We start from the raw sequence: 230,686 nt of genomic DNA, 5'->3' as shown, positions 1-230,686 counted from the left end.
AAAGGGTGGACGGAAAACTACTGGAATCCACTAAAGAACTATCTGGCTGAGTAAAAAAAATACTACATGCTAGGGTGCCTTCCCCCGCTTCGTTAAGCTTTATATCAGCGGGGCTCAGGCATGAATCACATAAAAGTGGAGGGGCTAATTCCCCTCCACTTTTATAGCTTTAAATCCTCAGTCATCGCTTCAAAGAGGCGAATCCTGACCCAAGCTTCAGTAAGACCTTTAGAAAATAGAGGCACACACCTTCACGGGCACAGAATCAGAAAAAACCCCGGCACGAAAAGTGTGCCAGGGCTAAATTAAACAACTTAGGTGACCCAACCATGTAAGAATCATCCTTGATTCTACACATCTTTGGAATTCTGATTTGCTTAAAGGACGATTCTGCTGAGAATCCGTTCCCTTATCCCGTTAAGTCCCTATTTTTCGTCCATTTCTTCTTTCTTTATTTTGAAAGAAGAGATCGAGCACTTGCTGAGGTCATCCGCTTTGTTTCCTTACTAAACCCTCAATTTAAAGGTCATCGTCTTACAAAGACTTACTTACCGACCTACCACCCGCAGGCTGGCATTATCACCTGCCTATTCAAGACTGTTTTTCATTCTTATTACTTGAAGAACATTCTTTCATTGGCTGTGATTTTCGTTCGCTTGGAAACGAACTCACGATGGTTGAGCCACCTAAGTTGTTTATTTGTTTTTGTTATCTTCTTTACACTCTTATTATATCACCCTTTTCTGATTGTAACGGAAGAAGTTGTGTCAACTTTGTAAACGTTTACTTTGTTGTGTGTGCCTGTCTCTTCGTATCGTTCATGCCTCTATACGGTGTGATCAGTCCACGTAAAAAACTCTTTTATAAATAGTAAAAAAAGAATATAGTTTATTCTATAAGGAGGCACATCCCATGGATCATCCTAATCGTGAAGAATTTGAACAATTGAAGAGAGAAGTCGAACACCTGAAACAATCCAAAAGTAAAGCAAATACTGAAATCACTTTGATCATTTCCACTGCAGTCGTTGCTATTGCGGCCATCATCGGGATCTTTTGGATGTAAACGATCGGCATAGAGCATAAAAAAGGCGTCTGTCCCAAGATTGGGCACAGACGCCTTTTTTATTGCTTTCATCGACCTTAAAACAAGTCTGGAACTTTTTCAATCATTTCTGCAAAGGAGAACCTCTAGGAACCCGTCCTGAATCGTTGCTGCACCTCCCCCCTCGTCTCATTTGTTCCCTCCTCTCATTAATCATCAAAAACAAACAACAACATAAAAACACAAGAAAACACAAGAAAACACACCTTTAACACATGATTAATATTGGATTTACATACAGCCTTTATAGTGAAGGTGCAGAAACAAAGAGGAGGGATGACCAAGTATTCTATAAACCATATAAACGTTGTCGTTCATTTTCATAGATTGTGGAAAATTAAGGAGGATTACAAAATGATGAAGAAATTTATGTTCGGTTTGATGACACTTTTGTTGATTTTAGTGGCAGCTTGCTCTGGTGGAAACGCAGAACAAAAAGAAGAAATTACAGTGTACACCGCACTAGAAGATGACATGATTGAAACATACTTAACCTCATTCCGTGAACAAAACCCTGACATTGAAGTCAACATCGTTCGGGACTCAACTGGAGTCATTACATCAAAGCTATTGGCTGAAAAAGATGCCCCTGTGGCTGACGTTGTTTGGGGAACAGCCGCAACGAGTCTGCTTGTCGCTGATCAACAAGGGATGCTGGAAGGATACGCACCGAAAGGAATCGACCGAGTATCCCCTCAATACAAAGACTCAAAAGATACCCCGCACTGGGTCGGTATCAACGCCTGGATGACAGGGTTTGCTGTCAACACGGTAGAAATCGAAGAAATGGGACTGGATATCCCTCAAAGCTATGAAGATTTGCTTGATCCTCAATACAAAGACTTGATCGTTATGCCTAACCCTGCTTCCTCCGGCACTGGATTCTTGACTGTATCTGCCTTTATGCAACAGATGGGTGAAGAAGAAGCGTGGAATTACATGGACAAACTTCATCAAAACATCGGAATGTACACACACTCCGGTTCTAAACCAGCGAAGCTTGCAGGACAAGGCGAATATCCAATCGGCGTTTCATTCGGTTACCGCGGGATCACACAAGCGGAAAAAGGAGAGCCGATTAAGACCATTTTCCCTGAAGAAGGTTCAGGTTGGGATTTAGAAGCGAACGCCCTAGTGAAGAAAGAAGAAATCAAACCAGCAGCGAAGACATTTTTAGACTGGGCGATTTCTGATGAAGCAATGAAAGAATACAGCGAGAACTTTGCGATCACCTCCGTACCAACAGACAAACCGGTTCCAGAAGGTTTCCCTGAAAACCCGGAAGAGCAGTTGATTGAAAATGACTTTAACTGGGCAGCAGAGAATCGTGATGCCATTCTTGAACAATGGACAAAAAAATATGACGGAAAGAGCGCCCCTAAAGAGTAAGGTACAACGGAAGTCGGCAAACTTTTTGTACCTAAAGGGGCGGGTCTATCCGCCTTCGGTCCCTTATTATCTCATGAAAAAGGAGCGAGTCCAATCATGAAGCATCTCGCTGTAAACCAGATCACCAAGACGTTTCAAGACTTTACCGCATTGAAAGATATATCGTTCTCCATTGATAAAGGAGAATTCATCTGCTTACTCGGCCCAAGCGGTTGCGGCAAAACGACGCTCCTCCGTATTTTGGCAGGGCTTGAAAGGCCGAACACGGGAGACGTTCTAAAGAACGGGCGCGACATGACGCACCTGCCTCCGGCACAGCGCAATTTCGGAATTGTTTTTCAGTCCTATGCTTTATTCCCGAATCTAACTGCGGCGCAGAACGTCGCGTATGGATTGAATCCTAAACAGTTTTCCAAGAAAGAACGCAAAGAAACCGCTCTTGAAAATCTTAAGCTCGTCAATTTAGGAAACATGGCTGACCGCTACCCGGCCCAACTTTCAGGAGGGCAGCAGCAGCGCGTCGCCTTAGCCCGTGCCCTCGCTATGAATCCTGAATTCCTATTGTTGGATGAGCCATTATCTGCTCTGGATGCTCAAGTCCGATTGCAGTTAAGAAACGAAATCAAACGCCTGCAAAAACAGTTAGGCATTACGACCGTCATGGTTACACACGATCAGGAAGAAGCACTCTCCATGGCGGACCGTATGATCGTCATGAATAACGCCAAGGTCGAACAAGCGGGGACGCCTCAGGAAATCTACGACCGCCCCCACTCCCCCTTTGTTGCCGATTTCATAGGGGCGGTCAATTTTGTTGGAGATCAACTTTTTCCGAATGGTGCAAAAGAAGATGTGGCGGTTCGCCCGGAACATGTGACGCTCCATTCCGAACCGTCCGACTCTTCGCTTCCCACCCGGATTGAAAACCTGGAGTACCGGGGCAACTCTTATCGCGTCGTTCTCAAGCAGACGACGAAGGACAACGTACTCTATGCGGATATCAATTCCGATACGTTCAAACAACAGCCGCTTGCTGTGGGCGAGGTGGTCTATGCAGAACTGCAAGAAGACAAGGTCATCTTCTTTCACGGAGAGCCCGAACCTATAACAACGAAGAAGCCTGTTCTCACCTAGGAGGTCCATCATGATTACAGCACTACAATCTTTATTCAGCCGGCAGCCTGTCGTGAAGCAGACGTTAAGTAAAGATGCGCATTTGCAGCGCATGCTGCTCCTTCTCATGTTCGTCGGACTTGGATCGACCATCATCCTCCCTGTCATCGAACTGTTGAAACGGGCGATGCAGAACAAACAAGGCGAATACATTGGAGCCGAGAACTTTGTGACCTACTTCTCCTCTCCCAGCTTGTTTCAATCGGCTGTCCATACATTGTCAGTCGCATCGATTACAATGGTCCTATCTGTCAGTGCGGCCTTTTTGTTCGCTTTTGCGATTGAACGCACGAAGATGAAAGGCAAAACGTTCTTTACTTACATGGCCCTTCTGCCTCTATTCGCACCGACCATGATGTACGGAATCGCCCTCGTGTATCTACTCGGAAACAATGGCGTGTTCACTACCGGGTTCTTCGGACTCTTCGAGCAGTGGTTCGGATGGCAGGAGTCTAACTTTGATATCTACGGATTCAAAGGCATTGTGATTTCTGAAGTGATTTTCACGTTCCCTCAAGCGTTTTTGATTTTGAAAGTTTCCTTATCAACCGCGGATCAACGTTTATATGAAGCCGCGGATACGATGGGGGCAGGAACGCTGAAGAAGTTATTTACGGTCACGTTACCGAGCATCAAGTATGGACTCGTGAGCGCGCTTTTCGTCAGCTTCACACTCAGCTTCACTGATTTTGGTGCACCAAAAGTTGTCGGTGGCCAATACAATGTGCTAGCCACAGATGTGTACAAGCAGGTGATCGGACAGCAAAACTTTTCTATGGGAGCAACTGTCGGCATTATCTTAACTATTCCAGCTGTGATCGCGTTTATCGTCGATCAGCGTATACAACGGAAGCAGTCGAGCATCAGCTCGAAAGCAACACCGTACAAGACGCCTGCCCATCCTATGCGAGACCGTCTGTTCACAGTGTACTGTTCAATCATAACGATTGGGATCATTACCCTGTTCCTTGCGATTATAGCTGCAGCTTTCGTAAAAGTATGGCCCTATGACTTCTCGTTGACCCTCCGTCATTTCGGATTCGGATCGGTTGCGGGAGATGGTCTTCAACCGTTCTACAACAGTTTGATCATTTCAGCAGTAACAGCTGTGATCGGAACAGTCGTCATCTTTATCGGCGCTTATCTCATAGAAAAATCGCGTCACCTGGCATGGGTCAGAAAAGTATCGTATTTCCTATCGATTCTGCCGATTGCCCTACCTGGACTGGTCATTGGCCTTGCATTCATCTTCTTCTTTAACCAGTCAGCCATCAGCATTCCGTTTACGTCGATGGAAATCGCCAACCCTTTTCAGTGGTTATACGGAACGATGATCATTCTCGTCCTTGCGAATATCATCCACTTCTACTCTGTTTCGTTCATCACAGCAACGACATCACTGAAGAAACAAGACGCTGAGTACGAAGCCATCTCGGAGACCATGAAGGTTCCATTTTATAAAACGTTCGCCAAAGTGACGGTACCCCTGTCCTGGCCGGCCATTCTGGAAATGATGATGTACTTGTTCGTCAACTCGATGACGACCATCAGTGCCGTCGTCTTTCTATATTCGTCCGAGTGGAAGCTCGCCTCCATCGCCATTGTCAATATGAATGATGCCGGAGACATTGCACCGGCAGCGGCGATGTCTTTATTGATCATCGTTACCAACATCATCGTACGTGTTGTGTACGAAACGATTGTCAAATCTATCAAAAAAAGAAAAGTAGGGATTTAATATGAAAAACATTCAAGCGATCATTTTTGACTGGGCCGGAACTACGGTTGACTACGGCTGTTTCGCCCCGGTCCAAGTATTCATCGAGATTTTCAACAAGCGCGATGTACAGATCACGTATGATGAAGCACGTAAGCCGATGGGATTATTGAAAATTGACCATATCCGCGCCATTACTGAAATGGAACGCGTGCGCATCGAATGGAAGAACACCCATGGAAGTGAGCCGACACAGGAAGACATCGAAGCGATGTACAAAGACTTCGAAGACCTGTTGTTCCGCGGCCTCCATCAATTCGCTACCCCGCTTCCCCATGTGACAGAAGTGATGGAACACTTGAGAAAGCGTGGCATCAAGATTGGATCTACCACAGGGTACACAGAAGAAATGATCGAAATCGTCGCTAGCGAAGCGAAAAAACAAGGATACGAGCCAGACACCATCGTATCTTCCACAGAAGTACCCGCAGGTCGCCCTTATCCATGGATGGTCTATGAAAATGCGAAACAACTGAATGTCTTCCCGACAAGTCAGATAATCAAAGTCGGCGACACGGTGGCGGATATGCAGGAAGGAGTTAACGCTGGAATGTGGACAATTGGTGTCGTGAAAGGAAGCAGTACCCTTGGCCTTTCCCAACAAGAGGTCGAAGAAATGGATGCTACCCTCCTTCAAGCCAAAGTCGAATCCGCCAAAAGAACCTTGCTTGAAGCGGGTGCCGATTATGTCATGACAGACATGAGCGAGCTTCCTGAACGGATTGATGTGATTGAAAAGCGGATGAATGAGGAAGTGAGTGCGCATGTCTAAGCTGTACCGCGGCGAAGGGGACGTGAACCAGTCCCCTCTCCGTCAAGCTTGGAACGAACATCTCGCAGACGAAACCACTGCAATCCTGGACGAGGATGAGCACTACTTTTTACATCAGTCGCTATCGACCCCATGCCTGGATGTCATCGAGCGGGCAGAGGGTTCAGCTTTTTACAATGCCGAAGGAAAACGTTACCTGGACTTTCACGGCAATGCCGTCCATCAAATCGGCTTCCAACACCCGAGGGTTATAGAAGCGATGAAACAACAGCTCGATACACTCAGCTTTTCAACGAGACGCTATACGAACCGTCCCGCGATTGAACTCGCTAAACGATTATCAGAACTTGCGCCGGACCCGTTGAACAAATCATTGTTCGCACCGGGGGCTACCTCCGCCATCGGTATGGCGCTGAAGCTTGCGCGCCTTGCAACAGGGAAACATAAAACCGTCTCGATGTGGGAATCGTTTCACGGAGCTTCGATGGATGCCTTGTCTATTGGAGGTGAAGCCCATTTCCGTCGCCAAATAGGTCCGCTCCTTCCCGGTGCGATCCACGTCCCCCCTATTCAGAACTACCGACCAAACTGGGAGGGGGCGGGCCTTGATGATCGACAGCTCGCCTCGCATATTGAATACCTATTCGAACAGGACCCAGACATCGGCGCATTCGTCATGGAAACCGTCCGGAATACAGACGTGCAGCTTCCTTCAAAAGCGTTTATGAAAAAAATCAGAGCACTTTGTACCAAATACGATGTAAAACTCATTTTCGATGAGACCGCCATCGGTATGGGACGTACCGGACGCTGGTTCGCTTTTCAGCACTACGACATCGTCCCTGACATGGTCGTCCTCGGAAAAGGATTAGGCGGAGCCGTTTATCCCATGGCATCCTTGCTCGTCGATGAATCCTTAGATGTTGCGGGAAGCACGTCCCTTGGTCATTACACACACGAAAAAAGCCCACTCGGGGCGACTGCGGCCTTGACGATGATTGACGTTATCCAGGAAGAAAAACTTTTAGAGCGTCTACCAATCCTGGAGCAAAAAATGAAAGCCCGTCTGGAAGCGTGGAAACAACGCTATTTTCTGATTGGAGATGTCCGGCACATCGGTTTTCTTTTTGCCATCGAACTCGTGACCGACCGTAAGACGAAAGAAAAAGCGACAGACGCAGCAGAAGCTGTCATGTACCACTGTTTGGAACATGGACTCAGTTTCAAAGTTTCAAAAGGGAACGTCCTGCAGCTTTGTCCTCCTTTAAACCTATCAGATGAAGATTTGGAGGAAGCTCTGAACCTATTAGAATCAGCTCTAGAAAACGTGCAGCAACGAGAGGAGAATCCGTATGCCAAACCATGATCACTACCTACTGCTCACTCCCGGTCCTTTGACAACGACCGCTTCAGTGAGAGAATCGATGCTTAAAGACTGGTGCACGTGGGATGATGACTACAAGTCCATCGTTCAGTCGATCCGCTCAGACCTTTTGTCTCTCGCCGAAGTATCGGAAAAAGACTACACCAGTGTTCTCATGCAGGGAAGCGGCACATTCAGTGTCGAGTCCGTCATCTCCACCGCCGTCCCTGACGATGGAAAACTCCTTGTCCTCGTCAACGGTGCGTACGGAAAACGCATCGCTGAGATTGCCGAACGGCTCCAGCTGAGCGTACGGACGATCGAATTCGGGGAAACGGAAATGCCCGACGTAGAAAAAGTAGAAAACGCGCTTGAACAAGATGAGACGATCACTCATGTAGCCGTCGTCCATTGTGAAACGACAACCGGCCTCCTGAACCCGATCCACAACATTGCCGATATTGTAAAACGCTACCACAAAACGTTCATCGTCGATGCCATGAGCAGCTTTGGCGGGATTCAGATGTCCATTACGGAAATGGATGCCGATTATGTGATCAGCAGTGCCAACAAATGCATCCAGGGCGTCCCTGGTTTTGGTTTTGTCATCGCCAAACGAGAAGCCATTCAACAGTGCGAAGGTCAGGCCCGCTCGTTATCTCTCGATTTGTACGATCAATGGAAGACGATGGAGGATCAGGAAGGAAAATGGCGCTACACTTCCCCGACCCACACCGTACGCGCGTTCAAGCAGGCACTCGAAGAATTAAAGCTGGAAGGTGGCATTGAGGAGCGACAGATACGGTACGAACAGAATCAACGGACACTCGTCGATGGTATGCGCGCGCTCGGCTTCACTCCCCTTCTCCCTGATGAGTGGCAGTCGCCGATCATCACACCGTTTTATTATCCGGAACATGAGGCGTTCCATTTTGAACGTTTCTACGAAGAGTTGAAATCCCGCGGTTTTGTCATCTATCCAGGTAAAGTAACGAACCTGAAGACATTCAGGATCGGAAATATCGGAGACATTCACCCATCAGATATAGAAGCATTGCTTGAAGCTACACGAGAAAGTATATACTGGCTCGAACCTGTTACCAAATAAGGAAACCCTTCGACTTTCCACGCATGAAAGAGGAAACAATACGCAATCCTCTTTCATGTATAATGGAAAGAAAGGAAGGTCTTTGTCACGTTAGGAGGGACGACATTGTCACTCGTCGCAGAAGAACGGAAACAAAAAATACTACAAATGCTTGAACTTCAAGGCAAAGTCCGAGTCAGCGAACTTGCCGAACAATTGGACGTGTCGACCGAAACCATTCGTCGACACTTAGACGATTTAGAAAACCAACAAAAGCTCAAAAAAGTGTATGGCGGAGCTGTAAGAAACGAAACGTCCAACGAACTGCCGCACTATGAACGAGAATCCATACACATTCAGGAGAAAAAGACCATCGGACAAGCCGCAGCCGATCAAGTCGAAGATCACGACATCATCGTCATCGATGAAGGAAGCACTCCGCTGCAGATGATTCCTTTTCTAAGAGGAAAGAAAAACTTAACGATCATGACCAGCTCCATTCCAGCCCTGAACCGGCTGATGGAATACACGAAACGCAAAGAACTCGAAGCCCGCGTCATCTTTATCGGCGGTGAAGTAAGCGTCGATCACCTGCGCACATCCGGTCCGATTGCAGAGAAAATGATGGAAGACTTCTACGTGAATAAAGCATTCATCGCTACAGACGGTGTTGACATCGACCACGGGATTACGAGCTTCGATCCGAACAAAGCACTTTTTACTAGGAAGCTGATTGAACAGTCGGGGAGATCTTATATTCTGGCGGATTCTTCTAAGATTGGGACTCGGACTTATGTGAAGATGTCTAATTTGGAGGATGTTTATGCTGTTGTAAGTGATGTCCCGCCGCCTGAGGATTGGGGACCTATCTTGCAACGTATAGGTACGGAATGGATTACTATGTAAAACAATAAGGAGGTACTAGTGTTTGGTTGTCTCTCCAAACACTAGTACCTCCCTGTTTCCACACTAAAAAAGAGCATCACACTTGATAAGTGTGATGCTCTTTTTTTAGTGTTTACACGTCACGACGTTTTTTAATGCTGTAGTTTGTATGAGCAACAACAGTTTTTTCGAAATCTAAATTGAGCTCGTGGAAATCATCCATAATAGTCATGTCGCAAACAACAGAATTTTGTAAATTAGCAGAAGTTACGACAGCTTCAAACTGTTGGCCGTCTTTTTGAAAAGTTATGATATCACCTACGGTTGCTTTTTCCTCTTCTTTTACTTTCTGTTCTTCTTCTGAGTCTTTCTTTTTAAATGCAGCATCAACTAAATTTTTGCTTATGTTTTCATCAGCCATGAGAAATTCCCCTTCCTAGTGAATTGTAATGTAGTCTCGCTTTCGTTTGTTTCAAGATTCAGGCCTAGGGTTTCCTTATCTATACCCTTAATTAAGTGCCCTCATTCTCCTTAGATTATTACTCTAACATGATTCTTTTTTTCGAAGAAAGGGACTAACGCTTCCTAGATGAAGATGAAGCCTCAGAACCGCCTCCAAATTATCCTCACCGATAAATCATATAATCCCAATGCCCATCTAAGGCTTTCCTAATCCTTTCCCCTCTAACTTTCAACAACGATTCATCTAAAGTCTCTTCTCCATCCAACACTTTAATTGTTTCCTGGATAGCTGCTTGGACTTTTCTATACTCAACTTTTTCCCATAATCGCAAGTAAGGAATGAAATCCTTGTTACCAGATGCTTTTATCTTCTCAAGCATAAGAAGAATCATTTTTCTGTCTCGATCTTTGAGATAGGTCATATCCGGTTCTTTTTTCCTTTCTTGGATCCACTCTCCCCATTCACGCATGAGTTTGTCCGCGTACTGATCGGACTGGATCTGCCACCCTCGATCTGTGAAAACGATAAGGTGGATCTTCCCGAATTTTTGAAGTTCTATAAAGTCTTTTTTGATCATCCAATTGATTTTCTGTGTAATGTCATCAATTTTTTCACTTTTATAGAACCCATAACCAGGACTTTTATCCAATTCGTACTCCAACAACTTCTTCTCTTTCGATCCTTTCAAAATCTTCGCGAGTTGTGTCCTGCCTCCTTGGGCAATAATCCAATCTGCTGTATCAAGGATGATTTTGATTTCTTTATGAGATAAGGGAGAAGATCCCATTGAACATCAACCTCCGTATCATTTATCACTTTTGTTAATATTCCGTCCTGGTAAATGATTAGTTTTCAGATCTAGATATCAAAAAAAGCAGGAGAATCCCCCTGCTTTTCCTTTATACATCCTCTACTACTCTCACTACCTTATTTCCACAGTTTTTGCATTTCCCATCCAACATCACCCCTGCAGAATGGTCAACGATTATAAAGTCTGTGATCGTAACTACATCATTGCAATGGGTGCAACGGACATTTGCGATCAGTTTCTTCCTGAAATCTTCAGGTATGGATAACCACTTCCTGTTCGCTTCCATTCCATCGCCTCCTTTATATATTTATTGAGGTATACTTTTATTTCTTCTCCAACCACGTCACACACTCTACGTGGCTCGTCTGCGGGAACATATCTACTGGCTGAACTTCCTTCGTCTCATACCCGCCATCTTCAAGAATACGCAAATCACGAGCAAGCGTAGAAGGATTACAAGATACATAAACAATCCGCTCCGGTCCCATATCCAACATTGACTTCAGCAGCTCTTCGTCACAACCTTTACGCGGTGGATCGACAACAATAACATCCGGACGAAGTCCCTGGTTACGCCACCATGGCATAAGCTCTTCCGCTTGTCCGACGTAAAATTCTGCGTTCTCCATCTTGTTCAGACGCGCATTTTTCTTCGCATCGGTGACTGCTTCAGGTACGATTTCTACTCCGTACACTTTCTTCGCTTTTTGAGCGAGGAACAAGGAGATGGTTCCAATTCCGCAGTAAGCATCAATGACAGTTTCCCCGCCTCTTAGATCGGCATATTCTAGAGCCTGATCATAGAGTTTCTTCGTCTGGGTCGGGTTGACCTGGTAGAGGGGGAAGCAGGGGGGACGGTTCTAGCGCTTCCCACTAAAGTCATTCCTTGATTAGCGACTTGCAGTGCCGTCTGTGAAACTTCACTAGTCATCAATGACAAGTCAGATACAAAGACCTCCTTGTATTTATTCTTTAATTCAACATTGTCATCAGTTACTCTTCCCAAAGAAAGTTCATCACCAATAGGGTTAGAGACAACAATTTCATTTATTTCATTTGAGTTATTTAACTTTTTATCTTCAGACATTTAAACTATCTCCTTTGTCTTTTCATTAGATAGATTCATGGAAATCAATGAACATTTTATAAAAAATGCCCCCTCAGCACGTTAACACCATAAAGTACTGGGGCAGGCGTCGAAAATCATGCTATTGTTAATGATGTACAACAGCCGGAAGATTGGGGACCTAATTTGTAACGTATTGATACGTTTCTATATAAAACATGGGGGCGGTACTTGTGATTGGTTTCCTCTCTAAAAACACAAATACCGCCCCTTTCTTATTCATCTCCACTCATACTTCTTATCGTCAAAACCATTATCGATTTCCTAACTCTTAACTAAAGAACGGACTCATATGGATCATCGCGCCCCGGTGAGCACATGATCACTGTATAATCTATTAGCTACTATCCTCACAGAAAAGGCATAAATAATGTTTCGCCGAAGGAAAAAAGAAACACATAAATGTAAATGGCCATTTAAATCAAGCGTAACTCAGGAAAGTACTCAACTCTCATTGTTGCTGTTTGTATATAGGATGTTGAACATCTGATAGCCTAACACTGAAAAAAAATACTTTTTATTATTAGAACCATAATTCTTAATTTTTTCGGTCTCATAATCTCTATAAACTATACCTGAATCCTCAAACCAATCTTTGGAGAATGGATTTAAATATTTTCCAATATAGCTGTTGAGATGATCATTTATTTCGTCGTGTAGCTCAAGAGAATCGTTAATCTCTAATAAGTAATTAACAAAATCCTTTAGGTAAATAATTCCTTGTTGGACATTGGAATGCCCTTCTTTTTCTAAAATAGAAGCAATTCCCTGGACCTCTAATGGTTTGTTTTCCTCCAAATGTTCCACCTCCCGTTAGTTAAAAAACCTCAATAAGGTTAATTATCCCTATAATTATTGATATTAGTAAAGCAACTGTACCTATTGTTCCTGCATTGGAATTAAGCATATCAAAGAAATCCTTAGCTTTACTACTTTCTACTCTTCCAACAATTCTTTTAGGGACTTTAGTATATAGTGTTGATCCAGGTAAAACATTATTAACGACTAAACTACAAAACTTTTGGTAGCGGTTTAGCGTTATTGGCTGTTGTCCTAAATTAAAGACTGTTATAAGTAAGTGCCCAGCGTAGCCCGGGTCCACTTTTGAAGTTGTATTCGTTAGCCCCTTCTGCATCAAACCAACTTTAGGAATAATCTGGCCAAACCTTACTCGGGGAAATTCTATGTACTCTTCTGTCTGAATAATTACTGAAGATCCAGGTAGTACTTGAATAGATTGGTTTTCTTTTAGCTCTGTTTTATGAATATTATTATGGTTCCAATATTCACATCCAACCCTTAAGTCATATGAAGTATTAGAGTTTTCTTCATTTGCCACTTGTTTATCGTCAATGTCCTTAATCAACAGTACATTACTCTCGACCCCGCCCAAGCCATGAAATTCCTCACTATTAGTTACCACAGTTTTCCTCTTCCCACTTAAAATAAAAGGTACCACTGACATTAAAAAACACTCCCCTAGCTGTTGTCATTGTTAATTTCATTATACAACAAGCTAGGAACTATGCCTTTATTATTTTGATATTTTTTACTATCATACAGGTCATATTCACCATCTATTGAAAGATAATAAATTTGGCAAATTGAAATATAAGGATATATTCTAACTGGTTGAATACATGATATCTCTAAAGTCCAGTAACCTTTAAAGCCAACATTACCGAACGGAGAAGAGGTATGTATAGAAACACCAAGTCTGCCAATTGAAGAACGTCCTTCTATAAAAGGTACATTTTTATACGTTTCAGTGAATTCCACTGTTCGCCCTAAATATAACTTCCCTGGTTCAAGTACATATCCGTCTGCAGGTATTTTCACTTTACTCGTAGGGTTATTTTTTTTCATATCTAGAGTATTGTCGTTGTAAATCAATATTTCATCATGCAACTGCAGGTTATAACTGTTAGGATTTAAATGCCTCTCATCATAAGGGTTTATTACAATATCTCTTCCCATTTTTTTCTCTATTTCTTTTCCCGATAATAAAATTTTGGACACTCCTAACATTTAATAAAGCTGATGAATAGCATAGACTATTTTACATTTAATGGAATTTCAGCTTTACTTAAGAGATTTAAAGATGCCTTACTTTTATCTTATCTAAACAAAACCCATTGCCATAGTATCACTTTACATCATTAAGTATAAATAATGTAAAGTAATAAAGTATATTTTTGGTTTGAGAAGGCTCAACAGTCTTTAATTGTATTGATGCTAGCCTAAACACTTCTTGTACATTGACACCCAAGAATTTCCGTTAACAAACAATCTCTGAACCTTACATTTCTTGTTTCTCTAACCACGTCACACACTCCACATGGCTCGTCTGCGGGAACATATCGACCGGCTGAACTTCCTTCGTCTCATACCCGCCATCCTCTAAAATGCGCAAATCACGAGCAAGCGTAGAAGGATTACAAGATACATAAACAATCCGCTCCGGTCCCATATCCAACATTGACTTCAGCAGTTCTTCATCACAACCCTTACGCGGAGGATCGACGACGATCACGTCTGGACGCAGCCCCTGGTTGCGCCACCAAGGCATAAGCTCTTCCGCTTGTCCGACATAGAATTCTGCGTTCTCCATCTTGTTCAGACGAGCATTCTTCTTCGCATCAGTGACGGCTTCTGGTACGATTTCTACGCCGTACACCTTCTTCGCTTTTTGAGCGAGGAACAAGGAAATGGTTCCAATACCGCAGTAAGCGTCAATGACGGTCTCCCCGCCTCTTAAATCGGCATAGTCTAGCGCTTGGTCATAAAGTTTCTTCGTCTGGGTCGGGTTGACCTGGTAGAACGATTTCGGTGAAATCATGAATCGGATATCGCCGATCGTGTCATAAATATATTCACCGCCCCAAAGGATGTTCGTCTCTTTTCCAAGGATGACGTTCGTTTTCGCACTGTTGACGTTATGGACGATCGATTTCACGTTTGGAAAAGCATCACGGATTTCATCAATCATTTTATCTTTGTGCGGAAGCTTTTTCGTCTTCGTGACGAGAACGATCATGATGTCTTTCGTATTCTGACCGGTACGGACCATGATGTGTCTTAGAACACCGCGGTGGGTCTGTTCGTCGTACGCATCAATTCCATGTTTGGATGCGATACGGCGAACGGTTTCGACCATGCGATCGTTCATTTCGTCCTGGATCAGGCATGTGTCCATGTCGATGATGTTGTGGCTTCGTTTCTGGTAGAAACCTGTCATCAGTTCACCGTCTTCCTTTTGACCGACAGGAATCTGAACTTTATTTCGGTAACGCCATGGGTCCTCCATGCCAACCGTTGAATGGACAGGGACATGTTCGAGGTGGCCGATTTTCTTCATATTATCTTTAACTTGTTTTTGTTTCATATCCAGCTGCATTTGGTAGCTCATATGCTGAAGCTGACAGCCGCCACATTGGTAGAACACATCACATGGGGGCTCGACGCGGTCTTCACTTGCTTCAGTCACTTTCACCAGCTTGCCAAAGCCGAAGTTCTTTTTCACTTTGACGACTTTCACTTCGGCCTTTTCGCCTGGAAGGCCATACGGTACGAAAAGTGGATAGCCATCGACTTTCCCTACCCCATTGCCTTCGTGGGTCAAATCTTCAAAGCTCAGTTCAATCGTCTGGTTCTTCTGTACCGGCGGTTTCGGTTTCGCCATTGTTCATCCGTCCTTTATCGCTTTCTTTATCTATATACTCTACACGTAGTTTATCATATCCATAAGTGTGAAGTCGCCCCGAGGGGCTAGAGTACTGCCTACAAACAAAACAAAAGAACGCCACTGTCTCAAACAGCAGCGCTCCCCATTATTCTTCTTCGTCGGTTTCTTCTTCTTTAAATTTGTCTTCTGGAACAAAAAAGTCCAGATGTCTGTATAAATTGACAAATTCCCCGGGCAATAATCCACCAAATTCCCCATCAATATTTAACTGCATCTTTTCATCTGTTTTTACTTTCACACGGCTTGCGGTCGTGTGGATGAATTTAGGGTGATTCAAGTGGTTACCCTGTATCGCAAGTGTTGCCAGGCGGACGAATTCGGCGATGTTCATTTTTTCAATGATCATCAGGTCGAAAAGTCCGTCATCCATACGGGCGGATGGCGCTAATTTTTCAAGGCCGCCAACAGAGTTGGTGTTACTGACAAGGAAAAGCATGATCTCGCCTTCATACCATTTGCCGTCATACTCCATCTCAACATAAGTCGGACGGATGGACGGCAACATTTCGATGCCTTTTAAGTAGTAAGCGAGCTGACCAATCATCGTCTTCAGCTTACTTGGTACTTCATAAGAGATTTCTGTAATTTTACCGCCACCGGCGATGTTCATGAAATATTGGTCGTTGACACGGCCGATATCGAGTGGGTGGCTGTAGCCTTCCAGGATGATATCCACCGCTTTATGAATGTTCCTAGGCACGTGTAAAGCACGGGCAAAATCGTTCGTTGTCCCGACTGGAATGATGCCGACTTTCGGTTTGTGTGGTTTTTCGGCAAGTCCGTTGATCACTTCATTGATGGTTCCGTCTCCCCCTGCAGCGACTACGAGATCGAATTCACGATCGACGGCGTATTCGGCTGCTTTGACGGCGTCACCAGCACATGTTGTGGCATGAGTGGAGGTTTCATAACCGGACTGTTCGAACCGTTGCAAAATGTCCGGGAGAACCTTGCGTATGACTTCTCTTCCAGAGGTCGGGTTGTATATAATTCGGGCACGTTTCATCGTGTATGACCCCCTTTTCTATCCAAGCATGTTCCATTCTACATCATAGCGCTTTTTCCTGGATTTGCAAACCATTTCTATAGTATATGATAACAAGTCCTAAACCATACGAAAGCACGCACCAACAAGTGCGTGCTTCCTTTATGATTCAACGGTTAGCGCTTATCCATTTCTTCTAAAATGATCTTGTTGACCATCGGTGGGTTCGCTTGTCCTTTGGTCTCTTTCATGACTTGGCCGACAAGGAATCCAAGAGCTTTGTCTTTTCCGTTCTTGTAGTCTTCGATGGACTGCGGATTGTTGTCCATGATACCAACGACGATTTCAGTCAGCTGACCTTCGTCTGAAATTTGGACAAGTCCTTTATCCTTAACGATCTTCTCAGGATCGCCGCCTTTTTCTACAAGCTCAGTGAAGACTTTCTTCGCGATCTTGGAACTGATTGTTCCGTCTTCGATCAGCTGGATCATCTTCGCAAGAGAAGCTGGTGTCAGTTCCAGTTCATGAAGCTCTTTGTAGTGTTTGTTCATGTAAGCTGATACTTCACCCATCAACCAGTTGGATGCCTGCTTGATGTCCGCTCCTTCGGCAATGGTTTCTTCGAAGAAATCAGAAAGCTCTTTGTTGTTTGTCAGAACCATTGCATCGTACTGTGGAAGCTTCAGTTCTTCGATGTAACGCTTCTTACGAGCATCTGGAAGCTCAGGGATTTCGGCACGGATGCGTTCTTTCCAAGCTTCGTCGATGTGTAGAGGCACGAGATCCGGCTCTGGGAAGTAACGGTAGTCGTCAGAGCCTTCTTTGACACGCATGAGGATCGTTTCTTTCGTCTGCTCATCGTAACGGCGTGTCTCCTGAAGGATTTCACCACCAGAAAGCAGTTCTTTCTGCTGACGCTTCTCTTCGAATTCCAGACCCTTTTGTACAAAGGAGAAGGAGTTCAAGTTCTTCAGCTCTGTCTTCGTACCGAATTCTTCCTGACCGATCGGACGGATGGAAAGGTTGGCGTCACAACGTAGTGAACCCTCTTCCATTTTACAGTCGGAAACGCCTGTGTACTGGATGATGTTTTTCAATGCTTCCAAATACGCGTACGCTTCTTTCGGTGAACGGATGTCCGGCTCAGATACGATTTCAACGAGTGGAGTTCCTTGACGGTTGTAGTCGACAAGAGAGTATCCGTCATCGCTGTGTGTCAGCTTACCAGCGTCTTCTTCCATGTGAAGACGCGTAATGCCGATCCGTTTCTTCTTGCCATCGACTTCGATATCGATGTAGCCATTCTCACCGATTGGCTTATCAAACTGGGAGATTTGATAAGCTTTCGGGTTGTCCGGATAGAAGTAGTTTTTACGGTCGAACTTCGTATCTGTGGCAATATCACAGTTTAAAGCCATGGAAGCTTTCATCGCGAAGTTAACAGCTTCTTCATTTAATACCGGAAGCACACCAGGATACCCAAGGTCAATCGGATTCACGTTCGTATTTGGATCATCTCCGAACATGTTCGGAGACGGGCTGAAGATTTTCGAGTCTGTTTTCAATTCTACGTGGACTTCAAGTCCAATAATCGTTTCAAAGTTCATTAGCGCGCACCTCCAAGGGACGGGCGTTGTTTATGATAATCAGTCGCCTGTTCGAAGGCATGAGCGGCACGGTAAACAGTACCTTCATCAAAGTGTTTTCCGATGATCTGAAGGCCGATTGGAAGACCGTCTCCAGAGAAACCGCATGGGATGGAGATTCCTGGTACACCTGCAAGGTTAACTGGAATCGTCAAAATATCGTTTGCATACATCGTCATTGGATCATCGACTTTGTCCCCTACTTTGAAGGCAGGTGTCGGTGTTGTCGGCCCGATGATCACATCGTAGTCTTCAAACACTTTTTCAAAATCGTTCTTGATCAATGTACGGACCTGTTGAGCTTTCTTGTAGTACGCATCGTAGTACCCGGAGCTCAACGCGAATGTTCCAAGCATGATCCGGCGTTTCACTTCGTCACCGAAGCCTTCCGCACGGGAACGCATGAACATGTCGAGCATGTTTTTCGCATCTTCGGCACGCTTACCATAACGGACACCATCAAAACGGGCCAGGTTCGCAGATGCTTCAGAAGAAGAAATCAGGTAGTACGTAGATAGCGCGTACTTGGAGTGAGGAAGAGAAACTTCTTCCCATGTTGCCCCCATTTTCTCGTATTCTTTAAGAGCAGCTTTGACTGCTTCTTTTACTTCTTCAGATACCCCTTCAGAAAGGTATTCTTTCGGTACACCGATCTTCAACCCTTTGACATCGCCAGTCAGAGACTCGGTATACTTCGGCACGTCAACGTTCGCAGAAGTAGAGTCCATCTTGTCATGACCAGCAATCGTCTCAAGCAAGAACGCGTTGTCTTCGACGCTGCGAGTGATTGGTCCGATCTGATCAAGAGAAGAGGCGAACGCAATGAGTCCGAAACGGGACACACGGCCGTATGTCGGCTTCAATCCGACTACACCACAATAAGCAGCTGGCTGACGGATGGAACCACCAGTATCAGATCCCAGAGAGTAAGGAACTTCTCCTGCCGCTACTGCTGCTGCAGAACCACCACTGGATCCACCTGGAACATAGTCCGTATTCCATGGGTTACGTGCTGCTGCGTAGCTTGAGTTTTCGTTGGAAGAACCCATCGCGAATTCGTCCATGTTCAATTTTCCGATCGTGACGGACTTTGCATCATTCAGTTTGTTGACAACCGTCGCGTCATATAAAGGATCATCAAGGTTGGACAGGATCTGGCTTCCTGCTGTCGTACGCAGCCCTTTCGTTACGATGTTGTCTTTCACACCGATTGGCAGACCGAAGAGCTTCGCATCGTCGTTGCCGCGCTCTTGATCAAGTTCTGCCGCTTTCTTTTTCGCTTCTTCTTTGTTCAGCGTGATAAAGGCCTGGACTTCTTCGTCCACTTCTTCAATACGCTTGTAAGACTCCTCCACTAAGTCCGTGACAGAGATCTCTTTGTTATGTAGCTTCTCTTGAAGCTCACGTAATGTATAGTCAAATAAAGACATCGTCGAACCTCCTTATTCCAATACGGATGGCACTTTGAACTGTCCATCCTGCTTGTCCGGTGCATTTTTCAGTGCATCATCCTGAGAAATCCATTTCTTAGGCTCGTCCTTACGCATGACGTTCTTCAGGTCAAGAACGTGGGTCGTAGGTTCGACGCCTGTTGTATCTAATTCATTCAACTGTTCGGCATACGTGATGATATCATCAAGCTGCTTCGTGAATGTCGTTGCTTCTTCTTCCGTGATCGCAAGGCGCGCGAGATTCGCGACGTGCTTCACTTCCTCTTTGCTAATTCTGGACATAATGCGACCTCCATTTCGATCTCACATAATATATGATCATACCAAATATCAGAATCCATTTTCAACGTACGGATACACCTTTCTTAGTTTAACACATCAGAAGGACGCTGTCTTATCGTGGATGCTTCCTCTTACTGAGTATGTTTCCGTTGAGTTCAATAGTGGGAGGAGGTCCGGGAAATCACTCGCTTTCCATGGGCGTACGGTGAGCTTCCTCGGGCTGAAGCCCTCCGGGATCTCACCATGTACTCTAATCCCATTGGAGTCTCGCAATTTCCCGAACCTCCTTGCGTTTTTGAGTAGAACGGAAACTTCATTTGTAAGACCCTAAGCAATAGTGTTCTTCCTTATATCTAAAGCACTGCAGCATTCTATAACATGTAAAATACTGAAGTCACTAATGGAACCAAGCCCATCATTGGAAAGGAAACAGAGCAGGAATGATCGATTGATGATTTCTTCATCCTTTGCTTACAACAGGACCCTTTGGCAGATAAAGACTCACCACTTATCCATGAGAAGTTAATCATCTCCCGCTTTCGTTCTTCATGAAACCAAAAAAATTCCCGACCATAAGGCCGGGAATTTTGTGATTAAAAACTTCTTACATTTTCGTAACTTTATCGAATTCTTCAGCGATTTCTTTCGGTGGTTGACCAGCAAGGCTGACTAGAATAGCTACAAGACCAGCTAGGATGAAACCAGGTACGATTTCATAAAGGTCGAAGATTCCGCCACTCAAGAAGTCTCCCCAGACAACAACGGTAACAGCACCGACGATGATTCCGGCAAGTGCACCATTACGTGTGATGCCTTTCCAGAATAGGGACAAGATGATAACTGGACCGAATGCGGCACCGAAACCTGCCCAAGCGTAAGATACAAGACCAAGAACGGTACTGTCCGGGTTACCTGCAAGAAGCACGGCGATCAATGCGATACCGGCTACGGCAACACGACCAACCCATACCAATTCTTTCTCAGTAGCGTTCTTACGGAATAGTGCTTTGTAGAAGTCCTCTGCTAGTGCAGAAGAAGATACAAGCAACTGAGAGTCAATGGTACTCATGATGGCAGATAGAATCGCTGCTAGTAAGATACCAGCAATGATTGGGTGGAACAGGATCTGAGAGAATGTGATGAAAATCTTCTCAGAGTCGACGAGCATTTGAATGCCGCCTTCTGTCATAACTTCTGCATTAAATGTAGACAGATCCGCTACATCTGCAGTGTTAATGTAAGCAAGTCCGAATAGACCTGTGAAGATGGCACCGTAAAGACCTAGAACCATCCATCCGATACCGATCAAACGCGCTTTCGGAACGTCTTTAGCAGAACGTAGCGCCATAAAACGTACGAGGATGTGTGGTTGACCGAAGTAACCTAGTCCCCAAGCAAGGGAAGATAGGATCGCAAGGGCACCGACACCTTGAACCATGTTCAAGTGGGATGGATCGATTTGGGCTACTGCGTCTGTTGCAGCATTCCAACCACCAAGTTCAGTGATCGCAACAATTGGTACAGCGATCAATGCAAAGAACATCAAGATACCTTGAACGAAGTCTGTCCAACTTACGGCTAGGAATCCACCTAGGAAAGTATAGGAAATAGTTACAATTGCACCTAACCATAGAGCTTGTGTATAGCTCAAAGCAAAGGAAGCTTCAAACAGCTTCGCACCGGCAACCATACCGGAAGATGTATAGAAGGTAAAGAATAAAAGAATGACAGCTGCAGAAATGACACGTAATACGTGGGAGTGATCACGGAAGCGGTTCTCAAGATAGTCTGGAACAGTAATCGAGTCATTTGCAATCTCCGTAAATACACGAAGTCGGCGTGCGACGAACTGCCAGTTTAAGTATGCACCAATAGCTAGGCCGACACCGATCCAAGCAGAGGATAATCCTCCCGCATAAATAGCACCTGGCAAACCTAGTAGCAACCAACCACTCATGTCGGATGCACCGGCAGATAGCGCGGCAACTCCTGGACCTAAACGACGACCACCTAAGACATAATCAGATAAATCACTTGTTAGACGATATGCTGCAAAACCGATTCCGAGCATACCGATTAAATAGACAATAAACGTTATTAACGTTGCAGTACTCATGTTTTGTTATTCGCTCCTCTCAGTGAATAGTGTAATGATGGATAAGATGATTAAAATTGGCATTGGTACAAATAACCAGAACCATGTTGCTCCAGCGATGGTTGCTGATGTTGCAGTAGCGAGTTCAAACACATTTCCACCTCCCAAATGTTGGTTTATACAATCCTATGCAAGTCGTACCGACGCATGGTTCTTAAGTCATATAGACTTGAAAAAACCAAACACAGGTACAACTATATCATATAACTTTTATAAGAACATTGCAAAAATTGTGTGAATTTTGCATATTTGCATTTTTATTCGTTTATTTAGTATAAAAATACACATATATGTCTTTTTTATGATATTCATTCAAAAAATTTATTTTTAAAAATTTCAGCAGCCGTTAAAAAATGGTGAAATTGCCCCTTTTCCCCACAGCGTTAGTATGTTCCAAATTACTTTAAAAAATCCCTTTCCACTTACATGTGGATAAGGGATTTTTTGGTTGTCATATTACAACATTTCAGATGTTGTTTTTCCTTGCATATGATGAATAAGATAATCAGGTCCACCGGCCTTTGAATCGGTCCCGGACATGTTGAAGCCTCCGAATGGATGATAGCCGACGATCGCTGCTGTACAACCACGGTTGAAGTAAAGGTTCCCAACGTGGAAATCTTCACGCGCCTTCTCAATGTGTTCCCGGTTGTTGGAAATGACAGCACCTGTCAGGCCATATTCCGTGTTGTTTGCGAATTCGATCGCTTCATCAAATGATTTCGCTTTGCTGAAACCGACGACAGGACCGAAAATTTCTTCCTGCATGAGCCGTGCTTCCGGATCAAGGTCAGCAAAAACGGTCGGTGCGATGAACCAGCCTTTGCTGTCGTCTCCTTTTCCACCTGTCATCAGTCTTCCTTCTTCTTTACCAATGCTGATATAATTCATGATCTTATCATAGGCACCCTGGTCAATCACCGGTCCCATGTAATTGCTGTTGTCCGTAGGATCGCCGTAGTTCACTTGCTCCTTCGTCTTCTGGACGACGCGATCCAACAGTTCGTCATAAATATCTTCATGTGCGATGACGCGGGAACATGCCGAGCATTTCTGTCCAGAGAAACCGAAGGCGGAGTACGTGATCGCATCAGCAGCAAGCTCCAGATCAGAGTCGCTGTCAACGACAATCGTATCTTTTCCACCCATTTCAATGATGGTACGCTTCAACCACTTTTGACCTTCATGAACTTTTGCGGCGCGTTCAAACAAACGCGTCCCTACTTCACGAGATCCTGTAAAGCTGATAAAACGCGTACGAGGGTGATCGACAAGGTAATCGCCGACCTCTTTTCCACTTCCCGGGATATAGTTGATGACCCCTTTAGGCAGCCCAGCTTCCTCTAAAACTTCCATCATCTTATAAGCAATGATCGGTGTCGCACTCGCAGGCTTCAGAAGAACCGTGTTCCCGGATACCATTGCCGCAACCGTCGTTCCGCACATGATGGCAAACAGAAAGTTCCACGGGGAAATAACCACACCTACCCCAAGCGGAATGTAATGGAACCGGTTATTTTCAATCGGTCGTGAATTGATTTCCACACCTTTATCGATTTCAAGCATTTGTCGCCCATAATACTCAAGGAAGTCGATCGCTTCAGCTGTGTCCGCGTCCGCTTCTTTCCACGGCTTCCCGCCTTCTTTTACGAGATGTGCCGTAAATTCATGCTTACGACGACGCACAATCGCCGCAGCGCGGAAAAGGATGTCCGCACGGAACTGCACTTTCGTCTTTCTCCACCAATCAAACGTCTCGTCTGCCACCTGATGAGCTTTCTCAGCAAGATCCTGGTTCGCCTTCGACACATAGCCGATGACTTCTTTCTTGTTGGCCGGATTGACCACTTCGATCTTGTCATCTGTCATAATTCGCTCTCCGCCGATGATCAGAGGATACTCTTTTCCAAGGTCCGCTTCTACCTGCTTAATTGCAGCCTGCAAAGCTTTCCGATTTTCTTCCACTGTGAAATCAGTAAATGGTTCGTGTTTGTAAGGGACTACCATTCAAAACCGCCTCCTTGAAAAGTAAAATGGGTGACGCTATGTAATCGTTTGAATATTATCACATTAAGCGTTTCCATAACTATTCTACCGTAACGCTGAATCTAGTTCAAACGATTGAGGCTGATTTCAGCTTAAATATCCAACTGTGATAAACTGTGTTCAAACATTTGCTCATATAATCGAATTTCCTCAACATTTTTCTACTTTTGTCGAAATTTAATCATTCCACTAATAATGTTTATCTATAAGAAAGCTCCCGATTGTGGAAGACTCAGTTTAGAGACTTTTGTTGAGTGGATGGGGGCTGCGGGGAATGACTCGCTTTCCGCGGGAGCGCGGTGAGCCTCCTCGGACTGCGTCCTGTGGGGTCTCACCCTGCACTTTTTCCCGCAGGAGTCTCGCCATTCCCCTCCGCCCCTTTGCCATGGGAGACTCTCGAAATCACTTCTGGAAGAATCAGCTTGTATGACTGAGGAAAGTGGATCATATAACCTCTCCACAAGCAGGCATTCAGAATCTATAAGCTTGATACAGAGCGCTTTATGCCTGCCATAGGAGGGGAAATGGGAGACACTTCCTCTAGGTATAGGGGTTCGTTTCTCCTTACTATGAAAGGGGTGGTTGGGAAGCTGCGAGACTCCCGTGGGAGAAAGGAGATCGGCGAGATCCCGCAGGGTGGTAGCCCGAGGAAGCTCGCCACTCCCCCACAGGAAAGCGAGTAGCTTCCCAGCCACCCCTGACGCCTCCCATAGCAAACGAATCCCGGAAAGTCTCGAAACTGAGTCTTTAACAATCCTGCCATTTACTTTAATAACAAAGACCGCGTGGGTTAGGGCCCATGCGGTCTTTGGATTATTCGTAAACATGAACGAAAGGTTCTTGATCACCGGCTTTTTTGACGATCAAGCTTTCCGGCTCATCCATGCTGTGAATATTCACTTGGACATTATAGTGATTGGCAAACATCTCGTTTACAAGACTGTACACATATTGAGTAAACCCGACGACTTCCGATTCAGACTGGAACTGGATCGGAATTTCAATCGATACTTCCTGAAGTTCGTTATTGACATAAAAGCCATTCGCGATCATGCCTACGAAGTTAGGGAAGTAATCGGAGACTTCTTTTCTGAAATCCGTAAAGATTTGAGAGTCATCGAAGTGATCCTCTGATGCTTCGTTAGAAGGAAACAAGACATGTTTTTCCTTGATGGTATCCCATCCATTAATGGTCATGTCCGACCCTTTGACGTATGTTTTGCTTAAAAACTTGCCTGGAACTTTCGAGCTCGCTTCCTCTTCTTCGTAGAGCGCAAACACGACAGGGACATCATTAAGCTCTTCCCGTTTACGGATTCTATCTAATATTTCATCTGCGTATTCTTTTCCTTTTTGGAGGAGTTCTTCTGTCGAATGATCTTCAGAAAGACTCCGCCCCTCTACGGTAAAGTTGTAAACGGTACGAAGTGAGATCCCTATCGTTACTCCACTCAGCTCGACTTTGTTCTCATTCTTACGAACCAGATAGTTTTGTTCGATGATGTTAGAGATATAGCGAGGGCTGTCCCGGAAATCTTCCTCGGTCGCCTGATCTTCATTCAATTCAGGATTCAATCCGTCCTCTACTGCTTCAGGATCCTCATCTTCTCCTACTTCAACATTCCCATCTCGCCCTAACCATGTCAGAAGCGTATCACCATCTAAGTATTGGCCAGGTTGGAAAAAGTACTGATCTGGATCGAAGTATTCTTTGGAATGGCGACGGAGACCACTTTCAAATTCATCAATGTCCATCCGGTTCCCCATCTGGTTTGTCGTTACAGCACGGGCGGTTGAAACTTTCGGACTGCTTTCTGTCAGAATCATCCTGTAATCTTGCTCCGACATGTTGTAGTTCGGGATGATGGCGGATTGATTGTTTTTTTCATCTTTTGTTTCCTGAATGACTTCTTCTCTGTTGTCAAAAACGGGCGTACACGCGCTTACGACGAGCAATGAACTAAGCAACAGTGCGTGCATCTTCCTCATGCTTTCCACTCCCTTAATGAGACCAGCCGGAGCATTAGTTTTCTTTACGCTCCGGCTCATCTTGTATAACCATAAAACGGATCGTTCAATCAGGAGAGAGCGTTTTTGAACTGCTCTTCATCCCAGATTTCAATCCCCAAATCAGTGGCTTTCGTATATTTAGAACCAGCGTCTTCCCCGGCGATCAGAAGGTCTGTTTTCTTACTCACGCTTCCGGTCACTTTTCCGCCCAGCTCTTCAACGATCTTCTTCATATCCGAACGGCTGTATTCTTCCATTTTCCCAGTCAGGACCACGGTCTTATCGCTGAACGGAGAATCCATCGGCTGATCACTCTTCTTCGCACCCTTATACTCCATGTTAAGTCCCAGTTGCTTCAATTCTTCCAATAAATGGATGACTTGGTCTTCATCGAAATAGCTGGCAATCGATTCAGCCATTTTGCTTCCGATTTCAGGGATCGCTTCAAGGGCAGCGGCATCCGCTTCGACAAGCGCGTCCATATGTTCAAAATGCTGGGCGAGGGTGCTTGCTGCTTTTGAACCGACGTAACGCACACCGAGACCGAACAATAGGCGCTCGAGGGAGTTTTCTTTAGAAGCTTCGATTGCATTCAAAAGGTTCTCCACCGACTTCTCACCCATACGCTCAAGCTGCAGCAGCTCTTCACGATCGAGCTTGTACAAGTCTGCGATCGTATGAATCAAGGTTTCCTGGAACAGTTGGGCAATCACTTTTTCACCAAGGCCTTCAATATCCATTGCGTTTCTTGAAACGAAGTGGATCAGACCTTCACGAAGCTGTGCCGGACAGTTCGGATTCACACAGCGTAAGGCGACTTCTTCATCAAGACGGACAAGCTGGCTGCCACATTCCGGACATTCTTCCGGCATGCGGTACGGCTCCTCCTCCCCTGTCCGCTGATCTTCAACAACACGGACGACCTCAGGGATAATGTCCCCGGCTTTTTTGATGACGACCGTGTCTCCGATGCGGATATCTTTTTCGATAATCAAGTCTTCGTTGTGCAAGGATGCGCGTTGCACCGTTGTTCCTGCGACCTTGACTGGATCAAGGATCGCTGTTGGCGTAACCGCTCCTGTGCGGCCGACACTGAGTTCGATGTCTTTCAGCTTCGTGATCGCTTCTTCGGCCGGGAATTTGTAGGCTGTCGCCCAGCGCGGGCTTTTCGCTGTAAAGCCGAGGTCTTCCTGTTGATCTAGGCTGTCTACTTTGATGACGATGCCGTCAATCTCATAATCAAGGTCGGCCCGATGTTCGACCCAGCTATTGACATAGTCGATGACCTCTTCAATATCGTTACACTTTTTCCATTCAGGGTTTGTTTTCAATCCGAGTTCTTTCATTTTCTCCAAACGTTCACTATGGGCGTCGGTTGGGTCGTTTTCCCACACACCGATGCCGTATAAGAAAATGTCTAAGTTACGTTTAGCAGCGATTTTCGGGTCCAACTGTCTCAAAGAACCGGCAGCTGCGTTACGCGGGTTGGCAAAGGGCTCTTCCCCAGTCGCCTCTTTCGCTTCATTTAATGCCATGAACGATCTTTTCGGCATATAGGCTTCCCCACGGACTTCGACGGTCACCGGTTCTTTTAAGCGTAGCGGAATGTTACGGATGGTACGCAGGTTTTTCGTAATGTCTTCACCAGTCGTTCCATCGCCGCGTGTCGCTCCCCGGACGAATAGGCCATCTTCGTATTTCAATGAAACCGCAAGGCCATCGATCTTCAGTTCGCATACGTAATTGACTTCTGTATCGGTGCCGTTTTTGACACGACGGTCAAAGTCACGCAGTTCTTCATCGTTGAAGGCATTGCCGAGACTGAGCATCGGAATATCGTGCTGCACTTTTACAAAAGCATCGAGAGGCTTTCCGCCCACCCGCTGGGAAGGTGAATCCGGTGTCTGCAGATCGGGAAAGTCTTCTTCAAGATTGATCAGTTCCTGCATTTTTTTATCATAATCATAGTCCGAAACACTCGGATCATCGAGCGTGTGGTACTCATAGCTGTACTGCTCGAGTTCCTGTCTCAGTGTTTCGATCTTCTGCTTAGCTTCCGTTGCGTTCATATCCATCCACTTCCTTACGCTTTCGTAATCGGAGCAAATCGTGCAAGCAGGCGTTTGATGCCTGTCGGTGCCGGGAAGGCGATATCCAATTCCATCGCATCTCCTTCACCTTGCACTTTGACGACCGTTCCTTCGCCCCACTTCTTGTGCTGCGCTTTGTCACCCGGCTGCCAGCCGATCTTCTCGCCACCAGAGGTCGCTTTCTTCTCCGGTTTCTTCGCTGCACGCTTTTTCGGAGCAGCTGCTTGAGGCTTCGCGCCGAACGGATTGCTTTCACGTTTTTTATTGAAAAATGGCAGCTCTTCTTTCTGTTCTTTTCCTTCGATCAGCTCTTCTGGAATTTCATGGATGAAACGGCTGATTGGGTTCATGTTCGTCCGGCCGTAAAGAGTGCGCATTTTCGCATGAGAAATGAACAACTCTTTTTCCGCACGGGTAATCCCAACGTAAGCGAGACGGCGTTCTTCTTCCATCTCCTCTTCATCCATAAGTGCACGGCTGTGCGGGAAGACGTTCTCTTCCATCCCGATAAGAAACACAACCGGGAACTCCAGACCCTTCGCTGAGTGCAGCGTCATCAACGTTACCGTATCGTCACTACTAGGGTCTTCATTCATAGAATCAATATCCGCAATCAAGGCGAGATCTGTCAGGAAAGCGACGAGTGTTTTATCCTCAGCGTTCTCTTCAAAGTTTTTCGTTACGGATTTGAATTCTTCAATGTTCTCCAGACGACTTTGTGCTTCGATGCTCTTCTCATTCATGAGCATCTCTTCATAGCCAGTCTTGTCGATCACTTCCTGAACCATATCAGTGGCAGAAAGGAACTCCTGCTGCTCGGCCCAATTCTGGATCATCTTCCGGAAGCTCATGATCGCTTTAGCTGCCTTGGCACTGACGCCGACAAAGTCGACTTCAGCTGCAGCTTCATATAGAGAAATGTCGTGGTCGGCGGCATAAGCTAGCATCTTATCCATACTCGTTTTTCCAACACCGCGCTTCGGTTCGTTGACGACACGCTGGAAGCTGAGATCGTCGTTCGGGTTGGCAATAAGACGCAGGTAGGCAAGCAAGTCCTTGATCTCTTTCCGGTCATAGAACTTCGTCCCACCGATCATCTGGTATGGGACGCCTGCTTTGACGAACGTTTCCTCAATCGTACGGGACTGGGCGTTCGTACGGTACAAAATCGCAACGTCCTGGTAGCGGAATTTTCCTTGGCGGACGAGGTCTTCAATTTTATCAGTGACAAAAAGGCCTTCTTCACGCTCCGTACCTGCCTGATGATAGTGGATTTTCTCTCCACCTTTATTATCCGTCCATAGACGCTTCGGTTTACGGCCACTGTTTTTATCAATGACATTGTTCGCGGCATCGAGAATCAACTCTGTTGAGCGGTAGTTTTGCTCAAGAAGTATCGTACGTGCCTTCGGATAGTCGCTTTCGAAATTCAAGATGTTCTGAATGTCCGCCCCGCGCCATGCATAGATCGACTGGTCGGAATCACCGACTACACAAAGGTTCTGGTAACGGCTCGCCAAATGCTTGACCAATTGGTACTGCGCATGGTTCGTATCCTGGTACTCATCGACGTGGATGTACTGGAAGCGGCGCTGATACGATTCAAGCACTTCCGGCACTTCGTCAAAAAGGCGTAGCGTCTGCATGATCAGATCATCGAAATCGAGCGATTGGTTCTTACGAAGTTTCTTTTGATAGCCTTTGTATATCTGGGCGATTTGTTCTTCATGCATGTTGCCTGCTTGTTTTTCATAATCTTCTGCGGTCATCAGTTCGTTCTTCGAATTACTGATGGCACCAAGCATGGCACGCGGATCCCATTTTTTCGGATCAAGGTTGATTTCTTTCAGCACTTGTTTAATGACCGAAAGCTGATCGCTCGAATCCAGGATGGAAAAGTTGCGGTCATAACCGATCCGGTCGATGTCGCGTCTTAAAATCCGAACACACATTGAGTGGAACGTCGACATCCATATCTTTTCGCCGTCTTTTCCGACAAGAGATTCGACACGCTCTTTCATTTCGCGTGCCGCTTTATTGGTAAACGTAATCGCTAGAATGTTACGTGGGGCAATATCTTTTTCACTAAGTAGATAGGCGATGCGGTGTGTCAGTACGCGTGTTTTACCACTTCCGGCACCTGCCATGATGAGCAGCGGGCCTTCCGTGTGGGTCACCGCTTCTCGTTGTTCTGTATTCAAGCCTTGAATCAATGCGTTCAATGCCTGTGTCATGAGGGTCCACCATCCTTCATCTTCGTTGATTTAACGGCTTCGACCGTTTTTAGAGCAACCTCTAGGTTATCATAAATCACATCGCCGACAACGATAACATCTGCATGGGCCGCCATTTCTGACGCCTGTTTTTCCGAACGGATGCCACCACCGTAGACGAGGGATGTATTTTTCAATTCATGAGCCACGGCTTTGACCAAGCCGGGGTCCCCGTAAGTACCACTGTATTCCATGTAGAAAACGGGCAGACGGAAAATATGTTCAGACATCCGGGCATAGGCAAGGACATCTTCTTGATCCGGAAGCGAGCAATCCGTCCGCTTGAACACCTTCGCCTCTGGATTAAGCACACAATATCCTTCTGTTAGCATGTCCTGCCATTCGATCACATCTGCATACTCTTTAATGGCCTGGTGCTGCACATCAATCATCCACTTTTTATGACCACTGTTCAGGACAAGAGGGATGAAATAAGCATCAAAGCCAGGGGCAATCGCTTCGATGTCCGAAACTTCCAGCACAAATCCGATGTCGTACGCTTCAATGCGCTCTTGCAAATCTGTCACGTTTTCGAACGTAACGCCGTCTGTACCGCCGACTATGATCGCATCTGTTCCTGACATACATATCTTCTCTAAGTCTGCGTCTGTGATCGTCTTATTCGGATCAAGCTTGAACACATGATCCCACTCGCTTATATTGTACATTTCCGTCCTCCAAAACAACAGTTATCCATCTACCCATTATAGCAAATTTTCATCCCCGGGTTGAGGGGCACAACCTAACAATTCTATGACCTTTGAGAGAATATATGGAAATTTATGTATGACCTGGTACACCATTTTATGTAAGACGTGGTCCACCATAAATTGTAAACACACAAAAGCCTGTCCGCTCTATGCTTATAGAGTGAACAGGCTTTTGTTATGCTTTTATATATCTTTGAATGATGTGTATATCTTTGGAAGACGAAGTCATACAAATTTTTACAGACAAATCCTCACCAATTTTTCCACCGCCGTTTAAGATGGATGTTCGGGAAGGAGGCGGGTGGATGTGAAGGTCATGGTGACGAGTCCGACGCTTAGGATGGTGATGGCGGAGAGCATGAGTGTCTCAAGCGAAAACAGATAGCCACTGGCGCCGATCACCACGGCGTCAATTGCGAGGATGACGAAGCCGACATTGACTTTGCACCAATCGGCGATCATTTGAGCGAGGAGGTCGGTTCCGCCTGTACTTGTATGGACCCGGAGCATCAGACCGATCCCTCCACCGACGAGCGCTCCTCCAATAATGGAACTGATCGCTGGATCGAGCGGCAGGTGATGAACACGTAATCCTTGAAGAACGTCAATGGAAAAAGAAGAAATCAACAGTCCATGCAAACTGTTGTAGAAATAAGAGCGATAAAAAAACCAGGCGAGCGTAAAAATCGGAATGCTGAAACAAATGATCGTCAATCCGACCTCAAGCCCCCACATATAATTGGCGATCATTCCGATTCCTATGATGCCACCGTCGAGAACGTGATCCGGAATCAGGAAAAAGTTAATGCCAAGTGAAAGTATGATACTGCCGAGAATGATCATGGCGCCTTTTTTCAACATCGTTTTCATCGGACAGGTCCCCTTCCATAGTACTAGCCTATGTCTGTCCGTTTTTTCTTAGAATCAGAGAACCACAAAGTGTGCGCCCGAAGAATTGTAAATTTCATCATGGCCACAAAAAAGACTGCCCATCTAATGAAGGCAGCCTATGAAATCTATTCGGTATGTTTCTCGTGCACACGGTCGAGTGCTTTTGTATACGCGTCATTGCCATAGTTCAAGCATCGTTTCACGCGGGAAATCGTCGCCGTGGACGCCCCTGTTTCGGTTTCAATCTTATGATAAGTGAAGCCTTCACGCAGCATGCGCGCTACTTCCAATCGCTGAGCGAGTGACTGCACTTCATTCATTGTCGCCAAGTCATCAAAGAATTCATAGCATTCTTCTACACTTTGCAAAGATAAAACCGCTTCGAACAGCTGATCGAGTGTTTTACCTCTCAATTTATCAATCTGCATGCCTTTACCTCCTTACTCCGTTTCTATTGCAGCGTTCCCTGGAATGATGTTCACCCACGTTTGCCCCGGGGTGAAGGTCAGCGGACTGCCGTCTTTATAGGGAAGCAATCGTCCATCGACGTTCTTCCACTCTACTTCTTTCATTTGTCCTTTTTGTAAAAGATACCCGTTTCCGCCTGACGTGAGATCAATCGCACGGCGGCCGGCATTATCAATGATTCGGTGATCCGTTTCTATGATCCACACATTGTCTACCGCGACCCGTTCTTTATTCAAACGGTCGGTGGTGGGCTCTCCATCACTTGAACGTAAAAACTGCTCACTGTCCGCATCATAAGTGAAACTCACTTTCGTGCGACTGCCATAAGTGATCTGTACTTCATCCACTGAAGTACCTTTAAAGGAATCGTCTGCAAAAGGCAGCGCCTCAGATTCTCCTCCAGCAGCATAGCCCTTATTTGCAAGCGCCTCTTCCACTCCATCCGTTAAAAGGTAGGAGTTGTGAGGAGCTTTACGATCCGAAGACCGCTGGAATAACCAGCCGTTGTTGTCATATCGCGCACCATCCAGGTAATCCATTCCGCTGTTGGCTACTTTTTGATTAATGGCCGCAGACGCACCGTGGTACGTATAGACCGCATCAAATCCATCAGCGATTTCAAAATAGTATGGACGCGCACTTCTTACCGGACCTATTGTATCAGGAATATCACTATGGAACAAAGCAAGGAAGCGTGTAATCTGCCCCTCAGCCAAAACTTCATAGACGATGTCCGCCTGACTTAATCCTGATTGAGGCCTTGCTTTCGGGTGATTGTTCACCATCACGGACAACACCTGGTGATCCGCTTTTTCAGGCGCCTCTTCCCCAGTCAATGGATACGTTTCTGTATAAGTTTTTTCAGTTTCTTTTACTTCAACGGTCACGTTCTCTTTGGTCTCTATTTTTTCTTCGACCGCTGTTTCTGTCTCTTTCGTTTCTTCAGGCTGTGCAGCCCCTGCTTCCTCATTACAAGCGGTGAGAAAGAGGACGACAAGCAAGCTGAAAAATGTAAGCTTTCTCAATGATAGCACTTCCCTTATCTGTGTACCCTCTTTTATTTTAACGCATTATCGAAGGAAAGAGTACCTCTTTCTTTTTCACATCCATAATCCCAAGTGGTGTAATTCGGATGAATGGCAGATGCATGGAAGATAAAAAGAGAAGCGTGTAGACAGGGTCATTGAACGTAAAGCCATGCTCCAGCAGGCATTCCTTCAATTTCGCCTCTTCTTCCATAAGCTCTCCCATCGGCAGATCGGCCATGACCCCTCCTAGTGACAGGGGCAGCTCAAAGAGCACTTCCCCTTCATTGACGAGCACAATTCCACCACCGATTTCCTTCATGCGCTGAAAGGCCTTTTTCATATCTTTACGTGATTTTCCTGTCAATATGATATCTCCTGTATTGCTGTAGGAGCTGACGAGACCGCCCAGCGTCTTTGTAAAACCTTTCAACAGCGTATTGACCATCCATTCCCCTTCCCGGTCCATCAGCATGAGGTAGGATTCTTTATTGTCCTCACTTAACCGGTCGGTGGAAGCGTCCGTATCGATCGCGTAAGGTTTCATGATGACATCATTCACCATCTCAAGACCGATCGGCATGGAAAACTGCATATCCGCCTCTGTCACTTCCCAATCCATTTCAAGGGGCTTCACGCCGTTCTTCTCCCATTGGATCGGTGTTTCTTTTTTCAAAACCTCACCGTCACGTTTCGTCCATTCGCCTTTAGCGATGACGGAATGCGGCATTGGATCTTTCGGGTTTGATAAAAAGTTCAAGTGAGCGATGCGGCCGGCATTCAAGCTTCCCACCCGGTTCTCGATCCCGAAGTGACGGGCCGCATGATACGTAGCCATCATATAGGCATCGATTTCCGGCACGCCGGCATCCAGAGCAATTTGGATGCATGGATTGATCAGTCCTTCACGATAAAAACCAGGTGTCGATCCATCGGTCGTGTACATCATGTGGTCGAAATGGGTGTGCCCTTGTTCTACAAGTCCTTCCAAAATACCAGGTAGATCCGGGCGGATGGAAGAGTAACGCAGTCCGGTCTGATAGCCGATTTCCAAACGCTTCAGTACATCGTCAGCGGTCATCGATTCGTGTTCTGAATCCATGCCGAGCAAGCGCATTTTCACAAGCGTCTCTTCAGAAGCGCCCGGCAGGTGGGCTTCTAGCGGCTTTCTTGAACGTTTCGTTTCCTGCATGAAATGTAAAATCTGCTCGTCACCACGATGCAGGACATCCGGCCAGGCCGTAAGCTCTCCGCCCTGAATGACAGCATCGTGGGCAATCCAATCCATAATCTGCGAATCGAAGGCGTGCCGGTCTTCATCACGGAGCACCGACTGCGGGTCAAAACGGGCCCACCAGTACATCGTCGCGGGCAGATCCATGAATTCCTCCAATAAAGTAAACGCTTTCTCTTTTTCCGTTAAAAAAAGCCACATCAAGTTATCGTTGACGAGCGTTGTGGTCCCTGTCTCCGCCGCATATTCTGCAAAGCTCTGGGGATTATATAACTGAAATGGGTGAGCATGTGGTTCCACGTAGCCAGGGACGATATAACTGTCCGAGCCATCGATGATTTCCGTACCTTCAGTATGGGAAGGAAGCTCTTGGCCGGTGTATATGATGCGATCATCATACAACCAAATGTGGCCATGCATCCATTTCTTTAAGTAAACATTCAAATAAGTTGTATTTTTAATAAGTTTCGTCGGCGCCGTTTTTCCATCAATGATGGCTGCATGTTCACGCAGCTGACGGTTTCGCCAACGAAATCGTGTTTCTTTCATGGAGCGTACCTCCCTGAGATCATTATGTTCTATCGTAACACAGGATATTCCATTCTGGTAAGGAGGAAGCACAATGAAACCGAACATCGGAATCATCAACAGTATGGTCCGTATCACCGCAGGTCTTAGTATGCTGACCTACTTGACGATCCGCGGTGCACGTAAAGAGTGCGATTCTTCCCACCCGCTTTTGATCATGTTGTCTGCATTGAAGGTTGCGGAAGGGATTGTACGCTTCTGCCCTTTGACAGCCGTTTATGAAGAAATGTCCACAGAAACAGACGGCATTGAGCAGAGCTGGCAGCAAAACCTTCCGCAGGACCAATAAACGCGGAGGTGTACGGCATGTTTCTGCCGATGATTTTCTTGTTCCGTCGATATTTTAAGAATTTGGCCGATAAAAATAAAGCTTAAGCGATAGATCACAATCAACAAAGAAAGAGCGGGCAGCCCCGCTCTTTCTTCAAAAGGATGAAACGTATGGATTTTATGGAATACTTGACAGACGTCGGTTTTGTCATCGTCACCGTCATCGGTTCGATTGCCGCTTTATTCTACGTCGGCATGAGGAGTCGCCGGAGAGACTGATGAACGTCCTATATCTCTTCGATAGAAAAAGTCGCTCTGATTCTCAAACGGCCGGAGCGATTGATACGTACGATCCAGCGCTTGCGCCAAGTCTTTTCCTTTATTTCCAATCAAAAGGACGCGCCCGCCGCTGGATACATACTTGCCGTTTTCCCAGGCGGTTCCTGCGTGTACGACAAAGCCATCGTCAACCACATCCAGCTCAGGGATCGGATGCCCTTTTTCATAAGCACCAGGATACCCTTCGGAAGCGACAACCACTCCCGCACAAATGTCCTCCGACCACTGAAGATCAGGATCCTTTCCGCCCAACACATCGATCATCACTTGCGCAAGATCTTTTTGTAACAGTGGTAAAACGACCTGTGTTTCAGGATCACCGAATCGCGCATTGAATTCAATGACCTTCGGCCCCTCCGTGGTTTCAATCAGCCCTGCATACAATATCCCAGTAAACGATCGGCCTTCTTCCACCATCGCTTCGGCTACCGGCTTTACGATATCCTCCACGGCAAACGCGTACGAAGAATTGTTCATATCCTGAACAGGAGCAAACGCACCCATACCACCTGTATTCGGACCTCGATCTCCGTCAAAAGCCCGCTTATGGTCTTTAGCAGGAATCATCGGATAGACATTCGAGCCATTTACAAACGCCATCAACGAAAATTCATCCCCAGCCAAAAACTCCTCCACGACGATTTCACGGCTCGCATCGCCGAACTGCCCATTTTCTAGCATATCTTCTGCAGCCGTGAGTGCCTCGTCCACCGTTTCTGCAACAACAACACCTTTTCCAGCCGCCAGGCCATCTGCCTTCACGACAATCGGTGCGCCTTTTTCTTTAATGTAGGAGGTAGCGGCATCCACATCTGAAAAAGCTTCATATTCAGCTGTCGGAATCTGATACTTGTGCATCAGCTGTTTAGCGAAATGCTTGCTGCCTTCAATAAGCGCAGCTGCCTTGGACGGGCCAAACACAGGTAGGTCCGCTTCCTGAAATGCATCCACCACACCGTCAAGCAAAGGATTTTCCGGCCCTACAACCGTCAGTCCCACATGGTTCTCCTGAGCAAAAGCAACCAGACCATCAAAATCATGCTCACTCAAATCGATGCACTCGGCTTCTGCACTCATCCCTGCGTTTCCTGGAGCAGCAAAAATACGATCCACTTGATCACTCTCTGCGAATTTCTGTACAAGGCTGTGTTCACGACCACCTCGGCCGATGACCAATACGTTCATGAAAATCCACCCTTTCGATTAGTGTTTGAAGTGACGCATTTTTGTAAAGACCATCGCGATGCCATGTTTGTTGCAGGCATCAATCGAATCCTGGTCGCGCTTGGAACCGCCTGGCTGGATGATCGCCGTCACACCCGCTTCAGCTGCAGCCTCTACGGTATCCGGCATCGGGAAAAAGGCATCAGAAGCCATGATACTGCCTTGCGCTTTCTCACCCGCTTGTTCAAAAGCGATTTTCGCCGCGCCGACTCTGTTCATCTGCCCGGCTCCGACACCGAGCGTGCGGTCCCCTTTCGCGACAACGATCGCGTTCGACTTCACATGTTTAACGACTTTCCAACCTAGTTTCAAATCTTCAAGCTCCTGTTCAGATGGTTCACGCTCCGTCGCCACTTCAAGCTCCACATCATCAAGAGAACCTTCATCCGCATCCTGGACGAGCAGGCCGCCATTGACAGTAACGAGCTTATGAGCCGGACGATCCGCTTTTTTCATCTCAACTTTCAACAGGCGCAGGTTTTTCTTCGTTGTTAAGATCTCAAGCGCTTCTTGACTAAAGGACGGAGCGATGATGATCTCAAGGAAAATCTCTTTCAACTTCGCCGCTGTATCAGCATCGACCTCCCGGTTTAAAGCAACGATCCCACCAAAGATTGAAACCGGGTCGCCTTCGTACGCTTTTATGTAAGCGTCGAATAAATTCTCACCAACACCTACGCCGCACGGGTTCATGTGTTTGACGGCAACAGCTGCCGGCTCGTTGAACTCAAGCACCACTTCAAGCGCCGCATTGGCATCCTGGATGTTGTTGTAGGAAAGCTCTTTACCGTTAAGCTGTTCCGCTTCTGCGAGTGACGTGCCCTCAACATTCGCTTTCTTATAAAAAGCTGCATTCTGGTGCGGGTTTTCTCCATAGCGCAAAGATTGTACTTTTTCATAAGTCACCGAATATGTCTCTGGAAAAGGCTCTTCTGTCAAACCGGAAAAGTATTCCGCAATCATCGCATCGTAATTCGCTGTATGACGGAACACTTTGGCTGCGAGCTTGCGACGGACCTCATAAGAGAGCGTGTCGTTTTCGAGGCCTTCGATAACCTCACCGTAATCGGCAGGATCAACGACGACCGCAACGTCTTCAAAGCTTTTTGCAGCAGAACGAAGCATCGTTGGACCACCAATATCGATGTTTTCGATTGCATCAGCTTCTGTGACCCCTTCTTTTGCAATCGTCTCCTTAAACGGATACAAGTTGACCGCTACAAGATCGATCGTCTCAATGTTCAACTCCTCCAGCTGCTTCATATGCTCTTCATTCGAACGCTTGGCAAGCAGCCCACCATGGACCGAAGGATGAAGCGTCTTCACACGTCCGTCCATGATTTCCGGAAAATCAGTCACCTCGGAAATGGATTGAACCGGGACACCAGCTTCTTCAATGGCTCGTTTCGTTCCACCTGTAGAAATAAGCTCAAAGTCCAGGTCATGGAGTTTCTTCGCAAAATCAGTCAATCCTTCTTTGTTGGATACACTCAGTAGGGCACGTTTTTTCATAGAGATTCCTCCTTGATGAATAATGATTGAATCACTTGTGGGTAGAGACGATGTTCAACCGCCTGTATTTTGTCTTTTACATCATCTGCTGTATCGTTCTCTTCGATATCGATCGCTTCCTGAGCAATGATCGGCCCTGTATCCATGCCGTCATCGACATAATGGACCGTCACCCCGGTCACTTTCACTTCCTTCTCTAGCGCCTGACCGATGGCATCTTTCCCCGGAAAGGCTGGAAGCAGGGATGGGTGAATGTTGACGATGCGCCGCTCATACGGCTTTAACAACGTTGGGCCGATGAGGCGCATATACCCAGCAAGGATGATGAAGTCAATGCCCCGCTGCCGGCAGTCTTCGAGCACCGCCTGTTCATACGCTGCTTTGTCTGCAAAACTTTTCGGCCGGTAGACGACAGTATCGATTTCATGTTTTTGAGCCTTTTCAATAACCGGTGCTCCGATGCGGTCACAGACGAGCAGGGCAATGTTCGCCTGAAGCTCTCCGGATTCCACCTTATTTACGATCGCATCGAAATTCGAGCCGGTGCCGGAGGCGAAAACGGCGATGTTGATCATATCCCCTGCACTCCTTCCTCGTTCGTCACTTTCCCTATGACGATCGCATCATCACATGCTCCGAACGCGGCGTTCACATCAGAAGGATCCAGCACGACGACCATGCCGATGCCCATGTTGAACACCCCGAACATTTCCTTATCACTGATCGACCCTTTTTCCTGAAGTAAACGGAACACCTCCGGAACCTGCCAGCTGTCGGTGTCGATTTCACAACCCATCCCTTCCGGCAGTGTGCGGGGAAGGTTTTCGAAAAAGCCGCCACCGGTAATGTGGGCCATGCCTTTAAGGGAGATATTTTTCTTCATCGATTGAATCTCCGGAACATAAATTCGGGTCGGTGTCAGCAGAACTTCCCCAATCGAGCGGGCCCAGCCGGCCGGTACGGTTTCAAGGTCCACATCTGCCATCAGTTTCCTGACAAGAGAAAAACCGTTCGAATGGACACCCGAGGACGGAAGGCCGACTAACACATCTCCTTCTTTAATCTCAGAGCCCGTGATGATCCGCTCTTTGTCCGCCATTCCGACGACAAAGCCAGCAAGATCGTACTCATCCGCCTCGTACATTCCTGGCATCTCTGCCGTTTCGCCGCCGACTAAAGCAGCTCCAGACTGTTTGCAGCCTTCTGCAATTCCTTTGACGATCTGCTCGATACGCGCGGGATCATTTTTCCCACAGGCAATATAGTCCAAAAACAGAAGCGGATCCGCTCCCTGGGCAACGATATCATTGACACACATCGCAACGACATCTACGCCGATGGTATCATGCTGGTCCATTTCAAACGCCAGCTTCAGCTTCGTTCCGACTCCATCTGTCCCTGTCACAAGAACCGGTTGTTCATAACTCATGCCACTGATGTCGAACAATCCGGCGAAAGAACCGAGTCCTCCCAGCACTTCCGGACGCATCGTACGAGCGACATGCTTTTTCATCCGCTCGACGGCTTCGTAGCCTGCTTCTACATCGACTCCTGCCTGTTTATACGATTGACTCATCTCGCTTCCCTCCTATGCTTTTTCATATGGATGCATCGTGTTCGGATAAATTTCCGTAGGGTAATTGCCGGTAAAACACGCCATACATCCGCCGTGTTTCAGCGACTCTTCTCCCTGATAGATGCTTTCGTTCAAGCCTTGCACCGATAGAAAAGCGAGACTGTCCGCGTCGATCTGCTCTTCGATTTCCTCGACGGAATTGTTCGCTGCAATCAGCTCACCGCTATTGGATGTATCAATGCCGTAATAGCACGGGTTTTGAATGGGAGGAGACGCAATCCGTACGTGGACTTCCTTCGCCCCTGCTTCTTTCAACATCTTCACAATTCTTCTGCTCGTCGTCCCTCGTACAATCGAATCATCAACCATGACGACTCTTTTTCCTTCGACAATGCCTCTTACAGCGGAAAGCTTCATTTTCACCCCTTGTTCACGAAGCTCCTGAGAGGGCTGAATAAACGTCCGGCCGACATAACGATTCTTGATCAAGCCGAGTTCATATGGGATACCGGAAGCTTCCGCATAACCGATGGCTGCAGAAATACTAGAGTCTGGAACACCAGTCACAACATCCGCGTCAATAGGTGCTTCTTCCGCAAGCGATTTGCCCATCCTTTTTCGCGACGCGTGGACGTTTTTGCCATCAAGATTGCTGTCAGGCCTTGAAAAATACACATATTCCATCGAGCAAAGTGTGCGCTGAATCGGAGCAGAGAACCGTTTTGATTCCACTCCCTCATCCGATATGATCAAGAGCTCACCAGGATCAATTTCTCTGTCGTACTCGGCACCGACCACATCAAAGGCACACGTTTCTGAAGAGACGACCCATGATTCCCCGAGATGCCCAAGGCTGAGCGGACGCAATCCGCGCGGGTCATTGGCTACAAACATCCGGTCTTCAGTCATGACGAGAAATGCATAAGCCCCCTTGATCATCGATAAAGCTTCCATAATCGCTTGCTCAAGAGGCAGATGACGTGCCCGTTTAATTAAGTGGGCAACGACTTCGGTATCAGAAGTCGTCTGCAAAATGCTCCCCTGCCCCTCCAGCTGATTTTTCAATGCCTGGGCGTTGACAAGGTTTCCATTATGAGCAAGAGCAAGACCGCCTGTCTGAGAACGGAAAAGAAGCGGCTGGATATTCTCATACCCGCCGTCTCCTGCCGTTGCGTAGCGGACGTGACCAATGGACGCATGTCCGTTCAAGTCTTCCAGCTGATTTTGTGAAAACACTTCATTGATCAGGCCGTGCCCTTTGGCGAGCTTCAGCTGTTCTCCGTCCGTCGTAACGATGCCCGCTCCTTCCTGACCACGGTGTTGGAGGGCATGCAGACCGTAATACGTCAGCTGAGCTGAGTCCTGATGGCCCCACACCCCAAAAATTCCACATTCTTCATTTAAACCTTTGATTTCACCAAGCATCCGATCGCTCCTTTCCACGCTTCCTTCAACACTGATGTCTTTTCTTCGAGAACGACGTCTTCCTGCTTGATCCGGTACACCCCGTTTTCCGTCACGGTTCCGATCAGACGAGCATCGGTCACACTTTGTTCGAAGGCGCCCTTATGTTCTGCTGCTACGGTGACGATGAAGCGTGATTGCGATTCAGCGAACAGCGCTGTGACCGGATCCCCTTCTAACGTCACCTCACAACCGAATCCATTTTCAAACAACTTCTCAGCAAGCGCGACAGATAAACCGCCTTCCGCCACGTCATGGGCAGAAACAACAAGCCCTGCGCGGATCGCTGTCAGCAGCTGCTTTTGACGGTTGTACTCCGTCTTCAAATCAAGCGATGGTGCTTTCCCGAAATGCTTTCCTTCAAGCATGCCCTGCAGTTCACTGCCTCCGAATTCTGCATGCGTCTCCCCGATCACGTAAATTAAATCGCCAGCATTCTGAGCATGGGAACGAGTGATGTGATTCAAATCATCAATCAATCCGACCATACCGACAATCGGTGTCGGGTAGATTGCCTGACCTCCGAATGACTCGTTATATAAGCTGACGTTCCCACCAATGACAGGCGTTTCAAGGGATCGGCACGCCTCGCTCATGCCGTCGACGCTCTTCTCCATCTGCCAAAAGATTTCCGGATTCTCCGGTGAACCGAAATTTAGTCCGTCTGTAATTCCCAGTGGACGGCCACCCGAGCAGACGATGTTTCTTGCCGCTTCTGCAACAGCGATCATCCCACCGACTTCAGGATCTACATAGAGATAACGCGAGTTACAGTCAGTCGTCATCGCCAGCGCTTTGTTTGTTCCGCGTACGCGAAGAACAGCCGCATCGGACCCTGGTGTGACGACGGTATTGGTTTGGACCATGGAATCGTACTGATCGTATACCCACTCTTTGCTGGCAATCGTCGGCTGTTTTAATAGGTTCACGAGGGTTTCCCGATAGTCTGTGATCGCCGGAATATAGTTTTCCATTCTTTGAAACTCTTCATAATACGCTGGCACACGGGAAGGCTGGTGGTACACCGGCGCATCCTCAGCAAGGGAATCAACAGGCACGTCAGCAACGGTCTCCCCGTGGTGCTCGAGACGGAAGCGTTTCGTATCCGTCACTTCCCCGACCGCTACCGCTTCCAAGTTGTACTTACGGAATACTTTCGCAATCTCTTCTTCGCGTCCTTTTTCTACGACAAGAAGCATCCGTTCCTGAGATTCCGAGAGCATCATTTCATAAGCGGTCATGTTTTCTTCCCGCTGTGGAATCTGATCCATGTTCATCGTCATCCCTGTTCCTGCTTTACTCGCCATTTCACTTGCGGATGAAGTGAGGCCGGCCGCTCCCATATCCTGAATTCCGACAAGAGCGTCATGCTGGATCACATCAAGACAAGCTTCAATGAGCAGTTTTTCCATGAACGGATCCCCGACTTGTACAGAAGGCCGCTTTTCTTCGGACTCTTCCGACAATTCTTCCGATGCGAAGGTAGCGCCGTGGATGCCATCCCGTCCGGTTTTGGCTCCAACATACATGACGGTGTTGCCGATACCCGCTGCAATTCCTTTTTGAATATCTTTATGATCAATCAACCCGACACACATGGCGTTGACGAGTGGGTTGCCATTGTACGCATCATCAAACTGGACTTCCCCGCCAACTGTAGGCACACCGACGCAGTTGCCGTAACCCGCAATGCCGCGGACGACTTCTTCAAACAGATATTTCACACGTGGCTGCTGCAACGAACCAAAGCGAAGCGAATTCAGAAGGGCAATGGGACGCGCACCCATTGAGAACACATCTCGCAGTATTCCACCGACCCCTGTCGCTGCGCCTTGATACGGCTCAACCGCAGACGGGTGGTTATGGCTTTCAATTTTGAAAACGACCGCCTGATCATCCCCGATGTCGATGATTCCTGCGCCTTCCCCTGGACCCTGAAGCACGTGGGGGCCTTCTGTCGGGAACTTTTTCAAAAGCGGTTTCGAGTTTTTGTAGCTGCAATGTTCCGACCACATAACAGAAAACAAACCGGTTTCTGTGTAATTCGGACGGCGGCCGAGAATCGAGCAGATCGAGGCATACTCGTCATCCTTCAACCCCATCTCTCTATAAACGTGCTGTTTTTCGATTTGTTCTGGACTGATCTCAAGCATTGATGGCATGGTGTTCCCTCCAGTGTGTCAAAATCGATTGAAATAGACGAAGACCGTCATCATGACCAAGAAGTGCTTCAACGGCCCGTTCCGGGTGTGGCATCATGCCGAGCACATTTCCTTTTTCATTGGTGATGCCCGCAATATTTCCGATGGAACCATTCGGGTTGTGGTCATACGTAAAGACGATCTGCTTGTTGTTTTGCAGTGTTTGAAGTGTTTTTTCGTCACAAAAATAATTGCCGTCTCCGTGCGCAATCGGTATTTGGATTTTTTCCTTTTCGCCATATTGGCGGGTGAACATCGTGTCGGCATTTTCAACCGTCAACGTTTCAAAATGACACATGAATTTGAGCTTTTCGTTTGGAAGCATCGCTCCTGGAAGAAGCCCCATTTCAAGAAGAATTTGAAACCCGTTGCAAACGCCAAGGACTGGTTTTCCTGCCTCTGCCGCCTCTCGGATTTGCGTCATCACATCCGAAGTAGACGCGATGGCACCTGAGCGCAGGTAATCACCGTAAGAGAAGCCGCCGGGAAGGAGAATGCCATCATAGTTTGCTAGATTCGCTTCCTTATACCAGACAAGATCCGCTTCGGCTCCGAGTTGGTCCTTAACAGCAAAGTACATATCACGGTCACAATTCGATCCTGGGAAAACAATGACTGCAAATTTCACGTCAACCTGCCTCCTCAATCGTGTAGCTGTAATTTTCAATAACAGGGTTGGCAAGAAGCTGGTCACACATCCGGTCGATCTCCGCTTCAAGATTGTCGCTGTCTTCCACCATCACTTCCATGTACTTTCCGACGCGTACGTCCTGGACATTGTTGTACTCTAACGATTGCAGGGAATTGTGGACAGCTTTTCCTTGGGGATCAAGTACCCCTTCTTTCAATGTGATGTGGATCTTTACTTTGCGCATACGCTCTCCTCCAGTCGATGTAAAATTTTTGTGTACGTATCAATCAAGTCACCGGTACTTTCCCGGAAGACGTCTTTATCCATTTTCTCGCCGGTTTCCATGTCCCAGAGTCTGCACGTGTCCGGGGAAATTTCATCAGAAAGGACGATCGTACCGTCTTCGAGGCGTCCGAATTCCAATTTGAAGTCGACAAGCGTCAGCCCTGCTGAACGGAATAACTTTTGAAGTTCTTTGTTGATGTCTAAGGCTTGCTGTTTGATAAACGTGAGTTCTTGTTCTGTGATGTCTGTCAGATGGTACGCGTGAACATCGTTGATAAGCGGGTCATTCAATTCGTCTTTCTTGTAAAACAATTCAATGATGGGTGGAGTGAAGCTCGTTTTTTCCTCGATGCCGAGACGGCGGGTGATGCTGCCTGCGGCCTGGTTGCGGACAACGACTTCAAGAGGAATGATTGTCGTTCGTCTGACCAGCTGCTCGGTATCGTTGAGAGCTTTAATAAAGTGGGTCGTAATGTTGTGCTGGTGTAAGTATTGGAACACTTTCGAGGTAATCAAGTTGTTGAGGCGTCCTTTGCCCGCAAACTCATCTTTTTTCTTGCCGTTAAATGCGGTAGCGTCATCTTTATAAGATAAAACGAGCTGATCCGACTCATCCGTCGTGTGATACACCCGTTTCGCTTTCCCTTCGTACAATAAAGAACCCTTCATACAGAAACACCTCGCTAAGGAATTGGATTTTTTTGTAAGACCTGGTACACCAGTTTCTGGTGTACCAGGTCTTACAGTATCTTCCATAATCTTTCCGGTATCTTTCGTAGATCCATGCGGTTTCTTTCTGGTCAAGTGTTACAGGCCGATACGATCGAAGATGCGGTCGACTTGTTTCAGGTGGTGCTTGTAGTCGAAGCAGCTGTCCAGCTGTTCTTGAGACAAGGTGGATGTAATCTTGTCGTCTGCTTCAATCAGTTCACGGAACGGGATGCCTTGCTCCCACGCTTCCATTGCTTTCGGCTGGACGAGGTCATACGCTTCTTCACGAACCATCCCTTCATCGATCAGCGTCAGCAATACGCGCTGGGAGAAGATAAGGCCATATGTTTTCTCCATATTTTCCTGCATTCGCTCTGGGAAGACGGTCAAGTTCTTCACGATATTGCTGAAACGGTTCAGCATATAATTCAAAGCGATGGTTGCGTCAGGCAGGATGATGCGTTCTGCAGAAGAATGGGAAATATCACGCTCATGCCAAAGCGGTACATTTTCAAAAGCTGTCAGCATATTTCCACGCAGCACGCGCGCCATCCCGGTCATGTTTTCAGAACCGATCGGGTTCCGTTTATGTGGCATCGCAGAGGATCCCTTTTGACCTTTTGCGAAAAACTCCTCCACTTCACGGGTTTCCGTTTTTTGAAGACCACGGATTTCGACAGCAATCTTCTCAATGGAAGTTGCCACCAAAGCGAGTGTCGATACATAGTGGGCATGACGATCACGCTGCAATGTTTGAGTGGAAACAGGCGCTGGTTTCAGGCCAAGCTTTTCACACACATATTCTTCAACAAAAGGATCGATGTTGGCATACGTTCCTACAGCTCCGGAAAGCTTCCCGAACTGGATATGTTCCATCGCAAGATCCAAACGCTCCAGGTTACGCTTCATTTCTTCATAATATAGCGCAAGCTTCAGTCCGAACGTCGTCGGCTCCGCATGCACACCGTGGGTACGTCCCATCATCACCGTGTGTTTGTGTTCCTTCGCTTTTTCACCAAGGATCTCGATGAAATGGACGAGGTCTTTGCGAATGATTTCATTCGCCTGCTTCAGTTGATAGGATAATGCCGTGTCCACAACGTCTGTTGAAGTCAGTCCGTAGTGAACCCACTTTCTTTCTTCGCCGACCGTTTCAGAAACAGCACGGGTGAAGGCGACAACATCGTGACGCGTTTCTGCTTCAATTTCGTGAATGCGGTCGATGGAAAAGGATGCACCTTCGCGCAGCTTCTTCACGTCGTCTTTCGGAATGACTCCCAGTTCACTCCACGCTTCACACGCTAAAAGTTCTACTTCCAGCCATGCCTGGTATCTATTTTCTTCTGTCCAAATCGCACCCATTTCCGGGCGTGTATAACGTTCAATCATAGTCTTCCTCCTACCATAAATGGATCTGATTTTCTGTGATGCGTTTGTCGATTTCTTTTAGATTGTCTCCAACAAATGTGATATGACCCATCTTCCGGGTCTGACGGACTTCCTCTTTTCCGTAGTCGTGAAAATGAAAGCCGTGATAATATTCCAGGCGGTCCACCAGGATTCCGTGATGTTTGCCGAGCACGTTCACCATCACTGCGGCTCCAAACGAATGGACCGGCAGCAGTGGAAGCCCGCAGATCGCACGGATGTGCTGTTCAAATTGCGACACGCTGCACGCTTCAATTGTATAATGGCCAGAGTTATGAGGTCTTGGTGCCATTTCATTGATGTAAATGTCCTTTCCTTTCACGAACATTTCCACAGCGAACGTACCGACTACACCGATTCGTTCCGCCAAAACCTCAACTGCTTCGCGTGCACGCTCTTCCACTTTTCCAGGTATAGCTGCCGGCACTCTTGTTTCATGCAAAATGTGGTTTCTATGAATATTTTCTGCCACAGGGAACGCACTAATCCGTCCATCGACCCCTCTCGTAAACACTTGAGAAATTTCAAGGTCGAATTCAAGCCACTGTTCCACAATGTATGTGCCGGACTCGTTAATGAAAGACCGAACCTCTTCCATATGAGTTTCGTCTTCGATTTTCAGCTGTCCCTTGCCATCATAACCTCCACTGACGGTCTTGATGACAGCAGGATAACCAGTCGCACCCAACGCTTCTTCTGCTTCTTCGAAGGTTTTCACGATTCGGTATTCAGGGACGGACAGACCAGCTTCAACAGCAATTTGTTTCTCTTTCTCCCTGTTTTGTGTCACCTCAAGCGCAAAGGCTCCTTGAGGAAGCTTGCCTTTCTCTTCAAACAGTTTCGCCACCTCGAGGTCGACATTTTCAAATTCGTAAGTAATCACATCACTGATTTCACTCAAACGTTCCGCCGCTTCCAAATCATCATACTCCGCAATGATCTGTTCCTCAGCAATCGAGGCACACGGACAATTTTCTGCCGGATCAAGGACAGCGATTCGATAGCCCATGTGTCTTGCCGCGACGGCCATCATACGACCGAGCTGTCCGCCTCCTAAGATCCCGATGGTCCTTCCTGGTCGAATCACTTCAGGTTTCAAGTAGATCCCTCCTCATTCCGTCCACTTTATCTACCATCTGACGGCGATAGTCTGATAGTTTTGCAGCAACCTCCTGATCGAAAGCTCCGATCATTTCCGCAGCGAGAAGACCCGCATTTTTCGCGCCTGCCTTCCCGATCGCAACCGTCGCGACAGGAACTCCACCAGGCATCTGCACGATGGATAAAAGCGAATCCAACCCTTGCAAAGCCTTCGATTCTACCGGAACACCGATTACCGGCAGTGTCGTTTTAGAAGCGACCATCCCTGGTAAGTGCGCCGCTCCCCCTGCCCCTGCGATAATGACCTTCAAGCCTTTATCCCGAGCAGTTTCCGCATAGGTGAACATGTCTTCGGGCGTCCGGTGCGCTGAAATGATTTCTTTTTCATAATCGATTGAAAGCTCATCGAGAACGCTGCATGCTTCTTTCATCGTCTCCCAATCTGAAATGCTGCCCATAATTACGCCTACACTTGCCATCGAACCCCTCTTTTCTTTCGTAGCATTAAAAAAGCCTGCTCGACGCCCCTCAAGAAATGAGAGGAGTCGAACAGGCACACGTGTGTCCGGTCTGTGAAAGCGCTAAGGCTTAAACTCCCCTCATAGTCCGGAAATTTACGGTTCCCAGGTAGAGACGTACGGGCCATATCCCCGTCATATATGAGGTCGTCTATGCAATTCTGCCTTCATCATATCAAGTTCTGTTCGTACATGTCAACGTCGATGTCGAACATTAACAAAAATGTTACATTAAATCGTTCGGTTTTATTCCTTTACTGCATGAAAAATGATGGTTTTCCCTACAGGTTCCATCACTTTTTCCCCATTCCGTGTTTCTTCACGGAAAACGGGCTCTTCCGCGCGACGGATCGGTGTGTACCCTTCTTTCTTCATTCGGTCGAGACATTGACCAATGGATTCATTCTCACCGACTTCAAAGCGCTTCTTGCTGTTCTTTTTGGGCATCTCGAATCTTTCCTCTCTTCACGGATTTCACCCAGAATCCGCCATGAATCTGCTTCGGTTCATACGCCACGATAAAAGCTTTCGGATCGATATCGCGGATGGTTTCATATAAAGACAGTTCATACTTCCGCGGCGTCAGGATCTGCATCGCTAACCGGTCGCCTTCCATTCCATACGCGTACCAGCTCGTGACTCCATATCCTTTATCACGAAGCTTGCGGGTAAATTCAATGTCTGGGTCTGAAGATATCACATTAACTGTAATATACCCGAGAGCAAGCTTCTCTTCAATCTTCATCCCGACAATCACACCAAGGCCATACCCTACGGCATAGGCAATGACGTTTTCAATTTGGTCCAAACGATCAAGCACAAGCCCCAATCCGTAGATATACGTCACAATTTCGAACATGCTTATGAACGCAGCAAAATACCGCTGCCCTTTCAGCGTAAAAATCATACGGAGGGTGAAAAACGAAACATAGACAACGTTAACAGCTAAAATGATCCCAATGATCAATAAGGGGTTATCAAACATGATTGAGAGCCTCCCACTCCAGAATTTTGGCACGAACCGTGACATTCACCTAGTCGATGTTCTTTGCATACACTATAAACCATGAGAAGAGACGTGCACAATAGGTTTTTAACGCAATCTAAGACATTTTTTGGAGGCCGATGAAATGAATCAATTCAAAGATTGGAAAACCAACCTCGACCGCTTCTTCGGGCAGGATTTCTGGGGAGACTTCGACGGCATGATGAAACCCGCCATTCCGGCAATCAACATGTATCAGTATGATAACGAACTGCTTTGCTTCGTCAACATACCGGGAATGAATCACCCGAAAAATGTTGACGTCCTTGTCGATCATTCGACATTAACATTGACCGGAAAAATTGAGATCAATAACCGTGGGGGACACCAAATCAAATCAGAGATCGCTGATGGTTCATTTGAAAGAAGCATCGATCTCCCTTTTCCAGTAAGGCATGACAAAGTAGAAGCGACGTATAAGCATGGACTACTCGTCATTCAGCTTCACCGGTACATTTCCGATTCAACGAAGCAGCGTCCGATCACTATCCGCCATTTGGAAGATGAATAAAACCGGCAGCCTCTTGCGGCGTGCCGGTTTCTTTTTCATGCTGACCCTGTGCTCCGAACCTATATTAGCAACTCCACGAGCGATAATCAGCGACTTTTAGCAAAGTATCGGTCGCTTTGCGCCATTTATCAGTGGGTTTTACGATTTTATCAGTGACTTCGGCACGTTTATCGGTTGCTTTTGCCATTTTATCAGTATCTTTACGCTAAGAAGATAAAGTACAGCACAAAAATAACAAACATGAAATACATGATTGGATGAATCTCTTTTTTGCGCCCCTTCAAAAGCATCGTAATCGGATAGAAGATAAACCCGATGGCAATCCCTGTCGCAATGCTGTAGGTCATCGGCATCGCAGCAATTGTAAAGAAGGCAGGAACAGCGATTTCAAACTGATCCCAATCTATATTTTTCAGCGTCGAAGCCATAAGAACACCAACAATAATTAATGCAGGCGCGGTTACTTCTGCAGTCACGACAGATAGTAGTGGCGAGAAGAAAAGCGCAAGAATAAAGAATCCAGCAGTGACGACGGATGTGAACCCTGTGCGTCCTCCAGCTCCAACACCTGCAGTTGACTCAATATAAGAAGTCGTTGTGGACGTACCGACCACCGCACCGACAACCGTTGCGGCAGAGTCAGAAAACAGCGCACGGTTCGCACGTGGCAATTTGTTGTCCTTCATGAAGCCGGCTTGCGTCGCTACAGCTACAAGAGTACCAGCCGTATCGAAAAAGTCGACGAATAAGAACGTTAGAATGACGACAAGCATTTCAATCGTGAAAATGTCACCAAAGTGTGTAAAAGCAGCACCGAAAGTCGGCGCAACGCTTGGAGCTGTGCTCACAATACCACCAAGACCTGCCGGCGGAGCGATCAAACCCGTTACAATCCCAGCAATGGAGGTCAGAACCATTCCGTAGAAAATTCCACCCTTCAGTCCCATAGCCATCAGCATGACACTGACAATGATTCCGAAGATTGAAAGCAAGGTTGGACCTGCCGTCAAGTCACCAATTTGCACTAATGTTGCATCACTGTTCTGCACAATTCCTGAGTTTTGAAAACCGATGAAGGCGATGAACAAGCCGATTCCGGCACCTACTGCGAGTTTCAAGTTCGCAGGAATCGCATCAATAATTAATGTCCGCAGGCCTGTAACCGTTAATACAATAAAAATAAGTCCAGAAGCCAAAACACCTGCGAGCGCGGTTTCCCACGGAATGCCAAAACCTAAAACGACTGTGTAAGCGAAGAATGCATTCAAGCCCATTCCCGGAGCGAGTGCAATCGGATATCTCGCGAACAATCCCATAATGAGTGTACCAACAGCCGCTGCAACCGCCGTCGCGGTAAATACAGCTCCTTTATCAATTCTCGTTACACCCTCTGGAAGCTGCTCAATTCCATCAAGCGCTAACGTAGAAGGGTTAACAAATAAAATGTAAGCCATCGCGAGGAAGGTCGTTAAACCTGCCATAAACTCCCTGCGATACGTCGTCCCAAACTCTTCAAACTTAAAAAACTTACTCATCATCGTTTCCTCCCCTTTTCCCTCAAACTATATGGATCTGGTACTCTTTTTATTTTTTTGTACCTGACCCTTTATTTCTTTTTTGCATGCCTGGCACCCAACTGCTTCTCTTCGGTGCCGGGCACCAAGCTAAGACGCCAACAAAAAAAGACACTCTCGGAAGCTCCAAGAGTGTCTTTATCTATACGAAGGAAACGGACGAAGGGTGAGCCAGCTAAACAGGTCTCCCTTATCGTCTATTCACCAACGTAGTCAGACCGATTTACGGTAGTCTGGTAGAAACTCATGGGCCTTATTCCCAAAATTATACGACGGTGTTGCTTTATTCATTTGTCTCTATCTTACAAGGTTCGACATCATCCGTCAACCATAAATCCGAACATTACTTTATAAATATCAATAAATGTTCGATTATTCCCACTCGATGGTTGCAGGCGGCTTGCTCGTCACATCGTAAACGACGCGGTTGATGTGATCGACTTCGTTGACGATTCTAGTAGAGATTTTCTCAAGGACGTCCCATGGAATACGCGCCCAATCCGATGTCATTCCATCGATGGATGTGACTGCACGGATACCTATCGTGTAGTCATACGTACGCTCATCACCCATAACTCCTACGGATCGAATGTCCGGAAGCACGGTGAAATATTGCCAGATGTCACGGTCAAGTCCAGCTTTTTTGATCTCATCACGAAGCACATGGTCTGATTCGCGAACGATTTCAAGCTTCTCTTCTGTCACTTCACCAAGCACACGGATCGCAAGTCCTGGTCCTGGGAAAGGTTGACGCCAAACGATATGTTCAGGCACCCCAAGCTCTGTACCAAGCGCACGCACTTCATCCTTGAACAGTGTATTCAGCGGCTCAATCAGATCGAATTGCATGTCTTCAGGAAGGCCACCGACATTATGGTGAGATTTAATTGTTTGAGCTGTCTCTGTTCCACTTTCGATAATATCGGTATAAAGCGTTCCTTGTGCGAGGAAGTCGATGTCCTTCAATTTTTCTGCTTCATCATCAAAAACATAAATGAATTCATTTCCGATAATTTTACGTTTCTTCTCTGGATCGGAAACACCTTCGAGTTTGCTCATGAAGCGGTCTTTGGCATCAATTTTAAGGATATTCATATTAAAACCATCACCAAGGGTGCGCATGACGTCATCGGCTTCATTTTTACGAAGCAAACCGTGATCGACAAAGATACATGTTAACTGATCACCGATGGCACGGTGGATCAAAGCTGCGACGACTGAAGAATCCACGCCGCCACTCAAGGCGCACAACACTTTACGATCGCCGACTTGTTGACGAATCTTCTCCACTTCCATTTCAACGACATGTTCCATCGTCCAATCGTCGGTCGCTTCACATACGTCAAAGACGAAGCTGCGGAGAATGTCGTTTCCATACTCAGAATGACGGACTTCCGGGTGGAACTGAACGCCGTACATGCGTGCTTCATCGTTGCTGATAGCGGCCACAGGGCAGGACGAGCTTGTTGCATCCACTTGGAAACCTTCTGGAGCTTCAATGACTTTGTCACTATGACTCATCCAAACGGTTTGTTCCTTCGGTGTTTTAGCAAAAAGGAGCGGCTCTTTGTCCACGTTGATCTCTGCTTTTCCATATTCACGCTCTTTGGCACGCTCGACTTTTCCTCCAAAATGGTGGGTCATCAATTGCATGCCATAGCAGATGCCAAGGACCGGTATGCCGAGTTCAAAGATCTGCTCGTCACAACGGAAGCTGTCCTCTCCGTAGACGCTGTTCGGTCCACCAGATAGAACGATGCCACTCGGGTTCATTGCCTTTATTTCTTCGATGCTCATTTTGTGAGAATGAAGCTCACTATATACACCGAATTCACGAATTCTGCGTGTGATTAGTTGGTTATACTGGCTCCCGAAGTCCAGCACGAGAATCATGCCTTGTACTTGTTCCATCTGTTCCACTCCTTGATTTTATAGACTTTGATTTTCATAAAAAAATGGATGAATTTCCTGCCTCAATTCAACGACGAAGAAGGCAGAAATCCATCCATGTACATACATGTCACGTGATTCCCACCTTCATAGTCAGGGCGTTTACGGTGCCCCGGTAGAGACTCTCAGGCCATATTCCTGAGGATATACGAAGGAAGATTGCATCTGATAATTTTCATTCATTCTATCAACCGCATGAAAAGGAATCAAGACAATGTCTTTTTGATTAAATTTTCCCATAATTCAGTGACTTTAGGCCACTGCGTGCTTTGAGCCTCATTTCGGTAGATGACTCGCTCATAATGATTGGTCAAACGACGCATGTCATTCGACTGGTAGTGTCGATCAACCGCTATCGCAAAATCGCGCAGGGTCTGTTCAGGTTTACGAGTGAATCCTTTGTGTTCAAGCACTTTCAAAAGGTAATGGTACGCTTTCTCGTATGTTTCTTCATCTTTGTTTTTCCTGTACTTCCGAATAAGCAACGGTGTCATCCATCGGTATCTTGTAAAATAAAGAATGACCGCTGCGACAAGAATGACAGCGAACAGAACCCACAGCCATGTATAACTACGGTCGGTGGCACCTGCAGCGCCGGCAGCCTCCGAACTTTCTTCCTCTTCCATTTGCTGAGGGTTGCCCATCTGATCTTCCGGTGTTTCACGATCAGGGGTCGCCGCTGGATCTTCCCCATCTTCTGTTTCTACATCTGTATAGAAGTCGGTGTTATTCGTAAACCCTTGAGTCGGCTCAAAAGGAACCCAGCCTATTTCAGGGAAATACACTTCCACCCAGGAGTGGGCGTTTTCACTTGTGACTTGATAGACGTTTTGCAGTTCTTCACTAAAACCTGTCTCACGTGTATCCACGCGTTCCCCACCAGTGAAACCCTTCACCCAACGGGCAGGGATCCCTTCAGAACGAAGCAAGACGACCATCGATGTTGAAAAGTTATCGCAGTACCCGAGCTTGGACTCGAATAAAAACTGGTCGACATAGTCATCATTTTCCCCGGGAACAGGGACATCTGTGGTCGAATATTCAAACCCATTAGATGAGAAATAAGACTCGATCGCTTTAGCACGATCATATCGATTGTCTTCTTCTTCGACGATTTGACTCGCCAGGTTCCGTACCCGGTTCGGCAAATTATCTGGAAGCTGGAGGTACTGATCACGAATCTCCTGTGGATCGTCATCCCCTGCTTCACGCAATTGTGCGTATTCAAAGGAAGGATACTCGTATTCGGCAATGAATTCATTCACTTTCGCCGGAGAATCTCCTTTAAATGTATCCATCTCCCCTGTATTTTCGTGGACACGAAGTTCATAGTTCGGGAATCTGACGAGGGAAGATAAGCCATAAGGGTACACTAACTTCTTGAAAGTCGCCTGACGTGACATTTCAATCATCACGGTCTGTTCTTCCACTTCCACATTATCTGTAAAGGTTTCGTAGGTGATGTTTTGTGGATCCATGTTGGTCACTGGTTCTTTCAGTGTATCAACCCAGCCTTTTCCTGTGTACGTATCCTTCGACTCGATCCGCCAGTAGCGCTCGCCATCTGCTGTTGCCCGGAACACAGGGGTATCGTCTTGTATGAACGAACCGCCCAGGCGGCTGTCATTTTCTCCATATCCTACTTTTTGCACGGCCTCACCGCCATTTCCACCTGGTCCAGCTCCTTCTGCCGCACTTTCGATATAAGGGACAGGGTCCGGCCATTGTGGATCAAGTTTCGGCGAAGCATAGGCAGCCGCAGAAGAAAACAAAATGATCGCCAGCAGTGGGAGGGCCCACACGTTTGCTTTTTGAAACCCTTTAAAAGAAATCGATTCTTGCTCCATCACTTTTGCAAAACTCGATAACCCAAGCGCAATCATGCCCAATATGAATGTCCTAATGATCGCCCATTTGCCATCGAAGATCGTAAATGTATCAACGACTGTAACATAAATCAGTGTCAATAAGACAAAGAAGAACATCCGGCGGGCAACGACGAACCAATAATAAAGCAAATAGCTCATCAGCCACAGAAGAATTAAAAACAGCAGACTGCGGAAGAGTGGCGTCATCTGCCACCACTCCTGGGACTGGATCATCTGAATGTTAAATACCACCTGTTCATATAAGACAGAAAACCATTCCCGCGAAAAGATGCGTTCCGCGATATAGAGTCCGTCCACGATGAACGCAAGACCAAGTCCTTTTAAAGGAATGGATAAATACCACGGCACTTGCAAAAAGGATACAAAAAAGCAGAACGTCGCGTAGATAAAGAAGACGCCGACATCATTCGTGTCCGATATCTGCTCCATAGGCCGCATCCATTCACAGAACAATAGAAAACCAGTAATATAGAGAATCAGTTTATAGATGAACGATTGCCGCTCTTCCATCATGTGTTCACCTCAAATTGTTGTTGCGTCAGCTGCTCCTCATTCAAAACGTTGACAATGACGCTCTGACTTTTCATCTGCTTCACAGCTTGATGATCCTGGAACGACATTTGTCCATGAGGACGCACATAGAAAAAGACGACACGCTTACTTCTTTTCGCCAGTTTACTAATCGCAACCTGGATATCCTTGTCCAAATGGTGACTGACGATCATCAGCATCACGCCACTTGGAATCAACGATTTTTCCCGGTCCAATTGTTGGGCAAAAGGAATGCGCCCAACAGGACGGATCCTCGCCAAGTGCCCCTGCATTTGCTTCTGATGGGCGTGGTCCTGGTGAAAAGGGAAATATTCTCGTCCGTCACCAAGGGACATGAAAGATAGCGGGGAAGACTTTTTATGGAACTCTCTCATTAACGAAGCCGTGAATTCCACCGCTCCTTCAAAACTCAATTCATTCATGTTGGGATGATAGACGCCATTTAGGATCAGCATCATCTCGACACTTTTTTCCTGTTCAAATTCTTTCGTCATCATCTCATTCTTCTTCGCCGTCGTTTTCCAATCCACCCAGGCAAAACGGTCGCCAGGCATGTATTCACGTACACCCGTTACGATGTTCGTGTTTTTTTCATTCAGCTTGAAGGAAGGACTTGCTCCCTGTTCAAAGCTGTACACCCTGTCTTTCATTTTCACAGGTCGGATATAAGGAAAAACAAGCAATTTGTTCTCTTGGTGATAGACGTGCTCTTTTTTTACAAAACCGAAAAAATCCCCTGTTTTTATTCTAAGTGACTTCAATTGATGATCGCCACGAGGGACTTTATCCAATTGGTATCGGTAAATGATTGTTTTACTGAACCAAGGAAAAATAACCTTTTTCACTTTACGAGATTCATAGAATGGCTCTGTTCGATCCATGTCCCTGTATTTATCCAAATGTTCGTCCACTGTCTTCATAGATTCCGGCAAGTGTTCTTCGATAATACAGTAATAGATGGGAAAAGGAACCTTCCTTTTCAACTTCACTACCACATCGATGGTTTCACTGGCCATTGCCATCCGTTTGGATAGATTCCGCTCGACCTTCCAATTATGGACCGGATAAATGAGCACAGCCGCCATATAAAGGAGAAACGGCAGAAAGGCATAAAAAAGGAACCAGCTGACAAATCCTCCCTGAAACATGGCGTAGGAAAACAGGACGACGAAAAGAATCGCTACAACCAGGCTTTTAGCGATGATTCCAAGTTTCCGCCTCATTCACTAATGTTCCTTTTGACTGGGATGGACGTGGAGGACAGAAGTCGATCAATGATCAATTCCGCTGTCTGTCCTTCAAACCTTGCTTCCGATGTAAGGATCATTCGGTGGGAAAGGACATAAGGAGCCATGAACTGAACGTCATCAGGTACAACATAATCACGGTCATGAATGAAAGCATACGCTTTGGCTGCCTTCATCAATGCAATTGAACCACGCGGGCTGACCCCGAGGTAAACGCCGTCATGATCCCTGGTCCCTGTCACTAGGTCGATAATATAACGGTTAACTGTCCGATCAACATAAACTTCAGACACCTCTTTTTGCAATTCAACGAGCTCATCCCTCGTCAACACCGCGGAAATCCCTTCAATTGGGTGTCCATTCGAAGTCCTGGAAAGCATCTCCATTTCCTGCTTGGCTGTCGGATAACCCATTTTCATCTTGATAAGAAAACGGTCGAGCTGTGCTTCCGGCAAGGGGTAAGTCCCTTCATACTCAATCGGGTTTTGAGTGGCCATGACGAAAAACGGATCGCTGAGTGGGACGGTATTCCCATCCACCGTAATGCTCGTCTCTTCCATCCCTTCCAGTAGGGCTGACTGAGTCTTTGGTGACGTCCGGTTGATCTCATCCGCTAAGACGATATTCCCAAGAATCGGTCCAGGTCGGAATTCGAATTCCATGCTTTTCGGATTATATATGGATACACCCGTCACATCAGATGGAAGCAAATCCGGCGTGAATTGGATGCGTTTAAAGTCACAATCCAGAGATTTAGCCAGTGTTTTCACGAGCATCGTTTTCCCGACACCCGGCACATCCTCTAAAAGGACGTGCCCCTTCGCCAATAAGGCGACAAGGCTCAACATTGCGGCTTCTTCCTTTCCAATCATGACCTTCCTCATATTTTTAAGTACTTCCGATATTTTCGGTTGATATAAAAATGTCTGCTGAGTCAATTGGTGTACCCCTTTCTCCCTAAATTACTATTTTTTCTGAAAAATCAAGCTCATTTTAACTATACTATAAGGTACCGGCATGAACAAAGGTTGCAGGTCATTGGATATTAAAGGAAATGGCGTCGTTGCAGTCCTCATGCACGATAAAAAAATTTGTCGAGTGAAGAACAACACTTTTGCACATATCTCACTGATTTTTCAAAAAAATCATTAACTTCCAGGACTTTATATGGTATCTTGAATTTAAGCCATCTTAAATAAAGATAAAAGATCTAAAAAGAGACGAAAGTTTGTATAGGTATAGGTGGCAGGGGGCCTCAGCATTGTGCTGGGGCTTTAAATATGCGCTTGCTCGTGAATGTTTGAGCAGCAATCCCGGCCCCTAACGCCTATTTGTCGGTACCTGGTACACCCTTTTTGTTTTCTGTACCTGGTACCCACGCCCCTTCGTTCGGTACCAGCTACGCATTTTCCCGTTTTCGTACCTGGTACCCACTTCCTTTCGGTACCAGCTACGCCTTTTCTCGTTTTCGTACCTGGTACCAAGAGTTTGAGAAAAAACAAAAAGCGCAAACCATCGTTTACGCTTCCATTGGTAAGGATATCGAAAAACAGTGTTTCCGGCCGTCTGTTTCCAGTCGAATCTGCCCTCCATGGCGTTCGACAATCTGCTTACTGATCGACAACCCAAGACCTGATCGTCCATCTGAACGTGAGGCGTCGACTCGATAAAAGCGATCAAAAACCCGATCCTTATCATGAAAAGAAATCGGTTTTCCTTCTCCTTTCACCTCGATCACGTACGCGCTGCCTTCTTTTCTCCCAACGACCTCCACTTCATCCGTTCCTTCATGATACTCCATCGCATTTCTCAATAAATTTGTCAGCACTTGCTGGATGCCCTGCCTATTCACAGGCACCTCCGCGTTTTCCACATCAATCTTCAAGCCGATTCCCTTTTTCTCAAACTCCAACGTGAACATCTGGCTGACTTGGGAGGTGACCTGGTCCATCTCTTCCTGAGTAACTTCCAGTTGGTTGGAGGGGTTCATCGTTGTCCAGGCTTCCATATCGTCCAGCCGGGCGAGCAGGTGAGAGACCCGGTCTGTTTCCTCTGCCAGGGACCGGTAAATCGCTTCGTTTCCATGGATTACACCTTTTTCAAGAGCTTCCAAATATCCTTGCAAATTGGATAACGGCGTTCGCAATTCATGGGAGAGATCACGAAGCATTTGATGACGGGAACGCTCCTGTTGCTGCATACGATGGTTCATCCGATTGAAGTGTTCGACAAGTTCTCCGATTTCATCGTTGGTATGGACGTTCAAATGTCCTGGGTAAGTCCCGGACTTCATTGTTTCCATGGCCGAGGTCAGCTCTTTGACAGGTACAAGTACTTTCTTTGTCACGGTGGAATATAAAAAAGCTCCCATTACGATGACGACGCCACCGATCATCCATGCGTAAACAAGCAGAGAGTTATTGAAAGTCAGCTGGGCTTCACGCTCGACGCCTGTAATGTCAGCAGCGAGAAAACAGGCGGTCTGGTAAAGCGTCACTCCTGTAACGATCACGACGCCAATGAGAAGGGCAATGTTTACGATGGTCATTTTCACCCAAAGTTTCGGTGGCAGCAGTCGTTCAATGAGACGCATATTTGTACCCCATTCCTCTGACCGTCACAATCCTCTTCGGATCAGATGCATCCACTTCTATTTTACGTCGCAGCTTTTTGATGTGCGCGTCAATGGTACGCGTCATAATATCTGATTCTCCATGCGGATGGATTTGTTCCAGCATCTGCTCCCTCGTAAACACCTGGTCTTTGTAATTCATCATAAAAGAAAGCAGGTTGAACTCGTAGTGGGTTAACTCCAGCTGTTCACCCTCAAGCCAGACCTCTCCCTTCCGCGGCTTCACCTCAAGACCTTTATGATAGAGCTTGTGACAAAGATGGCCCGTCCTTCGTAAAACAGCTTCGACATGCGCCATCAATTCTTCTGGACTGAATGGTTTCGTCATATAATCATCAGCCCCAAGACGCAAACCTGAAATTCTATCTTCCGTCGTTCCCTTTGCCGATAACATAATCACCCCGGGCGATTCCTTACTCTCTTCCTTTACGAATCGGCATAATTCTTCCCCGCTCCACTTAGGCAGCATCAAATCCAGAATCAACAGACAGGGACGGTGCAGAAGATAGAGTTCTTTGCCCTCTTCGCCGTCATAAGCCTGTTTAACGCTGTAGCCTTCATTTGCTAAGTAAATGCTTATTAAATTTGAAATTTTCCGGTCGTCTTCCACAATGAGTACTTCAGGTTTCATGTCATCATCCTTATATTTCTTCCATCCTTTGTACCATCATATCGTAATTCATCGCCCCGAGCATAACAGAGCTGATCTTCCCTTCTTCATCTATGAAAATAGACGTGGGAACTGGATTGACTCCAAACTGATTGGCAACAGAAACCTTTTGATCAAGCAGAATCGGGAACGTTAATCCAAAATCATCCACAAAATCCTGGACCCCTTGGACACTCGCCTCGGTCTCTGTTAAATTGACGGCCAACACTTGGATGTCTTCGTTCTGAGAGAACTTTTCCATATCCGGCATCTCCGCCCGGCAAGGCGGGCACCAAGTGGCCCAGAAATTGACCATCACTTTCTCTCCACGGTAATCGGACAAAGAAACCTCTTCCCCACTGAGCGTTTGCAGCGTGAAATCCGGTGCTTGCTGCCCTTTTTCCAAACCAATATCAGCTTCATGCGTAGCTGGTCCCTCGGCAACCATCTTCTCGCCTTCTGCGACCGGATCCTGCTTTTCACCTTCATACACAAAATCATAAACAGCCCAGCCAAATAAGGCTGTTACAATCACAATGAGCCCCCATTTCTTCATGCCATCCGCTTCCTTTCCATTAAAGTATCATTCCTAGATTGGCCAACCACGTATCCTGAACTAGATTCAATAGCAGCGTTGAAAGCCTCGTCATATAACCGGTATAGAGAAAGGCACCGGCTAAGATCATGGCTACACCGCCGATTTTCAAGATCCGCTCACTATATTTCAAGATGACTCGAGTGGATCCTATGAAAAAGGAAAATACGAGAAATGGCAGGGCGAACCCGATGACGTAAACGACGGTGTATAAAATCCCCTGTGTCGGGTTGCTTGCTGACAACAGAAGAATCGATGCAAAAATCGGGCCGATACAAGGCGTCCACCCTGCAGCGAAGCCCATACCTGCAAAAAATGTCCCTGCCAAGCTGAGCGACGTTTTCGGTTTTGTCTGAACCCTTTTCGTTTTCATGAACCAGCCGATTTTCAACCATCCGGCGACGAACAGTCCCATCAAGATAATGAAAACACCAGCGAGCCGCTGCAGAAGAAGGCCTGTGCTCCCGGTCAGCATGTTTTGAACAGCACTTCCTACATAAGAAGCACCAATTCCTAAACTGATAAAAATAGTAGAAACACCTAATAAAAAGAGCAAAGAGTGCGTGAGTAACCTTTTTTTCACCTTAAGACTGCGATTCTCTTTCATCTCTTTTACACTCATCCCGGTAATATATGATAAATAGGCTGGGAACAAGGGCAGGGTACAGGGTGATAGAAAAGAAATGATCCCTGCTCCGAGCGCAAGCCAAAGGGTTACATCAGTCCCCATGATTCATACCTCCTTTTTTCATTAAAACTAACGTTAAACTAGTCAGCGTGACAGCCATATAAAACCCGAGATCCATCCGGTACCCCATCACGTCAGGGGTCTGGTACAGTACACCTACGAGGAGCGCTCCACTGAATGCGAAGAACACACTCCATAGAGCATGATTATGTAAGACAACGAGAAAAAAGAAACTGACTGCAAAGACGACATCAACAAGATGGCCTTGATCCAATACGAGCCTTTCTAATAAGGCAAAGGCGGCAAAACTACTCGCCAACACAACAAGATAAGAAGGCAGATAAGGTTTATGATCCTGACGCCTTCGCCATTCCCACAATACGGTTGCTAGACAGGCGATGTAAAATTCCACCCTTCCACTCGGATAGGCAAGCACCGAAAGAGGATAATCTATTAACAGCTCCCATTGTGTCACTCCTTTCGCGGCTATAAAAAACAGCAGCCACGTAGTAAGGATCGAAGCGTAGTTTTCAATTGTCTTCTTTTTTTCCTTTTGATGAGAAAGAATCCAAAATACAGCCAGTCCCAGGAGTAAAGCACTGACCCTGATCACCAGCAGTGGTTGCAAAATCATATGAATACCTCTTTTCCTTCTTTCTATCCTATATGACGTGTGTGAAAATATCATGAAAGATCAAACATTCAAGATATTTCCCCATAAAAAAAGAAGCCTCTGGACCTCAAAAGCCCCGGCCTCCATTATCTTACACTATGATCATTCCCATTGGCTCTCTTGTGATATAGTCGGTTTCGATAAACGTGAGAACATCTGTCATAGAAAAGGTGGAGGTACCGGGGGTGGAGATGTTTGAATATCACCTTCTTCCCTGTACTCTCTCAACAATACCCCAAATAGCTCCAGCAATTCGCTACAAAAGTAAAACCCTCCCAATCGCTGCACTTGTCTAGATCAACAGAACTATCCAATCCTCTAACCCCTCTCGGATCAGGCACATTCATCCTTCGCATCCTCATCTTTAGTGCCCAGTGGCTTACGATTCTCCCTTCTGTTTGACTTGACGGTTTATTTCCAACCATTCTGGATTTTTATCAAAAGCTTCAAGCAGATCCTGAAAGGTGAACGTTGGGTTCCCAGGATAATAGTTTTGAAGCACTTTGGTGACCAATTGAAAATCCTCAGGTGTATCAACTGTCCAGCGATGATGGCTCTCGTCAGCATCATGAGAAACCTGAGCCAACCCCGACACTTCCACCCTTTTCACAATGAATGGCGTCACATGTTCAAGGTCATGGGGAGAGTTGGCATTCATATAAGCGTCTTTTAAAACCTCATAAGTGAACACTTCGGTATCCAGCCCCCTTGGATAGGAGCGGATCCTCGTATTAGATACATACATGTAACGGGGGTAATGGTCCAGAAAAAATTGAATGACCTTATCTATTACAATTGGATCGATAAATGGACAATCTGCTGTTAACCTCACCACTGCATCTGCCTTATAATGCTCACAAGTTTCATAGAATCTCCCTAACACATCTTTCTCCGAGCCACGGAAGGTGTCTACCTTCAGCCTCCTGCATAAATCAATGATCGGATCATCAATGGACTTCGTGGATGTGCTGACGACGAGCTGGTCAATTTTTTTCGAACGCCTCATTCTCTCAATCTGATACTCCAACAAGGGCTTTCCATTGACTATCTTCAAAACTTTTCCTGGAAGCCTTGTAGACCCCATCCGCGCCTGAACAATAGCCAGGACTTTCATGATTCCACCTCCTTCGTTATCCGATGAGATCCCAGGACATAGGTGTCCCCCTCTTTACATCAGCATTCACTTTCTTACCAAGTAGCGTTTCATAATTCTTCGGCGGCAGACCGAACCCGGGTCGAATGGACCGGAGGTTATCCTTCGTGAGTGTGTCGCCCGCTCTTAAATCTTCCGTAATGTATAAGGACCTGCGAAATTTCCCAGATGCCTTTTCACTGGCTGTCACTCCATAACTAACACGCCCCAACGACTGCCATGCACGCTCGGTTTCTAATACGAGGGTGTTCATCTCATACGGTTCCAACGAAAATTCCGAATCCACTCCCCCATCTTTTCGCGCCAAAGTAAAATGTTTTTCTACAACGGTCGCTCCTAGGGCCACGCTCGCAACGGCTACGCCCGTTCCTAACGTGTGATCGGACAAACCCACCTGACAGTTAAAAAGCTCCCGCATATGAGGAATGGTAGTGATATTGGAGTCCTCAGGGGTCGCCGGATAACTGCTCGTGCATTTCAACAGAATAAGCGCTTCCCCTCCTGCGTTACGGAAGGCATCAACCATATCCGCTATCTCTCCAGCTGTTGCCATTCCCGTAGAGATAATAACTGGTTTTCCTGTTTTCGCAACTTTTTGTATTAATGGAAGGTCTGTATTTTCAAAAGATGCAATCTTATAAAGAGGGACCTCCATACTTTCTAAGAAATCTACAGAAGATTCGTCAAAAGGAGTACTGAAACCGATCATCCCAAGCTCTTTACAACGTTTAAAAATTTTTTCATGCCATTCCCATGGCGTATATGCTTCTTTATATAGTTCATAAAGGTTTTTCCCTTTCCATAGACTCTTGGAGTTAGTGATCTGAAAATCTCCTCCTTTGTGGTCCAGGGTCATCGTATCTGCCGTGTAGGTTTGGATTTTTATTGCATCCGCTCCTGCGCCCGCCGCCTTTTCTATAATAGCGAAAGCTCGATCCAACGATTGATTATGATTTCCTGACATCTCTGCGATGATGAACGGAGGATACTTTGGCCCGACCAAACGATCACCTATTTTAATTTCCATCCTCCTGCCCCCTGATTAGTGTTTTTCTTCTCATCTCCCATGTATCTTTAAACAAACCCATCGGAATGACATCAATGAGCTGATCCCCACGTTTAATCTGGTGTATCAACTTCCCTTCTTGGACGAATCCAAGCTTCTGATGATAATTAAAGCTGGCGACGTTGATATCGAGCACCTCGGCACACACCTTCCTTAAGTTGTGGTTCTTGAATATCAAATCCAGTGCTAACATCCCCATAATAGTCCCCGAACCCTTCGGTGAACTTTGGTCTCCTATATAAAATCCCCACTCACAAGTCCCATTTTCGTTATCAATGTTTGTAAAGCGGACTACACCGAGTGGACGTTCTTGATAAATGAAAATATGAAAAGAGGAAGTTGTGTTGTTTTCTTCCTTTTCGAACCATGCTGTATGCTCTTCCCAAGGAATGAAATTGTCATTGTACATATTCTTCCGGATATGTTCAGCATTCCTCCATTTCCAAATAATATGGAGATCTCTTCTTTCTACTGGACGTAACCGATACTTATTCAAATGGACGCCCCCCATCATATACTCAGAAACCCCATATGGTTGGTGATGCTTCATGATTTCTTTAACTGACTGCCTCACTGATTCCAAGTGGTCAGGATGGTCCATTATTTCTTGTAGGCGTTTTGCTATGTGATCTGAATTTACTTCATCACTCTTTCCTAAATAAACAACGGCTCCTTTATGCGTTAAAAGGGAGATGATTTCTGACTGATTTGATGCTGTTTCAATAATTAGAGATGGAAGTTTCATATAGCACCGCTCCCAAACGGAACTCCCGCCGGCACCGATCACCAAATCTGCTTTTTCCATAAACAACGCTATATTCCTTGTTTGAATATGGAGGTCCACCCATTTGTTTTCTCTACAAAATGGAATGATTTCCTTCTGATAGGGATAGGATTGACCAATCACTACGTCCACTTTTGGTTTATTACTCAACCGCGAGACAGCCTTTAATGTTTTCATCGTTTCATTTGTTGGATCACTACCTCCGAAAGAGACAAGTATGTGTCGTATTCTTCCATCCCAGCTGTCTTTTAATGGACCTCTTGATATAAATTCTTCTCTTAAAAGTGTATAAACAGGACCAAGAAGCAAATCCGTCCCTTCAGGAATGAGTCCATCATACCTTTGCTCCATATCCCTGTATAAATTTTGATCAAGAAGTGAGTCACACACATGCGGTCGATTTGCGAGATCATCGATCACCATCAATTTCTGAACATAAGGACTTACCACTTTCCCCCATTTCGCATCCAACAAATAATGATCCATTACAAGCCAATGGACCTGTTTATTTTTTTTTAGTATTTGTATGACTTGGTCTGCATCTTCTTTCCAGATCATTTCATCTCCACCAGGGAGTTCATAGACTGGATATCCTTGTTCCTTGATGTACTCTACAAGATCCCCTTTGAGTCTTTTGCACATGAAAAAAGGTTCCGCTCCTTGTTTACATAGCTGACCAGCGAGGGTTAAGCATCTCATGACGTGTCCCGTTCCCCAAACTGATGAAGCATCTACCCTAAATCCAACCTTCATCAGATGTTCCCTTCATTCGATTCATAGAAATAGGTGACTTTTTTGACAGCACGTATAACATCTGAGACATCATCAAGTGTCATGGCTGGAAATAAGGGGAGACTGATAATTTGCTCATAGATTTCTTCTGCTACTGGGCACAACCCTCTTGTATAACCACGGCCTTTGTAATAAGGCTGCGTGTGGACGGGCATATAATGGACATTCACTCCTATATTCTCCGCACGCAAGGCATCAAAGACCTCTCTCCTCAACCCTTTCAAAGGACCCGACAATCGAATAACGTATAAATGATAAGAAGAGTCCGCGCCTGGTAATTGCTCTGGAATGATCACATGATTCATCTTCTCAAAGGCAGCATTGTAAGTTTTCACATACTCCCTTCGTTTTTCTACAAATGAATTCAATTTCTTTAACTGACTATTACCCAACGCAGCCTGAATATCCGTCATTCGGTAGTTGTAACCTAAAAATTGCATCTCATATTCCCACGGATGACGTTGCTCCAAGAGATTTGCAGGTTCACGAGTGATCCCATGCGTGCGGAAGAGGATCAATTTATCATAATAATTACGATTGTTTGTGACGATAACTCCTCCTTCTCCTGTCGTAATATGTTTGACCGGATGAAAGCTGAACATCGTCATATCACTGAAAAACCCTACTCTCTTCCCTTTATATTCCGCACCAATCGCATGAGCCGCGTCTTCGATAATGACTAGTTTATGCTTGTCAGCAAGCACCTGGATTTCATCGTAATTCGCGGGCTGACCTGTAAAATCTACAGGAATGATTGCTTTCGTTTTAGATGTTACTAATGACTCGATCGAATGAGGATCAATATTATAGGTCTTCGGATCGATGTCTGCGAAAACAGGCTTCCCACCTGAATATAATACACAATTTGCACTAGCAACAAATGTCAGAGGAGTGGTGATTACTTCATCTCCCGGGCCAATACCAGCGGCAAAGCAAGCCGCGTGTAATGCGGCCGTACCATTGGAAAAGGCGACAGCATATGCTGCTCCCACGTAATGAGCCACTCCCTTTTCAAACTCACTGATGGCCGGCCCCGTTGTTATAAAGTCACTTTTCAATGTATCGATGACGGCTTTGATATCTTGGTCATCAATCGACTGCTTCCCATAAGGAAGCAGTGAATCACGTACTGGATCTCCTCCAAAAATGGCTAACTTTTCTTCCACATTGTTAAACCCCTTTAAATTAAATTTGTGGTGTTTATCCATTCTTTCGTTTTGTTAATTCCTTCTTCTAATGATGTAGAAGGCTCCCATCCTAATAAACGTTTAGCCTTCCTAGAGTCACACAGAAGTTTAGGAATTTCACTTTGAGGATGAATGTGTTCCACATGTGTGATGAGGCTAGGGTCACCAGCAATCAATTCAGCCAAGTCATTAATCCTGATATCGCTTCCTAATCCCGCGTTCACAATTTCACCGTTCACTTCATCTCTGTATCCTGCCTGCACAACAAAACTCGCACAATCTTCTACATACAAAAGGTCTCGCGTCTGCTTCCCATCTCCGTATATTTGTAAAGGGAGTCCATTCAACTTGTTTTTAATAAAAATCGCCACGACCCCCCCCTCACCACCCGTCTTTTGAAAAGGACCATACGTATTGAAAGGTCGAATAACCGTCACTGGTAATCCATATGCATAATAGTAGGACAAAACCATATTTTCAGCTGCTATTTTAGCGCCTGCGTAAGGTGAAGCAGGTTTAATTGGGTCTTTCTCACAAATTCCTTCATCATCCTCTGCCCGGTCATAAACCATACACGTGCTCATGAATACCATTTTCACATGATGCTTCCTGCATTGTTCCAGCAAAGAGAACGTCCCGATGGTATCGTTATTGAAGGTCGTCTGTGGGTCATCAATGCTGTCTTGAACATTGATGCTTGCTGCTAAGTGGTAACATAGATCAATCCCAGGGTGAAAAAGACTCTCGACCGTTTTCTCATCCTTAATATCGCCATGGATAAACGCCTTGAAATTTTTGTGAACGAGAAGTTCCTCAATATTCTCAATTCTTCCGTTGGATAAATCATCAAGCACCCATACTTTGTGTTGCTCATCTAGTAATTTCTTCACAACCCATCGTCCTATAAACCCGGCTCCCCCTGTCACTAATATATTCACGGACACACCCCTCTCTTATATTCACCATGTATATTTATTCGATGGAACCATTATTCTTGCATGTACTTCATCACAACTGTTTTTAAAAAAGTGCACTCAACCTCTCTATCCAAGTTCCCTGGTTATTTAGAGCGGTCGAAATGAATACTTTCGCTGTTTGATCAGCATAGGCTTTCACCTTATTTTCCAAAAAATATACGTAGAATACTTTGCTGATTTTTTTGGGTCTTCTTGAACAAGATCACCCATTCGGAGAAAAAACCAGAATATCCCCCAAAAGGATGACCGAGGATAAACTACTGCCTTTCCAGCAATCATTGCTTCAAGAGCAACCGTTAAAAAATAAGTCACGACCACATCACTCTTATGAATAAGATCATGAAATTTGCGGCCTGGGGACATAAAGAGGTTGGAGTGGGCTTTAGTCAGTGGATGAAACTTATGGTTGGGGAAATTTTCGAGCACAATATTGATGTGTTGGTTTACCGTAATTTTCTTCAGAAACTGATCCCAGCTTGTATAGTTCGCATGACCCCTTGCAATAAGAAGGACATACTTCTTTTTATGATCGAGACCGAACTGTTTTTCTAACTCCTGCCTGGAAAGGGTTGGGGGATTTCAGATTAAATCAAACCTCGGATGCCCTATGATTTCTGACTTTTTTTCTTTAGCTCCTGAATCCTTATACCAGTCCACCTCAAACTGTCCATATACCGCATCAATATCTTCAACTTTAGGTAGATAACCAATTTCTCCAGATATGATTCCATGCTGCATACAAATCGTTGGAATTCCGTTTTAACAGGCGCCATTACCAGCGTTCGGCTTTCTGGATAATCGATAGAGGCGACTACAATCACCGATACCTTGACCCTTTTTAGTAAATTAGTGGATTCATTGTACGGTTAATGATTTTCATCACTTGAATGAGAAACCTGTACTTAAACGTCTCATCGCTGTACATCGGATGACTATGGAAGCTTGTATAATCTGTTTCACTTTTTTGCTTCGTCACCTTAATCGCTTCCGAAGCATCTTCCCTGTACGCACTGAAATTCTGATAGTTGAAACCTTTTTACTTGAGGAAACGATTCTTCTCTTTTTTCATCCCTTTCTCTTCTAAGATCAAGATGTTCTTTGTATATAAATGATGAGGATGGGAGTTCCCCAGGAATACGAAGCAAATCATAAGCATCATTAAGAACGCCCCCCCCCTTTTGCCATGTCTCCTGATGCTCACCCTTGAAGGTATTGAATCTCGTTTGAATAGACATGAGGTCGATCTGTTTGTTTCTTAATGTCTTTGTAAAAGATGCTGAATGCAATTTTGCTATCAAATCTTCATTGTCACGAATCAAACTTCGATAATGGCACAAATACACAATAGGATACTCCAATCAAATCACTAAAACCATTATCAAGGTACAGTCCCCAATAGTTATTAGTGAATACGGCCATTCTCCTCACATCCTTTCTTATATTAATTTCTGACTTTTCATTAATTCAAATAAATCCTCAGATGTTATAGGTGACAATCCAGAGGAGCTATACGTTCCAGGGATTGCCTTTATAGCATTTTTGTAGAATACATCTTTTCTTAAAAAATATGGAATGACGTACATGTCTGGCATCTCCCAAGCTGTCAGTGACTCCTCATGCGTCATCAATTCTTCGTACATTTTTTCCCCTGGTCGCAGTCCTATTTCTTCTATTCCGATATCTTCCAAATTCAGATTGTTTCGCTTGCATGTTTCTTGAATGACCAACTTTGCCAGATCCTCTAGCGAGACAATCGGCATTTTAAGGACAAAAACTTCACCACCCTGTGCTTCTTGCAACGCTTTTATAGTTAATGTAGTCGCCTGATCCAATGTCATCATGAACCTTGTCATAGAAGAGTCCGTTAATGTGATTTTTCCTTGTTCAAGAATCTGATTTTTGAATAGAGGGATAACAGAACCACGTGAACCCATGACGTTACCAAACCTTACACTTGCAAAAACTGTCTGCCCCTCGCCCTTGCTATATTCAGCTGATGTAAATAAACGCTCAGCTGTAAGTTTTGTGGCCCCATAAGCATTTGTAGGTGAGATTGCTTTATCGGTACTTGTAAAAACAACCTTATTCACCTCTTGAGCCAATGCTGCCCGTACTACGTTATTTGTACCATGAATATTTGTCAGTACTGCTTCATAAGGGTTGTATTCACAGGAAGGAACATGCTTCATTGCGGCCAAATGAAAGACGTAATCAACGCCTTGCATTGCTGTATGAACCCGCTCATAATCACGCACATCTCCAATTAAGTAACGAATATCATTCCGATTTCCTAATTGATTTTGAAGCTCATGTTGTTTATGTTCGTCTCTACTGAACACTCGGACAACATGCGGAGCATCTTTAAGAATCCTTTGAACAATACTTCTACCAATGGTCCCCGTCCCTCCAATGACTAAAATTTTCTTATCCTTGAAAAACAATAGTATCTTCCCCTTTTCACACTTTAGTCCGTGATTTTGTTAAATAACTATGCGTATTATGCAATCTATCCACAACTCTGATTACTATATATATTCGAACCCTAAGATTAGGTGCTAATAATAGATTAGTACCTAAGACCAAATGTGAAAGGGAAATAAAAGCCTATTTCAACTTGCAATAAAAACTTCTAGCCCAAGGTTTCCCGGCATACATCCACACTTCAAATAAAAAAACGTTAACCCATTTTCCGCTTAGGAGCGAATTTTCTGGATCAACGCTTTCAACAATAGAGTGGACGAAAGACTCTCCGGTATATAAAAGGACTCCCTTATATCATTTGTAGGTATTCTCGTTTGATTTCCTCCATTAATATATGTGACCACATCATCAACAAGCTCTCCCACGTCCAGGTATTGTTTCACAGGTAATTTAGAAAAGTAATCGGTGAGACCTGCCTGATTGAGTTTCCAGACAAATGTTCTCTTTCCAGCTAAAAGCGCTTCAAGAACGACGGTGGACTGATAACTGATCACCGCATCACTGTAAATAAGTAAGTCATATAGATTTATACGGGTCACGATGTGTACTCGTGGATGCTCTGCATATACACGATAAGCTTTGCTTCCCTTTTGGACTTTAATCATGAGGTCCATTTCGGGGAGCTTCATTAATAAATCCTCTACCATCTTGAGGTTGTTTAATTTATCTGTATGATGATCAACCATCAATAACTTTTTCCGCTTGCGATCCGTCTGTATGCGCTTATTAAAAAGGGATGGATTCAGGGATCTTTTTTTAGTTATCCCATCAAACCGAGGATGACCTATGATAGGAAGGTAATGAGCTTCGACACCTGTAGACTGGAAAAAATCCTGCTCGTATAATCCATACACCCCTTGATATAACGCTATCTTGGGTAAATAGCCGAAAGAAGAGACAATAGCCCCATGTTGAAGGCAGACCGTAGGGATCCCCTTCAAACGAGCGGTCAACACTAAACTCCTTGTGTCGAGACTATTAGTTTCACCAATAATGAGAAGAGAGACATCTGTACTTTCAAAAAAATGCTCCGCTGCATTCATGTACATCAAATACTTCGAAATTTGATTTTTTACTTCGTTATGAATATTCCTTTTGCCAAACAATGGGTGTGAATCAAAATGGGTAGCTATTGCGTTAAAAGATTTCTCAACCTTTCGCACAGCATCTTCTCCACTCGCTGTGTACCCCTTCAATCCAATCATTTTCATTCCTTTGACTGGAAATATCCTTACATTTGTCACATCTGGTTTCAGAAGAACGGATTCTTCTAAAGGGACAAGCAATGGATACGCAGTGGAAGGAATTCTAAGCTGCTTATCATAAAAAACAACCTTCCCAGATGGGTTCTTCAGGTCGTAATTAGGAAGATACTCATCTACCCGCTTCTGAACCCTTCGCCCTGCATGAATGTAAGATGGATGAAGGAGACTATTTTCCAGTTCAGTCCTATCCTTAAGTAAACTGTAAAAATGAATGCCAAAGGCCAGTGGATGCCCTTTGTACGTCCACTCTTTAAAACCATCTAAAAAATCAATAAACAACCCCCAGTAGTTCTGCTCAAAATAATTCATTAACTATCACCTGGAGAGAGCAAGTATAAGCGGTCAGCAAGTAAAGTTACCTCTATTGGCTGCTCTCCGCCATCCACCTGATCTACTTGATAAAAAAAATCTCTTATTTCTTTTTCTGTTAGAGAAGGAAACAAATGACGAACTTTTTTACGGCGATCCCTTGAAAACCTATGTTTTATCATTAAGACCCCGCTTCCGCCCCCAAGGCCTACCGCTTCCATGTAATCAAGAATTTGTTCATAAGCATACTTGGATTCTGAAGAGTAAGTGTAGTACTCTGATAATACCGTTGAAAGGTGCTTATGTACCGAACCCTTCCTGCTCTGTATATTCCACAGTTGATTCTTTAAACCCTCCACACAATCTACCCTTATACTTACATCCTGAGTGATCGTTACATCGAAGTCATTGGAACAAAACGGTTCATAGGAAAAAACAGGAAGGTCAAGAAGATAAGCCTCCAACCCTGTCGTACAGCCATTGTGTATTAATGCTTCCGCTCCCAACAACCAATGGACAACAGCCCCTTCGCTTTTCACTATGACGTTCGGGCATCCTCTCAAATCTTCCGTATAGCTTTCTTTACGTTCGGCAGGATGAGGCCTGATTATAAAAGTATAATCAGTTCCTGCTGCACTGACCTGTTTGATCATGTCAATAAACTCCCAATAGAGTTTGCGAATATACTCACCATGAGCATTAAGGCTGTACTCTTTTTTTCCTTTTATCGTGTTATATAAAGTAAATCGGGTATTTATAAGTACGTAAGGCCCGTACTTTTTACATAACTTCTCTGCTTCATTACGATATACTTCTCGATACTTCGAAGTAAGTAAATCAAAGCGGGGATTCCCTGTTGACAAGCATTTTCCTCTCATTTCAGGATAGGCATCCTCAATCATATTCTGTTGGTGTTTCCCCCAACAAAATACAACATCAAAATAAGGCATAAGCTTACGGTCCATCCTTGTACGCAAATAAACCTTTGGATCGGTATAAATCAACCCTTCTTCATCGAGAATCAATACGAAATGATTAGAGGCTTTAGCAGCAGTTATGACACGTTTCATGTAACTCCGTTGATACCCCTTAGCTAGAAAAAAACCAGCGGGATAGACCTGAGCAGCCTCTTCCACTTTACTGTGTTCACCAATGATGACTTGTTCCCCTTTGGAGAGTGCATGATAAGCGAGCAGTAGCTTTCCATGAAGCTCCCTCGATTTGATCTCGACAGGCAAGTACAGCATTCTCCTCCCTCTCTTTCCCTATTAGATTAGGACACTTCCACTCTGGAGAAGATAGTGATGGAGAGAACCCTCACGTTCCTCGCTACTCTATTCTTTAGTCTCTTTCTGTATGAGTGCCATCAGCTTTCCCCCGAAGGTTGTTCCGTTAGAATAGTCATAAGAAAGAAAATTCTTCCTCTTAGATTCGAACTTCTTTTTGAAGGTCTGATCATTGAAGGACCGGTGCACAATATCGGCCAGGTCCGAAGGGTTCCTAGATCATTTGACCAGACTGTCAACTGTCATAATAACCTGAATACGTAGGGGGATGCGTAGACATGAGGAAAAAAAAGTTTTCCGGCAATCATCACTTCAAGCCCGACAATGGAAAGATAAGCAACTACGTCATCCACATTTGGTAAGTCCGTATATAAATGATAGTTTTTCGATGAAACAGCAAAAGTGTAGTTTTCTGTTAATGGAAGAGGTGTACGAGATGTAAAATCTTTAATAATTACATTATAGTCACCCAACTGATTTAGGGCAGTCAATAATTTGCGCCAATAACTCATATACATAATTCCTCGAACGATGAGAAGTGTAGTCCTCTTCTTTACGTTGAAGCTTAGGTTTTCTAGTACTTGTTTCCTTGTCACCCTTAAGTTTTAATAATTAAATCAAAACGTGGATGACCAACAATTCGTACGTATTCATCAAAAACTCCAAACCCATAAACCAATCCACTTCGAACTGACCATAAACGGCATCGACATCCGCTACTTTCCGCATATAAACATTCTCGCTTCCTATGATTCCATGCTGCATACAAATTGTTGGAATATTATGTTTGGCTGCAACAAATGCCAATGTTCTGCTCTATTAATAATGAGTGGAGGAAAAACATTACATTAAAGAATGGCATCTATCTTATCATCAATGGATTCATCATGATCAATTAGATAAGATGCAGGAAGTCCTTCGGCTGTCTTCTGAATTTCTGATATTTAGGCACTGTTCTTACCTCGAACATCACGAATAAAAAATGTCTGATTAGGTTTGAAATATTTTATAGTGATCTCACTTGGAAAACGAAACAGATTCGCCGCATTATAAAGGGCTACTTTTCCATACTCTTTTCGAGATACTTTTTTATTGACATGAAGTGTCTTGAAGTCTGTGAAAAGCTGATGGAAAGAATTTTCATCATTGACTTGGCTGGATAAGTGATTGATGAAGGAATCAGAATATAGTTTTTTTAAGTTCATCATTATATGTGAACAAACTCCTAAGAATTCCAAAAAAGGGACCAGAAATTTCTTTCAAATGTATCCTGGACTTCCCCGTTATAATTTAATAGAATCGATAAAAGCTCTTAATTTAGCACTACTGGTTCCAGGCTGATGAGGGTAATGGGTCGATAAGAAATTCTTCTTTCGCTTTTCCCAATTATTATTACTTGGCGCGTTCATTACGGCAAGCATGTGATCGACAAGAACACTTGGATCATCATGTATATACATGGATAGTTCATCGTAATAATTAGTCATACTTGACCTAAACCCCTTCAACCTCCACATATAAATGTGTTTCCCTGCTAACATCGCTTCAAGAGCGATGGTCGATTCATAGCTGATTACAGCATCGACATTCTTCAATAAGTCGTATAGGTGAAGATCATCCGCAAACCTCAAATTTGAAAATTCCTTAGCTAATTCAATCGTTTGGGCAGATTTACGCTGCCTTCCGTTTCTCTGTTTAATGATAATATTCACACTTCCTAGTTCATCCAAATACTTTAGCACCGCTCTTATAAATTCCGTCTCGATATGATGAATCACAACTAGCACATTCTTCTTACTCTTATTCAAATTAAAATGAGAATGAAGGGCGCTCCGACTTAGAGCTGACCTTTTGACTAATTCATCAAACCTTGGATGACCAATGGATTGAAGTCCAATCTCATGAATCCCTTTACTTTGAAACCATTGAATATCCCACGACCCATATACCGCTTGATAAGTGGAAACTTTTGGTAAATACCCAAACTCAAGCATAACAATGCCATGCTGAAGACAGAGAGAGGGAATTCCTTTTGAAGATGCAATAAGAGTAAGAATTCTCGTATCACTACTATTCGTAGTACCTGTTACGAGACAGGAAATTGCGTTCTGCTCAAAAAAATTTTTAGCTGCGACAATTTGCTTCATGATCCCCGGAACCTGTTTAATAAAGGTTTCGCGGAAGGCTTTATTTTTGTAGATTGGATGAACCGGAGCATTCTCGAAATATTTCTCTGCTTTTCTCTGATAAGCTTTAATTGTATTGACATGAATACTCTTATATTTTTCTAAACTGTCTATAGGGATTTTACCCCCTACAGAGGAACCATATGCACTCGTTTTCCGCTTCAAAACAAGGGAATCAAAAGGACTGAAGTTCTCCTTCATAAGCTGATCAGGAAATCGCAGGACGTTATCGTAAAAAACGACCTTTCCTTCTCCTTTTACCTTCCCTCTAGACTTCTCAGCTATTTTATTGAAGGTAGAAAAATGAATATCGAATAAAGACTGCAGATGTTTCTCATTCGTAATTTTCGTATTTAATAAGGTTGACTTACTCTCGAGCCTCTCCAAAAGAACATCATTCTCATTGACCAATAAAAAATAAGGACAAACTAATGGTAGCGGTATCCCCAAGTATGACAACTTTTTAAATTCATTGATAAAGTCCAAATAAGATGCCCAGTAATTATTGACAAAGGTATTCATACCTTCACTCCTTACGCCCATTTCGTTTATCTAATATACCAGATTGATAATTACTGAACTATTTTATGTAAAAACATTCAGAAAAATTATTCATTTATAAAAGCCTTACACCTATATTTAAATGCATGGCAGTGTTAAATTGGACGGGGAGGGTGGGAGCTTCTACATTAATTGTGGAAACGCCTTGAACAGTAGAATGCATCCTGGACTTACTGGAGGTGATAAAAGAAGCACGAAGAACAGAGCGATTCGATGTTGACTTAAAGTACATCACTAAAAGATACTAGTTTTATTAGAACTCAGTCTTTCAATGGCCTTGAATAAATTCATAAACCTCAACGTACTCCCGAAAAAAATGGAGTCATCCCTTACGCCCAATGCACTTGTCAATTACCTCTCATTAGATGCCTTGTCTAATAAGAGGTTGTTACGAACATCAAACCTAAAATTTGAAAAACCTAAATAAGAAACCGAAGGTCATTACCCTCGGTTTATATTCCTTGTTCATATTCTTTTTCTATCGTCTTCGTACTTCTAACCGTATCAATCGGACGTACATAATTCTCGATTTCTTCACGCTTCGGCTCAAGCTTCGGCGGCAGAGATAACTTTTCACCAAGGGTTTCATAAGGTTCATCTCCCATGAAGCCTGGTCCGTCCGTAGCCCACTCAAACAGGATTTGCGGGTGAACCTTTGCATATAAAGATCCGAAGTAGTGGCGATTGACAAACCCTGAATTCCTTAAGCCGAACTTCGATAGACGCTCAATCCATTCATCCAATGCATCCTTGTCTTCCACACGGAAAGCCGCATGGTGAACGGTTCCATATCCTTGGCGTGCAGGTGGAAGAATCGCGTTATATTCTACGATGACAGAAGCACCGTTTCCGCCTTCCCCCACTTCAAATAAGGTGAACGCTCCATCTTCATCCACTTCCTTGAAGTTCATGACTTTCTCAAGCATTTCTTTGAAGTATTTCTTATCATCGACTCTAACGTATAAAGGCCCAAGGCCCGTGATCGCGTATTCCAACGGTACAGGCCCCTGCTGCCATGGGATGCCTGGGGCTACTCCTTTGTCCTTTTCATCCGATACAAGCTCATAGGCTTGATCATCAAAATCGACGAACGGCAGCACCTTTTTGCCGAACCGTTCCTGTATTCCTTTATGATTCACTTCCAAACGGTCGAACCGCTTCACCCAGTAGTCCAAAGCCTCATTACTAGGCACGCGGAAAGATGTTTTCGCGATCTCATTCGTTCCGTGGGAGCCTTTCGGAATGCCTGGAAAGTCAAAGAAAGTCATATCTGTACCCGGGTTTCCCTCATCATCTGCGAAAAATAAATGATACGTTTCAATATCATCCTGGTTGACCGTCTTTTTCACGAGACGCATCCCAAGGACATAAGTGAAAAATTCATAATTCTTCTCTGCACTGCTTGTTATGGCGGTTACATGGTGAATGCCTTTCAATTCATTCATTCAATTTCCTCCCATATATATCATCATTTCGTAATTATCTCAGTTTCAAGATAAATATAATACATCTACACTTCCATGTCAATTTATTGTGTTTACGCAAAGGGCTTTCATCCCACATAACTTTTTATTACATTTAATTATGGAGGCGAAAACAATAGAGTGTTCGTCAGCCTCTCAAACACTTTCCACTTGAGAAATAAGTTAGTTCAGGAAGTTTATTACGTCTAAAGTATGAGGGGATATGAAACCTGATCCTGATTATTTCCAATCCATTCCTATGTATTCTAATCCCAAGGAGGGCTCTATATGAATAGAAAACACGCTCTGGTAATCGGTGGTACAGGAATGTTGAGAGATGTATCGCTCCGGCTTGTGGATCAAGGTTTTGTCGTTTCTGTAATTGGGAGAAGCAAACATAAACATGAAGACATGAGATCAAAATGTCCTCACCCAAAGCTCATCCACCCTTTAACATTGGATTACTATGACCATGCAAAACTTGAAGAGGAGATTAGAAACGCGATTGAAGAATATGGCCCTATTTCCCTTGTCGTGAGTTGGACTCCTTCGCTCCCATCATTGGAATTGGTTAGTATGATTGTTTCTGAACAAAGCCAACAATGGAATCTGTATCAAGTGAAAGGAAGCAGGAGATACTTTGAATCCTGCACGCTAAAACTCCCATCCAACTGTATGCATAGAAGCATTTATTTAGGTTTTGTCATCATGGACGATGGTTCAAGGTGGTTAACAAACGAAGAGATATCCAATGGGGTTATGACTAGTGTGGAAAATGATCGAAGATATTCAGTCATAGAAAAAGGCCTCTCCACTTAGGGAGAGGCCTTTTCATTTATTGCGCTGTACTTACATCATCCATACCATCCTGATTTCCTATCTGCCATGTACCTAATCGACGAGAGTCTCCTCCTCCGTACATTTGGAGGACATCCCCGTTCCTGCGGATGCCAAGTCCCTGAATACCGCCGTAAAAGACAGGTGAATCATGTTCGATAACAGAATAGCCTTTCAAATCCCTTAGCCGGGCGATGGGCTGCTGTTCAATCAAGTTCTCGACGTGAACGACATTATCTTCTGTGTAAAAACGACTTCTGCTGATGGCTCCCTGTAGCGTTAATTGCTCTCCAGTATCTTGGTTTATTCCATATTCATACTGGATCAGTGTTTGAATCAGCATCGCCGGAATTCTCTTTCCACCAGGAGAACCGATACCGAGGACTGCTTTTCCGTCTTTAGCGAAGATCATCGGCGAAACGAAGGAACGTGGACGTTTCCCTGGTTCATAAGCGTTCATAGAATCTTCCGCTGTATCGAAATTGTTCATTTGGTGATTTAAAAAGAACCCATCGATGTATAAGCCTGAGCCAAAGAACTTTCCAAGTGAGTTGGTCGCGGAAACCATCATCCCGTCCTTATCAACGACGACAAAGTGGGTGGTGTTCCGGTGGTCGGCTTTCTCACCAGGCGCGGTGTACAGATCCACAGAACTTGTCAGTGTAGGACCTCCGACAGAAAATTCCTCTTCAAACAACTGTTTTGTATACTCTGTTGAAGTCAATTTCTCCTGCTCTACTTCCTCAAAGGCAGGGTCGCCCAGGGTGTAGACTCGATCTGTATAAACCTTGTCGACAATCTTGTTTACCAGATGAATATAGATATCCTCATATTGTTGATCGTTTACGATTTGTTCCAGACTCTCTGGAAGGTTGCCATCCAGAAAGGCAGGCCAGCCGCCTCCAGGTAAGGCATATTCTTTTTTCAGTACTTCATCCAGATTCGCTTCCAAAAGTTCCAGCATTTTCAATGCCTGGATGACGATGATTCCGGAAGTTGGCGAGGATCCGGCATACAAAGTTTGGCCTTTGAATTCACCTTTTGGTGCAGGGCGTTTACCGACTTCATAGGCTTCCAGGTCTCCAGGTTGAAAACCAAGCTGACTTGTAAGAGAGTCAGCAACCTCCCCTTCATAAAAAGATTCCGCCCCTTCCTGCTGCAGTTTCTTCAACGTCTCGGCAAGCTCTGCTTGAACAAGGGTATCGTTGATCTGCAATGGACGATCTTGAGGATAAAACATGTTGTAAACGGCCGGGTCTTCATTTCCTGACTGAATGAAACGTCTGGAATTTTGAAGCTGTTCATTGAAGATTCGTCCGACTTTGATACCTTCTTCACTGTGGGTGACGGCATCTTCGAGCAGCTCCTTCCACTCCATTTCATTCCCGTAATCGTTATAGACTTCTCCCATCCCTTTCACAAACCCAGGCACAGCAATTCCTCTCTGTGGACGCGCCCCGCTGACAGGAGCCGCTTCGCGGTAATCGTACGTGATTGCTCCTTCGTCCGGCTCGTGGACAATCATTTGTCCACCCCCGCCGATCCCGGAGCCATAAGGTTCAACGACATTCAATACAAAGGAAACGGCTATTGCTGCTTCTGCAGCATTGCCTCCCTCATTAAGCACCTTCATCCCTGCTTCAACAGCGAGGGGGTGCACTGCACTGACACCATAAACAAACGCTTCTTCCTCTGAAGAAGTATCTACTTCTACCGTTTCCTCACGACCTTGGACTTCATAAGGCTCACGGAACTGGTCGAATTCTTCTTCAAAATAAACATTCCATCCAACTAAGCCGACAAAAATAATGCCGGCTAGTATATAGGTCACTTTTAAATCACTCAAACCCCTGGACCTCCTATCCTTCAATAACGCCGGCTTTTTTCAAGTCGACAACGAGTCTACCGTCTTCCATCCGCCATAGTTCATCGTCCAGTTCCTTCCTAAGCGTACGGAAAATACGGTAATCACGGAACGGCTTCAAAATTCCATCTGTCTCTCTCGGTCTCGTATCGGATATTTGCATTGGTACGAAGGAAAGCTCCGCCCCTCCACCCTGAAGAAAATCAAGTTGGGCGAGCGTGGAGTCTTTCGTACGCGACCATCCCTGGTCGAAGACGAAATTCCCTAGGCTGTTCATGACAATCGAAGTCTTATCTTCACTTTGCGGATCATCCGGGTCCTTCTCGATATGTACACGAGTGATAGGCTCAAGCACGTGAGAGTGGTGGCCGATGATGACATCCGCTCCCATATCAGTCATCAAATACGCAAGCGTCTCCTGAGTATCATTGGAACCAACCTGGTATTCATCTCCCCAGTGGGTATGGACCATGACGACGTCTGCCTGTTCTTTCGCCTCACGGATACGGCTTTGAAGCACGCCAAGACCAGCATTCGTCAAGACTCCACCAACATATTCACTGGCGCTGTACCCTTGGACGAAGACATCCGTGAATCCTAGAATCGCAATGTTTCTTCCATTGGCATCAAAATAGTGAATTTCACCGGCATCTGTCATCGTTTCTTCTTCATCGAACATTTCTTCAGCAGGATCCAGTGCACGGCCAATCCCTATCAGATCAAGGTCAACTTTTTCCATATGCTTGAGGGTTTCTTCTAATGATAGATTTCCATAGTCCATGATATGGTTGTTTGCGAGATTGACAGAGTCAAAACCAGCATCCACCAGCGCCTCTTCGGCCCCCTTTTCAGCATACAAATGGATGGCCTTATTCCGCAGTTCAAAATCTTCCATAACCGTCTCTATTTCAGGGTTCTTTGCATCGATAACCGGGTTCTCAAAGTTCCCTGTGACATAATCGGACTCTTCAAAGTATGGGGTCACATAATCAAAAACACGGCCTATCGGTTCTCCACTTCTGACAGCCGCATCACGGACGTGACGACCGAGCATCATATCCCCAACCATTGAAATCCTGAATTCCACATCATCCGGACGTGTATCTTCCGGCATCTCCGGCTTATCGATCCATTGATGACCGAAGAAAGGCACCGCTAATAAAGCTGCGAGCACCATGGAATGGAAAGGTGCCTGCTTTTTATGCTTCTTCGTCCATACTTTCATCTTATATTTAAGATCTTTTTCCATTGGAAAATCTCCTCTAAATCAAATGGTATGCCGTAATCAATACAAAAGTTGCGAACGCAATGAGGAACGTGGCACTAAATGTAGGCAGTACCCCTTGCTTTTGTATTGAGTTTGCGATCAATCCGGGAACAATGACTCCAATTCCCCTTAATTCCATAACAGGAAAAGGAGTGAGAGGATATAAATAATCCATAGACATTTTCATCAACACACCTACGGTCAGCATAGCCGCAAATTTACGCCGGCCGTAAAGAACCGTGAATCTTGCGAGTACTTGAGAAACGAGTAAATATGTGACTAAACTGATCAATCCAACAGCTAATACGTACATGACTTGGTCGAATATCAATGCTATGTAGCCCGGGACAACCAGACCCGCGGGCACGATTCCTGTTTTCTCTGCATACAGCAAACTTAGTAAGACACCAATAACAATCGCAATATATAAATCTGTACCGAACACGTGGACTCCAACTCCCTACCATTATTTGTTCGTCTGCAAAACTTTACGAGAAAATGAACGACTCTCTTCCGCGTCTTCAATGACATCCCAACCTGTTTCTTCTCGTGGAGAAGGACGGAATTCAAGTTCCTCAACAGCCGCTGCCACTTTCTCACCAGCTCCGACGATATTTCCGATTCCGTATATGACACTATCATCCGGAAGCTCTTTTAAGTGATCGACGATAACCTCTGTCGTTGCTTTTTCCAAGTTTATAAGATTGAGAGGCCTGATTTTACCTTCTTCATAGGCTTTCGTAATCGGCCACACACTTTCTCCCATAACAATCAACCGCTCCATTTCAATATGGGGCAGCACATTTTCAGCGAAATCAATCGTCCGCTCTACGCGGTCACTGCGGCAGCTCATAACGACCGTACGCTCTTGATCGGGGTATCCTAATTGTTGAATTCTTTCCCAAATGTTCAACGTTGACGTCGTATCATTCGCAGCAAAACCGTTGAAAAAGTACTTCGGTGCTTCCTCTCTACCGAAACGGTGGACGCGCATTGCTCCTGGATCGACAGGTGCCTGCAGCATCCCTTCGAGCGCGACTTCACGATCGATATCCAGAATTTCAGCCACCGCCATCGCAAGGGCTGCATTTTGAGGGAAAATCATGAACGGGAACTTTTGTAAGTATGCTTCATCAATCCAGCTTTCATCGGCAACGACGACTTTCGAATTTTTCCTGCGTGCGATTTTCTCAAAATACTTCTGATAGGGCGTTTCCGGTATGATGACATAGCCGTTGTCCGGAATGGTTGAACTGAAGGCTTCCGCAATATCATCAAGGGTCGGGCCCATCACATCCATATGGTCTTCTATGACATTGGCGATAATGGTGATGTTCGCCTTCACCAGCCGCTCCTGGAAAACCTTCTGATATTCAGGGTTCACCGCCATACATTCACTCACAAAGGCGTCTGCCCGTCTTTTCACCACTTTTTCCGTGATTTTCATTTGCTCATTTATATTCGGGCCTTGCAGACCACGGATGATCGGCTCTTCATCATCCTTATCCCAATAAAACATTCGCGCTGAAGTCCCTGTCGTTTTTCCGACCACTTTCCGACCGTCCTGTTTCAAAATTCCCATAACAAGACGAGTGACCGTCGATTTCCCACGGATTCCGTTTACGAGAATCCTAGTAGGGATTTTTTTCAGACGACGATCAAGCTTATATTTCTCCCAAAGACCTACAACGAGCACAAAAACAAAGAAGATCATCAGGTACGCTAACTCATCCACTAACTTTCACATCCTTATCTAGTTCCAAAGATACCACGAACTCACTCTCCCTAAAACTAACAGATTATTACAACCTACGCCACCACTCGGCATAAGTCCTAGTAGTCTACCATACCCTAATGACGAGATTATAATTAAAATTTGCAAAGATATTTTAAAAATTTCCATCTTCATAACTTTCGTCCAAGGATCTCTTTTTATGACATCTTCTAGAAAATATTTGAGTACCCCCTTATATATTTTTGTTATACAAAAAAAGTTCTGCTTCAAAAAGAAACAGAACTTAGGACAAATTCCACCCTTATCCTTACTTAAGGGTTTGAAAAACTTTCTTCACTTTCGGCACAACCTCATGACTGCCCCCTTCGACATCTTCAATCATCATCGAAATCATCAGATTCTGCTTGTCTGTATCCCACGCAATGAACCATCCATTCTCCTGTCCATCCTCATCCTGGGATTGTTTCAATTCGGCCGTCCCCGTTTTACCAGCCAGACTCAACCCTTCTACGTCAGGTTTATGAGCCGTCCCATCCGGATCATCGACAACCGCTTTTAAATCATCTCTTATAACGGAAGCCGTCTCTTCACTCATTACGTTCTCATGCCATACTTGACTCTCTTCATCAGAGGAAATCAGCCTTGGCTTCATAACATCCCCTCCTGTCACGAATGGCGTATAAGTAAGCGCTAAGTGAAGACTGCTCATTTGAATTTCTCCCTGACCAAAACCAGTGTCTCCGAGTAACGCATCCCGGTTAAATGTTTCTTCGTTCAACAACGAGGAATTCTCGATTGGGAATGGAAATGGAAGATCCTCCCCAAATCCGAACTCCCGGGATTCTTCCAGGAATGTTTCCCCACCGATTTCAAGGGCTTTTCGAGCAAAGTAAATGTTGTCAGAAAGGACGAGTGCATCTTTTAGGTTGACTTGTTCATCTTCAGCCGCCCCTGGCACTCTTGTCACTGTGTATCCGTTCTGGTCAAAAGTCGTTCCAGTGATGGATAGTTCTTCTTCTGGTGAAATGACCCCTTGTTCAAGGCCAATAGCTGCTGTGATCGGCTTAAATGTCGAGCCGGGTGAGTAGGTACGATTGAATTTGTTCAAGGTCGACTTTTCGTCGCGATTTAGGACAATCGCATTTGGATCATAAGCAGGGGCGCTGACGAGAGCCAGGACATCACCTGTCATCGGGTTTACAGCAGAAGCTGCGCCTGATCCTTCAGACAATTTTTCATGAAGGGATTTCTGCACTTCTGATGATATCGTCAAGTTGAAATCTTTTCCGTCTTTAGCTGTAGTTTCAGCCAACACTTCTTTTGTTTCTCCCGCCTCCGTCTGGATGACGATTCTACCACCTTCCTCGCCTCTCAATTGATCTTCAAGAACACTTTCAAGCCCCGTTTTCCCCAGTTGATCTGAAGCTGTATACCCTTCGTCTTTCAACTCTTCAAGTTCCTCCGCTTGAATCGGACCTACGTACCCAATTAAATGAGCAGCCGCTTCTCCTAAAGGGTAGCTCCTTGCCTCTTGATCAACTTGGAATTTTACTCCACGGGGTAGTTCATCATCCTTCAGTGCCTCAATCGTATCTTGGTCACTTTCAGCTACAGCCCCCACAGGTACGAACGTATCTGCCTTAACCCAGGATTGATTCAACTGTTGGTCAATGTCCTCTACGGTTGTATCCAATATTTCAGCGACCGCCTTTTTCAGTGTTTCTGTCTCCTCTTCCGTATGCTCCTGCATCCAGCCGGGTACGAGACCAACCTCAAGGACGCCTCCATTGACAGCCAATGGGCTCCCATTTGCATCAAACATTTCACCACGCTCAGGATCTAGCGTCCATGCTCTTACCTCGTCTCCTTCTTGCATTTGCGGAAAAATCATTGAAGAGTTCCACTGCACAGCCCAGCGATTACTCTCCTCTCCTTCTTCATAGACGAGTGTTGCCGCGTGGGAAAACTCAATCGGACCTCCTAACGAATCCAGCGCACCTGTAAATTCAAAAGAAGGCGTATCTTCTGTTTCATACTCTTGTTCTTCTTCAGGAAGTTCGTATGTAAACGATAGATTTGCCATGTCAATCCCTTCATAAATCGTTGTATATCGACTAACAAATTCCTCTTTGCTCAAGAGTTGCTTCGAATTCTCACTAAGAGTCTCGTACATTTGTTCATATTCACCACTTTCCCAGTGATTCATATAGGATTGAAATGCATCTTTCGGCTTTGGTTGAGCCGTGCAGGCCACTAATATAATCAACCCAATTCCCACCAACAAGAATCGATACCACTTCATATTCACCGCTCCCCTTTACATATATAGACAAATTTCCCTTCATTTCATCATAGTACACTCTACAAGAAATGAACAGAAAGCCACCCCACAAAACCCCTCCATCAAAAAGGAAGAGGGTTCACGATCATCTACTATTCTGTCTCCACGCCAGTGCTTCGCAGTGTATAATGATGATAAATGAGTCTATGCAAAAAAGACTACAGCCCTGGTGTAGTCGGGTTGTAGCCTTTTTCATTCGATGTGCTAGAAAATAGATTCTTCACTCACCTAATTGCTGAATCTGATCAAGGAGACTTGTGAGCTGGTTGAGCGTCTGGAAAACTTCCGTGTTTTCAATTACCGACGGATCCAGCTGACCATTTTCTATATTTGCAAGATACATATCAATTCCCTCAAGGGCTCGGTTGTTTTGATCGACCACTTGTTGGTGCAGGTCAGAAGCAACATCCGGGGCATCAAGCTCGTTGAATTCTTTAATATCTTCTTTCATTGCTTCAAGCTTTGTTTCCAGTTCCTGCGCTGCCTCTGGATCCGAGGTCGCACGTTCGGCCAGTGCTGGAGCTTCTTCTGCAAACGTATTCGCTTCGTTCGCATATTCTGTTGCTTCATTGACGTAGGAGAGTGTATCATTTACTCCATCGATCAGTCCGCACCCTCCAAGAAGAGATGCACCTAATAACGCCGTGAGAGCGGCTTTTTTCATACACCTTCAACCCTTTCCTTCTATCATCCGTGTACCTCTGCCAAGATAGAGATCCTATTTGTTAAACTCAATGATATTACCATCCGGATCACTGATGTACACCTGGTGCCATTCCGTTTTGTTGTCAGGCTTGTTCAGCATCTCGACTTCATGCTTTTCCAAATGACGGATGAACGCGTCTATATCCTTCACTCTGACGGCAAAATGTCCATCCCGGGAATCAATATCTGTGGTGCCACGGAACGTTCGTCCTTCTTTATGTACGATCAAATGTATTTGCGTTGCCCCAACCTGATACCATGCACCAGGAAAACCGAAATCGGGACGATCCGGGCTCTCTTCAAAACCTAAGACCTCACTGTAGAAATGCTTCGCTCTTTCGATATCTGATACTAACAAGGACACGTGGTGAATACCTTCGTACATCTTTTCCACTCCTTTTCCCTTTTCTAACAGTGTAATCGAAAAGGAGACGAGTAGCTACCTGAACCACTCTACCACGCCGATCATACTGAGCAGCCCGAACAGAAAAGAAAAAGTAGCAAGTCTTTCATACCCGTGCCCATGCGTTTCCGGAATCAATTCTTTATACACGATAAACAACATCGCACCAGCAGCAAAGGCCAGTCCATAAGGAACGAGAAACAAAGCAAGATGAACCATGAAGAAACCAAAAATACTAGCAACACACTCGATGACACCTGTTAAGAAGGCCATCAGGATCCCTAAAGACTTACGAACCCCCTGATTGAACAAAAACAAAGCGACAAGAAAACCTTCGGGTGCATTCTGTAACCCCATTGATAAGGCGACAACTAGTCCAAGATTTTCAATTTCACTCGCTAAACTCGCCCCTACCGATAAACCTTCAGGAATGTTGTGCAAGGTCATAGCCGCAACAAACATCATGGCCTGTTGAGGCAACTGTACATCACTGCGTTCATGGTCCAGATCGATGTGAGGGATGATGTATTCCAATAGGTTCAACAGCAGCGCCCCGACAAGAATACCAAAACAGAGCACATACATATTGGTTAACTTGAGCGATGCAGGAATCAACCCGTAAGTCGAAGCTGCCACCATGATTCCTGCTGTATAAGCGAGAATGCTATCCATTCGCTTGTGAGAAAGGACACGTATGAATAAAACAGGAAGGGCTCCGACACATGTCGCAAACGCCGACATGACCATTACCCACAAATTCCACTCCATAGCATCCCCCCTCTGTAATTACCAAGGCTCAATGATTCCTTTTTTTACAATATGACCAGGCCTCCCGAATTAGACGCCCCCTTTTGATGGATTAGTAGACAACTGGTTTTCGCATAGAGAATTATGAGACCCATATTAAAAAATTCCCAGGATAAACGACTATGGAAAGTACGCGCATGAGTAATCTCCCAAGGCAATATGGGAGTTCCATAAAAACCAGCCTCCTCAAAAAAATCATGAAGCCCTCCATAAAAGAGAGAAAAAACAAAGGAAGCTTGCAATGTGGACAGCTAATAAGTTCAGAGGGATAGAACCTATTTTTCAATCCTATCGTCACTCGTCCATTCACCTCTCCTCTTAGACACATATAGTATTAATGAGTCAAGAGGAACTTGTCTGAACGAAAATAATAGACTTTTGACAAAAATATAAATAAGGAGCGAACAATATGAGGAAAAACACAGGATGTGGAAAGGGATATGGACACGGTAAAAAATGCCCACCCATCTCAAGCGATGTAGCCAAATCAAAGAGTTTGTTTACAGCATCGGAGGAGTTTGCATCTTCACTTACAGAACAAACCGTTGTACTTGGGGACGTATTGATGCAATCTCTCACTGAAGCGGACTTCAAGCTTCCCTCTTACGCTAGAGCTATTAAAAACATCGAAAAAAACATTTCCTTGACACAGTGTAAAGCGCTTCCTGTTCCAGGAAACCCAAAGTACGTAAAATTGTTTGTTGAGGGAGTTGTCCACAAGAACATCCAGTACGTAGAAGACGGATATGGATATGTCAAAGACTACAGCATTGACATCCCCTTCCAAGCCTACGACCAAATCAAACTTTCTGTACCCGTCGACAAACCATTCGATTATGAATACAGCGTGAAAGATAACGTTCTTCAACGCCGAGAACTTGCCAAAGACGGCATGGGGGCAGACCGTTGCGAATTCGGTTCATTGACGTTCGAAATCAACAACGAGCCGATCAAATGTAAACTCCTCGCTTCTGCTGTCAACCAGTGGGATATCGTGCATCACTTTGATAACTGGGGCCGTTTCAACAAAGTGACGGAAAAAATGGACATTAACCTTGTCATCAAGCTCACACAAAAAAGGCAACCTCGCTTTTCACCACCAACTTTACCTCCAATGGATAATGACTCAGATTATGCATGCTATGGAGAAGAAGAAGCTCATGGGGCAACAACTGAACAACAAGAATCGGTTTACAGCCGCTTCCGAAAAATCATCGATCAATAACAATAAAGAGGTGCCCCTTAAGGGACACCTCTTATTTATGAGAAATACCTATACAAATACATATTGCTTTTGTAAGAAATCGTAAACCAATTGAGCACAACCTTGGATATACAACTCCCCATCAATGAGAGAGGCATCATTGTGACTTACAAACCTTACACTTTGCACTTCTACTTCTACAGGATCAACGAAAGTTTCCACGAACTCATAATGTACATTCCCAACCTCTTCACAATCAAAGGTGTATTCCTTCCGTTTTGAAGATGGTAAGAGTGGTTCTATCTTCCACCCTACACAAACCGTCTTCTCCCATGGAACCGTTTGTTTAAGCTGTTGAAGCGTTTCCCCATTATCATAAATGACCTCTACCATGAGCACACCACATAGGAATACACAGGAAGATGGAAGAACAACGGTTTCCTTTTGGGAATGAATGGATACTCGAACTTCTACGATTTCGCATAGATCGTCAGGTACATTCAAGGTTTCCATCACATTCACTTCGACCTTTTCCGTAGACAGTAAGACGGGAATTTTAACAATCCTACTCCATGCGCGGCAAGAGGATTCTCCCTCCTCTTCACAAGAAGATTCCAAAGATGAAGAACTTTCGATCCTCTCATAATGCTGTTCACAGGAGGACTCCAAGAGTGAAGAACTCTCGCCCCCTTCACAGTACAGCTCACAGTCTAAGGACGAAGAACTCTCAAACTCTTCATAATATTGATCGCAAGAAGACTCAGCTTCATGGTCGACAGCAAAGGCCGAACTTTCGTCGCGAGATGGAAGAATGGAAGAAGATTCCTCCTCATAAGTCCATTCCACCTCTTCAGTCCAAGAACTAGATTCCCCTAGCATGGAACTGACCTCATGGAATACATCAGAGGTTTCTCCCTTCCATGTCTCCCCATTCGACTTTTCGTCTTCTAGCCATGTAGGTTCTATTTCTTCCCCAATCAATTTCTTCTGATCATGATAGTGGTCTTTAAACCCTTGCCGATCATCGCTTGACTCTCCCATGGAAGCAACAATATCCGTTAGAATAGAGTAGTCTTCAAACTCGGGGACTTCAACTTGAGAATCATCCATAGAACCCCAATCCGGGCTCGGATCATCTTTTAACAATGCAAGGATTTCTGGTAAGAATGGGTTGGTTTTATTTTCTCCTCCTGCTGATTCCATTGGATGGTCCCATGATTCAATAATAGATTCTTCTTCCCTATACTCATCGGACTGTTCGGCTATGGACATAGAGTCTTTCCTATACGAAGACAATCGCTTCCGACTCTCTGCTAACACACGTTCTTCTGTGTCATCATCTAAAATTTTTGAAGGTGGGGAAATGACGGGTCGAGGCATTTCTCCACCTGAGTCGTAAGGAGAATAGATATCATAATGATTTTCTGAAACAGGATGATCTACCTCAACAGGAAAATCATAGGAATAATTTTCTTTTACACGCTCACCTTTTGTTCTTTTTGACTTTGAATGTGACCGATTCGTCCAGCGGGTTTGGTGGAAATTGATTTCATCTCTCTTCATCTCGCTCAGAAAGGTGCTTGCCCTTCAGCATCCTTCCTCCCCTCCTTTCTGACTTATAGTCATCACTCAACAATCATCATTGGAAGCTGATGCTACTCGGATTTGTTGATCTTGAAGGACTTTCACGCAAATATCCAGCACCATTTTTTCTTCAACCTGCGTGAAGTATCCTTCATTAAAAGGAGAAGAACCTGGAAGGGGTTGACGATCGAGCGCTTCATCCCACTCAATGATTTTGCTGGAAAGCAGCTCACAATAAGGGAGCTCATTGTAAAATTGTTTGCTTTCCTGATGGAATTGAGATAGATCGCTGCTTATTAATTCATCTTTCTCAGGGAATCCGGAAGGTAAAGATTGGGATACCGCAAAATCAAATTCTTCCCGCTTATTATTTTTAGGCATGACAGGCATCGATAGGAAATCCTTGATTTCAATTACCGTATCAAATGGAATATCGACAGTGAATGAATGAAGATCAGATGCGACTGTCGTATCCGTACTCATTTCAATTTCGTTTGCTGGACTCGCATATTGAATGTTTTTTCGGACGAACCCTTTAATGAAAAGTTTTTTTGTCGGAAGGAGCAAACGACACTGAGTTAAGGCGACTCTTTTCTTAATATCTTTAATTTCAAGCACAGGTTCAGGGAAAGTGATGGTTTCATTTATGTTCAACTGGACATTGAGCTCGGCGAGGACGACAGGTACCTTTGTGACAATCTTGCCAATGCTCACGTGAGGCTTGCAAGGCTTACAAAACCCTTTTTCACACTCATAGGAATCGTTATGTTTTTCAGACATTCGATGGCCTCCTAAACGAAAGATATCCCCATCGTATGTAAGAACTCTGCCGATGTCTGGGCTCTTATCTCGATTTTGAGATACGTTCAAGCTTAGGGCACAGCGGATATGAACCATTCGTCTACCATAGAATAAAATAAAAACACGACCCTCTTTTAGAAGAATCGTGTTTCTGTGACATCAATGCTTATCCGTATCCACCATTAGAGTTGAACTTGTTGCTTTTGCAAGACTTTGACACGGAACCTGACCATCATCTTCTCAACAATGTTGCAGAAGTGTCCTTCGTCAACCGGGCTGTATGCTTCACGGTCGGTCGCTTCATCCCACTCAAGAATTTCACTCTCAAGCAGCTCACAGAATGGAAGTTCGTTGTAAGCCTGAGTGCTTTCCTGGTGGAACTGGGAAAGATCACTGGATAGAAGTTGATCTTTTTCAGGGAAACCTTCACCCAAGTCCTGAGCACGGAAGAAGTCGAATTCTCTTCTTGTGTTCGCTACAGGAAGCTGGACATTGCTGACGTTGACAGTTGCCATACACTCAAAAGGGACTTTAGTCGTCAATGACTTCATTTCAGAAGAGACACATTCACCAGAAGCACCATAGACCGGGCTCGCATATTGAATGTTTTTACGGACATACCCTTTGATGAACAATGGGAAATCCCCACTTACAAACCTACCACCATTGCCTGAGAAAGTACGCGTCATCAGACGACATTGAGTGAGTACCACTCTCTTCTTAATGTCTTTGATTTCGAGTACAGGATACGGGAACTCGATGTTCGCCACAAGGTGAGTTGTAACGTCAAAAGCTCCTAATTCAACAGGAACTTTTATAATTAGGTTATCTGAAGTGTTCACTGGAGCATCAGTAACGACCTCGTCTTTACATTGGTCAACAGAGGCTGATGCATTAAGGTTTACACATTTATCGCGACAGTTTTCTTTATCCATCACTTTTTTCCTCCTTTATATTAACCTCTCTGTATTCTATGCAACCTACTCTATGAAGCATGGTCATATGTAGGAGTATAAACGCGGAACTTTGACCAAGTCCCCCCATTTTTCAATAGAAAAGTAAGCTGAAATTACAACAATTTTATATGATATACATATTGTGGAAGATTCATTTTGAATATTATGCTTGAAGATCCACATGGATTTAAGGTGGAAAGACCCCTTGCCCTTCTGTTGTGCCTCACTGATGATTCGTTTACACAAAAGTTATTAAAGTAAATCTTCATTTCTCCTGCCAATTCGGCTTTACTTCACCATATCCGCTTCATGTTAATAGGAGGAAATAGAATCATGTATTTGCAGGAGTAGGAACTGGGTATTCGCACAAGGACTGCCCCTTCTACATAGGTTGTAAAATGAGGAGGTAGAACATGAACAGAAATAATTTTCTAGCCGTAGATGTCGGAAACAGTTGGTACAAAGCGTTGGTATCCGATCAAGGGGAAACATTTGATTATCAATTGCCGAACGCGATTGCCTTGTTTGATGAGGAATTTTATGAAAAACCGTACGACGAAGAGGATGTGGATCTTGAGGAAAATTTGATTGTTGAAATCAAAAGCCCATCCATCCAGGATCGACGGGAGATTTTTTATATAGGTAAGTCCGCGATGCAGCAGAAGAATGTCAGCTTGACTTCATTCAATAATCAAAAAGTTGACGAAGAACGCACCTATATTCTGCTGTTTGCTACCGCTGCGTATCACGCACTAATGACGAATCCTGCTGAAGAGGATTTCCAGTTCACCATCAATCAATTGGCTGTATCTTTACCTACGACCCAATACAAGGAGAGGAAGGACCTTTTCAAACAGCGCTTGATCGGAAATCATACAGTTATTTTTCACAAAGTGCCTGGGATAAGAGAACCAAAGGAAGTGGCGATTAAAATTCAAATTGAGGATGTCATCGTAGGAGCAGAAGGTGCCCTTGCCTACTTAGCTCTGACGAGAGATCAAGATACGCTGATGATCTCGGACGATTCGCTTGTGAAGGACTCTTCTAAAGGCATTCTAATCGGAGACCTCGGCGGAGATTCGGTGGACTTTGTAGGAATCAAGAAGAATAAACCGGTCGCATCTGTCGAAGGAGAACCGTTCGGAATCAATCAATACCTCGATCATATCATACAAAAGATAAGCAAGAATGAGATGTACAGCTTCAATTCACGTTCTGAGCTTGAGGAAAAACTCATTGCTGGCCAGTCCGAATGGTACGTTGAACCTTTCGCAGGAGTACGGAAAGATATTAGCAAATACATCACCCCACAACTTCGCTTGATGGCCATCAAGTACCTCGAACATTTCGACAGAGTGAGAAGCCGTTCCAATGAGATCAAAGGTGCCTCCCGATATATCGCCGTCGGCGGAGCTGCTGAGATTGCTGAAAAACAAATCAAAGAAGCTGCGGTAAAATGGAATGAGCGTGGCCGCCCGATCGAACTGCTCTTCCCTGAGAACATGTCAAAATTGAATGTCCAGGGCTTGATGATCCTTGCGAAGATGCAATGGATCAGCAAAAACAAAGAATATGCGGATGATTACGCGTATACCAAAAGTTAGAGGGTGAAGGAATGTCGAACGTATATCACGATTATTTTAAACAAAACGTGCTGACGATCCCTGATTCCTTCATTGATATAAAAACAGGGGACCAACATTCCATTCCTCCTGAAATTAAAGAAGAAATTGCTTATCATTCAGAAAATAACACATTGAATCATTTGATATTTTCTGCCCTGAGTTATTACTTCCATAAAGATGCAAGTTCTCAGCAAGAGGGAACAAATGGGGTCTTATCTGAATTGCTGGAAATAAAGAGGTTATTAGCCGCAGGCTCTTATCAAAGGGGAAGTGTACCTTTCCCGCTTAAAAAACCCCCTGTTTCACAGGAAATGAATATCCAGGAGATCGAGGATTTATTAGAAGCTTTTGGAGGATAAATGAAGATGTCAGTATGTACAGAAGGTAGGCTCATGCAGCTACCTTCTTTTCGTTTACCGATTTACGCATAGGAAAGGAAATGAGCGTACTTCATTTAAACTGGATGATTTTACAAGTGGACAGCTGGCAGGCAGGTAATTGCACAAAAACATGATAAATCCACACTGATGCAAATGCCAGTACCTACTAGATCATCCAGACATTTGTGATCCAGTTGATGACAGGCGGAACCGTGTTTGCTGTGACAATGCTTAGGTTTTTTATCTTTTAAATCTGATTTAAAGTCAAGCAGCTCAAGGACTGCGCAATCTTTAGTTAGTTCTTTAATTTTAAAAATGTGTGTATGGATACACTTGATTTTTTCTTTCTTAGAGTGACAGGAATACGTGGCTACTCCTGTGCCTTTGAAAGGTTCACATCCGCAATATAAAAGGAAAGGAATCGTGTTTTTCTTCACACGCTTCTCTCCCAGCAGGTCGTCGATCGATTGTTGGCACGATGAGTGGCAATCATCTTTTTTCACTTTCTTTTGCGCATATAGGATCGCCTCTAACACTTCTTCTACACAGTTTTTATAGTGTTTCATTTTATGGTGTTTTTCTTTTTTTCCACAGCATCCACCTTTATGGCGATGATCATAATCATAATCATCTTCATACTCTCGATAACTCATTTTTTTCACTCCTTAATCATTCAGTTACCGTATTATACGTGTGGATACAATTTTCGTTTGATATGTGCGCCCACCACAGAGGAATTTTCTTTCCCCTTTGTAAAAAGAGCCTCAATAAAATGTTAAACCCCTACCAATGACCCAGAATGGGACTTTTTCATTATGAGCGTATCGTACCTTGGTTCACCTCTTCCCTTCACTTATACTGAGAATAATAGGAAGGAAAGGTTAGTGATTTTCTCATGCTTTACGTACGGCAGGTTGAAGAAATAATTAAGGATACACTACTTGAACATCAACTGGACATCAATTATGAAATCAATAATAAACTGCCAGCCCCAATGAGTTATAATGTATCCACGAATACAGTGAATTTTAACTATCTACAAATCAATGGATATATGAGTAAAATAAAAGTGAATGAACGGGAGGAAAACGTTGTAAAAATCATCCTCTATCATGAAATCGGCTACTACCTCACATTTAAAAAGCACAAACACGATTTGCGCACGCTCATGTACGGCGGAGACGAAGAAATTGAAGAACTGAAGTCGGTGATTGAAACGAATGCGTGGAACTATGGACGCGCATTAGTTCCGGAACATTTGATTGAATCCTACGACCTCGTGCGGGAAAAAGACGAGCAGCTATTGCAAGGTTTAAAATAAAATATCCTTTCTTCTATAAATTATCCTTAAAAATGGAAGGTCATTTCACAGACCTTGTAGAATTAGTTAAACAGTCACTTCATGATTAGGCTTAATAAAAAAGGAAGGTGAATGGCATGTTCAAGAATCGTTTATTCAAGAATGTTCTATTCCGATGGATGCCACATAAAGAGCAAAGCATTTGTGAGAAAAGATTGGTCAAAGTGGTCAAACGCTTAAAGGTTGAGAATTTCAATTTTAATTGGGATCGAAGCAGTTGTTTTGTGGAGTTTACATATCAAGGGGAGAGCTACCGACTTGAACATTCTGTTGATAAAGCCAAAGAAAAAGGCATTATCTTAAGAAATGGTCTGGATTGCTTGAATGAATTGACGCAGTCACTCGAAGATTTAGGTTTGATTATCGACCGTGGCATGTATGATTTTGATACTTGGATTGCCGGCATGAGACAGTCACCTTCCATGGAAGAGCAGCCTGAAGTGAAAGATGAATTTCAGCTCAAGTATAAATCGCTCGGCAAACATACAGGAGAAGAAACGATTGCCCTAAAACCGGAGGCTTCTTTCAAAAAATTTGAAGACAGCCAGCCGTCGTCGAAACGGACGCAAATCAAATAAAAAATGACCTGCCTTTTTATACAAGAGGCAGGTCATTTTTTGTTTATCTCTTTTTTCCTGATCCAGAACGACATGGTTGCATAAGCCACAAAGAGCAGATTGTAAACACAAAAAACCTGCTTCTTTTCGCTCGGGGCGATCGGAAGCAGGCTCTTTTTATAGTGGTTTCACTTTTATAGACTTAGTAAGCAAGTGCGAATAGTCCCTTGATGTGGGAAAGATAACGTACGTTACTCGCTTCTTTCATGACAGAAGCTGGCAGACCTTTCAATGGTGTCTGGTTGGCACCGATGAAAGCGACCGCGTCTTTACGACCAAGGCTTGCAAGTGTCCCTGAGTTGACAGGTTCGAACTCTTCGAAGCTCTTGTCTTCAAGGTAGGCATATAGGTTGTAACCGACAGTCTCACCCATCTGCCATGCGATTTGTGCTGTAGGTGGTTGTGGACGCTCATCACCTGGCTTGAAGTAAACGGCACTGTCACCGACAACAAAGACGTCTTTGTGGGAGACGGACTGAAGGTAGTTGTTCACAGACGCACGTCCGCGATTCACTTCAATACCGGATTCACCAACAAGTGGGTTTCCTGCCACTCCACCTGTCCAAACGAACGTATTCGCTGTCAGCTTACGGCCGTCTTTCAATTCGATGACATTTCCTTCAACATTCGTGACAGGAAGTTCTGTCAGGAATTCAACACCGCGATCTTCAAGGCTCTTCGTTGCTCTTTCAATCAAATGATCTGGAAGCATCGGCAAAATTTTAGGCATCGCTTCTACGAGTGTCAACTTGATCTCGTCAGGGTTTACACCGTACTTTTTAGCCATTTCTGGCGTTTCGTCTGCCAATTCACCGACAAGCTCGACACCAGTCAAGCCACCGCCACCGATGACGATGTGGGCATCCGCTTCGTTATTCGTTGCAGCATAATCACGAATACGAGCTTCCACATGTTCGCGGATCTTATTCGCATCTTCTGCAGATTTAAGGACCATGCTGTGCTCTTGTAGCCCAGAGATGCCGAAGTAGTTCGTTACACTACCCAATGCCACAACCAAAGCATCATAGAACATTTCAGATCCATCTTCCAGAGAGATCTTCTTATCATTGACAGAGAAGGAATCGATCGTCGCAACCTTAAGGTTGATGTCTTTTCCTTTCAAGAGCTTCTCAAGAGGAAGCGCTGCCGCTTGTTCAGAAATGTTTCCTGCTGCCAAACGGTGCAATTCTGTAATGATTTGGTGTGTTGGGGTTTTGTTAATGATCGTGACGTTCGCTTCGGAAGCGTCCATATATTGGCGCACAGACAATGCGGCAAGAAGCCCGCCATAACCGCCGCCTAAAATGACGATTTCTTTTGACATGTTGATTCCTCCAATTCCTACTCTTTGTGATTGCGTTCAGCGGATACTTTCAAGTATGCATTGACGAAACGGAACATTTTTTGAGCTTGAGGGTCTTTCAACATCTTCATCAAGCCGAATAGTCCGATGACCTCTGAACTGCTTTCCGCATGATCTTTCGCTTCGATGGCGTTCTGCGCTACTTCTTTCACGGAATGTTTGAGCGGCTCAGCCACTTCAGACATGAATTCAACCGTGTCACGCTTCAGAATTTCATCTGTTGCCAGCGATTGGACGGTATCGTAAGAGCTGGAAAGAATCTTCACCAATTCGGTCAGCTTCGGAAGCTCTTTCACAAGAACAGTCAAAGATTCCTGTACTTCAGGTTCCAGTAGTTGGTCGAGCAGTTCACGCTCGTCACGAGCTACGTTTGTCTGCTCGTCTTTTTCTGTTGTGAATGAATCTGCCATATCCACTTCTCCTTTTTTGAGCCAGAGCTCATTTTTTATAAGTAAAATAACTAGTACAAGCAACGAAAGCTCCACCTGTTATAAAACAGTAAGAGTGCTATTTTATAGCTAACGTTACTAGAGTAAAATATAATCTTGTGAAGCACAACACATTCTTACAAAATAAACGCTTACACTGAGGATTTTTTTCTAATCCCTGTTCTTTTTACAGCATTTTCAATCAAATAAACGGATATATCGCTCTTCTTATCATTCGCTAAAGTGATTTTCTCATTCCAGGATAGACTTTTCCTTTTCACCCTTTGTCACGAAAAAGAGGCTAACCATGAACCAGATTAGCCCCCTACTTCAACAGATGTTACGGTAAATCGTTACCAGCAGCGCGGTATAGCTCGTACCATTCTTCTCTCGACAAGACGAGATGAGAAGCTTTTGCGATGTCCTGCAGTCGTTTCGTGTTCATGGACCCTACGACAGGCTGGATATTAGCTGGATGACGAAGAATCCAGGCGATCGCGATGGCAGAGTCCGTTACCTCATACTTTTCAGCTAATTCTTGCAGTTTAGCATTCACTTCCGGAAAAGCAGAATTGCCAACAAACGGACCTTCAATCATACCGTGCTGGAATGGAGACCAGGCTTGAATGGTGATGTCATTCAGTCGGCAGTACTCCAATACATTGCTGTCTCTCACAATAGCCGGATCATTCTGCATGTTCACATTGAAACCTGCATCTATGATCGGGGTATGTACTATGCTGAGTTGCAACTGATTGACGATCAAGCTTTCTCCTACATATTTGTTCAACAATTCCATCTGCATCGGATTTTGGTTACTGACACCAAAATAACGTACTTTCCCACTTTCTTTCAGGGTGGTGAAAGCTTCGGCCACTTCTTCAGGCTCCATTAAAGCATCTGGACGGTGCAGCAGGAAACTGTCCAAATAATCGGTGTTCAACCGCTTCAAGCTTCCTTCTACTGATTCCAGGATATGCTCTTTTGAAAAATCGAAGAAACCATCACGAATGCCACACTTCGACTGAAGCTTAATGTCGTCGCGCGACACACTCGTCGTTTTCAATGCTTCAGCAAAAACAGATTCGGATTCTCCTTTTCCATAGATATCCGCATGATCAAATAAGTCGACCCCATTCTCCACTGCGTTCGTGATTACCTCAGACGCATCTTTCGTACTCAAATCGCTCATTCTCATACAGCCGAGCGAGATTTCTCCTACTTGTAAATCACTTTTCCCTAATTGAATTTTCTTCACTTTGCTTCCACCTTTCTTTCCCAACCTATCCTTATCCTATCACTTTCCCTCTCATTCGTAAGGAATAACGCTTACACAAACACAAAAAAAGGAAGACCAGGTCATCCAGAATCTGGATGACCTGGTCAAGGGGAGTCGGCGTAAATAAAAAAAGTCACTTGATGATCCGATCAAGTGACTTTTATCTTTTTCTGAACCCATATACAATTGTGATGACCAGGAGCAACCCTGCAAGTATAAAAGCTGAATTGACTACAAGAGGCACATCATTGCCTTGATTTTTCACTCCAATGCCGATAAATGCCCAGACAAAAACGAGTGGATAAATTAAATCGTCCTGGCTTTTCATAAAGAATATCGCAAGAAGTGTGCCAATGATCATCAACAGGATCGTCCACACTGTGGCGGAAATTCCGAAACCATCCCAACCGATGTAAGTTAAATAGTAACTGATGTTCGCAATCGTTGCGACACTAATCCAACCGAGATAAACAGAGAACGGAAGCCGGTCGAAAAAAGAGGCCTCATTTTTCTGCAAGGTCTGATACAAGCGGATCAATGTCAGCAGCAACCCAATCATCACCAAAACGGAAAGTCCAAAAAACTCATAGTGCCACATAAAGATCCAGAGACTGTTCAAAAGGCTGCTTAGGACGAACAGTCCGCTTGTTTCTTGATAGATGGGCAAGTCCCGCCTGCTTTTTGGAAATTGCCGGAGCACCCAGATTCCTAATAAAATGTATATGAGTCCCCAGATGCTGAACACATACCCCGCGGGAGTGAATAACACGTTCAGACGGTTGGAGATTTCCCCTGTCGTTTGACCATTCAGGGGCAAAGCGTTAGCTAGGCCATTTACAGTGACAACAAGAAGGAACGCCAGGACGTTCATGAACCACTTCCCCATCATAACTCCTCCTTATACTCCGATTGATACATAGTATTCCTTTTCACGCTCTGATAAAACACCTTCCTCCACATCCATAGCAAAAACTCTTTCCCAAAATGATGTTATGCAAGTTTCGATTAAGGGAAGAGTATAAAGGGAATTTTTCACACTACGAAAAAGGAGTGGAAAACATGAACAACAGTCAATTTGAAAAAATGAAGAATGGAAATGGATTTATCGCTGCACTTGACCAGAGTGGCGGAAGTACACCGAAAGCGCTGGCAGCTTATGGCGTCCCGGAAGACTCCTATTCAGGTGAAGATGAGATGTTTGACCTTGTCCACCAAATGCGGACAAGAATTATCACCTCCCCTTCTTTCGACGCAGACCATATTCTTGGCGCTATTCTTTTTGAGCAAACGATGGACCGGGAGATTGAAGGGCAATTTACGGCGGATTATTTGGCTAGTAAAGGGGTCGTCCCTTTTCTGAAAGTCGACAAAGGGCTTGCGGAAAAAGAAAACGGCGTCCAACTGATGAAACCAATTCATGATCTTGATGAAACGCTGAGGCGTGCCAATGAACGGAACATTTTCGGTACGAAGATGCGTTCTGTCATCCATGAGCCAAATCCTAGCGGCATCAAAGAGGTCGTTCAACAACAATTCGACATTGGAAAGAAAATCATCGCTTCTGACCTTGTACCGATCATTGAGCCGGAAGTCGATATTCACAGCAGCGACAAAGAAAAATGCGAGGAACTCCTCCGAGATGATATTCTGAAACACTTGAACGAGTTACCTGAAGAGGAGAACGTCATGCTGAAGCTGACGATTCCTACGCAGCCGAATGCATACAAGGAACTCGTCGATCATCCTAGGGTCGTCCGTGTTGTTGCCCTTTCTGGTGGTTATTCCCGTGAAGAAGCGAACGAAAAGCTGAAGGAAAACGATGGCGTCATCGCAAGTTTCTCCCGCGCTTTGGCGGCAGACCTGAATGCAAATCAGTCAGATGAGGAGTTCAATGCAGAGCTTAAAAAAGCTGTAGACTCCATCTATGATGCATCGGTCAATAAAAAATAGCAGACAAAAAAGGTGCGATTCGAGAATCGCACCTTTTTCTTTATGATTTGTTTCTTAATAATCTCATACTGTTTAAGATGACCAGTAAAGCGGCTCCTGTATCACTTAACACGGCCATCCATAAGGTTAGAACACCAGGGAAAATGAGCAGCAACGCTGCCAATTTCGTGATCAAGGAAAACCACACGTTCTGTTTGATGATCTTTAAAGCTTTTCTGCTCAATCGAATCGTGTGAGGAAGTTTCTCCAGGTTATCCGCCATAAGGACAATATCCGCCGTTTCCATCGCGGTATCCGTTCCAGCTCCGCCCATGGCAATTCCAAGATCAGAGGTAGCTAAAGCGGGAGCATCATTGATTCCATCTCCAACCATGGCCACACTCTTTCCTTCTTCCTGCAGCTTCTTAACTGCAGAAACTTTATCTTCAGGCAGGAGCTCCGCGAAATAACGATCGACACCTGTTTCCTTGGCAATTTTATCTGCTGTTCCCTTGTTATCACCTGTGAGCATCACCATTTCCTGCATGCCCACCTGCTTCAGTTTTTGAATCGATTGAACGGTAATGTCACGAATGGTATCAGCGACGGCGATGATGCCTAAGACGTTGGAAGATGTGCCTACAACGACAATGGTATGCCCCTCTTTCTGCAACTGATCGATCTGTTCTTTCCTATCAGAAAGAGATACATGCATGTCTTCAAACAACTTCGGACTTCCAGCAAAATACTCAACACCATCCACTTTTGCCTTGGCCCCTTTACCAGCCATCGATTGGAAATCCTGGCCTTTCATTGCGTCCATATTCCGTTCTGCTGCATACGTGATAATCGCCTGGGCAATCGGGTGGGTGGAGTGTTCTTCAATGGTCCTCGCCACACGAATCAGCTCACCCTCGTCAATATCAAATGCGTGCACCTCCGAAACTTTCGGACGTCCTTCTGTGAGCGTCCCTGTCTTATCAAAAGCGATGGCTTTAATGGTGCCGGCCTTTTCCAGGAACGTACCGCCCTTGATAAGGACTCCATTCTTAGCTGCATTTCCGATGGCGGAAACAATCGCTACGGGTGTGGAAATGACAAGCGCACAAGGACAAGCAACCACTAGTAAAGCGAGCCCCTTATACAGCCATTCTCCCCACGTACCAAATCCGAATAGAGGCGGCAGGACCATGACCAACAAGGCTAGAGTGAAGACGATCGGGGTATAGACTCGCGCAAACCGATCGACGAATGCCTGGGTAGGAGCTCTTTGCTCCTGCGCTTCTTCTACCAGGTGAATGATTTTTGCTATAGTTGTATCTTCCACGAGCTTCGTGACTTCAATTTCTAACGATCCACTCTCATTTACCGTACCTGCATAAACGATATCGCCCGTCTGTTTGTCTACAGGCAATGATTCTCCAGTGATCGGAGCTTGGTTGACACTGGATGTTCCGGTGATCACATCCCCATCCAAAGGAATCTTTTCTCCAGGTTTAACGACAATGACTTCACCGATCCCCACCTCTTCTACTGCTTTACGGACAAGTTGGCTGCCTGATTTAACGGTAGCTTCTTTAGGCGTGAGATTGATTAAACTTCTGATCGATTCCCTCGTCCGTTCAATCGACCGGTTTTGAAGTGTATTGCCTAATGCAAAAAGCCAGACAACCATGGCTCCTTCAAACCACTCTCCGATCAGAGCGGCTCCGATGGCGGCTGAAGCCATGAGGACATTCATATCCAATGAGCCGCTTTTGATTGCATAAAAAGCACTTCTCGCAGGCTTGAAACCACCAATCAATATGGCCATTGCATAAAAAGCCGTGATGAATTCAGCAGGCACATTGGTGAACGATCCAATAAACCCTAGACCAAGAAACAGACCAGAGATCGTCGTAGTTGATATCCCAGTAGGTTTACCAGCCTCAGCATTCTGATGGCGTTCTTCTCTTTTACCTTCCAAGGAGGCCTGAAAACCGGCCCTTCCGACCTCTTTAATGATTTCATTTGAATTCGTCGTATGTTGGATCGACATTTTTCCTGTTGAAAAATGAACGGAAACGTCTTGAACGGCTGGATTTTTGCTCAAATGCTTCTCAATCGTCATGGCACAAGAACCACAATCCATTCCATCTATTTTATAAGTTTGTTTCCCCTTTTGAATATCCACTGGCTCAGCTTCAAAGCCCAATTTCCGAATATGTTTTGGGATCTGGTCGTAAAGAGCGTCATTCTCGGCACCGACCGTCATCTTTCCTGTCCCGTATTGGACACGAACCGATTGAACACCGCTGAGTTTCTGCAGTCCTTTCTCAATCGTCGCTGCACAGGAAGGACAGTCCATCCCTTTCACATTGAATTTTACCTCGTTGGTGCTTTCCGACTTTCCATCATCCGTGCCTGCGCTACAGCAGAAAACCACTTCCTGCTCATTTTCACAACAAGAATCATGAGTTGTTTCGTCCATCGTGGAGGGACTGGAACAACAAGAGGTCCCCACCTCCTCTTCTTTCTCATTGCTGGAACAACAGAAAGCTGCCGTCTCTTCTACTGCATCCGTACTGGAGCAGCAAGTGGCTTCCGCCTCCTGCTTTTCCTGCCCATTGGAGCAACAAGACGCCGCTTCCTCGTTCAGAACCTCTTCCGAACTGGAACAGCAGCTCGTTTTATTCTCCTCATTCATTCCTCTCACCTCTGTTTCTCTTTAAACTTCTTCTTTCGAATGTTCAATCGCAATCGAAACCAACTGGTGAACGTGTTCGTCAGCCAAAGAATAGAAAACTAGCTTCCCTTCCTTACGATATTTAGCCAATTTCATGTTTCGCAGTAACCGGAGGTGATGAGAAGCAGTGGCTGTTGTTGAACCAATAATGTTCGCTACGTCACACACACAGAGTTCGTTCTCAAGTGTCATAGCATATGCAATTTTCAAGCGTGTGGCATCAGACAGCGCTTTAAATATTAACTCCACTCCCAAAACTTCATCCACCTTAGGCTGGACTCTTTGAACAAGTTCTTCATCATAGCAGAAGATATCGCACGTATCTTTCTGTGTTTTCTTTCCCACCTTTTCGCTCATTCCATTCACCTTCATTCTAATAATCGTTTTAATGTTTAATTATAGTGTATGCCCTTCCTTCCACCTTCGTCAATGCGTATGATCAAATAATCGTTTGAATATAAGAACAGATCTTCTGTCTCGTGTATGCCAGATTGAAGCACCTTGGAAACAGGTATGAACAAATTTTCTATTATCTTCCTTATGGCACAGGCCTATCTTTTTGGGCGCGATAAAAAAAGCCTTCTCTCAACTGAAATTGAGAGAAGACTCCTGCTTACCTGAACAAATCCAATAAGCGATCCCAGAAACTTTTTTCTTTTTCTTTCTTTGGGGCCTCTTCTTGTTCTTCGTCTTTTTTGATGCTTTCTGTTTTAATGACGAACTGTACCGATCCGACTTTTTTATTCTTCTCTGAAACATAGGATATTGGTTCAAAGTCGGATTTGTCGTATTCCTCGACCATTTTTTCAATCTCTGAATCCATTTGACCAGGTAAATCGCTGGTGTTGGACGTTAACTCAGATGTGCCTTCATGAAGTTCTGCGGCTCCATTTTCGAGCTCAGACATCCCATTTGTCAGACCTCCGATGCCACTGTGTATATCTGTATAAGAACCAGCCAAACGGTCAACGCCGTCTGTGTAATCCTTGAGTCCAGAATGAAATTCCCCATACTTCGATGAAAGAGACACCAACCCTTCCTGCAATTCTTTCACAGACTCACCAATGTCCATATCCCCCATATTGTTACCGATTTTGTCTGCCACCGTATTCAGGTTTGCACTCATTTCATTCAATGAACCAGCACTCTGTTCCAAAACAGGGCCGACCGCTTGATACGCTTCTTTTACGTTGGTGTAAGTTCCTTTGGCCGTTTGAGCAGCCTGGTATGTTTCTATCAACTTGTTGACGACTTCTGGATCGGCTCCACTTTCACGCAGGACTTGGATTTCCTGTTCAGAGATCTGGTACCCAGGAATGGCATCGATCGACTGACTTAATGCCTGATGCGCTTGACCATATTGTTCCTTCAGTTTTGTCAGTCCTTTTTCGACCTCACTCAAACCACTGGCCAATTGACGCAATCCCTCTTGCATTTCACTTATATCACTCACATTCACATCAGCAGTGCCGGAAGCAACAGCATCACTCATCTGTTGAAGCGCGTTTTTAATAGAAGCTGATCCGTCTACAAGCTCTGACGAACCATTGCTTACCCGTTGGATGCCACTTTTATATTGTTCGGAACCATTATAAAGACTTGCTGCGCCATCATTCAGTTCAGCGATCCCATTTTTGAGCTCACTTACCCCTTCATTGACTTCAGCAGTAGCACTTGATAACGAGCCCATGTCGTCCTTCATCCCACCGATATCCGGTGCGTCGATAGACATGGACGATGGAATCGCTGCAAAATCAATGCTTTGCATCTCCAAGTCGGTGACGTCCGCGGTCAGAGTGAAACTCCCTTCTTTTTCAGGCATGACGGTGAATGTCACCTGCCTGTTCTTACCAGCATTCGCTACGGAACCTTCAGGAGCTTGTATATTGTCATATAGGACAGAGTCAAGCTTCATCGTTATTTGCATCAAGTAGTTATTGTAAAAGCTCTCATCCGCTTTATCATTCTTTGTTGTATTAATGCTCACTTTAAGCTTGCCGTCTTTTCCGACTAAATCTTCAGGTTGCATGGATTCTCCATTTAATTGATAGGAAACATCGATCTTCCACGGCAGAGGTTTGCCTTCCAAGTTGCCTTGATACCAAAACGCTTCCTCTTTTGCAGTCAGTTCCACCTTTTCATTTTGCTGTTGTATTTCTGTGACATCCGTGAGATTTTGAACACTTGTGTAAGGTCCATAATCAATGATTTCCCCAGGCTCTTCTATTATAAAATTGTTGACGACATACATTTCTTCCTGATCCCCGGAAGCATCGAGTGTGGTGTAGACGACTTCATGCTTTTTTGAGTAGGTACCTTTCGTTACCGGCTCTGTCTTTCCTTCGCCTTCTGCCGACACAGGAACGGCAGGTAACATAAGAAGAAATGCTGTGAACATCGCTGTCGTACGTTTGCATTTCATCCTCACTTCTCCTCCTTATAAAAACTTGCTTTCCAGGTCGTTCTTTGAATGACTGAATCGAAGATGACGAGCAGGGCCGGAAGCACGAACACCACCATAAGAAAAGCAAGCAGTGCTCCCCGGCCTAACAGCAACCCGATGGAAGATACAATCGGGTTTGAGGATGTGATCCATAATATGAACCCGACACTCGATAAAATGGCCGCGGATACGAAGATCGCAAAGACCTTATCATCTATCGTCCTCTTGATCGCCTTCATCGCAGGCATTTCTTTTCTTAAGTGATTGTAGTTTTCCGTAAACAAAATCGCGTAGTCAACGGTTGCCGCTAACTGAATGGTACTGATCAAGAGATACCCCACATAAACAAGGGACGTATCCATAAAGTACGGAAACGATAAGTTGATCCATACCGAAGCTTGGATCGTTATCAGCAGGACGACTGGGATAGAAATCGACCGGAACGTGAGCAACAGTACGAGTGCCACCGTCACGATTGTCAAAATATTGACGAGTCGGTTATCGTCCTGAACAATGTTTTTCATATCATACAAAGTAACACTCTCTCCAAGCATGTGCGTTTCCTGATAATAGCTGTCGGCGGTGTCCTTAATTGTCTTTACTAAAGCAAATGCTTCTTCCCCTTCGGCATCTGTTTCCGTGTAAAGAGTGATTCGAGCATAGTTCTCCGAATAAAACGATTCCGTAATCGACTCATCCAAATAAGCAGGAGGGATGGTCGGGCTGACCACGTTGACGTAGGAGATGACAGTTGCAACAAGGGGGAGGCTTTCCAACTCCTGCACAAGCTCCTCCTCCTTGGCCCGGTCCCCTTCAGGTACGAGCAGAACCATCGGCATGTTCTTTCCGAACTCCTCCTGAATCGCTGATGCATCTTGACCTGCTCGTGTATGTTGAGGATGTTCTCCGGTTCCATAAATAAACGAAGTTTCACTTTGCGCTAAGAAAGCAGGTACGATGATCAAAATGACGAATATCAAACTAGGCACACGGAATTTCAATACCCGTTTGCCCATCCCTTTGAAATCAGGCACAAACGGACGGTGCTGGGTGCGATCGATCCAGTGATAAAACATCAACGTCAATGCCGGCAGGAAAACCATAACACTGATGAAACTTAACAAAATGCCTTTAAGCAGGTTGAGCCCTAAGTCGGCCCCAATACCAAAATCCATGAACGTAAGCGCTGTAAACCCGAAGAAAGTCGTCGACGCACTGGCGACAATCGCCGGAAACGACCTTCTCATCGCAAGCAGCATCGCTTCTTTTGGGTCAGATACCTCTTTGCGATAATCCGAAAAGCTGTGCAGCAGAAAAATCGCGTAGTCAAGCGACACAGCGAGCTGTAAAATGGGTGCGACGGATTGAGTGACAAAAGACACTTCCCCGATAAAAATGTTCGTCCCTAAATTGATCAGGACGGACACACCAATGGCAATTAAAAAAAAGACCGGTTCCATCCACGATGTCGTGGACAAAATCAAGGTCAGAATGATAATTGGAACGAGCAAAGCCCCCGCATACATCGACTCACTGCCTGCCATCTTCTGGGACGTCGCCGTGTTGACAGCTTCGCCTGCAACCGCATTTTTTTCGCCGATCAAATCATAGATGGCATCAGTCGCTTCTCCTTCGTACCCTTCTTCTATCGACACGGAGTAAAGCGCCGACTTTTCCTGATAGTACGTTTCAACAGTGGTTGAATCTGCCATTTCGATTGGTACTTTAAGGTCGATGACATCATCGAGCCACATCACGTTTGTAACACCACGGATCACCTCGAGGTCCTCTTTATAGCTTAAAGCCTCAGTAATGGAAACGTCTTGAATCATGACCCTGGCATTTTCCACCGGTTCATCAAACTCTTCTTCCATCAACTCCACGGACTGAATGGAGGGGGAGTTTTCCGGTAAGTAATCGACCATGTTGTAATTGACCGACACGCCAAACTGTGCCACCGTACTGAAAATGGTTAAAATCATAAATAGGATGACAATGCTTTTCTTCCATTGAACTATTTTTGATGCCCAGCCAATAAGGCTTCACCCCTCTTGCAAATGACATTCATACATTCTATTATTTTATAAACACCGTGTTGGATACTCAACAAACAGTTTTTTAAATATCGTCAGTTCCCCAACACAACTTTATTTTGTGTTGGATTGTCATAGAAATGTAACAAAAAGGAGCCTTGGTCATGAGCGAAAAACTCGATCGTAGAAAAAAGTACACACGAAAAGTACTAAAAGAAAGCCTAATTACCCTGCTTGCTGAAAAGCCCATATCAGAGGTGACTGTAAAAGAAATCTGCAGACTCGCCGACATCAACCGTTCGACCTTTTACACCCACTTCTCCGATCACTACAATCTGCTAAGCAAAATCGAAGAAGACATCACCGATGACATGAACCGCTACTTGCACAGCTACAGTTATGAACATGAAGAAGAATCCATTCAGATGACCGAAAAGATCTTAGAGTACGTCGAAGAAAACAAACTCATGTTTCAGACCTTGTTGAATAAAGAGGCGGCTCCGACTTTTGAAAAACGGATGATGGACTTAACCCAAGGATTCATGATGAATAACTGGATGGACGAGCACGTAGGAAACAAGCAAGAATCTCAGTATCTGAGTTCCTTTGTCATTAGCGGAGCCATTCATGTCATCAAAGACTGGATTGATAAAGATATGAATCAGTCACCAAGAGAAATGGCTGTCATGATCAATCACTTCATCAATAAAGGATTGTCTTACTTAGAGTAAGATTTGGATTTTTATCAGTGGTTGGAGACGGAAAACCCCAGGCCTTTTAGGCATATCTTTTGTTACCTCCAGCTTAATCTCTGTCTCCTCATTATGTAGGATTAATTCTCAGGGTTCACATGCTCCTTATCTAGGTCATTAGAATCACAAAGATGAGTAGAATCTTGTAGTTCCTTCTCATCCTATGTCGAAGCCACCCCCTTCTTGTCCCTGTCTAGTCCTATACGACAGGACCTTATTCACTTGTAATAATATTCCCTATTATCTAACATTAACCTCACAAGCACTTTTCTGATAATTTTTTGTAAAAAGGAGTCTGCCATGCTCACAAAAGTCAAACAAATGATCTTTTTGAAACGATTAGAAAAGATGTTAGCCGCCTACCGTATAAAAATCATGCACTTCATCCCTGGAAGAGTGCGCATTTCTTCCCCCTATTGGGAAGGCAATTCCAAAATTGTCTCACGACTTGTTCCTTTACTGGAATTAGAGCCAAAGATCCACTCGGTCAAACACACCCCGGAAACAGGAACCGTCTTAGTTGAATATGACTCAACCCCGGATGTGGATGAAAAACAAATCGAACAATGGTTTGAAATTGTCCAGCGGGTTCATAATGATGTGATCACGAGAGAAGTGTCAGGATCATGATGCAGTCTTTGATCGGTTTAGGTGCATCTTTTGCGATCCCAGGCCTTATGAAGCGATTGAAAGACCAAAAAGTGCAGGTGCTGCATGCCATGCCAGGTCGTGTCCGACTGCAGAGCAATCATTGGAAGGAAGAAAAGATTGCCCATGCGTTAGAACGGCAAATGGCACAAGTCCCGTTGGTGAAACGAGTGGAAGCATCAGGAATCACGGGAAGCTTACTTTTGGAATTCACAACCGATCATCTGACATCAGAACAATTCGACGCCCTTGTCCAATTAGCTGTGGACACTTCTATTTCTACGTATCCTTACATAGAATCCAAGGTGAAAAATTCCTTGAGAAAAGGCGTCGATTCCTTTGACGATCTAGTCAAAAAACAGACCGGCGGCAAGACGGATGCCGAATCTTTGCTCATCCTCTGGTTGCTTTACAAAGGAGCAACCGGATTCGGAGCAAACCCCACTTTTGCCACCAGTCTTTTGTACTGGGCTTACACACTCATCAAGAAGGATGGTGATGGAAGATCGTGAACGGAGGAGCCATTGTTCATGCAATCCCCGGCAGAACAAGACTGAAAATCCCCAAAGGTCTGACACAGGAGAAAGTCGAAGCCTCTTACCGAGGCCTTCCCGGCGTCCACTCGGCTATCTATACTCAAGAATCTGGTTCAGTGGTTCTTCATCATGACCAGGAACTGAACGCGAAGACGATTCTTCACGGGAGGAACTCTTCATCACCTCCAAGGAGGAGCCATCCATACAACAAAGAACTAACCGCAAGTAGTCTCGCCTTGCTGCTCGATTTCTTCATTCCCACTATGAGATTTACGGGTTTGATGAAATTGCTCTCCCCCGCCTCCCTTGCCAGTCTCTTCGCATGCAAATCCATGATCGTCAATGGATTAAGACCGGTAACCGCAGGCCGCCGTCCAAACGCAGACACACTCAGCACGACAGCCATTCTAGCCTCCATTCTAAAAGGGAATCCGAAGTCCGCCATCGTCATCCTCTTCATGTCGACCTTGAGCGAATTCATTACCGATTACACGGCTCACAGGACAAAGAATTATGTAAGAGAAATGATGAACGTCGATACTCCATTTGTCTGGAAAGTGGATGCCTATGGGGACGAGAAAAAAGTGTCCATTGAAGAAGTGAGTATCGGGGATCACATCGCGGTATTTGAAGGAGAAAAGATCTCAGCTGATGGGAAGGTCGTCAGCGGCTGGGCAAGTATTGATCAATCAGCGATCACCGGAGAATATATGCCTCAGGATGTTTCCAGTGGCCAAACCGTTTTTGCCGGCACCATTGTTCAGTCAGGAAACATAAGGATTGAAGTCTCTCAAGTCGGAGACGAAACAGCCGTGGCCCGGATTTTACAGATGATTGAGGAAGCTCAGGATTCGAAAGCACCCATCCAGTCCTATGCGGATGAAATGTCGGAACGACTCGTACCGGTCTCCTTCTTTCTTGCCTTGCTTACGTTTGCAATAACACGAAGCTGGGACCGTGTCTTGAATATGCTGGTCATTGACTATGTGTGTGGAATCAAGTTAGCGACGGCTACCGCTATATCTGCTTCCATAGGAAAAGCGGCTCGCAACGGGGCTCTCATCAAGGGCGGGGAATACCTGCAGAAGCTTTCCTCCATTGATACAGCCATTCTTGATAAGACGGGCACCATCACGGAAGGAAAACCTGAAATAGTAAAGATTGCTCCATACAACGGATTTACAGAACATGAGATTTTAAGATATGCCGCTTCCGCTGAAGAACATTCTTCCCACCCGATTGCCGAAGCTATACTTACAAAAGCGGCAAATTTGAATTTAACCGCTTACGAACATGACCATGACAGCATTGAAAACATCGTTGGCCATGGAGTGAAAGCTTCTGTCAACGACAAAGAAGTCTTGATCGGGAATCAATCCTTGCTTGTCAGCCATGAGGTGGACACGAACAGTCTGACTTTCCTAAACAAGTCGATCAAAGAAAAAAATACGATATTCGTTGCAATCGATAAGAAAATGGCGGCGGCTATTGTAATTGAAGATGCGTTACGGGAAGGAATGAAAAGGACGGTCAATCAGCTGAGAAGGTTCGGCGTCGATGAAATCGTCATGATCACCGGCGACAAACGCGAAGTGGCTGAAGAAGTCTACCATGAACTCAGACTGGACCAATTCCATTCCGAAGTCCTCCCTCACGAAAAAGCGGCCTTTGTAAAACAATACAAATCACAGGGCCGTCAAGTCCTGATGGTGGGAGACGGAATCAACGATGCCCCTGCCCTCGCCTTAGCTGATGTGGGCGTGAGTATGGGAGGCAAGCGTACGGACATCGCTGTTGAAGCGAGCGATCTTGTCATTACGTCGGATGACCCTATCATTCTCTCAGATGTTATTCAGCTTTCTAAGTCTACCATGTCTATGATTCGTCAAAACTTTGTCATCACGATAGCCGTCAATAGTGCAGCGATTCTTTTCGGTCTTTTTGGTTGGATTACTCCAACGATCGGCGCGGCTATACACAACTCAGCAACGATCGCAGTCGTCCTGAACAGTACCCGAATACTGGTGAATAAGGAGCGAGTAACATGCAGGCAACCTTCTCCATCGTCCATGACATACCTGGTCGACTCCGCTTGATCATCCCTGCCTTATACGACAAGCAGGATTACAATCAGATCCAGGATATGTTCACGTCCATCAAAGGAATCGATTCGGTAAGAATTGAGCCGACCATTCAGTCGATGACCATTACGTATGTGAAAGAGTTGATTAATCGAAAAGTCATCCTGCGGTTCATTAGTTTGTTTTTCAAACAAACGCGTTTTGATCCGTTGGACAATATTATGGTCAACATCGCCCCTGCACAGCGTAAAGACTTCCTGCGCAGCCTGGTCACAGGATTTCTCATCCTGATTGCCTATTTGAATAATAAGCCAGGAAGAGTCCCCGGCTTGCTTGATTATGCGGTCGTCATATCGACCGCTTATACCGTCCTTTCACACGGAGAAAACAAATTTAGACACCCTGACGTCATCACAGGTATTGTGAGCATGCTCTCCATCGGTGCTGGTAACATCCTCCAGGTGGCCATGGTGACATGGGCGGTCAACGTATTAGAACTATTAAATGATGCGAGTAAGAAAAAAATGCTTCTATAAAAAAATTATTTCAGGAGGTTTTATACGATGGTAGTAAACAAAGATTTCATGATGGGATTTGTTTCAGGAACAGTAGTAGGAGCTGTAGGATATCGCCTTTATGAACAAAATCAAGGGCAGCTTTCCCAGCTGATCCAAAACCCAGCCGCACAAAATTTGAACCCTTTAGCCCAAGCCCCTTCCCACAATCATAATGAATTGAGCATTGAAGATCTGATTGCCCAAAAAGAACGATTAGAAGATTACATCGCTGAAAAGAAAGTGAACAGCGGCCAATAATCCAACGAATCCGCTGATTCGTTGACAAGGTACATTCCACACGGGGTGTACCTTGTTTGTAAATTTTCTATATTTTTTTTGAAATATGGTTGACTTATTTTGTGTACACCTATATATTTTGCACTAAGGAAACTTTTTAACCACACATCAATTTCTAGCAACTTTTTCAACAAACGCCCATATAGTAAAGGGGTTCCTTTTTTTACCCAAAAAGTTGCACAAAGGAAAATTAAATGAATACCACAAATTTTTGTGATAATACGACAAAACTATGAATATATCTAAACCCTATAAGAAGAGGATGATGATATTCATGTCAAAGGAGGAGAGAAAATGGCGAAAGCAGCCTTATCCATAAAAGACCTTCATGTTTCTTACTATGGAAACGAAGCGGTCAAAGATGTCAGCTTAACAGTCAGCCCTGGTAATCTTGTCGGAATCATCGGGCCAAACGGTGCCGGCAAATCCACCTTATTGAAAGCCATGCTGCAACTCATCCCCCGGGATAAAGGGGAAATCGAACTTCTTGGAAAATCGGTGAAAGAAGTGAGAAAGAAAATTGCCTATGTGCCTCAGCGGAATAATATCGATTGGGATTTCCCGATCACCGTCCTTGATGCTGTGCTGATCGGTACCTATCCGAAACTGAAATTATTCAAACGACCTAAAAAGAAAGACAGAGAATGGGCTATGGAATGTCTACGCCGCGTCGGCATGGAAGACTTCAGCAAGAGGCAAATTGGTGAACTATCGGGCGGGCAGCAGCAACGGGTTTTCTTAGCCCGGGCGCTTGCACAAAAAGCAGAATTGTTCTTTCTCGATGAACCGTTCGTCGGGGTGGACGCATCGAGTGAAGAAACGATTGTACGGATATTGAAAGAGTTATGCTGGCAAGGCAAGACAGTCATTGTTGTCCACCATGACTTGAGTAAAGCCAATGATTATTTCAATCAATTGATACTGTTGAACAAAGAGCTCATCGGTTTCGGATCCGTTCAGGAAGTCTTCCAAACAGAAATCATCGAAAAAGCCTACCAAGGACAGTTTGCTTTCATGAAAGAGATAGGAGTGTAAGTCATGGCTTTTATTGAAGCAATTATGCAATACGGATTTTTACAAAAAGCATTATTAACGTCCATCATGGTGGGAATCATTTGTGGTGTTATCGGCTGTTTCATCATATTAAGAGGAATGGCCCTCATGGGGGATGCGATATCCCATGCGGTCTTACCTGGTGTAGCCATTTCATATATGCTAGGTATCAATTTCTTCTTTGGAGCAGTGTTCAGTGGTGTCCTCACAGCGATTGCGATCGGATTCGTCACTCAGAACAGCCGGATCAAACATGACACTTCCATCGGTATCATGTTCACTGCAGCCTTCGCAGCAGGAATTATTATCATAACGATGTTGAAGAGCAGCACGGACCTCTATCATATCCTGTTCGGGAATGTCCTCGCTGTTAGAGCTTCGGACATGTGGATTACGCTTGGGATCGGGATCGTCATCTTGGCAGCGGTGTACCTTTTCTACAAAGAACTACTGGTCACTTCCTTCGATGAAACGATGGGAGCGGCTTACGGACTGCCTGTACGATTGATTCATTATTTCTTGATGACCCTGCTTACCATGGGTACGGTAGCTTCCTTACAAACCGTAGGGATTGTCCTCGTTGTTGCGATGTTGATTACACCAGCAGCGGCCGCCTACCTTTTGACCGATCGCTTATGGATCATGATCTTCCTTGCTTCTGGTATAGGTGTTCTTTCATCGATCATTGGTCTTTATTTCAGCTTCACCTACAACCTGGCTTCAGGAGCGACAATCGTCATGGCAGCAACAGCGATCTTTGTACTGGTCTTCCTGTTCTCGCCTAAACATGGGTGGCTGTGGAGAATGTTGAAAGTTAAAAAGAAAAAAGCATCACTTGTGTAGATATAATATTTTTAAATATATTTGAGGAGGAACTATTATGCTTAAGAAAAAGTTCATTTTATTAGGAGCAACGCTATTTACTTTGCTTATTTTAGCCGCCTGCGGTGGCGAAGAAGCGAATGGAAACACAGAAGAAGATGGGGATAAAGTACAAGTTGTGACTACGTACTCAATTGTGTATGATATCGTGAAAAATGTCGGTGGAGATCAAGTGGAAATCCACAGCTTAGCACCGATCGGATCCAACCCTCACGAGTACGACCCGCTTCCGGAAGATGTAAAGAAGACGACTGACGCGGATGCTGTTTTCTACAACGGTTTGAACCTTGAAGCAGGGAACTCCTGGTTCAGCAAATTGATGGAAACTGCAGGAAAAGGTGGCGAAGATGCACCCGTTTTCCTTATGAGTGAAGGTGTAGAAGCGATGTACTTGACGTCAGAAGGAAATGAAGGCGAAGAAGACCCTCACGCATGGCTGGATGTCCGCAATGGAATTAAGTATGCGGAGAATGCAAGAGATGGACTCATCGAAGCTGATCCTGAAAACAAAGAGATTTACGAAGAGAATGCTGAAGAGTACATTGCCGAGCTGCAAGCCCTGCACGACAAAGCGGTGGAGCAATTCAATGAAATCCCTGAAGAAGAACGTGTACTTGTAACAAGTGAAGGTGCGTTCAAATACTTTAGTGACGCTTACGGCTTCCAAGCAGAATACATCTGGGAGATTAACCAGGAAAACCAAGGAACACCAGAACAGATCACGAGAATTGTAGATATTATCAATGAAAAACAAATCACAGGATTGTTCCTAGAGACAAGTATCGATGCGCGCAGCATGGAGGCTGTTTCAGAGGAAACCGGCGTTCCAATCATGGGCGACGTTTTCACTGATTCTTTAGCTGAACCAGGTGAAGAAGGCGATACGTACATTTCCATGATGGAATCTAATATCAACACAATCAAAGAAGGATTGAGTCAATAAATCAAAAGCTGCCAACATCCGCTACATGGGATGTTGGCAGCTTTTTTCATGTTTATCTTAGGACTCACCCTGAACATTCCAGTCGTGCGTTCTCTTCAAAAAATAAGACCTCCAAATGCGTTAACATCGAGGCTCATCTACTATTCATACTTTCTTGCTTCTCTTTCTTCAGAAAGTCCTCTTCACCTAACCCCCTAAACACTTTACACATCTATCGTTTTTTACATCATTCCCCAACTCGATCCCCCCTATTAGAATGAAACCTATCCTATTCCCATCCGTATGAGAAGAGAACATTGAATAAGGAGGGAACGGATATGACAACGTTACGAAAGATGAGCGAAGAAGAATTTCAAGAATACATGGACTTTTCCATATCTAACTTCGCAAAGGAAAAAGTGTCTGCTGGTAATTGGAAAGAAGAAGAAGCTCTTGAAAATTCCAAAAAGACTTTTGAAGAACTTCTTCCTGATGGGAGACTTACAACCGATCATTTTCTTTATACGATTCTCAGTGAAAATAATGAAACGATAGGAACATTATGGATATGTAAGCAGTCCTCAGATAAAGCCTTCATCTATGACATTCGTATTGTAGATGAGCATCAAGGGCAGGGACATGGGAAGAAAGCGATGACTCTGGCAGAAGGAGAAGCCAGAAAAATCGGGGTGCAAAAGATCGGCCTTCATGTATTTGGTCATAACAAAGCCGCAAGAAAATTATACGAAAACCTCTCCTACAAGACGACAAACATTGTGATGGAAAAAGATATTACACAACAGTGATTGAGGAGGAAATACATAAAAAGAACCCTTTGAACAAGGGTTCTTTGTTTGTTATTTCGCATTTTCATCCGGTTGATGAATTCCAAAGATATTCCCTTCTGTATCCAGGTAATATCCCTGCCAAGCCATCCCAGGAAGGGCATATTTAGGTAAAGCGACTTTGCCCCCCTGGTCCAGAATTTTGGTTTCAATCGCATCGTAGTTTTCCACTCCAAGTGTACAGGCAAAGGCATTCAGCGCCTGCTTCAATTCTGGCGGAGCACTTTTTCGCTGCATGAGAGCACCGTTGATTCCCGGTTCATCTTCGCTGCCTGTTACCGCCCCGAAATAAGGCATCCCGGCATACTCGCTCCAGTCTTCGAATGTCCATCCGAAAACGTCACCATAAAATTTCTTTGCTCGTTCCATGTCATCGACATGAATTTCAAAATGCACGACTCTACCCATCATTCCCACCTGCTTTTTCATAGATTTTGGTCAAACGAATATTGTTTCTACGTTATACATATTCGCTGAATAATCCTCCACTCCTTCTTCTTTGTCTAGCGTTATTCAACAAACTGGCAGCATTGTTGAAGACTTGATTTCGAGATGTTTTCTGAGTGGATGGGCTGCGGGGAATGACTCGCTTTCCGCGGGAGTGCGGTGAGCCTCCTCGGACTGCGTCCTGTGGGGTCTCACCCTGCACTTTTTTCCCGCAGGAGTCTCCCCATTCCCCTCCGCCCCTTTACCATGGGAGACTCTCGAAATCACTTCTGGAAAAATCAGCTTGTATGATTGAATAAATTAGAGAATATTAACCGCTCCTCCTCCTCGGGTATTCAGGAAGTAAAAGCTCGATACACATGTCTCCTTAAGAGGGAAGAGTTTCCTCTACTACATTGGTGTTGCAGGTATAATGATCTCTATACCACGCTTCGTAACCAGAATAGTATCCATGGAGTTAACATCCTCCACTCCACATTGGTAAAGCAGCTTATCCTGGAATTAGTTTCGAGATCCTCTTATGGTCAAGGGGCGGAGGGAAACAGGGAGACTCCTATGGGACGTGTGGGACAGGTGAGTCCACGGAAGGCGTGGCCTGAGGAGGCTCACCGCCCGCCCCATGGAAAGCGAACGGTGAGCCGGAGCCCCTAAACGCCTACAAATGTCTCGAAACTAATTCCTCCACAATCAGGAACTATTATGTAAGAGAATGAAGGGTAGTTTTAAATAAAAAAGCTTACAGAGAAACTGAAGGTTTCTCTGTAAGCTGGTTGTCTATTTCTCTTTTGAAGAGTCTTTTTCTTCTATCATTTCGATATCATCAAGGTAGCGAAGCAGGTCTCCGTACACAACGGAATCGGATAAGGCTAGTTCTTCTTCTGCCTGCTTGAATCCGGGTACACATGCCTCTCCTTCAACTGGTTCTCCTGTCTCTCTGTCATAACAGTTTCCATTTACTCCAACATGTTCTTCACTTGCGAAGTTTCCATCACGTGTGATCATCATTTCGCGACGATCCTCGCTGAAGAGATCCTGGCCGAATTGGACAGGGTTTTCATCTTTGACGCCGAGAAGGTTCATGAGCGTCGGACGTAAGTCAACCTGTCCACCCACGGTGTCGTTTTCTTGTGGGTCAATGCCCTCTCCTAGGATCAGCATTGGGACACGCTGTAATTGGAACTGTTCGTAATCGTTGATGTCTTTATCCAGATACTCTCCCATCGCTTGTTGATGGTTTTCGGAAATACCAAAGTGGTCTCCATAAATGACGAGAATCGTATCATCATAAATTTCAGACTTTTTGAATTCCTCGACGAACTGTTTCAATGCTTCGTCCTGATAGCGGATCGTCTGGAAATAACGGTTCAAGGTTTCACTGGACGTATTTCCTTCTTCGATGAATTTCTTATCCTCTGGCAATGTAAACGGATGGTGGTTCGTCAGCGTGATCATTTTGTTATAGAACGGCTGCTCCATCTGTTCCATTTTGTCTAAAGAGTCACTGAAGAAGTACTCATCCAGGTAACCCCAGCCATACGATTTCTCTTCCGTCACATTGTAATCTTTCTTCGAGTAGTACTCATCATAACCAAGAGAGTCATACATCACGTTACGGTTCCAGAATGTTTCATCATTGGCGTGCATCGTTGAGGAGAAGTATCCTTCTTCACCCAGCACTTCAGGAGTCGCTTGATATTCGTTTCCTGAATGAGTAAAGAAGGCTGCTCCGCGGTTCAGTCCATACAATGAATTATCAAGCAAGAACTCAGAGTCGGATGTACGCCCTTGTTTGACCTGGTGGTAGAAGTTGCTGAAATAAGCCCCTTCCTCTTTCAAGTCATTGAAATACGGGGTTAACTCTTTCCCGTTTACCGTATTATCGACAACAAAGGTCTGCGTACTTTCAAGAGACAAGGCAATGACGTTTTTCCCTTCTGCCACACCTGTCATCTCACGATTCGGTTCTGATTTTTGTTCATTAATATAGTTCAAAACTGGTGAAAGTTCGTTACTATCGGCGAACGTCTTCTTCGCCTCCGTCTGACCTTGCAAGACGATATCATAGGCGTGAAAGTTGAGGACACCGATATATTTCACGAGCATGTTACGGTCAAAAGCACGTTCCAATAGTTCGGTACGCTCCGTTGTCGCCCAACCTAGGTTCACGAGGAACAAAGGAATGGCGAGCACAGCCAAAATCAGGCCTTCTTTTCGTTTAGGCATGAAGCTTTGAAAGCGTTCCGGTTTTAAATAGAATAGTAGAAACGCTGCGATCAATACGTCCACGAACAAGAAAATGTCCGTCACAGATAATATTTTCGTAATACTACCACCCATACCAGCCAAGTTTGCAGCTTGACCTAGCATCGGGATTGTCAAAAAGTCACTATATTCTCTGTAGAACAAAACGTTCACATATAATAGGACGGATCCCAATATATACGTGACAAGCATCCCTCTACGGCCTGCCAGCAAGATCCCCACTCCGAATAAGAGGAAAATACTGCTCAATGGGTTGAAAGCTAAGATCGCCGCTTCATTGGCGTTTTCAATATCAAGGGTAAAGATACCACCTTGAATGAAGTACATCTTCGCCCAGAAAATCGCCATCACTGCAGCATAGATCGTGAATTTCTTCTTAAACGCGGGGTCATTCATTTTCATTTTAATTGTTGAAAGCATGATAAAACCTCCGTTGATTTAACCTGTATCCAATTCTTCATCAGTCTTTCCATCATCAAGTCTCATATACTAGCATTTTTTTAAACTGTCGTAAATGACGACGAAACTCATCATAACACACAATTAATAAAAATATACTATTATCATTAAACTGTTAAACTCATTTAAAAAGATGTCATAACCGTTACATAGAAGTTAAATAACAGACAAAAAATCCCACCGACAATTATAAGATGTTGGCGGGATTTCCTAATAAGTTCTTATCAACTCTTCTTTTATGGAAGATTTAAAAACCGCCTGTGTGGGGCAGACGGCATGTTATCTACTCTTAACTGAAGAAACTCTTCACTTTTTCCAGGGTTTTTCGAGACTCGGAAGATGAATCATGAAAGGCTATATGTCCATCTGGACGGATGAGAAGAGTATGGCCTTTCTTCATGCCAAGCTTATTGCCCAAATGTCGGTGCACGTCGTAAATAATAGGGAGCTCATTACCATCCGTTCTTACCGTCCCTCCTTTAGCAACGAGAAAGATCTTGATAAGGCCTGCATACGTTTCATCAACCTTTTTTGAAAAAGCATACGCTTCGTCTATTAATCCTTCATCCTCTGCATCGATATATATGAAGCAGACATATCCATATTTTCGAAGTAATGGGTAAACACTCCGATCGTTGGACCCATCGAAGAATAATAGATGATCAGGTACCCGTTCTCCTGCCTTTACTGCTTCTTTTGAAAGAGTAGAGTCTTGCAGGGACTTATTCTTGGACGTCTCTTCATATTGGTTGTAAATATGGGAAAGGTGATTCGCAATTTTCTTTTGTACCCAGTCCTGCGTCAATGCGGCCTTTCCCGTCCAGTTCCTTATCTTCCCTTGCGCTCCTTGAAGTTCAATGATTTTAAGCATGCGCGAGGTTTCTTTCAGTACATCCAAGCCTATAGGGGCACGTTCGTGGTGATAACTGTCGAGAAAAGAATCATCCGCATGACCGTTAAGCACGGCATCCAGCTTCCAGACGATATTTGCCGCATCCTGGAGGCCGAGATTCATTCCCTGACCGCCAATCGGATTATGAATATGCGCTGCATCACCGACGAAAAAAACATTCCCTTCCCTGTAGTTCGGCACCTGCCGATGGGCGGTCCCGAAATAAGAGAGCCATTTAGGATTCTCTACTTGGTAAGGCTCTGACAAAATCGTATTTAAACTCTCCTGCAAATCCTCTAAAGGCAATTCATCTTCATGAGGAAGCCCCTGCTTAGCGCGATCCATCCCTACAACACGGTAACTGCCATCTTTATATGGAAAAAACGCCACAGCTCCACGGTCATTCAAATGCATGTTAATATAAATTTCATTCAGGGCAGGTACATCAACGTCCCCAAGGAAAAACGTGTAGCCTTCATCTTCCCCCTCAAAAGGAACATTCAAATCCTGGCGAACCTTACTATGTGCTCCGTCACAAGCGAGAAGGTATCGAGCCAGGTATCTCTTTATTTCTCCTTGATGTTTCGCTGTCACGTACACACCTTCGTCCGTTTCCATCACTTCCACTACTTCGTGCTCCCTGTCGACACTCCCCCCTAAAGAGGAAAGGTGGTCTTCTAATATACTCTCGGTCTCACTCTGAGGAATAATCAGTAGATATGGATATTGACTATCAATATGATAGAGTTCCACTACAGAAGGATTCTCCCCTCCGAGGTGCAGCTTGGAACCAGGACCTGGATAGCCTTTTTTCAAAAATTCCTGATGCACACCCAAGAGTTCAAACATTTCAAGCGTCCTCGCCTGGATCCCGAGCGCTTTCGAAAGCTCTGAAGGATTGGATCGCTTCTCTAAACACACAAAATCCATGTCTCGTTTTTGTAATTCATTGGCGGCCATCAGCCCAGCCGGCCCTGCTCCAATAATCAGCACATCCGTTTCAATTACGGAAGTCATCCCCTCACCCCTTTCAAATTTCAGTGCGAGAAAAGTAAAAACGCCACTGATACGCTATAAAACTCGTCTTCTTTACCTTACCCTTCTCCCCTTTCCTCAACCATGTACAGACACATTCCATCATTAACCTTTGCGCTTGAGTAAAAGATCGTTTCTGAGACCATAAAAAAGCAACCTGCTTGAAACAGGTTGCTTTCTATATATTCGAATGATCAAAGAGATTCGATAGCATCTTTAACTGATTGGGTGCCCCCAACGACTTGAAATTCTTTTCCAATGGTTGATTCATTCTCCAAGGTCGATAAGATGACTCGTGCCACATCTTCTCGAGGGATTTCTCCTCTTTCTACTTTTTCAGCAGCCTCGACTTGTCCGCTTCCATCATCATTGGTAAGCAAGCCAGGGTGAATGATGGTGTATTTCAAATCCGTTCTTCTCAGCCAATCATCCGCATAGTGTTTCGCTACGACATAGGGAGCGAAGGATGAAGGAGCCCCTTGAATCGCTTCGCGTGTCGTATCAAACGAACTGATCATAACATAGCGATCCACGCCTTTTTGCTTGGCTGCTTCAATCGTTTTCACAGCTCCATCCAGATCAATCAGAGCCGTCTTATCAGCTCCTGTGTTCGGTCCTGATCCAGCTGTAAATACAACCGCATCCACACCGGCATAAGCTTCGGCTATTGTGTTGGTATCATCCTCAAGGTCGACCAGGACCGTTTCCGCCCCGAGTTCTTTAAAGTAGGAAGCTTGTTCTTCTTTGCGAATCATCGCTTTGGCTTCCAGACCATCCGTTTCTTGAATAAACTTGACGAGATGTTTCCCCACTTGACCATTTGCGCCTACAACGAGTACCTTCATTATTTTCATCCTTTCTTCGCCCTTTCAAAGATTGGTTCTTATTCCTACCTTAACTGTTACCCCAATGGAAAGAAAGAGAAACGCCCAGCACTTTAGAGGAGGTAGAGAAACAGAAAACAAAAACTATACCATGACCAATCACTTGAACTGCTTAAGCCGTGGCATAAAAATTTTCGTTAAAAAGTTGAACCTTTTCGTTTTATTTAATCGTACAATTATGAGAAGGAGGAGATCCGTATGTTCAAAAAATTATTAGCAAGTGTTGGCGTGGGTGCTGCTAAAGTAGATACACAGTTAGAAAAAGATCAATTCATCCCAGGTGAAACGGTCCACGGTAAAGTGGTTATCCAAGGTGGAGACGTTGAACAATCCATCGACTCCATCCATATTTTCCTCATGACCGAAGCGATTCGCGAAGTGGATGACAAAAAAGTGAAAGAAAAAGTGGCTTTGCAGAAATATCCGATCGCAGATCAAGAGACCATCAAGGAAGGCGAAACGAAAGAGATTCCTTTCTCTATCCAGATTCCTTATCACGTCCCCGCTTCTCACGGGAGACTTCCCATTTGGTTCGAAACCGGTCTCGATATCCCGATGGCCTTGGACCCAGAGGATCGCGATCCGATAAAAATCGCCCCTCATCCTTACATTGACACAGTTCTGCAAGCCTTAGAAGGCCATTTAGGTTTTCACATAAGGAAAGTAGAAATGGAATACTCCAAACGCTACGGATACGTTCAGGAATTTGAATTTGCTCCGGGTGGAGAATACCGTTCTTATTTAGATGAGCTGGAAGCCATCTTTTTCCTACATGAAGACCGCATCGATGTCATGCTTGAAGTCGACCGCCGTGCGCGCGGGCTTGGAGGATTGTTTGCGGAAGCATTGGAAATGGATGAAAGCCGTGCAAACGTGACGTTCACCGACCGGGAGTTGAACGGTTCTCTAGAGACTGTCGCCCGTAAGTTGCAGCAAACCATTGATCAATATAAAAAATAACAAAAAGGATCCTCACTACTTTTAGTAATGAGGATCCTTTTTCTATGACTATCCATTTTCTTCTCGATAGGTTTTCGTTCTAAGAATGAGGACGGTGAAGAAGACTCCACCAAAGATGAAACCCGCTCTCAGCAAAGGATGTGATGTGATATAAAAAGCTGAAAACAAAAAGGAAAACCAGATCATAATAAGCAGCGACACCTTCGCCCGTACCGGGACCCCCCGCCCAGCTTTATAATTTTTAATATAGGAACCGAACCATTTGTTCGACATAAGCCAGTTATATAAACGATCCGAACTCCGCACATAACAAGCTCCTGTTAGAAGTAAAAAAGGGGTCGTCGGAACGAGTGGAAGTACGATTCCTAGTACGCCTAAGACAAGGGATATACTTCCGATTATAATAAGTAACACTCTTCCCATTTGCTTCATAAAAAATCTCCTCAACACATCGTTTCTCTTTTACTCTCCCCTGTCTCTATGTCTAAAGGTCGACTCAGGTAGTAAAAGCTTTTTCTCTCATTTCAGCTTACTCTAGATTCTGTTTTTTGTTCAACTGATTTCATTTACATTCCTATGTTTCACAGATTTTCTGTTAGGGTCCTCTATGAAAAACATCCCATTGATTTTGAAGGAAAGAAGAACCACGAAGACAAAAGAGGTCAAACCTATGATAGGTTTGACCTCTTTGATTACCCACGATATTTGATTGTTAAGCCCTTCAAGAAATTTCTGGCATATTGATCACCGAACTGTCGATAATTTTTGTGTCCTTCTTTTCTTAATAAGCCACTTAATTCACCCTTCGTGATTTTCACGTCCGCTGCGTCCAAGATGTCAATGACATCCTCGTTCGTCAGTTTCAGGGCGATTTTCACTTTTTTCAGCATGACATTATTCACACTGGAATAATTTTTGATGGACCGATCTGGTTTATTCGGTTGTCCAGGCTTAGAAGGCTGGGGTCCCCGTTTAAACGTAATGAAACCATTCAAAAAGGACTCAAGCATGCTGTTGGTGCATTTGATGTGATCTTCATCTTCGTAAACCTCATCATCTTCAGCATCATAACTATCCTCTGACTTTGTGAGGACCTTTTGAACTTCTTCTTTCGTAAGATCTACTCCGCCAAGCTTAAATATATCGATCATATCTTGATCTTTGATATCAAGGGCGTACCTTAACCGAATAAGTATATCATTGTTATCCATATATAAACCTCCAAACTATAGCCTTCACACTATAGCAATTTCAGAAAAACTTTCAAGTCCTAATCATAACATGTTCCACTACACGTTAGTCTAACCGAACTGGAAAAGTTCTAAGCGAATGAAAGAGGGGTGGCGTTCACATACGATTGATGTACTTGAAAAAATAAGCGATTATCCAATGAAACTACCTAACATAAGACCGACCAAAAAGTGATCACCTGCACGAAAAAGATGATTTCACATGGAACTTTGGATTGGAAAAGATCACAAAAAGCGATTCACTTGGTCAGCAAAAGCTTGACCATCCATCAGCCTTTTTCCTCCTCCTTGAACGAAATTCGGTTTTCCCCCTCCTTTTCCTTCAATGAGAGGCATCGCTTGTTTAGCTACCTCGTTCATATTACGGTCGATGTCCGCTCCCCGAGCAAGAACAAACTGCAGTTGTTCTTCCTGTTCACTAATCAGAACTACATAAGCCTTCGGAGTTTCTTCGGTGATGGCTTTACCTAGAGACTGGAGCGTTTTGATCGGACGACCTTCAAACACGCGCTGGATGAGCGTCTCCCCCTTGGAAGCTGAGAGGATGTCGCGTGCTTCGAAATTCAGAAGCTGCTCCTCCAGATCGGCGATTTTCTTGTCTTTTTCCTTACTCGCCGTGATCATCTCACCAACCTCGTCAACAAGATGCTGTTCCGGCTTCGGAACGATCCGCTTCATTTCAGTCAGCACCTGATGTTTCTCTCCAAGCTTCTGCAAGACCCGGTTCCCACAAACGAATTCTAAGCGCACCTGGTTCTTGTTTTTTGTCCACCCCAAAAATTTGGCAGCCATGATTTCCGCTGTCGCTTGAGGGTGCGTCCCTCCACAGCCGTTGTAATCAACTTCCGGAATGACAACAAGACGCACGTCCCCTTGAACGGTGAGCGGTTTGCGAAGTGGATACTCTCTCGCTTCCGTAACCGACATCCACTTCGTTTCAACAGGGTAATTGGAACGAATGATTCTGTTTACCTGGTCTTCCACTTTTTCCAGCATGTCGTCGGATAGCTTTTTTGTATCCAAATCAATGGTCACTGTATCTTTTCCTAAATGAAAGCTTGTGGTCGGAATTTTGAACTGATCATCGAAGACAGCAGAAATGATGTGCTGTCCCAAATGCTGCTGCATGTGGTCAAACCGTCGCTCCTGATTCACTTTCCCGTGTACCTTTCCTTCTGTGGACAGTTCTTCTTTTATGTAATGACGGACTTCGTTGTCCACTTCTTCGACATCAAACACTTCAATACCATTCAATGTCCCTACATCGTGGGGCTGACCTCCGCCCGTTGGGTAAAACGCTGTTTCTCCCAGTACCACAAAGTACCCACGTTCATCTTCATCTAATCTGGTCACAGTGGAATCAAAATCCATCGTATAAACATCTTCATAGTACAGCCTTCTCGTCATTGCGCGTTCCTCCTAAGAATTCTTAAGGGTATCGTAACATGTATAGAACATTGAGGTGTTCCATTCCACTTCCCATTGATCAAAAGAAAAGGCAAGCGCTGTAACGCTTGCCTGCCTTCTGCTCTATATAGAAAGCCTTTCAGACAATTCATACATGCCTTCATCAACCCGAGGCGATTGAGAAAAAACATCTTCGAATGCATAGCTCACAAGGGTCAGGTCCTTCCATCCTACAACTTTGCCTGATTCCTGTTTTAGCAACAAATCAACCGCATGTGCGCCTAATCGACTAGCCAGCACACGGTCTCTTGCCGTGGGAGCTCCCCCTCGCTGGGTATGACCTAATACCGTGACACGAGATTCAATCCCTGCTTCTTCCTTCAATCTCGAGTTGAGATCGATTCCACTGATACCACTACCCTCAGCGATGACGATGATCCTGTACCTTTTGTCTCGAGAAGGACCATTTTTTATCTGTTCGATCATGGCATGGATGTCCTCTTTCTTCTCAGGGATCAATATATTCTCTGCGCCACCCGCAAGCCCGGACCATAATGCCAGGTTTCCTGTATCCTTTCCCATCACTTCAATAATAGAAGATTTCTCATGGGAAGACGCTGTGTCACGAATGCGATCAATATAATCTATAATTGTATTCAATCCTGTATCAAAGCCGATGGCCTCCGTCACGCCCGGAATATCATTATCAATCGTAGCCGGAATGCCGATGCACGGAAAACGCTTCTTTTCCAGCTTAGCAGCGATGGACAGGGCTTCCTTTCCGCCAATCACCACTAAGGAATCGATTCCTGCTTTGTTCAAGTTTTCAATGACTTTCTCCTGGCCTGCTTCAGTATAAATTTCTTCACATGTGTAGGATTGCAGAACCGTCCCTCCACGTTGAATAATAGAGCCAACGGACGATGCATCCATCTTCTCCCACGTTTCATTCAACAAACCTTGGAAACCATACTTAATCCCAACCATTTCGACGCCGTAATAGATGCCCGATCTTACGACTGACCGTATAGCTGCGTTCATTCCAGGAGCATCTGCTCCACTTGTTAACACACCAATTCTATCCATCGTCATCACTCACTTTCCTACGAATAACCAATGTATATTGTATACCCTTCCAAAGACTGTCACAAGCGGACCTACTTGAGGTTAAGACTGTACGGATGGAAGGCAGCTGCCTCTCACTTTATAAACAAACCGATTACGGCAATGCTTCAGCTCATCTCTTTTTTGAATCAAAGAAGCGTTGTTATCCTTGGCATCTTTGTTATCAGCACATTCGTTTATCAAAGACGAAAAGACCGTAGTGCTATAGAATAACCTTCTCCCAAACCGTTCATAATGATACTAATGACAGGCAAAGGAGGGAACAGGAATGAAATCGAAAGCCCAAGTTTCCAAGGAACAAAGAAGTACATTAACGAAAGCTCAAGAAGTGAAATTCCAACAAGCGTTTAAAAGAGCGAATAAGATCGTTGAAAACACCAGAATGAAATAATGGTGATTGAATGGATTCCCTTTTCTGTCATAAGAAAAACACCCAAAAACGGAAAGTTCTATGTCCGTTTTTGGGTGTTTGGTTTATTTAACAATCATTTCAGTACGTAAAAAATCAATCGCTGCTTCCCTTACCTATACTGCTTTCTCCGCACCCACATCGTCGCTGCCCATTTTTCCCCGACCTGGACTGGGGATCCACCGTGCAAGGTCCGTTCATTGAGCTCTGGATCAGAATAAAAATATTCAAAGTAGACGCCCATCCCTTTTTGAGGCGAAACCGATAAATTCAAGTGTGGGAAGTATGTTTCCCCACCCTCTTCGACGTCGTTCAAGTAAAGCACAAGTGTGCTGATCCTTGGGTTGTTTTTTGCTTGAACCTTCGACTTGAAATAGTCGTAGTGGGCTTTATATTCTTGGCCTGGTTTATAATTAAGAATATGAAGTCCCTCTCCATGTTCTACAGGTACATTCATAATTTTCGCCAATCGCTTTTCAATACGGGTCGTGATATCATCTTCCGGTAGAAATGTGCTGCTGCTTGTCCGAATGTCACTTACTTCATGACGTGATCCGATTTTTGATCGGTTCATCCGGTTTTGAGATAGACGAATCAGTTCGTCACATTCGGCGTCACTGACGACGTTACCCAAAATAGCAATCTTAGGGTCTTCCATTTTAGCAATCACTGCAATCTCACGGTCTTCCGTCAAAATCTTGTTTCCCGTGTGGTCAAAAATAGAAGCTTCTTTCACTGTTAATGTCAACTTTTCATCAACCTCTTCTTATTTTACTAAAACGCTTTCAAAGAAACATATATCCTTGAAGAAGATAGGATATGAAAAATATCATACCACCTTTTTATGATTTATTCCTGAGTTTTTATAAAAATTACAAAATTGTTCACAAATGATTAATAGAATACTGTTCTTTTAAATTCGATCCTAAAAAAACACCACCTTCTCACTTAGGAGAAGATGGTGCCTGCCTCCCTCTGACAAGGAGGAAAATACGAAAGACTAGCTTTTTTCTTCCGCTTTCTTATTAAAGTCAAACTTAATCTTATACTCTTCGTCCAATGTCAGCGCCGTACTGAACGTTTTCTTCCCTTTAAATCCCTTTAATACTTTGGTCCGCTTCTTCTCACACAGCGTTTTGATCATATTAGGCGTCAGCGTTTTTCCGGCCAATCGTTTCGGAAAACTCACCTTACAATCTTTTTTATATTCGGAACATGCATAAAATTTGTATCGATCCATAATAGAACCCGTCTGACATGCTGGACATTTGGCAATCGGTGTATTCCACTTTTTCTTCTCACCAGTATCCCGAATCTGAACCTGCTGTATGGAATCAGGAGTCTCTTGAATCAGTTTTTCAATAAACTGGCTCGTCTGTTTGATAAACATTTGTTTAGAGCCTTCTCCACTTCCAATCTTCTTCAAATACGACTCCCACTTGGCCGTCATGGAAGGGCTCGATAATAACGTACCTTCAATGGCTTCACAAAGCGTAATTCCCTTAGCTGTAACGTAGACATTATTCTTTTTCACTTCAATGTACTTTTGCGCTTTGATCGTTTCAATGATGCTTGAACGGGTCGCTTCTGTCCCGAGGCCTTCGACTTCTTTTAGGATTTCCACGTCTTCCTCATCATCCATGAGTTTTCCGCATGTTTTCATCATGTTGATCAGTTGACCCTCGGTGTACGGTTTCGGCGGCTGTGTCATACTTTCTTTAATATGAAGCCGGGCGCCTACCTCCTCCCCTTTTTGAACATTCGGAAGAAGTGCTTCTTTTTCATGTTTCGCTTTTGCAGGCTTTGGAAAAAGCTCTTTCCATCCTTGGTGCACTTCTCTCCGTCCTGTCGATTTGAAAGGGAGGTCGTGAACATGGGTGAACATCGTCGTTTCTTCATACACGTAATCACTATGGAACATCGCGAGTGTCGTCGCCATCACTTCGGTATAAATGTTGCGCTCCTCACGGCTCAGACCATTCAATTTCTTTTCCGTTGGGACCGTCTTCGTCGGAATGATGGCATAGTGCTCCTGAACTTTTTTGCTGTCGACATACCTCTTCCTCGGCTTCGTAGACAGCGGGGTGAAAGAAACATTCAATGTATCCTGATAGGACTTCAGATTTTTCACCAGATAGGAGAATTCGCTTTCCGTAATATAATTACAATCGGTTCTCGGGTAGGAGACCAGTTTTTTCTCATAGAGTTTCTGCATCGTCTTCAGCACTTGGGACGGTGTGTACTTCCAGCGTCTGTTCGCAACACTTTGCAAAGTAGACAGCGAATGCAGCTTCGGTGATTTTTGGTGTTTTGTCTTTTTGTCTACACGTTCGACGATTCCCGTATGGTCGTCTTTTTCTTTTAGTCCGTGCTTATCCATCAGCGCCTGTACCTTGGCTTTATCCTTTTCTTTGATTTCAGCTAAGCCTTTATAGGAACCTGCCGCTGCTTGAAAAAGTCCCTCGATTTGGTAGAAAGGCTCGGATACAAAGTTCTCAATCTCCTTGTGTCTCTGGTAGATCAAGTACACCGTCGGGGATTGCACGCGCCCGATCGACAGGTAGCTTCCGAAGCCCTTTTTTTGTAAATGTAAGGTGAACAGGCGGCTGGCATTGATCCCTACCATCCAATCACTAATTTGACGGGCTTTCGCTTCATCAAACATTCGCAAGTCTTTTTCATTGTTTTGTAGATTCTTAAATCCTTTGCGCACTTCATCCTTCTCCAGGGAATTGATCCACAGACGGCGGATCGGTTTCCCCTTCACGCCTGTTAAGCGGAGAATGCTATAGAAGATGTTCGATCCTTCCCGATCGACATCGGCCGCATTCACAAGGACGTCCGCCTGTTGGAACAAACGCTTGACCTCTTTAAACTGATCCCATTTTCCTTTCGACACTTTTTCAAGAAATCGATCCGGAACAATCGGCAGTTGATCAAGTTTCCACCTTTTCCACTCCGGCTTATAGTCATGTGGTTCTTTCAATTCCACTAGATGACCGACGCCCCACGTAATGGTCGCCCCGGTCGGAAAGGTATCATCGGGTTTTAGTATGATATATGTTTTCGTCTTTTCTTGTATCGTGAAAGCCTCTGCATAAGCTTTTGCCTGAGAGGGTTTTTCGGCTAAGATGACCACTCGTGTCATGGTCTCTCCACTCCCTTCATTGAACCCCAAGATTACTATGGGATGAAAAGGAAATCAAGATATGACTGATATAATCACAGGGAATTAGATTTCCCCCATCTTTTATCCGTTCCTTTTCAACCTTTTTCCTTAAAGATTCGACCCTGCTCCTTCGTACGAACACTACTATTGCTTTTTTCTCTCCAGTGGTTCCGCTTGAGTAGTGACCGAAAAACGCCTGTTCTTTCTATACTTAACTCTTCTATATAGAGGATCACACGATTCCCTATCATCCTTTTCCCCCTTCTCATTCACCTTTATAGCTTTTTGATGATGCACGCATATTTTGAACAAAATGTGAACAAGAAAACGCTTGCTTTTAGGGAGGAGTGAACTTTTGTGAAATATTTCACAAAACCTATTGATTCCCTCTTCGAAATATCGCACAATAAGTTTGTGATATATTTCACATAACACTTTGACAAACTTTTAGGAGGAATTCATATGACTAGAGAACATGTTAACCGCGTTGCACTTATTGGGGCTGGATCTGTAGGAAGCAGCTATGCTTTCGCTATGTTGAACCAATCCGTTACTGAAGAATTCGTCATCATCGATCTGAATGAAGATAAAGCGATGGGAGATGCCATGGATCTGAACCACGGAAAGGTCTTCGCTCCAAACCCAACCAAAACATGGTACGGTCAGTATGAAGACTGTAAGGATGCCGACATCGTTTGTATTTGTGCAGGTGCAAATCAAAAACCTGGCGAAACGCGATTAGACCTTGTGAAAAAGAACTTGGCGATTTTTAAAACCATCGTCGACAATGTCATGGCTAGTGGATTCCAGGGAATCTTTTTAGTCGCTACAAATCCAGTAGATATCCTTACTTATGCGACTTGGAAATTCAGTGGTCTGCCAAAAGAACACGTCATCGGCAGTGGAACCATTCTTGATTCTGGACGATTCCGTTATCTTTTAGGTGAATACTTTGATGTGACACCTGCTAATGTTCACGCCAATATTATCGGAGAACATGGAGATACAGAACTTCCTGTTTGGAGTCACGCTACGATCGGCGGGGTACCCGTTCTTGAATTAATTGAACGTCATGAGGAATATAAAATGGAAGACCTTGATGAAATTTTCACAAATGTCCGCGATGCTGCCTATCAGATCATCGAGAAAAAAGGAGCAACCTATTATGGGATTGCCATGGGACTAACTCGGATCACGAAAGCTATTCTTCAAAATGAAAACAGCATTCTAACGGTCAGTGCCTATTTAAATGGTGAATACAACGCTGAAGACATCTATATTGGCGTACCCGCTGTAGTGAACCGAAACGGAATCCGCAATATCGTGGAAGTCAGCATAAACGAAGAAGAACAAAAACAATTTGATCACAGCGCTGAAGTACTTAAAGAAATCTTACAAACGAACTTCAATAACACAACCCTAGCCTAAACAAAAGAAATGAGTGAATGATCATGTGGTTACAACAGTATGACCCTTTTGGAAATATATTCATCAGTGCAATCATGGCTGCTTTGCCGATCTTCTTCTTCTTTTTAGCCCTGACACGCTTTAGAATGAAAGGAATTTTGGCCGCTTTTCTCACCCTTGCTTTAAGTATTGTCGTATCTGTCTTATTCTTTGACATGCCGTTCATGAAAGCCATTGCTGCTTCCGTGCACGGCGTGGCCAAAGGATTATGGCCGATCGGATACATTGTCATTATGGCTGTTTGGTTGTATAAAATAGCCGTCCGGACTGGGAAATTCAAGGTAATCCGGTCTAGTATTGCCAACATCTCTCAGGATCAGCGGCTTCAGTTGTTGTTGATTGGATTCAGCTTTAACGCCTTCCTGGAAGGGGCAGCTGGATTTGGTGTCCCGATTGCCATCAGCGCTGCACTTCTCGTAGAACTTGGTTTTCGTCCGCTGAAAGCCGCCGCTTTATGCTTGATCGCAAATGCCGCTTCTGGGGCATTCGGCGCCATCGGTATTCCTGTTATTGTCGGGGCCCAAATGGGGAATCTTGAAACGATGGAACTCTCCCGAACACTTGCTTACATACTACCGATGATTTCTTTCGTTATTCCATTCTTACTTGTCTTCATTTTAAGCGGCATGAAAGGAATCAAAGAAACGTTGCCGGCATTGTTCGTCGTTAGTGGCATTTATACAGGAACACAAATCTTCACAATCTTATTCCTTGGACCTGAACTTGCCAACATCCTCGCTGCCCTGGCAAGCATGGCTGGACTTGCTTTATTCTTAAGAAAATGGCAGCCGAAGAACATTCACCGCGAGGAACATGCACCGCAAGTCCAACAGGGTGAAAATTACAGCTTGAAAGAGATTATTAAAGCCTGGTCACCGTTCTATATTTTAACAGCAACGATTACCATTTGGAGTTTGCCTTCTTTTAAAGCTCTATTCAGTGAAGGTGGACTGTTAGAAAGAACAACAGCATTCATATCTATTCCTTTTTTACATCAGGAAATTCAGAAAGCACCACCCATTGCTCCAGATATTGTAGCGTTAGATGCACTCTTTAAATTAGATTTAATATCTGCCACGGGAACGGCTATTTTAGTCGCTGTCCTTCTTACGGGTCTGTTCAGCTCAGCAATCACATTGCCTCAAGGAATGGACTCACTTAAAGGCACGATCCAGGAATTATGGATCCCTATTTTGACCATTTGTTTCGTCATGGGCTTCGCGAACTTATCCAATTTCGCTGGTTTGAGTTCTTCTATTGGGTTAGCCCTGGCGAAAACCGGAGATCTGTTCCCGTTATTCAGTCCAATACTTGGCTGGCTTGGTGTATTTATTACCGGATCTGTCGTCAGCAACAATGCCTTGTTCGGTCATTTACAAGTCGTCACAGGGGATCAAATCATGGCAAACCCGGCTCTATTACTTGCAGCCAACACAGCTGGTGGTGTCATGGCTAAGCTGATCTCCCCACAATCCATCGCCATTGCGACAGCAGCGGTAAAACAAACAGGACAAGAGTCCACTTTGTTTAAAATGACATTGAAATACAGCCTGGGATTGTTGATTGTTGTTTGTGTTGTCACATTCCTATTATCTTTCATCGGTGTATAACAGCAAAACATCACCACTGGTATTTTTTATACTTGTGGTGTTTTCTTCCAGAAATATGTAAGCGCAAACAAAAAACAACTCTCCTGTTGTGAAATACAAACGATTGATGTCCCTCCAAAACCTACCCCCAACCATCCAATCACTTCTTGAGAAAATTTGTAATCCTTGTGATACGATATGTAAGGTTAACACTATGATTATGAATGGAGCATCACTTATGGTACAAATCGCAAAACGAGGGTACACCTTATTTATCGTGTTATATGTCCTCATGCATTTTATTGTATATTTTATAGGTGGTGAAATGCTTTCCACCACTCTTTCCTTATTCGGTTTTGCGGCCTTTGTCCTCGGGTACTTCTTCCTGCCCGTAAAACAGGCGGCGATTTCCCTTTTACTGCTCATCATCGCCTTGATTGTTCACATTTCTGCAGGGACTTCACTTATAGAAGGTACTGTATCAGGCTTTACCATTATGAGCGGACTAATCGCGCTCTTACTGATCGTCCCTACGATTAGTTGGGTGCTGGAAGAAAAGCCATACATTGAATCAGTCATCAATTTTGCTCAAAACCTTCTCAATACAAGTCGGAAGTTTTATTTCGGAATGATGGTGATCACCCAAATCATCTCTTATTTCCTTCTATTTGGTTCAATCCCCATGGTCTATAGCATGATCAATGACTTTTTGAGCAATCAAAAAGGTGAGGTGTGGGAGAATTACAAAGGAACGGCCCTCTTACGCGCGTTCTCTTTAACAACGATGTGGGTCGTCAGTATTCCAAGCTTCATTTTCGCTGTAGACGCACTTGGAGCATCCCTTGGCTTATCGATCCTACAAGGATTTTTCATCTCATTCGCAGGGATTTTATTATCTGTGTTGTTCTCTTATTACCAAGAACGTCATTACGGAGTGGATCTCACCGCAGGGATTCAGGAGCAACTGGAGAAGATTGCAGAACAGAAGAAACAAGAGTCGAAAGGAAACCGGGATGCCATCGAGTTCGGCTTTCTTTTCGTAACGTTATTCGGTTCCATCTTCCTTCTTAATGCGCTTTGGGATGTCCAGCTACTGCTGATTATTCCCATTGTCATCGTCGCCTGGGTCATCCTTTACTTCATCATTCGCAGAAGAAGCAGCGCGATTACAGAGAACGGAAAAACGTATGTATCTAAGAGCATTCCTAACAAGGCTCAACAGTTCTCGATCCTATTGGCCGCCGGCTTCCTGATTAACGCTGTGAACCAATCCGGATATGGAGAGTACATTATCGACGGTCTTTTTTATGTGACAGACGCCGTCCCGTTCTTGAACTTTTTATGGGTCCTCCCTTTTGTCGTCATTATTCTAGGGTTTATCGGGCTCGGTCCATTGACTGTCATTGTCCTCGTATCTGGAATTTTGCAAGGAGTGGATCTTCCCTATCCTCCAGAGATCGTCGTTCTCGGGATCACATCTGGAAGCGTCATTTCGATTATGCTGTCTCCATTAATTTTACCATCGATTATATTGAGTTCTGTGAACCGGCTGAGCATCATTAAAAATGGCTTGCTGTTTAACTATAAATACGCGATTGCCTTTTATATTATGGTGCAAATCTATCTTCAGCTGTTTGTGATGTTTTTCTTATAGGAAAGGCATTTAAAATCTAAGGAATCAGCAGTTGATATAAAAAATTCATTACAAAGAACGCGTGGGTAGAGTGTTTATCCACGCGTTCTTTGTTTCTTACACTATCTAAAACCTGTCCCATATACGAATATAAACCTCACCTATTCATTATTTGGTTCGGAAGACTTTGCCTTTTTATCGTAAATCGAAACGGCCCACAAAAAAGCAATCCCTGTAAAGAAAATGCCTAAACCACCAAACAAACAAAGCAAGAAAATACTTACATCAACTAACCCCATACGTTTCCCCCCTCAACGATTGTACGATGTATATCGTATTTGTTTTTACGAATGACTTCTAACCATAGTTTCATAAACTGACAATTCATATTTTGTATGTAAAACGATGGACACCCCCTCATAACCTCTTCATCTGAGCACTATTCTTAAAATGAAGACTGATTTCCTGCGTCTCTACGGAGAGACTCAAAGGTTCGCTTTTCTATTGTACCTTACGGAAAACTTCCCCTATAGACAGGATTACACATGATTTTCCAAGAAAAAGAAATGGAAGGAAGATCCGATGAATAGAATTTAGAAGGATCCTTTCACCTATTCGCTTCCAGCATCAAAAACTCAGGAGGGGTACCATGAACACGAAGGAAACGTATATTGAAGTGGAGCCTGGGATTGAATTATTTGTCCAGGAAACCGGAACGGGAGACCCGATTGTCCTGATCCCGGGTTTTACCTTCACGACAGAGGTCTTTTCCGAGCAAGTTCGTCACTTTTCGAAAACTCATCGTACGATCGTCATTGATCCCAGAAGCCATGGACGCTCTACTCTTACGGTTCACGGAAACGACTACGTCACACATGGGACGGATTTGCAAAAAGTCTTACAGGCATTAAAGGTTGAGAACCCAACACTTGTCGGTTGGTCTTTCGGATGCTTAACCGTGTGGGAATACATTCGCCAGTTCGGAACCGATGAAATTCACTCCCTGATCTTGATTGATATGCCTCCAAAATCTTTATCCCTGAATCAAGACGAGGACTGGGTGGAAGGACCTCTCGATGATTTGGCGGCAGCCTATACGAACTACCTCCGTCACCCCCAAGGGCAACGAGAGTTCATATCCGCTTATGCCACTGGCGTCATGGTCCAACGGGAATTGAAAAAAGAAGAGTTGACCTGGATGGTGGAGCAGTCTCTAAAAACGCCTTATTATATTGCATCCAACTTATTCTCTTCCGGTCTGTTTTCGGATTATCGAAAAGAGGCCGCCCAAAGCAGTAAAACTGTCCCAACACTTTTCGTTGTCGCCGAACATTGGGGAGAGACTGCGAACGCTTATCTAAACAGGTTAACTCCCTCCGCTTCGGTGAAAATTCTTGGAGGTCACCTCATGTTTTGGGAGCATAGTGAGAAGTTTAATAGGATGATGGAGGAATTTTTGAGAGAATCTCAATAATTTCATACCTGCTGTGAACCACAGCATAAAATAGTCCTGTCGCATCCATCACCCCCTTAACAAGGAGGTTCCCTTTGAAAAGGCTTGATCCAGACAAACTTTTCGTTGAGTTTAGACATTGTGTTACAAAAACAGAACCTCTTTTAGGTCGGAGATACACATTGACTCACTCTGACACAACGGCAGAACTTTTTCTCACCATAGGATGGGTCTATGCTTATGAAAAGATCACTCCCATGAGAGATGAAGTACTTGCCGAATGGAGGGTAGAGAATGGTTCGCCTTATCTCTTTGTCTATGTTTATGTGGATGGCCAAGATGGATCCAGCCAATCACCCATTCGCGATACTATTTTCAGGCGCGAATTACCCTTAGCACTCGAAGCGATCAGATACGGGGACCTGTGTCTTTTTAAAGCCTATCCAGAATTGGATCATGCGCCCATTTTCATACGTTTCGACTCCATAATCCCCCGCTACAATCGTTATGAGTACTGGGGCACTCCAAAGGAGTATCAGTAGGTGTGTGTTCGATAAGATTGGTTAGCCCCATGTCCAAGGTAAATACAATACAGAAAAAGGTTCATCCACTTCGATGGATGAACCTTTTTCCAGTCAGGACACCAGTACCCTGTATTCAGGTATTGGCTATCCTTTCAGCACCAACTTCGCCACGGATTCAACATGATAGGTCTGCGGAAACATATCTACCGGCTGTATGCCTTCCACCTCATATCCATTCTTCACCAAGTACTTCATATCCCGCGCCTGTGTTTCCGGGTTACAGGACACATACACAACCTTTTTCGGCTTAAGCTTTACAACACTTGATAAAAACGCTTCGTCGCTCCCGCTTCTCGGCGGGTCCATAATCACGACATCGGCTTTCTCTCCGCGTGCAGCCATGTCGACCATGAATTCGCCAGCGTCGCCTTGATAAAACCTTGCATTGGTCACACCGTTTCGCTTCGAATTACGGATCGCGTCTCGAACCGCATCCTTATTCACCTCTACACCAATAACTTTTCCGGCTTTCCGGCTGGCTACAAGACCAATCGTTCCAATCCCACAGTAAGCGTCGATCACGGTTTCGTTCCCCGACAACTCTGCCATTTCAATCGCTTTTCCATACAATTTTTCTGTCTGGACCGGATTGATTTGATAGAAGGATTTTGCTGAAATCTCAAACTCCAGTCCACACAGCGTATCCGTGATCGTTCCTTTCCCGAACAGCACTTTCTCCTGCTCGCCAAGAACAACACTCGTATCGCGTTTATTTACATTTAACAGCATGGTCGTAATCTCTGGATGAGCTTTTTTCATCGCTTTAATAAAATTGTTCTTTCCCTTAAACTCCGAAGACGCCGCAACGAGAACGACCATGATCTCTCCGCTGACCTTGCCGACTTTGATCAGAACATGCCGCAAAAAGCCACGCCCGGTGTCTTCATTATACGGCTGCATTCTTGTATTTTTCATATAGTCCTTAATGGTATCTATGATTTCGTCCGCTTTCGGGTCATGAATGAGACACCGATCCATCGGTATGATTTCGTGTGTATGCTGAGCATACAACCCACCAATGACTTGACGCTTGTGATTCAGACCGAATGTCGTATGACTCTTATTCCGGTAATCATACGGATGATCCATGGTGAAAATGGGCTGCGGCTTGCCAAACGGCTTCATCAGGTGATCGATGGTTTCCTGCTTGAAACGCGCTTGCCCATGGTTGCTCATATGCTGAAGCTGACATCCCCCGCACTCGTAATAATACGGACAAGGCGGATCCACCCGTTCTTCTGCTGAGGTGATCACACGCTTCAATTCGGCGTCCAGAAACCTTCCCTTTTGAATAATGCTTACCTCAGCTTTTTCTCCAGGCAATAAAAGCGGAACCTCCAACTGCTTGCCATTCCATTCCGCGATCCCTTTGCCTTCATCAGTCAGTCCTGAACAGGTCACTTCTGCCATTACAGGTTTTTGGCCACGCACAGGCTTGCCTTTGGCTGGTTTTTGTGGTGATGAGTTCTGTTTCCCATAAGGTTTTCCGGACCTGCTGGGTTTCTTTTTTGTTTTTTTATATCCTTGATTCTTTCGTTTACTCATAGGCACTTCCTGTCTTTGCTTATTTGCCCCTCATTATAAACTACCCGGAGCTGACGGTAAAACAGATGCAAAAAATCCTTCCATGTTGGATGGATCGACGCTGTCTTTCTGTCATCCTCTTTTATTATAGCCAATTTCCCCAACGGGAACTTCAGCCAATACGTCTACTCACCACTTCTGATTATCCTATTCCCTTATCCTTCAAGCCTTCTTTTTCAGAACCGTCCGCTATTTTTTTGTTGTATCTATCCGAAAACAATGATACTATACTATCTAACAATATAGTATGTCATAATAACCCGAAAAAGATTAATAGTATGTCATAATAACAAAGAAGGTAGGAAGAGGTTGCTAGAGATTTGTACATACTCTATAGACTTCATGCCTACCTGTACGTCTACAAGGAAGGGAGATGAATCGTGACTCATAAAGAAATGGTTTATATCGTGTCAGATTCAGTCGGGGAAACAGCTGAATTAATGGTAAAAGCGGTCGCAAGTCAATTTTTTGGTCAGGAAGTCGAGATCCAGCATTTCTCCTATGTGGAGGATGAGCAGGCAATTGACGATGTGATTACTGCAGCGAAGGATTGTCCTTCCATCATTGCTTACACCATCGTCCTTCCCCAGTTGAAGGCATACCTTGATCACAGAGCTTGCGAAGAACAAATCAATGCTGTTGATTTGATGCATCCTTTGATGAATGCGTTCACGCAAACATTCAATATGCAGCCCGTCCGCCAACCAGGACAAATGAGAAAGTTGGACGAGAACTATTTTAAACGGGTGGAAGCGATTGAGTTTGCTGTGAAGTATGACGATGGTCAGGAAGTAAGAGGATTAGAGCTGGCGGACATTGTGCTCGTTGGAGTATCCAGAACCTCAAAAACTCCTCTTTCTATGTATTTAGCAAACAAGCAGTTCAAAGTAGCCAATGTACCACTCATCCCAGAGGTCCCACCGCCTCAGGAACTTTTTACGATTCCAAGAAAGAAATGCATAGGATTAATCATTTCACCTGAAAAATTAAATGACATTCGCCGAGAACGGTTGAAAAGACTCGGATTAACAAATTCGGCAAACTATGCCTCATTAAATAGAATTTTTGAGGAATTGACGTGCGCGGAAGACATTATGAAAAAAATAGGATGTCCAATTATCGATGTTTCCAACAAGGCGATAGAAGAGACAGCCGATATCATCCTAGCTATGTTAAATAAAAAGGGGAGCTTTGCATAATGGAGAATCAGTTTGTTTTCATGTTTGATCAATCTGGAAATGGCAAGAAAGAACTCCTGGGTGGAAAAGGCGCGAACTTAGCTGAAATGACGCGTATCGGTTTACCTGTCCCTTATGGTTTTACAATTACGACAGCTGCGTGTAATGCCTATTATGATTCAGAAAAAGCTATATCGTCAGAAGTCGAGTCCCAAGTGTTAGAATCCCTTCAACTCTTGGAGGCCAAAACAGATAAAAAATTAGGGGATCCAACAAATCCACTGCTTGTTTCTGTCCGCTCAGGTGCCGTCCATTCCATGCCTGGAATGATGGATACCGTCTTGAACCTTGGAATGAATGATGAAACGGTCAGAGGAATGGCAGAACTTACAGATAACCCACGCTTTGCCTACGATTCCTATCGGAGGTTTATTCAAATGTTTGGTAATGTTGTCCTGGATGTAAATCATTACCTTTTCGAACAACGGTTAGAAGAGATCCGTGAAGCAAAAGGTTACCAATCGGATACAGAATTAACCGCCGAAGACTGGAAACAAGTGATTGAAGCGTTCAAATCAATCGTACTCAAAAATGCGAAGCGAAGCTTTCCACAGGACCCTAAAGAACAACTTTTCCTTACAATCGAAGCCGTGTTTGACTCCTGGAACAACAAGCGGGCCATCTTGTATCGCCGTCTTCATCAAATCCCTGGCCATCTTGGTACAGCAGTCAACATTCAAAGCATGGTGTTCGGAAATATGGGAGAGGATTCTGGTACGGGGGTTGCTTTTACACGTAACCCAGCCACAGGTGAGTCCAAGCTTTATGGAGAATATTTGATCAATGCACAGGGCGAAGACGTCGTAGCCGGAATCCGTACGCCTCAGCCGATTTCCAGTCTCAAAGATGAAATGCCGGATGTCTATCAGCAATTGGTGGATACCTGCCATTTATTAGAAGATCATTATAAAGATATGCAGGACATTGAATTTACAGTGGAACGCGGAAAGCTATTTATCCTTCAAACACGAACAGGAAAACGAACCGCCCAGGCGGCCATACAAATCGCTGTTGAAATGGTCAAAGAAAAAATCATGGATCAGCGGGAAGCCCTATTACGTGTGGATCCAGATCAGCTCAATTCGATGCTTCATTACCGCATCGATCCTGACCATAAGAGAGAAAAATTAGCTGCAGGCTTACCCGCTTCGCCTGGAGCGGCCACTGGTCAAGTTGTTTTTGATGCAGATGAAGCTGATAAACTAGCCAGGGAAGGAAAGAAAGTCATTCTCGTACGCCCAGAGACGACACCTGATGACATCCATGGAATCATCGCCTCTCAAGCTACAGTTACGAGCCGGGGCGGAATGACAAGCCATGCCGCCGTTGTAGCTCGAGGAATGGGGAAAGCGTGCATCTGTGGGTGTGACGCTTTAAAAATTCATTTGGAATCCAAACAGGTGATTGTAGGTGATACGACTGTGAACCATGGCGATATCATTACGATCGATGGCTCCACGGGGGCAATTTTCCTCGGTGAAATCCCGATGATTGAACCCGAACTTTCCAATGAATTTCAATTGCTGCTTCGCTGGGCAGATGAAGAGCGAAAGATGGGCGTAAGGGCGAATGCTGACAATCCAACAGATGCTGCGAAAGCATTGGAATTTGGAGCTGGAGGTATTGGACTTTGCCGTACCGAGCATATGTTCATGGATGCCTCCCGTATCCCTACCGTCCAGGATATGATTCTTTCTGAAAGTACCCAGGAACGTAAGGAAGCGCTCGATCAACTATTACCGATGCAGCAGCAGGATTTCGAACAAATTTTTGAAACGATGCAAGGACATCCCATCACCGTACGTTTATTAGATCCTCCTCTTCATGAATTTTTGCCTGACAAAGAGGAACTGCTCGTGGATGTGACTGAGCTCAAATTAACAAATCCTGACTGTGACGAGCTGCAGGAAAAACGAAACCTTTTACGAAAAGTACGGTTATTAGAAGAATCGAATCCTATGTTGGGCCTTCGAGGATGCCGTTTGGGTATGATCCACCCTGAAATATATGAAATGCAGATCATGGCCATTTTCACTGCGATGTCTAATGTGATGAAAAAAGGGATCACAGTTAAACCAGAAATTATGATTCCTCTAGTCAGCCATGTGAATGAATTGAAAGAAATGAAACAGCTGGTCACTCGGATCAGCCAGCAGGTCCAAACGGAAACAGGAGAATCCTTCGATTATCTGATTGGAACGATGATCGAAACACCGCGGGCAGCACTGACCGCTGATCAGATTGCTGAAGAAGCAGATTTCTTCTCTTTCGGAACGAATGATTTAACGCAGACGACGTTCGGATTTAGTCGTGACGATGCAGAAGGTAAGTTTCTCCAACATTATGTAGAAAGTGATGTCCTAGAAAGAAATCCATTTGTGTCCATAGATCAGGATGGTGTCGGGAAACTTGTGGAGACTGGTGTAAAACTAGGTAAGCAAACAAATCCTGCGCTTAAAACAGGGATCTGTGGAGAACATGGTGGAGAAAAAGAATCCATTCAATTTTGTCTGGATGCAGGGCTGGACTATGTTAGCTGCTCCCCGTTCCGCGTTCCATCAGCGCGACTTGCAGCCGCTCAGGCAACTATACGCAGTGAACGAAATAGATCTAAAAAAGAACCTCAGTTCAATTAACGAAGCAAAAAAGCGGTCCATCCAAACTTTCGGATGGACCGCTTTTTCTTTCTAACGATTTTCCAGAAAAAGAGAGTACCTGCCTTTTTAAGAACTTATTCTACACGAATCTCTTTCGTACTTTGTGCCGGCAAAGTAATTTGAACTTCGATATACTGCTTATCGTCTGATGAGATGTTCTGTTGAACTTCGCCTGTTGAAACATCATAATCGCCTTTTACGAGATAAATTGGAACGGTTACGGTCATTTCTTTATTGAGCCTGTTGTGAAGGGTTACCGTTTGTTCCGTTGCCTGGCCATTATTTGGGTTCAAGTATTCAGACTCCAGTGACATGACACCTGATTCAGTATTCCCATTTTCATAAACAGGTACAGAACGTCCTGGATCTTCATAGTTGTAATTGGTCAATTCACCGTTCTTCACTTGGAATGGACGGAAGCCAACCCATGGTTTCCCTGTGAGTTCAAGGGAAGTGGTGGTGGCATAGAGAATACCGTTGTTTTTCGTGACATTATCGATATGAGTGTGTCCATGCAGACTAATATCCACCTTGTTTTCCTCCATAATATCGATTAATTCATGTGCATTTTCCCCATGCCATTGTTGATCATATTGAATTCCTAATTTTTCTCCAAGAGTTAGTGTTGCCAGGGTTTGTGGATTGTGTTGTTTGTCGTACTCTTCCCAATACTTCTGCACTTCCGGGTCGTCTTGAGGCCAGATCTCACGGTCACGCCACAGTGGATTATGGTGAGAGAAGATGCCTGTAATCTGACTCTGATTTGCTGTTTCAGCATTTTCCTTAAGGTCCTGTTCGACCCAATTCAATTGCTTTTCACGAATTTGCCCACCCCATGTCGGCACGGAGAGCGTTCCATGTCCACTACGATCGAACTTGTGCCAATCAAAGGAGTTGTACCCAATAAAGTGAGCATAAGGACCGTAGTCAAAAGAAAAGTATTGTGGTCCAAAGTATTGCTCCCAGTATTTCGCACCGTCCGCAAGCGTCGCATCCTGGGCATAATAATCGTGGTTACCAGGAACCAAGTAAACAGGTACATCAAGTTTTTGAAGCATACGATACGTTTCTTCATATTCATAAATATATTCTTGAGGATTCAACTGCCCATACATTAAGTCTCCCGTCACAACGACAAAGTCCGGGTCTTTCAAATTTACTTCCTCGATGGCTTTTTGCAGGTACTTCCACCGCTCGTCTTTGTCCGGATTCCACATTCCCGCTTCTTCCAGACGACCTTGTGAAATGGTAGAGGTATCTGGGTCTTCATGGTTCCCTAAGTTACGAGGGGAGCCGATATGTGTATCGGTTAAGTGCAAGAAGGTGAAATCCTCATCAAAGTTTTTTACCACTTGGACCGAGTGTGGCTGCTCATCGGTTTTTCGTTGACCATTAGCCGTGTAAGACACCTCTAGGTCATACAACTCCTCTGGAACCTCTTTTGGAATCGTAACAGTCACATCATAGATTTTTGAACTGTCTTTCCAATGAGACTCGCCCATTTCGATACTTTGTACAGATAGATTGTGCGCTTTTGTAAAAGCTGACTGATCGGTCGGCTTCAACTTAGCACTCCAACCTGCTGCTTCTTTTCCGTGACTATCCACTTGGATCGTAAGTGTATCCCCTTGCTTCTTTATGGCTGGTGTAGCAAAGAGAGGATAGATAATGTCATTCACCTTGGGATCCACAGATATATTCGGGACTTCATCCGTATAGTGAGTTGTATTTCCAATGCCGCCATCTTGGACACCCGTTGTAAATAAAGGTCCATCAATGGCTGAAACGGAATAAGGTACTATTAATAGAACAGATGCGATGATACATAGAAAAATGCTCTTGCTTTTGTCCATGGAGCTTGCCCTCCTTTGATGTAGTCACGTTCAGTGTACGCTCGAACTATTAACCGCTTTTTAACTCTCTTTTACAAGATGATTAACGTTTATTTCGAAAAGATTGCATCCTCTTACAAAGATCAATCCTTGTATACACTTGGTTCCTATGTTCAAACGCTCGCTCCCGAGGGTCCTGCGTCTGGATCTAAACAGTGAGGAAGAGCGTTAATGGGTGATGGATTGGACTGTATTCTTCCACAGGCGGGCTGACTTCCTTACAGAATACTTTGATTGCGTCCCCCTGTCCTTTCTCGATCATCTTGCGGTTGATGGTCTACTCGCTATTTAAAGCACTACGAGCTGATTAAAAAGCGCTACAAAAGAACGATGAGGATTCACAAATAAATCAGAATAAAAAAAACAAGCCCCCTTTTCGTTACCTAAGGTGAAAAGGGGGCTTGGTCACTTGTCCGACCTTCTATGAACAAAAAGAGAAGGCACTCGATCATACACGGATGTACTGAGCCCATACATGTAGAAAGAGTCCTTCTCAAAAAAGTTTATTTAGTTACAGCATTGGATTTAGATACTGTCCCTGCATCAGCCGGATGGACACCATGCTGGTAGTAATCCGCATCAACCGGATCCAGCGGTTCGCGTCCAAGGATAAGGTCGGCTGCTTTCTCTGCCAGCATCAATACAGGTGCATGGATGTTGCCGTTTGTTACATAAGGCATAGCAGATGCATCGACCACTCGTACGTTTTCGAGTCCGTGAACCTTCATAGACTCCGGATCTACAACAGACATCGGATCAGATTCAGGTCCCATTTTCGCCGTACAAGACGGGTGAAGGGCTGTTTCTGCGTCTTCTCTCACCCATTCCAGAATTTCCTCATCTGTTTGAACGGTAGGACCAGGTGAAATTTCCCCAGCATTGTATGGTTTCAGCGCTGGTTGTGACATGATTTCACGCGTGATTCGGATCGCTTCGACCCACTCGCGCTTGTCTTGTTCTGTAGAAAGATAGTTGTAAACCATGCTTGGGTGCTCTTTCGGATCTTTTGACTTAATCTTCAAGGATCCACGAGCATCAGAATACATCGGTCCGATGTGTACCTGGAATCCGTGATCCGTTGGAGCTTTTTGTCCATCATAACGTACCGCTACCGGAAGGAAGTGGAACATCAAGTTCGGGTAGTCAACTTCGTCGTTCGAACGGACAAAACCTCCGCCTTCAAAGTGGTTTGTCGCTGCCGGGCCTGTACGTCCGAGCATCCACTGCAGACCGATCCAAGGCATACGTCGCTTTTGGAGGTTCGGCTGTTCGGAAACCGGAACCGGGCATGCGTGCTGGACGTACACTTCAAGGTGATCTTGAAGGTTTTCTCCGACACCTGGAAGGTCAACAACCGGATCAATGCCAAGGGAACGAAGGTGCTTAGCATCCCCTACACCAGAAAGTTGAAGCAACTGTGGTGTATTGATCGCACCACCTGCAAGGATCACTTCTCCTGCTTCCACTTGATGCATTTTTCCATTTCGCTTATAGGTCAATCCTTTGGCTTTCGTACCATCAAAGTCGATGCTCGTAACGAAAGCACGTGTCTTCACGGTCAGGTTTTCACGGTCCATAACCGGGTGCAAGTAAGCACGTGATGCGGACAGACGCTGACCTTTGTACACATGCTTATCAAATGGTCCGAAACCTTCCTGACGGAAACCGTTCACATCAGGGGTTCGGGAATAACCCGCTTCGACACCTGCGTCAAAAAAGGCTTGGAATAAAGGATTTCTAGCTGGCCCACGCTCTAACTTGATCGGACCATCGTGACCACGCAGGTCATCATCCGGGGATTCCAGAGCATTTTCCAAACGCTTGAAGTAAGGAAGGCAATGCGCCCAATCCCAATTGGTCATACCTTCATCGGCGCCCCAGCGTTCATAGTCCTTCGGGTTCCCGCGCTGATAAATCATGCCGTTAATGGAGCTTGAACCTCCGAGTACTTTTCCTCGCGCATGCGGAATGCGGCGTCCATTCATATAAGGTTCCGGGTCGGATTCGTACTGCCAGTCATAAAGGTTTTTGCCTGAAGGGAACGGAAGAGCCGCAGGCATTTGAATGAGTAGATCCCAAGAATAGTCACTGCGTCCTGCTTCAAGTACAAGGACGCTTTTCTTCCCATCTGCACTTAGACGGTTTCCCATGACAGAACCTGCACTGCCGCCTCCAACGATTACATAATCATATGATTCGATCATAGCCATACACTGTTCCTCCTTGATGTTGTATCTTGGAAGAAGGTGATCTAGATCCCCTTCTCCCGTTATAAAACTTTTTCATAAATGGTTCATTCTAATGGTCAGATTAGAACCAGTTGATTTGTTCTGGTTTAAGGTTTTGGAAAATATGCTTTGTCTCTGTATATTCTTCAATTCCTAATTTGCCTAGCTCACGTCCGATTCCAGACTGCTTGTATCCACCCCATGGTGCGTGTGGAAAGTACAGGTTGAATTCATTGATCCACACCGTACCCATGCGCATTTTCGCTGCACAGCGTTCTGCTTTTGCGATATCGTTTGTGAAGACACCGCCAGCAAGTCCGTAGATGGAGTCATTCGCAAGGTTTACAGCCTCTTCTTCTGCAGAGAACTTCTCTACTGTAATGACAGGACCAAACCCTTCTTCCTGAACAACGGTCATATCGGTTGTACAGTTTGTGAGAATAGTCGGTAGATAGAAGAATCCGTTTTGCAACTCAGGATCTTTCGGGCGTTGACCGCCAACGGCTAACGTCGCCCCTTCTTCAATCCCAGCTTCGACATACTTTTCAACTTTCGCGAGGTGCTCAGCGGAAATCAGTGGCCCCATTTGGGTATCTTCATCAAATCCGCTACCCAACTTGAACTTTTTCACTCGCTCTACAAGCGCGTTTACGAACTCATCGTGTATGCTTTCTTCTACGATCAATCTTGTACCAGCAGAGCAGATCTGTCCTGCGTGGAAGAACACACCGTTCATTGCCTGATCGACAGCAAGGTCAAAATCAGCATCCGCAAAAATGACATTCGGATTTTTCCCGCCAAGCTCAAGAGCAAGTTTCTTCACGTTCGAGCTTGCCGCCTGCATGATTTTTTTCCCAGTTACAATTCCACCGGTGAAAGAAATAAGATCCACATCTTCGTTGCTGGACAACTCTGCACCTACAGTAGAACCTGCACCAAGAACGAGGTTCGCAACACCAGCAGGGACTCCCGCTTCCTCGATGAGTTCAAAAACTTTTATATGAGTAAGTGGTGTAATTTCACTTGGCTTGATAATTAACGTGTTTCCAGTTGCAAGCGCTGGAGCCAGTTTCCAGGACGCTTGAAGGAGAGGATAATTCCACGGGGTAATCTGCCCACAAACACCAACCGGTTCATGAACGACTTTACTAATCGAGTTCGGCACGGGAGATTCGATGATTTCACCGCCATTTTTATCCGCAATTTCTGCATAATAACGGAAGACTCCGGCGATATCGTCCATGTCTCCACGGCTTTCTTCTACGGTTTTACCAGTATCCAAGGATTCTAGATTCGCCAATTCTTCTCGATCTCTTTCAATCAATTCAGCAATCTTCCGCACAATCGCCCCACGCTCTGTTGCTGGCGTTGTCGGCCACTCGCCATGATCGAATGCTTCTCTTGCTGCAGCAATGGCTGCTTGTGTATCTGTTTCGTCGCCTTCAGGAACAACGGCGATTGCCTCTTGGTTGAATGGGTTAATGATCGTACGCGTATTTTCGGAATTTGCGTCTACCCATCGCCCATTAATGTATTGTTTAAGTTTTAAATTTACGTTCATTTGATCAACTCCAATTCTGAAGTGAATTAAGTTTGTTAAGAATTTATTTAACGTTTTTAACACTAACATGTCTTTTTTAGGCTGTCAAAGTAGTTTCATAGATTTAATAAATCAAGAGTGACTGAAACTTATTTTACTAACACGCTAGCTAAGATAGGCTCAGGCACTTTCCAAACCGTCCTAGGGGGACTGACTATACAAGCTGCAACTTTATTACATAAGTTATAGTGTTAAAACTACCTCAACAAAGCGAGGTGAAAGGATATGTCATTTTACGGATACAGAGGCTTTGGCCCGGGTGGTGTTGGCCGCGGATTTGGTCCAGGTGGATTCGGCCCCCGTGGATTTGGCCGCGGATTTGGCCCAGGTGGGTTCGGCCCCCGTGGGTTTGGCCGTGGGTTTGGCCCAGGTGGATATGGGCGCAGTGGATTTGGCCGTGGGTTTGGCCCAGGTGGATACGGACGCAGTGGATTTGGTCCAGGCGGGTTTGGGCGCGGATTCTATTAATAGAAGAAAAACGGATAAAAGTCATAGACATGCCGTCCGTTTTAATAATTAAAAAAAGCCTGACCCCCACCTCGCTAAAACTTCAGCAACGTGTGGGCCGGGCTTTTTTTGAGCTTAAGCATCGATGTACAAGGAATGCGGATAAAACTGAAACCATGGTTTTTCGAAATGAGGATACAAAGGAATCCTCATTAATTTTTCTCCAAGAAGAGGCCCTTTGATTGCCTCTCCAAAAACATTCCATTCACTTCCCGTTTCTTTATCAATAACATGCTTTCCACCTTTATGTTGGAAGTTCAATGCTTGATTCTTCGAATCCGCTATATACATAAAAGCTTGTCCTGAATTCTCACGTATTTCAATTCCCATGTCACTCACATCAGGGTTTGCAAAAATGACGTAACGATTTCCATCCAACCCGAATTGCAGGAATCTTTCACGACGAATCTGCTCAAAGTTAATCGCTACAGGCCGTTGGTTCAGGATCGTTGCCATAACCTTTGTCGTATCTACCATTTTCGGCCCGCGTTCCTTGAAGTCTCCGGTCTGATGAGCGGGTGGTAACGGGTCTTGCGCTGTTTTCGTAAGAACTTTGGCATCAGGATACCGGTGAGCTACTTGGTCACCACTCATGATATAGCTCGGAATCATTTTAAGTTGATGCCCTGTCCCTACCCCGGCTATTCCTTCTCCCGTCATTTGCTGCCACCATGACTCCGTTACATCATCCCACATGATTAAATCATTGTGACGAAGCATACCACTCACACCTAACCGAAGGATTTGCTGGTCCATCATTCTTTTGTAGACAATAGCACTATTACATAATGGACAGAAAGTCACAGCGATAGGGGTGTCATCTAACGTATCGTTAACAATTTCATGAAGCATCACATCGTCGACCCGGTAGGCTTTCACTTCACGATCTCCTTCCATAACAATCATGGCTTCTTGAGATGGTTCATGAAGAGCTTCCGATACTGATGTAAAAAATGGATGATCCAAGGGTGGTATTCCGTCTCGCGGCACACCTGGCGACTGAATCGTTTCCCATAAATCTTCGACATGATGATTAAAATTAGTATTCGCCCATTGTTTCTTCAATTCTTCTGGATGAATGGGGTTGTTAAAAGGCATGTTCCTCGCTCCCTCCTACCTTCCTGTAAAGATGTCTTTACTTGCCTACCTCCATTCTACACTACGATTATCAGTCGAATGGACACGTTTTGTACTTAAAATGGGAGATCAGCCTGGTAGAGATTTCTGTATCCATCTTCATTTTGTATGACAGGTCACATCTTGTTGTGTAAAAATCTTTTAAGATAGAAATAACACTTGATCATCTATCATGACAACAACCATGATGTATAGAAAGGAATGAGCTCTCTTGTCTTTAAAATCTCGCTGGCTGAAAGTTGCCTTGATTCTTTTGATCTTTCTTACGGCTTCATACATCACCCATTTTCATTTAGAAATCCGTCCATCAGACATTCGTGATTTCATCTTGTCGTTCGGTTGGTGGGGGCCTGTGATCTTTTTCTTCATCTATACAATCGGGCCGATCGTATTCTTCCCCACTTCTGTTCTTTCTCTTGGGGCAGGACTAGCCTTTGGCGTGTGGCCGGGTGTGCTTTACATCATTTTTGGAGCAACCGGAGCAGCTATGACCGGCTATATTATGGCCCGTTTGTTTGGTCGGTCCGTTTTGAAAATGGAGAGCTTCACCTGGTCGGAAAAACTGTTCAAACAAATGGAGAAGCGCGGTTTCCTCTATATTCTAGTATTGAGACTCATCCCTATCGTCAGTTTCGACTTGCTTAGCTATGCAGGAGGCATAGCTAAGGTCCGCTTCAACTCCTTTATACTTGCCACTGTACTTGGCATGATCCCTGGTACTTTCGCCTACAGCTTCCTTGGATCTAGTATTGCGTCGGGAAACATGGTCACGATCATCATCGCTGCAGCCGTATTCTTAGGTTTAATTGGAATCACCTATTACTTCAGAAACCCGGTAAAAAAATGGTTGGGTTTAACTGCAGACTAATTGCTTGAAAAGTAAGCACGATTACAGAATTATTTATTGAATTTTCATACAATGGAACCATCAAATAATAAGGAGTGTGCGAGAGATGACCAACGCTTTGAGTAAAGCTGTCCTGTATGGAGTCATCGGCGGGATCATCGGAGGTATCCTTTTTGGAATTATGATGCAGATGCAAGGAATGCTCGTTATGCTTGCTGGAACCATGGGGAGCGAAAGTGTTGTCATGGGATGGTTCATCCATATGATGATCAGCGTAATTTTTGGAATTTCCTTCGGTCTGTTGACTTTAGTTATTCGGAATCTATGGTCATTAGCCATTCTTTTCGGCATCGGGATCTGGGCCGTTGGGCCGCTTGTTATCATGCCTATGATGATGGGGATGGGAACCAACATAGCTAATGCCTTTACACCCGATATGCTCATGAGCCTCGCTACTCACCTATTCTTTTCATTGATCGTAGCCATTGTATTTAATGTATTAGCAAAGAAAGATTCAGTAAAAACTGAAGCCGTCGCATAAAAAAAGATCATAAAAAACGACGGTCACTTTCGAAGTGAAAAATTTTTGAGAGACGACTGGAAGATTATAATAATAAAAAATGCCCGGGTTCTCTAATAGGAGAAGATCCGGGCATTTTTAAGTGGTTTACCGATAAAATCTTGAAAGTCACCGATAAATGTATGAAAGTCACTGATAAAATCTCAAAACTAACCGATAAAACCTCAAAACCGACCGATAAACATATTAAACATGATACCGGGCGTCGGTTTTCTCGACATCAACCCAGCCTCGAAACGTTCCGAAAACAAAAAAGCTGTTCCAAGGATTCAATCCTATAAACAACTTTGTGATCAAGCTCATCTGCTTGCTATATACTGAGATCGAATCATCTCAAGGATATCTCTCAAAATAAAGTCATCCTGGTAATTCTTCATTAAAAGAATTCCGCCTTCAATTTGAGCGACAACTGCCCGGGCTTTCTGTAATGTTTTATCCTCGCCCTGCAGATCCCTGATAACCACCTCTAACCGGTGAATCCAATCATGGAACAATTCGTTAATTTTCCTTCGAAACTCTTCATCGTGTTCGCTCATTTCCAAGGCGAGGTTTCCGAACGGGCAGCCACTGATTTTAGAAGGGCAGCTATGGTATTCGATCGCCCACTCTAACATCTTTTCCATTTTTGCCTCGGATGTATCTGCTGAATCGAAAATTCCATGGATCAATTCTTCCCTCCACATGTTCACATAATAGTCAACCACATGTAAGCCTAAGTCCCTTTTGGAAGAGAAGTAGTGATAGAACTGGCCTTTGCCAATTTCAGAAGCGTTCATGATATCACTAAGTTTTGTCGCTTCATACCCTTTAGAGTGAATCAATTCAGCAGTAGCCTTGATGATCTGTTCCTTTTTATCACTCACAACAATCACCTTGTTTTATATATTAACCAACCAGTTGGTACATAGTCACCTTAACATACTTACAATTATAGGTATAGTCCTTCATAAATCAAAAGAAGGACATGATGATTGGCTAACTTTTCTCATTGTCCCACTCCTTGACCCTCTCAAATCTTATGGCACTTACCTATTGTTACTAATGAGTATTCACAACGTAATATAATCAAAAATTTTGTCAAAGACTTGGAGAACCGAGCCTGGGCTTCTCTTGTCGATGCTTTGTTTTCTGCGCTTGTAAATGAATGAGAATGCGATTATATTTATCCATAAGGAACTCCTTTATATTCGTTTGAAATTCTAATTTGTCTCCATACATATCTTAAGGAAAATAATCTATGATGTACTTTTAACGAGGTGAATGAACATGGATAAACTAGCACTACTTTCTCAGATCAGCTTATTTGAAGAACTATCTCAAGATGAGCTGATGAGTATTGATCAAATGAGCGAAATGAGTCCTGTGAAAAAGGGGACGATCATTGTCTCCCCTGATAACCCGATTGATGCTTTATTTTTATTGAAAAAAGGACAAGTACGCCTCTATCGTATGAATGATGAAGGCAAACAATTCACGCTGGACATCCTAGTGGACGGTAATATTTTCGGAGAAACGTCCACCATCAGTTTGACCGATGATCAAACGTATGCCGAAGCTATGGACGATACGTACATTTGTACATTGAGCCACAACGACTATGAACAATTCATAAAGCAGAACCCCCACGTCGCTTTAAAGTTAATTGACATCTTGTCTTCACGACTGAAAGATTTCTACAGCCTAAGCGAAAAAATCGCACTAAGTGGCGTAAAACATCGGTTGTTGTACCTTTTGTTAATGCTCAGTCAAAAAACCGGACGAAGAAAGCAAAATTGGCAAACGATTGAAATGAAGCTGACCCACCAGGATCTCGCGAACATGATCGGAGCAACCAGAGAAACGACAAGCGCTATTATGAGTCAGTTGAAGAAGGAAGGTTATGTTCGAAAGATCCGGTATTTAGCTGTCGATGCTGACAAGACCCAAGAGTTCTTAAACCTTCCATAAACACAGACTTATGAAGCACCTACTTTTTTGCATGTAACGGATGACACCTCTATGAATAAAAGAAATGGGGATCACAGTGGTCTCCATTTCCCAATCTAATCCCCCCTTCTGCCGATCCCCTAACTTTGCAACTCAACAGCTCCTGAATTGTCTGTATTTTCAATTACATTTAATATCTTTCCATTCGTATAAAATAAACGTGATATCTAGTAAAGGAGTGTTTCCCAGTGACCACATTCAAATTGAATCAACAAGCTCCCGATTTCACACTTCCTAGTATAGCCGGTGAGGAGTACAGCTTTTCAAACGTTCTTAAACAACAGTCTGATCACTGGCACCTGATTATCTTCTTCCGAGGATCATGGTGCCCTGCCTGTATGAGTGAGTTACAGGAGCTAGAAGAAAGCAAAGGCTATTTTGAAAAACAAAACATCCATTTAACTACAATTACGTATGACGAAAAGGAAGACCTTGAGAAAATGATTCAGGAACATGGGTTCACTTTTCCCGTGCTGAATGATGAGAATCTAGAGTTTATACAGTCTTATGGTGTTCATTACCATGATGAACAGGCACCATACGAAGACCATGGCACACATGGAGAACCCGCCTACTTTTTAACGGATAAATCAGGGAAGATTATGTATCAACAAAGACAAACAAGCCCTTTTGGTCGTCCACATCCTAAGGAATTGCGCAAAATCATCCAATACATTAGGAAAAACTTAAAAGAATAAAACCACAAAACGTCATGCCCTACTGGAGGCATGACGTTTGTGGTTAGGAAAATTCATTTGTCCTGGTCCATTCCATAATGTCCTGCCCCTTTGATAATCCCTGATCATGGACTAATACAGGGGTATACACTTCACCAATCAATGATTTCAATTCATGCCTTGCATTCTTTTCCTCAAAAATATTGATGAGTTTATAAGGGATCTCCTCTTCGTTTAAATGGTCGATGGCTCTAGCGCAAATGGGGCATCCATCCATCGTATAGAGAACATTCATAATAAAGCTCCTCTTTTTTAACCATGTAGTGAATAATCGATGCTCAAGGAAGCCATTGAATTACTTTTTTCGTCAATCGTGGAATGAATCCAGAGAATAGTTTAGCTCTCCAATATTCATTACTCACACGCTCAATCGCTGCCGCATGATTCGGGTAAGGATAAATGATTTGAGACAGATCACCAATTTTCGCTCCCTGCTTTACAGCCAAGATGACCACTTGCATCCAGTCACCCGCTCCCTTACCAATCGCATGGGCTCCTATGATTTTTCCTTTATCTTCTGTGATGATTTTGATAAAACCTTCTGATTTATGGTCCGCTACGAAACGATCCACTTCGTCAAGAGAGGTTTTATAGACCATGATGTCTCTTCCTTGATCAACTGCTTCTTCCTGAGTCAAACCGAAATGGAAGATCTCAGGGGTCGTGTACGTATTCCATGGTGTATGTTGATAGGAAATCTTACGCTTCAAATTAAATAATGCATTTTGGACGACAAGTTTCCCTTCTTGCCCGGCTACGTGTGTGAAAGGAAAGGATCCATTCACATCTCCGATGGCAAAAATGTGGGATTGGGACGTTCTTAGCGTTTCATCAACCTGAATAAATCCACGTTCATCCATGGATACTCCTGCAGAGCCCAGCCCCAGTCTCTCTGTATTCGGCTTCCGCCCTGTAGCGACAAAAATTTCGTCTACTTCCAATGTTTCTTTATGACCGTTCACATCATAAGATACGTGTTTCTTTTCAGAGCTTTTTCTCACCCGATCTACATTCGCATTGGTTATAATGTTCAACTCCTGGCTGAGAATATCTGTGGCTGCTCGCTGAATCTCTCCATCTTCTTTTCCTAGAATGGCAGGGCCTCCTTCAAGCACAGTTACCTGTGTCCCTAACCTGGAGAAAGCTTGAGCCAATTCCAAGCCTATCGGGCCACCACCTATAAAAGCGAGGCGTGACGGGAGCCAATCCAAATCGAATACTGTCTCGTTTGTGATATAACCGGCCTCTTCTAAACCAGGAATAAGAGCAACGTTACTTCGCGAACCGGTGGATATCACAATCTTATCTCCTTTTAATCTGCGACCGCCAACAACAACCGTCTGAGCGTCTTCAAACTGAGCTTCACCAATCAATACTGTCACACCCAGGTCTTCAAATCGATCTATACTATCGTGTTCCTGGATATGGTCAATCGACTTCCTTACACGGCGGTTCACTTGTTTCATATCCACAGCGCCGGTCACTTCCAATCCAAACCGACTCCCTTGGCGTGAAGCGTACACCTCATTTGCTGCTTCAATAAATGCTTTGGAAGGGACACACCCTACATGCAGGCAGTCGCCACCTAAATGTGGTTCTTTTTCAATCAACGCCGTTTTCGCACCTAAAGATGCAGCTCCCGATGCTACAGTCAACCCACCAGAACCTCCACCAATAACAATCACGTCAAACGTTTCCATCATCCCTCACCTCTTCACTTTTCTCATCCTATTTTCTTCTATTGTAAAAGTTTTATGAGAATGAAGCTGTAAGAAGCCTTACATCCTTTAAAGAATCACCCATAAACATAATGCCCCCCTTGAGTGAACTCAAGGGGGGACTGGATCGATCAATTATGATTTAACCCAATTAGGGATCATTTCAACATCTGCAGCTACCATCGTCGTGTACACTGGGCAGCGATCATCTACTTTTTCCTGCAGCTCTTTCAAGCGCTCTTCTGATTCACTCGTGTGTACCGTTGCATTGACGGTAATCTTTTGGAAATAACGGCGTACGCCTTCTTCCCCCATCATACCGCGAGGGTCCAACTCACCATTGATTTCAAAATCAATGCCTTGAAGATCGAAATCCATTTCTTTTGCAACGAAATTGGCAATCGCATTCTCACAGCCTGCCAATGATACAAGCAGCGTAGCTAGTGGATTCGCACCTTCGTCTGTTCCTCCCATGTTTGCTGGTTCGTCAATGACGACCGTGTGACCATGAGATTTACCTTCTGTGTTCATTCCTTTTGATACCGCAGTAATTTTTTCGTTCATTTTAGCCATGTTTTATTCTCCTCTCAAATTTTAGTGATTGTTTATTTAATCGCCCAAAAACCAACCGGTTGGTACAGGACAAATATAACAAGTGTGCATCCATTCAGCAATACTTTAGTGTTGGAGTGTAAGATGTCTTACATTATGAACGTTTCTACTCTTGAAGAGAGATAAAATACTCGATCTATTAACCCATCGATAAAACCACCCATTCGGGCAGCTAGACGATGATTTACATATGGGTCTTCTATCATTGAACTCCTTCTATACGATAAATACACAGGCACCTGATTCTTTCATCTATACAAGTCCTAGTTCAAATACATAGAATACATTAGTTCATTTGGGAGGTGAAACATATGAGTAAATTTATCGCAAAGCTAAGAGGAAAGAATGAAGTTCCCCCAGTAGATACAAGAGCCACTGGGGTGGCCAAGTTCATCGCGAATAAAGACTGTACAAAAATTAAATTTCAGTTAGAAGTGGAAGATATAAAGAACTTTGTTCAAGCGCATATCCACTTTGGGAGAAGAGATGAAAACGGGCCTGTACTTGTTTTCCTTTTTGGTGCTGACTTAATGACTCTTGCAGAACAAAATGGAATCACAACCAAACGTGGAGTCGTCAATGGAGTCATCACCGATAGAGACATTGAAGACAATGATCTGGGAGTCAGGGACGTCTATGATTTACTGAAGCTTATGGAAAAAGAGCTTACGTATGTAAACGTTCATACAGAGCAAAACCTTGGAGGAGAAATTAGAGGACAAATTATCCCTCTAAGAAAAAGATACTAAGTGAGATTTTATTATTAATGTCTTCTGTTCAAAAAATGTGTAAGATTTATGATGTGCATGCTCAAGTTCTCACGCTAAAAATATCGGGAGTATTAATAACCATCACGCCAAACCTTGGATTATGGTAAGTTAAACATTTGTACGTATCTTACAAATGTACAATAAATGCCTCTCATAAGATCCGTGTATTTATGAGAGGCTAACTAATGATATGGAGTTGTGCTTATTTAAATTGACTATAAAGTATTTCAATCAGTGAGTACATAATGTTATAAGTCTTTTCAACTTTGCCATTCCAAATGCAAATGGCCAAAAAATAATCAATTGACTTTAAACCTTTAGTGACCCCTCGCAAATATGCTTCAAATGAATGATGATAAGCTACATATTTAATCTGTTTACATCCAGTTTTTATTAAACCAATTTCCTGGGATTGCTTTTTCCTGTTTGTTGTTCACTTCACCTATCCTAGCTTGTATGAACTTCTCCTCATGAATATCCAGAGAACGTAATAAAATAATGGTAATTGACATGCGCAAGCTCCAATTCGAACGCACTATTCAACCAACCATCTGAATAACCAACCTTTCCATTCGTTATCACGTTCCATCGATAACTACCATTCTAATCATTCATCCACCTCTACGAAATTTATGATTCCTATAATTATTCTCTATTGTTAACGGACATTCTTGGAGAGGAGTGATCACCTCTGATTGATGTTTCAGGAACATTTCATTCCCTGGAAAAATTACAAAAACAGTTGAAGAAGAAATTCAAAGCAAACGTGGACCACCCTGCTGCCTCACTACCACCAAAGTACCTGTATATGATCACATCAATTCAAGACAAAACGAAGCAGCTTAATACGAATAACATAACACGTACACAGGCTTATTTAGACTTCTATTTACGGCACCCAGAAATTGAATGGGCTTTCCTTGGCCACATGGTATCTCGAAATGGGGGCTGGAACATGACTGATTTAAAAGGAGAATTTCTAGCAAAGCTGTTAACCGAAAAAGAACAATTCCAGTTCTTTTCTTTCTTAGAACGAGGAAACTGGCTTATTTTCCAGGATGTTTATCCTCAGTTTCTTCTTTATGAGGAGAGTATGAAAAGGCAACGCCCACACTTCGACCTTCTTCCCTATCTAAATGTGTCAACATTTATGAAAATCGTTTGGTCAGACTTTTGGAAAAATAAGGACCGCAAGTCCCTTGCTCTGGCGATGATCATTAATGAACAAAGCTATTTGGAAAAACGAGTGATCCAGAACCCCACCTATCAATATACGGTACTTGATACAATCATGTTTAAATTACAGGATTTGCTGAATATGAGCCACATATTATTCCCTTACTCACAAGAGCCTTTCACTTCAAATTTGTTAGTTGGGCAAACATTACACCAATTTTCCTCCTTGGAAAGTCGAATCGAATTAGGGAAACGATTATATGCTTTACTTTTTTCTGAAACAAATCGCCTGCAACGCTTTATTGATTGGGCAAAAGCTACTCCCCATACGGGATCTCGCAAAGATTACTGGCCCCAATTGTTTAATGACGTAAAAGAGACTGTACCCGGAAAATTGTATACTCCCCAAACAAAAAATTGTACGTTGCAAAAAGGTTCCAGCCATATTTACAGTCCGAGTCTTGAAAATGCTTGGAAAAACAGCAACCAAGCGAAGGCTGAAACAGGTGATTGGTTTCGCGAATGGAGCGGGATTGACTTTTTTAAACCTATGCCCAAAAACGTAAAAGGAGAAATCAAACATGACTACTGTGGAACCATCGAAAAACTCGAATGGACGGTCTTCACCAAAAAAGTCTTATTCCATCGCAAGCAATAAACCTCTATTATTGCCCTATCTCTTCACATTAGTGTCCGCCTCCCTCCTGACGACGTATATTGAATTATGGTTAACCGCCCAAGAGTACTATGATTTTCTGGCACGTCCCTATCCGTCTGTTTTCCCCATTGACATACGGTTCACCTTAGTGGTGATCCCGTTCTGCACCTTATTCGCTTTATGGATCATGATTCCCATGAATCGCATGGCTCGATTCGGCTTTATTCTTCTCGCCAGCTTGCTGGCAATGATGCTGGAGCCGGTTATGGAGGAGGCGGGTTGGATCGCCTTCAGCTCAGAATGGAGGCATGTCTACTCATTTTTTGGGTATGCTTCATTCCTTCTGCTTATCAGGCGTGTTCATGTATTCTCCAGTGGATTAATCGCAGGAAACAGAGATTCCTTATAAAGGTACCTGACCCGCACCTCGTAAACCCTCTAGCGAAGTGGGATCAGGCACAAAAAAATAGAACCATTCCTTGTAATCTTTTACATTCTGTTTCTATATCTAAAGCAAAGGAATAAAGAAAGAAGTCTGGTCCAAGTTGGAGAGGATATTTATTGGACATATGTCCGTTCTTCCACCCCTATTCTCTGAGTAGAAAATATAAGAGATATAGAATGCCCGAAATATTTCATCCTCAAGGTAACTGATTCCAGATTAATACCTTCCCATACACGATCAAGCAGTGACGACCTGGATGCAGGTATTTTACGGATTACATTAGGAATCCATAAGAGGATCGGCCACATGAGCAACTTCTACTCACTCTGATTCTCCACAACTAGTGATCGCTGATATTTGCTGATTCGTTATAGAAAAAGTCGTATTATTACTGATGATTTCTTTTAATTGCAAAATATATATAAAAGATTCTTCATCATGACCTTCCAAACAATCACAAAAGTTAACCACCAGCGGCTCAATGGTACGAATTTCTTCCTCCACTGTTGTAGGAAAAACCTCAGAAACTTTATAATTCCATTCTTCAAGAACACTCACGTTTCCTGAACGATTGGACCTGCGAACCAGCCTATACACAAGGCTTAGGATGGGATCGGAATCAAAAACGTCAAATGTTAAATTTTGAGAGTAATTGAAAAGGACACAGGGGTTTTTAATATTCCTTGTATTTACTTTGACTGCGGCTAGATTTATAGGTGGTTCATGACCAGCTAACTCATTGGGCAGTTTGACTTTAAATACTCTGCCACAATTCAAAGAAGGGAAACCTGAGCTTGCTTGCATAGGAACGCTCCTTTCCAAAATTCTTACGTCCTTTTATTGAAGCGGCCGTATACTTGAGCCGTCATGCTTTTTTGAGTGATGTTGTATGAAGATTGCTCGGATAATTCTGCCTCGACTAATTCCATCGTGTACGTACAACTCAATTCCTTGTGAGGTTGCAAACATTCGCAAAAGTTATACACGACAGGTTCTTTTATATTGGTATCATTCACAAACTCTCTTCTAAACGGCCATTCTTCTAGAATTTCTTTAGTAGAGTCTCCACGGCATGTTCTAACTAATCTGAAGACCAATTGATTGAAGCTTGCTTCTCTTAAAATAGAGGTCACAAAACCAGAAAAGTTAATGAATACACATGGATCATTCATATCTTCTGTATTGATTGTTAGTTGAGTTAGCTTAACAGGCGGGTCCTTTTTTTTCAGTCGCGTTGGTAAAACCGGATGGAACACTTCGCCACATACTACGAAGGGGACACAAGTATTCTGGTCGATGTCTTTCTCTCTTTTTCTATCCTTAGAGTTATGAAACGGATACAGCTTAGGTTGAGAAGAAGACCTTATTCTTTTCACCACTGCTCCTCCTTGGTATGAGCTGAGTTGCTCGTTAACCCTTTCATTTGTCCGGGTGCCTCACTGATCACCGTTGCTGTGATACTTTTATTGGTAATAGCGTAGCTCCTGAGATTATTCGTTTCGATTTGAATGATTTCTAGTTTATAGGTTGCAATTTCTCTCTTTTCCGTTCTTAAGCAATCACAAAAGCTGAGAACAGTCGGCTGATTTGTATCGACATTAGCCACTTCCAGTACATCGGCGGTTTCAAATTCAAACTCCCATTCCTGTAAAATTTGTGCACGCTTTGCACCACGTAGCTCTTTAATTAGACGGTAAATGATCTTTATTTTTGGATTTAATCCTAATAGTGAAAAACTTATGAACTCAGAGTATTTGACTAATACGCATGGCCTTGCGATATCTTTTGTATTCACATGAACTTCCCCTAGTAATAGAGGAGGTTCACTTTGATTTAACTGACTTGGTAAATCCGGATCCAATACCCTTCCACACTTCACAAAGGATGAGGAGTCTATATAGCTCATTTTTTCACCTTCATTCGTTATCTCCATGTACGTTTCATTTCCACTATACATTTGCTTCCATCGGTCACTTCGTTCATTCTATGCAGAAAAATAGCAAGTGGTTTCGGACTGGTTTATGGGAGAGAGCTTGGACGCCCCGTTTGTTGATCAATCCCGTAGGTTTAGGGTTACTTTTCCACACATGCTTACCGTTTTACATCCAAAAAAAAAGCCCGTCACAAGGACGGACTTTTAGCTAACACTGCTCCGGTGTAACTGGTAAGGCAAACACTTTTGAACAACCGATGAAGCATAATAGTAAGAAAATCAGTTTATAGGAGGCATAGACTAAGATCCCAATGTCTATAGTCATTTTGATACCCAGTTTCCTAATCAAATCCACTGCACAATACCCAGCCAGCCCTGCTATACCTGTGATAACATAGAGTAGGATGAAAAAGGGTTCATCGTAACACAAAAAAAGTTTCCCATAGAAAATAGACCTTCTGATTTTTAGAGCAAGTTTTAGAATTATAAGATTAGTACATAAAGTAAATAAGGCCGTCGAGGCATTCTCGACAGCCAGAAACTCTCTAATTAAAAAGGAGTAATTAATCGTCCCATTCAATGGCATCAATTTTTCTACAATTCACCGTAATTACTTGTCCTTGTTCACCAACAAAATAGGCTAGCCCAGTTTTACGGTCGATGCTCACAAATTTTTCAACCTCAATATCCTCACCATTTACAAACAACTCTTCTAATTCATAGTTCGGTGGGATTCTTTTCAGTAGATTACAAATAGGATTTTTGTCTTTTTTCTTCTTTTTACGGTCGTGGTTCCCATAATAACAACATTTGTCATCTCGTTCTCTTTGATACATAATATTCTCTCCTTTCTTTAGTAGATTACTATAATATATTAAAGTGAAACCTAAAACGTATAGGTAGTTATCAGGTAAATAGAAAATGTATGATTTAACTAGTTAAATAGAATACCTACAAAGACACTCAAGGTTCTTTACGCTCGGGAGATAACTTAGATATTTATAATTGGAAAAATTCACACGTTCAAAACAGCCCCTATAAATATAGAATCGATCACAAAAATTAGTACAGTTATATTTGAATTAAAATAGGCTGTCGACCTTCTCGACAGCCAGAAATTCGTTTTTTATAAAGGAGTAATTAATCGTCCCATTCAATGGCATCGATTTTTTCACAATTCACAGTAATCACTTGTTCACTGTCACCAACAAAATAGGCTAACCCAGTTTTATGGTCGATGCTAACAAATCTCTCAACTTCAATATCCTCACCATTTACAAACAACTCTTCTACTTCATAATTCGGTGGGATCCTTTTCAGTAGATCACAAAATGGATTTTTGTCTTTTTTCTTTTTTTGGTCGTGGTAGAAATGTTCATAGCAACTACATCTTCCACGTTTATCCTCACGCTTTTTGTCATGTTTTGGAAGAAACATAATACTCTCTCCTTTCTAAAATAGATTACTATATAACATATTAGACCCCCTCCTTTGGTGTATGGGTAGGTATAACATAGTTGAAAAAATGTATATTTAACTATTTAAATAGAAGTGCTGCAAAAGTCAGTGGATTCGTTCCCTTAATGGTACCGTTCTGTTTTAACACATTTGTGGATAGCCATTGATTTAGATATCTACGCGTTAATCGCTCTTCCTGCCTAAAACATAAATAATTCCCTAAATTGCAAAGGCTTTTTCAATATATTGAATGGATCATTCCCACTCCAAGACCTATCAAGAGTAAGAAGCAATAGGGTCACCCCCTCACTCAATTCAAATTTCTGCGATAATCTGTCAACTTTACCTCTATTACATGAATAGGGAGAAAAAGGAGCACCTCATCCTTGTTTGCCATTTCTAAGGTCATATGACTTGAAAATTAAACGCTGGATATATAAAAAGAGATGACGAGCAAATGCTCGTCATCTCTTTGTTTCATTATTTAGCGTACCTAAGGCAGGTTGAAGGCTTTGCTTGAGGATAACTATACCTGACACGGTTCATCAACGTGCTCTTCTGATTTTTCTTTATTACTCTGCGTAAGAAATGGACCAGACCTTATATAACGTTTTTTTCATTCGAAGCGATTCCAACTCACGACACTTTCCAAAGGAAGGCGTGTTTTTTGGAATCCAGCTTTAACTCCTTTTCCTAGAGAAATCAGCATAACCGAAGTATATTCTTCAGGAACGTTGAAGGCTTTTAAGAATTGCTCTTCATCGTATCCGCCCATCGGCACGGTATCCAATCCTTTTGCTTTTGCAGCAAGCATGAACTGCATCGCAACGATTCCACCATCGATGTGAGCAATTTTAGCCAGTCTTTCTTCAGGGAAATTCCCATAATTGTCGAAGATGCTGTTCACGTACATGTCTTTCACATCTTCTGGCATATTCCCTTTTTCAGCAATCTGGGTGTAAATCTGATCCGCATTTTTATACGCTTTTTTATCTCCCAGAACGGCAATGACAGCAGAAGCATCCACAATTTGCTGCTGGTTATTCGCAATTGGAAGCAGTCGCTCTTTCTCTTCCTGTTCATCAATAACTAGAAAACGCCAGGACTGCAAGTTGGATGAAGACGGAGCAAGTGTTGCCGTTTCCAACAGTTCTTCAATCTCTTTCCGTTCAACCTTATAATCCGGGTCATACTGCCTTACAGAACGGCGCTCTTTAGCTATTGTGAGAAAGTCGGTATCCTCAAGGACTTTTGGAGCTTCCTTCGTCGTATCGATTTCTTTTACTTTATTAAGATATTCTTCTTTGGTCATGGTTTTGTTAGACATGTGTTTGCACTCCCTTAACTGTATCTTTAACAAATACAGTATAGTTCTTTAACTGTTACTTTGTCAATTACAGTTACTCATAAAAATAAAACGAAACGTCTCTGGTTTCGTTTTACTGTTCGATAAGGTCAGATAAGGATTTCGTTCGCAGTCCATCCAAAATCCAAGATTCCATTTCCTTTTGCAAGTCACATAAAGATTGTTGTGATCTACCTGAAAAACAATGTTTCCCTTCCGTCTCAAAATGGTCCCTCATCACCGTTTCAGCGCTAATCGATTCGTACACTTCAGAGAGCTTGATCTCCTCTGCTGTTTTACTAAGAGAGTATCCCCCATCGCGGCCTTCTTTGGCACTTATGATCCCAGACTTGACCAAATGAGTCAGGATCTTACGAAGATAAACCGATTGAGATTCGAGCTTTTCAGCAAGCTTCCCACTCGGGCAGCGCCCTTCGTTTTCAGCTAATACGACCAATGCTTTCAGCGCCATACTGAACCAACGCACATTATTCATTTTATCTGACATCGTTTCACCTCTTCTATCCAAAGTATATTTTGATGCATGTGGACGTAAAAGTCAAAACAGTGGATGCTTGTAATTCAGCCCATAGATCGGGTGTATGGAGGATACCTTCACAGATCAGGATAGGTCACAAAAGAGGCGTATACCCACTCCCTTGAAAATAAAATAGAATAAGTCCTAAAATCCCGAGGAGAGATTGTTATGCTGAAGAAGTTCGTGGATCCCCTTCCCATCATGAAGACGATCCGTCCGATGTGTCATTTTCAACATGCACCATTCTATGAAGTGACGATGAAAGAAACCTTTCAGAAACTGCACCGAGACCTTCCTCCGACCAAGGTCTGGGGCTATAACGGGCAGTATCCTGGTCCGACCTTTCAAGTGTGGAGACATCAGCCGATTCACGTACTATGGAAAAATGAACTTCCTGTCCGGCATTTCCTTCCTATTGATACGACCGTTCATGGAGCCGAGAAAAATAAACCGGAAGTACGAACTGTGGTACACCTCCATGGAGGGGTGACACCTGATACAAGTGATGGCTATCCAGAAGCTTGGTTCACCCGCCACTTTAAAAAAGTTGGGCCTTATTTTACCAATGGATTATACACGTACCCCAATCATCAGAACGCAACGACATTGTGGTACCATGACCATGCCATGGGCATCACCCGCCTCAACATTTACGCCGGTCTTGCCGGCATGTACATCATACATGACTATGAAGAAGCACGATTGAATCTGCCCTGTGGTCCCTTCGACATCCCGTTGATCGTCCAGGACCGGTCGTTTTATGAAGACGGTCGTCTTTACTACCCATCGGAACCAGAGAAACCCACAACAGCCCCTCATCCTTCTGTCATCCCAGACTTCTACGGAGATACAATTTTGGTGAATGGCAAAGTGTGGCCTTATTTAAACGTACAACCAAGACGATACCGTTTCCGCATACTGAACGGATCAAATGCCCGTTTTTATCGTTTTTCACTTTCCAACGGTGCCCCATTCATCCAAATCGGTACGGATCAAGGGTTACTTGAAACCCCGATCCGTGTCCCTTCTCTCGTATTAGCCCCTGCAGAAAGGGCGGATGTGATCATCGACTTTTCTACTAATTATGGAGAATCGATTGTTATGCAAAACGATTTTGAAACCAAAGGAGAAAAAACCGATCCTGAAACGACGGGGACGATCATGCAATTCCGCGTGTGCCAATCTCTAACCTGTCCAGATGAAAGTTCCATTCCTGTTTGTCTGGCACCAGTCCCTAAGCTTACACAAAGCCAGAAAACGAGGTACTTACGACTCAACATGCGAAAAGATTCCTATGGTCGCAACATTCACTTGTTAGACGGACGGTTATGGTCGGATCCTATTTCTGAGACACCCAAGCTAGGACAAACGGAGATCTGGAGTGTGTTGAATGAGACAGAAGCGACGCACCCCATCCACCTTCATTTAGTCCGCTTCCAGATTCTCGACCGCCAACCCTTCGACCGTGATCTCTTTAAAAAAGAAGGCCGAGTCGTTCCTACAGGACCACGTGTCCCTCCCGCGTTAAACGAGAGAGGATGGAAGGATACGGTGCGGGCTAAGCCTGGAGAGATCACCCGGATGATCATCCCATTCGGTCCTTACCCTGGATTGTTCGTGTGGCACTGCCATATTTTAGAGCATGAAGACTATGAGATGATGCGCCCTTATTTAATTACCAGATAAATAGAAAAAGTGCCTGTCCCCAACATTAAAGAAATGTGGGGCAGGCACCAAAAAAATAATGTAAAAGGTTTACTCTAATTTAAGTGGTTTAGTAAAAAGGGATCTATTCTCTCCATACTTTACAAGTGAGTAAGAATCTTTATTTTTGGATAGCTCTTATCCTTTGACAGAGCCAGATGCCAACCCCTGAATAAAGTACTTTTGTAAGAACAGAAACAGAATAACCATTGGCAGCATTCCAAGTAACGAACCAGCTGCAACTAATCCCACATCATTGGAATATTGAGAGAAGAATTGAGAAAGGGCGACTGTAATCGTATGGGATTCAGAATTCTGCAAGAAGAATACAGAGAACTGATAGTCATTCCATACAAACATACCTGTAATAATTATGACAGATGCCGTCACTGGCTTTAATAATGGAAAAACAACTTTAAAGAAGATCTGAATACGAGTGGCTCCGTCAATCATGGCCGCTTCATCCAGCTCTTTCGGAATAGTAGAACGGATAAAACCGGTGTATAAGAAGATTGTTAGTGGCAGCCAAAATGAAACATGGACGAGAACGATTGCCCATATGGTGTTTAACCCTCCAATATCCACAATGAATTTATACAATGGTACGAGTATCGTCAATGGCGGGACAATCATCACAGCAACAAAGGCGAGATACATGAAACGATTCAGTTTGCTGGAAATCCTTGCTAAAGGGTAAGCAGCTAAGGATCCAAGTACAATTAAAGCCCCAACTGAAATGACCGTGATGATAATATTGTTGAACAAAGCGGTTCCCATATTAGCCTGACTCCACGCATTGGTGAAATTTGAAAAGTCTGCATAGGTGGGGAACAACCACTTGGAGCTGTAATCACTGCTTCGTTTGAAAGAAGTAGTAACCAAGATGTAAAACGGGATGATGTGCAGCAAGCTGATGACAATTCCAAGCATCGTCCACAGCTTTTTATTTTGCTTGTCCATTACGCTTCTACCTCCTTACGACGAAGATAAAACAGAGCCGACATACTTATGATTACAATCATGATGAACATCAAGTTCCCTAGAGAAGCTGCATACCCTGCATCCTGTCTAGCAAAGTACAGTTGATACATCATTGTAGATAACGATTGAGAGGCATAACCAGGACCTCCATTTGTCATCGCAATGATGACGTCAAATAGCTTCAATCCATTTATCAAATTAATTACGATGTTGATCGTAATCGATGGGATTAATAAAGGAAGCGTAATGTTTTTGAACTGCTGCCAGCTGGATGCTCCGTCTAACGTGGCTGCCTCGTAATAGTCTTTAGAGATTCCCTGCAGTCCTGCAAGATAGATAATCATAGCAATCCCCAGAAATTGATATGTATTAACGAAAGTGATAATCCAAACGTTCAAGTCTGGATTTCCAAGCAGGTTAGCTGGATTGAATCCAAATAGTGTGATGAAATCATTAAGAGCACCGCCATTGTATTGGAAAATAAAATACCATATATATCCCATAATAAGAGGGCTTATAATGACAGGTAAGTACACAATCGTTCGTGTTATTGCTCTGAATTTCATGCTTTTATTCAGTAAGATTGCATATAACAATCCAATTCCGTTTTGAAAAATCGTACTGCCAATGCCATAAATCAATGTATTCTTTACGACCAACCATGTATTAGGATTGGAGAACATCCGAACATAGTTCTCCATCCCAACCCAGTTCATTACTTGTGAATAACCATTCCAGTTTGTGAAAGAAATTCTGATCCCATTTAAAAACGGAAAAATAATGAACACAGACATTAAGATGATAACGGGGACGTAAAGCCAGTTGATATGAAGTTTTGAGGAAATCCCAGGACGCTGATCCATCTTCCATACACCTACCCTTTCGATTCTGTCATGAAGGGAGAAGGAGTTCTTCCCCCCTTCTCCCTCCTCTATCTTATTCTTGTGACCTCAAACGCTCGACTTCTTCAGACATTCGATCTGAATACTGCTCAGGAGTGATGGACTCCGCTAGCACTTCCTGTCCGAGTGTCGTCATTACATCCCACATTCCATTTGGAAGGTAGACACGATCAAAGTACGGGAAGACGCGTACATCAGAATATTTGTCATAATACTCTTTGTACATGCTGTCAGCCTCTACTCCTTGCAATCCTGCCGGCAGCCCAGAGGCTTCCGCCATTCGCTTTGCATTTTCAGGCTGTGCGAAAAATTCAAGAAGTTTTTTCGCTTCTTCCTGCTTAGGAGAGTCTTTCCATACACCTAATGTATACCGTTCTCCGCCTACAAACGTTGGCTCATCTCCCTCATGAATGGATGGAATGGGCATCAGTCCAGCTTCAACATTTTCATTGATTTTCTTCGCTTCCGTTACAAATGATGGTGGATACATCGCAAAAGCAATCTTATTTTCAGCGAATAGACGAGGACCATCTGAGTATTTCGCAGTCAATACATCTTTATTGATGTAGCCTTTGTCATACATTTCTTTGAAATTTTTTGGTAAGTATGTCCATTTGGACCAGTCAAAGTCGCCATTATTTAATTCTTCGCTGTAGTCATTTTTCTCATCACTGATTAAAAGCGGTGTAGCAAAATAGTCGAAATATTGACCAAGCGTCCATGGATCTGCTCCAGCAAAGAAGAATGGAGTCACTTCACCATTACTTTCTTCAGAGATTTTCTTGGCTGCTGCTTTTAATTCGTCAAACGTTTTTGGTACTTCAATCCCGTATTCATCCAACAATTGTACGTTGTAAGAAATTCCTTCCTTCGCTTCGTTCAAAGGAAGAGCATACACTTTTCCTTCATCATTTGTTAGCACAGGATTAATCGTATCTGTTAAATCAGAAGCCCAAGATTCTTCACTTAGGTCTGCAAGATAATCTCCGTAACGGATTTGGGACCACCCGTGAGTATCAAAAACATCAGGCATATCATTCGCAGCCATTTTGACTTTTAGAAGATTCTCGTATTCTCCTCCAGGAAAGTTCGTTTCTACTGTAATTCCTTCATTCTGTTTTTCAAACTCATCGATGATGGCTTCCATTTCCTTCTTTACATTCTCATCGGATATCGTCGAGAACAGTGTTATCGCATTTCCATCACTAGAGGATGATCCGCCACTACCGCTGGAACACGCTGTTAATAGACCGATGACCAAAATCAATACAAGAAAACTGATCATTTTTTTCATTTATTTTACCCCCATTCAAAATTCAAACGTGAAACCGCTTTCTGATACTAATGTTAAGATGGATAACCACTGGTCACAACGGTAAAAAAATTATTTGACAATTAAACAATCTTGCTTTTAAACGCGATAAAAAGAATTTTTTTATAGATAGGACCTGCATTACCCATATAAATTTAAAGTTTACGTTTCAACTATTCGAGAGTTTATCTGTTAAAATAGAAGATAGATTGTTTTTTTTGGAGGAAATTTGAAAAATTATGAATAATTGCTCATGAAGTTAAACAATCTTGCTTTTATAGGATAAGGGGGATGGATGATGTCGAGTCGGTACAGCCAACAGGATCACGGATCGTTTGCATTCAAATTTTCAGAACAAGAATTAGAACAAGTAGCTCAGCTCTGGTCGATTGGGTGGGATGAGCAGACTTCTGTTTTATACGACTGGAATGTCAATGATAGGAAAGATATTAAAAATTGTATTTTCCAATATACCATTTCTGGCGAAGGACGGGTGAAAGTTGATGGGGAATTCTATCAAATCAAACCTGGACAGGCATTTCTCGTAGATGTTCCAAGTGATTTCAGGTATTTTCTTGACGAAGACTGTGAAAAGTGGGAATTTATCTATATCACGCTTTATGGAGACTTTGTTAAGCAACAATGGAAAAAAATCATTCATCGATTTGGTCATTTCATTCGCTTACACCCCGAGTCTGCCCCTATACAATCACTCATCCGTATCTTCGACCTTGCTTCCAAACAACAATTGCTGAATGGATATCATGCATCTTCAGAAACTTATCATTTTATGATTGAACTGATTCGTTATTGTGAAGATCTGGAGGATCAATCCACTTATTGGCCTGATTCAATCATCAGTGCCACCATGTTTGCGAAAAACCATTACCATCAAGAAGTTACACCGGCCCAAATGGCTGAAGCCGCCGGGCTTTCGAAATATCATTTCACTAGATTGTTCAAAAAATTCGTTCATGACACACCCGTACAGTACATCAATAAAGTCCGAGTAGCGAGAGCGAAAGAGCTCCTTGAAAATACCAAAATTACGGTAGAGGAAATCGCCACCAATATAGGGTACACGAGTCCGAACTATTTCAATAAAGTATTTCGAACCATTACGGGTGAGACACCAGGCGAGTATCGCAAAAAAAATAATAAAAAACAGCTAGAGTGAGAACACACTAGCTGCTTTTCTAATTTTGGTCTTGATGGTTTGCTTTAACCGTCATTGACGCATGATCATAGTTGATCGTGAGGCTCTTTCCAGCACTCACAAAATTCTGCAAGATATCTTCAGCCGCTTCAATGGCAAAGGTTGCTCGGCTGGCTCTTTCCTTTTCGACTAGAGACAGCTCTTTTTTCCCTTCGATAAATGAAGCTGTTTCTTTCTTTAATTCACCCAGTTGTTGGTATAAGTGTTCATACAATTCACTCACGTTTTGAGGCTCAGCCATACAAGATCCCTCCTGAAATAATTACCCCCAAGATCCCGTTATCAGTGGTTTTTTCACGATAATTCCTGACAAAACCCTCATCATGCTATATATCCTGCCCAATGTAATCATCAAGGAATTAATTGAAGAGCAACTTTAATTGGAGACGAATTATATAAAAGACAAATAAAATATAATTTCTCTCGCGAAGGGGGAATAAACTTTTTCTTATGGCAAAGTTCAGCAGAATAGCCAGTTACACTTACCTATGTTCTTCCGATCCCTTCCCATTCTACAGTTGGTTGATAAACTTAAGAAACGCACGTTGTCCTTTGTCGTCTCGCTTAAAAACACCCGCCTGCTCGAGAACCTTAGAAAAACGTTTCCCCATTTCATTCTGAAGAACCTCATCCACATTGTCATTGGTTATTTCCTTTTCTTGAATAATAGATTTTGCCCAAGGTACATGCTTGGAGGTCCGTTCATCATCCAGTGCTTCATGATCAAGTTTTCCATTCACCATATAACGGCCTAATGCTTCCATTTCATCGACAAGTCTACCAGGCAGGACGGCAAGGCCCATCACTTCAATTAAGCCGATATTTTCCTTCTTAATGTGGTGCACTTCTTCATGGGGGTGAAAAATCCCCATAGGATGCTCGTCACTCGTCCGATTGTTCCGGAGCACAAGGTCCAGTTCGAACTGCCCATCTCGGCATCTAGCGATCGGGGTAACTGTGTTATGTGGTACACCATTCGTCAGGGCGTAAACATCCGCTTCTTCATCTGTGTATGAGCGCCACGAGTTCAAAATCAACTGTCCCAGCTCGGATAGACGGTGGCGGTCAGCTCCTCGTAAACGAATGACAGACATTGGCCAGCGTACAATTCCTGCTTGTACATCCTTGAAACCAGGAACCGTGAATTCATGTTCGACCGGGGCTTTTGCCATCGGAAACTCATGATGTCCCCCTTGAAAATGGTCATGGCTTAAAATAGAACCCCCAACAATCGGAAGGTCCGCATTTGAACCGACAAAATAATGAGGCAGCTGATCGGTGAAATCAAGCAGACGATCGAAGCTTTCCTTCGTAATGCTCATCGGACGATGTTCTCCTGAAAGCACAATCGCGTGTTCGTTATAATAAACATATGGAGAATACTGCAGGAACCAATGCTCTCCTTCTAAATCAAGCGGAATGATGCGGTGATTATCCCTTGCCGGATGGTCAAGTCTTCCTGCATAACCCACATTTTCTTTACATAACAAACAGTTCGGGTAAGAGGCGTCTTTGTTCGCTTTTGCTGCAGCAATTGCCTTCGGATCTTTTTCAGGCTTTGAAAGATTAATGGTAATCTCTAAATCGCCATATTCTGTCTCACTGTACCAGTGCATGTTTTTTGCAATTCGGTCTGTCCGAATGTAATAAGCATCTTTAGAAAGTTGGTAAAAATAATCCGTAGCCGCTTCAGGACCTTCTTTTTCAAGCTTATGATAGAAGTCACGAATGACCTCTGAAGGTCTTTGAACAAGACAATCCATGATCTTCGGGTCAAACAAGTCCCTTTCTGTCGTTGTATTATCCTCCAGAATGCCTTCGTCCACTGCATAATTAAGCATTCGCTCCAAAATGGAAGCAGGTGTATCCGGAGAACTTTCACTAATGGTAACCGGGTCTTCTCCCCTTAATTGAAACAAGTGAAACAAAGCGTTGCGCACATAATCGACGTCCCAGACACTAATCATTTCCTTATGCCGTCCGTACTGAATCAGGCGTTCGATATCATGATAGATCGTCATGTCACTTCACCAGTCCTTTCGGTTATTTTTCGTATCCATCCGGATGGTTTTGGAACCAATCCCAAGCGGTTTTAATCATTGTATCGAGACCTGCATAGTTCGGCTTCCAGCCAAGTTCATTGATCGCTTTTTCAGAAGAAGCGACAAGCTTTGCCGGGTCTCCCGCTCGTCTTAAAGCCACTTCTGATGGAATTGTATGACCAGTGACTTTTCTTGCACTGTCTATGACCTCTTTCACGCTGAATCCTTGTCCATTTCCTAGGTTATAAATTCCGCTTACTTCCTCTTGTTTTAATTTTTCAATCGCCAGCAAATGGGCGTCTACCAGGTCGTTGACATGGATGTAATCACGGATACACGTCCCATCCTCTGTTGGGTAATCGTCGCCAAAAATCATGATCTTCTCACGTTTCCCTTGAGCGACTTGCAATATTATCGGGATCAAGTGCGTTTCTGGGCGGTGGTCTTCACCAATTCTCCCATCAGGATCTGCGCCTGCCACGTTGAAGTAGCGAAGGACTACATGCTTGATGCCATGCGCTTGCTCCGCCCATTTGAGCATTTTTTCAATCGCAAGCTTTGTCTCTCCATATGGATTCGTGGGTACAGTACGATCCGTTTCCTGAATCGGCACCTGTTCCGGTTCCCCATATACAGCTGCTGTTGAAGAAAAGACAATCCGCTTAATCGAATGCTTCGCCATCGCTCTCAGTAAACATACCGCACCGTATACATTGTTATCATAATATTTCAGCGGGTCTTCTACACTCTCTCCTACTAAGGAGTCAGCAGCAAAGTGGATAACTGAATCAATGTCATTTTCTTCGAAGACACGATCGATGAACGATTGATCTCTCAAGTCTCCATCGTAAAATACCGCTCCATTTAATACGGCATCGTTGTGACCTTTTTGCAGGTTGTCTACAACAATCACCTTTTCATTACGATCGATTAATTGTGCGACGGCATGACTTCCTATATAACCTGCTCCACCACATACGAGTACTGTCATTGGTCATTCCTCCTCCAGTTTTTTCGCACCGTCACCAATCTCAACAACATAAAAATCGGCCTCTAAGCCTGTTTCAGAATAGTAAGCTTCTCCGACACGTTCAATGAACGTGTCTACTTGATGTTGATCGACAATGCTGATCGTGCATCCGCCAAATCCTGCTCCTGTCATTCTTGAGCCAATGGCTCCCTCATTCCAGGCGGCTTCGACGAGGGCGTCCAATTCTTTTCCTGTTACTTCATAATCATCTCTTAAAGAAACGTGAGAATCATTCATCAATTGACCGAATCTTCCGATGTCGCCAGCATTCAGTTTTTCTACTGCTTCAATCGTCCGGTTATTTTCGTACACGGCGTGCTTGGCACGTTTTTGTGCAATCGGATCTTCAATCAGATGTTTGTTTTCTTCAAAAGCTTCTTTGGATAGATCGCCGAGCGAGTGGATATCTAAGTTTATCTGTAAGGCTTGTAATGCCTCTTCACATTGATTGCGGCGTTCATTGTATTTAGAGTCAGCAAGTCCTCGTCTTTTGTTCGTATTGGCAATGATCAACGAATGATCGGTAAGGGAAATTGGTGTATGCTGAAAATCAAGCGTATGACAATCTAAGAGGATCGCATGATCTTTTTTCCCCATACCTATGGCAAATTGATCCATGATGCCGCAGTTCACACCAATGAATTCATTCTCAGCCTTTTGAGAAAGCTTGATCATCTCTAATTGATTAACAGATAGATCGTTTAGTTCCTTCAAGATTACAGATGTGGCCAGCTCGATAGAAGCGGAAGAAGAAAGACCAGCACCATTTGGAATGTTGCCAAAGAACGCAACATCTAGTCCCGTTTCTATTTCATACCCGCTTTTTCTAAACGTATCGATCACGCCTTTTGGATAGTTTGCCCAATCGTGTTCCTCTTCGTATCTTAAACTGGAAAGCTCGGCTTCTATTACTCCCAGCTCCGGAAAGTTCATCGAATAGAAGCGAAGTTTATCATCCTGACGTTTTTTGGCAACGGCATACGTGCCTAAGCTCAACGCGCAGGGGAACACGCGCCCTCCATTATAATCAATATGTTCACCAATTAAATTGACACGGCCTGGAGCGAAAAATGATGACTCCCCTTTGACCCCGAATTGATTTTCAAATGCCTGTTTTAACTCCTGCATGCTGATCACCTCTCACAATATTTAAGTTTGATTAACTTTTGACAAAACAAACAGTTGGGACGAAAAGTCTCCAGACTCTTTTATGCCACCTGTTTGCGCTCCGTTATAGGCGCTTTCGAGCTGAAGGCCGGCCTGCATCAGTTCGTCACCGAAATAGGTACCTTCCAATCCTTCGACCCGGTATTCGCTGTCTGGATCGAGCCCTGTAAGGCGCAAACGGTCAAATCCTGGATTCGGTCTTGCTAATATTTGATAAAAGCCTACGATCGCTTTTTCTTTACCTTCAGAAACGACCATCCAGCTAGTTTCATTTCGGTTTTCTTCAAAAGGACTAATCAGACGGTAAAACTGGCCGTATTGGAATAACTCCCTGTGCTCTTTGTACCAGTTCACCTGCTCTTTGATCTGATGCTGCTCCACTTCAGTCATTTTAGTAACGTCAAGCTCATAACCGAACGCTCCAAAGTAAGCGACATCTCCCCTTGTTTTCAAACTTGTCATTCGCTTCACTTGATGATTCGGAACGGCTGAAACATGAGCACCTATGCTGCTTAATGGGTAAACCATCGACGTTCCATATTGAATGCTTAACCGTTCCATCGCATCCGTATCGTCGCTTGTCCATCCTTGAGGTGCGTAATAAAGCATTCCAGGATCGAAGCGGGCACCTCCGCTTGCACAGGATTCGAACAATACATGTGGAAATGACTCAATAAGACGCTCGTACAATGAATAGACACCTAGAATATAGCGGTGAGGCACTTCCATTTGTCTGTCTGATTCATGAGCTACCGAACCAATTTCCGTCATGTAACGGTTCATGTCCCACTTCACGTAATCGATATTGGTCTCAGATAAAATGGCTGCCATTCGATCATAAATATAATCAACGACTTCTGGATTTGAAAAATCCAGGACAAGCTGGTGTCTTCCGGTTGACGGATGTCTCTTTGGAACATGGATGATCCAATCTGAATGCTGTTCAAAAAGCCTGCTTTCTCTTGAAATCATCTCCGGCTCGAACCAGAGCCCGAACATCATTCCCATTTTGTTGACCTTTTCGGCTAAGGGAGCCAGTCCATTCGGAAGTTTATCCTCATCAACAAACCAGTCTCCAAGTGAAGTCGTATCGTCATTTCTCTTTCCAAACCAGCCATCATCGAGAACGAAAAGCTCTATACCTAGTTCGTTTGATTTCTCAGCGATGGATAACAATTTATCTTCATTAAAATCAAAATAAGTCGCTTCCCAGTTGTTGATTAAGGTTGGTCGTTCACGGTCTCTCCATTGCCCCCTGGCAAGACGCTTCTGATAAAGAGCATGATAGGTTTGACTGATCCCATTCATTCCTTGATCAGAATAAGCGATTACCGCCTCTGGGGTTTGAAAAGACTCTCCAGGTTCAAGCTTCCAACTGAAATCAAACGGATGGATTCCCATACTGACTCGGGCATTTTCATAATGATCGACTTCCACCTGCGCAAGAAAATTCCCACTATAGAGGAGGCTTAAACCGAAAGCCTCCCCCTGATGCTCAGTTGTTTCTCTACGCTTTAAGGCTAGAAACGGATTGTGCTGACTGCTGCTCGTCCCTCTCGTGCTTGTGATGCTCTGAATGCCTTGCTGCAAGTGGCGCTCGTGGACGTGGCGCTCTCGCGACCATGAGCCCGACAGCTGGACAAGATTATACTCTGCATCAGGAAAATCAACCGATGTACTTAACGCGCGCTGAAGTTTGTGGGGTTCTCTTCCTTTATTTATGAAACGAGCAGAACGTGCAACGACATTATGGTCGTGATAGACCGAATACATCAATTCGAGCTCCATCTGGGTAACATCATCAAACAGATCAATGATTAAGGTTTCCGCTTCTTCATCATTTTCCGTATAGGTCGCAGGCAGTCCCTCAAGCTCCGGCTTTCCTTGCATGACTTGATGTGAACGATAAGTGAAATTTGAAATACGGCTGCCATTCGGCTGAAGTAATTGAAAGGCCGGTTCACGATAGTCTGATGTGCCGTAGCTCGGATATTCCTGTTTCAATAAATCCAAAGAAAAAGAAGGATCCTCTTCGTACACATATGACGAGGCTACTCGATGCTCTACTTTGGATAAATGACTAAAGTCTTTACGGTTTCTCATTCTCTTGCCAATATATAATTGGCCAAGCTGTCCGTTTTTCATCACGTGAAAAACGTAGCTGATATTCTTGCCCTGCAGGTGAAATTGTTTGTTTTCTTCATTGATGAAAATTGCCATACGTTCGTCCTCCGATCTCTATTCGCAAGCGCTTCCAATAAAAATGTAAGATTTAATGTTATTGTATAAACGCACCCCTCTCTTATCAATGGTAAATAAAAAGAGCTATTGTACCTTTTTTTGCTTGATGAGTCAGATGTATAAGATATAGTATCTATATATAAAGAAACGAAAGGCACTGATCGAAAAATAAAAATGCAAAAATTTGCTCTTTATTAGAAAGGATGACATTCAGATGGACCAACTTCCTCCTACCTTCGGATCCTATGGTTACCGTTTTTCTGATCCAAGGCTCCAGAAGATAGCGCAAATTTGGTCGCTTGGCTGGGACGAGCAATCTACCACCCTTTATGATTGGGATGGAACGAATCGAAGAGACACTGGAAAATTCATATTCCAATATACAGTTTCCGGTGAAGGTGCAATAGAAATAAATAAAGAAATGCACCCTCTGACCGCAGGGCACGCGTTTATCGTCAACATCCCTGACAATTACCGCTATTTTCTTCCTGACCATAGCAACAAATGGGAATTCATCTACTTGACGTTGTACGGAGATGTCGTCGAACATTATTGGAATGAAATCCAAGATGATATTGGCCCCATTTTGAACATACCACCAGATGCGGCCCCTGTTCGTTACCTGCTTCAATTGCTTGAAAATGCAGCTGAAAAGAAGATATCTAACGCTCATCAGGCTTCTGGTTTTGCTTATCAATTTACAATGGAACTTTTCCATTATTGTTCGAACCTGGAAAAGAACCTGTCGAAGTGGCCGGAGACGATTATTGAAGCAGCTATGTATGCCAAAAACCATTACAATGAAGAGATCAGCCCGGACGATATGGCAGAAGCCTGTGGGATGTCGCGTTACCATTTCACCCGGCAATTCAAGCAAGCGACTCATCAAACCCCTATTCAATATTTGACTAACTTGAGAATTAATAAAGCAAAAGAACTGCTACAAAACACGAAATACTCAACGGAAGAGATCGCAACACTGATTGGATATAAAAATGCCAACTACTTCAATAAAGTCTTTAAAAAAGTAACGGAGACGACACCGGGGAAATTTCGTGAAGTGAATCGAGGAGCGATGATCGATCAATCATAAAAAAAGGCCGTGTATTTCACACGGCCTTTTTCCTTATTTAGATACTTCAATTGTTACTGAGCGATGATCATAATTGATCGTCATGCTCTTCCCGGTACCTACAAAATTCTCCAGCATATCTTTTGATAGTTGGAGCGCAAATTCGGTACGCTCTATTTTTTCCAGGTCCACTGGTGTCTCCTGATCTAGAGACTCCCTTACGTGTTGACTTTCCTGATGAAGAGCTTCCATGGTTTCATAGACTTTATGATAAAACGACTCAATAGGTTGACTAGCTTTAGCCATTTCGATCCCGCCTTTCACTCAATTTGACAATATTCCCATTATATCAAATCGATTAGGCAGGCAGAACAGTTAAATAATCCCCGCTGGAGAAAGCAGGATATAAATGATGATCATCGCCAAGGTGACAGCAATCCCAACTGGGTAAACAAGTTTCCAAGGCTTCATATTTACTTTGGATTTTTGTTCAAGTATAAAATCGGTCTCCCGAGGGGAAATCTTCCCAATCAATAGCATTAATAAGGAACAAATGACAAATAAAATAGCAAGGATGTGCAGGAAGTGGACCCCTGTATCCCAGAACAGCTGTGTTGTCGCGTAACTGACTATAAACACGAACAAGGAAACTTTTGCTGCAATCGCCGGTACACGTTTCGTCAAATAGCCGACAATAAGAATTGTGAAAATTGGAACGTTGTAAAATCCGTTGACGATCTGCAGGTATTGGAAAAATCCCTGAGGCACTTGATCAATGAGTGGTGCAATACACATCGCAAACAACGCAAGAATGATTCCAACAGTCTTCCCTTTTCGAACAATCTGTTTATCTGGAGCATCCGGGTTGAAATAAGGCTTGTAAATATTAAGAGCAATCAAAGTTACGGATGAGTTCAACGCTGAGTTGAATGACGACAGAATCGCACCGAATAAAACTGCCGCGAAGAATCCTACCAGCGGCGTCGGAAGAACTTCGGTAACTAAGCGAGGATACGCGTCTGTCGGCTCAAGTCCAGGTCCAAACATGTTAAACGCAATAATTCCAGGGAGGATCAAAAATACCGGTCCTAGCAACTTTAGAAATGCCGCGATCAAAACACCTTTTTGGCCTTCCTTCAAGTTCTTAGCTGCAATCGCTCGCTGCATGATGTGCTGGGCGGTTCCCCAGTAGAACAAGTTAACGAGAAGCATCCCAGTGAACATCGTTCCAAATGGAACCGGGTTTTCAGGTCCTCCAACTGAATTCAACTTCTCAGGCGAATTTTCAATGATTGTTTGAAATCCGTTTGTGAAGGATCCATCACCAAGAACAAACAATCCAATGATTGGTATGAGCAATCCACCAATCAGCAATCCTACTCCATTGATTGTGTCCGATACAGCAACCGCTTTCAATCCACCGAAAATAGCATAAATTGATCCAACAATTCCAATTGCAAATACAGTTACCCATAAACCGCCCGTACGGCTTAAACCAAGAGCTTCAGGAATATTGAAAATTCCGTTGATGGCTACAGCACCGGAATAAAGAATCGGAGGGAGCAGGTTAAATACATATCCAAATAAGAAAAGGATCGTTACAATTTGCTTCGTTCCAAAATCATAGCGATCTTCTAAAAAATCCGGAATTGTAGTAATTCCACCTTTCAAATATCTAGGAAGCAAGAAGAAGGCTACTACGACGAGCGCAATGGCAGAACCTACTTCCCACCCCATAACAGCGATCGTATGCGAATACCCTTGAGCATTCAGACCAATAAGCTGCTCTGTCGATAAGTTCGTAAGCATCAAGGAACCCGCGATCACCCAAGCGCCTAAATTCCTTCCACCTAAGAAATAACCATCCTGTGTGTCTAAGTTTTCTTTTCTCGTAAACCACCATGAAATCAAAGCGACTAGTCCTGTAAAAAATAGAAATGATGCAATTGTAAATAGATTCACCGTTGTCTCTCCTTTTGTAAGCGGAATCAAAGTTATGCATAAAATGATGAATGCGCTTTTTTATCTGTGTATTATTGTAGCTAGACATGTGAAAGCGTTTCAATGGTAAAAAATTTAACTCTTATGCACTTTTTTGCTTTCAAAAAAGAGAGCTCACCTTTTGTATTCATTAACAATTAGCAATATATACAGTTTTAAGGTTCTCTTTTTGTATCGATCCCCATTAAAACTTACCTTTTTTTGCTGACTAAATCCTTAACTAATCATTGTTTCAAATATTCGTAAGCAATTAATCCCTAGGTAGCTGGATCCCACATAAAACAAGAACAAAAGCTGAATTCAGACAAAACAAAAAGAAACTCCTCTTTCAATGAAGAGGAGTTTCTTATAAGTGATGCTCTTATTATTATTCTGAAGGTTTAAGGTCTTCTATAGATTCGATGTCCATATAAGAAGGTACAACGAGTCCAATTTTGGCACCTTTCAAGTTTTCTCCTAGATCTTCAAAGTCACCCTCATATTCATCATAGAAATCACCATGAGTCGCAGGCATCCAAGGAGCCAGAGAGGCATCACCATCCCCTGTTGCAATCGCTTGGAACATAACAGATGGAGATACTGGAGTTAGAGCAACATCATACCCTTGTTCTTCTAATACAATTTTTGCAACATTCCCTGAAGAACGTTCTGTATCCCAAGGTGTTATCACTAACTCGATGGAAGTACCATCTACGGAGTCCACACCTTCCGTCCACTCTGCCACTTTATCTTCGTTATTATCTACCCATTTCTGAGCAGCATCTTTAAAATCCATCTCTTGCGCATCCAGCATGACGGATTCCATGTCAGCTGGTTCCCAGTGGAAACGGTCAAGAATGGTATGAGCTTCAGGCATTTCTTCTTTTAACCCTTTTCTGGCAATCGTTTTAATAATCTCTACATCACCATAAACACCTTTTGGATCTTCTAAGTACTTTAAATCATATTTAGCAAACATAAAGTGAGGGGACCACCCTGCAACGATGACAGGTTCCTCTTTCTCAATTGCTTCTCCGAGTGTCGTTAGCATGGCCGCCGTTGAGGATTTTTCATGCTTCCAACCTTCAAAACTTTCATACTCTTCCAGAGCCTTGTCTGTAGCTTGTGAAAGACCTGCACCAGGCTCAATACCAGTAATTGTGTAATCGATCTCTTCCCCCACATTTGTGGAAGCTTCCGTCTGATCATCTCCGCCATTATCGGTATTAGCCGTATCCTCTGAATCATCCTGACCACATCCGGCTACCATAAGAGATAGAGATAGACCTGCAATAACACCAAACTTTTTCAACTTTGCATTAAACATGTTTCAAAACTCTCCTTTATTAATCATTTCTTGACATGTCATTCATCCATAACCTTTTCAAGCATGCTTGGATTTAGTTAAAAAAAGTGCCAACGTTTTTTCAACGATCTGCCGTTTAGGACTATTTTATTGTATCGTTATGACTATCCTCTCTCAAACCTCATAATTGGTGATTTTATTCTATTTAATACGTTTAATATATACTGTATGCATTGTATGACTAAAGAAACCACAATTCCTTTCATATCATTCAATTTTCAATAAGATTAGAATCTTTACATTTCTTTATTGAACAAGTAGCCTATGCTATATATAGCTTGAGCATTTTGTTATAGGATGTGAAATCAATGAACGACAATGAAATGTTAGAACAATCCAGAGCCCGTGTGATTGAAGTCATTTCTCAAAATATGAACCTCTATGGTGTCACCCCTTCCATCGGTCGCCTTTATTGTCTCCTCTTCTTTTCAGATCATCCTCTTACCCTTGATGAAATGAAAGAAGAGCTGGGAATGAGCAAAGCCAGTATGAGTGTCGCAGTGAGAACATTGCTTGATCTCAAAATGGTGGAAAAGACTTGGCGGAAAGGAGTTAGGAAGGATTTATATGTTATAAATGATGACCCATTTCAACGTTTTTTTGATTATTTTTCAACAAAATGGCGGACAGCCGCTACCACCAATAGCCGGGCGATTGAAGAAAGCCTTGCTGAATTACAGCAACTGATTGAACATCCAGGGACATCTGAAGAAATGATCGAACAGGCTCAAGAAGATACGAAAAACCTGAAAAATTGGCTCAATTATTACGACTGGCTTGACAGACTCATTGATAGTTTTGAGACCAAAGAGATTTTGGATTTCATCCCTATGCAAAAAGAAATAAAACACAAAAATAATCGTTAGACTCTCTCCTCACGAAAGGGCGAGTCGATGTAGCAGACAAGAGTGAACAACTACATAAAAAAAGCCTGCCCTGATAGACAAACATCCATCGATAGGGCAGGTTATTCTGTTACTCGAGAATCATAATCCTAAAATCCTCCAACTCTTCTATTTAGAGTTCACACGTTAATTAAGATCTTATCAATATGAGAGTAGATCGCTTCAGCCACCCCATGCTTTTCGTTTGTATACGTTGTGGTTGTACACTGCTTTTTTATTTCCTCGCTGGCATCTTCCATCGCTATACTATATTCTACTGCTTGGAACATGGATAAATCATTGTTGCTATCACCAATTCCGATCGATGATGATAAAGGTAGATTTAATAAAGTCGTTAATTGTTTAATCGCATTTCCCTTTGATACTTCTTGACTCATCATTTCATAATTGTACCTAGCAGATGACACGATGGTGAACGGATCCATTTCATTATATTTAGTCCACAGTTTCTGAAGCTTATCTTCTTCGGTTGACCAAACCGCAATGTTATAGACGACCTCCGCTTCTATTAAAAGGTCTTCTACATCGTCCATAAAGATATAACCGAATTGGTCCAGTTGTTTTTCCATTTCATGAAGATGTTTTTCTCTTTCCGTTTGTCTGTTCTGTTTTTTAGCCTCCACGATTTCTTCTTCCATTTTAATTCTTCGTTCCTTATGGACATAGATCGCATCTTCTGTAAAAACTTCATAATAATAGTCGTTTCGATCAAGCCACTTCACAAGTTCTGAAAAATGATGGGAGGGAACAGAGTAAGCAGCCATTTGCTCACCTGTTTTCGAGTAAGTCACCGCTCCATTGGATCCAATAATATAGGGAGTAATTCCAGCTTTCTCACAAATGGACTTGGCGTCAAAATAGGCGCGTCCAGTTGCAATGATCACTTCTACTCCCTTTTTTTCGGCATATTGTATCGCTTTAATATTTTCTTCACTTATTTCATTTTTGTTGTTTAATAGTGTTCCATCTAAATCTGTTGCAATGATCGCCATACGAAACAACCTCTCTCCTCATCTATCCTATTTTCCAATTAAACTATTCAGTAATCCAGTTGAGTTCCTTTAACAATTCATGATCCTTGTATTCATCGGGTAACGGTTGATCGCAGATAATCGCATCAACTTCATCAAGTGACCCCATCTTACAGAACGTATTGACTCCAAACTTGGAATAATCGGAAAGAACAAAAACTTCCTTTGAAGCTTTCAACATCGTTTTCGATACATGTGTTTCATTCAAACGATAATCACTGATTCCTCCACTGATCGAAACACCACCCACTGATAGGAAAGCCTTATCGATATTGAATTGGGTTAATGCGGATTCCGTTAAATGTCCGCTTACCGATTGTTGTTCAGGATCTATCAGCCCTCCTAACAATAAAATCTCCCCAGTAAAATGATTGTGGTTGAGTGCTTCTGATAATACAGAAGACACAGGTAGAGAATTGGTTAAGATGATCAAATTTTGCTTATCCCGAATGGATCGGGCAAATTCCAATGTTGTTGTTCCAACATCGATGGCGATCACGTCGCCATCTTGAACAAATTCAGCCGCTTTTTTTCCAATTTTAATTTTTGCCTCATGATTCACACTTGTCCGCTGTGTAAAAGGTGGCTCTCCTTCCTCATATGTTGTTTTGATGGCTCCACCATACACACGCTGCAATAGTCCCTTTTCCTCTAACAGATCCAGGTCTCTTCGTATCGTTTCCGTTGAAACTTCGTATTCTTCTGCAAGGTCTATTACTTTGACTTTGCCCGTTAGCTTAAGCTGGCTGAGGATTCCGTTTTTTCTTTCTTCAGACAAAAGCAATGTTTATCCCTCCGCTGCACATAATGAATTGAAAACCATACACTCCCGCTTGGGTACCCACATATGAACGCGAGTTCCTACCTCGTAGGATTTTCCACTGTGATGCAATGAATCGACTCGGACGGTTACATTCGATGGCGTCTCTACTTCATAACGCAAAACATTGCCTAACATAGAAACATCCTGTATGGTCCCTGTCATTGCCCAATGCTCATCATACCTATTTGTTTGCTCATGTAACGTGTTCAATTCGATGACTTCTGGGCGAACCACCACTTCTTCACCATTTAGTTCGGAATTCTGCACCATCTGATGGAACTCCTTCATCTTAAAAACATTATAATTTCCGATAAATTGAGCTACAAAGGAATTCGCCGGTTTTGTATAGATCTCTGAAGGTGTTCCTGACTGTTCAATCTGACCTCTGTTCATAATATAGATCGTATCCGACATGCTCATCGCTTCTTCTTGATCGTGGGTGACAAAGATCGTCGTCATATTTAATTCTTTTTGAATTCGTTTTAATTCTTTTTGTAAACTTTTTCGAATCTTCGCATCCAAAGCACTTAAGGGTTCATCCAACAGAAGAACTTTCGGTTTCATCACAAGACTTCTCGCCAATGCCACGCGTTGCTGCTGACCACCAGAAAGCTCGTGAGGAAAGGATTTCTCTTTTCCTGTTAAATTTACCATCTGTATCATTTCTTGGACTTTAGAAGTGATGTCCGTTTCTTTTTTCATTTTCAACCCAAATGCAACATTTTCAAATACGGTCATGTTTGGGAATAGGGCATAGGATTGAAACACCATGCCTATTTTTCGTTTGCGGGGGTCAACATGTGTAACATCCTGACCATCAATCGCTATAAGACCTTCATCAACGTCAACCAAACCTGCAATAGAACGAAGCAATGTACTTTTCCCACATCCACTTTGTCCAAGTAAGGTAATAAGTTCCCCTTTTTCCAATGTTAACGAAATATTTTTTAAAACGGGCGTATGTTCATAGGTTTTTGACATCTGATCAATTTTCACATAGCTCATTCGTCCTCACCCACTCACCTTCGTCTAATGTTATTTTGCTTTATACATCCATTACAGATGGATTGGATTTATTTCTAAGCTTTAATATGAGCGCTGTTAATATAAGAATAAACATGTAATAAGTGATAACGATCGCACTTGTAACATGACCGCTCTGCTCTAATTTTTGATACAAATAGATTTGTAATGTTTCAAACTGACCACCGACTAACAAATTCGCAAAGGCAAATTCACTAAATAAAAGAGCGATTGAAAGTAACGTCGATACCATAATGCCCGAGATAATGTTTGGAAAAATGACTTTTTGAAAAGCTTTTGCCTTCGAAGCTCCTAACAATTCTGCTGCCTGTACGAGTTCTACTGCATGAATGGAGCGCATACTATTCCGAATCCCCTGATACATAAATGGCATAATGATCACAAAATAAGCTCCAATCAAAATCCAGGGTGTTCCTGATATGGCCAGTGGACCATTCGAATACAGCTTAATTAAACCTACGGCTCCAACAATGGGGGGAATCCCGTAAGGAAGCATAGCGATGGATTGTAACAACCGCTCCCATCTACTGAAATACACAACGACAATGAAAATGGTCGGTACCATAATGAAGATACTCAATCCCACCGACATCACAATCAGAAAGAGGGTCCTTTGTAATGCTTCAAAGAAGCGTACACTTTGGAATAGCTCAGCATACCATTTCAATGTGATCGACTCTGGTAAGATCGTATGATCCCATTTTCCTGCCAATGAAAATAGCAGCGTTCCAATTAGAGGGGTAACCAAATAAATGACCAGCGCCGTAATGAACCATTTATGGAAGGCTTTAGAAGACTTCATTTCAATTCCCTCCTCATTACACGCATCATTCGTTCGTTAAACCACATGGCTCCTAACATCGTTGCAGCTAGTAATACACCTAGAGCGCTACCTAATTGAGGCTTTAAGGCGACATCACTTGCAACCAGCGATGCAATTTGCAGGGATAGTAAGTTATAATTACTTCCCACTAATGCATAGGCGGTGGCATAAGCCCCCATGGCATTGGCAAATAAAATACTAAATGTTCCAACAATGCTTGGTAGTAAAACAGGAACACCAATCCGCAGCCAGAAACTTACCTTTGTGGCTCCTAAGAGAGAGGCTGCTTCTTTCCACTGCTTTTTCACACCTTGATATGAGGGGTATAGCAGCATGATAGCAAGAGGAATCTGAAAATAGATATATACGATAATCAAGCCTGTCCATGAATACAAATTAAACTCTGCAAAGACATCCCAGCCTAATTTGGCAAAAAGGAGTGTGAACAAACCATTATTCCCCAATAAAATCATGTAGGAAATGGATAACGGAATCCCCTCAAAATTTGATGTCATATTAGAAATCATAAGGAGTCGATCCTGCACTTTTCCTGAAAATCGTGTAAAGGAATAGGCGGATATGGATGCAACAATGATCGATACACTCGCTGATAACAAGGCGATTAAAATACTATTTTGAATGCCTTGAAGATAAAACTTACTTTTGAAAACAGTCATGTACTGAATAATCGAAACCGTTTTACCGTCATCCGCATAAAAACTATTTTTTAACATGGCCAGCAAAGGTCCAAATTCAAAACCAATGACGACGATGAGAAACGGAATTAATGCCATGAGCAGGTAAATTTTTTGCTTTTTTAACCTCGGCAATTGGATTTCACTCCTTTTGTACGTCCAAAAACGGCTTTAATGAATAGAATCGATCATACTAAGTGAGTAGGATCGATTCCATTACAATATAGTAAATAGAGGAATATTTTGTTCTAGGTTGCCTGAATGTAAGGCAGCCTTATTTTTTTAACCCTGGAATCCGAAAAGAGCTCATAGCTTCAGAAGGTTCTATTTCTAACAAATTACAGACGAGTGGCGCAAATGCAAGTTGAGGAACAACTTCTTCATATACACCTGGTTCAACGTCTGGACTTATGACGAACAACGGTACTTCTCGTTCGCCTGGTGTCGTACCTCCATGGTTTCCTGTTTCACTCATCCCATGATCTGAGGTAATCAAGATGTGGTATCCTTCCTCCATCCATACCGGCAATAGCTCTGCAAGTAAACTCCCCATAGCTAATAATTGCTCACGGTACTCCTTCGATTCAGACCCAAACTTTTCCCCAATATCATCTGCTCCCATCGGGTGGATATAGAGAAAATCGGGGTTGTACCGAAGCCTTAACGACTCCGCATCCATCATTAGGTGTGTATCAGGATAGGTATCATCCCAATAAAACGTACCGTATTGAAGAGGTTTAAACTCATCTGCTTGGTGACGATCCTCTATAAAGTTAAACGGAGCGCGATTGTATAATTCACTCACCCAATAGTAAGCGGCAGCCCCATTGGTTAACCCTTGCTCCTTTGTTAAATGGAACAAACTCTTCTCTTTTGATAATCGAACCGTATGATTGCTTGTAATTTTATTACGGGATGCTGGAGTGCCCGTTAATAACACTTCATAAAGTGGTCGGGACAAACTAGGCAGTTCAGATTTCACTTTATATAACGCAGCATGGTTCGTTTCAACAAGATGCTGTACGTAACCTAAACACTCGGTTCCTTTATCAAAACGCATCCCATCTACGACAATCGCAATGACTTTATTTGACATGGACAAGCACCTCTTCCTGCCATTTCTGCGGTAATTCTTCTGCTGTTTTTTCCCACGCGTCATAATCATCAATAGGCTGCGCGTTTTGGTACTGTTCACTCGGTACCATCTTTTCTTCCACTTCTTTTGGCAGGTCCAAATTGTCACGAATTGGACGAGCATAACCTTTTGCTAAATTAATTTGTCCTTCATCACTTAAGATATATTCACGAGTTGCCATAGCTGCATGGGGATGCTTCCCATATTTGTTGATAATCGTTGCATAACCACTAACAACCGAGCCTTCTTCTAAAATACGGACATCAAACTGATCACGATCAATCTGATCTGCATAGCCTAAAGCGTTGAAATCCCACAATAACGCAACCTCTACTTCACCATTTTCCAGCATGGCAACGTTCGGGTTATTTAGAGTGAGACGACCTTGTTTCGCTAATTCTGCGAAATAATCAAGCCCTGGTTGAATATTTTTTTCGTCCCCACCCTGTGCGATCGCTGCAGCTAACACTGACATCTGGGCTTGCGTGGCACGTTGTACATCTCCTACAGCGACTTTGTAATCACCTTCTAATAAATCAGCCCAAGTTTTCGGAATGTCTTTGACGGTATCTTTGTTTGCAATGACCGCTATGGTACCTTGATAGCCTACAATCCAATCTCCATTGTCGTCTTTAGCCCAATCAGGAACCTCATCCCAATAGGATGTTTTATATGGAATGGTAAGTCCTTTTTCTTCTGCTACAGGACCAAAAGAAACACCAACATCACCAATATCAGCCGTTGCATTGTCTTTTTCTGCTTCCATTTTTGCTATTTCTTCTGCACTTGACATATTGGTATCTGCATGGTCAATGTCATACTTTTCAGTGACTTCTGCCCACGTTTCTTCCCAGTTCGCCCAAGAATCCGGCATACCCACACTATTTACGGCACCCTCTTCTTTGGCTTTTTCTTCAATTTGTTCAAGAGTTAATGAATGAGCATCTATTTCTTTAGACACTGCTGAATCACTACCATTACTACCACAAGCGGCTAATCCCAATATACTTGTCCCAAGAACCACGGCACGGACTGTCATCCCCAACTTCTTTTTCATGATCATGAATTGTTCCTCCTCAATGTTGGTTTATTTTGTTTTATGTTGTTTGTTTACAATTACAGAGTAATCACCATTTGTTAATACCACATAAACACAACATTAAGAATGTGTGAATTACGATTTTTACGTAGATCGAGTTCACCTTCAATTTCCTCTTTAAGAATGATGAACAAAACAAATAGAGCCTACATCCTTTACAAGGACGTAGACTCTTTTGATTGGCAGTTAAACTAGCCAAAAGGGTAAATATAAGGAAGACCTTGATTCCCCACCACTCACTTAATCGTCATCTTTTTCACGTTTCGTTTGATGAGGGACATAGTCTGGATAGTCTGTAATGATCCCGTCTACACCGCTGTCCAACAACGGTTGGACATCTCCTTGTGCACGAACAGTCCAAGACATAATGCCCATGTCCAGCTCGTGAATTTGGTTGACCAGTTCACGATTCACTTTGCTCTTACTTGGATTGACATAGTCCGCATATTCCTCAAAACCTTCTAAAGCTTCCTGTGTCATGTCTTCAGATTTCCATGTCAGCACACCAATCGGTACTTCATCTTTTAAACGATGAAAAGTCTTCATTGATTCAAAGTCAAAGGACTGGACAATGACGGATTCATTTTCTGGTTCGTCCATGTTTCTCGCTTCTAAAGATTCAGCCACTTTTTCCTCAATCCCCGGGTAAAGAGATGGTGATTTCAACTCGATCAAAAACTTCGTCTTCCCGCGAAACTCATCCAATACTTCCCCAAGGGTAGGAATATGCTCGCCTGCATATTTTTGCGCAAACCAGCTTCCTGAATCGAGCGTGCGAAGCTCGTCATATGTAAGCTCCCCTACTATTCCCGTTCCATCTGTGGTACGGTCCACGGTCGTGTCATGAATAACGACCAGTTCTCCATCCTTGCTCATTTGCACATCCAGTTCAATGTAATCCGACTTCATTTCCACAGCTTTTTCAAAAGCAGCCAGCGTATTTTCAGGAGCATAACCTGCAGCACCACGGTGCGCAACAACTTGAACCTTTTGTTGATCATCATCCTCATCATCTTCTGCACTCGCTTCAATCGTCGAGAAGCTAAACAACACCATCATGACCATCAACGAGAAAAGAAACACGCTTAACTTTTTTCCATTCGCTTGGATCATCATCTTTCCATCTCCCTTTGCAATAGATTCACCCTTCATGCTAGGGGTCGTCTATTAAGCGTCTATGAAAATAAGATGAAGGATGATAAAGAAAAAAAGGTCCTTCGTTGGTATATTTGTAAATGAATATTAAATAAGGGGACGAACGAATTACAGATCCCATTCACTCTCCCTATTCTTTCCTATGTCCTTGGCAGGTATTACAGATAAACATTGCAATCGTAAAGCACCATAAAAAAACAATATAAGATTGACCCCTTTCACTTTTTCAGAAAAGTTTGTTAATCTTTTTAATACATCATAAAGGAGGGGTTGTCATGCAAGTTATTCCAAAAGAAATCATCACCAATAATTTTTCCATGAAAGAAACCATGGACAGTATTGAATCTTTTTACACCACAAAAGAAAGCGAATTCATATCCCCCGAACGTATGCACATTGAGGATGGGGAAAATACGGCTTTGCTTATGCCAGCGTTTTATGGAGATTATTACGCAACCAAACTTGTAGGTGTTGCTCCTGAAAACACAAGGACCGGGAAGGATACAATCCACGGTTTGATGATCTTGAATGACCGGAAAACGATGGAACCTCTTTTCATGTGCGATGCCATTGCCATCACGGCCTTGCGTACCGGTGCGTTGGGAGGACTTGGGATGAAATACCTAGCTAAAGAAGACGCTGAAAATCTAGGGATCATCGGCACCGGGACACAAGGATGGAGTCATTTGGAGTCGGCCCTTGCTGCTAGAGCTATTAAGAACGTACATATTTTTAATCGGACAGAAGAGAAAGCTCATCAGTTCAAAGCTAAAGCAGAGAACCAATTTCCTGAAATCACTTTTACGGTTTCCTCTGTAGAAGAATTAGTGAAACAATCAGACATCATCGTAACGACCACGACCTCTTCCACCCCTGTCTTACCTGAACTACATGATTCGGATTGGAAAGGCAAACTCATTGTAGGGGTCGGCTCATTTCGTCCTTCCATGCAGGAAATCTCAGATCAAGTGTTGAGAATGGCGGATGAAGTATTTGTAGATGCAACATCCGCTTTGCATGAATCCGGAGATATGATCCAAGCCGGGAAAATACGGTCAGATTTAGAAGACTCCTGGGATCTGGAAAAAATGATCACCCAACGTAATCCAGTCCAAGATTTAGAAGAAAAAACGATTATTTATAAGTCTGTTGGTGCTGCAATTTTTGACTTAGTCGTCGTCCAATCGATCTATGAAAAGCTTTATAAATAAGAAAGGAGACAAATAGGTGAGTAAATGTACGAATGGAGATTATTAGAAATGGCCTTAGCGTAAGTATTGCTCAGGCCTTTTTTTGATTCCGATTAGGGGGAGATTCGTGAGAGTCATACTTGCACAATTAAGGAAAAATGGATGCTTAACTCCAGAGAGTTAAAGGTGATCATACCTTCATTCAGACCCACCGTACGTTTGGATAGGGGACGGTATTTTTTTCTTATTGGATTCCCACATACCCTTAGCTACGCTTTCAAAATCAAACGCATGATCCACGTAAAAGGGTTCATCCTGAAATTCTTATAAGCGAGGGAGGTTATCCGGCAGAAGAAATTAATGATTACAGCTATCAGATTTTCTTACATATTCGTCATACAACTTTAGTTTTTCATTAATTCTTTCCAGATAATTAGCTTGAGCTTTCAAATTATCTTCTACTTTAGCTTTATGATTCTCTAACAACCACTTCCTTGATTGGACGGTCTCTTCTCCCCCTTCATATAACTTTACATATTCTTTTATTTCCCTGATTGGCATATCTGTAGATCTTAAAGCTTTTATAAAATATATAGATTTCAAACTCACATCATTGTAGACCCTTAATCCATTTTCATCCCTCTCAATAGGTGGAAGAATATTTTCTTTTTCATAATATCGTAGTGTTGGTGCTGATAACCCTGTTTTTTGAGTCACTTGCTTCATGGTATACATGTCATCCGACCTCTCTAAAAATTATTGATCTATTCCCCTTGCGTTAAAGTGCACTTTAACCTTTATAGTCTAAATTATCAACCCTCAAGGAAAGAAAAAATATGGCATTGGAGGTTCGATCTTCTTTCAATTTAGAGGGGACTTACTCTTAACTTTAACAAATAACAAAAAAAAGGATGGTAAATGATGAAAAGTAATATTGCTGTAGTTACCGGAACTTCAACAGGACTTGGTTTAGGATTGAGTGAAGCTTTAGCCAAAGCTGGTTGGAAAGTATACGCGACTATGAGAAACCTTGAAAAAGGAGCCCCTATCAAAAACTTACAAAATTCAGGTCTGAATATTGAGTTGCTTCAACTAGATGTTCAATCACAGGATTCTATCGATCATGCCATACAGACGATTATCGATAAAGAGGGCAAAATCGATCTTTTCATTAATAACGCTGGTGTAGGATATATCAAAACGACAGAGCAATCCACAGAGGAAGAGTATAAAAACGTGTTTGATATCAATACATTCGGCCAAATCCGCTGCACCAAAGCTGTCCTTCCCTACATGAGAGAAAAGCAGCAGGGAAGAATTATATCGATCTCTTCAGTCGGGGGATTGATCGGCCAGCCATTGAATGAAATTTACTGCGCTTCAAAGTTTGCGATCGAAGGTTATTATGAAAGTCTTGCCACATATGTGACCCCTTATTTCGGAGTCGAGTTTATGATTGTAGAACCGGGTGGTATTTCTTCTGAATTTGCGAATACCGTTCTCTCTGATATCGAGAAGGCTGGAGGATTTCCGAACGATGATTTTGAACAAGTATTGAATGATTACTTGGGACAAAGAACAGATCGGGAAGAAGGTGTTTATCAAACACCTGAAGAAATCGCTGATGAAATCCTGGGACAATTAAAGGCAGAGCAACTCCCACTTAGAATGAGGACCTCACAGTGGGCTTCGAATTTCACAAAGTATAAAACGGAAGCAGACCCGACAGGATTACTACAAACCAATTTTGTCGTATCCCAAATGTTAGGTAAGTAAAGAGTTTAACAAAGAGATAAGGACTCCAGATTCTTTCCAAATTCAATTAGCTGCCTCAAAGGGTATCGATTTGAAAGTGCCAGCCCCACTGTATCATTGCCGGGGCTGGCACTTTCATAAATTGTGGGAGTAACGAACAAAAAGAGAAAGCCTACTCGCACAAGCCCGCAGGTTCAGCGTCCCTTCTTCACCTAAAAAAGAGACATAACCAGTGGTTACATCTCTCCTTCGCTAGGTTTATACGTTTTTGTTAAATAAATCACGACTGTGAAAAAGCACGCTCCGAAGATGAATCCAGCTTTCAACAAAAGGTTCGACGCGATGTAAAAGGCTGAAAACAAGAACGAGGACCAAATCATGATCAGCACTGAAATTTTCGCTTTGACCGGAATGCCTCGGCCTGCTTTATAATTTCGGATATAGGATCCAAACCATTTATTCGTCATCAACCAGTTATATAATCGATCAGAACTGCGCACGTAACAGGCTGCCGTCAACAGTAGGAAGGGAGTCGTCGGCACCAGTGGTAAAACAATGCCCAGCACCCCAAGTCCGAGCGATATACTCCCGATGACAATCAAGAACATTCGCAAAAAAGAATTCATAGATGATCCACCCAACATTCCACTTCTTTCTATTCCCATCTCCCTCCTCCTTTTCTAGTTTTCTTCACTGACAAATTTTCATTTTATTGTTCAATGTCTCAGCAAAGTTCTCGATTCCTGATAGAGACAACCTGGAGGCATTCCGGGAGATGCCATTTGCTTCGAGGATGACTTTTTCCAAAGCACTCATCTGATCCAAATGAAGCTCATAACCGAAGACCTCTTTTGCAGAAGCATACGCATAAAGCTGTGGAGAAAACGCCTCTTCCAGCTCACGCTGCAGGGTGAAGATATCTTCTGCCGCAGCAAGAATGAACAGACCCAATTGTTTTTCCATCAGCGTGTTCATATGACAAGAAGCATAGGAGGTGAGCTCCATGGAAAGCTGCCCATTATAAATCGGTCCCCCGAGGATGATTCGGTCATATTCATGGATCTCCACGTCCCAGGCTTCTCCGACTTTGATCGTCTCTATCTCCCCTTCCAATTGATTCGCCAACAACTGAACAGCTTTCTCCGTGCTCCCATGTTTCGTTGCATACACAATCAATGTTTTCATTCTTCTTCCTCCTAACTAATCGCCTGTTTTGATGTTCGTTCAAACGGATGATCCAACTCATAAAGGTGTGTATAGCGTTCACTCTGATAAAGCAGTCTCTCGTGCGGCCCTTCCAACACAAGCCGGCCTTTTTCTAAAAACAACACACGGTCCGTCTTATGCACTAACGCCAAATGGTGTGTAATCCATAGCACCGTCTTTCCTTCCAGCACATGAAAAATGGTCGTGATCAATTCGCGCTCTGTGACAGGGTCCAAACCGATCGTCGGCTCATCCAATAGGACAACCGGAGCATCCTGCAGCAGAATACGTGCGAGTGCAATTCTTTGGCGTTGGCCTCCGGAGAAACGCGCCCCTGTCTCCTGCAAGTTGGTGTCATAGCCTTCCGGAAGACTCATAATGTAGTCGTGCAGCTGGACTTGTTGAGCCGCCCACTCGACTTCTTCATCGCTCGCCTCCAAACAACCAAGACGAATATTATTGCGAATCGTCGTATCGAAAATGTGCGGCTGCTGATTTAAAACGGCAATGCTCTCTGACATATTCGCAATCTCGTGGGCAGGTATTCCATTCAACGTGACAGATCCTTGCGCTGGCTTCAATCCACCTTGAATCAATTTTAGTAACGTCGATTTACCTGACCCACTCGGGCCGAGCAGAGCGATTTTTTCGCCTGGCTGGATGGAAAAGGAGAGATCCTGTATCGTTTGTTTTGTTTCGTACTGATAGGACAAATGCTCAACCTTAAGAACAATCGACTCCGCGCCGTCCAATTCTCTCCTGCGTGTATGGTGTTGTTTTTCATCAGACAACGCGCTCAAACGACGCAAGGAATCTTGATAAGACGGCAGCTCACCGATGGAATCCGATAAGGGCAGAAACGTCTCAGTTAACGGAAATAGTACGAGAACAAACGCTGCAATCAACGTATAGGAAAAGTTCCCCTCCGACGTCATCCCTGCGGTCCAGCCGAGCATCGAAACGACCATCAAAAGGATAACAAGCTGTGCCATCGTATTCCTCCAGCGGGTAAAGCGCTGATGCTGACGGTCAAGTTTCTGAATGGCCGCTTCTTCTTTTTCATAGGTTTCCACGAATTCTGATTGTCGACCGCTGAACTGCCAATCTGCCATCCCCATCACTGCATCCGTCAGTGTTTCATACAACTGATGGCGCCCACCTTTCATTTTCACACGTTTCATTTTGGAGACAAGCAGGCTGATGAAAGGAAATAGAAAGACGAGCACTCCTGCATAAACCGCCATCAAGAGCGCGAATGGAACAGAATAAAATCCTAACGCAATTATGCTTATCAAATACAGGGATAATCCTACAAGCGCGGGAAACACGGTTTTCAAATAAATGTCCTGCAGACGTTCGACGTCGTCTGCCAAAATTCCGAGCATATCACCGATTTTCATTTTAAAATTTGCAGACAGGACGTTCGGTTCAACGGATTCGTACACCTGCAGGCGCATGCGCGCAAGGATTCGAAGAACGACATCATGACCGACCAGCCGCTCCAAGTAGCGCAAGACAGCCCGGCCGATCCCGAACGTTCGGACGGCCACAATCGGCACATACACCATCAACAGGTTCTCCGGTCTTGTCGCAGCTTTGGAAATCAAGTAGCCGGACATAAACATAAGGAAGGCGGCTGAAAAAACCGTCAGAACCCCCAGCCCGACCGCTACAACCAAAAGTCTTCGATTTTCTTTCATATACGGGATGATCCAACTATGCATATTCGCCCCTCCTCTGAGACTGCACCATGTGATAGTAGTGGCCTTTCTTGTTCATCAACTGATCATGCGTACCTGCTTCTGCAATCCTTCCATCTTTTATAAAATATATATAGTCCATGTCGAGCATCCAATGGAGACGGTGTGTGGCAAGAAAGACCAGCTTTCCCCGAAACAGATCATTCATTTTACCTTTAATGTGATACTCTGTTTCAACATCCAGATGAGCTGTCGGCTCATCGAGCAGGAGAACCGGACGCTGTACGAGAAATGCTCGGGCCAATGCGACTCGCTGGGCTTCTCCTCCGCTCAGACGCCGCCCTCCTTCTCCAATCCGCTCATCCAGTCCTTTCGGAAGTTCTCGAAGCAGATCGAACAGTCCCGCCCGTGCGGCCGCCCACTGCGCTTCTTCTTTCGTCGCTTCAGGACGATAGAAGATGATATTCTCATAAAGACTGCCTTCCACTAGATGGGGATGCTGTGGAATGTAGCTCACCTGCTTCTGCCAATCGTCCCGCTGCAAGTGTGTGTACGTTTCTCCGTCGATGTCAGCAAAGCCCTTTGAAGCTTGTAAAAAGCCGCCGATGTAGTCGATCAGCGTGGATTTACCGGCTCCACTCTCCCCGACAATGCCAATTTTTTGGAACCCTTTTACGTTTAACTGGACATTCTCTAAAGCATGCGCCTCCCCTTCCTCGTACTGAAGGCTCACCCGTTCCAGACGTAAGCAGCTGTCCGCTCTCCATGCCTCAACAGGACGTTTTGCTTCCGCTTCAAAGGCCGGCATCTCAGCAATCTCTCGAAGTTTTTTCCCAGCTTCCTGACCATTCAATGTGGCATGATAGTCTGAACCGATGCTTCGAATCGGTAAAAAGTATTCCGGAGCCAGGATTAAAATCGCTAGCGCCGGCTGCAGCATCATGTCTCCTTCAACAAGCCGCAAGCCAAGGAATACCGCAACGGTTGCCACACTCAACATCGTAAAGAAGTCCATCGCGAAAGAAGAGAGAAACGCCATTTTCAACGTCCCAATCGTTGACGTCCGGTACCGTTCGCTCACACCTTCGATCTGTTTGGAATGAGACCGGCTCAACCCGAGATATTTAAGAGTTTCCAATCCCCTGAGAGTATCCACGAAGTGATTGGACAGCACACGGTACATGCCCCACTGTCGATCCGCTTTTTTCTGGGCAGCCCACCCGAGAAGAATCATAAACATAACAAGTATTGGAACCGCGGCAATGATAATGAGAGCGGATGTAAGGTCCTGAGACAGCACATACACGGCCACCAGCGCTGGTATGACAATCATGTCCGCCATTTTTGGTAAAAACAGCAGCAGATACTGCTTGAACTGGGTCACCCCTTCGATGATGAGCGTCACGATGTTGCCAGTACCGATTTTTTTCGAAACACGCGGACCAATCTGGAACAATTTCTTCAGCACACGCCTGCGCAGACCCGCTCCGATTTTTTCAGAATACCGGTAAGCCGCACGCTGCTTGACGTGATGCAGGGCGTGCCTGAGTAAGAAGAAACATCCGAAGCCAGCCATTTCCATGTACACTTCATCGAGCGGTCTTCCTTGGAACAAATGGGTGACCACCTCGGCAAGCAGCACGGCCTGCGCGACGATGGCCACAGCTTGAATCACTGTAAAGCCAATTAAAAAGCTGAGAATTTGTTTGATGCCATCGTATGTGAGGAGGTCTCTGCCCATTAGTACACCATATCCTTTCCGTCTACCCGCTTACGAAAGACGTAGTAGCTCCATATTTGATAACCAAGAACAAAAGGTAAAAGCGTGACCGCTACGATCGTCATGACTTTTAACGAATAATCGCCTGATGCCGCATTGTAGACGGTCAAGTCGAAAGCACTCCCCATAGAGCTGACCATGACGCGTGGAAACAGGGCTGAGAAGATGGTTGCCACGGTCAGCATGATGCCAAGACCACTCATCACAAAGCTCAATCCCTCGCGTTTACGGTTCAATGCTAGAACAGCGACCACGTAACTGATGACCACTAACCCAAGCATCGGTACCGTCACTACCGGGCGGTACGTAAGCAAATCGGTTTCCATATAGGACATACCGACAAAAATAATTAACATCACAAGGACCATATAAATGAGGCGCTGGGCCAGATGACGGGCACGAACGCGAAGGTCTCCGACAGTACGGAGCGTCAGGAAGACAAGGCCGTGCAGGAAGCAGAGCAGTGTAACCGTTACCCCACCTGTAACCGTGTACAGATTGACATAGTCTGTGAATCCAGCTCGTAGTGTCATCGTACCGTCGATCGGCATGCCGCGTAATAAACTCGTAAACAGAACGCCGAACAAGAAAGGCGGCAGAAGGCTTCCGAACAAAATCACCCAGTCCCACGTACGCGTCCATTTCAGCGACTCTACCTTGCCTCTGAATTCAAAGGCAACACCACGCCCGATTAACGCGAGCAAAACAAAAACGAATGGAATATAGTATCCGCTGAACATCGTGGCGTACCAATGCGGGAAGGCTGCGAAAATCGCACCGCCACCTGTGAGCAACCACACTTCATTCGCGTCCCAAAAAGGACCGATCGTATTGATCATCATCCGGCGCTCTAAGTCATTACGGCCAAGAAAACGTGACGCCATTCCGACGCCAAAGTCAAACCCTTCCAAGAAGAAAAACCCGACGAACAAAACCGCAACGAGTAAAAACCAAAGTTCGCTCAACTCCATGATTGATACGCCTCCCTTTCAAACGGATCCACCGATTCATGACGCTCTTCCTCTCCCTCATGATGCTCCGTTCCTTTCTTGATTTCTCTTACAAATAAGTACACAAGCACGATCGCCAGTGCTGTATAAGCAAGCGTAAATGCGATAAACGAGAATAATAGAGATCCGACGGACACGTTTGGTGACACGGAAGCGGATGTCGTCATCAACCCGAATACCGTCCAAGGCTGCCGCCCAATCTCCGTCATGATCCAGCCCGCAGTATTAGCGATGAACGGGAAGGAGATCAACGCCACCATGAATTTCAGGAAGTATCGCTTTTCCATCAATTGCTCTCTGAAGCTGTACCAAAGCGCCGCACTCGCTGCGAGTATCATGATCAGCCCGGCACCGGTCATAATGCGGAAGCTCCAAAACGTCGTTTTCACTGGTGGTATGTAGTTGCCTTCGCCATATTTCTCTTCATATTCTTCCTGCAGCGTCAGCATCCCTGGTACACTACCTGAGAATTCTTCGTAGGTGAGATAACTGAGTGCATAAGGAATCGTCATTTCAAACGTGTTCTTCTGATTGTCTGTATCAATCTGAGCAAACAAGTTCCATCCGGCTGGATCCCCACTGTCTTCCCAAAGTGCTTCACTTGCCGCCATTTTCATCGGTTGCGATTCCATCAAGTGTTGCGCCTGTTCATGACCGCTGAACGCAATCCCGATTCCGGCAATGATTGCGATCACCATCGCCATATGGAAGGAACGTCTGAAAAACTCAATTTCCTGCTTGCGAAGCAGCTTGTACGCGCTTACTCCGCCAATGAAAAAGGCTCCTGTTGCCAACGCACCGAAAATCACATGCGGGAATTCTACTAATAATTGTGGATTTTTCAACAACGCGAAGAAATCGTTCATCTCCGCACGACCGTTGTTCATCACAAATCCGACAGGCTCCTGCATGAAAGAGTTCGCTGCCAAAATCCATAAAGCAGACAGCACGGTGCCTAAAGACACCAACCAAATACAGAGCAGGTGAACTTTTTTGCTCAAACGGTCCCACCCGAAGATCCAAAGTCCAATAAACGTTGATTCCATAAAGAAAGCCAACAAGGCTTCAATCGCAAGCGGTGCCCCGAACACGTCCCCTACGAATCTGGAATACTCTGACCAGTTCATCCCAAACTGGAATTCTTGAATAATACCGGTCACCACACCAACCGCAAAGTTAATAAGAAATAAGTGCCCCCAAAACTTGGCCATCCGTTTGTAGATTTCCTGCCCCTTCACAACATAGAACGTCTCCATCAGTGCCACCATAAACACAAGGCCAATCGAAAGTGGCACGAACAAGAAGTGAAAAATCGTCGTTGCCCCAAACTGCAGCCTCGCTAACATCAACTCTGTCATTCTTCTCCCCCCTAAACTTTTCCTTTGTTCAACTTTTCACATTCATCTATACTTCTACTTTATTCCTTTTTTAAGTAGAATGGCGCAGGATAATTTGTCCACTCTGTGTCGAAATTGTTTCCGATCTGTGACCTTTTATAATGATGATTAATAACAGAGAAGAACGAAGCGATTACCCCAATATTATTGTTGATAAATGACGAGAAATGGCGATAAATGAAAAGGAACAAAACCCCATTATTAGAGTGATCGAGGCAAACACAGAGCATACAACATACAAAAAAGATGACGAGCCATTGCTCGTCATCTTTTCAAGAGGTTAGGTAATCTGGTATAACTCCTCCACTCCCACCGTCACAAATGCATTCACCAATTCTTTTGCTATTCTATTCCATTCATTAGGTTATTTTCCTTTGCTCTCTATATCGATAAGCCTTTTCTTTCTTGCCAATCCTCCACCATATCCACCTAATGTACCGTCGCTACGAATCACCCGATGACAAGGAACCACGAGCGCAATCTGATTGGCTCCGTTTGCTCGTGCAACCGCACGTGTAGCCGTGGGCTTTCCAATTTCGTAAGCAATTTCAGAGTAAGTACGGGTATCTCCAAAAGGAATCTCTTTCAACTTCTCCCATACCATTTTTTGAAAAGGGGTTCCTATCCATTTTATTGGTGTTTTAAATTCGGTTAATTCTCCATTGAAATATCGTTTCAACTCTCGTTCTATAGATTGGATGGGTTCGGTCTTCCCTGGTATGATTGCTGCCTTGGTTTTATTCCTGAGAATCTCAACCTCTCTTTCCAGACCACGGCGATCCACAAATTCGAGAAGATAAAGGCAGGTTTCATCTGCAATTGCAATCATTGGCCCCATTCTTGTATCTAACCAAGATGCTTTGAGTATGCGATTCTCTTGAATGGACGAAGGGGGATCTCCCATAATTCGAGAAAAAGCATCCCTAAATCCACTGCTGGATTCATAACCTGTATGCAGCTGTGCATCAATCACAGCCTTACCTGATCTAATTTCTTTCATAGCAAGTCCCATTCTTCTTGCCCGCGCATACTGCACAAACGTCATACCGAAACGTTTTTTAAAATGACGCCGGGCCGTTGATTCGTCGACAGACAGCTCGCGGAAATCTTTTTCCCGCCATTTTTTCTCCGGGTTTTCCTCCACCGCCTGCACAAGTTTTTGAACAAGTTCAGAGACTTGATGGGGGTGAGATAGAGGAGTGCATCGCTTACAAGGACGAAACGAGGCTAGAAGCGCTTCTTGAGGAGTAAAGAAAAATTCACAGTTCTCAAACTTAGGTTTTCTTGCGGGGCATGTAGGCCGGCAAAACACTCCAGTACTCTTAACTCCTACAAAGAAAGATCCTTCATATTCAGTGTTTCTCTCAAGTAATGCTTGATAGAATTCCTTTTTCTTACGATCCGTTATCATCTGAACACCCCTTTACTACTTTTCAAAGGTAGGCTACTTCTTTATTATAGAAAAAATAAGTTTTTTTGCAGCCGATAATCAGGCATTGATTTTATTCTTACCTTTCTTTTTCTCCTATTCGCAATTCCTCCTCAAGTGAAACATCCTGAAGGTAACCCATCTCATGAACACTTTTGCGAACCGGGAAGTAGGTGAAATGGACAGGAACAGATAAAAAAAGTTCCGCTCTCAAGAATATCGAGAACAGAACTTTTTTTCATGATACCGGCACATTGATTTCTTTATTAAAATTCATTCCGCAACACCGGCAAAGCAAACAATTTCAATAAGCCGATGATCCCTAACAACAGAAAAATCAAACTGTAAGTGGAATAAGCCAAAATCCAACCAAACACCGCCGGTCCGAGAATGGCTCCAATATTCAATACGATAATACAGATGCTGAACCCTTGGGCTGGGAACTTCGGAAAGACTTTCGAACTCCAAATCGGCAGATACGCGGCGTATAACATGAAGGAGATTCCAAACGTCAATCCTGAGAAGCATACAAGCAGCCATCCTTGAGATAAGTAAAGGACGGACATGCTGAGGGAATAAAGAACAATCGTCACTGTAAAACTCCACCTCATCCCCCATCTACTTATAAGTTCTCCACCTAACAATCCGGCAAGACCTCCTACACCTGTGATCAAGAAGAAAATCGCATTGGAATTGGCGATTGAAAAATTATCCTGCACAAAGTCCGCCGAATACGTCCAATAAGTAGACTCTGTGAAGCCAAACAAGAAAGACGCGGCATAGAACGGCTTCGTATATTTCGTGAACAACGGTTGAAGATCCGCAATCCTGATCCGCTTCACACTTGAATTCTCTTTTTGATACGGTACCGTCTTATACGCCCACCAATAAATGAGGTATCCCGCGACAGCACCACCACCCCAAATCAACCTCCAATTTCCGTCCAGAAACAAATAGATGATAGAGATTAAAATCAAGCCTACCGTCGAACCCGTACTGATAATGGCAAGCGTCCGCTTCTGAATGTTTTCAGGCAGGTGCTCGTGAACACTTTGGGAAAAAGAAGACCATGTCAGACCAGGGCTGAATCCTGCAAGCAAACAGGCGGCCGCAAAAACAATCCAGCTCCCCGTAAGAGAGGCAATCAACAAACCCGTCGAAGCGGTCATAATTCCTGCCATAATGACATGCCGTGACCCGAACCTTGCCACAAATAGGACAACGATTAACGCCCCGGCTAAAAAGGTGACAAACGTAAGACTGGAAATGACCCCTAACATGGAAGTAGAAAGACCGAATGCTTTCTTGAATTCACTGAACAACAACCCGTATCCGTACCGAAACCACCCGAAAATAATCATTAATGCCAACAAACCGATGATTGATATTGTTGGTATTTCCGCTCTTTTTGCCATAAAACCACCCTGTCATTTCTTAGTTGTTTTTCTGGAGTAGTTTTTCCCCATCTTGTTTATGGTTAAAACTTAAAAGTAAGGATTTGATTTTAACAGATGGGAATATCTTTCATTTTATTATGTCACTCTCACTGAAAATAAGAGCGGTTGTAAGTAAACGTGGGGTGAAAATATCCATTGAGAATGGATGAATGAATAGATGAAATAAAAAAAGTTGGTCTCTCTTTTCTCGAGAGTCCAACTTTGATTTGAATAAGGTAGGCCATGACATAATCATGACAGGCATGGAACGATATACAGAATGATTGTTATATTTGTTTATTACTGAATAACTCACCCATCTCCACAGGATAATCAATAAACGGGTTACGATTTCCCTGAAGCTCAAAAATCGCCTGATTCCTGTGAAGCTCATAGACTTCCGGCGGTTCATTCCTATGCCACTCTAGCATAAGATCTACATTTACTTTTTCTCTATGATTCGTTTCCATACTATCCGGATATCTCAGCAAAAAATAAAGCATTGCACGAGCCACCGTGCCTTTTGCGTATTCCGGTTCAAATAAATTGTCCTCTGCTTTCCCGCATTGATCTTCGATCCGAAGAACCCCAGCTTCTTGTTCAGCTGGATAATCATGAAAGTCATGATAAGGATAATTACTTCTAATTGAATTACAAAGAGGTTCACACGTAAATAAATGATGCAGGTCCCCCCGCATAGGCTCTCGTGCGTCATACCAGGATTGAGGAACGGCATGTTCACAATTGTATTTAAAAGCGGTCACTGCCTCTGCCATTACTTTCATCAGATTCTCCCCCTCTTTGTTTGCTCTTATCTTTTGTTCACGCTTTTTGGAAGCAGTATAATCTTCCCGTATGACATCCTCCGGCTCTCTTATCTCTCCTGAATAGATGCTCTGCAGCCTGCCATCTGGTCGCAGGTCTACCCAAGGGTAAACATATGAGCTCGGGTCATAGGACAAATAGTTGTTATGTGTCGACTGGATTAATTCCATAACCTTTTCTATTGCCGTTCTGTTGGCAGAATCCGAAAAATCAACAGACGCATAATAATCTTGTTTCGTTTGATTGTTTTTACTTTCATCAAAGTACACCTGTTGATCCTTATCAATCGCTGTTTTATTTTTCTTCGCTTGTTGGATGATTTCTTTTACTTTTTCATGATCCGTAGATACGGGAATCGCATTACTGATCATTTTATCCATATTGATCCCTCCTAATAATCTATATGACTGTAAAGCTTTCTATAATCTATTCATTCCACTCATTCGTTTCATTCCCCTTTTATAGAAGTTAATATATTTGATATAAGATACAGAAAAGTTCACAGGGTTATTGGAATTTTAGATACATTATTTAGAGAGGGCATTATAATTATGAAATAAAAATGACTACTCCAAATTCGCTAAAACAATGTGGTGTTAAAGCGTAATAAACACAAAAAAAGATGACGAGCAAAGGCTCGCCATCTTTTTTAGGATAGGGGATGATGTAATTACATCATGCCGCCCATTCACTCAGCTATTTAATAGGACAATAATAAGACCTACAAAACCTAATTATACTATGGTTTCCATAGCAAAGTTAATTTATAAAATATAATAACTTTAAATACTTTATGAACTGTATCCAGTCATAATCCATGTGGACTTATAAAGACAAACAAAAGCGCAAGTGAGGCTCACCCATTACCTCAATTGCGCTTTTGTTTGTCTCATCTTTTTTATAATCTGGTTAAGCACTTCCGAGAACACGAGCCCAAATGCAATAGCACCAGATATCATAAAAGCTTTCGCTGCAATGGAGATAGCGACGCTGTAGTCATTTTGCACAAAGCTTCGCATGGCATCATACGCGAGACCTCCTGGTACGAGAGGAATAATCCCTGGTACGTTAAATATAATCATAGGCGATTTGTATATCCTTGCCAGTATCTGGCTGACCATGGCAATAACAAAGGAGGCGATGAGTGTAGCTGGGACACTGTCGACTTCTCCCCATACTAAGGATATGTAAATGACCCAACCAATCATGCCGACGAGACCACATTTGATGAGCGTATTTCTTGGCGCCTGAAAGATGATTCCAAAGGCAGCTGATGCAAAAAAGCTTGCTATGGCATGTTCAATCAACATAGTCATTCCTCACGATCTCTAAAATAGTGCAAACATAACGGCAATACCTGCCCCAATTGCAAAAGCCGTTAAAAAGGCCTCCGCCCCCTTGGCGAGTCCTGAGATAAGATGACCTGCCATCAAATCCCTTACAGCGTTGGTGATGAGCAGGCCAGGGACCAACGGCATGACAGAACCAACAACTACCTTATCAACTTCCTTCCCAATACCTAATGAAAAAAGGGAAAAGGCTGTAAAACCAATCACCAACGAAGCAATGAATTCAGCAACAAATTTAATTTCAAATAATCGAATAAAGTTAATTAATGCAATAAATCCTAGCCCTCCTGCTACGCAGGCTGGTAGGAAATCGTGCCAACTCCCCTGAAACATGAGACTAAAGAAACCACTCGCTAACGTGGCAGCGATGATTTGCATGAGCATGGAATAATCTGTAGGACTGGTTTCAATTTTCCTAAGCTCTTTATACGCTATGTGAGTAGACATGTCTCCACTTGTAATGTTTCTAGAGACATTATTCGCGAGATTTACTTTTTCGAGATTTGTCTCTCGTTCTGAAACTCTTACTAATTTTGCAGGGGCACCGGGGCTAATCGTAAACACAATCCCAGTAGGTGTTACATAACTTTGTGCTTCATCCCGTCCAAAAGATTGGGCAATCCGCGTCATTGTATCTTCCACACGATAGGTTTCCGCCCCATTTTGTAGCATGATCTTCCCAATTAATAAACATAACTCAATTAAGTCCTCTGTACGCTCCACTCGGTCACCTCAATTCGTATTACAGTATGTTTAGTGTATCTATTCATATACTAAAAGCTTAAAACCCTTTTAAAAATTTACACAATCTCGAAACTTCTCCACTTTCTTTTGCACGATTGGCCGGATCTTAGCTCCATATTTGTTCTTAAAGGCTTACCAATGTTGATGTTCACCAAAGAAAATTCGTCGTAAAATATTCGTCTCCATACAGGTACAATACCACATCATCAAGGGCTGTAGTATTGTCAAAAGTTATACATTCTTTACTTTGAACAAAAACTAATAAAAGAACTATAGGAAAAGAGGTGTGCATTAGTCCCTTTCCACACCTAGTTTTCTTGAATGTATAAACCATTCGGCTATGGGGACTTTAGATCTAAATAATATTTGCTATTTTTTCTGTTGGCTAGCATTTACAGACTTCTTAAAAACCTGAAATGCAAATTTTAAAAACAAAAAGGACTACCTCCTTTATTTAGGAAGTAGTCCTTTAATTACTAACTATTTATACATTACTTGAAGAGTTTCTAGAGACTTTTTTGTGTGTTTCAAACTTTTTATAGAAAAATCCAGTCGAAAGTACCGCCTCAAACTAGCTACAAAACGACCTACAGCTTAGAAGGCTGTTGGAGTGGATATAATTGTACAAGGTGGACTATTGCAGAACTCTATTGTTTCAACGTTAGTCTACTTATAATTACATATTTGAATGGAATTGATTTAAGAAGAAGTCGATATTGCAGAATTTGAAACAAGTCCCAAAAAAGTAAAATGTGAAGGCAAGACTTTGCAATATTGTTAATAATCAAATGATTTTTCAATTATACCTAAAACTTTATTCCAAGCCTCATCAGAAATTACCCTGTTAATTAAGCATGAATTTATGTACCCAGCTCCCACCAGATCATAATTAAATTGATCTAACACTTTAAGACTTAGTACAGGGGCATTTAGAGATATCTTTAATAGATTCATAATTACATCATCAAACTGATTTATTAAATTGTCAATATGAACACTATCAAGATTTGAATCAGTTGTTGAATATTGGAAATCATCTGATTTACTTACATATCTACTAAAACATGAAACAGAATCTGCTGCTGGATGAACAATTTCACAAAGTTTTATGTAAAGTGCTTTTGTATCTGTTTCTCCATATTTATCAAATACCTTAATATAATTGCTTGCATACAACGGTTTATTATAGGTTCTCCCACTTTGATCTGATTTAGATGCATGTTGAAAGTGAATTAATGTTTCTTCTAAATTGTCTGATGTTAATAATTGATCTAATTCTCCCTTTACGGCCAATTCTATATTTTTAAAATTAGACGCTATGTCGAAAGGGGTGTTAAGTAGCGAATAATAACTATCCGTAACTGATTCCAAGAACCCTCGAAGAGATGAAGAGAATAATATAAAGTTCTCAGTTTCAATTGACGAAATAATCCCATTAAGCCACTTTTCATTACGCATGATACTTGTTACTGATGTAAAGTGTGCCCTTAATAAAATTTCGTCCCAATAAACTTTATTAGCTTTACTAATATTTCTGTCATTAAAAATGATATCTACATAAGTACTAGTTGAATAATAGTAGTACTTTATATGGACCATTTTACTGATAATCTCAGTGTACATTTGTCCGTACAATCTTATTTTATTTTTAGTTGTGGACATATATATTCTCCTATCTTCCCATGTCAAAGTGTTTAATAACATAGGGTTGATGCTGTTTCTTTTATGATTTCTACTTTTTTTGTGTAGTTGCTTTAAAAATAAAATCGGACAAATCTATTATTGGATCAAACATAAATGAAAAAAGAATATTACATGCCATTATTTGGTGTGAAAATCACCTGAATAAACATTCCTTCACTAAAATCAAACTCCCCATTCATGAATGAAAAATTAATTGTTTTTTTAATAAAATCCTTAAATCTTTAAACAAGTTAAAATATTCTTCCTTATGATTCTGGTTATTATTTATTAATTCTTGTATATGAATACGGTTAATGCTATTTCTATCTTTTCTATCCTTTATTTGGATTAGTTTATCTTGCCGATCTTGTATTCACTTAATATATCTATAACAGTTTTTAATCGCTCGTAATGACTATCTTCTATTAATAATGCTCTTCTCTCAATTATATTGCTTGTTTCATGTAATTGTTTAGAAAAGTGGGTTAATTCTTTATAACTAGCATTTGCCCAAAGTAATTCAGTTGCGACTTTTAGGTCGTATAATGAACTATATAACTCATTGTATAAAGCAAACTGATGCTCAGAATAACGATTAAATAAGATATTTGCTTTTTCTAATCGATCCTTATGTGATTCCAATTGTTTTTGGAAGTCTGATGTGATTTTCGCCATTTCTTCTTGGTAACGCCTTTTATCTTTTTCTAAAACTTTACCAGCATAAATTTTCCCTAGCCAAGTTGTTAGTAATGCACTAATAAACGGCGGAATTGCTAGGAAAGAAAACCATTCGAATACATTATTAGGCTCCAAGTCGCTTTCCCCTTTCCGAAAACTAAAACACAATAAGATATATAGAATTGCAGTTACTTATTAAACAATTTCTACAAAAGGAGTTTTTTTCCTGCTTCAATTTAACGGACTGAGATGAAGTGAAATTTAATTTTTCTACCTCTCATTACCATAGATAATCTAATCTCATAGTAATGATTTTTTACTAAATTCCTAAAAGTGGTAATATAGTATTAGTTATTAATGTTCAAATATTTTGTAGAGGATGTGCTTTTCATGGGATTCTTTAAAAAGAGTAAGAGCCCTTTCTGGAATAAGATGAGTGATCATATCACTGAGAGCATTCGCGTTAAAAAAATGCCCTTCAATCCAGGGAAAGCTAGGTTTGTCATCGGTAGTGTATATCTAGTTAGAGGACAAATAATAGCAGTCCGAAGATCCAAAGGAATTATTCATTATGGTATTTACAAAGGAGGTCATAGAGTTATTCACTTTTCAAGCCCGAGTGATATAAGAAACAATACAATTATTGAATCCAGTCTGGAATATTTTCTTAAAGGAGAACGTTATATATACGTTGTTAATGTTGAACAAAGTAAGCACAAGGATTCTTTATTCTCGCCCTATATGACAGTTAAAAGAGCAGAACATAGGTTAGGAGAGAAAGGTTATAACATTCTGTTTAATAACTGTGAGCATTTTGCCTTTTGGTGTCGTATGGGAAAGAAAAAATGTGTTCAAGATTTTCAATTACCTTTCGGGATAGGGGCTATTCCCAAAACAATTGTGAAGTTATAATCAATATACAAATGATATAGATATTGGGTATGTTTATGTGCCTAGTGAACTTTTAACACATTTTTATTGACTAGAGGCAGTGTATTGACGGTTTGCACAACCCTCACATATTCTTGATATTTAACAGTATAATAAGCAAAGCCAATATTCACATTAAAAAGCCTCTCAAAAGTTTAGTGAACTAATGAGAGGCTTCTATAATTTCAACCTTGAATCTGAAAAATCCAGTCAAAATCCAGACGACGAAACGGTACACTAAGAACTTTTTAGAATAGCGATATGAAATGTACATACCAGTCATGACGGCCATCCAAAGTCTATTCTGAATTATGATATTAACATACTGGATAAAAAAGGATGCTACCTGATACGGTAACGCCTTTTTAAGTTATATTTACTCCTGCTCCGTTCTTGTATAACTGTATTCATTTTCGGTTAGGTGATAGCCTAATTTATTTTTCACTGCGGCAACTGCAGCATTGATTGCATCGCGTGAATTTAGAATTTTCTGGCCGTCAACGACTACCTTTCCAGAAAATAGTGGATTCGCACGGGCCCAATCAAATTTCATAAGTCGGTTTAATTCGGTACGCTGTTGCTCATAATTCTGGAAATGGTCAAAAATGTAACCAGCAATTCTAGAAATTATAATGATCCCTGTTCCAGTTGTAACTACGGCTTTAGATCGAATCTCTGGCGTCAGTTCTCGGTGCTCTAAAGTTTTTTCTATAAACTCGTTACGTTTTAGAGCATCAAAGAATAGACGTGCATGTTCAATGGCCTGCTCGCGAAGCTCCTCGTTCTCCTGAAGTTTAGCGGAAACTCTATCAGATTTTACTGACTGAGAATTGAAACCTATAATCTCGGTGACGGTGTTCTTGATATTGTTGATGGTATATAAATCTTTAGAATTTTTAGAAACGCTTGTTGATAGCAATTCCGTTGTCTCTTTTAAATAAGGCGTTTCTTCAATTAAATCAACAACTATGTTGGAGAGTACGTCCCTGGTGTTAAAAAGTGTATTTATTGAGGATGTCGTTGGTTTCGCGTTTTTGTTTACGTCCACAAAGTCCTGCCTTATTTTTTTGGGACGGTTGTCGTGTACTATGTTCAAAAGCATGTTGCTTTCTGCAATGTATTCTGGCTCGTTTTGGGCCAATTCTCGAATAGCTGCAGTCCGGTGATTCCCATCTAAACATTCAAACTCATAATCTATCGGTAGTAGAATAACTCCAGCAATGGAACCGTTACTATTAAGTACCTGTTCTTCATTAACCTCTCTTCCATCGAAACTGTAGGGACGGAAGTCTAACTCGTCATAAGAAACCAATGTGATCGGTGGCAGCGTGAATTCTCTTTCCGTTTTGAGGTAGTCGATGATTTCGTTCCGATGCTTGCGGTCCAAGAATCTGTTTTTAATCTCCGACTTTATAATTTCCTGATTTTTCTTTTTAAGCGCCGATGTTTGGATAAATTTCCCTAACGTTTTATAAGGAATCGTGGCTGCATACCATACCCTTTCCCCGCTTTTGTATTTCAGGGCTGGAATTTGAATAGAGCTTGTTGGTGATCCTAGATTAATAGGATCGACGTTATTAATTGTGCTTGTCATAGAAAGAAATCCCCTTTCAGATTTTTCAGATTATTTACTACCTATCTACGTTATACCATGGTAGATTTTTTACGTCAATAAAAAAACGTAAAAAATCTATTTATCGATTAAAAAAGTGGATTATGAGGTTTCTGTAATCTGAATACAAGGTTTTTCAGATTATATCGATGAAACCATTGGATAATCTGATTCGCCGTTATCCATGGGGGAAAGAAAAACAAAGTCTAAGGCCGGTTTCCTTAGAAAAACCGATGCAAGAATTGCAGCTGAAGAATTAGAAAGAGATTTAAGAGAAGGAGCCTACATTGAAGAAAACAATGTGACTTTTAACGACTTTGCAGATGAATGGCTGAATATTTATGCGAAATATTCCAAGATTAGCTCGCACCGTGGGCGTTCTAAAGAATTAAAGCACCTCAGAAGGTATTTTTCAAATATGAAATTAATTGATGTTACAAGAAAGCACTATCAAGCATTGCTTGACCACCTACATGAACAAGGTTATGCCCATAATACTTTGGATGGAATCCATACTACTGGTCGAATGTTATTTAAGAAGGCTAAAGAATATAACCTCATCAAAATAAATCCTAGTGAATTCGCAAAAATCCCAAGAAAAATTGAAACGGTGGAAGAAATTGAGCAGAATGATGAAGTAATAAAATTTCTAGAAAAAAGTGAGTTAATAAATTTTCTAAAAACAGCTAAAGAAAAAGGTTTAGATAGGGATTTTATTATGTTCCTCACGCTTGCTTATAGTGGGATGCGTGTAGGAGAAATGCTAGCACTCAAATGGGCCGATATTAATTTTAAAAATGAGACTATCCGCATCACAAAAACCTATTACAACCCAAATAACAATACAAAGGATTACCATCTACTCACTCCTAAAACAAAAGATTCTATTCGGACAATAAAAACGGACAAGCAAGTAATTCGAGAGTTTAAAAGGTATCTGACTTACCAAAAAGAACTAAAAATGTCCCTTGGAAATCAATACAATGATTTTGGATTTATTTTTGCAAAAGAGATAAATAATCCAGGCTATCCTGACTATATAAAGACGGTAGAAAACCGAATGAAGCGATTACTAAAGCTCAGTGGAATAGAGAAAAGTGTTACACCCCATTCCTTCAGACACACCCACACCTCCCTATTAATTGAGGCGGGAGTCGGCACAAAAGAGATTCAACAAAGGTTAGGACATGGCGATATCAACACAACCATGAACATCTATGCCCATATCACAAAAAACATGGAAGGAAAGGCTTCTGATAGGTTTAGCAAACTAATGGAAGATGTTTTAGATTAATTAAAAAGGCCCGAAAATACTATATAAAAAAATAGTATTTTCGGGCCTTTTTGATATTAAACTCTATTTTTATTCAGTTCTACGAGTAATACTTTTCTTGCCTTTTACGAAAAGCTTCCTCTGATCCTTCCATGATATCTAATATAGATTCTCTTACCCCATGATTATCTATACCACCTTGATTCCTAACGATCCCATTCCCCATATCAGTCCTCAGAGCATAAACTAATTCAGCGTCTCCGTTTACTGGCAAGTTAGCATTATGAGAGGCAACTATTACTTGCCTATTATTTTTTATATTCCTAATGAGGGGAACAAGTTGATTATAAATAAAATCTGAATCCAGTTCATCTTCTGGTTGATCAATAATTATTGGACCAGTACCCTCTGTGAATAAAAGCGTCAAAATTGCAGTATTCTTCTGCCCATCAGACAAACCATTATCTAGTAATGAACCTGCTCTAGAACCATCATCTCTAAATAAAGTAATGTCAATTTCGTCATTAACTCTTTTTATCATTAATTCATCCATAGATTGATCATTGCTAAACAACTCAACTAACTGCTCATAGTATTCTTGAAGGTCTGCGGGCATATTTTCTTTATTTTGGACCCATTGAATCAATAACTCCCAAGGGGTTGAAGACAACCTTTCACCGAGGAATTCAGCAAATAAAGCTTCCCCTAATTCCTGCCAGTTCCTCCCTAAGCGTGTATTCCTTCTCACCTTAATATCATTCCAGAGACTTAAGAAACTCGTTTTATCCCCCATGTGGTTAATCTCAACTTTAATAAAAGGTTCGTCGTCAGATCCTATTCTTGGTATAGCACCATTCTCAATTAAAGAGCTAACTTTATCAATTCTTGCTATAGTCTCTCTATCCCATATCTGATAAAGCATTTCATATAGTTCTTCAAGTTTTTCCGCATTTTTTTGCAAACTAATTATCTCAACCTCTAATTCTTCTAGCTGTTTTTCCTTTTCGATTTTTTGTAGATTAACATCTTTCAAGATTTCTAATTCTTCAGGCTTTAAACCTTCACGTTCACATGCTTTTAAAAATTCAGATTCTGATTCCTGAAAGCTATCATGGACACTATCCCACTTTTCATTTTTAAATGTCATCATGGCTATTTTCTCTTTATATTTTTGTAGTGCTCCCTTTATATCCATAGCAAGGTCTTTATTAGCTTGCTCAACTCCAAAATTCAAATCTTTAAAAAAGTGTTTGTTACTCCAACTTTTTTCTTCAAGATTTACTATTTCAAAGCTTTCTAAAACAGAATCTACTTTTTTGTCCCATTCTATTACTATGTTTTCAGTTTCAGAAAGTATTCTTTCTAAGTAATTTTTTGCCTCTTGATTAGCTAGCCGATTTTCATTCTCTTTTTTAACTGCAACAAACGAATTCCAACGGCGTTGCAATTCAACTATTTCTTGGTTTAGACTTCTTCTTTCACTGATTTTTCTATGAAGTTTATTTTTTTCATGTTGATATGATTGAATATCCTCTTTTATTGACTTTTCTTGTTGCTTTAGCTGATTAATACTCTCCCCTGTTATTTGATCAACTATACGTAAGAGATTTTGAGTATCGTTGGCAATATTTGAAATTTCCCTTTGACTATATATTTGAATACCCAGTTTAGTAAAGATTGTGTCTGGATCCTCAATATCTTCATTTCTGCTAACAATTTCACTTTTTCCATTTGACATATCATATTCGAAGACATCTTCGCCACTCATGTCTCTCCATGTCAATTGTAATTTTGATGCTTGTTCTAGTGTATTTCTAATTCTGTTTAAACTGTCCATATTATTACTTTCAACTTCGTAGTTAGTACACAGCCTTATGTACTCGAGTATAGATGATTTACCAGCCCCTCTACCACCTATAATACAATTGAAATTTGGTGAAAAATTGATAGTTTGGTCTTCGAGAAAAGCTACATTTTCGATTTTCAATGAATCAATTCTACCATAACGGATTTCCTCTAAAGGGTTCGAATCTTGTAACACGATTCTAGATTGGTGATCTTTCAACGCTTGTCTTAAAGCTTCTATTGTATTCTCCGACATTCGAATCCACGTATGTCGTTTCCCAATATAACCTTTTCCACTCTCGGTCAAACTGTAGCAATCTGAGGACATCACTGTAGCTATGGGTTGCTCCCTCCTCCAGTCTGGATGACAATCTGGTCCTGATAATAATAACCTTTGCCATCCTGAAGAAAGTGAGCTTAACGGGCCTGGTATCTCTAGAGCAAGTAACCGGTTATCCTTTAGCATATACTGCTGAAAATGTTCAGGTAAAAAGCGGTCATTCAACATGCCACTTTCAGATAAAGGGTGGGCAGCAATTACAATACCTTGATATTCGGGATCTTCTTGTACTGCATTAATTACGTGGTCAAATGAGTATGGTGAAGGTTTTATTTTCCCATCATTAATCCGCCCTGAGTAATGGAGACCTAGCGCTGTCACTTTGTCATCAATGAATCTTAACGGAGTGGATGGATCATAAAGACAAAGTAAATGAACACCATTCCCTTGAGAAATTTCAATTTCAAACCCTGGGAAGATAACAAGAGGATCCCTTCCAACTTCATCAGCAATTATTTTATTACGTGTAATTAAACCTTCTAGAAAATGTTTCCCAATAAAATTATGATCAGTTACACCTATTACATCTAATTCTACTTCATGACATCTCTTCAAATACATATCTACTGATTCATTCAGCTCTTCTTCAGTCCAGTTTCCATTTATGAAACTTGGGTCACTTTTCAACCAATTTAAATGATCCCCAGGTGTCTGCATTTGTAAGTCACATTTAAACCAATCCATCCCCTTATACATAACAACTCTCCTTAATATTACGAAATTCGCTATACGTATCCTGCAATTAACTTTTACCTTAAGTAAAATTATACTAATCAAACCTAATTACTACAATTAATACATTATTATCTAATTAATAAAGAATATAGGTTCTATATTCGACGGGCATATAATATATATTTAAGTGATTGCCTTTTAGAGGAGGTTATAAATTGGAAAAAAAATTATTAATTGCTGTATTAGGTCACCGAAACTCAGGAAAGTCAGAAACATGGAAAAAATTATTTAATGACCTAAATATTAGAACTGCTCAAAAATCAGAAAGAAAGCTTTGCGTAGGACCAAAAGGTGAACACACAAAGGTATTCTTAATAAATGGATCTCCCCAGGAGCGTGGAAAATCAGTAGAAGAAATTATTCAAGTTAACCACAGCCCTAAAATAGTTCTATGTTCTATCCAATTTAAAAAAGATGCTTTAAACACCTTAAGATACTTTCAAGATCATGAATATTCAATCTATCTACATTGGCTTAATCCCGGATATAAAGACCCTTGCGAATATGCCGATTCTGAAAACTTAATACATGAAATTCTAAACATGAAAGCTTTAGTAGGAAAAAGGGATGGAAAATGCAACGCAGAAGGTCGAGTTAACGAAATAAAAAACTTTATTTATAGTTGGTCTATAATAAATGGGTGCTTAGAATATAAATCAATTGCAAATGAACTGATAAACAAATAGAAGAATAAAGCCTCCCAAAAGTTTATAAAACTCTTGGGAGGCTTATATGATTTAGATTTAATTTCATAGAAATCCAGTCAAAATCCAGTCAATATTCATTTATAGGGTTTCAAATCCTTGTGTAGCAAAGGGTTTGGGGACAGCTTACATCATGCCGCCCATGCCACCCATGTCAGGCATGCCGCCACCATTATCCTCTTCAGGATGATCAGCGACTACCGCTTCAGTTGTCAAGAACATAGCGGCTACGGAAGCTGCGTTTTGAAGCGCAGAACGTGTAACTTTTGTTGGGTCAACGATTCCTTGTTCAACCATGTTCACCCATTCGCCTGTTGCTGCGTTGAAGCCTACGCCGACTTCTTCAGCTTTCAGACGCTCAACGATGATGGATCCTTCAAGACCTGCGTTGTGGACGATTTGGCGAACCGGCTCTTCAAGCGCACGTAGAACGATGCTTGCACCCGTTGCTTCGTCGTCTACAAGGCCAAGGCCTTCGACAGAGTTGATGATGTTTACAAGCGCTGTACCACCACCGGCAACGATTCCTTCTTCTACTGCTGCTCGCGTAGAGTTCAGGGCGTCTTCGATACGTAGTTTACGCTCTTTCAATTCTGTTTCTGTTGCTGCACCGACTTTGATGACAGCTACGCCGCCAGAAAGTTTTGCAAGGCGCTCTTGTAGTTTTTCTTTGTCGAATTCAGAAGTTGTTTCTTCTGACTGTGCACGGATTTGAGAGACACGGGAAGAGATCTGCTCAGGGTTTCCTGCACCTTCAACAATTGTTGTGTTTTCTTTTGTGATGACTGCTTTAGACGCGCGGCCCAGCTGGTCGATCGTTGTATTCTTCAGTTCAAGCCCAAGGTCTTCTGTGATTACCTGGCCACCAGTAAGTGTTGCGATATCTTCAAGCATCGCTTTACGGCGATCACCGAACCCAGGAGCCTTAACAGCTACCGCGTTGAATGTTCCGCGAAGTTTGTTCACAACAATTGTTGCAAGTGCTTCGCCTTCAACGTCTTCAGAGATCAATAGAAGTGGCTTGGATTGTTGAACCACTTGCTCAAGTACAGGAAGGACTTCCTGAATGTTGTTGATCTTTTTATCTGTAATTAGAATGTAAGGATCTTCAAGAACCGCTTCCATCTTATCCTGGTCAGTGACCATGTAAGGAGAAGCATAGCCGCGGTCGAACTGCATACCTTCAACCACTTCTAGTTCTGTGTTGAAACCTTTAGATTCTTCAATAGTGATAACACCGTCGTTACCTACGCGCTCCATAGCTTCAGCAATCAACTGGCCGACTTCATTGTCAGCAGCAGAGATGCTTGCTACTTGTGCGATTGAATCGCGGCCTTCGATAGGTTTAGAGATTTTGCGAAGCTCTTCTGTTGCTACAGCTGTCGCTTTCTCAATACCTTTACGAATACCGACTGGGTTTGCACCGGAAGTAACGTTTTTAAGACCTTCACGGATCATCGCCTGTGCAAGAACCGTTGCTGTCGTTGTACCATCACCAGCAACATCGTTTGTTTTAGAAGCTACTTCAGAAACGAGTTGTGCACCCATGTTTTCGAAGTGGTCTTCGAGTTCGATTTCTTTAGCGATTGTCACACCATCGTTTGTGATGAGTGGAGAACCGAACTTCTTATCTAATACGACGTTACGTCCTTTTGGTCCAAGTGTAACTTTAACAGCATTTGCTAATGTATCTACACCACGCAGCATAGAGCGGCGTGCGTCTTCACTAAATTTAATTTCTTTAGCCATTTAAAAATGCCCTCCTCATTAAAATCGTATCTCTTAAGTATTTTTTATAGAAAAAAGTGACTACTGGATTACAGCTAGTACATCAGATTCGCGAAGAATCAAGTATTCGCTGCCTTCATACTTCACTTCTGTACCTGCAAATTTAGAGTAGATCACGCGGTCGCCTTGTGCGACTTCCAGTGCTACTTTTTCACCGTTGTCTGTGATGCGGCCTGTGCCGACAGCAACAACTTTACCTTCTAGTGGCTTTTCTTTCGCAGAGTCCGGAAGTACGATACCGCTCGCAGTAGTCTGCTCTTCTTCAACTAGTTCAATAACAATACGATCACCAAGTGGCTTTAACAATTAGGACACCCTCCTTGATATGGTTGTTTCAAATTTTTGTCGTTTATTAGCACTCGTCGATGTTGAGTGCTAACACAATTATTATAATAAGCAATTCCCTATCGTTTTTCAAGTAGAAACTATAGAAATTTTGCACTTCTTTTTCGACAAAATTCTTACACTGACCCTTATTCCTTACGTCTGGTTTTGAAACTGTGATAGAATACATAAAGTATGTATATTGAAGCTATTAAAAGGTATTTATAAAAGGAGTCGTGCCTTTATGCCGAAACATTATTGGTACATTATCGTGACCTATCTTATCACACAGATTTCTGCCATTGTGGCTGTACCGGTTCTGGTGCAGGCAGCCGGGATGTCCCGTTTCGATGCCATTGCCGTTTGGTCTGTGTTCAGTTTTACCATTGCAACGATCATCATTCTTCTCCTGCTCCGCCGCGATCCACAGGATGGTTTAGCCCGGAGCGAGGATAAAGCAGGACCAGGAAAAGTTGTGCTCTGGTCGATTGCCGGTGTCTTTTTGGCCTTGTTCGCCCAAGCCATTGCCGCGACGATTGAGCGTGAATTGTTCGGTGTATCACCAGGATCTGAAAATACGATGGGATTGATGGAGATCGCCCGTGAATCGCCGTTGTTCATCCTCCTTCCTGTCGTTTTTGCACCGATTACGGAAGAAATCATTTTCCGTAAAATCATTTTCGGTTCCATTTATAAGCGGACGAATTTCTGGTTGGCCGTTCTCGTTTCTGCTCTCGTGTTCGGAGCGTTCCACTTTGATTTCAGCCACATGTTAGTGTACTTCTCCATGGGAGTCGTCTTCGCCTTCCTATATGTCAAAACAAAACGAATTATTACACCAATCGTGGCTCATATGGCGATGAACTCGTTCGTTGTCGCTTCGCAGTACTTCCTCACTGAAGAGGATATCCGACGCATGCAGGAACAGCTGGAGACCATCTTTATTGGAGGCTTTTTATAATATGAGAACATCACCCTTATTCATGGCTTTTCTATACATGATGATGGGCGTAGCATTCACCTACATCGCCGCACAGGCGGCGGAAGAGACCGTGTGGAATGCGATGACCATCATTCTGGCCATTGTCGCGACGTTCAACATTGCCGTAGCGATACGGCTCTTCAATCTTCATAACAAAATTAAAAAGACGAAGAAGAAATAACGTCGCAAAAAAAGCAGGTCCTCTCACGGACCTGCTTTTTTCTATGCTTCTTGTTCCTCTTTATCCTCCTGCACACCTTTTAATATGAATGAAAACGGAATGGCGATGATCAGCACGATAGCAGAAACGAGAAACGCTTCATTAAGCGTCTGCAACGTGGCTGCCTGCATATCGATATTCGGATTCGCCGAAACTTGAGCCCGTCTGACTTCATAATAAATGGAGAAAAAGACGATGCCTAAAGAAGAAGAGATCTGTCTGATGATGTTGTTCATCGCTGAACCTTGAGCGACGAGGTGTTCAGGAATACTGTTCATGCCGGATGTTGTTGCCGGCATATTCCCCATCCCCATACCGAGGCCTCTGACCGTATTTAACAAAAGGATCAGCCAGTATGGTGTCGACAGCTGTAAAAAGCTTAAGCCGAGTGTGGCGAGCGCCATGATGGTAAGGCCAGGAGGCACTACATATTTCGGTCCTTTTTTATCGAGAATACGTCCTCCGATCGACATGAACACCCCACTCGCAGCTGCGGCCGGTAGGAACAACAGGCCAGTCATCACTTCGTTCAGCCCGTATACATTTTGAATCAATAATGGCAGCAGGAAGATCCCTGAGAATAGGCCAATGGAAGCTGCTGATGTGACAACAATGGAAACAGAATACGTCGGCACTTTGAAGACGGACAAGTTCAGCAGTGGATCCTCCTGACGATTCTCGTAAAAGACAAACAGCACAATGGCCACCAATCCACCGATGATAAGGAAGATGTTCAACGGGTCGAACAATGTTTCCAGTGTCCTTCCCCTTCCGAGGGCAAACAGCACAGAACCGATTCCTGCCGCAATGATAAGGAAGCCGATCAGATCAAACCGTTTTGTCGGATTCGTTTCCGTACGTTCAAGAAACTTAGAAGATAAAATAAGTCCTGTCAATCCGAACGGAATATTGAAAGCGAACAGCCACGGCCAGTCGAGATACTGGATCAGAAAGCCACCGATCGTTGGTCCTACAGCTGGTGCGACCATAGCGGCAACACCGTATACTCCGACCGCAAGCCCCCGCTCATAACGAGGAAATGAATTAAAGATGAGTGCCATCGCTATCGGCATCATCAATCCTCCGGCCATCCCCTGAATCGCACGGGAGATGATGACCATGCTGAGTGTCGATGAAAAGAATCCGAGCGTTGAACCTGCAAGGAAGATACAAAGACCGACGAGGTACACTTTCTTTTTTCCAAACCGGTCACCAAAGTATCCGGTGAGCGGCATGGTCATCCCCATCGATACCATGAAGATCGTCAGAATCCACCCGACCGAGACGGCATTGGAATCAAAGATCTCGATGAATCGTGGCAAGATCGGGTTCAGCATACTATTGTTCAAAATGACCGTGAACGTCCCGAACAGGACAGACACGACCACGAGCCATTTATGAGGCAGTTTACTCAATCGTCTCACCCGCTTTCTTTCGATACGCGAACTATTATTTACTATACCACCTCTGCTTTTCGTTAACCACGATTCCGCATGTTTCGACTGTATGCGTCCTCTGTTCTACCAAAGGTTTACTGCGATTCAACGTGCGGGTATGAGTGATAGCAACGAACAAAAGGAGGTTCTAGGGATATGGGACGTTTAAATAATAAAATTGCTGTCGTCACCGGCTCCGCAACAGGGATTGGTGCGGCGACTGTGAAACGATTCGCAAGCGAAGGAGCGACGGTCGTTTGCGGGGATGTGAATGTAGAAGAAGTACAGAAAACCGTGGATGAAGTAAAAAGCGGCGGTGGAAAAGCAGAAGCCGTGGAGCTTGATGTTGCTGATGTGGATAGTGTCCAGCAGTTCGCCAATTACATCGAGCAACATTTTGGACATGTGGATATCCTGTTTAACAATGCGGGCCTCGATCAGGAAGGCGGAAAGGTCCACGAATATCCGGTGGAGCTGTTTGATCAAATCATTGCTGTCGATTTAAGGGGAACCTTTTTGACGAGCAAATACATCCTCCCGCTCATGCTTGAAAATGGCGGATCTCTCATCAACACTTCATCCATGTCTGGGCAGGCCGCGGATCTTGACCGCTCCGGATACAACGCAGCGAAAGGCGGGATTACAAACTTTACGAGAGCGATGGCGATCGACTATGCGCGTGAAGGCATCCGTGTCAATTCAATTTCCCCAGGTACCATCGAAACACCGCTCGTTCAGGAACTTGCAGGGACGAAGCAGGAAGAAGAAGGCCGGGAATTCCGTGAAGCGAACAAATGGGTCACACCGATGGGAAGACTCGGACGCCCGGAAGAAATGGCGAACGTCGCCCTGTTTCTTGCTTCTGACGAAAGTTCGTATGTGACAGGAGAAGACATTACCGCAGACGGTGGGATCATGGCCTACACGTGGCCGGGGAAGATGCTCATGGACAAGAGCTGGAAAGAGAATACAGAGTAACCCAAAAAAGAAGCTCAGCGTCAGGCTGAGCTTCCTTTTATTCTGCATTCTTATAGTAAATCAAGTTATCCGTCCATTCACCAAACTCATGGATGAACCCTTTGCGGGTGCATTCATACTCCAGGCCGATCCTCTCCGCCATCTTGATGGAAGCCGCATTATCCAAATTGATATGAGCCTCGATCCTGTGGTAATTTAATTGATGAAAAGCAATCCTTAATGCTCCTTCCACCGCTTCTTTTCCGTAGCCCTTCTTCCAATGTTGGTTATGGAGCCCATATCCAATTCTCCCCCACTGGAAGTCATATCTTATTAAGGTCGAAAAATCAATCATCCCCACGTGTGTATGGTCTTCCTTTAGAAAAACACCAAAGACGTAGGCTGTATCCTCCAAAGCTAACTGCTGATGTTTCTCCACCAGCTCATCAAACCATTCTTTCGTACAAACACTCATATCAGGACGACCATCATCATGCCGGTGCTTGGAAGGATACCGCCCCTCATATCCAGCAACCCAACTTTCATAGTCGCCTTTTTCAAGCGGTCTGATCATTAACCTTTCTGTTTCTGAACCAACCGTGAACGTTTCCAAATCTTCTTCCCCCTAAAAAAAGAGTGAGAAACCAAAATGATTTCACACTCTTTTGTCTTTCTTATTGGTCTTCCTCCACTTCCTCTTCGTTCAGTGGATAATGCTTCAGGAAATAGACGAGAGCCTGCAGCTCGATTGCAAGGTCGATATGATGGACCCTTACATTTGACGGCACGCTGATTCTCGCTGGAGTAAAGTTGAGAATCCCGGAGATTCCCGCTTTCACAAGCCTGTCCGCAATGCCTTGAGCGGCAGATGACGGGACCGTGAGAATGGCCACAGAAATGTCCCCGAGCTTTTCTTCTAGATCGTCAATGTGTTCAACACCGACGCCACCGACCTCAGAACCGATTCGCTCCTCGTTCGCATCAAAGGCGATTTCAATTTTCGTATTGTTATTTTTCGTGAAGTTATAGTTCAAAAAGGCCGTCCCAAGATTTCCGACACCGATCAACGCGACACGTGTCGTCTCATCCTGGTCGAGTGTTTTTCTGAAAAAGGAAAGCAAATACTCGACGTTGTAGCCGTACCCTTTTTTTCCGAGCGCTCCGAAATAAGAAAAGTCACGTCGGATTGTCGCTGAATCGACTTTGACCGCATCGCTCAGTTCTTTCGAAGACACACGCAATTTGCCTTGAGTATGAAGGTTGTTCAAAAAGCGATAATAGAGCGGCAGCCGCTTCGCTGTCGCCTGTGGAATCTTCGTTTGTTCGATATCCATTAGCACCGGACTCCTTTACCTGTTTCTCGTGTAGTCGCCGTTCTTCCCGCCTGTTTTCTCTTTCAAATAGGTCGGGCCGATGACCATTCCTTTATCTAACGCTTTGCACATATCGTAAACCGTAAGGGCTGTGGCTGAAGCTGCCGTTAGCGCTTCCATTTCCACCCCCGTACTTCCCTTCGTTTTGACCGAAACCTCGATGTGTAGAACCGGCTGGGCTGATGTTTCCCAATCGAAGGACACATCAATGCCTTTCAATGATAAGGGGTGACACATCGGAATCCAGTCGGACGTTTTTTTCGCTGCCATGATCCCTGCGACCTGGGCGACGGAAAGCACGTCCCCTTTTCCGATTTCGTGGTTGGTGATTTTATGATAAATCTCTTCGTTCACTTGTACGCTTGTTGCTGCTACGGCCGTCCGTACAGAATCCTTTTTTTCTGTGATGTCCACCATACGGGCGCGACCCTGGTCATTAAAATGACTGAATTCCGCCATTTTCTCCTACCCCTTTTAATAACAAAATCGTTACTGTACTGATTGAAACACTACTCTTATTCTACCAAAAAATCAAACGTTAGTCGTTAAAGATTTCACATACTTAAAGAGCATTGTGTTGCTAGGGGACGCGCGTATGAGATACACTGATTTTATTGAGGTGAAACGACATGATTCTCATGCAATTGAACCAATTGACGAAGCGTTTCGGCGCCGAGTTGATTTTATCGAATATCAAATTGGAAGTGCAGATGAACGACCGGATTGCCATCGTCGGTCGAAACGGAGCAGGAAAATCAACCTTGCTCAAAATGATGGCTGGAGAAATGAGCCACGATGAAGGCGACATTTTCAAACCCAAAGAAACAACGATCGGCTACCTGGCTCAGAATACAGGGCTGCAGTCTGAGGAAACCATTTGGAACGAGATGGAGAAGGTGTTCACCCACCTGAAAGACTTGGAGAAAGAACTCCGCAACATGGAAGTCCAAATGGCGGACCCTGACCTGCTCGAGGACCAGAAACGGTACCAGCAGCTGTTAACGGATTACGACCGCAAGCAGGAATACTTCAAGACCGCTGGCGGATATCAGTACGAAGCAGATATCCGCGGCGTCCTGAATGGACTGAACTTCAAAAACTTCAGCTGGGATACACCGATCAACTCCTTGAGTGGTGGTCAGAAAACTCGTTTAGCTTTAGGAAAGCTGCTGCTTACGAGCCCTGATGTCCTTATTCTCGATGAGCCGACCAACCACCTGGACATTGATACGCTAAGCTGGCTTGAAGGGTATTTGCAAGGCTATCAGGGGGCCGTCGTCATCGTATCCCACGACCGCTACTTCCTGGACAAGATCGTCAATACCGTATACGAAATCGCTTTTCAATCATCAAAGAGATACCACGGCAACTACAGCGATTATTTGAAAAAGAAAGAAGCGGATTACGAGCAGGAACTCAAACGTTTTGAAAAGCAGCAGGAAGAAATTAAGCGGATGGAAGATTTCATCCAGAAGAACATCGTTCGCGCGACGACAAGTAAGCGAGCGCAAAGCCGCCGCAAGCAGTTGGAGAAAATGGACAAGCTTGAAAAGCCTAAGGACGACAGCCAATCAGCGAAGTTCAGCTTTCAGACGGCGAAACGAAGCGGCAACGACGTCTTGAAGCTGCGCAACTATGCGTTCCGCTATAATGACAGCAACGACTACCTTTTCGACAACGTGTCACTAGACTTGAATCGTGGCGATTCTGTTGCGCTCGTCGGACCGAATGGGGTCGGAAAGACAACATTATTGAAGACACTCACTGGGGACTTGGAACAGTCGAAAGGCGAAAAGCTGATTGGAACGAACGTACAAATCGGCTATTACGACCAGGAACAGACGAAGCTGAATTCAGCAAAAACCGTCTTGAACGAGCTCTGGGACGAATATCCGATGAAAAACGAAAAAGATATCCGCACCATCCTCGGCAACTTCCTTTTCTCAGGGGAGGATGTCCTGAAGCCTGTTTCTGCGCTCAGCGGGGGCGAGAAAGCAAGGCTGTCTCTAGCGAAACTGATGATGCAGGAAGCGAACTTCTTAATTCTCGACGAGCCGACCAACCACCTGGACCTCGACAGCAAAGAAGTGCTGGAGGCAGCACTTGTGGATTATCCGGGTACCCTGTTGTTCGTTTCTCACGACCGTTACTTTATCAACAAGATTGCGACACAAGTTGTGGAAATGAATCCTGAAGAGACACGGTTGTTTCTTGGTGACTATGACTATTATGTTGATAAGAAACAGGAAGAATTCGAGCTGCAGCAAATCGAAGAAGCCGAACGTCTGCAGAATGAACCGAAGCAGCAGGAATTGCAGCAAAAGAACAGTTTCGAAGAAGACAAAGCCGCAAAGCGTGAAGAACGGAAGAAAAACCGGCGCATAGCGGAGATCGAAGAAGAAATCGAACAGCTGGAAGCAAGACTCGAAGAAAACGAAGAACTCCTCTGTGACCCTGACATTTATCAGGACCACGAACGATCATTGGAAATCACCGAGGACAACAGCCAACTCCAAACCAAACTCGAAGCCCTCATGGAAGAATGGGAAACCCTCCACGATTCATGACAGGCAAAAACAGGTGTACCAGGTCATCCAAAATATGGATGACCTGGTACACCATTTTTTTCCACATCAACGTTTGTTCATTTGTTTACATTGGTCATTTTCCAGTTTTTAAGAGTGATTAGCGAACATGCATAAGCGTGTATGAGGGGGTATTAAGTATCCACATAGTTTTCAACACTTGAATGGCTTGATTAACAGTTTTCAACAGGGTTATGCACATTATCCACAGAATAACTCTTGTTTATCCACAAAAATGGTACCGTTTTCTTTTCCCATTCCACTTATCCACTGTTAATTTGTCCACTGCATGTTTATACACATGTGGATAGTTTTCACCTTGTGAAGAATATCCTCATTTATTCACATCCCCCAAGAAAAGGGAAAAGCTCTCCTTAACTACAAAGGAGAGCTTGGATCGTTCCTGTTCACGATCTTATTTTTTTCGTGCACCATAAAGTTCAAGATCCAATCCTGGATTGGCATTCAAATCCCATTCAGACCGATGATCCTGGTTGTACGCAACGGCTCCTGCAGCAGCAATCATTGCGGCATTATCTGTACACAAATGAAGTGGTGGAATAAGCAGGTCCGTTTCACTATCTTCGAACTTCTCTTTAAGGGCTGCTCTTAATCCCTTATTGGCAGCTACACCACCAGCCACGATCATTTGTTTCACACCATACTCCTCAGCAGCTTGGTATGCCTTTGTGGATAACACGTCCACTACACTAGCCTGAAAGCTTGCCGCGACATCTTCAGGTTTCAAATATTCGTCTCGCTGCTTCGCTTTGTGAAGCCGGTTGATGACCGCTGATTTCAATCCGCTGAAACTGAAATCATAAGACCCTTCTTCAAGCCAGGCACGAGGAAAATCGATGGTCTCCTCCCCTTCTCGAGCGAGGCGGTCAATCTGTGGTCCACCAGGGTATGGAAGCTTCAATGTGCGTGCCACTTTGTCATACGCTTCCCCTGCAGCATCGTCTCGCGTTTCTCCGATGATCTCAAAAGAACCGTGTTCCCGCATCAACACAAGCTCCGTATGTCCGCCGGAAACGACGAGGGAAAGAAGCGGGAATTCAAATTCCTTTTCCAAACGGTTCGCATAAATGTGTCCTGCAATATGATGCACGCCGACGAGCGGCTTCTGTTTAGCAAAAGCAATCGATTTCGCTGCATTGACACCGACTAGAAGGGCACCGACCAGCCCAGGGCCCTCGGTCACCGCAATGGCATCCATTTCGTCGATGGTCATCCCCGCGTCCTCCAGTGCCTCTTCCAGGGTAATCGTCATTTGTTCGATATGGTGTCTGGAGGCAATCTCCGGTACGACCCCACCGAAACGCTTATGACTTTCGATTTGCGAAGCGACGATATTCGTTATCAGTTCTGTTTCGTTTTTGACAATGGCTACGGCTGTTTCGTCACAGCTCGTCTCAATTGCTAAAATGTATTGATCTTCCTTCATTTTAATCCCACCCACATCACTAACGCATCTTCACCGTTGTCCGAGTAATACCTTTTGCGGATTCCTCCAGGTACCATGCCGAACTTCCGGTACATATGCTGCGCGGCTGTATTTGATACTCTCACTTCAAGCGACAGTTGAATCGCTCCATGCTCAATCGCTTCGTTACACGTATGACTGAACAATCGCTCTCCATACTTGTTTCCTCTATAGTCTGGATGTATGGCAATATTCGTTACATGTGCCTCATCAATAATTAACCACAAGCCGCAGTAACCAATGACTTCATCCTGTTTTTCTACGACATAATAATGGGCATACGGGTTATCTACCATTTCCTTTTCAAAGGTTTCCTTCGTCCATGGTACGGCGAACGAAGCTTTTTCAACTTCCATCACAGCTTCTACATCATCTTTCGTCATTTTCCTGATCTTCGCCATCTTAGTTCTTCTCCTGCTGCTCCAGCCATTTAGCTTCAGCCTCAGGAATCCTTAAGTAGTTCGGGACAAGATCATGCAACGGTCCCGGTTCCCTCTTCTCTGCTACAGATGCTATGATGGCTGGACGAGCATAGTGATAAGGCGCGTCTGGAATCATTGCCTGATCACCAAGAATCTCTATAATCTTCTCTTTATGAACAGCCAAGTCCTGACTGAGGAAAAGAATCGGTTCATCAAGTTCTTTCAATTGTTGGAGCCAATCTTCCATCAACACGTTCGTCTCTGCTTTTGCTAGTGTCATATCAGATCGATATAGACCCGTATACACAAGTCCACGGCGCGCATCGAAGAACGGGCAAACATATCCTTGGAAAAAGGCCCCCTGCCTTGCCACAGCTTCTAAGCTCGATACACCCACAACAGGAATTCCGAGTGACCACGCCATCGTCTTTGCCGTCGTCAAACCAATCCTTACCCCTGTATAGGAACCAGGACCATGAGCAACCGCAATTCGATCCAACTCATCTGGCTTCATGCCCGTCTCCTTCATGACCTGATCAATGGCAGGCATTAAACGGATCGAGTGATTCTTTTTAATATTCGTCACATATTCACCTGCTACAGCCCCGTCTCTGATGACCGCAACTCCCATGACATAATTCGATGTATCTAACGCCAGTACATTCATCCTAAAATCTCCTTACATACCGTTTCAAAATGGTCCGACCCAGCCTCGAACGTAAACAACCGCGTCGAGTCGTCCAAATAACGAATCGTAACATCCAGGCGTTCTTCAGGTAAAAATTCCTCAATGAACTGAGCCCACTCCACGACTGTTACTCCATCTCCATCAAAATACTCATCAAAACCAAGGTCCTCATCACTTTCTTCCAGACGATACACATCCATATGATAAAAAGGGATTCGCCCCTGGTACTCTTTCATAATTGTAAAAGTCGGGCTGTTGATCGTCCGTTTCACACCCAGGCCTTTGCCAAGTCCCTTCGTGAATGTCGTTTTACCTGCACCCAAATCTCCTTCTAATGTTAGCACATTGCCAGGCTGCAAACGTTCCCCGAGTCTCTCCGCCATCTGTTGCGTTTGTTCTGCAGAGGAACTTTTCCATTCAAATGTCGTCATTTCATCACCCTTTTTCCTTCAAATGAGTATACCCGGAAGAGGTTAATCGTTTCCAGTCTCCACCTTCATTAACCTTCACCAATGGTTCCGGACCTTGTTTCGTTTTTACATGTCCTATCTTACTAACAGATATCCCCGTTTGTTCTGCAGCTTCTTTCACTTGCGACCAATCGTTTTCCGGAACAGATCCAAGCAACTCAAAATCTTCTCCTCCGGTTAATCCCCATTCTAAATGCTGCTTTGGAAAAGCTTTTCGAATCGCTTCAGAAAAAGGGAGAGCATTTAGGTCAATGTAAATGTCTACATTGGATGCTTCTGCGATTTCCTTCGCTTCATTTGCGATCCCGTCACTCACATCGTTCAAAGCTAACCGTTCTAGATGCAGTAAATGGGAAG

215 protein-coding genes, 2 pseudogenes and 3 riboswitches (2 of these 220 cut by a window edge) are annotated in these 230,686 nt (G+C 43.6%); of the genes and pseudogenes, 60 read left to right on the top strand and 157 right to left on the bottom strand.

All coding sequences use genetic code 11. The annotated features are described in order from the left end of the window. The 9 genes from ACXACN_RS18305 to ACXACN_RS18265 form a co-directional block, all read left to right on the top strand. Positions 1-54 carry the 3' end of an SRPBCC domain-containing protein gene (locus ACXACN_RS18305; protein ID WP_474966359.1) on the top strand. The gene continues 339 nt to the left of window position 1, outside the view, so 54 of the gene's 393 nt are visible here — the last part of the coding sequence; the start codon falls outside the window, past its left edge; its stop codon occupies positions 52-54. Between the two features lie 858 nt (positions 55-912). Next, positions 913-1,065 carry a hypothetical protein gene (locus ACXACN_RS18300; protein ID WP_474966358.1) on the top strand — a complete coding sequence of 51 codons (153 nt, stop codon included), beginning with the start codon at positions 913-915 and terminating at the stop codon, positions 1,063-1,065. A 396-nt stretch (positions 1,066-1,461) separates the two neighbouring features. Then, positions 1,462-2,493, top strand: coding sequence for a putative 2-aminoethylphosphonate ABC transporter substrate-binding protein (locus ACXACN_RS18295; protein ID WP_474966916.1), 1,032 nt, complete (start codon positions 1,462-1,464; stop codon positions 2,491-2,493). Positions 2,494-2,586: 93 nt separating this feature from the next. After that, on the top strand, positions 2,587-3,627 hold the full coding sequence (locus ACXACN_RS18290; protein ID WP_474966914.1) for an ABC transporter ATP-binding protein: 1,041 nt from the start codon (positions 2,587-2,589) through the stop codon (positions 3,625-3,627). Between the two features lie 10 nt (positions 3,628-3,637). Further along, complete coding sequence (locus ACXACN_RS18285) at positions 3,638-5,404, top strand: putative 2-aminoethylphosphonate ABC transporter permease subunit (protein ID WP_474966357.1); 1,767 nt, start codon at positions 3,638-3,640, stop codon at positions 5,402-5,404. Between the two features lies 1 nt (position 5,405). After that, the gene (phnX, locus tag ACXACN_RS18280) at positions 5,406-6,215 is read left to right on the top strand and encodes a phosphonoacetaldehyde hydrolase (protein ID WP_474966355.1); all 810 of its coding nucleotides are present in this window, start codon (positions 5,406-5,408) and stop codon (positions 6,213-6,215) included. Further along, on the top strand, positions 6,208-7,581 hold the full coding sequence (pbfA, locus tag ACXACN_RS18275; RefSeq protein WP_474966354.1) for a (R)-1-hydroxy-2-aminoethylphosphonate ammonia-lyase: 1,374 nt from the start codon (positions 6,208-6,210) through the stop codon (positions 7,579-7,581). The genes phnX and pbfA overlap by 8 nt, the downstream gene beginning before the upstream one ends. Beyond that, the gene (gene phnW / locus ACXACN_RS18270) at positions 7,568-8,686 is read left to right on the top strand and encodes a 2-aminoethylphosphonate--pyruvate transaminase (protein ID WP_474966353.1); all 1,119 of its coding nucleotides are present in this window, start codon (positions 7,568-7,570) and stop codon (positions 8,684-8,686) included. The genes pbfA and phnW overlap by 14 nt, the downstream gene beginning before the upstream one ends. Before the next feature lie 105 nt (positions 8,687-8,791). Continuing rightward, a complete protein-coding gene (locus ACXACN_RS18265; protein WP_474966352.1) occupies positions 8,792-9,571 on the top strand; it encodes a DeoR/GlpR family DNA-binding transcription regulator in 780 nt (259 codons plus the stop codon). A gap of 112 nt (positions 9,572-9,683) precedes the next feature. Here ACXACN_RS18265 and ACXACN_RS18260 read toward each other — a convergent pair whose 3' ends face one another. From ACXACN_RS18260 to ACXACN_RS18145, 24 genes and pseudogenes are all read right to left on the bottom strand, one after another. Next, positions 9,684-9,971, bottom strand: a complete 288-nt coding sequence (locus ACXACN_RS18260) for a YkvS family protein (protein WP_474966350.1) — start codon at positions 9,969-9,971, stop codon at positions 9,684-9,686. Between the two features lie 205 nt (positions 9,972-10,176). Beyond that, a complete protein-coding gene (locus ACXACN_RS18255) occupies positions 10,177-10,800 on the bottom strand; it encodes an RQC-minor-1 family DNA-binding protein (RefSeq protein ID WP_474966348.1) in 624 nt (207 codons plus the stop codon). Positions 10,801-10,912: 112 nt separating this feature from the next. Beyond that, positions 10,913-11,110, bottom strand: a complete 198-nt coding sequence (locus ACXACN_RS18250; protein WP_474966347.1) for a hypothetical protein — start codon at positions 11,108-11,110, stop codon at positions 10,913-10,915. Between the two features lie 37 nt (positions 11,111-11,147). Beyond that, a pseudogene (rlmD, locus tag ACXACN_RS18245) lies at positions 11,148-11,660 on the bottom strand (23S rRNA (uracil(1939)-C(5))-methyltransferase RlmD); the annotation flags it as partial. Beyond that, entirely contained in the window at positions 11,612-11,911 is a 300-nt protein-coding gene (locus ACXACN_RS18240; protein ID WP_474966346.1) for a hypothetical protein, read from the bottom strand. The pseudogene rlmD (ACXACN_RS18245) and the gene ACXACN_RS18240, both read right to left, overlap by 49 nt. Before the next feature lie 483 nt (positions 11,912-12,394). Then, on the bottom strand, positions 12,395-12,748 hold the full coding sequence (locus ACXACN_RS18235; protein WP_474966344.1) for a hypothetical protein: 354 nt from the start codon (positions 12,746-12,748) through the stop codon (positions 12,395-12,397). Between the two features lie 19 nt (positions 12,749-12,767). Continuing rightward, positions 12,768-13,415: a dCTP deaminase domain-containing protein gene (locus tag ACXACN_RS18230; protein WP_474966343.1), complete on the bottom strand. Its 648-nt coding sequence runs from the start codon at positions 13,413-13,415 to the stop codon at positions 12,768-12,770. Between the two features lie 14 nt (positions 13,416-13,429). Further along, positions 13,430-13,978, bottom strand: coding sequence for a dCTP deaminase (locus tag ACXACN_RS18225; protein WP_474966342.1), 549 nt, complete (start codon positions 13,976-13,978; stop codon positions 13,430-13,432). Positions 13,979-14,249: 271 nt separating this feature from the next. Then, on the bottom strand, positions 14,250-15,632 hold the full coding sequence (rlmD, locus tag ACXACN_RS18220) for a 23S rRNA (uracil(1939)-C(5))-methyltransferase RlmD (protein WP_474966340.1): 1,383 nt from the start codon (positions 15,630-15,632) through the stop codon (positions 14,250-14,252). Positions 15,633-15,780: 148 nt separating this feature from the next. After that, positions 15,781-16,701 (bottom strand): diacylglycerol kinase, encoded by a 921-nt coding sequence (locus ACXACN_RS18215; protein ID WP_474966339.1) that lies wholly within the window; start codon positions 16,699-16,701, stop codon positions 15,781-15,783. 155 nt (positions 16,702-16,856) lie between these two features. Continuing rightward, complete coding sequence (gene gatB, locus ACXACN_RS18210) at positions 16,857-18,287, bottom strand: Asp-tRNA(Asn)/Glu-tRNA(Gln) amidotransferase subunit GatB (RefSeq protein WP_474966338.1); 1,431 nt, start codon at positions 18,285-18,287, stop codon at positions 16,857-16,859. Continuing rightward, positions 18,287-19,756 carry an Asp-tRNA(Asn)/Glu-tRNA(Gln) amidotransferase subunit GatA gene (gatA, locus tag ACXACN_RS18205; protein ID WP_474966336.1) on the bottom strand — a complete coding sequence of 490 codons (1,470 nt, stop codon included), beginning with the start codon at positions 19,754-19,756 and terminating at the stop codon, positions 18,287-18,289. Before gatA ends, gatB begins: the two co-directional genes overlap by 1 nt. Positions 19,757-19,768: 12 nt before the next feature. Beyond that, positions 19,769-20,059: an Asp-tRNA(Asn)/Glu-tRNA(Gln) amidotransferase subunit GatC gene (gene gatC, locus ACXACN_RS18200; protein WP_089651494.1), complete on the bottom strand. Its 291-nt coding sequence runs from the start codon at positions 20,057-20,059 to the stop codon at positions 19,769-19,771. Between the two features lie 604 nt (positions 20,060-20,663). Further along, positions 20,664-22,175: a sodium/proline symporter PutP gene (gene putP, locus ACXACN_RS18195; protein WP_474966335.1), complete on the bottom strand. Its 1,512-nt coding sequence runs from the start codon at positions 22,173-22,175 to the stop codon at positions 20,664-20,666. A 6-nt stretch (positions 22,176-22,181) separates the two neighbouring features. Next, complete coding sequence (locus ACXACN_RS18190; protein ID WP_272482815.1) at positions 22,182-22,307, bottom strand: hypothetical protein; 126 nt, start codon at positions 22,305-22,307, stop codon at positions 22,182-22,184. A 363-nt stretch (positions 22,308-22,670) separates the two neighbouring features. Further along, complete coding sequence (pruA, locus tag ACXACN_RS18185) at positions 22,671-24,221, bottom strand: L-glutamate gamma-semialdehyde dehydrogenase (protein WP_474966333.1); 1,551 nt, start codon at positions 24,219-24,221, stop codon at positions 22,671-22,673. A gap of 852 nt (positions 24,222-25,073) precedes the next feature. Next, positions 25,074-26,249, bottom strand: coding sequence for a CamS family sex pheromone protein (locus tag ACXACN_RS18180; protein WP_474966332.1), 1,176 nt, complete (start codon positions 26,247-26,249; stop codon positions 25,074-25,076). A gap of 89 nt (positions 26,250-26,338) precedes the next feature. Then, a complete protein-coding gene (ligA, locus tag ACXACN_RS18175; protein ID WP_474966331.1) occupies positions 26,339-28,339 on the bottom strand; it encodes an NAD-dependent DNA ligase LigA in 2,001 nt (666 codons plus the stop codon). A 14-nt stretch (positions 28,340-28,353) separates the two neighbouring features. After that, entirely contained in the window at positions 28,354-30,594 is a 2,241-nt protein-coding gene (pcrA, locus tag ACXACN_RS18170; RefSeq protein WP_474966330.1) for a DNA helicase PcrA, read from the bottom strand. Then, positions 30,591-31,301, bottom strand: coding sequence for a heptaprenylglyceryl phosphate synthase (gene pcrB / locus ACXACN_RS18165; protein WP_474966328.1), 711 nt, complete (start codon positions 31,299-31,301; stop codon positions 30,591-30,593). Before pcrB ends, pcrA begins: the two co-directional genes overlap by 4 nt. A gap of 315 nt (positions 31,302-31,616) precedes the next feature. Next, on the bottom strand, positions 31,617-32,204 hold the full coding sequence (locus ACXACN_RS18160; RefSeq protein WP_474966913.1) for a YitT family protein: 588 nt from the start codon (positions 32,202-32,204) through the stop codon (positions 31,617-31,619). 155 nt (positions 32,205-32,359) lie between these two features. Continuing rightward, positions 32,360-32,662 (bottom strand): YerC/YecD family TrpR-related protein, encoded by a 303-nt coding sequence (locus ACXACN_RS18155; protein WP_474966327.1) that lies wholly within the window; start codon positions 32,660-32,662, stop codon positions 32,360-32,362. A gap of 12 nt (positions 32,663-32,674) precedes the next feature. Next, entirely contained in the window at positions 32,675-33,727 is a 1,053-nt protein-coding gene (locus ACXACN_RS18150; protein WP_474966325.1) for a DUF3048 domain-containing protein, read from the bottom strand. Positions 33,728-33,764: 37 nt separating this feature from the next. Beyond that, positions 33,765-35,510 (bottom strand): adenine deaminase C-terminal domain-containing protein, encoded by a 1,746-nt coding sequence (locus tag ACXACN_RS18145; RefSeq protein WP_474966324.1) that lies wholly within the window; start codon positions 35,508-35,510, stop codon positions 33,765-33,767. Positions 35,511-35,583: 73 nt separating this feature from the next. On the opposite strand from ACXACN_RS18145, the gene ACXACN_RS18140 reads away from it, so the two are divergent. Both ACXACN_RS18140 and ACXACN_RS18135 read left to right on the top strand, forming a co-directional pair. Continuing rightward, the gene (locus ACXACN_RS18140) at positions 35,584-35,838 is read left to right on the top strand and encodes a YgaP family membrane protein (RefSeq protein ID WP_474966323.1); all 255 of its coding nucleotides are present in this window, start codon (positions 35,584-35,586) and stop codon (positions 35,836-35,838) included. A 152-nt stretch (positions 35,839-35,990) separates the two neighbouring features. Beyond that, positions 35,991-36,098, top strand: a complete 108-nt coding sequence (locus ACXACN_RS18135) for an EYxxD motif small membrane protein (protein ID WP_474966321.1) — start codon at positions 35,991-35,993, stop codon at positions 36,096-36,098. Here ACXACN_RS18135 and purD read toward each other — a convergent pair. The 14 genes from purD to ACXACN_RS18065 form a co-directional block, all read right to left on the bottom strand. Continuing rightward, a complete protein-coding gene (gene purD, locus ACXACN_RS18130; RefSeq protein WP_474966320.1) occupies positions 36,060-37,343 on the bottom strand; it encodes a phosphoribosylamine--glycine ligase in 1,284 nt (427 codons plus the stop codon). The two genes, ACXACN_RS18135 and purD, sit on opposite strands and share 39 nt — an antisense overlap. 18 nt (positions 37,344-37,361) lie before the next feature. Then, the gene (gene purH / locus ACXACN_RS18125; protein WP_474966318.1) at positions 37,362-38,894 is read right to left on the bottom strand and encodes a bifunctional phosphoribosylaminoimidazolecarboxamide formyltransferase/IMP cyclohydrolase; all 1,533 of its coding nucleotides are present in this window, start codon (positions 38,892-38,894) and stop codon (positions 37,362-37,364) included. Further along, positions 38,891-39,469 (bottom strand): phosphoribosylglycinamide formyltransferase, encoded by a 579-nt coding sequence (purN, locus tag ACXACN_RS18120; protein WP_474966317.1) that lies wholly within the window; start codon positions 39,467-39,469, stop codon positions 38,891-38,893. Before purN ends, purH begins: the two co-directional genes overlap by 4 nt. Further along, a complete protein-coding gene (gene purM, locus ACXACN_RS18115; RefSeq protein WP_474966316.1) occupies positions 39,466-40,470 on the bottom strand; it encodes a phosphoribosylformylglycinamidine cyclo-ligase in 1,005 nt (334 codons plus the stop codon). The genes purN and purM overlap by 4 nt, the downstream gene beginning before the upstream one ends. A gap of 12 nt (positions 40,471-40,482) precedes the next feature. Continuing rightward, complete coding sequence (gene purF, locus ACXACN_RS18110) at positions 40,483-41,895, bottom strand: amidophosphoribosyltransferase (RefSeq protein WP_474966314.1); 1,413 nt, start codon at positions 41,893-41,895, stop codon at positions 40,483-40,485. Further along, positions 41,871-44,096, bottom strand: coding sequence for a phosphoribosylformylglycinamidine synthase subunit PurL (purL, locus tag ACXACN_RS18105; RefSeq protein ID WP_474966313.1), 2,226 nt, complete (start codon positions 44,094-44,096; stop codon positions 41,871-41,873). Before purL ends, purF begins: the two co-directional genes overlap by 25 nt. After that, on the bottom strand, positions 44,080-44,763 hold the full coding sequence (gene purQ / locus ACXACN_RS18100; RefSeq protein WP_474966312.1) for a phosphoribosylformylglycinamidine synthase subunit PurQ: 684 nt from the start codon (positions 44,761-44,763) through the stop codon (positions 44,080-44,082). The genes purL and purQ overlap by 17 nt, the downstream gene beginning before the upstream one ends. 1 nt (position 44,764) lies before the next feature. Beyond that, positions 44,765-45,010 (bottom strand): phosphoribosylformylglycinamidine synthase subunit PurS, encoded by a 246-nt coding sequence (gene purS / locus ACXACN_RS18095; RefSeq protein ID WP_089651512.1) that lies wholly within the window; start codon positions 45,008-45,010, stop codon positions 44,765-44,767. After that, complete coding sequence (purC, locus tag ACXACN_RS18090; protein ID WP_474966310.1) at positions 44,998-45,720, bottom strand: phosphoribosylaminoimidazolesuccinocarboxamide synthase; 723 nt, start codon at positions 45,718-45,720, stop codon at positions 44,998-45,000. The genes purS and purC overlap by 13 nt, the downstream gene beginning before the upstream one ends. 138 nt (positions 45,721-45,858) lie before the next feature. Further along, the gene (gene purB / locus ACXACN_RS18085) at positions 45,859-47,151 is read right to left on the bottom strand and encodes an adenylosuccinate lyase (RefSeq protein ID WP_474966309.1); all 1,293 of its coding nucleotides are present in this window, start codon (positions 47,149-47,151) and stop codon (positions 45,859-45,861) included. Between the two features lie 10 nt (positions 47,152-47,161). Then, positions 47,162-48,289, bottom strand: coding sequence for a 5-(carboxyamino)imidazole ribonucleotide synthase (purK, locus tag ACXACN_RS18080; RefSeq protein WP_474966307.1), 1,128 nt, complete (start codon positions 48,287-48,289; stop codon positions 47,162-47,164). After that, positions 48,279-48,770, bottom strand: coding sequence for a 5-(carboxyamino)imidazole ribonucleotide mutase (purE, locus tag ACXACN_RS18075; RefSeq protein ID WP_474966306.1), 492 nt, complete (start codon positions 48,768-48,770; stop codon positions 48,279-48,281). Before purE ends, purK begins: the two co-directional genes overlap by 11 nt. A gap of 103 nt (positions 48,771-48,873) precedes the next feature. Then, positions 48,874-48,974, bottom strand: a riboswitch (purine riboswitch). Between the two features lie 81 nt (positions 48,975-49,055). After that, positions 49,056-49,256, bottom strand: a complete 201-nt coding sequence (locus ACXACN_RS18070) for an NETI motif-containing protein (RefSeq protein ID WP_474966305.1) — start codon at positions 49,254-49,256, stop codon at positions 49,056-49,058. Then, positions 49,225-49,794: a DUF2179 domain-containing protein gene (locus ACXACN_RS18065; protein WP_474966303.1), complete on the bottom strand. Its 570-nt coding sequence runs from the start codon at positions 49,792-49,794 to the stop codon at positions 49,225-49,227. Before ACXACN_RS18065 ends, ACXACN_RS18070 begins: the two co-directional genes overlap by 32 nt. Before the next feature lie 145 nt (positions 49,795-49,939). Between ACXACN_RS18065 and ACXACN_RS18060 the strand changes: the two genes are divergently transcribed. Then, positions 49,940-50,365 carry an Hsp20/alpha crystallin family protein gene (locus ACXACN_RS18060; protein ID WP_474966302.1) on the top strand — a complete coding sequence of 142 codons (426 nt, stop codon included), beginning with the start codon at positions 49,940-49,942 and terminating at the stop codon, positions 50,363-50,365. A 200-nt stretch (positions 50,366-50,565) separates the two neighbouring features. Here ACXACN_RS18060 and ACXACN_RS18055 read toward each other — a convergent pair whose 3' ends face one another. The 24 genes from ACXACN_RS18055 to ACXACN_RS17940 form a co-directional block, all read right to left on the bottom strand. Then, positions 50,566-51,900 (bottom strand): NCS2 family permease, encoded by a 1,335-nt coding sequence (locus ACXACN_RS18055; protein WP_474966301.1) that lies wholly within the window; start codon positions 51,898-51,900, stop codon positions 50,566-50,568. 229 nt (positions 51,901-52,129) lie between these two features. After that, positions 52,130-52,232: riboswitch (purine riboswitch) on the bottom strand. A 79-nt stretch (positions 52,233-52,311) separates the two neighbouring features. Further along, a complete protein-coding gene (guaA, locus tag ACXACN_RS18050; protein WP_474966299.1) occupies positions 52,312-53,850 on the bottom strand; it encodes a glutamine-hydrolyzing GMP synthase in 1,539 nt (512 codons plus the stop codon). Between the two features lie 109 nt (positions 53,851-53,959). Continuing rightward, positions 53,960-54,061: riboswitch (purine riboswitch) on the bottom strand. 34 nt (positions 54,062-54,095) lie between these two features. Beyond that, positions 54,096-56,288, bottom strand: coding sequence for a transglutaminase TgpA family protein (locus tag ACXACN_RS18045; RefSeq protein ID WP_474966298.1), 2,193 nt, complete (start codon positions 56,286-56,288; stop codon positions 54,096-54,098). Continuing rightward, positions 56,288-57,553, bottom strand: a complete 1,266-nt coding sequence (locus ACXACN_RS18040) for a DUF58 domain-containing protein (RefSeq protein ID WP_474966296.1) — start codon at positions 57,551-57,553, stop codon at positions 56,288-56,290. Before ACXACN_RS18040 ends, ACXACN_RS18045 begins: the two co-directional genes overlap by 1 nt. Then, positions 57,550-58,515 carry an AAA family ATPase gene (locus ACXACN_RS18035; protein ID WP_474966294.1) on the bottom strand — a complete coding sequence of 322 codons (966 nt, stop codon included), beginning with the start codon at positions 58,513-58,515 and terminating at the stop codon, positions 57,550-57,552. Before ACXACN_RS18035 ends, ACXACN_RS18040 begins: the two co-directional genes overlap by 4 nt. Positions 58,516-59,096: 581 nt before the next feature. Continuing rightward, positions 59,097-60,170: a sensor histidine kinase gene (locus ACXACN_RS18030; RefSeq protein ID WP_474966292.1), complete on the bottom strand. Its 1,074-nt coding sequence runs from the start codon at positions 60,168-60,170 to the stop codon at positions 59,097-59,099. Next, positions 60,157-60,840 carry a response regulator transcription factor gene (locus ACXACN_RS18025; RefSeq protein ID WP_474966290.1) on the bottom strand — a complete coding sequence of 228 codons (684 nt, stop codon included), beginning with the start codon at positions 60,838-60,840 and terminating at the stop codon, positions 60,157-60,159. The genes ACXACN_RS18030 and ACXACN_RS18025 overlap by 14 nt, the downstream gene beginning before the upstream one ends. Positions 60,841-60,850: 10 nt before the next feature. After that, positions 60,851-61,414 (bottom strand): redoxin domain-containing protein, encoded by a 564-nt coding sequence (locus tag ACXACN_RS18020; protein ID WP_474966289.1) that lies wholly within the window; start codon positions 61,412-61,414, stop codon positions 60,851-60,853. Between the two features lie 19 nt (positions 61,415-61,433). Beyond that, positions 61,434-62,183: a cytochrome c biogenesis CcdA family protein gene (locus ACXACN_RS18015; protein WP_474966288.1), complete on the bottom strand. Its 750-nt coding sequence runs from the start codon at positions 62,181-62,183 to the stop codon at positions 61,434-61,436. Continuing rightward, positions 62,173-62,775, bottom strand: a complete 603-nt coding sequence (locus ACXACN_RS18010) for a hypothetical protein (RefSeq protein WP_474966286.1) — start codon at positions 62,773-62,775, stop codon at positions 62,173-62,175. The genes ACXACN_RS18015 and ACXACN_RS18010 overlap by 11 nt, the downstream gene beginning before the upstream one ends. Positions 62,776-63,193: 418 nt before the next feature. Next, positions 63,194-63,928 carry a cytidylyltransferase domain-containing protein gene (locus ACXACN_RS18005; protein ID WP_474966285.1) on the bottom strand — a complete coding sequence of 245 codons (735 nt, stop codon included), beginning with the start codon at positions 63,926-63,928 and terminating at the stop codon, positions 63,194-63,196. Positions 63,929-63,944: 16 nt separating this feature from the next. After that, the gene (gene pseI, locus ACXACN_RS18000; RefSeq protein WP_474966283.1) at positions 63,945-64,994 is read right to left on the bottom strand and encodes a pseudaminic acid synthase; all 1,050 of its coding nucleotides are present in this window, start codon (positions 64,992-64,994) and stop codon (positions 63,945-63,947) included. Beyond that, positions 64,984-66,570, bottom strand: a complete 1,587-nt coding sequence (gene pseG / locus ACXACN_RS17995; RefSeq protein ID WP_474966281.1) for a UDP-2,4-diacetamido-2,4,6-trideoxy-beta-L-altropyranose hydrolase — start codon at positions 66,568-66,570, stop codon at positions 64,984-64,986. Before pseG ends, pseI begins: the two co-directional genes overlap by 11 nt. Continuing rightward, positions 66,570-67,817 carry a UDP-4-amino-4,6-dideoxy-N-acetyl-beta-L-altrosamine transaminase gene (pseC, locus tag ACXACN_RS17990; RefSeq protein ID WP_474966280.1) on the bottom strand — a complete coding sequence of 416 codons (1,248 nt, stop codon included), beginning with the start codon at positions 67,815-67,817 and terminating at the stop codon, positions 66,570-66,572. The genes pseG and pseC overlap by 1 nt, the downstream gene beginning before the upstream one ends. Further along, complete coding sequence (locus tag ACXACN_RS17985) at positions 67,790-68,734, bottom strand: dTDP-glucose 4,6-dehydratase (protein ID WP_474966278.1); 945 nt, start codon at positions 68,732-68,734, stop codon at positions 67,790-67,792. The genes pseC and ACXACN_RS17985 overlap by 28 nt, the downstream gene beginning before the upstream one ends. Positions 68,735-69,352: 618 nt before the next feature. Further along, positions 69,353-69,511, bottom strand: a complete 159-nt coding sequence (locus ACXACN_RS17980; protein WP_474966276.1) for a hypothetical protein — start codon at positions 69,509-69,511, stop codon at positions 69,353-69,355. Positions 69,512-69,611: 100 nt separating this feature from the next. Further along, positions 69,612-69,749, bottom strand: a complete 138-nt coding sequence (locus ACXACN_RS17975; RefSeq protein ID WP_474966274.1) for a hypothetical protein — start codon at positions 69,747-69,749, stop codon at positions 69,612-69,614. Between the two features lie 460 nt (positions 69,750-70,209). Next, complete coding sequence (locus ACXACN_RS17970; RefSeq protein ID WP_474966272.1) at positions 70,210-71,214, bottom strand: SDR family NAD(P)-dependent oxidoreductase; 1,005 nt, start codon at positions 71,212-71,214, stop codon at positions 70,210-70,212. A 252-nt stretch (positions 71,215-71,466) separates the two neighbouring features. Beyond that, positions 71,467-72,828: a hypothetical protein gene (locus ACXACN_RS17965; RefSeq protein WP_474966270.1), complete on the bottom strand. Its 1,362-nt coding sequence runs from the start codon at positions 72,826-72,828 to the stop codon at positions 71,467-71,469. After that, positions 72,828-74,075, bottom strand: a complete 1,248-nt coding sequence (locus ACXACN_RS17960) for a surface carbohydrate biosynthesis protein (RefSeq protein ID WP_474966268.1) — start codon at positions 74,073-74,075, stop codon at positions 72,828-72,830. The genes ACXACN_RS17965 and ACXACN_RS17960 overlap by 1 nt, the downstream gene beginning before the upstream one ends. A gap of 281 nt (positions 74,076-74,356) precedes the next feature. Further along, positions 74,357-74,626, bottom strand: a complete 270-nt coding sequence (locus ACXACN_RS17955; protein ID WP_474966267.1) for a hypothetical protein — start codon at positions 74,624-74,626, stop codon at positions 74,357-74,359. A 100-nt stretch (positions 74,627-74,726) separates the two neighbouring features. After that, entirely contained in the window at positions 74,727-74,921 is a 195-nt protein-coding gene (locus ACXACN_RS17950; protein ID WP_474966265.1) for a hypothetical protein, read from the bottom strand. 476 nt (positions 74,922-75,397) lie between these two features. Next, entirely contained in the window at positions 75,398-76,822 is a 1,425-nt protein-coding gene (locus tag ACXACN_RS17945; protein ID WP_474966263.1) for a hypothetical protein, read from the bottom strand. A 491-nt stretch (positions 76,823-77,313) separates the two neighbouring features. Further along, the gene (locus ACXACN_RS17940) at positions 77,314-78,306 is read right to left on the bottom strand and encodes a ring-cleaving dioxygenase (protein ID WP_474966261.1); all 993 of its coding nucleotides are present in this window, start codon (positions 78,304-78,306) and stop codon (positions 77,314-77,316) included. Positions 78,307-78,612: 306 nt separating this feature from the next. Between ACXACN_RS17940 and ACXACN_RS17935 the strand changes: the two genes are divergently transcribed. Next, the gene (locus ACXACN_RS17935) at positions 78,613-79,143 is read left to right on the top strand and encodes a Rossmann-fold NAD(P)-binding domain-containing protein (RefSeq protein WP_474966259.1); all 531 of its coding nucleotides are present in this window, start codon (positions 78,613-78,615) and stop codon (positions 79,141-79,143) included. Between the two features lie 16 nt (positions 79,144-79,159). Here ACXACN_RS17935 and ACXACN_RS17930 read toward each other — a convergent pair whose 3' ends face one another. The 8 genes from ACXACN_RS17930 to ACXACN_RS17895 form a co-directional block, all read right to left on the bottom strand. Then, positions 79,160-81,007, bottom strand: coding sequence for a gamma-glutamyltransferase family protein (locus ACXACN_RS17930; protein WP_474966257.1), 1,848 nt, complete (start codon positions 81,005-81,007; stop codon positions 79,160-79,162). A gap of 13 nt (positions 81,008-81,020) precedes the next feature. Next, on the bottom strand, positions 81,021-82,274 hold the full coding sequence (locus ACXACN_RS17925) for a CapA family protein (RefSeq protein WP_474966255.1): 1,254 nt from the start codon (positions 82,272-82,274) through the stop codon (positions 81,021-81,023). Positions 82,275-82,287: 13 nt separating this feature from the next. Beyond that, entirely contained in the window at positions 82,288-82,737 is a 450-nt protein-coding gene (pgsC, locus tag ACXACN_RS17920) for a poly-gamma-glutamate biosynthesis protein PgsC (protein ID WP_115823699.1), read from the bottom strand. A gap of 21 nt (positions 82,738-82,758) precedes the next feature. Further along, the gene (gene pgsB / locus ACXACN_RS17915; protein WP_474966911.1) at positions 82,759-84,006 is read right to left on the bottom strand and encodes a poly-gamma-glutamate synthase PgsB; all 1,248 of its coding nucleotides are present in this window, start codon (positions 84,004-84,006) and stop codon (positions 82,759-82,761) included. 328 nt (positions 84,007-84,334) lie between these two features. Next, positions 84,335-86,329, bottom strand: coding sequence for a penicillin-binding transpeptidase domain-containing protein (locus ACXACN_RS17910; RefSeq protein WP_474966253.1), 1,995 nt, complete (start codon positions 86,327-86,329; stop codon positions 84,335-84,337). Positions 86,330-86,588: 259 nt separating this feature from the next. Then, on the bottom strand, positions 86,589-87,032 hold the full coding sequence (locus ACXACN_RS17905; RefSeq protein ID WP_474966251.1) for a DUF6376 family protein: 444 nt from the start codon (positions 87,030-87,032) through the stop codon (positions 86,589-86,591). A gap of 54 nt (positions 87,033-87,086) precedes the next feature. Next, on the bottom strand, positions 87,087-87,458 hold the full coding sequence (locus ACXACN_RS17900) for a VOC family protein (protein ID WP_474966249.1): 372 nt from the start codon (positions 87,456-87,458) through the stop codon (positions 87,087-87,089). Positions 87,459-87,512: 54 nt separating this feature from the next. Next, positions 87,513-88,244: a ZIP family metal transporter gene (locus ACXACN_RS17895; protein WP_474966247.1), complete on the bottom strand. Its 732-nt coding sequence runs from the start codon at positions 88,242-88,244 to the stop codon at positions 87,513-87,515. A gap of 448 nt (positions 88,245-88,692) precedes the next feature. Here ACXACN_RS17895 and ACXACN_RS17890 point away from each other — a divergent pair, with 448 nt between their 5' ends. Next, positions 88,693-89,508, top strand: a complete 816-nt coding sequence (locus tag ACXACN_RS17890; RefSeq protein WP_474966245.1) for a CsxC family protein — start codon at positions 88,693-88,695, stop codon at positions 89,506-89,508. Positions 89,509-89,556: 48 nt separating this feature from the next. On the opposite strand, the gene ACXACN_RS17885 is transcribed toward ACXACN_RS17890, so the two are convergent. The 3 genes from ACXACN_RS17885 to ACXACN_RS17875 all read right to left on the bottom strand — a co-directional run bounded on the left by ACXACN_RS17885 (position 89,557) and on the right by ACXACN_RS17875 (position 92,807). Continuing rightward, positions 89,557-90,867 carry a hypothetical protein gene (locus tag ACXACN_RS17885; RefSeq protein ID WP_474966243.1) on the bottom strand — a complete coding sequence of 437 codons (1,311 nt, stop codon included), beginning with the start codon at positions 90,865-90,867 and terminating at the stop codon, positions 89,557-89,559. 249 nt (positions 90,868-91,116) lie between these two features. Then, a complete protein-coding gene (locus ACXACN_RS17880; RefSeq protein ID WP_474966242.1) occupies positions 91,117-91,851 on the bottom strand; it encodes a CsxC family protein in 735 nt (244 codons plus the stop codon). Between the two features lie 203 nt (positions 91,852-92,054). Next, the gene (locus ACXACN_RS17875) at positions 92,055-92,807 is read right to left on the bottom strand and encodes a CsxC family protein (RefSeq protein WP_474966240.1); all 753 of its coding nucleotides are present in this window, start codon (positions 92,805-92,807) and stop codon (positions 92,055-92,057) included. A gap of 434 nt (positions 92,808-93,241) precedes the next feature. Here ACXACN_RS17875 and ACXACN_RS17870 point away from each other — a divergent pair, with 434 nt between their 5' ends. Both ACXACN_RS17870 and ACXACN_RS17865 read left to right on the top strand, forming a co-directional pair. Next, positions 93,242-94,432, top strand: a complete 1,191-nt coding sequence (locus ACXACN_RS17870) for a ParM/StbA family protein (RefSeq protein WP_474966239.1) — start codon at positions 93,242-93,244, stop codon at positions 94,430-94,432. Between the two features lie 11 nt (positions 94,433-94,443). Beyond that, positions 94,444-94,812: a dehydrogenase gene (locus ACXACN_RS17865; RefSeq protein ID WP_474966237.1), complete on the top strand. Its 369-nt coding sequence runs from the start codon at positions 94,444-94,446 to the stop codon at positions 94,810-94,812. Between the two features lie 110 nt (positions 94,813-94,922). On the opposite strand, the gene ACXACN_RS17860 is transcribed toward ACXACN_RS17865, so the two are convergent. Continuing rightward, positions 94,923-95,486, bottom strand: coding sequence for a CotY/CotZ family spore coat protein (locus ACXACN_RS17860; RefSeq protein WP_474966236.1), 564 nt, complete (start codon positions 95,484-95,486; stop codon positions 94,923-94,925). A gap of 242 nt (positions 95,487-95,728) precedes the next feature. Between ACXACN_RS17860 and ACXACN_RS17855 the strand changes: the two genes are divergently transcribed. Together ACXACN_RS17855 and ACXACN_RS17850 are read left to right on the top strand one after the other, a co-directional pair. Further along, on the top strand, positions 95,729-96,154 hold the full coding sequence (locus ACXACN_RS17855) for a hypothetical protein (RefSeq protein ID WP_474966234.1): 426 nt from the start codon (positions 95,729-95,731) through the stop codon (positions 96,152-96,154). A 116-nt stretch (positions 96,155-96,270) separates the two neighbouring features. Next, the gene (locus tag ACXACN_RS17850; protein WP_474966232.1) at positions 96,271-96,771 is read left to right on the top strand and encodes a hypothetical protein; all 501 of its coding nucleotides are present in this window, start codon (positions 96,271-96,273) and stop codon (positions 96,769-96,771) included. Positions 96,772-96,952: 181 nt separating this feature from the next. On the opposite strand, the gene ACXACN_RS17845 is transcribed toward ACXACN_RS17850, so the two are convergent. From ACXACN_RS17845 to ACXACN_RS17830, 4 genes are all read right to left on the bottom strand, one after another. Further along, positions 96,953-98,134 carry an NAD(P)/FAD-dependent oxidoreductase gene (locus tag ACXACN_RS17845; protein ID WP_474966230.1) on the bottom strand — a complete coding sequence of 394 codons (1,182 nt, stop codon included), beginning with the start codon at positions 98,132-98,134 and terminating at the stop codon, positions 96,953-96,955. A 17-nt stretch (positions 98,135-98,151) separates the two neighbouring features. Continuing rightward, positions 98,152-98,583 (bottom strand): helical membrane plugin domain-containing protein, encoded by a 432-nt coding sequence (locus ACXACN_RS17840; protein WP_474966229.1) that lies wholly within the window; start codon positions 98,581-98,583, stop codon positions 98,152-98,154. A gap of 358 nt (positions 98,584-98,941) precedes the next feature. Further along, a complete protein-coding gene (locus ACXACN_RS17835; protein WP_474966227.1) occupies positions 98,942-99,859 on the bottom strand; it encodes an aldo/keto reductase in 918 nt (305 codons plus the stop codon). A 181-nt stretch (positions 99,860-100,040) separates the two neighbouring features. Continuing rightward, entirely contained in the window at positions 100,041-100,766 is a 726-nt protein-coding gene (locus ACXACN_RS17830) for a TspO/MBR family protein (protein ID WP_474966225.1), read from the bottom strand. Between the two features lie 173 nt (positions 100,767-100,939). Here ACXACN_RS17830 and ACXACN_RS17825 point away from each other — a divergent pair, with 173 nt between their 5' ends. Beyond that, complete coding sequence (locus ACXACN_RS17825; protein WP_474966224.1) at positions 100,940-101,830, top strand: fructose bisphosphate aldolase; 891 nt, start codon at positions 100,940-100,942, stop codon at positions 101,828-101,830. 40 nt (positions 101,831-101,870) lie between these two features. On the opposite strand, the gene ACXACN_RS17820 is transcribed toward ACXACN_RS17825, so the two are convergent. The 4 genes from ACXACN_RS17820 to ACXACN_RS17805 all read right to left on the bottom strand — a co-directional run bounded on the left by ACXACN_RS17820 (position 101,871) and on the right by ACXACN_RS17805 (position 108,959). Continuing rightward, positions 101,871-104,495 carry a heavy metal translocating P-type ATPase gene (locus ACXACN_RS17820; RefSeq protein WP_474966222.1) on the bottom strand — a complete coding sequence of 875 codons (2,625 nt, stop codon included), beginning with the start codon at positions 104,493-104,495 and terminating at the stop codon, positions 101,871-101,873. Between the two features lie 21 nt (positions 104,496-104,516). Further along, positions 104,517-104,891: an ArsR/SmtB family transcription factor gene (locus ACXACN_RS17815; RefSeq protein WP_474966221.1), complete on the bottom strand. Its 375-nt coding sequence runs from the start codon at positions 104,889-104,891 to the stop codon at positions 104,517-104,519. Between the two features lie 256 nt (positions 104,892-105,147). Then, positions 105,148-106,956, bottom strand: a complete 1,809-nt coding sequence (locus ACXACN_RS17810; RefSeq protein ID WP_474966219.1) for a YhgE/Pip domain-containing protein — start codon at positions 106,954-106,956, stop codon at positions 105,148-105,150. A 2-nt stretch (positions 106,957-106,958) separates the two neighbouring features. Further along, a complete protein-coding gene (locus ACXACN_RS17805) occupies positions 106,959-108,959 on the bottom strand; it encodes an efflux RND transporter permease subunit (protein ID WP_474966217.1) in 2,001 nt (666 codons plus the stop codon). Positions 108,960-109,174: 215 nt separating this feature from the next. On the opposite strand from ACXACN_RS17805, the gene ACXACN_RS17800 reads away from it, so the two are divergent. The 10 genes from ACXACN_RS17800 (at position 109,175) to ACXACN_RS17755 (ending at position 117,544) form a co-directional block, all read left to right on the top strand. After that, positions 109,175-109,741: a TetR/AcrR family transcriptional regulator gene (locus ACXACN_RS17800; protein WP_474966216.1), complete on the top strand. Its 567-nt coding sequence runs from the start codon at positions 109,175-109,177 to the stop codon at positions 109,739-109,741. Positions 109,742-110,062: 321 nt separating this feature from the next. After that, positions 110,063-110,392 carry an HMA2 domain-containing protein gene (locus tag ACXACN_RS17795; protein ID WP_474966215.1) on the top strand — a complete coding sequence of 110 codons (330 nt, stop codon included), beginning with the start codon at positions 110,063-110,065 and terminating at the stop codon, positions 110,390-110,392. After that, on the top strand, positions 110,389-110,922 hold the full coding sequence (locus tag ACXACN_RS17790) for an HMA2 domain-containing protein (protein WP_474966214.1): 534 nt from the start codon (positions 110,389-110,391) through the stop codon (positions 110,920-110,922). The genes ACXACN_RS17795 and ACXACN_RS17790 overlap by 4 nt, the downstream gene beginning before the upstream one ends. After that, a complete protein-coding gene (locus ACXACN_RS17785; protein ID WP_474966212.1) occupies positions 110,919-113,042 on the top strand; it encodes a heavy metal translocating P-type ATPase in 2,124 nt (707 codons plus the stop codon). The genes ACXACN_RS17790 and ACXACN_RS17785 overlap by 4 nt, the downstream gene beginning before the upstream one ends. Then, positions 112,991-113,563 carry an HMA2 domain-containing protein gene (locus ACXACN_RS17780; RefSeq protein ID WP_474966211.1) on the top strand — a complete coding sequence of 191 codons (573 nt, stop codon included), beginning with the start codon at positions 112,991-112,993 and terminating at the stop codon, positions 113,561-113,563. Before ACXACN_RS17785 ends, ACXACN_RS17780 begins: the two co-directional genes overlap by 52 nt. A gap of 27 nt (positions 113,564-113,590) precedes the next feature. Beyond that, positions 113,591-113,842 carry a hypothetical protein gene (locus tag ACXACN_RS17775; RefSeq protein WP_474966209.1) on the top strand — a complete coding sequence of 84 codons (252 nt, stop codon included), beginning with the start codon at positions 113,591-113,593 and terminating at the stop codon, positions 113,840-113,842. Between the two features lie 333 nt (positions 113,843-114,175). Beyond that, positions 114,176-114,916, top strand: coding sequence for a metal ABC transporter ATP-binding protein (locus ACXACN_RS17770; protein WP_474966207.1), 741 nt, complete (start codon positions 114,176-114,178; stop codon positions 114,914-114,916). A gap of 3 nt (positions 114,917-114,919) precedes the next feature. Beyond that, positions 114,920-115,777, top strand: a complete 858-nt coding sequence (locus ACXACN_RS17765) for a metal ABC transporter permease (RefSeq protein ID WP_474966205.1) — start codon at positions 114,920-114,922, stop codon at positions 115,775-115,777. A gap of 37 nt (positions 115,778-115,814) precedes the next feature. Beyond that, positions 115,815-116,759, top strand: a complete 945-nt coding sequence (locus ACXACN_RS17760) for a metal ABC transporter substrate-binding protein (protein ID WP_474966204.1) — start codon at positions 115,815-115,817, stop codon at positions 116,757-116,759. A 317-nt stretch (positions 116,760-117,076) separates the two neighbouring features. Continuing rightward, positions 117,077-117,544, top strand: a complete 468-nt coding sequence (locus tag ACXACN_RS17755) for a GNAT family N-acetyltransferase (protein WP_474966202.1) — start codon at positions 117,077-117,079, stop codon at positions 117,542-117,544. A gap of 51 nt (positions 117,545-117,595) precedes the next feature. Here ACXACN_RS17755 and ACXACN_RS17750 read toward each other — a convergent pair whose 3' ends face one another. The 4 genes from ACXACN_RS17750 to ACXACN_RS17735 all read right to left on the bottom strand — a co-directional run bounded on the left by ACXACN_RS17750 (position 117,596) and on the right by ACXACN_RS17735 (position 123,523). Further along, complete coding sequence (locus ACXACN_RS17750) at positions 117,596-117,991, bottom strand: VOC family protein (protein WP_474966201.1); 396 nt, start codon at positions 117,989-117,991, stop codon at positions 117,596-117,598. Between the two features lie 813 nt (positions 117,992-118,804). Next, positions 118,805-120,712 (bottom strand): LTA synthase family protein, encoded by a 1,908-nt coding sequence (locus ACXACN_RS17745; RefSeq protein ID WP_474966199.1) that lies wholly within the window; start codon positions 120,710-120,712, stop codon positions 118,805-118,807. Between the two features lie 328 nt (positions 120,713-121,040). After that, the gene (locus ACXACN_RS17740; protein ID WP_474966198.1) at positions 121,041-122,660 is read right to left on the bottom strand and encodes an FAD-dependent monooxygenase; all 1,620 of its coding nucleotides are present in this window, start codon (positions 122,658-122,660) and stop codon (positions 121,041-121,043) included. 212 nt (positions 122,661-122,872) lie between these two features. Continuing rightward, positions 122,873-123,523: an SDR family oxidoreductase gene (locus ACXACN_RS17735; RefSeq protein WP_474966910.1), complete on the bottom strand. Its 651-nt coding sequence runs from the start codon at positions 123,521-123,523 to the stop codon at positions 122,873-122,875. 237 nt (positions 123,524-123,760) lie between these two features. Between ACXACN_RS17735 and ACXACN_RS17730 the strand changes: the two genes are divergently transcribed. After that, entirely contained in the window at positions 123,761-124,522 is a 762-nt protein-coding gene (locus tag ACXACN_RS17730) for a sporulation protein (protein WP_474966196.1), read from the top strand. A 48-nt stretch (positions 124,523-124,570) separates the two neighbouring features. Here ACXACN_RS17730 and ACXACN_RS17725 read toward each other — a convergent pair whose 3' ends face one another. From ACXACN_RS17725 to ACXACN_RS17710, 4 genes are all read right to left on the bottom strand, one after another. Then, on the bottom strand, positions 124,571-124,954 hold the full coding sequence (locus tag ACXACN_RS17725; RefSeq protein WP_474966195.1) for a YbaN family protein: 384 nt from the start codon (positions 124,952-124,954) through the stop codon (positions 124,571-124,573). A 260-nt stretch (positions 124,955-125,214) separates the two neighbouring features. Beyond that, positions 125,215-125,733 carry a YehS family protein gene (locus ACXACN_RS17720; RefSeq protein WP_474966194.1) on the bottom strand — a complete coding sequence of 173 codons (519 nt, stop codon included), beginning with the start codon at positions 125,731-125,733 and terminating at the stop codon, positions 125,215-125,217. 264 nt (positions 125,734-125,997) lie between these two features. Next, positions 125,998-127,179, bottom strand: coding sequence for an alanyl-tRNA editing protein (locus tag ACXACN_RS17715; protein WP_474966192.1), 1,182 nt, complete (start codon positions 127,177-127,179; stop codon positions 125,998-126,000). A 123-nt stretch (positions 127,180-127,302) separates the two neighbouring features. Further along, positions 127,303-128,265: an ATP-dependent 6-phosphofructokinase gene (locus tag ACXACN_RS17710; protein WP_474966908.1), complete on the bottom strand. Its 963-nt coding sequence runs from the start codon at positions 128,263-128,265 to the stop codon at positions 127,303-127,305. A gap of 307 nt (positions 128,266-128,572) precedes the next feature. Between ACXACN_RS17710 and ACXACN_RS17705 the strand changes: the two genes are divergently transcribed. Beyond that, positions 128,573-128,695 (top strand): YfhE family protein, encoded by a 123-nt coding sequence (locus tag ACXACN_RS17705; protein ID WP_474966191.1) that lies wholly within the window; start codon positions 128,573-128,575, stop codon positions 128,693-128,695. A gap of 130 nt (positions 128,696-128,825) precedes the next feature. Here the strand turns inward: ACXACN_RS17705 and ACXACN_RS17700 are convergent, their stop codons facing one another. Together ACXACN_RS17700 and ACXACN_RS17695 are read right to left on the bottom strand one after the other, a co-directional pair. After that, complete coding sequence (locus ACXACN_RS17700; protein WP_474966189.1) at positions 128,826-129,461, bottom strand: 2OG-Fe(II) oxygenase; 636 nt, start codon at positions 129,459-129,461, stop codon at positions 128,826-128,828. Between the two features lie 252 nt (positions 129,462-129,713). Further along, the gene (locus ACXACN_RS17695) at positions 129,714-131,861 is read right to left on the bottom strand and encodes a type IA DNA topoisomerase (protein ID WP_474966188.1); all 2,148 of its coding nucleotides are present in this window, start codon (positions 131,859-131,861) and stop codon (positions 129,714-129,716) included. A 483-nt stretch (positions 131,862-132,344) separates the two neighbouring features. Between ACXACN_RS17695 and ACXACN_RS17690 the strand changes: the two genes are divergently transcribed. The 3 genes from ACXACN_RS17690 (at position 132,345) to ACXACN_RS17680 (ending at position 136,592) form a co-directional block, all read left to right on the top strand. After that, positions 132,345-133,310 carry an L-lactate dehydrogenase gene (locus tag ACXACN_RS17690; protein ID WP_474966187.1) on the top strand — a complete coding sequence of 322 codons (966 nt, stop codon included), beginning with the start codon at positions 132,345-132,347 and terminating at the stop codon, positions 133,308-133,310. 23 nt (positions 133,311-133,333) lie between these two features. After that, positions 133,334-134,959, top strand: a complete 1,626-nt coding sequence (locus ACXACN_RS17685; protein WP_474966185.1) for an L-lactate permease — start codon at positions 133,334-133,336, stop codon at positions 134,957-134,959. Positions 134,960-135,176: 217 nt separating this feature from the next. Then, complete coding sequence (locus ACXACN_RS17680; RefSeq protein WP_474966183.1) at positions 135,177-136,592, top strand: hypothetical protein; 1,416 nt, start codon at positions 135,177-135,179, stop codon at positions 136,590-136,592. A gap of 140 nt (positions 136,593-136,732) precedes the next feature. Here the strand turns inward: ACXACN_RS17680 and ACXACN_RS17675 are convergent, their stop codons facing one another. Then, positions 136,733-136,870, bottom strand: coding sequence for a hypothetical protein (locus ACXACN_RS17675; RefSeq protein WP_474966182.1), 138 nt, complete (start codon positions 136,868-136,870; stop codon positions 136,733-136,735). A gap of 350 nt (positions 136,871-137,220) precedes the next feature. Between ACXACN_RS17675 and ACXACN_RS17670 the strand changes: the two genes are divergently transcribed. Next, positions 137,221-138,045: an alpha/beta fold hydrolase gene (locus ACXACN_RS17670; RefSeq protein WP_474966180.1), complete on the top strand. Its 825-nt coding sequence runs from the start codon at positions 137,221-137,223 to the stop codon at positions 138,043-138,045. 74 nt (positions 138,046-138,119) lie between these two features. Next, entirely contained in the window at positions 138,120-138,566 is a 447-nt protein-coding gene (locus ACXACN_RS17665; protein ID WP_474966178.1) for a staygreen family protein, read from the top strand. A 126-nt stretch (positions 138,567-138,692) separates the two neighbouring features. Here the strand turns inward: ACXACN_RS17665 and rlmD (ACXACN_RS17660) are convergent, their stop codons facing one another. After that, positions 138,693-140,153 carry a 23S rRNA (uracil(1939)-C(5))-methyltransferase RlmD gene (gene rlmD / locus ACXACN_RS17660; RefSeq protein ID WP_474966177.1) on the bottom strand — a complete coding sequence of 487 codons (1,461 nt, stop codon included), beginning with the start codon at positions 140,151-140,153 and terminating at the stop codon, positions 138,693-138,695. Positions 140,154-140,572: 419 nt separating this feature from the next. Here rlmD (ACXACN_RS17660) and ACXACN_RS17655 point away from each other — a divergent pair, with 419 nt between their 5' ends. Together ACXACN_RS17655 and ppdK are read left to right on the top strand one after the other, a co-directional pair. Beyond that, complete coding sequence (locus tag ACXACN_RS17655; protein ID WP_474966176.1) at positions 140,573-141,391, top strand: pyruvate, water dikinase regulatory protein; 819 nt, start codon at positions 140,573-140,575, stop codon at positions 141,389-141,391. Continuing rightward, complete coding sequence (gene ppdK / locus ACXACN_RS17650) at positions 141,391-144,066, top strand: pyruvate, phosphate dikinase (protein WP_474966174.1); 2,676 nt, start codon at positions 141,391-141,393, stop codon at positions 144,064-144,066. The genes ACXACN_RS17655 and ppdK overlap by 1 nt, the downstream gene beginning before the upstream one ends. Positions 144,067-144,161: 95 nt before the next feature. Here the strand turns inward: ppdK and ACXACN_RS17645 are convergent, their stop codons facing one another. Then, positions 144,162-145,940: a metallophosphoesterase family protein gene (locus ACXACN_RS17645; protein ID WP_474966173.1), complete on the bottom strand. Its 1,779-nt coding sequence runs from the start codon at positions 145,938-145,940 to the stop codon at positions 144,162-144,164. Positions 145,941-146,161: 221 nt separating this feature from the next. On the opposite strand from ACXACN_RS17645, the gene ACXACN_RS17640 reads away from it, so the two are divergent. After that, complete coding sequence (locus tag ACXACN_RS17640; RefSeq protein ID WP_474966907.1) at positions 146,162-146,290, top strand: BCCT family transporter; 129 nt, start codon at positions 146,162-146,164, stop codon at positions 146,288-146,290. A gap of 192 nt (positions 146,291-146,482) precedes the next feature. On the opposite strand, the gene betA is transcribed toward ACXACN_RS17640, so the two are convergent. Both betA and betB read right to left on the bottom strand, forming a co-directional pair. Continuing rightward, positions 146,483-148,183 (bottom strand): choline dehydrogenase, encoded by a 1,701-nt coding sequence (gene betA, locus ACXACN_RS17635; RefSeq protein ID WP_474966905.1) that lies wholly within the window; start codon positions 148,181-148,183, stop codon positions 146,483-146,485. Positions 148,184-148,289: 106 nt separating this feature from the next. Continuing rightward, positions 148,290-149,768, bottom strand: coding sequence for a betaine-aldehyde dehydrogenase (betB, locus tag ACXACN_RS17630; protein WP_474966172.1), 1,479 nt, complete (start codon positions 149,766-149,768; stop codon positions 148,290-148,292). Between the two features lie 264 nt (positions 149,769-150,032). On the opposite strand from betB, the gene ACXACN_RS17625 reads away from it, so the two are divergent. After that, the gene (locus ACXACN_RS17625) at positions 150,033-150,275 is read left to right on the top strand and encodes a hypothetical protein (protein WP_474966170.1); all 243 of its coding nucleotides are present in this window, start codon (positions 150,033-150,035) and stop codon (positions 150,273-150,275) included. A 114-nt stretch (positions 150,276-150,389) separates the two neighbouring features. On the opposite strand, the gene ACXACN_RS17620 is transcribed toward ACXACN_RS17625, so the two are convergent. Then, positions 150,390-151,412 carry a DUF3179 domain-containing (seleno)protein gene (locus tag ACXACN_RS17620; protein WP_474966169.1) on the bottom strand — a complete coding sequence of 341 codons (1,023 nt, stop codon included), beginning with the start codon at positions 151,410-151,412 and terminating at the stop codon, positions 150,390-150,392. Between the two features lie 250 nt (positions 151,413-151,662). Between ACXACN_RS17620 and ACXACN_RS17615 the strand changes: the two genes are divergently transcribed. Both ACXACN_RS17615 and ACXACN_RS17610 read left to right on the top strand, forming a co-directional pair. After that, positions 151,663-152,319 (top strand): TVP38/TMEM64 family protein, encoded by a 657-nt coding sequence (locus tag ACXACN_RS17615; protein WP_474966168.1) that lies wholly within the window; start codon positions 151,663-151,665, stop codon positions 152,317-152,319. 85 nt (positions 152,320-152,404) lie between these two features. Next, entirely contained in the window at positions 152,405-152,839 is a 435-nt protein-coding gene (locus tag ACXACN_RS17610) for a hypothetical protein (protein ID WP_474966166.1), read from the top strand. Between the two features lie 338 nt (positions 152,840-153,177). On the opposite strand, the gene ACXACN_RS17605 is transcribed toward ACXACN_RS17610, so the two are convergent. Continuing rightward, positions 153,178-153,741, bottom strand: a complete 564-nt coding sequence (locus ACXACN_RS17605; protein ID WP_474966165.1) for a TetR/AcrR family transcriptional regulator — start codon at positions 153,739-153,741, stop codon at positions 153,178-153,180. Between the two features lie 403 nt (positions 153,742-154,144). Between ACXACN_RS17605 and ACXACN_RS17600 the strand changes: the two genes are divergently transcribed. Together ACXACN_RS17600 and ACXACN_RS17595 are read left to right on the top strand one after the other, a co-directional pair. Beyond that, positions 154,145-154,825, top strand: a complete 681-nt coding sequence (locus tag ACXACN_RS17600; RefSeq protein WP_474966163.1) for a Crp/Fnr family transcriptional regulator — start codon at positions 154,145-154,147, stop codon at positions 154,823-154,825. A 227-nt stretch (positions 154,826-155,052) separates the two neighbouring features. Next, positions 155,053-155,562 carry a peroxiredoxin family protein gene (locus ACXACN_RS17595; RefSeq protein ID WP_474966162.1) on the top strand — a complete coding sequence of 170 codons (510 nt, stop codon included), beginning with the start codon at positions 155,053-155,055 and terminating at the stop codon, positions 155,560-155,562. 43 nt (positions 155,563-155,605) lie between these two features. On the opposite strand, the gene ACXACN_RS17590 is transcribed toward ACXACN_RS17595, so the two are convergent. The 3 genes from ACXACN_RS17590 to ACXACN_RS17580 form a co-directional block, all read right to left on the bottom strand. After that, positions 155,606-155,836, bottom strand: coding sequence for a glutaredoxin family protein (locus ACXACN_RS17590; RefSeq protein ID WP_474966161.1), 231 nt, complete (start codon positions 155,834-155,836; stop codon positions 155,606-155,608). 43 nt (positions 155,837-155,879) lie between these two features. Further along, positions 155,880-157,304 carry a dihydrolipoyl dehydrogenase family protein gene (locus tag ACXACN_RS17585; RefSeq protein WP_474966159.1) on the bottom strand — a complete coding sequence of 475 codons (1,425 nt, stop codon included), beginning with the start codon at positions 157,302-157,304 and terminating at the stop codon, positions 155,880-155,882. Between the two features lie 150 nt (positions 157,305-157,454). Further along, on the bottom strand, positions 157,455-157,892 hold the full coding sequence (locus ACXACN_RS17580; protein WP_474966158.1) for an OsmC family protein: 438 nt from the start codon (positions 157,890-157,892) through the stop codon (positions 157,455-157,457). Between the two features lie 350 nt (positions 157,893-158,242). Here ACXACN_RS17580 and ACXACN_RS17575 point away from each other — a divergent pair, with 350 nt between their 5' ends. Then, on the top strand, positions 158,243-158,680 hold the full coding sequence (locus ACXACN_RS17575) for a CHRD domain-containing protein (RefSeq protein WP_474966156.1): 438 nt from the start codon (positions 158,243-158,245) through the stop codon (positions 158,678-158,680). A gap of 398 nt (positions 158,681-159,078) precedes the next feature. On the opposite strand, the gene ACXACN_RS17570 is transcribed toward ACXACN_RS17575, so the two are convergent. Continuing rightward, positions 159,079-159,213 carry a hypothetical protein gene (locus ACXACN_RS17570; protein ID WP_474966155.1) on the bottom strand — a complete coding sequence of 45 codons (135 nt, stop codon included), beginning with the start codon at positions 159,211-159,213 and terminating at the stop codon, positions 159,079-159,081. 296 nt (positions 159,214-159,509) lie between these two features. Between ACXACN_RS17570 and ACXACN_RS17565 the strand changes: the two genes are divergently transcribed. After that, positions 159,510-160,535: a DUF2515 family protein gene (locus ACXACN_RS17565; RefSeq protein WP_474966154.1), complete on the top strand. Its 1,026-nt coding sequence runs from the start codon at positions 159,510-159,512 to the stop codon at positions 160,533-160,535. Continuing rightward, the gene (locus ACXACN_RS17560) at positions 160,459-160,944 is read left to right on the top strand and encodes a CBO0543 family protein (protein ID WP_474966152.1); all 486 of its coding nucleotides are present in this window, start codon (positions 160,459-160,461) and stop codon (positions 160,942-160,944) included. Before ACXACN_RS17565 ends, ACXACN_RS17560 begins: the two co-directional genes overlap by 77 nt. 357 nt (positions 160,945-161,301) lie before the next feature. Here the strand turns inward: ACXACN_RS17560 and ACXACN_RS17555 are convergent, their stop codons facing one another. From ACXACN_RS17555 to ACXACN_RS17525, 7 genes are all read right to left on the bottom strand, one after another. Next, entirely contained in the window at positions 161,302-161,784 is a 483-nt protein-coding gene (locus tag ACXACN_RS17555) for a DUF4489 domain-containing protein (RefSeq protein WP_474966151.1), read from the bottom strand. 23 nt (positions 161,785-161,807) lie between these two features. After that, positions 161,808-162,356 (bottom strand): DUF4489 domain-containing protein, encoded by a 549-nt coding sequence (locus ACXACN_RS17550; RefSeq protein WP_474966150.1) that lies wholly within the window; start codon positions 162,354-162,356, stop codon positions 161,808-161,810. Further along, positions 162,353-162,886: a DUF4489 domain-containing protein gene (locus ACXACN_RS17545; RefSeq protein ID WP_474966904.1), complete on the bottom strand. Its 534-nt coding sequence runs from the start codon at positions 162,884-162,886 to the stop codon at positions 162,353-162,355. Before ACXACN_RS17545 ends, ACXACN_RS17550 begins: the two co-directional genes overlap by 4 nt. Before the next feature lie 590 nt (positions 162,887-163,476). After that, positions 163,477-163,749 carry a hypothetical protein gene (locus ACXACN_RS17540; protein WP_474966148.1) on the bottom strand — a complete coding sequence of 91 codons (273 nt, stop codon included), beginning with the start codon at positions 163,747-163,749 and terminating at the stop codon, positions 163,477-163,479. Positions 163,750-164,053: 304 nt separating this feature from the next. Further along, the gene (locus tag ACXACN_RS17535; protein ID WP_474966147.1) at positions 164,054-164,350 is read right to left on the bottom strand and encodes a hypothetical protein; all 297 of its coding nucleotides are present in this window, start codon (positions 164,348-164,350) and stop codon (positions 164,054-164,056) included. 637 nt (positions 164,351-164,987) lie between these two features. Continuing rightward, positions 164,988-165,698 carry a nitroreductase family protein gene (locus ACXACN_RS17530; RefSeq protein WP_474966146.1) on the bottom strand — a complete coding sequence of 237 codons (711 nt, stop codon included), beginning with the start codon at positions 165,696-165,698 and terminating at the stop codon, positions 164,988-164,990. A 112-nt stretch (positions 165,699-165,810) separates the two neighbouring features. Then, positions 165,811-166,224 carry an RrF2 family transcriptional regulator gene (locus ACXACN_RS17525; RefSeq protein WP_474966144.1) on the bottom strand — a complete coding sequence of 138 codons (414 nt, stop codon included), beginning with the start codon at positions 166,222-166,224 and terminating at the stop codon, positions 165,811-165,813. Between the two features lie 198 nt (positions 166,225-166,422). Here ACXACN_RS17525 and ACXACN_RS17520 point away from each other — a divergent pair, with 198 nt between their 5' ends. Next, entirely contained in the window at positions 166,423-167,940 is a 1,518-nt protein-coding gene (locus tag ACXACN_RS17520; RefSeq protein ID WP_474966143.1) for a multicopper oxidase family protein, read from the top strand. Between the two features lie 156 nt (positions 167,941-168,096). On the opposite strand, the gene ACXACN_RS17515 is transcribed toward ACXACN_RS17520, so the two are convergent. From ACXACN_RS17515 to ACXACN_RS17505, 3 genes are all read right to left on the bottom strand, one after another. After that, entirely contained in the window at positions 168,097-168,918 is an 822-nt protein-coding gene (locus ACXACN_RS17515; RefSeq protein WP_474966141.1) for a carbohydrate ABC transporter permease, read from the bottom strand. Continuing rightward, positions 168,918-169,802 carry a carbohydrate ABC transporter permease gene (locus ACXACN_RS17510; RefSeq protein ID WP_474966140.1) on the bottom strand — a complete coding sequence of 295 codons (885 nt, stop codon included), beginning with the start codon at positions 169,800-169,802 and terminating at the stop codon, positions 168,918-168,920. The genes ACXACN_RS17515 and ACXACN_RS17510 overlap by 1 nt, the downstream gene beginning before the upstream one ends. A gap of 73 nt (positions 169,803-169,875) precedes the next feature. Then, entirely contained in the window at positions 169,876-171,135 is a 1,260-nt protein-coding gene (locus ACXACN_RS17505; protein WP_474966138.1) for an ABC transporter substrate-binding protein, read from the bottom strand. A gap of 316 nt (positions 171,136-171,451) precedes the next feature. Here ACXACN_RS17505 and ACXACN_RS17500 point away from each other — a divergent pair, with 316 nt between their 5' ends. Beyond that, entirely contained in the window at positions 171,452-172,330 is an 879-nt protein-coding gene (locus tag ACXACN_RS17500) for an AraC family transcriptional regulator (protein ID WP_474966137.1), read from the top strand. A 19-nt stretch (positions 172,331-172,349) separates the two neighbouring features. Here the strand turns inward: ACXACN_RS17500 and ACXACN_RS17495 are convergent, their stop codons facing one another. The 5 genes from ACXACN_RS17495 to ACXACN_RS17475 form a co-directional block, all read right to left on the bottom strand. Further along, on the bottom strand, positions 172,350-172,610 hold the full coding sequence (locus tag ACXACN_RS17495; RefSeq protein ID WP_474966135.1) for a hypothetical protein: 261 nt from the start codon (positions 172,608-172,610) through the stop codon (positions 172,350-172,352). Between the two features lie 271 nt (positions 172,611-172,881). Next, positions 172,882-174,390, bottom strand: a complete 1,509-nt coding sequence (gene galT, locus ACXACN_RS17490; RefSeq protein WP_474966134.1) for a UDP-glucose--hexose-1-phosphate uridylyltransferase — start codon at positions 174,388-174,390, stop codon at positions 172,882-172,884. A gap of 22 nt (positions 174,391-174,412) precedes the next feature. After that, positions 174,413-175,402: a UDP-glucose 4-epimerase GalE gene (galE, locus tag ACXACN_RS17485; RefSeq protein WP_474966132.1), complete on the bottom strand. Its 990-nt coding sequence runs from the start codon at positions 175,400-175,402 to the stop codon at positions 174,413-174,415. Between the two features lie 3 nt (positions 175,403-175,405). Continuing rightward, the gene (locus tag ACXACN_RS17480; protein ID WP_474966130.1) at positions 175,406-176,569 is read right to left on the bottom strand and encodes a galactokinase; all 1,164 of its coding nucleotides are present in this window, start codon (positions 176,567-176,569) and stop codon (positions 175,406-175,408) included. 21 nt (positions 176,570-176,590) lie between these two features. Further along, the gene (locus ACXACN_RS17475) at positions 176,591-178,828 is read right to left on the bottom strand and encodes an alpha-galactosidase (protein WP_474966128.1); all 2,238 of its coding nucleotides are present in this window, start codon (positions 178,826-178,828) and stop codon (positions 176,591-176,593) included. A gap of 235 nt (positions 178,829-179,063) precedes the next feature. Here ACXACN_RS17475 and ACXACN_RS17470 point away from each other — a divergent pair, with 235 nt between their 5' ends. Continuing rightward, positions 179,064-179,942 carry a helix-turn-helix domain-containing protein gene (locus ACXACN_RS17470; protein ID WP_474966127.1) on the top strand — a complete coding sequence of 293 codons (879 nt, stop codon included), beginning with the start codon at positions 179,064-179,066 and terminating at the stop codon, positions 179,940-179,942. 33 nt (positions 179,943-179,975) lie between these two features. Here the strand turns inward: ACXACN_RS17470 and ACXACN_RS17465 are convergent, their stop codons facing one another. The 3 genes from ACXACN_RS17465 to ACXACN_RS17455 all read right to left on the bottom strand — a co-directional run bounded on the left by ACXACN_RS17465 (position 179,976) and on the right by ACXACN_RS17455 (position 183,228). Continuing rightward, positions 179,976-180,227 (bottom strand): hypothetical protein, encoded by a 252-nt coding sequence (locus ACXACN_RS17465; RefSeq protein ID WP_474966125.1) that lies wholly within the window; start codon positions 180,225-180,227, stop codon positions 179,976-179,978. Between the two features lie 69 nt (positions 180,228-180,296). Next, entirely contained in the window at positions 180,297-181,883 is a 1,587-nt protein-coding gene (locus tag ACXACN_RS17460) for a solute:sodium symporter family transporter (protein WP_474966124.1), read from the bottom strand. A gap of 406 nt (positions 181,884-182,289) precedes the next feature. Then, positions 182,290-183,228 carry a glycine betaine ABC transporter substrate-binding protein gene (locus ACXACN_RS17455; RefSeq protein WP_474966122.1) on the bottom strand — a complete coding sequence of 313 codons (939 nt, stop codon included), beginning with the start codon at positions 183,226-183,228 and terminating at the stop codon, positions 182,290-182,292. Between the two features lie 347 nt (positions 183,229-183,575). On the opposite strand from ACXACN_RS17455, the gene ACXACN_RS17450 reads away from it, so the two are divergent. After that, positions 183,576-184,133: a GbsR/MarR family transcriptional regulator gene (locus ACXACN_RS17450; protein ID WP_474966121.1), complete on the top strand. Its 558-nt coding sequence runs from the start codon at positions 183,576-183,578 to the stop codon at positions 184,131-184,133. A gap of 158 nt (positions 184,134-184,291) precedes the next feature. Here ACXACN_RS17450 and ACXACN_RS17445 read toward each other — a convergent pair whose 3' ends face one another. From ACXACN_RS17445 to ACXACN_RS17410, 8 genes are all read right to left on the bottom strand, one after another. Continuing rightward, positions 184,292-185,164: an HAD family hydrolase gene (locus tag ACXACN_RS17445; RefSeq protein WP_474966119.1), complete on the bottom strand. Its 873-nt coding sequence runs from the start codon at positions 185,162-185,164 to the stop codon at positions 184,292-184,294. A gap of 43 nt (positions 185,165-185,207) precedes the next feature. Further along, on the bottom strand, positions 185,208-185,987 hold the full coding sequence (locus tag ACXACN_RS17440; protein WP_474966118.1) for a DeoR/GlpR family DNA-binding transcription regulator: 780 nt from the start codon (positions 185,985-185,987) through the stop codon (positions 185,208-185,210). A gap of 3 nt (positions 185,988-185,990) precedes the next feature. Further along, positions 185,991-187,031 carry an ABC transporter ATP-binding protein gene (locus ACXACN_RS17435; protein ID WP_474966117.1) on the bottom strand — a complete coding sequence of 347 codons (1,041 nt, stop codon included), beginning with the start codon at positions 187,029-187,031 and terminating at the stop codon, positions 185,991-185,993. A gap of 40 nt (positions 187,032-187,071) precedes the next feature. Then, positions 187,072-187,872, bottom strand: a complete 801-nt coding sequence (locus ACXACN_RS17430; protein ID WP_474966115.1) for an ABC transporter permease — start codon at positions 187,870-187,872, stop codon at positions 187,072-187,074. Next, positions 187,869-188,723, bottom strand: coding sequence for an ABC transporter permease (locus ACXACN_RS17425; RefSeq protein ID WP_474966114.1), 855 nt, complete (start codon positions 188,721-188,723; stop codon positions 187,869-187,871). The genes ACXACN_RS17430 and ACXACN_RS17425 overlap by 4 nt, the downstream gene beginning before the upstream one ends. Before the next feature lie 139 nt (positions 188,724-188,862). Beyond that, the gene (locus ACXACN_RS17420; protein ID WP_474966112.1) at positions 188,863-189,684 is read right to left on the bottom strand and encodes an alkaline phosphatase family protein; all 822 of its coding nucleotides are present in this window, start codon (positions 189,682-189,684) and stop codon (positions 188,863-188,865) included. Then, positions 189,674-190,786: an ABC transporter substrate-binding protein gene (locus ACXACN_RS17415; protein ID WP_474966110.1), complete on the bottom strand. Its 1,113-nt coding sequence runs from the start codon at positions 190,784-190,786 to the stop codon at positions 189,674-189,676. Before ACXACN_RS17415 ends, ACXACN_RS17420 begins: the two co-directional genes overlap by 11 nt. Before the next feature lie 276 nt (positions 190,787-191,062). After that, on the bottom strand, positions 191,063-191,938 hold the full coding sequence (locus ACXACN_RS17410; RefSeq protein ID WP_474966109.1) for a glycerophosphodiester phosphodiesterase: 876 nt from the start codon (positions 191,936-191,938) through the stop codon (positions 191,063-191,065). Positions 191,939-192,252: 314 nt separating this feature from the next. On the opposite strand from ACXACN_RS17410, the gene ACXACN_RS17405 reads away from it, so the two are divergent. Continuing rightward, positions 192,253-193,188, top strand: a complete 936-nt coding sequence (locus ACXACN_RS17405; RefSeq protein WP_474966108.1) for an ornithine cyclodeaminase family protein — start codon at positions 192,253-192,255, stop codon at positions 193,186-193,188. 336 nt (positions 193,189-193,524) lie between these two features. Here ACXACN_RS17405 and ACXACN_RS17400 read toward each other — a convergent pair whose 3' ends face one another. Next, positions 193,525-193,902 carry a MerR family transcriptional regulator gene (locus ACXACN_RS17400; RefSeq protein ID WP_474966106.1) on the bottom strand — a complete coding sequence of 126 codons (378 nt, stop codon included), beginning with the start codon at positions 193,900-193,902 and terminating at the stop codon, positions 193,525-193,527. Between the two features lie 186 nt (positions 193,903-194,088). On the opposite strand from ACXACN_RS17400, the gene ACXACN_RS17395 reads away from it, so the two are divergent. Beyond that, positions 194,089-194,943, top strand: a complete 855-nt coding sequence (locus ACXACN_RS17395) for an SDR family oxidoreductase (RefSeq protein ID WP_474966104.1) — start codon at positions 194,089-194,091, stop codon at positions 194,941-194,943. 215 nt (positions 194,944-195,158) lie between these two features. Here the strand turns inward: ACXACN_RS17395 and ACXACN_RS17390 are convergent, their stop codons facing one another. The 14 genes and pseudogenes from ACXACN_RS17390 to ACXACN_RS17325 all read right to left on the bottom strand — a co-directional run bounded on the left by ACXACN_RS17390 (position 195,159) and on the right by ACXACN_RS17325 (position 210,294). Next, positions 195,159-195,548, bottom strand: a complete 390-nt coding sequence (locus ACXACN_RS17390; protein WP_474966903.1) for a YbaN family protein — start codon at positions 195,546-195,548, stop codon at positions 195,159-195,161. Between the two features lie 64 nt (positions 195,549-195,612). Next, positions 195,613-196,107, bottom strand: coding sequence for a flavodoxin domain-containing protein (locus ACXACN_RS17385; RefSeq protein WP_474966102.1), 495 nt, complete (start codon positions 196,105-196,107; stop codon positions 195,613-195,615). Between the two features lie 11 nt (positions 196,108-196,118). Further along, on the bottom strand, positions 196,119-197,852 hold the full coding sequence (cydC, locus tag ACXACN_RS17380; protein WP_474966100.1) for a thiol reductant ABC exporter subunit CydC: 1,734 nt from the start codon (positions 197,850-197,852) through the stop codon (positions 196,119-196,121). Then, positions 197,845-199,569 (bottom strand): thiol reductant ABC exporter subunit CydD, encoded by a 1,725-nt coding sequence (gene cydD, locus ACXACN_RS17375; protein ID WP_474966098.1) that lies wholly within the window; start codon positions 199,567-199,569, stop codon positions 197,845-197,847. The genes cydC and cydD overlap by 8 nt, the downstream gene beginning before the upstream one ends. After that, positions 199,569-200,579, bottom strand: a complete 1,011-nt coding sequence (cydB, locus tag ACXACN_RS17370; RefSeq protein ID WP_474966097.1) for a cytochrome d ubiquinol oxidase subunit II — start codon at positions 200,577-200,579, stop codon at positions 199,569-199,571. Before cydB ends, cydD begins: the two co-directional genes overlap by 1 nt. Then, entirely contained in the window at positions 200,570-201,976 is a 1,407-nt protein-coding gene (locus tag ACXACN_RS17365; protein WP_474966095.1) for a cytochrome ubiquinol oxidase subunit I, read from the bottom strand. The genes cydB and ACXACN_RS17365 overlap by 10 nt, the downstream gene beginning before the upstream one ends. 403 nt (positions 201,977-202,379) lie before the next feature. After that, complete coding sequence (locus ACXACN_RS17360) at positions 202,380-203,426, bottom strand: bifunctional transcriptional activator/DNA repair enzyme AdaA (RefSeq protein WP_474966094.1); 1,047 nt, start codon at positions 203,424-203,426, stop codon at positions 202,380-202,382. A 284-nt stretch (positions 203,427-203,710) separates the two neighbouring features. After that, positions 203,711-204,859, bottom strand: coding sequence for an MFS transporter (locus tag ACXACN_RS17355; RefSeq protein WP_474966093.1), 1,149 nt, complete (start codon positions 204,857-204,859; stop codon positions 203,711-203,713). Between the two features lie 308 nt (positions 204,860-205,167). Next, positions 205,168-206,085, bottom strand: coding sequence for an endonuclease I family protein (locus ACXACN_RS17350; protein ID WP_474966091.1), 918 nt, complete (start codon positions 206,083-206,085; stop codon positions 205,168-205,170). Positions 206,086-206,568: 483 nt separating this feature from the next. Then, a complete protein-coding gene (locus ACXACN_RS17345; protein WP_474966090.1) occupies positions 206,569-207,015 on the bottom strand; it encodes a threonine/serine exporter family protein in 447 nt (148 codons plus the stop codon). An 18-nt stretch (positions 207,016-207,033) separates the two neighbouring features. Next, positions 207,034-207,777: a threonine/serine exporter family protein gene (locus ACXACN_RS17340; protein WP_474966089.1), complete on the bottom strand. Its 744-nt coding sequence runs from the start codon at positions 207,775-207,777 to the stop codon at positions 207,034-207,036. A 72-nt stretch (positions 207,778-207,849) separates the two neighbouring features. After that, a pseudogene (locus tag ACXACN_RS17335) lies at positions 207,850-207,984 on the bottom strand (IS91 family transposase); the annotation flags it as partial. A gap of 591 nt (positions 207,985-208,575) precedes the next feature. Further along, on the bottom strand, positions 208,576-209,460 hold the full coding sequence (locus tag ACXACN_RS17330) for a hypothetical protein (RefSeq protein ID WP_474966087.1): 885 nt from the start codon (positions 209,458-209,460) through the stop codon (positions 208,576-208,578). Positions 209,461-209,829: 369 nt separating this feature from the next. After that, positions 209,830-210,294, bottom strand: coding sequence for a hypothetical protein (locus ACXACN_RS17325; protein ID WP_474966086.1), 465 nt, complete (start codon positions 210,292-210,294; stop codon positions 209,830-209,832). Positions 210,295-210,549: 255 nt separating this feature from the next. Here ACXACN_RS17325 and ACXACN_RS17320 point away from each other — a divergent pair, with 255 nt between their 5' ends. Further along, a complete protein-coding gene (locus ACXACN_RS17320; protein WP_474966085.1) occupies positions 210,550-211,071 on the top strand; it encodes a lecithin retinol acyltransferase family protein in 522 nt (173 codons plus the stop codon). A gap of 394 nt (positions 211,072-211,465) precedes the next feature. Here the strand turns inward: ACXACN_RS17320 and ACXACN_RS17315 are convergent, their stop codons facing one another. Further along, entirely contained in the window at positions 211,466-212,683 is a 1,218-nt protein-coding gene (locus ACXACN_RS17315) for a DNA sulfur modification protein DndB (protein WP_474966083.1), read from the bottom strand. Positions 212,684-212,885: 202 nt separating this feature from the next. On the opposite strand from ACXACN_RS17315, the gene ACXACN_RS17310 reads away from it, so the two are divergent. Next, positions 212,886-213,995, top strand: a complete 1,110-nt coding sequence (locus ACXACN_RS17310; RefSeq protein WP_474966081.1) for a tyrosine-type recombinase/integrase — start codon at positions 212,886-212,888, stop codon at positions 213,993-213,995. Between the two features lie 79 nt (positions 213,996-214,074). On the opposite strand, the gene ACXACN_RS17305 is transcribed toward ACXACN_RS17310, so the two are convergent. Next, positions 214,075-216,855 carry a TrlF family AAA-like ATPase gene (locus tag ACXACN_RS17305; protein WP_474966080.1) on the bottom strand — a complete coding sequence of 927 codons (2,781 nt, stop codon included), beginning with the start codon at positions 216,853-216,855 and terminating at the stop codon, positions 214,075-214,077. Between the two features lie 194 nt (positions 216,856-217,049). Here ACXACN_RS17305 and ACXACN_RS17300 point away from each other — a divergent pair, with 194 nt between their 5' ends. Then, the gene (locus ACXACN_RS17300) at positions 217,050-217,580 is read left to right on the top strand and encodes a hypothetical protein (RefSeq protein ID WP_474966078.1); all 531 of its coding nucleotides are present in this window, start codon (positions 217,050-217,052) and stop codon (positions 217,578-217,580) included. 144 nt (positions 217,581-217,724) lie between these two features. On the opposite strand, the gene groL is transcribed toward ACXACN_RS17300, so the two are convergent. Both groL and groES read right to left on the bottom strand, forming a co-directional pair. Continuing rightward, the gene (gene groL, locus ACXACN_RS17295) at positions 217,725-219,347 is read right to left on the bottom strand and encodes a chaperonin GroEL (protein WP_474966077.1); all 1,623 of its coding nucleotides are present in this window, start codon (positions 219,345-219,347) and stop codon (positions 217,725-217,727) included. 60 nt (positions 219,348-219,407) lie between these two features. Next, entirely contained in the window at positions 219,408-219,692 is a 285-nt protein-coding gene (gene groES, locus ACXACN_RS17290) for a co-chaperone GroES (RefSeq protein WP_089654972.1), read from the bottom strand. Between the two features lie 262 nt (positions 219,693-219,954). On the opposite strand from groES, the gene ACXACN_RS17285 reads away from it, so the two are divergent. Together ACXACN_RS17285 and ACXACN_RS17280 are read left to right on the top strand one after the other, a co-directional pair. Further along, positions 219,955-220,671 carry a lysostaphin resistance A-like protein gene (locus ACXACN_RS17285; protein ID WP_474966076.1) on the top strand — a complete coding sequence of 239 codons (717 nt, stop codon included), beginning with the start codon at positions 219,955-219,957 and terminating at the stop codon, positions 220,669-220,671. 1 nt (position 220,672) lies between these two features. Continuing rightward, complete coding sequence (locus ACXACN_RS17280; RefSeq protein WP_474966074.1) at positions 220,673-220,873, top strand: YdiK family protein; 201 nt, start codon at positions 220,673-220,675, stop codon at positions 220,871-220,873. Between the two features lie 41 nt (positions 220,874-220,914). On the opposite strand, the gene ACXACN_RS17275 is transcribed toward ACXACN_RS17280, so the two are convergent. Next, positions 220,915-222,327: an MDR family MFS transporter gene (locus ACXACN_RS17275; protein WP_474966073.1), complete on the bottom strand. Its 1,413-nt coding sequence runs from the start codon at positions 222,325-222,327 to the stop codon at positions 220,915-220,917. Between the two features lie 177 nt (positions 222,328-222,504). Between ACXACN_RS17275 and ACXACN_RS17270 the strand changes: the two genes are divergently transcribed. After that, the gene (locus ACXACN_RS17270; RefSeq protein ID WP_474966071.1) at positions 222,505-223,326 is read left to right on the top strand and encodes an SDR family oxidoreductase; all 822 of its coding nucleotides are present in this window, start codon (positions 222,505-222,507) and stop codon (positions 223,324-223,326) included. 37 nt (positions 223,327-223,363) lie between these two features. Here ACXACN_RS17270 and ACXACN_RS17265 read toward each other — a convergent pair whose 3' ends face one another. The 3 genes from ACXACN_RS17265 to moaC all read right to left on the bottom strand — a co-directional run bounded on the left by ACXACN_RS17265 (position 223,364) and on the right by moaC (position 225,137). Beyond that, positions 223,364-223,918, bottom strand: a complete 555-nt coding sequence (locus ACXACN_RS17265) for a GNAT family N-acetyltransferase (protein ID WP_474966070.1) — start codon at positions 223,916-223,918, stop codon at positions 223,364-223,366. A gap of 61 nt (positions 223,919-223,979) precedes the next feature. Beyond that, positions 223,980-224,639 (bottom strand): redox-sensing transcriptional repressor Rex, encoded by a 660-nt coding sequence (locus ACXACN_RS17260; protein WP_474966068.1) that lies wholly within the window; start codon positions 224,637-224,639, stop codon positions 223,980-223,982. Between the two features lie 15 nt (positions 224,640-224,654). Further along, entirely contained in the window at positions 224,655-225,137 is a 483-nt protein-coding gene (gene moaC, locus ACXACN_RS17255) for a cyclic pyranopterin monophosphate synthase MoaC (protein WP_474966067.1), read from the bottom strand. Between the two features lie 170 nt (positions 225,138-225,307). Here moaC and ACXACN_RS17250 point away from each other — a divergent pair, with 170 nt between their 5' ends. Continuing rightward, positions 225,308-227,245 carry an ABC-F family ATP-binding cassette domain-containing protein gene (locus ACXACN_RS17250; RefSeq protein ID WP_474966065.1) on the top strand — a complete coding sequence of 646 codons (1,938 nt, stop codon included), beginning with the start codon at positions 225,308-225,310 and terminating at the stop codon, positions 227,243-227,245. 433 nt (positions 227,246-227,678) lie between these two features. Here ACXACN_RS17250 and tsaD read toward each other — a convergent pair whose 3' ends face one another. The 5 genes in view from tsaD to thiL are tightly spaced (at most 4 nt apart) and all read right to left on the bottom strand, a layout consistent with a single transcriptional unit that may run on beyond the window. Then, the gene (tsaD, locus tag ACXACN_RS17245; protein ID WP_474966064.1) at positions 227,679-228,710 is read right to left on the bottom strand and encodes a tRNA (adenosine(37)-N6)-threonylcarbamoyltransferase complex transferase subunit TsaD; all 1,032 of its coding nucleotides are present in this window, start codon (positions 228,708-228,710) and stop codon (positions 227,679-227,681) included. Beyond that, positions 228,707-229,150 (bottom strand): ribosomal protein S18-alanine N-acetyltransferase, encoded by a 444-nt coding sequence (rimI, locus tag ACXACN_RS17240; RefSeq protein ID WP_474966063.1) that lies wholly within the window; start codon positions 229,148-229,150, stop codon positions 228,707-228,709. The genes tsaD and rimI overlap by 4 nt, the downstream gene beginning before the upstream one ends. A 1-nt stretch (position 229,151) precedes the next feature. Next, the gene (tsaB, locus tag ACXACN_RS17235) at positions 229,152-229,838 is read right to left on the bottom strand and encodes a tRNA (adenosine(37)-N6)-threonylcarbamoyltransferase complex dimerization subunit type 1 TsaB (protein WP_474966061.1); all 687 of its coding nucleotides are present in this window, start codon (positions 229,836-229,838) and stop codon (positions 229,152-229,154) included. Next, complete coding sequence (gene tsaE / locus ACXACN_RS17230; RefSeq protein WP_474966060.1) at positions 229,835-230,290, bottom strand: tRNA (adenosine(37)-N6)-threonylcarbamoyltransferase complex ATPase subunit type 1 TsaE; 456 nt, start codon at positions 230,288-230,290, stop codon at positions 229,835-229,837. The genes tsaB and tsaE overlap by 4 nt, the downstream gene beginning before the upstream one ends. 4 nt (positions 230,291-230,294) lie before the next feature. Then, a protein-coding gene (thiL, locus tag ACXACN_RS17225; RefSeq protein WP_474966058.1) for a thiamine-phosphate kinase crosses the window boundary here: on the bottom strand, positions 230,295-230,686 show its 3' portion. It continues 592 nt past the right edge of the window; 392 of the gene's 984 nt are visible here — the last part of the coding sequence; its start codon lies beyond the right edge, outside the window; its stop codon occupies positions 230,295-230,297.

This window comes from Halobacillus sp. AWM4_238 (assembly GCF_056158265.1).
Note: the sequence above shows the minus strand (reverse complement) of the source record. Positions and strands in the feature narration are given on the sequence as shown.

Coding starts and splice junctions, on each gene's coding strand:
- ACXACN_RS18300 (WP_474966358.1), top strand. CDS start 913: ATGGATCATCCTAATCGTGAAGAATTTGAACAATTGAAGAGAGAAGTC.
- ACXACN_RS18295 (WP_474966916.1), top strand. CDS start 1,462: ATGAAGAAATTTATGTTCGGTTTGATGACACTTTTGTTGATTTTAGTG.
- ACXACN_RS18285 (WP_474966357.1), top strand. CDS start 3,638: ATGATTACAGCACTACAATCTTTATTCAGCCGGCAGCCTGTCGTGAAG.
- phnX (WP_474966355.1), top strand. CDS start 5,406: ATGAAAAACATTCAAGCGATCATTTTTGACTGGGCCGGAACTACGGTT.
- pbfA (WP_474966354.1), top strand. CDS start 6,208: ATGTCTAAGCTGTACCGCGGCGAAGGGGACGTGAACCAGTCCCCTCTC.
- phnW (WP_474966353.1), top strand. CDS start 7,568: ATGCCAAACCATGATCACTACCTACTGCTCACTCCCGGTCCTTTGACA.
- ACXACN_RS18260 (WP_474966350.1), bottom strand. CDS start 9,971: ATGGCTGATGAAAACATAAGCAAAAATTTAGTTGATGCTGCATTTAAA.
- ACXACN_RS18255 (WP_474966348.1), bottom strand. CDS start 10,800: ATGGGATCTTCTCCCTTATCTCATAAAGAAATCAAAATCATCCTTGAT.
- ACXACN_RS18250 (WP_474966347.1), bottom strand. CDS start 11,110: ATGGAAGCGAACAGGAAGTGGTTATCCATACCTGAAGATTTCAGGAAG.
- ACXACN_RS18240 (WP_474966346.1), bottom strand. CDS start 11,911: ATGTCTGAAGATAAAAAGTTAAATAACTCAAATGAAATAAATGAAATT.
- ACXACN_RS18230 (WP_474966343.1), bottom strand. CDS start 13,415: ATGTCAGTGGTACCTTTTATTTTAAGTGGGAAGAGGAAAACTGTGGTA.
- ACXACN_RS18225 (WP_474966342.1), bottom strand. CDS start 13,978: ATGTTAGGAGTGTCCAAAATTTTATTATCGGGAAAAGAAATAGAGAAA.
- rlmD (WP_474966340.1), bottom strand. CDS start 15,632: ATGGCGAAACCGAAACCGCCGGTACAGAAGAACCAGACGATTGAACTG.
- ACXACN_RS18215 (WP_474966339.1), bottom strand. CDS start 16,701: ATGAAACGTGCCCGAATTATATACAACCCGACCTCTGGAAGAGAAGTC.
- gatB (WP_474966338.1), bottom strand. CDS start 18,287: ATGAACTTTGAAACGATTATTGGACTTGAAGTCCACGTAGAATTGAAA.
- gatA (WP_474966336.1), bottom strand. CDS start 19,756: ATGTCTTTATTTGACTATACATTACGTGAGCTTCAAGAGAAGCTACAT.
- gatC (WP_089651494.1), bottom strand. CDS start 20,059: ATGTCCAGAATTAGCAAAGAGGAAGTGAAGCACGTCGCGAATCTCGCG.
- putP (WP_474966335.1), bottom strand. CDS start 22,175: ATGAGTACTGCAACGTTAATAACGTTTATTGTCTATTTAATCGGTATG.
- pruA (WP_474966333.1), bottom strand. CDS start 24,221: ATGGTAGTCCCTTACAAACACGAACCATTTACTGATTTCACAGTGGAA.
- ACXACN_RS18180 (WP_474966332.1), bottom strand. CDS start 26,249: ATGAGGAAGATGCACGCACTGTTGCTTAGTTCATTGCTCGTCGTAAGC.
- ligA (WP_474966331.1), bottom strand. CDS start 28,339: ATGAACGCAACGGAAGCTAAGCAGAAGATCGAAACACTGAGACAGGAA.
- pcrA (WP_474966330.1), bottom strand. CDS start 30,594: ATGACACAGGCATTGAACGCATTGATTCAAGGCTTGAATACAGAACAA.
- pcrB (WP_474966328.1), bottom strand. CDS start 31,301: ATGTACAATATAAGCGAGTGGGATCATGTGTTCAAGCTTGATCCGAAT.
- ACXACN_RS18160 (WP_474966913.1), bottom strand. CDS start 32,204: ATGTTGAAAAAAGGCGCCATGATCATTCTCGGCAGTATCATACTTTCA.
- ACXACN_RS18155 (WP_474966327.1), bottom strand. CDS start 32,662: ATGCAGATTGATAAATTGAGAGGTAAAACACTCGATCAGCTGTTCGAA.
- ACXACN_RS18145 (WP_474966324.1), bottom strand. CDS start 35,510: ATGAAAGAAACACGATTTCGTTGGCGAAACCGTCAGCTGCGTGAACAT.
- ACXACN_RS18140 (WP_474966323.1), top strand. CDS start 35,584: ATGAAACCGAACATCGGAATCATCAACAGTATGGTCCGTATCACCGCA.
- ACXACN_RS18135 (WP_474966321.1), top strand. CDS start 35,991: ATGGATTTTATGGAATACTTGACAGACGTCGGTTTTGTCATCGTCACC.
- purD (WP_474966320.1), bottom strand. CDS start 37,343: ATGAACGTATTGGTCATCGGCCGAGGTGGTCGTGAACACAGCCTTGTA.
- purH (WP_474966318.1), bottom strand. CDS start 38,894: ATGAAAAAACGTGCCCTACTGAGTGTATCCAACAAAGAAGGATTGACT.
- purN (WP_474966317.1), bottom strand. CDS start 39,469: ATGATCAACATCGCCGTTTTCGCCTCCGGCACCGGCTCGAATTTCGAT.
- purM (WP_474966316.1), bottom strand. CDS start 40,470: ATGAGTCAATCGTATAAACAGGCAGGAGTCGATGTAGAAGCAGGCTAC.
- purF (WP_474966314.1), bottom strand. CDS start 41,895: ATGCTTGGTGAAATCAAAGGTTTAAATGAAGAATGTGGAATTTTTGGG.
- purL (WP_474966313.1), bottom strand. CDS start 44,096: ATGCCATCAATGCTTGAGATCAGTCCAGAACAAATCGAAAAACAGCAC.
- purS (WP_089651512.1), bottom strand. CDS start 45,010: ATGCGCAAAGTAAAGATCCACATCACATTGAAAGAAGGGGTACTTGAT.
- purC (WP_474966310.1), bottom strand. CDS start 45,720: ATGAAGGGTTCTTTATTGTACGAAGGGAAAGCGAAACGGGTGTATCAC.
- purB (WP_474966309.1), bottom strand. CDS start 47,151: ATGATTGAACGTTATACACGCCCGGAAATGGGTGCGATTTGGACAGAA.
- purE (WP_474966306.1), bottom strand. CDS start 48,770: ATGGCAAGTGTAGGCGTAATTATGGGCAGCATTTCAGATTGGGAGACG.
- ACXACN_RS18070 (WP_474966305.1), bottom strand. CDS start 49,256: ATGCCCAAAAAGAACAGCAAGAAGCGCTTTGAAGTCGGTGAGAATGAA.
- ACXACN_RS18065 (WP_474966303.1), bottom strand. CDS start 49,794: ATGTTTGATAACCCCTTATTGATCATTGGGATCATTTTAGCTGTTAAC.
- ACXACN_RS18060 (WP_474966302.1), top strand. CDS start 49,940: ATGAATCAATTCAAAGATTGGAAAACCAACCTCGACCGCTTCTTCGGG.
- ACXACN_RS18055 (WP_474966301.1), bottom strand. CDS start 51,900: ATGAGTAAGTTTTTTAAGTTTGAAGAGTTTGGGACGACGTATCGCAGG.
- guaA (WP_474966299.1), bottom strand. CDS start 53,850: ATGGAACAAGTACAAGGCATGATTCTCGTGCTGGACTTCGGGAGCCAG.
- ACXACN_RS18045 (WP_474966298.1), bottom strand. CDS start 56,288: ATGGAAGAGCGGCAATCGTTCATCTATAAACTGATTCTCTATATTACT.
- ACXACN_RS18040 (WP_474966296.1), bottom strand. CDS start 57,553: ATGAGGCGGAAACTTGGAATCATCGCTAAAAGCCTGGTTGTAGCGATT.
- ACXACN_RS18030 (WP_474966292.1), bottom strand. CDS start 60,170: ATGCGTCTCATTGAACGACTGCTGCCACCGAAACTTTGGGTGAAAATG.
- ACXACN_RS18025 (WP_474966290.1), bottom strand. CDS start 60,840: ATGAAACCTGAAGTACTCATTGTGGAAGACGACCGGAAAATTTCAAAT.
- ACXACN_RS18020 (WP_474966289.1), bottom strand. CDS start 61,414: ATGAAGAAATGGGGGCTCATTGTGATTGTAACAGCCTTATTTGGCTGG.
- ACXACN_RS18015 (WP_474966288.1), bottom strand. CDS start 62,183: ATGGGGACTGATGTAACCCTTTGGCTTGCGCTCGGAGCAGGGATCATT.
- ACXACN_RS18010 (WP_474966286.1), bottom strand. CDS start 62,775: ATGATTTTGCAACCACTGCTGGTGATCAGGGTCAGTGCTTTACTCCTG.
- ACXACN_RS18005 (WP_474966285.1), bottom strand. CDS start 63,928: ATGAAAGTCCTGGCTATTGTTCAGGCGCGGATGGGGTCTACAAGGCTT.
- pseI (WP_474966283.1), bottom strand. CDS start 64,994: ATGGAAATTAAAATAGGTGATCGTTTGGTCGGGCCAAAGTATCCTCCG.
- pseG (WP_474966281.1), bottom strand. CDS start 66,570: ATGAAGGTTGGATTTAGGGTAGATGCTTCATCAGTTTGGGGAACGGGA.
- pseC (WP_474966280.1), bottom strand. CDS start 67,817: ATGGATAAACACCACAAATTTAATTTAAAGGGGTTTAACAATGTGGAA.
- ACXACN_RS17980 (WP_474966276.1), bottom strand. CDS start 69,511: ATGCAGCATGGAATCATATCTGGAGAAATTGGTTATCTACCTAAAGTT.
- ACXACN_RS17965 (WP_474966270.1), bottom strand. CDS start 72,828: ATGAATTATTTTGAGCAGAACTACTGGGGGTTGTTTATTGATTTTTTA.
- ACXACN_RS17960 (WP_474966268.1), bottom strand. CDS start 74,075: ATGCTGTACTTGCCTGTCGAGATCAAATCGAGGGAGCTTCATGGAAAG.
- ACXACN_RS17955 (WP_474966267.1), bottom strand. CDS start 74,626: ATGAGTTATTGGCGCAAATTATTGACTGCCCTAAATCAGTTGGGTGAC.
- ACXACN_RS17945 (WP_474966263.1), bottom strand. CDS start 76,822: ATGAATACCTTTGTCAATAATTACTGGGCATCTTATTTGGACTTTATC.
- ACXACN_RS17940 (WP_474966261.1), bottom strand. CDS start 78,306: ATGAATGAATTGAAAGGCATTCACCATGTAACCGCCATAACAAGCAGT.
- ACXACN_RS17935 (WP_474966259.1), top strand. CDS start 78,613: ATGAATAGAAAACACGCTCTGGTAATCGGTGGTACAGGAATGTTGAGA.
- ACXACN_RS17925 (WP_474966255.1), bottom strand. CDS start 82,274: ATGGAAAAAGATCTTAAATATAAGATGAAAGTATGGACGAAGAAGCAT.
- pgsB (WP_474966911.1), bottom strand. CDS start 84,006: ATGATCTTCTTTGTTTTTGTGCTCGTTGTAGGTCTTTGGGAGAAATAT.
- ACXACN_RS17910 (WP_474966253.1), bottom strand. CDS start 86,329: ATGAAGTGGTATCGATTCTTGTTGGTGGGAATTGGGTTGATTATATTA.
- ACXACN_RS17905 (WP_474966251.1), bottom strand. CDS start 87,032: ATGAAAAAAGCCGCTCTCACGGCGTTATTAGGTGCATCTCTTCTTGGA.
- ACXACN_RS17900 (WP_474966249.1), bottom strand. CDS start 87,458: ATGTACGAAGGTATTCACCACGTGTCCTTGTTAGTATCAGATATCGAA.
- ACXACN_RS17895 (WP_474966247.1), bottom strand. CDS start 88,244: ATGGAGTGGAATTTGTGGGTAATGGTCATGTCGGCGTTTGCGACATGT.
- ACXACN_RS17890 (WP_474966245.1), top strand. CDS start 88,693: ATGAGGAAAAACACAGGATGTGGAAAGGGATATGGACACGGTAAAAAA.
- ACXACN_RS17885 (WP_474966243.1), bottom strand. CDS start 90,867: ATGCCTCGACCCGTCATTTCCCCACCTTCAAAAATTTTAGATGATGAC.
- ACXACN_RS17880 (WP_474966242.1), bottom strand. CDS start 91,851: ATGTCTGAAAAACATAACGATTCCTATGAGTGTGAAAAAGGGTTTTGT.
- ACXACN_RS17875 (WP_474966240.1), bottom strand. CDS start 92,807: ATGGATAAAGAAAACTGTCGCGATAAATGTGTAAACCTTAATGCATCA.
- ACXACN_RS17870 (WP_474966239.1), top strand. CDS start 93,242: ATGAACAGAAATAATTTTCTAGCCGTAGATGTCGGAAACAGTTGGTAC.
- ACXACN_RS17865 (WP_474966237.1), top strand. CDS start 94,444: ATGTCGAACGTATATCACGATTATTTTAAACAAAACGTGCTGACGATC.
- ACXACN_RS17860 (WP_474966236.1), bottom strand. CDS start 95,486: ATGAGTTATCGAGAGTATGAAGATGATTATGATTATGATCATCGCCAT.
- ACXACN_RS17855 (WP_474966234.1), top strand. CDS start 95,729: ATGCTTTACGTACGGCAGGTTGAAGAAATAATTAAGGATACACTACTT.
- ACXACN_RS17850 (WP_474966232.1), top strand. CDS start 96,271: ATGTTCAAGAATCGTTTATTCAAGAATGTTCTATTCCGATGGATGCCA.
- ACXACN_RS17845 (WP_474966230.1), bottom strand. CDS start 98,134: ATGTCAAAAGAAATCGTCATTTTAGGCGGCGGTTATGGCGGGCTTCTT.
- ACXACN_RS17840 (WP_474966229.1), bottom strand. CDS start 98,583: ATGGCAGATTCATTCACAACAGAAAAAGACGAGCAGACAAACGTAGCT.
- ACXACN_RS17830 (WP_474966225.1), bottom strand. CDS start 100,766: ATGGGGAAGTGGTTCATGAACGTCCTGGCGTTCCTTCTTGTTGTCACT.
- ACXACN_RS17825 (WP_474966224.1), top strand. CDS start 100,940: ATGAACAACAGTCAATTTGAAAAAATGAAGAATGGAAATGGATTTATC.
- ACXACN_RS17820 (WP_474966222.1), bottom strand. CDS start 104,495: ATGAATGAGGAGAATAAAACGAGCTGCTGTTCCAGTTCGGAAGAGGTT.
- ACXACN_RS17815 (WP_474966221.1), bottom strand. CDS start 104,891: ATGAGCGAAAAGGTGGGAAAGAAAACACAGAAAGATACGTGCGATATC.
- ACXACN_RS17810 (WP_474966219.1), bottom strand. CDS start 106,956: ATGAAATGCAAACGTACGACAGCGATGTTCACAGCATTTCTTCTTATG.
- ACXACN_RS17805 (WP_474966217.1), bottom strand. CDS start 108,959: ATGATTTTAACCATTTTCAGTACGGTGGCACAGTTTGGCGTGTCGGTC.
- ACXACN_RS17800 (WP_474966216.1), top strand. CDS start 109,175: ATGAGCGAAAAACTCGATCGTAGAAAAAAGTACACACGAAAAGTACTA.
- ACXACN_RS17795 (WP_474966215.1), top strand. CDS start 110,063: ATGCTCACAAAAGTCAAACAAATGATCTTTTTGAAACGATTAGAAAAG.
- ACXACN_RS17790 (WP_474966214.1), top strand. CDS start 110,389: ATGATGCAGTCTTTGATCGGTTTAGGTGCATCTTTTGCGATCCCAGGC.
- ACXACN_RS17780 (WP_474966211.1), top strand. CDS start 112,991: ATGCAGGCAACCTTCTCCATCGTCCATGACATACCTGGTCGACTCCGC.
- ACXACN_RS17775 (WP_474966209.1), top strand. CDS start 113,591: ATGGTAGTAAACAAAGATTTCATGATGGGATTTGTTTCAGGAACAGTA.
- ACXACN_RS17770 (WP_474966207.1), top strand. CDS start 114,176: ATGGCGAAAGCAGCCTTATCCATAAAAGACCTTCATGTTTCTTACTAT.
- ACXACN_RS17765 (WP_474966205.1), top strand. CDS start 114,920: ATGGCTTTTATTGAAGCAATTATGCAATACGGATTTTTACAAAAAGCA.
- ACXACN_RS17760 (WP_474966204.1), top strand. CDS start 115,815: ATGCTTAAGAAAAAGTTCATTTTATTAGGAGCAACGCTATTTACTTTG.
- ACXACN_RS17755 (WP_474966202.1), top strand. CDS start 117,077: ATGACAACGTTACGAAAGATGAGCGAAGAAGAATTTCAAGAATACATG.
- ACXACN_RS17750 (WP_474966201.1), bottom strand. CDS start 117,991: ATGGGTAGAGTCGTGCATTTTGAAATTCATGTCGATGACATGGAACGA.
- ACXACN_RS17745 (WP_474966199.1), bottom strand. CDS start 120,712: ATGCTTTCAACAATTAAAATGAAAATGAATGACCCCGCGTTTAAGAAG.
- ACXACN_RS17740 (WP_474966198.1), bottom strand. CDS start 122,660: ATGACTTCCGTAATTGAAACGGATGTGCTGATTATTGGAGCAGGGCCG.
- ACXACN_RS17735 (WP_474966910.1), bottom strand. CDS start 123,523: ATGAAGGTACTCGTTGTAGGCGCAAATGGTCAAGTGGGGAAACATCTC.
- ACXACN_RS17730 (WP_474966196.1), top strand. CDS start 123,761: ATGTTCAAAAAATTATTAGCAAGTGTTGGCGTGGGTGCTGCTAAAGTA.
- ACXACN_RS17725 (WP_474966195.1), bottom strand. CDS start 124,954: ATGAAGCAAATGGGAAGAGTGTTACTTATTATAATCGGAAGTATATCC.
- ACXACN_RS17720 (WP_474966194.1), bottom strand. CDS start 125,733: ATGGATAACAATGATATACTTATTCGGTTAAGGTACGCCCTTGATATC.
- ACXACN_RS17715 (WP_474966192.1), bottom strand. CDS start 127,179: ATGACGAGAAGGCTGTACTATGAAGATGTTTATACGATGGATTTTGAT.
- ACXACN_RS17710 (WP_474966908.1), bottom strand. CDS start 128,265: ATGGATAGAATTGGTGTGTTAACAAGTGGAGCAGATGCTCCTGGAATG.
- ACXACN_RS17705 (WP_474966191.1), top strand. CDS start 128,573: ATGAAATCGAAAGCCCAAGTTTCCAAGGAACAAAGAAGTACATTAACG.
- ACXACN_RS17695 (WP_474966188.1), bottom strand. CDS start 131,861: ATGACACGAGTGGTCATCTTAGCCGAAAAACCCTCTCAGGCAAAAGCT.
- ACXACN_RS17690 (WP_474966187.1), top strand. CDS start 132,345: ATGACTAGAGAACATGTTAACCGCGTTGCACTTATTGGGGCTGGATCT.
- ACXACN_RS17685 (WP_474966185.1), top strand. CDS start 133,334: ATGTGGTTACAACAGTATGACCCTTTTGGAAATATATTCATCAGTGCA.
- ACXACN_RS17680 (WP_474966183.1), top strand. CDS start 135,177: ATGGTACAAATCGCAAAACGAGGGTACACCTTATTTATCGTGTTATAT.
- ACXACN_RS17675 (WP_474966182.1), bottom strand. CDS start 136,870: ATGGGGTTAGTTGATGTAAGTATTTTCTTGCTTTGTTTGTTTGGTGGT.
- ACXACN_RS17670 (WP_474966180.1), top strand. CDS start 137,221: ATGAACACGAAGGAAACGTATATTGAAGTGGAGCCTGGGATTGAATTA.
- rlmD (WP_474966177.1), bottom strand. CDS start 140,153: ATGAGTAAACGAAAGAATCAAGGATATAAAAAAACAAAAAAGAAACCC.
- ppdK (WP_474966174.1), top strand. CDS start 141,391: ATGGAGAATCAGTTTGTTTTCATGTTTGATCAATCTGGAAATGGCAAG.
- ACXACN_RS17645 (WP_474966173.1), bottom strand. CDS start 145,940: ATGGACAAAAGCAAGAGCATTTTTCTATGTATCATCGCATCTGTTCTA.
- betA (WP_474966905.1), bottom strand. CDS start 148,183: ATGATCGAATCATATGATTATGTAATCGTTGGAGGCGGCAGTGCAGGT.
- betB (WP_474966172.1), bottom strand. CDS start 149,768: ATGAACGTAAATTTAAAACTTAAACAATACATTAATGGGCGATGGGTA.
- ACXACN_RS17625 (WP_474966170.1), top strand. CDS start 150,033: ATGTCATTTTACGGATACAGAGGCTTTGGCCCGGGTGGTGTTGGCCGC.
- ACXACN_RS17620 (WP_474966169.1), bottom strand. CDS start 151,412: ATGCCTTTTAACAACCCCATTCATCCAGAAGAATTGAAGAAACAATGG.
- ACXACN_RS17610 (WP_474966166.1), top strand. CDS start 152,405: ATGACCAACGCTTTGAGTAAAGCTGTCCTGTATGGAGTCATCGGCGGG.
- ACXACN_RS17600 (WP_474966163.1), top strand. CDS start 154,145: ATGGATAAACTAGCACTACTTTCTCAGATCAGCTTATTTGAAGAACTA.
- ACXACN_RS17590 (WP_474966161.1), bottom strand. CDS start 155,836: ATGAATGTTCTCTATACGATGGATGGATGCCCCATTTGCGCTAGAGCC.
- ACXACN_RS17585 (WP_474966159.1), bottom strand. CDS start 157,304: ATGATGGAAACGTTTGACGTGATTGTTATTGGTGGAGGTTCTGGTGGG.
- ACXACN_RS17580 (WP_474966158.1), bottom strand. CDS start 157,892: ATGGCTAAAATGAACGAAAAAATTACTGCGGTATCAAAAGGAATGAAC.
- ACXACN_RS17575 (WP_474966156.1), top strand. CDS start 158,243: ATGAGTAAATTTATCGCAAAGCTAAGAGGAAAGAATGAAGTTCCCCCA.
- ACXACN_RS17570 (WP_474966155.1), bottom strand. CDS start 159,213: ATGTCAATTACCATTATTTTATTACGTTCTCTGGATATTCATGAGGAG.
- ACXACN_RS17565 (WP_474966154.1), top strand. CDS start 159,510: ATGATCACATCAATTCAAGACAAAACGAAGCAGCTTAATACGAATAAC.
- ACXACN_RS17560 (WP_474966152.1), top strand. CDS start 160,459: ATGACTACTGTGGAACCATCGAAAAACTCGAATGGACGGTCTTCACCA.
- ACXACN_RS17555 (WP_474966151.1), bottom strand. CDS start 161,784: ATGCAAGCAAGCTCAGGTTTCCCTTCTTTGAATTGTGGCAGAGTATTT.
- ACXACN_RS17545 (WP_474966904.1), bottom strand. CDS start 162,886: ATGAGCTATATAGACTCCTCATCCTTTGTGAAGTGTGGAAGGGTATTG.
- ACXACN_RS17540 (WP_474966148.1), bottom strand. CDS start 163,749: ATGTATCAAAGAGAACGAGATGACAAATGTTGTTATTATGGGAACCAC.
- ACXACN_RS17535 (WP_474966147.1), bottom strand. CDS start 164,350: ATGTTTCTTCCAAAACATGACAAAAAGCGTGAGGATAAACGTGGAAGA.
- ACXACN_RS17530 (WP_474966146.1), bottom strand. CDS start 165,698: ATGTCTAACAAAACCATGACCAAAGAAGAATATCTTAATAAAGTAAAA.
- ACXACN_RS17525 (WP_474966144.1), bottom strand. CDS start 166,224: ATGTCAGATAAAATGAATAATGTGCGTTGGTTCAGTATGGCGCTGAAA.
- ACXACN_RS17520 (WP_474966143.1), top strand. CDS start 166,423: ATGCTGAAGAAGTTCGTGGATCCCCTTCCCATCATGAAGACGATCCGT.
- ACXACN_RS17515 (WP_474966141.1), bottom strand. CDS start 168,918: ATGGACAAGCAAAATAAAAAGCTGTGGACGATGCTTGGAATTGTCATC.
- ACXACN_RS17510 (WP_474966140.1), bottom strand. CDS start 169,802: ATGGATCAGCGTCCTGGGATTTCCTCAAAACTTCATATCAACTGGCTT.
- ACXACN_RS17505 (WP_474966138.1), bottom strand. CDS start 171,135: ATGAAAAAAATGATCAGTTTTCTTGTATTGATTTTGGTCATCGGTCTA.
- ACXACN_RS17500 (WP_474966137.1), top strand. CDS start 171,452: ATGTCGAGTCGGTACAGCCAACAGGATCACGGATCGTTTGCATTCAAA.
- ACXACN_RS17495 (WP_474966135.1), bottom strand. CDS start 172,610: ATGGCTGAGCCTCAAAACGTGAGTGAATTGTATGAACACTTATACCAA.
- galT (WP_474966134.1), bottom strand. CDS start 174,390: ATGACGATCTATCATGATATCGAACGCCTGATTCAGTACGGACGGCAT.
- galE (WP_474966132.1), bottom strand. CDS start 175,402: ATGACAGTACTCGTATGTGGTGGAGCAGGTTATATAGGAAGTCATGCC.
- ACXACN_RS17480 (WP_474966130.1), bottom strand. CDS start 176,569: ATGCAGGAGTTAAAACAGGCATTTGAAAATCAATTCGGGGTCAAAGGG.
- ACXACN_RS17475 (WP_474966128.1), bottom strand. CDS start 178,828: ATGGCAATTTTCATCAATGAAGAAAACAAACAATTTCACCTGCAGGGC.
- ACXACN_RS17470 (WP_474966127.1), top strand. CDS start 179,064: ATGGACCAACTTCCTCCTACCTTCGGATCCTATGGTTACCGTTTTTCT.
- ACXACN_RS17465 (WP_474966125.1), bottom strand. CDS start 180,227: ATGGCTAAAGCTAGTCAACCTATTGAGTCGTTTTATCATAAAGTCTAT.
- ACXACN_RS17455 (WP_474966122.1), bottom strand. CDS start 183,228: ATGTTTAATGCAAAGTTGAAAAAGTTTGGTGTTATTGCAGGTCTATCT.
- ACXACN_RS17450 (WP_474966121.1), top strand. CDS start 183,576: ATGAACGACAATGAAATGTTAGAACAATCCAGAGCCCGTGTGATTGAA.
- ACXACN_RS17445 (WP_474966119.1), bottom strand. CDS start 185,164: ATGGCGATCATTGCAACAGATTTAGATGGAACACTATTAAACAACAAA.
- ACXACN_RS17435 (WP_474966117.1), bottom strand. CDS start 187,031: ATGAGCTATGTGAAAATTGATCAGATGTCAAAAACCTATGAACATACG.
- ACXACN_RS17430 (WP_474966115.1), bottom strand. CDS start 187,872: ATGAAGTCTTCTAAAGCCTTCCATAAATGGTTCATTACGGCGCTGGTC.
- ACXACN_RS17420 (WP_474966112.1), bottom strand. CDS start 189,684: ATGTCAAATAAAGTCATTGCGATTGTCGTAGATGGGATGCGTTTTGAT.
- ACXACN_RS17415 (WP_474966110.1), bottom strand. CDS start 190,786: ATGATCATGAAAAAGAAGTTGGGGATGACAGTCCGTGCCGTGGTTCTT.
- ACXACN_RS17410 (WP_474966109.1), bottom strand. CDS start 191,938: ATGATGATCCAAGCGAATGGAAAAAAGTTAAGCGTGTTTCTTTTCTCG.
- ACXACN_RS17405 (WP_474966108.1), top strand. CDS start 192,253: ATGCAAGTTATTCCAAAAGAAATCATCACCAATAATTTTTCCATGAAA.
- ACXACN_RS17400 (WP_474966106.1), bottom strand. CDS start 193,902: ATGTATACCATGAAGCAAGTGACTCAAAAAACAGGGTTATCAGCACCA.
- ACXACN_RS17395 (WP_474966104.1), top strand. CDS start 194,089: ATGAAAAGTAATATTGCTGTAGTTACCGGAACTTCAACAGGACTTGGT.
- ACXACN_RS17390 (WP_474966903.1), bottom strand. CDS start 195,548: ATGAATTCTTTTTTGCGAATGTTCTTGATTGTCATCGGGAGTATATCG.
- ACXACN_RS17385 (WP_474966102.1), bottom strand. CDS start 196,107: ATGAAAACATTGATTGTGTATGCAACGAAACATGGGAGCACGGAGAAA.
- cydC (WP_474966100.1), bottom strand. CDS start 197,852: ATGCATAGTTGGATCATCCCGTATATGAAAGAAAATCGAAGACTTTTG.
- cydD (WP_474966098.1), bottom strand. CDS start 199,569: ATGGGCAGAGACCTCCTCACATACGATGGCATCAAACAAATTCTCAGC.
- cydB (WP_474966097.1), bottom strand. CDS start 200,579: ATGGAGTTGAGCGAACTTTGGTTTTTACTCGTTGCGGTTTTGTTCGTC.
- ACXACN_RS17365 (WP_474966095.1), bottom strand. CDS start 201,976: ATGACAGAGTTGATGTTAGCGAGGCTGCAGTTTGGGGCAACGACGATT.
- ACXACN_RS17360 (WP_474966094.1), bottom strand. CDS start 203,426: ATGATAACGGATCGTAAGAAAAAGGAATTCTATCAAGCATTACTTGAG.
- ACXACN_RS17355 (WP_474966093.1), bottom strand. CDS start 204,859: ATGGCAAAAAGAGCGGAAATACCAACAATATCAATCATCGGTTTGTTG.
- ACXACN_RS17350 (WP_474966091.1), bottom strand. CDS start 206,085: ATGGATAAAATGATCAGTAATGCGATTCCCGTATCTACGGATCATGAA.
- ACXACN_RS17345 (WP_474966090.1), bottom strand. CDS start 207,015: ATGTTGATTGAACATGCCATAGCAAGCTTTTTTGCATCAGCTGCCTTT.
- ACXACN_RS17330 (WP_474966087.1), bottom strand. CDS start 209,460: ATGTCCACAACTAAAAATAAAATAAGATTGTACGGACAAATGTACACT.
- ACXACN_RS17320 (WP_474966085.1), top strand. CDS start 210,550: ATGGGATTCTTTAAAAAGAGTAAGAGCCCTTTCTGGAATAAGATGAGT.
- ACXACN_RS17315 (WP_474966083.1), bottom strand. CDS start 212,683: ATGACAAGCACAATTAATAACGTCGATCCTATTAATCTAGGATCACCA.
- ACXACN_RS17310 (WP_474966081.1), top strand. CDS start 212,886: ATGGGGGAAAGAAAAACAAAGTCTAAGGCCGGTTTCCTTAGAAAAACC.
- ACXACN_RS17305 (WP_474966080.1), bottom strand. CDS start 216,855: ATGTATAAGGGGATGGATTGGTTTAAATGTGACTTACAAATGCAGACA.
- groL (WP_474966077.1), bottom strand. CDS start 219,347: ATGGCTAAAGAAATTAAATTTAGTGAAGACGCACGCCGCTCTATGCTG.
- ACXACN_RS17285 (WP_474966076.1), top strand. CDS start 219,955: ATGCCGAAACATTATTGGTACATTATCGTGACCTATCTTATCACACAG.
- ACXACN_RS17280 (WP_474966074.1), top strand. CDS start 220,673: ATGAGAACATCACCCTTATTCATGGCTTTTCTATACATGATGATGGGC.
- ACXACN_RS17270 (WP_474966071.1), top strand. CDS start 222,505: ATGGGACGTTTAAATAATAAAATTGCTGTCGTCACCGGCTCCGCAACA.
- ACXACN_RS17260 (WP_474966068.1), bottom strand. CDS start 224,639: ATGGATATCGAACAAACGAAGATTCCACAGGCGACAGCGAAGCGGCTG.
- moaC (WP_474966067.1), bottom strand. CDS start 225,137: ATGGCGGAATTCAGTCATTTTAATGACCAGGGTCGCGCCCGTATGGTG.
- ACXACN_RS17250 (WP_474966065.1), top strand. CDS start 225,308: ATGATTCTCATGCAATTGAACCAATTGACGAAGCGTTTCGGCGCCGAG.
- tsaD (WP_474966064.1), bottom strand. CDS start 228,710: ATGAAGGAAGATCAATACATTTTAGCAATTGAGACGAGCTGTGACGAA.
- rimI (WP_474966063.1), bottom strand. CDS start 229,150: ATGGCGAAGATCAGGAAAATGACGAAAGATGATGTAGAAGCTGTGATG.
- tsaB (WP_474966061.1), bottom strand. CDS start 229,838: ATGAATGTACTGGCGTTAGATACATCGAATTATGTCATGGGAGTTGCG.
- tsaE (WP_474966060.1), bottom strand. CDS start 230,290: ATGACGACATTTGAATGGAAAAGTTCCTCTGCAGAACAAACGCAACAG.